Below are 230,686 nucleotides of genomic sequence, written 5' to 3'. Positions count from 1 at the left end.
GCATGTCATAGAAGGAGAGTTCCATGCCGGGAGACTGGATGCCGGAGACGAAGTGCTGCTGTACCGGACACTGCCGGGCGACCCGCTCTCAGTGGGCGATGAAGTGTTGATCGAGCTCCAGCGAGGCGATGAGACGATCAGCCGTACCGTCACGATTGGCGGCATACTGGATGAGCTGCCCGTCTCGAACAGCTACCGCTCCGCGATCAGCATAGTGATGCCTAACGAAGTATTCTCGAGCCTGTTCGGCATAGCGGATTATCACCGGGCGGATATTATCGTGAAGTCGCAAGAGGAGAGCTGGGAGCTGCGAATGCGGGAATGGGCCGACAGGTACAATCTCGTCATGAAGACGAAGGGGGATGTGCGCCAGTCGGTCTTGCAAGAGCTTGGCAGCATCATGTTCCTGGGCTATGCCTTCGGCGCGCTTGTCACCTTCATTGTGCTGGTGTCGTATATTAATTATTTAATGACTTCGGTTCAAGTCCGGCGGAGAGAGTTCGGGCTGCTGCAGTGCATCGGCATGACGCCATCCATGATCGGCAAGCTTATTATCGCTCAGGCTTGTCTCAGCATCCTGATCGGGGCGGCAGCAGGCACAGGAGCAGGGGCGGGCCTCGGATATTGGCTAGTCAATTACATCGGACGGGATAACTCGCATATCGCCTTTCAATTCACGCCGCTGTCATTGCTTGTACTGCCTGCTATGCTGCTGGTTGCTGTCCTGCTGGGCATTGTGCTGGTCCGGAGGATGTCGAGCGAGACACCGCTGTCGCTAATCCTCGGCAAAGATCGGCTTGGCAGGCAGAGCTGACGGGTCTCGACGGTATGCCTTCGGCGTCATGCCGGTCATCTGATGGAACATGGCGCTGAATTGCGAGGGCGTCGAGAAGCCGCATTCCACGGCAATGGCGGAAATCTTCATCCTTGTGGTGGACAGCAGCTCAAGCGAGCGCTCCAGCCGCTTCATAATCATATAGTTGCGGGGCGAGAGCCCCGTTCTTTCCTTGAAGGCGTGCCGGAAGCGGTCGAAGCTGTAGCCGGACAGATGCGCCAGATTGTGCAAGTCAATGCTGTGCATGTAATTCTCCTTCATATAATTGAGGGCGTAGATCATGCGATCCTCCTTCTCCAAGTCGTCCATGCTGATCTGCGGCAGGCGGCATACCTCCAGCAGCAGCTGTCCCCCGATCAGATTCAACTGCAGCGAATGGAAGCTGCGCTTCTCCATGAATTCCTTCTTCATCGCCTGTAGCAGCTGCCACACCTTCTCCTCTCTATCGTCCTGGAAGATGCCGCTGGGCAAGCTGACGGGAATATCGTCGTATTCGAATCCGATGAAGAACACCTCCGTATCCGCATAACGCTTCTCGTCATGCGGTGTATGAGGGCGAATGATGGCGAATGTGCGGGGAGCGTATTCGTACCGGGTATCTCCGATATGCGTATAGCCGGAGCCCTTTCTGTAATAGACAAGCTCGAAGCAGCCATGCTTGTGCATGCCGGGAGAAGCGGCCTGGGACAGGTGATAAAACTGCAGAAAGTTCAGATTAAAGTTCATCGCACCTCACCATTCCTTCCATCTCATGTCCATTGCGTGATAGAAAATAGCCAGTCTGTTATAGATAAGCCTTTTCATTAACTATATGATGGATTCATGAGTTATTTCAATAATAACTCATGAAACTATCATTATTTGGTCCTGCAATAATTTATAATTATTATTTATTGTGTTGTTAGGTCCCTGAAAGGATGCTGAAGCAGGTTATGACAGAAGTGATTGTGGATACGGATATCGGCGGGGACATTGACGACCTGCTTACCCTGGCTATGGCCGTACGCTCTCCCGAGATACGGCTGGCCGGAGTGACGACGGTCGGACAGCAGCCGAAGAAGCGGGCGAGTATTGCGCGCGCACTGCTCGCGCTGAACGGAATGGGCCATATTCCCGTAGCGGCGGGAGCTGCACTGCCTCTGTCCGGGCAATGGCGGTATGAGGAGCCGCCTAACCAATACGGGGATGAGCTGGCGCATTACGGAACGGAAGCGGAGGAGGACGGAGCCGATCTGATGATCAGGCTGGTCAATGCCGCGCCGGGGCGGATCAGCGTGATGGCGATCGGCGCCATGACGAATGTAGCGATGGCCATAACAAGATCTCCTGAATTTGCTAGAAATGTAAAAGAAATTATCATTATGGGCGGCGAATATGAAGCGCATTACAAAGAATGCAATATTGTAAGCGACCCGGAAGCGGCGGACGTGCTGTTCCGGTCCGGTATCCCCATTACTGCGGCGGGTCTGGAGGTATGTTTGGAGTTGGCATGCGACACAGATGAGGTAATTGCTACATTGAAAGGTGCGAATACGGAGCAGTCGCGCTTTTTGGCCGCGCTGGTGGATCGCTGGAAGGCTGTCGGTGTCAACAGGCCGATCATTATGTTCGATGCGATACCGCTTGCCATTCTCATTGACCGCAGCTTTGTCCGGACGGAGTGGAAGCGGGTGCAGGTGGAGACGAAGGGCGAGCATACGAGGGGGATGACGTTCAGCCTGAAGCCGCATTTCGGCGAAGTGCAGGAGGGTGTGCCGAATGTACACGTATGTGTAGAGGTCGACCATAAGAGGTTGATGACGATGTTCCGCGAGAGAGTGCTGGAGGAGACATTTGCCGGAGCAGGTGTGCAAGCGGTTTCAGCGGCTGCGCCGCGCATTTTTGAAGGAGGTGAAGCTTAGATTGAGGCACCTGGCCCGACAGGAATAGCTTCAACCTTGCGGCGGCTTGAACCGCTTCCGAGCGCAAGAGGGCAGTATGGCATGTACAGATAAAGGGGTTCTTAACGAAAGGGAGGATATCGATATGAAGCTTCAATTGTTCAAAGTGACGCTGGCTGTCATCATGGTGTTCGCCGTATTGGCGGGCTGCTCCGGCAATGCGGGCAACGGCAACAACAGCAACAATGAAAAAGGCGGCAATGCGGGAGCAACGGACAACGCCGGAGGCAATAGCGGCGAGTCGGCCCAGAAGGAGGAGCCGGTGACGCTCAAGGTCTCTTTCTTCCAGGGCGGCTATGGCGACTCCTGGTTCGTATGGCTGAAGGAACAGTTCGAGCAGCAATATGAGCATGTGACGATCGAGCTGGAGGGCAATCCGAAGATGAATGAAATTATCCAGCCGCGGATGGAGTCGGGAACGAATGTGCCGGATATTGTATTCGTTGACGATTCACTGATGCGCAAGTGGGGACCTGCCGGCCTGCTCACGGACATTACCGATCTGTACCAGGAGCCGCTCGCGGACGGCAAGACGATTGCCGGGACGATTACGGATTCCACCGACAATGCGATGGATGTATTCGGCAAGCGTTACGGCGTGCCGTGGACGAAGCTGACGCAGGGCATCATCTACAATGTGAAGCTGTTCGAGGAGAACGGCTGGACGTATCCCGAGACATGGGAAGAGATGGAGGGGCTGGTGGAGCAGATCAAGGCGAAGGGAATCGCTCCGTTCACCTATCCCGGCCAATACCCGATGTATCTGTTCCCGTTCGGCCATGCGGCGTATCTGCAATACGGCGGTCCGGAATTCATCGAGAAGCTGACGAATCCGTCCGAAGAGGATATTCCGTCGCTGTATGAGCATGCCGGCTTCAAGCGGGCGTACGGCTTGCTGGAGGGGATGATCCAGGAGGACTGGATGCTGAAGGGGACGCTGGCGCTGAATCATACGGAATCGCAGATGGAGTTCCTGCGCGGCAAGGCGGCCATGATTCTGAACGGCGAATGGCTGGAGAATGAAATGAAGGACGCTCTGCCGGAAGGCTTCAGCATGCGCATGATGCCGATTCCTCCAGCAGCGGATGCTGTCGTGAAGGAACCTGTCATCGAATCGCTGACATCCGGCTTCGGCGGCATTCCGAGCGCTTCCAAAAATCAGGAGTGGGCGAAGAAATTCCTGCTGTTCACCTCTACGGAGGAAGCCAACCGCAAGTTCACGGAACTGACGGGATCATCCCGTGCATTCACCTATTCCGTCGACGGCTTGCCGATCAGCGATTTCACGAAGAGCGTGCTGGAAGCGACGAATACGTACAAGACGATTGCTCTCGTATATAAGCCGCAAGCGCTGGAAGAAAGCCCGGGCATCGACGCCTATTCGGCAATCGCTTCCGGCAGCAAGACGGTAGACGAGGTTGTGGAAGTGAATATGAAGCTGTCTCCCGACAAGTGGAAGGAGAAGCAGAAGCTTCTGAACACGCAGTAGCGGGATAATCGGCGGTAAAGGGAGGAGGCCGGGTCTGGAGCATGCAGGCGTCAGGCCTTCTCTGCTCATTCCCGGCTACATCTCTTATCCGGTACCGGCATTGGCATCAGCATCACAAGAAAGGATACAGAATGCTTATGAAACTCCCTATTACGAAACGAGGAATATTTATTGCGGTTATGCTGGCATGGCCGCTGCTGCATTATGGCGTGTTCGGGCTTTACTTGCAGATCCAGACACTGCTATATTCCTTTCAATTTTGGAATCCGCTTACGGGCAAGCGGACGTGGGTCGGCTTCGACAACTACGTGTCCGCGTTCAAAGGAATGGCGAACGATGTCGTGTGGATTTCCGCGATCAAGAACAGCCTGCTGTTCATTCCCGTCAATCTCATGACGCTGGCGATTTCCCTTGTCGTGGCGCTCATTTTGCACCGGAAGCTGCCTTTTGCCCGATTCTACCGAATCGTGTACTTCTTTCCCTCCATCATCTCCATTGTGGTCATTACGATGGTGTTCTCCTTCTCGCTCAATCCGACGCAAGGAATTCTCAACGGACTGCTTGGCCTGCTGGGCCTGGAGGAGTGGCAGCGGGCGTGGCTGGGCGATACGAAGACGGCGCTTCTCTCCGTATTCGTGTTCTATGTATGGGTGACGATCGGCTGGAACAATGTCATCATTACCGGCTCGCTGCAGCGCATCCCGACGGACTTCTTCGAGGTCGGCAAGCTGGACGGCATCGGCTTCTGGAAGGAGCTGTTCAGCATCGTTATTCCATCCGCCTGGCCGGCGATATCGACCCTGATAATTCTGGGGACGAGCGGCGCCTTCACCATCTTCCTGCAGCCGCTCCTGCTGACGAACGGCGGACCGTTCAGTTCTTCCACGACTGTGGCGCTGGAGATGTACCGGCTTGTCGTGGAGAAGAATTCCTACGGACTGGCGGCGGCGTACGGCATGATCTTCGCATTGCTCGGCTTTGTCGTCGTATGGAGCATCAAGTGGCTGACGGAACGGTATGAGACGTCGGAGTTCTAGAGAGTGGACAGGAAGGGGAATGGAGATATGAATTCGGAACGCAAATCGTTGGGACAGCTCGCTCTTCGCACGGTCATTCAGCTGCTGTTCATGGCTTACGCGGTCAGCTTGATCTACCCGTTCATATGGATGCTGATCAACTCGCTCAAGAGCAATCAGGAGTTCTTCATGGACATATGGTCGCTGCCGAAGGAATGGCGCTGGGATAATTACGCGGCGGCGTGGTCGTCGGCGAATATCGGCAAGTACTTCTTCAATAGCGTATGGATGACGGCGATCGGCACGTTCACATCCGTCATGTGCGCGGCCATGCCGGCATATGTGGTGGCGAAGTATAAATTCAAGGGCTCGAATATCGTGTATGCGCTGGCCATCGTAGGCTTCCTTATCCCTACGGTGGGGACGTTCGGCCCGTGGTATCTGCTTATGCAGCAGCTCGGCCTGTTCAATCCGCTGGGCGTCATGCTCGGTTATGCGGGCGGCATCGGCTTCAACATGATCATTCTGTATTCCTTCTTCAAGGGAATCAGCTGGGAATACGCCGAAGCGGCGTTCATGGACGGAGCGGGACACTTCCGCGTCTTCCTGTTCATTATGCTGCCGCTCGTCAGAGGGGGCATCGTGGCGGTGTGCATCTTCGCGGTCATCGGCATATGGAACGATTACTTCCAGCCGTTCATTCTGCTGCAGGATGCCAGCCAATATACGATTGCGGTAGGACTTGCCAATCTGGTGGAGGTGCAGAAGTACAGCGCCAACTACACGGTATTGTTCGCAGCGATGTGGATCGCGGTGCTGCCGATTCTGATCGCATACCTGTTCCTGCAGGAGAAGCTCATATCCGGCTTCGCGATGGGCGGGCTGAAAGGGTAGCAAACGCAAGATCAAAGTGAAGAAAGGTGTTGAGGCAACGGATGAGAAGCGTGAAGGCGATACTCATGTTGACGATGCTCATGTCACTACTGGGAAGCGGAACGGGATGGGCGGAAGAAGCGAGCCAGGAGGAGGCGGCTGCGGTGCAAAACGGGCAAGGTGGAGGAACGGTGCCTCCCGCGTTCCAGATCGGTACGCATAACGGCGCTCCGGCGCTCTTCGTGAACAGCGAGCCGGAGTTCCCTATGTTTCTGTTCGAGCAAGAGATATCTGCACAGGATGCAGCGGTGTTCCAGGATGCCGGGGTGAAGCTGTATTCCTTCATCGAGAAGACCAGCTTCCTGGATCTCGGCTGGACCGGTCCCGGCCAGCAAGACTTCACGACGGTAGACGGCGTTATGGATATATTCGCCGGCCGGGTAACGGACGGCTACGCGCTGCCAAGGCTGCATCTATGGGCGCCGGAATGGTGGCTGCAGCAGAATCCGGCGGAAGCGGTAGGCTACGCGATCGATCCCGGCACCAATCCCGTAACGCGCGACGCCTCTATGGCCTCGCAACTCTGGCGCGATGAGGCGGGAGCGATGCTGCGTGCCATGGTGCGCCATCTGCTGGACGGTCCGCATCGCAATCAACTGATGGGCTTCACGCTGTCCGCAGGCATGTACGGAGAATGGCATAACTGGAACTCGGAGTACTTGCCGGATACGAGCGAGCCGATGCGTCTGGCCTTTATCGAGCATGTGAAGGCGAAGTACGGGAATGATGTGAACGAGCTGCGGAACGCATGGGGCGATCCATCCGTTACGTTCCAGTCCGTCACGATCCCAACCGCTGCGGATCGGTCTGCAAGCGACGTCGGCTTGTTCCGCGATCCTTCCCTGTCGACGCGTCTATCCGATTATTACGAGGCTTACCAGCTGTCTGTGGTGGAGGCGATCAACCACTTTGCCGGCATTGTGAAGGATGAGAGCAACGGACAACTCATTGTCTCCGTCCTGTACGGTTATACTCCGGATATGGGGTATATGCCGCAGGAGGTGCATCATCGGGAGGCGGCGCTCGCTCACCGCCTTACGAATGTGGATCTGTTGACTTCGCCGCATACGTACTGGAGACGGGGGCCGGGAGAGGACGGCGCGCTGCGCACGTACAGCGACAGTCTTGCACTGCACAATAAGCTGTTCATCGACGAAGCGGACGACCGCACGCATCTGGCGCCGCCGGGCACCTCGTTCGTGCTGGCATCCAATATGGCGGAATCACTCGGCATTCTGCAGCGGGCGTTCGGTCAGGCGGTCACGCATGCGACCGGCATGTGGTACATGGACCATTCCTCCGGACTATGGTATGACGCGCCCGAGATTGCCGCCGAATTCAAGCGGCTGAAGCACTGGGGCGATTACTCCATGCACCTGCCGCGCGAACGCAATTCCGAAGTAGCGGTCATCTCATCCAACCAGAGCGCTTATTATTTGGGAGGAGACAAGGATGTTTCTGCGAACTTCTATGAAGGCCCTGTCGTGGGCCGACCGCAAGGAGCAGGTGAGCTAAGCAAGGCGGGGGCGCCTTACGACCGCTATTTGATCGAGGATTTGGTGGAAGGACGGATTCCGGACCGATATAAGGTGTATATTTTCCTGGATACGTTCCAGTTGACCGGTCAGCAGCGCGCGGCAATCGAATCGCTCAAGGACAACGGCCGCACGCTGGTGTGGAACTGGGCGCCCGGCTATGTCGGCGACCCGGGTGAAGCCTTGTCTCTCAACCGGATGGAGAATTTGACAGGCTTCACCTTACAACAATCTGTAGCCGGTGGCGGGCCGGTGGCGAACCCTGTGCCGCTGCTGACGGAGGACTTCGAAGGGGGAAGCCTCGCATCGAGCTCATTCACCGGAGGGTATAACAACTATGGCGAGATCACATCTGCCGCAGGAGAAGTCGTATCGGGCAGTTATTCAGCTCATGGCGAAGCCTCTGCTTCGACCGACTGGTATGAATTTCTGTATAGCGACGACAGTGAAGTGGCGCTGGAAGCGGGTGCGACTTATGAGGTGAGCTTCAAGGCCAAGACGACGGCTTCGCCGGGATCGGACGGCTACTTCTACTTCCTGGCGAGGACCGGGGAGGGCGGAGTCGCGCAAGATGTCGGCGTGAACAGCTGGACCGATGCGTCAGGCGCCTCTTACGAGAAGAGCTTTACGTTCACACTGAAGCACTTCGACGATTATCGTCTCATCTGGGGGCTTCATAACGGAGGCGGACTATCGGTTGACGATATAACGATTACGAAGGTGGGCGAGCCCGGAGCGCAGCCATTGTCTTATGAATTGGATTCCGGCATGTTCCCCGGTGAAACTGAAGTGTACGGCGATACGCCGCTGGACCCGCTGTTCCAGGCGGATGCTACAGGCGCAAGCGTATGGGCAAGCTCCGTGAAGGACGGCAGTCCGGCTATCGTCGTGAAGGATCTGGCCGATTGGCGCAGCGTGTATGTCAGCACCACGCCGATTCCGGCGCCTGTGCTGAACAAGCTGTATAAGGATGCGGGTGTGCATGTGTTTTCCGACAGCTATGACAATGTGGAAGCTAACGCTTCATGGATTAGCGTCCATGCTGCAACAGCGGGGACGAAGACGATCAAGTTGCCTCAGCCGACGCCGGTGTTCAACATCATCTCCAATGAACTGGTCGGCACATCGGTATCGGAATTCCAAATCGATATGGCGGTTGGAGAAACGGCGATATTCGTCTTGGATAATCCGGTTGTGTCGGGAGCGATGACGGAAACGTTCGAGAGCGGAAGCTTCGGCGACAGCTGCTACTTGCCGGGCTTCACCGGCACATACGGGCAGTTGACGGATGATCCGAACCGCGTCATAGCGGGGGACTATTCCGCGTATGGCGGAGCATCCGCTTCGACGGACTGGTATGAGTTCCTGTATAGCGATCCCGGCAAGGTCGTGCTGGAGGCCGGCGCGTCATACCGGGTGGACTTCAAGGCCAAGACGGTCGTATCGCCGGGGACGAACGGTTACTTCTACTTCCTGGCCCGCACGCCAATAGGCGGCAACTCGAAAGATGTCGGCGTCTACAACTGGACCGATGCGCCAGGCGATCCTTACACGAAGAGCTTCACCTTCACGCTGGATCAGTACGACGATTACAAGCTGATCTGGGGTCTGCACAACGGCGGCTCCTTGAGCGTGGACGATATTAAGGTTACGAAGCTGGATTAAGGAAGGAACCCCCTGTGCCTTCTTCCATAGGCACAGGGGGTTCCTTATGACCGGCCGGTTCGGCGATCAGGTGATAATGAATGTTTCGGAGGCTTCGCATGCAAGCCGCATGTCCTCATCCGGCATTTCGTTCGTTATGATGGCGTGCACATCCTGGAGGGAAGCGAAGGAGAACAAGGCGCTGTTGCCGAACTTGGTATGATCCATGACGATATAGGCTTTCTTGGCTTGTTGAATAGCCGTTCGTTTAATTTCCGCCTCATGCATATTGGAATTGCTGAAGCCGTGGAGCGCATTGGCTCCGGTCGTTCCCAGAAACGCTTTGTCGAAGGCCATCCGCAAGATCGTCTCAATCGATAAGGAACCCACCATGGAATTCGTCGTATCCATAAGCGCGCCTCCGATAACGATCGTGGGAATCTTCTTCTCGGATAATTCCGATGCGATGTGCAGCGCATTGGTTACGACGGTCAGATTGGCCTCATGCGGCAGACAACGGGCAATCTGGAGAGTGGTAGAACCGCTGTCCATGAAGATGGATTCGCCCGGCTCGATCAGTTCAACCGCGGTTTCGCCGATTCGTTCCTTCTCGGCAATGTGAACGATAGAGCGTTCCGGAAGAGCGATTTCCTTCGCGGTCAGTATGGCGCCGCCGAATGTCCGCTTTAACACTCCGTTTTGCTCCAACTTCTCCAGATCTCTTCGTACGGTCATATCGGTAACCTCAAGCCAATTTTTTAATTCGGAAATTTTGACTTCTCCATCCGTGCGAAGCTTCTCGACTATTCGTTTTTGTCTATCATTCCATTCGGACGACATGGGTCGGCCTCCTAAACGCAAAATCTATGAAATCCATACGTGAAATCAATTATATTCATTGTAGGGGATTGCTTTATTGAAAGCAATAACAACCCCGGCACATCGAGAAGGTACATGCAAGCGGGCTTCAGGCATACATGCGACTATCGCTGATTCAATCGGTAATACAAGTCATTCCAGCGAATCTCGTTCTCCAGGCCGGCTAACGTGGTTGCATCGTTAATAATTAAGCATTCTATGCCTGCCATGTTGGCCCAATCCCGCAGCTGCTCGCTGGAAACATGGAACGAGAAGCCGAAGTGATGCGCGCCTCCCCCCAGAATCCACGCCTCGGCAGCATCCGCAAGCGAGGGCTCCGGCTTCCACAGCACACGCGCCACCGGCAGATGAGGCATGTCACGTTCGTTGCGGACGGCATTCACTTCATTCACAATTAGCCGGAAGCGGTCTCCCAGATCAATGACGGTGGCGTTGACGCCTTTGCCGCTTGCTCCGTCGAATACGAGACGGGCGGGATCGGCCTTGCCTCCCACGAACAGGGGATGCACTTCAATCTTCGGTTTGCTCTCCGCTACAGTTGGGCATAGCTCGAGCATGTGGGCGCCGAGCACAAGTTGATTGCCCTCCTGCATATGGTAGGTGTAATCCTCCATGAACGAGGTTCCTTTGTTATCTGCCATGATCTTCATCAATCGGACAAGCGCCGCGGTCTTCCAGTCTCCTTCGGCTCCGAAGCCGTATCCTGCAGCCATAAGCCGCTGAGCGGCGAGGCCGGGCAACTGCTTCAATCCGTGCAGATCCTGGAAGCTGGTTACGAATGCGCTGTAGCCGCCTTCCTGCAGAAAGGCTCCCAGCCCGATCTCGATACGGGCCTGTTCGCGAATGGCTTCCCGCTCTCTGCCTTCAAGCTTGCCTCCGTCCGTAAAGTCGTACAGCTCCGTATATTCATCCATTAGCGCCCGGACCTGCACATCCGTCACATCCTGCACTCGTTCTGCGAGATCGCCGGCGGGATAACCGTTCACCGACCAGCCGAATCTGATTTGTCCTTCGACCTTGTCTCCTTCCGTCACGGCGACATAGCGCATATTGTCGCCGAAGCGGGCGATTTTCATCGTTTGACTCTCTGTGAAGCCTGCCGCTGTCCTCATCCAGGAGCCAATGCGGCTGCGAACCCCATCTTCCTTCCAATGGCCTGCAATAATTTTGCGGGCTATGCCGAGGCGGGCTCCAATAAATCCGAACTCGCGGTCGCCGTGCGCGGCCTGATTCAAGTTCATGAAGTCCATGTCAATGCTGTCCCATGGAATATCTACATTATATTGCGTATGGAGGTGGAGCAGCGGCTTGCGCAATTGGGTAAGGCCGCCGATCCACATTTTGGCCGGAGAGAAGGTGTGCATCCATGTTATGATGCCCGCGCACTGGTCATCGGCATTGGCTTCAAGAGCTACGCGTCGTATCGCTTCGGGAGTCGTTACGACCTCCTTGAACATCACGCCGTACGGAAGCGCTCCGTCCTGATCCAGGCTGGCTGCGATCTCTCTGGCATTTCCTTCTACTTTGGACAGAATGTCCTCGCCGTATAGTCCTTGACTGCCTGTTACAAACCAGAATACATAAGGTTTCGTCTGAAGCATGAATTGTCATCCTCCTTGAATGGGTTGTGAACCGAAGCGAAGCTCCAGCTTATAATCTATTGCCTCACCGGGTTCCAGAATGCGAAGCGTTCCATTGTGCTGCTCATGTGATCGGCCTTGCGTCCAGCAGTTGGAAGGCTCAAGCCCTAGTACATGCTCGCTCGCGCCGGGCATGCGCCACTGCACGATGCGAGGCAGGACAGAGGGGTCCCATTGCAGTTCCACGGTCAATCCTCCCGCGCCGGAAGCGGCTGAAGCGGGGAAGGAGGGGCTATGAATGCGTGCGCATATTTTATTAGTCTTCTCGTAAGGTTCATGGTGATAGACTTGCTCTCTCCAAGCGGCATCCGGAATCTGCCATTCGTTCATCCGTTCCATGTCCATATCCGGATCGCGCGGTACGGTGCGTCCTTCGGGCAGCTCAATCATTGTATCCTCGGCAAGTAGAGGAAATCCGAAGTTGAAATGATAGAGCATCATATGAGGGGCAGGGCGGAAGCCTGCATTTTCAACTTTGTCAGAGATGATAATGCGATTGTCGCCGAGCCTGCTTGCGATCGAACGTGTCAACCGCAATCGTTCGCCGAAGATCGACGTTTCCTCTATTACGCCCGATATTCTCATTTCATACTCGTCGCCTAACCATTCTGCAGTAGAAGAGATTTGACGAGCGGGGGTATGATGGATTCGTCCGTGAAGACCATAATTGCCCCATTCATCGCTGCCCGGAGCTCCGGCCTGCGTTAATCCGCAGGTCATGAGCAATCCGCCGGAGGCTGTTCTCAGCCACTCCGCCCCGCTCGGATTGTAATAGGCCGGATGGGGCTCGCCGTTGCCCGATGACCAGCTGACAGGCACTCCATACATTTCGGCAAGCGATATATCCATTCCTTTGTCGGGAGTAATCCAGTAGGACAAGCCGGAGCCGGTTCGTACGCGGAACGCATCCATTCCTTTCTCTGGGCCTTCGCTGAAGGCGTACCGCTCAACGCCGCCAAGCTGCTCTATTCGTCCTACTCTGGCTTCAAGCTCGCGTCTGTTCCATTGCCGTCCGTATAATTGCATGCTTCTATCACCTCTAAATGAAGAATGAATCAAGCCCGGTTGCTGCTGCGGAAGGTTCGCATCACACGCGCGGCATCTTCCCTGAAATCTCCAATGACTTGCATCATGTGCTCATGGTAGAACAGGTTGTCGTCGGCTTGCAGCAGTCTTTGTTTGGTGCGGTCCACCACCTTGTGCGCCATGCCTGTATAGTAGTTGATTTTGGCGACGCCGCGGTCGATGGTCTGCTGGAAATCCTCATCCGATAGTCCGGACCCGCCATGCATCACGATAGGGACACCTGCCGTCCTGGTAATCTGATCAAGCCGATTCAGATCGAGTTCGGGTTTCTTCAAATAAACGCCGTGTACCGTGCCGAAAGCGGCGGCAAGCGCATGTATGCCGGTACGCTCTACGAATTCCCGCGCCTGCTGGGGGTCCGTATATAGCGAGATATCGTCGATAATGGAGTCATCGTCCTCGCCTTCTGCGCCCCCGCTTTTAGGTCTGGTTACATACCCCAGCTCTCCTTCCACCGAGACGTCCAGCTCCTTGGCGATCTTCACAACCTCGCTTGTTCGACGGACATTCTCTTCGTACGCATACTCCGAACCGTCGAACATGATGGCGTTGAAGCCAAGAGACATCGCTTTCATGACAGCCGAGAAGCTCTTCCCGTGATCCAGCAAAATGCTGACAGGCACCTTTGCGCGATGCATGGCATCCACCATAATTGGAGCGATCATCTCCAGCGGCGTGTACTTGAAATGGATTTCGGCATGGCAAAGTATGACGGGAGACTGCTCCTGCTCGGCTGCCTCAATAATTCCCCGAATCATATCCAGATTAATTGCGTTGAAGCAAGGGACGGCATAACCTCGCTTCGCTGCGTCCTGCAACAGCTCGCTCATTGCGATTTTTGACATGGTGACCACCTTTCGTTGCTGTAAGTGTGAGGTGATTGTTTCACTTAAACAAGATTATACCGAAAAATTGTTTAAATTCAACACTTTTTATTTGAAAACACATAATTGCGAATGGGTATTCCATCTATTTGTGCGAAAATAAAGGCTCTTTGTTTGAATTAAACATATACAACGGGGCTTTTCGTGTTTATAATGGACATATAAAGCAGGATGGAGGGATGAACAATTGTCCTTGATGGGGATTGATATCGGCACAACGGGCTGCAAGGCGTCCTTATTTCATGAAGAGGGCCGGCTCCTCTCGACAGCTTATCGGGAATATGCAATGGAACAGTCCAGGGCGGGAGCATTCGAACTAAATCCTCAGACCGTGTGGGAAGCGGTGCGCGATTGTCTGGCAGAGACATTGCATGACGCTTCTATTCTTGATCGCGAAGTAGCAGCACTGTGCATTTCGTCATTAGGGGAAGCGGTTGTTCCTGTTGGCCGCAACGGAGAAGCATTGGAGAATGCCATGCTATATACGGACGAGAGAGGGCGGGAACAGGCTGGACAACTGGAAGAGGCAATTGGAGGAGAGCGTGTCATGGAGATAACCGGCGTTCCTCTTCATGCCATGTTTTCGCTGCCCAAGATGATGTGGATCAAGCAGAACAAGCCGCAATTATACGACGATGTCTGGAAGTTCATGTGCTTTGGCGATTATATGGCGTTTTTGCTTACTGGAGTCTCTGCTATGGATTATACGTTAGCCTCCCGTACCATGGCGTTTAATGTGACGACAAAGACGTGGGATTCAAAGCTGCTGACGGCTTCAGGGGTTGATAGGGACAAGCTTCCCGAGCTTGTTCAGTCGGGTGGGGTGATCGGAAGCGTACGTGACAAGCTGGCTCGGGAGCTGGGTTTCGTTGGCAAGAGCCCGGTAGTCGCCGCGGGCGGGCATGATCAAGCTTGCGCAGCGCTTGGAGCGGGGATTCTGAGCGGCAACGAAGCGGTTGACGGTATCGGGACGGTGGAATGCATAACGCCGGCTTATTCGGCTCCGGTTGTAAACGGTGTCATGCTTAGACATCACTTTAACTGCGCGCCCCATGTCGTGGAAGGTCTGTATCTGACGTATGCCTTCAACTTTACGGGAGGATCGCTGCTTCGCTGGTATCGGGATCAATTCGGCTCCATGGCGGAAGCTGAAGCGCGAAAGCAAGGGATCGGCGTATATGAGTATTTGAACGCTACAGCTGCCAAGGCTCCAACGGACCTGCTTGTTGTTCCTCACTTCGCGGGATCGGGGACGCCGACCATGAATCCTGATGCCAAGGGGGTTATTTACGGCCTTACCTTCAACACCGACGCCTCTCAGTTGTACCGGGCGCTGCTGGAGGGAGTCACTTATGAGATGCGCTATAACATGGACTGTTTGAAGGATGCGGGGATTGCTGTTCATTCTTTGAGGGCCGTAGGCGGCGGGGCGAAATCTGATCTGTGGTTGCAGATTAAGGCGGATATTATGAATCAGCCGATCAGGAAGCTGGATATTAGCGAGGCGGGTACAATCGGCACTATGCTTCTCGCCGGCAAGGCGGCGGGCATCTACTCATCGTATGAGGAAGCGGTGGAATTGCTGGTTAAGCCGGTGGGGACGTTCGAGCCCAATCCCGTTAACGGAGCGTTGTATGAAGAAAGATATGAGCAGTATAAGCGGCTGTCCAAGGCTGTAGAGGTTATGTGTACGTACAACTAATGGAATGGAATACGCTTCAATTGCCTTCGTCCCTCCAAATGGCGAAGGCATTTTTTCTGCTCATGCATCATGGATAGAGTGGTCGAGATTTTTATGCAATGCTAGTTGAATGTGTTTATAATGGAACTTAAGTTGATCGGGAGCTTGTCATCAATAAATATGTTTGCGCTTTCAATTGTTCATTTCGATAATAAAACAAGCAAATCATCATCCAATGATTTGGAGGAGACTTCTCATGTGGTACAAATATTTTTATTCCAATTTATTGGTATTTTCACTGCCTGTTCTTTTTTTCGGAGTTTTACTGTATCAATATGCTCTAAGCAGCCTAATGAATGTCATCGAAGACACCGGCATTCATAGTTTGAATCAAGTCCGCAACATGACGGATATGCGCATGAGTGAGCTAAAGAATATCTCCGCGCGCATCTCGGCCGATCCCGATCTATCTGCTTATATCATCAGGAGCGATGGCTTTCATACGAGAGAAGCCATTAGGAAACTGGGCGAATATCGGGATAATAGCATTATTATCGATGAAATATATTTATACTTTCGCGGCGATGAATATATTTATTCTTCCGAAGGCTCGAATGAACTGACTACTCTATCCAATTATTTCTATAAATTCAACGGCGGAGACGATCAACAATTTCTTCAAGTGCTTAATACGGTAGAGATTCCCATGATCAAATCCTATGAAGATGTAGTCGTTGAGAATACCGAAGCCAGATTATTGACCTACTTGTATCCCATTCCACCTGGCGCCTCCTATACGAACGGAGCCGTCATGTATGTCATTAAAGAGTCCATGCTGAACAGTCTGATCGAAGATATCCTGGGCAATCTGAAAGGGAGTGTATATATATTCGACGCGGATAACAATGTCCTGGTGTCGAAGAACAGGGAAGGCGGCATTCAAGTGGACGAGGTGCAACGCCGATTAATGTATGACGGGAATTCTAAGCAGAATATTAAATACTTTGCGATGAATGGCGAGAAGTATTCGCTAATGACGGTCACTTCGGATGTAAGCCATTGGACATTCGCGACGTTGATTCCGACCGACCAGTTTCTGGGTGAAGTGACTCATGTGAAATGGATTATGGGCATATGTTTCTTCATCATCCTCGTTATCGGCCTATCTGCCATTTTGTATATTTCCAGATATCAATATCGGCCAATTCGAGAGTTGACGGATCATGTGAAGAGGGTATGGTCGCATACTGGACTTAGAGGCAAGCCGAACAATGAGCTGGAGCGCATCAAGGAAACGATCGATGAAGTCGTGAGGGAACATCAGGGCTTGGTGAAGCAGATCGATACGCATCGTCCTCTGCTTATTGAACAGTTTTTGCACCGGTTGTTAAGGGGCAATCAGAAAAATCGAGAGGAAGCGGACTCGTTCATTCAATCGCAGCAATTGCAATTTTTTGAGGGGTGTTGCTTTGTCGTGTACATCACCTTCGGCGAAGGAGCGGATCAAACGGCATCCGCTCAGAAAAAAAACGACGTGCTGAACATGTTGTCCGACTTTGCCTGGTCAGGCGGACATGGGTACGGCATAGAGTTGATTCACGAGCATGCGATCGCGCTTATTGTATCGGTACAAGCAGTAGAAGGCAATGCGAAGCGGCAGCAGGAGATCGCGGTGATCGATATTCAGAATAAGCTGCGGCAAGAGTTGAACGTTCCCTTCACGATCGGGATTGGCCGGTATTACGATCATATTACGGATATGAACCAATCCTTTATCGAAGCTTCTGCGGCAGCCGGTTACCGCTTGGTCGGCAAGAACAGGAATTGGATCTTCTTCGATGAAATCGAGGGCGGGGAAGGGAACAATCTATGGTACCCGATTCAAGAACAAGTCAAGCTCACCCAGAGCTTGAAGCAGGGCGATCGTGAGGTAGCCCAAGAGACCTTGAACGCGATATTGAGTAGCATTGACGAAAAAGTACAGTCTCTTCTGTTAATCAAGCTGACCTGCATGGATGTCATCAACACGGTATTTAAAATGATTAATGAGCTCAACATAACGGACAACACGATGGATTTGAAGAAGCTGGTGCACTTCAACTCGTTGAAAGAACTGCATGATGAGCTTCGCCGATTGGTTGATCAAATATGCGATCAAGTAACGTGCATGAAAGAAGAGCAGAGCGCGTCCCTGAAGCACGGCATCATTTCATTCATTCAAGAGCATTTCGCTTCCGCCGACATCAGCTTGGACCGAATAGCCGAGCGCTTCGATTTGTCGGGTTCCAACCTTAGCCGGCTTGTTAAAGAGCAAACGGGCGAATCCTTTACCGACTATGTCGGGAAGCTGCGATTGGTTTACATTAAGAAGCAACTGAAGGAGACGGATACACCTATTAAAACGATTATTGCCGATGCCGGATATCTGGACGTATCAAGCTTTATCAGGAAATTTAAAGGAATAGAAGGCGTTACCCCGGGACAATACCGCAAATCGCGCTAACCGGTTGATTCGCATATGTTGCATGACACGCATATTCTCCTGAAAATTCGCTTGTATAGCGCTTCCTTTTTGGAAGCGCTATATTTTTTTGCGTTTGGCTGGGCAAGGGACATACTCTGCATGAAGCGCATATATACAGGACGTTCGGAATGGAGCTATTGTTATGTCGAAAGAACAAATCAATTCGACCACAAAGAGAGGGGATCTTATTTGAGCGCAAGGAAATGGTTGAAGCATTGGCCAATGTATGTATTCATGCTTCCGGCCGTCAGCTACTATTTAGTTTTTCATTATTTCCCTATGTACGGCTTGCAGATCGCATTCAAGGATTACAAAGTGACGGAGGGGATTTGGGGCAGTTCTTGGGTGGGATTTGCGCATATAGAACGGTTTTTCAATTCCTATTATTTTTGGGATTTGCTTCGCAATACGCTATTAATCAATGTGTATCAACTGTTGCTTTTTCCCGTTTCAATTATTGTAGCTCTATCTTTTAATGAATTGAAAGACGGTCTTTACAAACGTTTGGTGCAGACGATTACCTATGCTCCGCATTTTATTTCGGTCGTTGTCATGTCAGGCATGATCATTGCTTTCCTTAATCCGTCCACCGGCATCGTGAATACCGTGATCCAGGCTTTTGGCGGGAAGCCCATTGCCTTCATGACCGAGCCCGGTTGGTTCAAAAGCATTTTCGTGTTATCCGGAGAATGGCAGCAGCTTGGTTGGGGAGCGATTATTTATCTCGCGGCTTTGTCGGGGGTGGATCCCCAACTGCATGAAGCGGCTAAAGTCGATGGAGCGAATCGGTTGCGGAGAATTTGGCACATTAACCTTCCGCATATCGCGCCGACGATTACGATTTTGCTCATTTTGAACTTTGGCAGCTTCATGGCCATCGGCTTCGAGAAGATTTATTTGCTGCAGAACGACTTGAACCTCACTTCATCGGACGTGATTCAAACTTATGTATACCGAAGCGGATTACTAAATGCGCAATACAGCTTTTCCGCCGCGGTGGGTTTCTTTAATTCCATTATTAATTTTGTTCTGCTGATTGTCTTTAATCGAATCGCCAAGAAGACGACCGAGACCAGTCTGTGGTAAAGAAGGAGTTGACATCGTAATGAGAGAAACCGCATCGGATAGGGTGTTTGCGTTCTTCAATCATGTTTTTATCGGATTATTGTTGATTATCATTCTGTATCCGTTGATTTATATTATCAGCGCGTCCATTAGTGATCCCGTAATGGTGAATTCGGGACAAATGTGGCTGTTGCCCAAGAAGATAACGATAGACGGCTATATGCGCGTATTCGAAAATCGGGAAATTTGGAACGGATATGTTAATACGGTGATCTATACAGTTCTCGGCACTTTGCTCAATCTGCTTATAACGCTCCCTTGTGCGTATGCGTTGTCCAGAAAAGGAGTAGTCGGCCGCAATATTGTAATGGCTCTTCTGGTATTCACGATGTTTTTCTCCGGCGGACTGATTCCTAGCTTCTTGCTGGTCAAAGGCTTGGGCATCCTGGATTCCATCTGGGCGATGCTGCTTCCGAATGCGGTCGCCGTATGGAACATTATCGTCACCAGAACTTACTTTCAAATCTCCATCCCGAATGAAATGCTGGAAGCCGGCGAGATCGACGGATGCTCTCCCTTCCGATTGTTTCTCTCCCTTGTATTGCCGGTGTCAAAACCGATTATCGCGGTTATGGCTTTATTTTACGGAGTCGGGCACTGGAACCAGTATTTCAACGCCATGCTTTATTTGTCCGACCGGGACTTGTTCCCGCTGCAGCTTATTTTGAGAGAGATATTGATACTGGAAGAGATGAGTGTGTCCATGCTGTTGAACGGCTCGGGAGATCTGGAAGCCATGGCCGAGCAGGCGAGAGTGGCGGATATTGTCAAATACGCCGTTATGATTGTGTCCATGCTGCCGCTCTTAATTGTGTATCCTTTTCTTCAAAGATACTTTGTCAAAGGATTTTTAATCGGTTCGCTGAAGGGATGATGCATCCAGATTACGTAGAGGAGGTGAGGCAGGAGTTCGACCGCGATGATAATATGAGGTTAGAATTGTTGAAAAAAAAACGAAAAGGGGTACTGAACAATGAAGAAATATCTGTGCTGGACACTGGTCTTTGTGCTGCTGTTGACCTTGAGCGCCGGATGCAGCAACGAGAATATAGCGAACAATAAGGGCACATCAAATGAAAGCGCCACCAATAATCAGGACGCCGGTCTTCCGGACAACTTTCATGCGGAAGGCTTTCCTGTAGTCGACACCCCCATTACATTAAAGCTGATGGGAGCTAAATATCCTATTCAGGGGGCATGGCAAGATTTGCAGCTGTTCAAAGTGCTCGGAGAAAAGATGAACTTCGAGTTCGAATTCGATACTCCGGCCAGCCAAAATTTAGCGGAGAAGAAAAATCTGGCTTTTGCAACGAACTCTCTGCCAGATGTTTTCTTCGGGGGCAATCTTACGCCTATGGACGAAGTGGAGTATGGCAAGCAAGGGGTTCTCATTCCGTTGGAAGAATTAATCGAGAAGTATGCGCCTAATATCCGGAAGATGTTCGAGGAATTGCCCGATGTCAAAAAGACGATAACGGCACCGGACGGTCATATTTATGCGCTGCCCAAAATATCGACGATTCCCAGAGGGCTGGCCATAAAGGCCTGGATTAATCAAACGTGGCTTGAGAAGTTGAACATCAAGCATATTCCTGGCAATACGGAAGAGCTCTACGAATTGCTGAAGCAATTCAAGGAGGGGGATCCCAATGGCAACGGAGAAGCCGACGAAATTCCGTTCTCGGTTCAGAATCCGAGCCTGTTGACCACGATTATCCTTCCGGCTTTCGGTCTGGTCGAAGACGGCAATAGAATTGGCGTATTTAACGATAAGGCGCAGTATGTTCCACTGGATCCAAAGTACAAAGACTACCTTGCGTATGTTCGCCGACTGTACGAAGAGAAACTGCTGGACAATGAGATGTTCTCGCACACGCAACAGCAATACACAGCGAAGGGCAAAGAGAACAGGACCGGTGTATTCGTAGCGGCAGGTCCGTTCATTCATGTAGATATCACGCCGCTTGAGAGTGTGGATTACCCCTACCTGCCTCCGATGACAAGTCCGGTCAATGATCAGAAAATCTATCCGGTCTCGACCGGAGTTGCAAGAGGCGCATTTGCAATTACGAAGGAGAACGAACATCCCGAAGCTTCGATCCGTCTTGCCGATTATCTGTATTCGGAAGAAGGCGCAAAGCTTGTCATGATGGGGGAAAGCTGGGAATGGAACGAAGACAAGACCAGTTGGAGCTTCGTGTCGCCTATCAGTAACCGCGAGGAGCACAGAGGCGGTAAAGTCACGCCTGATGCAGGGGGAACCATTCTTCCTTACTGGACTTGGAGCAAAGAAGGGCTGGAATTCGCCGCCAAGGAGAACAATCCTCAAGGGAACTACTTTAATCGGGTGACGAGCGAAGCTTATCTGCCTTACGGTGTCACTCCTTTCCCGATGACGTATTTCTCGGAGGAGGAGCAGGCGAGATTGAATGTGCTGCTTACGGATCTGAATACCTACGTGGACCAAATGAATGCCAAGTTTATTACAGGCAATATCGGATTGGACCAATGGGATGAATTCACCAGTACGTTGAAGAATATGGGCGCCGAAGAGGTACAGCAAATTCATCAGGCCGCTTATGATCGCTGGAATAGAGGATAGAGAAAACGAGGTGGAAGTATGGAACACAATTTCAAACGGGCGGTTCCGGTATGGATCACTGGAGAAGCGCGGACCATGAACGTTTCTGCCGGATTCATCTATTCTTTTACCCGCAAGCAAGGCAGCAAGTACAGGCTCAACCTTACGGGATCTACGTTGTTCCGCGTTTACGTGAATGGACGATTCTTCCATTACGGCCCCGCAAGAGGACCGCATGGTTATGCGAGAATCGACGAGCTGGTGCTTGATTCCGAGCTTACCGAAGGCATGAATAAGCTGGCGATTGAGGTTGCGGGTTATAACTGTTATTCCTACTATACCTTGAATATCCCGTCATTCTTGCAAGCCGAGGTCTATGAGGACGATCGATTGATCGGATATTCGGACGTGAAAGGGAATTTCTCAGCCGTACGTCTAACCACGAGAGTTCAAAAAGCGATGAGGTATTCCTTCCAGCGGACGTTCACGGAAATCTATCATCTGGATCATGCGGAGCCCTTGGCGAATTGGATGACGGGCGAGGTCACCGCTCTAGAAGAGCTGGAGAACGTAGCGCTTGCCATCGACTACTTGGCTCGGGAATTGCCGATCCCGCATTACGATATCCGCTATGCCGAGCATGCGATCGAGTATGGAGCGGTCGACAAGCAAGAGCGCAAAGGAGCCACTTATGCGGAGCATCGATTCATTCATCAAATCTCGGATACGATTACGGGCTATCCGCTGGATGAAATCGAGGAGCGGCCGTTCGAGCTTGTGCAAGATCTGGAGTTTAAGCCCGTTGATCGGGTCAAGCGCGATCTGGCCGGAGGAACGATGGAGCAATCCCTGCAAGAGGGACAATATGTCTTGCTCGATATGGGACTCAACCTTAACGGCTTCATCGTCTCGGAAGTCATGGCCGCGCAAGACAGCGAAGTGTATTTCATGTTCGACGAGAAGCTGATCGACGGCCGGATCGCGATTCATTCCTGGGACTGGATCAATGTGCTGAAATATTCGCTCAAACAGAACGAGAGGCCATACTCGCTGGAAAGCTTCGAGAGCTATGGATTCCGTTATCTGCTGTGCTATGTCGCCAAGGGGACTGTTACGCTGCGGAGAGCGGGTTTGCGCGAATACACGTATCCGGCTTGCGAGAACGCCGTATTCCGTTCCGGCGACGAACAATTGAACGATATCTTTCAGGCGGCGCTCGAAACCTATCGGCAGAATACGCTGGACGTATTCATGGACTGCCCGACGAGGGAGCGCGCGGGATGGCTGTGCGACAGTTATTTCACGGGTCAATCGGCCCAGTACTTCTCGGGGGATGCGGCTGCCGAGAAGGTGTTCCTGGAAAACTTCGTGCTGGCGAGGGGATTTCCGTATCTTCCGAAAGGGATGCTTCCGATGTGTTACCCGGCCGATCATGTGAACGGCCGATTCATCCCGCAATGGGCGATGTGGTACGTGATCGAGCTGGAGGGTTACTTGAAGCGGGACGCCGCTGCGAATATCGACGACTTCAAGGCGTTGTGCTACGGCCTGATCCATTATTTTCGTCCTTTCCGCAATGAAGACGGCTTGCTGGAGAAGCTGGATAGCTGGAATTTCATCGAATGGTCCAAGGCGAACCAATGGGTGCAGGATGTCAACTATCCGACGAACATGCTGTATAGCAAGATGCTTCGGCTCATCGGAGAGTGGTATAAGGATGATGAACTGAAGGATGAGGCCGACCGGATAAGAGAAACAATTATCGAGCAGTCCTTCAACGGGGAATTTTTCATCGATCATGCGGTTCGCGAGGACGATGGAAGCCTCCGTCTGACGGACCATACATCCGAAGTATGTCAATATTATGCCTTCTTCTTCGACATTGCGGACGAGAAGGAGGAGCGGTTCAAGACGCTGCAAGCTGCGTTGCTGGATGTGTTCGGTCCCGCAAGGAAGGAGCTGGGGCTGCTCCCCGAAGTTGCGTATGCCAATGCTTTCATCGGCTACTACCTCCGGATGGAGCTCTTGCTGAGATGGCGAAGGTACGCGCAAAGCTTGAACGAGGTCAAGGGATACTTCCATCATATGAGCCGGTTAACGGGCACGCTGTGGGAGCACGGCTCCGTGAACGGAAGTCTGAATCACGGCTTCGCCTCCTTTGCCGGAGTCGTGATTCTGAAGGCGCTGCTTGGCATTCAGGAAATTAACGAGAAGGACCGGGTCGTCGTCTTCGATTTCGCCGATGTTCCCATCGAAGCCGAGCTTAGGCTGGGCACGAGCCTTGGCGAGATCCGGTTGAAGCGGGAGCTGTCAGATGGCGAATGGACCGTTCGGTATTCGGTGCCTGATGGGTATGATGCAAGGAAGATTTAACAGGTCGGAATCCAAGCCATCCATACATGAGGAGTGTACGTCATGCCATTAGTCGATATGTCTTTTGAGCTGCTCAAGAGCTACAAAGGAAGAAATCCGCGTCCCGATGATTTCGATGCTTATTGGGAAGCTGCATTAACAGAAATGAAAGCGGTCGAGGCTAATGTGGAAAGGAAGCCAAGCGCATTCATGACTACGTTCGCAGAATGCTGTGATCTCTATTTCACAGGAGTACGAGGCGCCCGCATTCATGTGAAGCATATTCGTCCGAAGAATCTCGGCAACGATAAGGGGCCTGCAGTGCTATTCTTCCACGGCTACTCGGGCAGAGCGCATGATTGGACGGAATATCTCCAATATGCGGCGGCAGGAGCTTCGGTGTTCGCGATGGACGCGCGCGGACAAGGCGGCGCTTCCGAGGATGTGGGCGGAGTGAAGGGTAATACGCTGCGAGGCCACATCATCCGCGGTCTCGACAGCGAGGATCCTCAGGATCTGCTGTTCCGCCATATCTTCCTCGATACGGCGCAGCTTGCGGATATTGCCATGTCGATGCCTGAGGTCGACGCAGAGCAGGTGTATGCCACCGGCTGGTCGCAAGGCGGAGCTTTGACACTTGCCTGCGCTTCGCTGGAGCCGAGGATCAATAAGCTGGCTCCCGTCTATCCGTTTCTGTGCGACTACAAGCGGGTATGGGAGATGGACCTCGCCAAGGGCGCTTATGAGGAGCTTCGTCAATATTTTAGAGCCTTCGATCCTCAGCATGAGCGTGAAAACGAGATATTCACCAAACTGGGCTACATCGACCTTCAATTCCTGGCGAATCGTATCAAGGGCGAGGTGCTGATGGGAGTCGGCTTGATGGATACCGTCTGCCCGCCGTCTACGCAGTTCGCTGCCTATAACAAGATCGCTTCGGAGAAACGCCTCGAGATCTATCCGGATTTCGGACATGAAGGCCTTCCTCGCTTGCACGAGAAAATCTATCAATTTCTGCTAGGATAATAACGATTATCGGAGGTAGAGAGCGCATGAATTCAAGGATGCCAAGGTATATGAGAAATGACAGGACGAACAGGTTTACGTTTCTCAGTGTGCGCTTATTGCTTTGCATGCTGGCTTGTTTCTCGATTCTCCAATCTCCCGCAACGATTCATGCAACCGGAAGCGATGTTTACGTTGACGATTACGGAGCGGTTCCGGACGATGCGGGCGACGACGGTCCCGCAATCCGCGCCGCCATTCAGGCGGCCAAGGCCGCTGGCACAGGTTCCCGGGTGATGTTTTCGCAAGGCAAATATGTCGTTAGTCCGCCGCCGAAAGCCTGGGATTTCGACACGAACGGAAGTCTGGACGGCTGGGTCTTGCAGCATGACCTGTCCGGCGGTACCGTCTCGGGCGGCATCCTTACTCTTACGGTGAGCGGCACGGATCCCTACCTCTTGTCGCCGAATAATCTGAATATCGATTCGAGGATCGTCAAATCGGTGAGGATTAAGATGAAGAACCATACATCGGGGACGGCCGCGCAATTGTACTGGATAACGGACGACGATCCGGTCTGGAATGCGGGCAAACGATTGGACTTTACCGTAGTCGCGAACGACGCCAATTATACGGAGTACACCCTTAATCTAAGCGGAAGCGCTTCCTGGGCCGGGGTCATTCGGCAGATTCGGATCGATCCGGAGCAGGGAGCGGGGACGGGAACCATCGAAATCGACGACATACGCGTCGACGTGCTTCCGGACAAGGTATGGGGGTTTGATACGGACGGAGATTTCGAGAATTGGTCCCTGATCAGCGATCTGTCGGGCTCCGTCTCGGGCGGCAGCATGAGCTTGTCGGTGACCGGCTTCGCGCCGTACCTGAATTCTCCGGACAATCTGGGCATGCCGACGGCTTATCGGTACGTGAAGATTCGAATGAAGAATAACACGCCTTCGACCGTGGCCTATTTTTACTGGAAGACGGAGTCGGATCCCGTCTTCGATTCGAAGAAGAGGATTCAGTTCCAGACGAAGCCGAATGACAGCGGCTACACGGAGTATGTGATCGATGCGGCGCCCAATATTTTCTGGACGGGGAAGATCAAGCAGATTCGGATAGATCCGGTGCACGGCTACGATTCGGGGTCCATCGACTTCGATTCGGTCTCCATGGAAGCTTCTCCTCTGGCGATTATCAACTACAACTTCGTCAATCAAGGGATGAAGGGAATCTCGTTCGTCGGCGATCAGACGGAGATTGCGTTCACGGACGGGTTAAGCGGAGGCTTCGCCTTGCGCGACGGTTCTGAAGACGTATCCTTCCAGGGTCTGACGATCGATTATACAACGCCTCCATTCGTACAAGGGAGCATCACGGCGGTAGATGCTTCGGCGGGCACGTTCGATTTCTTGCCGGACGCCGGTTACTCCTTATTGGACGATCCTGCAATGGCGGACATCCCAACGCACTGGAGCACGGTTCGCGATTCATCCAATCCTGCTCTCGAGAAGAAAACGGCGAGTCTGGTTTTCGTCAACTCCTGGGAGAAGATCGATTCGACGACGTATCGCATGACCGTTGCCGCCGGCTCCAAACCTTTGATCGGAGCATCGGGTCAACTGGAATCGGGAGACAAGCTGATCATCAATAATCGGGGACATGGCAACCATGCGATCTGGAGCATCAACAGCTCCGATATTTCGATAGAAGACGTGACGATCTACGCTTCGCCGGGAGCTGCGATCGTCGGCTCCAATACGGACGGGATTACGGTAGACCATCTGCAAGTGTTGCGTCGGCCCGGAAGCGGGCGATACGCTTCGACCAATGCGGACGGCGTGCATGTCCAATCGGCGCGAACGGGGCCAATCGTCACCGATTCCGTCTTCGAAGGCTTGCTGGACGATGCGATGAATATCTACAGCAGACCCGGTGCGGTCGTCGACGTACTGTCCGACACCGAAGTCGTCATCAACGGACGCGCTCCGGAGGCAGGCGACGAAATTCAGATCTTCGATCCCGTCTTGGGGAGGGTCAGGGGAACCGCGCAGGTTGCCGAGGTCGAATCGAATGCCGGATTCGCTGCCGTGACGCTGGATGCGCCGATTGCCGGCGTGGCTGCCGGAACGACTTACAAAACGGCGGATTCCTTGTTTAACTTAAGCGCGTCGGGTGCAGGCTTTCGGGTAGAGGATACGGTATTCCGGGAGTCGAAACGTTACGGCATCTATGTCAAAGCGATCGACGGGGTCATAACGGACAATACGTTTACCGATCTTGGCGGAGCGGCGATCGTCGTCGGCAACGAACCGGACTGGCCGGAAGGGCCGTTCGCTCAGAATATCGAAATTTCCCGCAATACGATGTCGGGCGTCTCACGCCACAACATTCAGGGGAATCTGTTCTACGCTGGGGCCATTATCGTTAAGGGAAATCGGTCGGGGAACGCTCTGTCCGACGAATTGGGACAGCAGAATATTGTCATCAGCGACAATAGCATCACGCATCCGCCGCGCAACGGGATCTATATCGGCAGTGCGGACAACGTTCAGATTATCGGCGGGAATACCATTGAAGCCGACGCAAGCGACAATGCGTTCGACGGTAATATTACGGGCGTTAAGGTGGAGAACGCCGCCAACGTAACCATCGACGGCTTGACGATCAACGATCCTCGCGCCGATCTGAACGCCGGAATTGAATGGAGATCGTTCGCGGATGTTGCGACAAGCGACTTGAACTTTACATTGGCTTCCGGCATTCCGGATGTACGTACGATCTCGCCTGATGCGCCGACGGGCTTGACGGCGTCGCCGGACGGCTCGTCGGTCGTGCAGTTGGATTGGGCGGACACGGCGGGGGCGGTCAAATACAACATTTACCGAAGCGCCGAGAGCGGGTTCACACCATCCTGGCACAATCGAGTGGCGACCGGTGTGACCTCCAGCGACTATATGGACGACGGCTTAACATCCGGAACGACCTATTCTTATAAGGTGACCGCCGTTAACGCGTCGAATTTCGAGTCCGCGCCTTCGGCGCAGAGCTCGGGAATGCCTGTCGGTCCCTATGACTGGCACTTCCATACGAATGGCGATTTCGAAGGCTGGGTCATGCAGAACCAGGTGACCGGCGACGTCTCCGGCGATGCGCTCAATCTTACGGCGGACGGCATTGATCCGTACATTCATTCGGCGGACAATCTTGGCATCGACGCTTCAGCGTATGCGATTGTCAGGATTCGTATGAAGAACAATACGCCGTCAACCCTGTCCCAGCTTTATTGGATCACCGACGCCGATCCGAATTGGAACAGCGCGAAGCGCCTGAATTTCACGACAAGCGCCAACGATGCCGAATACGTCGAGTACGTGCTGGATGTAAGCTCGGATCCAAACTGGACCGGCACCATCAAAAAGTTGAGATTCGACCCCGAGAACAATTTCAGTTCGGGGACGGTTAACGTGGATTATATTCTCTTGGAACCGTAAAATTCGTTGGACGACGGAGGGAATTCGGTGATACAGTACGATTCGAAGAAGATGAGATGGACGATACGCAACGAACAGGCAACCTACCTCATTGGATTGAAAGACCGTAAACTTCATCACATCGGCTACTTGCCTAACGACGAAATCGAATCATTGGACGATGAACGGATTATGTGCAGAGAGCTTCAGCCGGAAGCCGAGGTTCAGATTAATCACGAGGGAAGAACCAAGCATCACGGGGCAAGCTATACCGGCTGCGGCTCCAGCGCCAGAGCGGAATACAAGAGCCATGCGATAAGCGAAGACGAACGCGGGGAATCGCAAACGTTGGTCATTACGTCTCTGGACGAACAATCCGGTCTGGAGATCCATCACCACTATATCGCTTACAAGCGTTCGTCCGCCTTGACGCGCTATGTGACGCTTAGAAATGGGTCGGATACGCCGATAGAGGTTCAGCATCTGAGCTCATTCGCGCTTTACGGCATGCCCTTCGCCGCATCGGCCAACCAGATTCCCGGCGACCGGATACAGATTCATTCTTTTCCCTCCTCCTGGTGCTGGGAAGGGCAGATGAGAACGATGACCGCCGAGGAAGCCGGATTATTTCACCGGCTCAGCCTGGGGTGCTGGCATGTTGAAAGCACAGGTTCATGGTCGAGCAAAGAATACATTCCTTTTTTTGTCCTGGAGGAGGTGGATTCCGGAACGTTCTGGAGCGTGCAGATCGAGCACTCGGGGTCATGGCGATTCGAGATCGGCGCTCCGGGATTCCGCGAAGCGGGTTTGCATGTACAGGGCGGCCTCGGCAACTATACGTATGCGCATTGGTCGAAAAAGTTGATGCCAGGGGAAGCTTTTGCGTCTGCAAAAGCTTCTCTCTCCTGCATCCAGGGCGGAATAGACGATGCGTTGAACGCCATGCACAGCCATCGCGCGGCCGTTCTTATTCAGCGAAGCTATGCTGACAAAAGCTTTCCGATCATATTCAATGAATGGAATTCGACGCGGGGAGCGGTTAGAGCGGAAACGATCGAGAACCATCTGGCGGCCTTGTCGGGCACGGGCGCCGAGGTGTACGCCATCGATGCCGGATGGTACCTCCCTTATGATGACAACAGGGAATCAGGGGATTGGTTCATGCATACAGGCGATTGGGAACCGCATGAATCCAGATTTCCCGAGGGCATTCAGGCCGTTGCGGACCAAATAAGGCGAGCGGGAATGATGCCCGGCATCTGGCTGGAAATCGAGGTCGCGGGGGCTGGCTCCAAGTCCTATACGGATCATGAGCATTTGTTCATGACGCATCAAGCGGGATATGTGGAAGACAATGGGAGAAGATTCTTATACTTCGGTTTCCCAGACACACGGGAGTATGCGACGAAGGCCTTCGAAAAGCTTATCGCGGCCGGGTTCAGGTACTTCAAAATCGATTACAACGTCGATTGCGGCTTGGGCTGCAACAACAGCGGGGACAGCCTGGGGCAGGGATTGGTGGATAACGTACGGAGCTATTACGACTGGCTGAAAGAGTTAAGAAGAAAGCATCCGGACATCATTGTCGAAAATTGCTCGAGCGGCGGCAATCGTCTGGACTACGGCATGCTGTCGCATACCGATCTGGCTTCGATCACGGACCAATCGGACTGGTTCCGCTTAAGCGGCGTGTTTTACGGAGTCTCCAGATTCATCCATCCCTCGCAAATGGGGAACTGGTCCATTCTGAACGCGGACGCGGAGGAGAGGGCATTCGCGTTCGCGTTGATCAACTCCATGATGGGGCGGATGCATATCAGCGGCGAGATCGAGAAGTTGTCGCCCGCGCAGCGGGAGCTGCTTATTGAGGCGATTCACTATTATAAAAAATGGCGGGAGATATTAGAGGATTGCCAGGTCGTTCATCATACGCCGAATGCCTCGCTTCAATATACGGAAGGATGGCTCGTTCTGCAAATGCATAATGCGGCCGCGACGAAACTGTTGCTGGGAGCCTGGCGTTTGCAGAGCGATCAAAGCGAGTATGTTGTAAAATTATCGGGAATCGATGCGCAGTCTTATTACGAAGTCACATCATTTCCAAGAAAAAATCAACGAATCGTCAATGGAGACGAGTTGCAGCAAGGATTTCAAATGCATCTCGAAGACGAGTACAGCGCCGTTCTGTACGGGTTCGAAAGGAGGCTCTCATGACTAAGAAGCCAAATGTAATCTTCGTATTCAGCGATCAACATAGAGCAGAGGCGACCGGGTATGCGGGGAATCCGGATGTGCGAACGCCCAACCTGGACGCGCTCGCCGAACGAAGCTTGAACTTGACGACGGCGGTAGCCAATGTTCCTTGCTGCTGCCCTTACCGGGCCACCCTGATGACGGGGCAATATCCGCTTACGCATGGCGTATTCGTCAACGATGTTCATTTGGGACGGGATGCGACCTCGATCGCGGACGCATTCGCGGCCGGCGGCTACGACACCGCCTATATCGGCAAGTGGCACTTGAACGGCCGCGGCCGCAGCCAGTTCATTCCGAGGGAAGATCGTCAGGGCTTCGACTTCTGGCAGGTGCTGGAGTGCACGCATCACTATAACGAATCCTATTATTACGAGGATGAACCGGTGAAGTTGAAGTGGGAAGGCTACGATGCGGAAGCACAGACGAGAAGCGCTCAGCAGTATATTCGGGGGCGCAAGGGGCGGGATAAGCCGTTCTTTCTCATACTGTCCTGGGGACCGCCGCATAATCCATATCACACGGCTCCTCAGCCGTACAAGGATCTATATAATCCGCGAAAGCTTAGCCTGCGTCCGAATGTGCCGGATGCGCCCGAGGAGACGGCCCGTCAAGATCTGGCGGGCTACTACGCGCATATTAGCGCATTGGACGCTTATGTCGGCGACTTGCTGGATACGCTTCGAGAGCAGAATCTGGAGGAAGATACGATCTTTGTCTATACGTCCGATCATGGGGATATGATCGGTTCCCAGGGGCATGCCCGCAAGCAGAGGCCATGGGATGAATCTATACGGGTCCCCTTCCTAATACGCTATCCAAGGCAATTCGGGAAGAACGGCAAGCGGATTTCCACACCGTTCAACAGTCCCGATATTATGCCGACTCTGCTTGGTCTTTGCGGGCTCCCCATTCCCGAATCGGCCGAGGGCATCGATTATGCGCCGTATCTTCGTGGAGAGCGGGAGCTTCAAGTGGATGCGGCACTTATTGCATGCATTCATCCCGCAGGTGAATTCAGTCGCGCCGAAGGAGGAAGGGAATACCGCGGAATACGTACGGAACGCTACACCTATGTCATCGATCGGGAAGGTCCCTGGCTCTTCTACGACAATCAGCGCGATCCTTATCAATTGCATAATCTATGTCTCCAGGATTCTCATCGGCAACTGCAAGACGAGCTGGATGCCATGCTTCGGCGAATGCTGATGCAGCATGGCGATGCCTTCCTCGAGGGAGAACGCTACATTGAACAATGGGGATATAAGCTTGACCATACGGGCTCGGTGCCTTATGAGCCATGAGACAGGTTCGGGGGGAGAGTGCAAGTTGACTCGCATGACGATAGAGGTTAACGAGGCAACTTATGGATTGAGGGATGGTGAAGACGCCGTGCCGGCATTGCGGCGCGCGCTGGACGACGCGAAGCGGCTTGGGGCTGCGAGGCTCGATATCGCCTCCGGGACCTATGCGCTGAAGCCCGACTTCGCGCAGGAGAGGCATTGCTATATTTCGAACAACGACGCGGGAATGAAGCGGATCGCCTTCCTGCTCGATGAATTCGAGCATTTCGAATTGGACGCCAACGATTCTTTGTTCGTGTGTGAAGGCTTGATGGTTCCTTTTTTCATTACGCGTTGCCGGCATATCACGCTACGCAATTTTCGATTGGATTGGGAGAAGCCGTTTTTCTTCCAAGGAACGGTCGTGGCCTCACATCCGGAAGAAGGCAGCTTCGACCTTCGGGTACTGGACGAATGCGCGTATGAGATTCGCAAGGAAGAGTTGATCTTTCGCGGCAAGCCGGCGCCTGGCGCAGACCATTGGAAACAATGGCCTGCGCCGCTCCTGACAGACGTAACATGGGAGCAGAATATTCACTGGAACATGTGGTTCGACGAGCGAACGGGCAGGCCGGTCTATCAGGAAGGGAAATACCAGCTCGAACCGCAGCCTAAAGCCGAAGAACTAAGACCGGGAGTCGTCCGTTTCTATCATGCTTGCTCCGAGCTGCCGTCGCCCGGGATGACATTAGTAGTTAAAGGCAAGAAAGAGCCGAACCGGACCTCGCCGGCAATTGTATTGTCGGCGAGCAGCGATCTTAGAGTCGAACAGGTGACCGTCCATCATGCGGGTGGGATGGGTCTGATCGGGCAGCGCTGCGAGAATGTGACGCTCAAGCAATTCGAAGTAAGACTTCCTCCGGACAGTCGGAGAAAATGCTCAACGACCGCCGATGCCACTCATTTCAATATGTGCAAAGGCAAAATCGCTTTCGAAGATTGCTTTTTCGAAAATATGCTGGACGATGCCACGAACATTCATGGGAGTTATGTGCGTGTGGAAAAGACGGTGGGTACGCATTCGCTTCTTTGCCGCTTCATGCACAAGCAGCAGGCCGGACTCCCATTCGCGGATGCGGGAGATCAGGTTCGCCTGTTCACGCGGGACGATCTTCAAGCATATGCCGTATTGGATGTGGAAGAGACGGCTAGTTATAATTCCGAATATTTCACCATCACGTTCCGGCAGCCTGTGGACAAGCTGGCAAAGCCTGATTCTGCCGCGGATAATCTGACATGGCAGCCGAAGGTAGAGATGCGGCGCTGCACCGTACGGAACAATAGAGCGAGATGCATACTTCTCCAGACGCATCAGCCGGTTCTAATTGAACATAATCATTTCGAATGCTCTTCGTTCGCAGGATTATCCTTTGGAGGGGATGCCGGCTTATGGTGGGAGGCCGACAAGGTGGAAGACGTGTGCATCAGGCATAACGTGTTCAAGGATATCTATGGCCCGATTATTCACATTAGCCCGCAAATCGATACGACTGTCAATCCACAGGCAAGATATCATCGCAATATCCGGGTCGAGCATAATAGCATTGAAGCGGCCCACGGTACGCTTGTACGCGCGCATGCGGTGGATGGATTTCGATTTTCCGGCAACGCGGTTCGAGCAGGATCGAGAATAGAGGCCGCCAGGGAAACGCCGAACTGCTCATTCACCGCAAGCTCGGATGTGCTGATCAGCGACAATCGCGTAGAGTGGGGGGCGGATCTCGTGATCGCCGGAGATGCTATAAGCGATATCGTTCAACACGGAAACTGCTGAAATGAATGGAAAGTTTGCATATCGTGAGGCCTTTATCGATTCAAAGACAGAGACTAAGACTGATGATGTACTAGTCTAACTGGATTTCATGCTGTTTATTTCAGCGATTATTGCCATTTTGTGCGATCTAGTCTGATTCAACTGCACTTAATCCATTTGTTGCGTGCGAGATAGACGATATAGCCTCATTAATGACATATAATCCAGTTAGCTGAAGTGCTGCAGAAGGAAAAGCAGTGGATATCCAATGAACGCCAATATGAATATCTGAACGCTACAGCGGATATATTCGTTTGCGGCAATAAATTGTCCCTCCCGATGTCCTTGGCGCCATCGAGAGGGACATTTGCTGCTTCACTGAAGCTTGTACGAAATCGTATAACCCATTAATCCTTTGCTGCAATCTTCGACTTTGAAGATAACCGTATGATCCTCTTCATTGTACTGAAAAGGAATAGCCAGCAAGTCCTTCTCTACGCCTTTATAGATGCCCTCTAATTGGATACGTGGAGGCAAGGGGATCTCTATTGCCATATCCGATATGGCGGCGATTATGGCGCTGTCCTCCCTGTACGCGGCAAGAACCCGACCATGCAAGCTTAGAGCGGAATAGAATCCGGACAGGGGGCCGGAAGTATAGGTTCGGAAATATCTCTGGTGCTGGCTGTCAATGGTAATCTCCATGTCTGATCGGATCGGTGCGTGCCGATAGGCGTTCCATATGGCACGCAGCCGATTGTAATCGGATTCCCCCAGCTTCTCTTTTGTATCAAATCCATCGACATGATAAGTGACGGGTATGCCGAATGCTGCCGACACAATGCTGTATTCCGCGGCTCGAATGCGGGAGTTGGGCCAGCCGTCTACATCAATGAGCACGCCGGGCAGCATTCGCTTCACCAGCTCTGCGCGTTTATACCACATTGCCGGGGATTCCTGGTGAACGGGGAACAGATCGTTTAGCCGCTGAACCGGAGCAACCTTTTGCAGATAGGGTTCAGCTCCGCTAAGCGTTAGGAACGCATCCTCTTTATGACGGATCGACTCGGCATGGATGAATTTCACCAGATTATACCATAGCAGCTCGCCGATTCCCCATTCTTTGCTGTGAATTTGATGCTTGCCGGCAACCGGACCGTAATAGTTCATATCGATCTTGAAGCCGTCCGCATTCAGGCAGTCAGCATCGGACGAGAGCATGCGCCTAATCGTTTCTTTCATATGTGCCTGAACGTCGGCTCTGGAGCAATCCAGCAGGTAGAGATGATCGAATATTTCGGTATTGGTCACTTTTGCAGGCTCGCCGCTCAGGTCACGAACCAAATAGTGCGGGTTCTCGGCAACAATGCGAGATTCTGTTGTAACCCATAAGGGGGTATACCATAGAATAACGCGATGTCCCAGCTCCTTCATACGGTCAATCCATTGTCGCAAGCCTGCGTTGCCGCCGAATCGACCCCAGTGGGCGTGATAATCTCCGAAGTGGTCGAACCATAACGCATCGATAATAATGTTGAATTCACGCGAACCGGTGCTGAGCGCCAGCTTGTCGGTCCATTGCGTCAAGGCGCTCGCTGTCAGGGGATTGTCATCGAATCCAAAGCTGTTCTCCATATATTCCTGTTGGCCCCATGTACAGAACAACGGTTTGCTCCACCAGTCCCAGCTTTTCTTCTGCTCGTCCAAATAACCATTCTGACGATAGTAATCCACATAGGGATCCAAAATGCCATTCTCATCATCCAAGCCGAAATGAAAAGTTGCGCGTGGATATCGCCCCTCGTAGCAGGTTCCGTCGAAATGGGTAAAGGCCAACTGGAACGCTCCTTGCCGGAAGTCTCCAACGACTTCGTAAAGCGGGAGGGGATCGGGGATCATCAGCCCCCACCAATTCCCGCTATCCCTGCTCCACTTGTTGCAGAACGAAAGCGCTTTAGGAGCAGGGCATGTCATCCATATATAGTTTAATTGGCGATCGAATTGCGATTCCTTGGCCGTTGCGCTGTAAGAGAAGGTAACGGACTCTTCTGGCAAGAATACTCGATTGTAAGCATCGGGAAGAAATCCGCGCACGACATGATCGGTTAACTGCGAATTCGCGAAATAAATGATCTCTTTTGTGATATCGCACCTGCCGTCGATGGAATAGGAAAGGGAGGAGCCTTGAACGGTAAGCTTGACATTATCGCTGCTCCCGTCTAAAGCCCCAACCAATGTAACGCCATCACTGTCAAGAAACCATTCCTTCACGTGACGCTCGCAGCCGTCAATAATGGGGTTTAGATGCAGAGTAGCCATGCTTTCTCCTGCCTCAATCTCCAGTCGTTGATCCTGAATGGTTAATCGAGCGCCAGGCAAAGTAAGTTGATACGTATTTTCGAATAGCTTGAACATGTTATGCACCTCTGTTAGCTAGTGTAGCTGGGATTGATTTCAATAAGGATACGTGATGACCGGACTCCATGCTGTAGTATCGTATGCGATTGTGTTGCCGGGATCTAGGCGGAAGGAGATAACATCGCCTTCGGACACATAGGTAGTTACATCGTAGGTCGCACCGGCGGAATCGTCATAGGCTATATTTTGCCATCCTCCATTGCCTGGCCAAACGTTGGTGTTGTTGTTCCAGATGCTAACCAGCACGCCATCCCCGCCAGCCGTATCCCACTTCTTGACAATGCCGCTCACATTCACTAAGCCGTGCATCGGGGCTGTCCATTCGAGCAGAACTTGGTTCTGATCAGGATGGACGAGGATGTGTTCCGGCACTGCCCACAAGGAATCCCATGTGTTCGTCCCTCTCCAGTAGTGGCTGCCATCGGGGTTCCAAGCCATATCCTGAAAACCGATGCCTGCGGCCCAGGTTCTGTAGTGCCACCCGTTCGTATCCTGAAGGACAGAGTAGTCCCGTGCGGCCTTGTACGTATGGATGGAGTCGCCGTTGACACCTTCTCCCAGTGGACCGCGGGGAAGCCATTCCGTACCAGTCGGACTGATTAAGGTGACATCGCTTGTATAAGCGTTAACATTGAAATGGGGATCATTCCAATTCTCTACGTATTGGCCGTTGATCTGGATATTGCGAAGCTCTACGCCCCGAATATTTTTGGATTGGTTCCAGCCGGCCATGCGGATTTCGTTGCTGCCATCCGAGGTCGACGTAATATTGTCGTACGTAATGTTCTCGATATATCCTGGCCAGGCCTGATTGCCTTGAATGGAGCCGAACCAGAAGCTGTCGCGAATATCGATGTTAATGAGGCGTTTGGCCTTCTCTACGCGAATATCCTTGAAGGTAATGTTTTTCATAACGGTGCCGTTCAGCATGACAATATTAATGGCTGACCGTTCCGTCAACTCGTCTGGATAGGTTTTGTCGTCGTAATGATGGAGTATATCGATATTTTGGAACAAGATATTGTTGTAGTAGGAGGCTAGCGTTTCCTGTCCTACGCCAATGACGTTGTTGGCATCGCTCCACAACTGTGAGTTTTTGTAGGTAATGTTATAGTTGGGTGCCATTGTCGCGGGATCAATATAGGAATGATAGCCTTGATTTGTATAGCCTTTAATGGATACGGCATCGTCGCTGGAGCGGATAAATACATTATCGAAGAGAACGTCATGACTGTTAATGATATTGAAGCCATCCGTGCTGGCATAGCGAGGACTGACCACTTTGTAATTTTGAACGGTAATATTATGGCAGCCTTGCATGAAAGCCGTCCACACGCCGTAATTGCGATTGAGAATGACATCCTTGATCTGTACATTAGAGCTGTTCTTCAGTACTAACGCTACATCGTCATACGTGTCGTTGCTGTGATAGTCATTCAGCAAGATTCCTCGACCGCGAATAGTTACATTGGTCGCGTCCTTCACAATGACCCGCGCGCGCAGAATTGCTCCGCCTGCTATATACAGTGTCTGGCCGCTGGTGAGCATGATGGGGCTGCCCGATTCGTCGTGGTAGCCCGGTCCGTAATATAGCACATCCGGGTCGCTGGCAGAAGGAACATTCGTATCGGGGGTTTCCGCGAATAGATGCAACACCTTTCCTTGATAGTTCTCATCCAATACCAAGGTGACATGGGTCGGTTCATGCAAGGTGAAACTGATGGTGCTTCCTGAACGGGTGGAGCTTATGCCAAGCGAATCGGGAATCAGCTTGTATGTGGTGAACGGGAAATTGACGTTAATGCTCACGTTCACTGCGCCTCCCGATAATTCGAAGTAGCCGTATGTGACGGGGGTGCCCCAAGGATTGTCGCCGGCATCGTATAAATCAACGGGCGATCCCTGTGCACTGAGGCCGAAATCGGCAGAGACGGGAGCGCCTGAAGGCGCCGAATAGGTGGTGACAGTACCGCTGGCTGATGTAGTGTCCGGACCTATGAAGACGACCGAGCCGAGAATCAATAAGCTGGCAAGCAGGAATGCGATTCTTTGTCGAGCCAGTTTGGTGTTCATCATAAATGTCTCCTTTCTATTATAAAGCGGTCTTGTTCAATAGAAATAGAATGGAATTGAGCTCGTTCCCGCGGTGTGTCATTGGGACAATGAAGGGTTAACGCAAGTTGGCCTTCCCAGGTGCGGAACAGCATGCCATGCCCCCCGTCCTTGCGGAAGAATGGCTCATTCTCTTGCTTCCATGGTCCAAGAATGCCGCCGGATTGCGATCGGGCGAGCCCCATCGCGTATCCTTCTTCTCCATAGCTGGACCATATCATCCATAGCTCGCCTGACCGTGGCGAGAACAAGAACGGGCCGTCCGTGACATAGCCCTGATGAGTATCGTTTCCTTGCAGAATAGTCCATGGCGCTTCCGAAGCCGAGAACAGCCGGTACGGCTCCCCGAGCGTTCCCGTCATATCCGGCTTGAGACGCCGCGCGTACATTTCGCCGTCAACGACTTCCAGCCATTCGCGGCAGAATACGATCCATCGCTGACCTTCATCATCTTGATACAATGTTCCGTCGAGACACTCCCAATCGGGAGGGGTTAACGGTTCGTTCGTCAACGGCTGGAATGGCCCAAGCGGATGATTGGCTGCAAGCAGCTGCGTGCCGCGGCAATAGCCGGGGGCCTTGAAGCTGGCCAGCATGTAATATTGGCCATCCAACCGATGAACCTCCGGCGCCCAGAAGTTCTCCTTCCCCCAGAAGCTAGCGTTGGAGCCGGAGCCTGTAGCCACCCTGAATACGGGGAATGGGCCTTCCCAGTGCCGCAGATCGCGGCTGCGATAAGCGTCGAAGCCCGCGCCCGGTCCAGCCCACGGATTGTCGTCCGTCGTTCCGTACATATAATAGAAGGAATGCTCATCAGTGACCGCCGTCAGAATGAAGGGATCCCGTATGCGGATATCTTCCGTAGACAGCCATTGTTTTGTCGCTTCCATTCATCTCACCTCGCTTCGTTCTCATTGCTTAATGCAGAGCTTATTATTGCTCCATATTGCGAATTATCCCTTCACCGAGCCTGCCGTCATGCCGTCGATAATATGCTTCTGCAAGACCAGATACACGATGACAACCGGCAAGGAGACTAGCACCACATTGGAGAAAATCAAATGCCAATCCGAGCTGTATGTGCCCATAAAGTTGAAGATCGTCAGTGTCACGGTATAGTTGCTTGGATTGTTCAGGAAGTAGATGGTGATTCCAAAGTCGTTCCATGCGTTCATGAACGTAATAATTATTAACGTGACGGTGACGGGCCGTATTAACGGGAATATGACGCTGAAGAATAAACGCAAGGGACCGGCTCCGTCGATAACGGCGGCCTCGTCAATTTCCCGCGGAATGCTTTTGAAAAAACCGGTGTACAGGAAAACGCCAAATGATAGGTTTGTGACAACAAGCATAATGATGGCTGCCGCATATGTCTTGATCGACAAGTAATACGTTATGAAGTATGCCGGAATGATCTGTAGAGGAACCATAAGGCCTAACAGGATTAAGACATACAGAAAACCCGACATCGCCGTATTCTTTCTCTGCAAAGTGAAAGCCGTCATCGCGCTGAGTATAATTAGCAGCAATACTGTAGAGACGGTGATGATCGTGCTGTTCCAGAGCCCCATCAACACGCCTCCAATCTCTACCATTTGGCTGTAATTATCCAGAATAAACCACTGTTTAGGGAGAGCCAGCGACATTTCCGCTGCTTCTGCCTTATTCTTGAAGGAGTTGACCACGATAAAATAAAGCGGAATGACGATAAGCAAGCTGAGCGCGCAAGCAAGCAGCTCCCATAAAAATTTGACACCGCGGTTCATACCTCCACCTCCTTGCGAGCGATTGCTTTCCAGGTAGGGATGACGATGGCGATGACGATCAGCGATAATAATATGCTGGCGGCTGCTCCTTCTCCGAGTCTGCCGCTGCCGAACGCCTTGAATACGAGCGTGCCGAATACTTCCGTCGCGGATCCGGGACCGCCTTGTGTTACGGCCTGCACAAGATCGAATACCTTCAATCCGCCAATTAGATTAATGATCAGGGCATTATTGAAGTACGGCATGATGAGGGGGAACGTAATATGCTTGAACTTCTGAAGACTCGAGGCGCCTTCTAGCTCAGCGGACTCGTAGTAGTCCTTTGATATAGATTGCAATCCGGCCAATATAATCGCCATCGTAAAGCCAGCCCACTTCCAGGTCTCAATCATGACAAGGGAGTAGATCGCCAGTTGCCGATCCGTCAGCCAGTGCTGAGTGAGCGCGTCCAATCCGATATAGGTTAGAAAGTTGTTGATCATACCGGTGGTGGGATGCATGGCGGATGTGAAAAAAACGCCTACGGCGACCGTGCTCAGAATGGCCGGAAGGAAGAAGACGGTTCGCAAGTAGCTTTTCATTCTTAACTGCTGATTGAGGAATACGGCAAGCCCCATGCCGATGACTACTTTGAGCACCGTGGATGCAAAGGCGAAAATAAATGAGTTTCGTATCGCGGCATTCAAATAAGAGTCAGTCAGTACATGAACATAATTGATCCAACCCGCGAATCGGATTGCCTGGAATGAGAATTGACTAATATGAGTAAAGGATAATACGACGCCAAGCAGCGACGGGATGACAAAGAACAGCACATACAAGATTAGGCCGGGCATGACCAGCATATAGGTGTAGCGATTTTGGCTCCATTTGCGCATGGTTTCTCACTCCGTTTGTAGTTGAGCCCCTTTCCCTGCATATGGGGAGAGGGGCTGTTGATGTACAGGCTAGATGATTAAGGCCATTTTGTATCGCCCTTTGCTTTGGCATTTTTGGCTGTCTCTTCATCCAATGCTTCGACAACCTGCTCGAGCGATTTTCCTCCGACGTAATAATCCTGCATGAACTTATCGAATGCGCCATAGGAATACAGTTCGCCGTTGCCTTGCCAATGGAGAATGCCCTTGCCGTTCTTCAATGCCTGATCCAGGTCTGCGATTGCTGGCGCCAGCTTCGCGTTAACCTTTGTGTTCAGATATATGCCTGGCTGCGCGTCGGCATATATCTGCTGCGCTTCCGCGGAAGCGATGTAATTCACCGCCTGTTTGGCCAATTCGACATCTTTGGCGGAGGTCGTTACCGACAAGGATGCAGGAGGAGAAATATTCACGTAATTATTACCGTCCTCGGAGATCGGGAATGGAAATGCGCCGATGTTATCTACCTCTTCCGGGTACTTCTTCATGATTTCGCCCATAAACCAGGTGCCGTTCGCATGCATCGCCGCCGAGCCATCTACGAGCGCTCCTTGAGCACCGTCGTAGGTGTCCGACAAATACGATTCATTGACATATTCTTTGTCGATAATCTCTTTGGATTTTTCAATGGAGTCCATAAAGAGCGACAAGTTCTTGTATTGGTTTTTATTTGTATTCATTTCTGTCCAGAAGTCCGGGAACGATTTGCCGGATCGCATAATTTCCTGCGAGAAGCCGAAGTGAGGCAGGAATGTCAAGGTCCAAGTGTCTTTGCCCGCGTAGTAAATTGGCGTTTTGCCTGCCGCTTTCACCGTTTCCGCAAGCTGGAGGAATTCTGTCCAGGTCGTCGGCACTTGCAGGTTCAGCTCTTGGAACACTTTTTTGTTATAGAAGACGCCCATCAGCGTGGTCGTGTCTATCGGCACGGCATAATAGCTGCCTTTATATTTATAAACGCCATCCATTGCCTTCTCTTCGTATTCCTGCAGACTGGTCAAGCCTGTAAGGTCGACCAGCTTATCAAGAGCGTTGGCGTTCATGTCCATCCAGCCGGGACCGAAATTTTGCAGAAGATCAGGCAGGTCATCAGTAGCGATCTTCGTCTTTAAGATTTGCTCGCCTTGGCTGCCTCCGGCGATTTTTTGAATATCCAGTTTGAATCCGACCTGCTCCGCATTATCGTTTATGTGCGCTTCGAGAGCTTGCCAGCCGGGCGTGTACCAATCAGTGAACATTAACAGAGTCAAGGTTTTGATTTCTGCTTGTTTAGGTGGAGTTTCCTTATTGCCCGGCGTTTTCGTTCCATCCGTGTTATTCCCCTTCGAATTCGTAGCGTTGTTTTCCGATCCGCAAGCGGTTGCCGCAAATACCATAACCACCGCAAGCAGGAGAATCGAAATCATTCTAAACTTGAGCCGCATTGCTTTACCCCCTAATGTTTTTGAATAAGTGACTGATGCTATCATATCAAGAGAGACCAAGGCTAAGGATTGCACTTTTTTTCGAAACGCTGTATTTTTATTAATAAACTTAAAGCAAAGGGGCGGTGTATGACTGTGAAGAGCCTTATTCCATTCCGATACGTCAGCATCAAAGTAAAACTTGCCGCCGCCATTATGCTATTGTTCATCTTATTTCTGTCTGTAACCGTATACATATGGTACTCCAGCTCAACATCTGATGCGGAGAAGGAAGCCAGTAAGTTCATCGCGTCTATGATCAGCGTCTCCAATGATAATTTGGAGACAACGTTAAGAGACATTGATAAAATCGTAGCTAGCCTGGCCGTGAACACCGGCGATTATATGGATTCTCTTATCGCAACCTATGTAGCGGCGTACGAGACGACGGATAAAGAGAAACTTATCGCGATTGAACGCGAGATACAAGCCCATATGGTGAACTTGGCCGTGTTCAAGCATGGATTGAAGGGCTTGACGGTATCCGATTTGCAAGGACATACGATCGATTATGGCATTGTCACGCCTTTTGAACTTTTGAAGCAGCATACCTGGTTTCAACGTCTGCAGCAATCCGGCTCTGAAGCGGTCGTCGTGCCGCCCCATTATAACACCAAGCATCCCTCAAGCTCTAACCCTGGCAAAGACAGCATTATTTCCATCGTTCGTCCTATCTTGCATGAAGGGCTGGCAGCGGGATTTGTTATTGCGGATATAGACATCAATGTGGTCAAGGCGCAGTTCAGTACGAACAAGCTCAATTCGGGCAGTGTCGTTATCGTAAATAACGATACCCGTCAGCTGGTATTGAATGAATCGGAGCTCCAGCTGACATCGGATCAGCTCAAGAGATTAATGGCTCCTCTAACAAGGGAAAGCAGTGGGAGCTATTATGTGAATATGTCAGGGGAAGATATGTTCGTTGTTTATCACAATTCAACGTTTACAAAGTGGACGACGATGATATTGATGCCCAAGCGTGAATTGTTGGCCAATTCCTCTTCGACGCGGGACCGGATGTTGATCATATCTGTATTATTCTGTGCCGCGGCCGTTGTTCTCATCGTTGCCGTCACTCATTTCATGACCCGCAATCTGCTGCGGCTGCAGCGTGCACTGAGAGGAATCGGCAAGGATAATGTGGATATGAAGATTCGCATTCAATCAAATGACGAGATTGGCCAAATCTATAAGCAGTTCAATGCGATGACGATAAGGATTCAGAAGCTGATCGCTGAGGTTCAGGCAACCGAGCGCAAGCGAAGCAAAGCGGAAATTCGGGCGCTTCAAGCACAGATTAATCCCCATTTTCTGCACAACACACTGAATACGATCAAGTTCTTGTCGATGCTGCAAGGGGCGGATAATATTAAGCTCGTTGCGGAATCCCTGTCGACTTTAATGCACGGTCAGATGGATGACCGCTCCTTCATTTCGATCCGGGAGGAGATGGAATATTTGAAGAGTTATATCAACATCCAGCATTATCGCTATAACGACAAATTCGATGTGCATTACAGTCTCGAAGCTGGAGCGGAAGAGTGGATGATACCGAAGATGCTCCTGCAACCTATCGTGGAAAATGCGCTGTTACACGGCATCTCGCCTCTTCCAGGCCGGGGCATGATTGGACTGAAAATCTATCGGAGCGAGCATCGATTGGTGCTGCGCGTACAGGATAACGGAATCGGCATTAGCGCTTCCAGGCTGAAGACATTGCTTGCCGATAAGCAGGAAGGCAGGTATATCGGTATCGGTCTGCGCAATGTCCAGCAACGAATTGAATCAATCTTCGGCGCACCGTATGGCTTGAATGTATGGAGTGAGGAGAAGCGATTCACAACCGTGGAAATAACGATCCCCATACTAACCGAGAAGGATGTGCTTCGTTATGTATAAAGTGCTGCTGGCTGACGATGAGCTGCTTGTTCGGACTTCTCTCAAGCTGTTGTTGAATTGGGAGCAGCATGGCTTCTCCATATGTGGGGAAGCGTCCAGCGGCACGGAAGCGCTGCAGCTTGTCGAGCGGCATCGTCCCCATCTGCTCATCTCGGACATTCGCATGCCCGGGATGGACGGTGTTCAATTAAGCGGCGAGATGGCAAGACGCTATCCAGGCACCCGAATGATCATGCTAAGCAATTATGATGATTTCGACTATGTGAAGGGCGCTTTGCAGAACGGTGCTTCTGAATATTTGCTAAAGCACAGATTGAATGAAGAGGAGCTTACGGTTGCGCTAGCCGGGGTTAGAGAGTGGCTGCAAGCTCATTCGGAGGATGCCGAGAGCATGAGTCCAAACGCCAATCATCTGCTAGCCTTGAAGAGGGGGTTCATCGTGCAACTGATCGCAGGGTTCACATACAGCGAGGCGGAGCTGGACATGCATATCGGGATGCTGAATTTGAAGCTGGGCAAAAAGCGTTTCGTTCCCGTTATTTTATCCATCGATGACTACTCCACCCGTGAGCGAACGAAGACGATGAAGGCTTTGGAACTGGAGCAGTTTTCGGTTGTAAATATGGTTGAAGAGATTTTGCATGAGATCGGCAATGGGGCAGTCTGTCATGTAAGAGACGACCGGTTCGTCCTTCTCTTCTCGCTCCCGCATCTCCGCAGTGAAGGCCAGATGAGAGACATCGTTAACGGTGCCGCCGGCCGAATCGCGAATTGTTTGAAGACCTACTTGAATATGTCCGTCAGCCTCAGTATTGGCGAATTGTGCAGGGGCATTGAGGATATTCCAGCTAGCTACAAGAAGGCGGAGGAGCAATTAAGGAAGCGGTTCTACAAGGGGAAGAGCCTGATCCTGACTGGGGAATCGTCATCTGTGGAAGAAGTCGTCATATGCGGACTGGATATACAGCTGGAGAAAAGGCTGCTTTCCGCTATCAGAGCCGGCAACATCTCCGCCGTTAAGGAGGATCTGGCCCATATTTTTACCGCTATTAAGCAACGATCACTTAGCATGAACAGTTCGCAACTCATCTTCAATGATTTATTAGGGCTGCTGCACCGTGTATGCAAGGAAAAGGAAGTGCAGCTCTCTTTGCTCTATAGCAGCGAAGAGCTGCCGCACGACATTTTGGGCGGATTCCAGACACTGGATGAATTGAAGAACTGGTTCGAATCGCTGTTTCAACGTTATTTTCACGAGACCCGCGAAGAGGATGACAAGCTCTATTCACCATACACGAATCAGGCGCTTCGATTTATACGACAGCATTATATGAATGATATATCCTTGTCTCATACCGCCGAGCATATTGGCATCAGCAGCGCTTACTTGAGCACCCTGTTCAAAAATGAGATGAAGGTCGGTTTTTCAGACTACTTGACTGCTTTTCGCCTGGAGCAGGCCAAATCATTCTTAGAGGAAGGCAAGGAGATTCAAGATATTGCGAAGCTATGCGGCTTCAACAGCCAGCATTACTTTTTTCGCATCTTCAAGAAGCGGACTGGAATTACGCCCGGTGAATATGTAAAGGGGTTAAGAAGGTAAACTCAGACCTCTATAGGTTTTTTTCGTGCAATAACGGGTGGAGGAAGCTGAGATTTGGACATAGGAATGGTATAGTATAGAGGAAGTGTGGAAATTCGGACGGACAAGCTGCGAGAGAGGAAGGCGCTTGTGCCGCAGAAGGAAAGGTAGTGGATATCCAATGAATGCAGAGACGTTATCCTTGTTCAAAACATTGACGGAATTGCCCGGCGCTCCGGGCTTCGAGTCCCAAGTGCGGGCATTCGTTCGGGAGCAGATTGCCCCGGTATCCGATGAGATCATAACAGACCGGCTCGGCAGCATCTTCGGGGTGCGCCGGGGGGAAGAAGGCGGTCCGAAAATCATGGTAGCGGGCCATATGGATGAAGTCGGCTTCATGGTCACGCAGATTACGCCGCATGGCATGCTGAAGTTCTCACCGCTTGGCGGCTGGAACAATGGGGTGCTCCCGGCGCAGCGGGTGCATGTCATTACGGCAAGCGGAGCGCTTCCCGGCGTCATCGCCACTCCGCCGATGCTCGGCAAGGATCGCGACAAGACGGTTGACATGGAGCAGATGTTCATTGACATCGGCGCTTACAGCAAGGAGCAAGCGATGGAGCTGGGCGTTAAGCCGGGACAGCAGATCGTGCCGGTATGCCCGTTCACGCCGCTTGCCGATGGCCGCACGATTATGGCGAAGGCGTGGGACAACCGCTACGGCGTCGGCCTCGCCATCGAGCTGCTCAAGGCGCTGAAGGATGAGAAGCTGCCGAATACGCTGTATGCGGGAGCGACAGTGCAGGAGGAGGTCGGACTGAAGGGAGCCCATACGGCGGCCGAGCTGATTCAGCCGGATATCGCCTATGTGCTTGACGCCAGCCCGGCATTCGATGCGACCGGCGACCGCTCGGCGTTCGGCCGGCTCGGCGACGGCACCTTGCTGCGCATACTGGACGGCGCCATGATCACGCATCGCGGACTGGTGGAATTCGTTACCGACATCGCGGATAGCTGCGGCATCAGGTATCAGTATTATGTCGGCAAGGGCACGACTGATGCAAGCCGTGTCCAACTGCATGGCATAGGCGTGCCGTCCACGGTCATCGGCATTTGCACCCGCTATGCGCATACGTCGTCTTCCCTCATTCATACGGAGGATTACGCGCAAGCGAAGGAGCTGCTGATTCAGCTTGTGAAGCACACCGATCGTTCGGCCTTGGAGACGATTGTCAGATAATGCGAAGGGCTGTCTCATAGATTTCGTACGAAGAAGCGGCCCTGTTGAGCATGACGGGATGGCAGTAATAATAAAAAAGCGTAAGTTCTCGGGATATGTTCATCTCGGAACTTGCGCTTTTTTTTGCTGCATGGTTGCCCCCCGATTCCATTATATGCTCGCCCCCCCGGAAGCGAAGCTGCGCACTGCTTTGTATGCTTGGCCGCGGTAGTGGAGTTGCACATTGCTTTGCTTAAGTTCACGATTCGGCGCGCATCCACTATGGATAGTAAGCCTAACGGTCGCTATTGCGGTTATTGGAGCTGATATGACACATGTTGAAGCGTAACGGTTGTCAGCGACGTTAATCCACTTCATCTACCGTCGATTTAATGAATTAGAGCTAAATAAGCTCCGTCAGATCCGTTACATTTAAAATGAGACTAATAAGCTAGAAATAGCTTCTGTAGCATCCGTTAGCGGAAATAGGAGAACGGCATCCGTTAGCGGAAATGGGTGAGCGACAATCATTGCATAATAATCTCCTATTGCAACGTAACCGCCGTCAATGAAGTCGGCGTGTTGTAAGATGAAGGTAGAATAAGGCAGGCGACTAACAGGCTGCGAATAGGAGATGAGAAGCGATGAAGAGGAAATTCGGAATTGGCATTATCGGCTGCGGTATAATAGCGAAGAGGCATATAGAAGCTTGCCGACTGCTGCATGATTGGTGCGAGATTAAAGCGGTATCGGATATTGATCTGGAGAAGGCGGAGGAGGCGGCTGCATTGGCCGGAGCACAAGCCGACATCTACGCCGATTACCGGGACATGCTCAGCAGGGAGGACATTGATGTCATTGCGTTGTGTACACCGCCGTTCTTCCATAAGGAACCGGCCATTGAGGCATTCCGGATGGGCAAGCATGTGTTGTGCGAGAAGCCGCTGGCGCCTTCCCTGCAAGATTGCGACGAGATGCTGGAGGCGGCACGCGAGCATCGATGCAAGCTGGCTACCGTGTTCCAACTGCGCTTCTTGCCGGATATTCAGAAGATGAAGCATATTATGTCGTCCGGCATGATGGGGCCAGTCGTATTCGCGCAGATGAGCGGCAATTACTGGCGCGGCAGCAACTACTACGACGTGCCTTGGCGCGGCAAGTTCGAGACGGAGAGCGGCGGAGTGACGATGAACCACTCCATTCATACGCTGGATCTGTTCCTATGGCTCATGGATACGCCTCTTGCCAGTGTGCAGGCGGAGATGGACACGCTTAATCACGATATTGAAGTAGAGGACCTGTCGCTGGCGATGTTCAGATTCCAGAGCGGCGCAGCGGCGCAAGTCAGCTGTTCGCTGAACACGGTCAAGGAAGGGCATGCGATGAGCTTTTCTTCCGATCGCCATTATGTCAGCTACCCCTACTTTGTCCATGCGGTAAGACAGACAGAGCAAGGAGGGGCGAAGATGGATGCGGAAGAGGTGCGGAGGCTGGAGAGCGTCGCAGCGAAGGCGAAGCCGCAGCTGGATATGCCGAAGCCAAGCCATTGCGATTGCTATTACGATCTGTTCCAGTCGATTGTATACGATGAGGAGCCGTCGGTAAGCGGGCTGGAGGGCAGAAGGACAATTGAAGCGATTACGGCGATATACAAATCAGCTACGCTTGGCCGGAAGGTCGAACTGCCGATCGTCGCAGGAGATCCCTGGTATACGACAGAAGGCATCATAGCCAATGTCAAAAAATCGGGAAGAGGTGCATCCCGCCATGAACATTGAAAGAGCAGAGCTGTTCCCGCTGCATATTCCTATGAAGGGCCTGTTCAAAACGTCGCGCGGCGCCGTCGGAGGCAAGAGCAACGCTCGAACGGTTGTGCTGATCAAACTGACGGATGAAGCCGGCCATTCAGGATGGGGAGAAGCTTCGCCAAGCCGCCTGTGGTCGTCAGAGACGATGGAGACGGTCGTCGGCACGCTGGACAATTACCTTCTGCCGGCTGTAATCGGCAGAGATGCGGACGACATTGCCGGTATCCACCAGGCGATGAATGCTGTTATCGCACCGGCATTCTCTTCGGCGCATCCTATCGCCAAGTGCGGCATAGATACGGCTGTCCATGATCTGCTGGGAAGAAGACGGGGGATGTCCATTGCGAAGCTGTGGGGCTACCAGCCCGCAGCGGAGGTTGCGCTGAGCTGGACGGTAAGCGCTTCCGATATGGATGCATTGGAACGATCTGTAGACGATGGTCTGCAGCATGGCTATCGCAACTTCAATGTGAAGCTGGGGATGAATGCAGCCTTCGATGTGATGCAGTGCAATTGGCTGAAGGAGAAGGTGCCGGACGGATTCCTATGGGGCGATGCCAATGGCGGATATGCGTTCCATGAAATAGTGCGCATCTTGCCGGATCTGGAGAGCAGCGGACTTGATCTGCTCGAGCAACCGCTGCCCTCGAATCAATTGAAGGACTTGGCTCGGTTGACATCCCGCCTGCGCATCCCGATCGGAGTAGACGAGCCGATCGTGACCCCGAGAGAGCTGATGGAGTGGATACGTCATGACTTGATTACGGCTTATGTCGCCAAGCCAACCCGGAACAGCGGGCTGTTCCCGTCACGCATATGCATGGAGATCGCCCGGCATGCGCCGCTTATGACGGTGTGCAGCGGCTTGACGGAGACGGGGGTCGGCTTGGCCGCCAATCTGCAGCTCGCCTGCGCTTTCGGCGTGACTACGCCATGCGCGTGGAACGGGCCGCAATATCTGCAAGAGGACATTCTTGCGCAGCCCCTGACGATTAAGGGAGGCAAGCTGCAGCTTCCGGCAGGAGCGGGGTTGGGCATTGCAGTTGATGAAGAGAAGGTACGCTACTTATCAAGTGTGAGGTGACGGGAATGGTTAACGAGGAATTGAAGCTGGGAATGATCGGGCTGGATACGTCGCATGTCATCAAATTCACGGAGCTGCTTCAAGATCCGGCACATCCCCATCATGTACCCGGTGCGCGAATCATGGCGGGTTATCCGGGCGGTTCTTCCGATCTGGCAGCCAGCTATAGCCGCGTCGAAGGCTTCACCGAGCAATTGCGCGGGCAGTACGGCGTTGCGATTATGGCAAGTCCGGAGGAAGTAGCAGAGGCTAGCGATGCGCTGCTTATTACGAGTGTCGACGGACGAGTGCATAAGAGCCAGTTCGAAGCGATTGCGTGTTACGGGAAGCCTGTGTTCATCGACAAGCCGTTCACTTGCAGCTTGCAGGAAGCAGAGCATATCTACAAGCTTGCAGCCAGTTATGGCATTCCGATTATGAGTTGCTCAGTGCTCCGGTACCTGGAGCCTCTGGAGACGGCACTGAAGGAGGATGCCGATGTGATGGGGGCGGATTGCTATAGCCCCATGGCATTGGAGGCGACGAATCCGGGATGGTTCTGGTACGGCATACATGGCGTCGAGATGCTGTTCCGCATACTTGGCCGTCACTGCGAATCGGTAAGCGCCACCTTCAATGACCGGTTCGAATATGCCGTGGGGGAGTGGGCTGACGGCCGCATAGGCACAATTCGCGGCAATCGGACGGGCAATTACCAGTATGGAGCCACCTTGCATTATAGGGACAGGAGCGTGGCCATCACATCGGCGGAGAGCAGTAAGCCTATGGCGGCAGTGATGCTGGAGAGGATCATCAAGATGTTCCGTACGGGAAGAGCGGATATCGCGGCTGAGGAGACGCTTGCCATCATCCGTTTCATTGAAGCTGTCAATGAGAGCCGGTCCCAGAGAAGACATGTGAACATGAACAGTCTGCCCTGAATCGATCTTGAGCGTGGACAGAAACGGGGGAATCCATGAGACGAGAGAGGTTGCGGTTGAACTTTAAAGATTGGAGGCTGAGGACGAAATTTCTCTTCTCCTTCCTTCTTCTAATCTTTCTGTCGCTGGCCATGAGCAGTGTATTGCATTACTATGCGTCCACCAATCTAATGAAGGGGATGTCCTCCAGGAGCTCGGCATTGCTGCTGGAGCAAGTGGCATTGAATTTCGAGCAAAAAATACAAGAGGTGGAAGAGCTGTCCTTCGCCCAGTATAAAAATGCGGGCTTCTGTCCGATGATGATCGATAAAGACAAGAATAACTATGACGATATCGCCAAGGAGCAATCCATTCGGCAGTTCTTGTATAAAATGGTCTACTCCAACGCTATCTTCCCTTATGCCGCGGTATACGATAGAAATGGCGAGATGTATGCGCAATTCCGCCTTGGCTCGACGAATCATCCGGTACTGTCGGGCTTCAAGCTATCCAAGGCTGACATCGAGAGACTGAACGACAAGCGGGGACAGACGATTTGGAGCCAAGGAGACGAGGAAATCATTTTCATGAAGCGGGCGATGTACGATCTTCAATCATCGGCATATTGCGGTTCTCTCGTGCTTGGCGTAGAAAGCGAATATTTCAAATCCATCTATCCGCATAGCGAAGAATCTGGCGAAATTATGTACACGAACGGCGAAGGAGAATTGATTATTTACAATAACAGCTTCTCCGAAGAGCTGTTCCTTGCCGCTGCCGCCAGGGAGGATCAAGAGTTCTACCACGGCAACAAGAAATACATTCATATCTCCAATAGTACCTCCGACAGCCGCTGGAGACTGCATAACATTATTTCCTTTAACCAGTTCACATCCTATATGAAGACGATCCAATTCTGGCTCCTCGTCACCTTCATTGTAGCCTTTGCCGCTGCATTCATTAATGCGGCCTTGCTGTCCAAATCCATTACGAACAAGCTGTATATTCTCGTTAATCGTATGAAGACGCTGTCCGTAGGCGCATTGGATACGGTCATTCGAACGGACGGACGCGATGAGATAGGCATTATCGCCGAGAAATTCAACGGGATGGCTGCGAAAATCAAGGAGCTCATTCATGAGGCCAGCCAAGAGAAGCTGAAGAAGGAACGGGCGGAATACAAGCAGCTGGAATTCGAATATAAAGCGCTGCAAGCGCAGATGAATCCGCATTTCCTCTACAATACGCTGGAATCGATCCACAGTATGGCCAAAATTAACGGGCAGCAGGAGATTGGACAATCGATCTATCTGCTCGGCAGACTGATCAGGGAGAGCATAAGCCGCAAGCGGGACTTCATTGCGCTCCGGGAAGAGATTCAATTCATCCGCGATTACTTGACCTTGCAAGGAATCACCTATGAATCCCGCTTGCAGGTAAAGTACGAGATAGAAGAGAGTGCGCTGGAATGGATCGTCCCCCGATTCATCCTCCAGCCTATTCTGGAGAATGCAATTATCCATGGCATTGAGAAAAAATCAGGCGTCGGCATTATCCATATCCGTTGCTGCGACAAGGGGGAGCATCTGATGCTGGAGGTGGAGGACAACGGGGTTGGCATAAGGGAGGACATGATACAAGCATTGCTGAGGGAGGAAGAGTATGCGCTCACTGCCGCCGATTCCGGTTCCGGTTCCGGAGGAACCCGCGTCGGCGTGCGAAGCGTTCATAAGCGCCTGCGCATCTTGTTCGGCGCGGATTACGGAATCGAGATTCGCAGCGAGCTGCATCAAGGGACGAGGATCATAATCAAGCTGCCGAAGACAGGGAAGGAGGACATCCATGCTGGCGATGAAAGTGGTGGTTATTGAAGACAAGCCATTGATCAGAAGAGCGATTGTCGAGACACTGGACTGGCCCTCGATGGACTGTGAGCTCGTCGCCAGCGCCGGCGACGGCATAGAAGGCAAGCGGGTCATCGAACAGCATGAGCCTGACATCATTATTACCGACATCCGAATGCCGGACATGGACGGATTGCAGCTGGCGGAATATGCGCTGGAACGGTTGGCAAGCTGCAAGGTGATCGTCATTACGGGCTATCAGGATTTCCAATATGCCAAGCAGTGCGTACGTCTCGGCGTTCAGGAGTATATATTGAAGCCGCTCAACAACGACGAGATGATGGCGGCCGTAACGAAGGCAACGAACGCACTGAGGCAAGAACGCCTTGCTGTGCAAGAGAAGGAGCAGTTGATCGCTTCTGCCAGACGCCAGTATATATCCGATATATTGACAGGGGAAGCCGACTTGTCTCGCTTGTATGAATCTGCCGGAGCGGCCCATACGCTGTCACTGCTCCAGCATACCTATGTGCTATTCGTCATTCGTGAGGAAGTTGGGACGGAGTCCAGCGAGAGCTGGTTGGGACAATTGGATGAATCTCTTCTGCTTATGAAGCTAGAGGAGGAGGAAGAGGTATACCGCTATCCTATGCTGAACGAAGTGGCTTACGTCTGCATGTATCATTCGTCGGCAGCGGACGAAGTCATTGCCGGCTCCGTTCATCGCCGGGAGCATGCATTGAAGCGGGCGTTGTTGGAATTCGGGGAGGGACGCTGCCGCTATGAATGCAGCTATCCGCTTCATCGTCTGGAGCAGCTGCGCGAGCGGTATGTCGAGGTATCGAGCCGGCTGAGGCTGCGCGATAGGAACTGGGCGGCGTATGGGCCGCTGGTGAAGGGGGTTCTTCAATACATCGACGAGCATTTTGAAGAAGATATTGGACTGCATGCTGTAGCGGACCGCTTTCATATTAGCACAGGCCATCTGAGTCGGCTGCTGCGCAAGGAGACCGGCAGCAGCTTTGTCGATATTGTGACCCGGACACGAATCAGGGAAGCCAAGCGATTAATGCGCGACCCGACCAGGCGTATCTCGGAGATTAGCGAGTTGACGGGATTCAAGAACTATATTTACTTCTATCAGGTGTTCAAAAAGTATGAGCGCCAGTCGCCGCAAGAGTATCGCAGCAAGCTATAGCAGGCCATAGTAAGGGGGAGCATAAAAGGTGTTCGAATAACGAATATAATGTTCCAAAAACCTAATAGTATGCGCTTTCAAAACCTGATTAAATAAGGATATAGCCAGCAGATCAGGGGGTGGACAAAATGAGTCGGGATGCCAAGTTGACAGAGGTATCCGTCGTCCCGTCGAAAGCGCCGAGGCGGAAGGCGATTCAGCGCGAATGGGCGAAAAATTACGACCTGTATTTATTGCTCATTCCCGGTATCGTCTTCTTTGCCGTTTTTCGCTACATACCGATGGCGGGATATATTATCGCTTTCAAGGATTACAACATGTTTACGGGTTTGTGGGGGAGCGAATGGGCGGGATTAGCGTATTTTCGCGAAATGTTCCATCTCCCTAATTTTTGGAAGATAATTCAGAATACCATCATGCTGAACATCTGGTCGCTGGTATTCGGATTCCCCGCCCCGATACTATTGGCAATCTTGCTGAACGAGATCAGGCTGAAGTGGTTTAAGAGAGTGTCGCAGTCCTTGCTGTATGTGCCTCATTTCATGTCATGGATTATTCTGGGTGGCATCGTCTACAACGTACTTTCTCCAAGTTATGGAATCGTGAATGAAGTGCTGAGGAAAGCGGGTCTAGAGGAAATCTATTTTATGATCGAGCCCTTCTGGTGGGTTGCCTCCTATGTCGGTTCCGGGATATGGGCAAGCGCGGGATGGGGGACGATTCTGTACTTGGCGGCCATGACCTCAATCGACCCTGCGTTGTATGAATCGGCAGAGATTGACGGAGCCGGGCGATTAAAGCGAATTATTCATATTACGATTCCAGGCATCATGCCGACGATTCTTATTCTGCTTATTATTAACATCGGCAACTTGACGACGATCGGCTTTGAGCATATTTTTGCGCTGCAGAACCCTATCGTTCTGGATATTTCGCAGGTGATCTCCACCTTTATTTATTCCTACGGCATCGTACAGGGCAACTTCAGCATCACGACGGCTGTGGATACCGTTCAGTCGCTAATCAATCTTATCCTGATTCTCGGCGCCAACTACACCGTACGCAAGATGGGGAGGGAAGGCCTATGGTAGGAAAGGGGGGCAGACCGCGCTTCGCCAGCAGCTCCCGCAGGGGAGACATTGCCTTCACGATAGGCAATTACAGCTTGATTAGTTTTTTCGTATTTATATGCGTGTTCCCGTTCCTCAATCAGTTCGCGACTGCTTTCAGCGGTGAATATGCGATTCAGACCGGGCAAGTATTCATCTGGCCTGTCGATTTCCAGCTTGATGCGATGAAAGCGGTGTTGATTGATAACATTATATTTCGCTCTCTGCTGGTAACGGTGTTTCTCGCCGTGGCGGGGACGCTGCTTAATCTTCTCTTCACGGTCATAACCGCGTATCCGTTGTCGAGAAGAGACTTGAAGGGCCGAGTGCCGGTCATTAATTTCATTCTTATTACGATGCTGTTCTCCGGCGGCATGATCCCTTCCTTCCTGCTGGTGAAGGAGCTCGGCATGCTGGATACGCTATGGGCGCTTATTGTTCCCGGACTTGTTAACGCTTTCTATGTATTTATTATGATGTCCTTCTTCCGGAGTCTGCCGGAAGAGATACGGGAGTCGGCCACGGTCGACGGCTGCGGCAATATCCGCTTCATTATGTTGTTCGTTCTGCCGCTGTCGAAGGCGGCGCTGGCGACGATCGGCTTGTTCTATGCCGTCAGCCACTGGAACAGTTATTTCTCTGCCGTTCTGTATATTGATAATCCGGATCTGTATCCGCTGCAGGTGAAGCTGAGGAATATATTGCTGTTGTCACAGATGGACACCTCGATGGAGACATTGCAGGAGGAGTTCGGCCTGGAGTTGATTCAGGAATCGTTGAAGGCGGCGACCATCGTTTATTCCACAGTGCCAATTCTGTTCATATATCCTTGGCTGCAGAAGTATTTCGTTAAGGGTGTCATGATTGGTTCTGTTAAGGGATGAAAATAGGAATGAGGGGGAATTCGAATGAGAAGAATGCATAAGCTGACAGCAGTGGTATTGGTTATGATGCTCATATTGGCTGCTCTGGCAGGATGCTCCGGCAATAAAAATGCGGAGGAGCCTGCGGCAACCGGCGGCACGGGACAGAGCGAAAGCGGCAAAAGCAACGAAACGAAGGCAGAGGAGCCGCAAAAGACGGAGACGATTAAAGTATCGATCTGGGAGCGCGGCAATGCGCCCGAAGGGCAGAAAATTACGGATACGATTATGACTCGCTGGATAAACGAAGAAGTAGCGGGGCTTGGCATTGCAGTCGAATACGTTCCGCTGCCGCGTTCCGAGGAATCCGCCAAGCTGAGTGCATGGATGGCATCCGGCACAGCGCCCGATGTCATCCTCACCTACGACCTGAACACCTTCTTGAAGTTCGCTTCGCAAGGCGGCCTGGCACCTCTGGATGAATCGATTCAGAAGTTCGGGCAGGATATCATGATCAACAACAAGGAAGCGATGGAAGCGGTCGGAACCTATGACGGCAAGCGCTATGCGGTCATGGCGAAGAAGCCGAACAAGGCAGGGCCGGCCATGAGCATCCGCAAGGACTGGCTGGATAAGCTGGGACTTGCCGTGCCGACAACGTTGGATGAGCTGTATGAGGTGTTGCAGGTGTTCAAGGAGCAGGACCCCGGAGGAGTAGGCAAGGACAAGGTCATTCCTTATTCCATCCCGGCGCTTGGCCAGGGGGCCAAAGGCTTTATGTTCGGCACGACTTACGGCGCCGGTATCGACAATGAGGGCCCCGGTACGCAATTGTATTTTGCTTCCGGCAACATCGTGGATGGTCAATACCGATCTGCCATTACAACGCCTGAAGGACGCAATCACTTCCAATTCATGAACAAGCTGTACAAGGAAGGGCTCATTCCGAAGGAATTCTTAACCGATGTGAACTCGCAGAAGCATACGGAGAATGTGCTGGCCGGTTATGTAGGCTTCGTCGACTCCAATGAGATTGCCTACAATCTTGACTTGAAGATGAAGGAGCAGATTCCGGAAGTGGACTGGGTGACGGTAGAGCCGTTCATCGCGCCGGATGGCGCGCAAATGACGAGTGTCGGAGCTCCGTATGGCATGTTCATTATGGTTCCGAAGACGAGCAAGGACAAGACGGACGCTGTCATCAAGTATTTGAACTGGATGTCTGATCCGGACGTTCAGGTGACGCTGAATGACGGCTTCGAAGACGAACACTACACGATAGAGCAGGGCGTAAGAATCGTCACGGATGCGGAGAAGAAGGAGAAGGATATTAAGTGGTATTCTGCCGATCTGCAGATTATGAGCCTGGGATTGCCTTGGTATCCGTCGGACGTAGCCTTGATCCAATATCGGGACAAGGGAGAGACATTCGCAAGGAAAGTGGTGGAATATCGTGAAATAATGGAGAAGTACGGGACTTATCTGCCGACCTTGACGAATGAGCGCCCATTCAGCGAGAAGAATATGAGCGCCTTGGAGAGTATGCTGTACGAAGAAATCTCTAAAGTCATCATTGCCAAGGATTTCGATGCGGCTTATGACAGCATGTTGGACAAATGGGAGAAGATCGGCGGTCCCACATACGATGAAGAGGTTACCGCAGGCTTGAAGGAAATCGGCCGAATCAAGTAGACGATCTATCCGTTCAAGGGGAGGGATAGCGATGGACTGGAAGGCGGATTGGATCTGGATCGACGAAGAAGCGAGGCCCATAAATGCGCATGTCTGCTTCCGTCACACGTTCGAATGGGATAGAAAGTCAATCGCCTCGGCGGAATTGCGCATAAGCGCCGATACTTGCTTCAAGTTATGGGTGAATGGAACGGAAGCGGGAGAAGGGCCTATACGGTCAACCTCGAATCACTGGTATTACGAGCAATATGCAGTGGCGCAGCTGCTGCGCCAAGGTGTGAACACAATTGCGGTTAGCGTATGGCATTACGGTCATTCCAACTATCAGTATGTAGAGAATCGAGCAGGGCTGATTGTTCAGCTTGATATAACGGACAGTGAAGGCCATAACAGCGTGTATGCTACGGATGAAGGCTGGAAGGCGTACAAGCATGAAGGTTATGAGCGGAACGTCGTGAAGCGCAACGTCAATATCGGGTGGCTGGAAGTGTACGATGCCAGGCGCTGGACGGAGAAGTGGACCGATGGCAATTATGACGATGCGCACTGGGAGCAAGCCGTACCTCTATGCCGCGGCGGAGAGGGCGTGTGGAGTGAGCTGCATCCCCGCGTGATTGAGCCGTTCGGCAAGCGGATCGTCTATCCCGGGCAACTCTTATCCCATTCAGAAGTGAAGCCGCTGCAGAAGGTCGTCTCCGTCAATATGCGGGAGCAGTTCTTCCCCGGCAACCGGGATGCAAGCGCGAAGATATTCACCGGTTACTTCGCTACGGTCATTGTAGCGAAGCAGGATGCAAGAGGGTGTCTGCAGTTCGCCCACTCACCCTGGAATGGCTTGCAGGGGAGATTCAAGATCAATGACAAGTGGCATATGCCCGGTGACGAACTGCTGCTGAAGAAGGGAGAGCATATGCTTCTTGTGGAACTGGGAGGCGTCTACAACGATGTCATCAGTCACATGGAATGGGACTTCGATATGGAGCTTTCGTTCAAGCATCCCTTCTCTTCTCTGCCGGAGGAGGGGGCTTCCCCCTTCGTCACGCTGGGTCCCTTCCAGGTCATAGAAGTGATAGCCGACGGCTATGAGCCGGTATATGGCGGAGTGGAGAAGCGGAGCGGACTCCATAAGGAGCTGCCCGCCTTCCTGGAGGCCGGAAGCGTGAACTCGGTGCAGATGCTTCAGCGTTATCGTGAAGAGGCGAAGACGGTGCCGGCGACAAGCGTAATGGACAACATGATGATCTATTCGCTTATGCTGCGCAAGCGTGTGCTTGCTGCCTATGCCATTCATCGGGAGCAGGAGAGAATGCTGTACAGCCATGCGTATCCGACGATTATTCCCGTTCCCGAGCTTGGAGGGGACCGGGAGTACGTGATCGACTTCGGGAAGCTGTACGTCGGCCAAGTCATGCTGGAGCTCGAAGCGGACGCCGGCACCGTACTGGATATATACGGATTTGAAGCGATAGTGGATGGCCGTATTCGATACACGTCCGGCTTGAACAATGCTTTCCGGTACACTGCCCGTGACGGTCGGCAAAGCTATAAGAGCTTGTCGAGAATGGGCTTCCGGTATTTGATGATAGCGGTGCGCCGGCAGATCGGGCCGCTGTCCTTGTATCGTATCGCCGTTGAGCAGTCCGGCTATCCGGTGACGAATCAGGCTGTCTTCCGCTGCTCGGACCCGCTGCTGAACGATATATGGGAAATATGCAGACATACCTCGGAAGTATGCACGGAGGATACGTTCGTCGACTGTCCCACTTATGAGCGCGTGTTCTGGGTAGGGGATTGCAGAGTAAGCGCCCTGGTCAATTATTACTTGTTCGGCTCTTACGAGCTGGTGAAGCATTGTCTGGAGATGGTCCCCCGATCGCAGGACCAGAGCAGACTGCTGCTGTCGTGTCTGCCTACCGACTGGCAATCGGTCATCCCGATGTGGACGTTCAGCTGGATGATCGCTTGCAAGGATTATTTCGCCTATAGCGGAGATGCCGGCTTCCGGCAAGCTGTATATCCCGAATTCGCAAGAGTGCTTGAGGCGTATTGCGAATTCCTGAATGATGACGATCTGTTCGATATCAGCTCATGGAATCTGATCGATTGGGCGGATATGGATATCCCGGCGGTCGGGGTCGGCACAGCCCAGCATGGCGTCCTGGCGTATTGCTGCGGGATAGCGGCAGAGCTGGCGGAAGGGCTGGGCTATACAGAAGAAGCCCGGAAGTGGAGCGGACTGATGGAGCGGATGAGGAAGGCGCTGGGCGAGCATCTATGGGATGCCGAGCAGGAAGCATTCGTAGACGGACGCTATCGATCGGGCGAATATTCATCCACCTTCAGTCAACAGACGCATGTGCTGCTCTATCTATTCGAAGCGCTCAGCGAAGAGCAGCGTTCCTGTGTGGAAGAGCGAATCGTACATCCGCCGAAGGAGTGGGTGCCAATCAGCTCTCCATTCATGTCGTTCTATCTGTTCGAAGCCTGGCATAACATGGGGAGGCTGGATTGCATACTGGAGCGTATCCGCAACGTATGGGGAGGCATGGTTCGGCAAGGCTCGACGACTGCATGGGAGACGTATCCAGCCACGCGGAGCTTCGCTCATGCATGGTCCGCGGCGCCTGCTTATGTGACGGGGAAGTACTTGTTAGGCGTGGAGAGGATCGAGGATGGATTCAAGGCGATCAGGGTGAAGCCGCCGGAGACGGAACTAAGCTGGGCGGAGGGGGCGATTCCGACGCCCCTCGGGCGCATCGATGTATGCTGGAGCAAGGAAGGGATGCAGCGAGTGATGCGGATAAGCGTGCCGGAAGCGATCGAGGTCGACGATGCAGCCGCGCATGAAGCGGGCTGGGAAGTGACGATAGACAGACTGCGATGAACGGATTGGGAAGGGAGCGAGCGGTCATGGATGTCAAGGATGACCTTGCCAAGTGGAGGAAGGAAGATATTTGCGCACATTGGGGAGACGACTATGATCGTTATGAAGGGGCCATCGTTCCCCCTATCTTTCAGAACACTCTATTTACCCGCAAGACGAAAAACCACGGGTATACTTACACCCGCATGTCCAATCCTACGCTGGAGCTGGCGGAGCGGAAGACGGCTGCATTGGAGTGCGGGGAGTGCGCGCTGGCCTTCTCCTCCGGCATGGCGGCGATCACGGCGGCGATTATGCATGTGATAGAGAAGGATTGCCATATTGTATCCTTGAATAGCTTATACGCGCCGGCCCGCACATTTATTGGATCTTACTTGCGAAAGCTGGGAGTGAAGAGCACATTTGTCCCCGGTGATTGTGTAGAGCAGTTCGAGGAGGCGATTCGTCCCGACACGAAGCTCTTCTATCTGGAGAGTCCAGTATCCAATGTGTTCTCGATGCAGGATCTGAGTGGGATAGCGCAGCTGGCGAGAAGCAAGGGGATCGCAACGATTGTAGACAATACGTGGGCTACGCCGCTCTATCAGAACCCGCTGCAACTGGGCATTGATATCGTAGTTCATTCCGCTTCCAAGTATATGGGCGGGCATAGCGATCTCATTGGCGGCATGCTTGTCGCATCGGAAGAGAGCATCCAATCGATTCAGGTCAATGAACGGGGCATGTATGGCGCCATTATGGACCCGCATCAGGCATGGCTGCTGACGAGGGGGCTGCGCACCTTGCCGTTGCGAATGGCCAGGCATGCGGAGAATGGGCTTCGCATTGCCCGGTTTCTGAAGGAGCATCCGCATGTAGAGAAAGTGTTCTATCCCGGATTGGAGGAGCATCCCCAGTATGAGCTGGGGCAGAAGCAGATGTCCGGCTATAGCGGATTGATGAGCTTTATTCCAAGTGAGGGAGCGACAAGAGATATTACAGCGATGGCCCGAGCGATGCGGGTATTCGAGGTCGGTCCAAGCTGGGGCGGCTTCGAGAGCCTTATGAATTATCCCGGTGCAGGGATGAAGCCGGAAGCGACGGAAGCGACAGGCATTCCCCCGGGATTAATCCGAATATCGGTGGGCCTCGAGCATGCAGATTCCATTATGGACGATCTGGATCGGGGTCTGCATCAATGGATGAAGGGTTCGCTGAGGTAGAGGCAATGAGAGCACTGATAGATAGCGCACAGGAATCCGCCGTCCGTACGGAACGAGCTTCGTCCGAGATGCGTGATATATGCGCAGGGATGAGGGCGTATATTATGGAGCATTGCTGCGAAGGGATGGAGATGTCGGTTCTGGCAGAGCAGTTCTATGTCTCCAGATCTTATATGTACAAAATATTCAAACTGTGTACGGGGTACACGCCCTATCAATACTTGATGCTGGAGCGGATAAGGCAATCGAAGCGGCTGCTGCTAATGGAGGAGCTTACGATTGCGGAGATTGCTTGCCGTACAGGCTTTAACCATTCCCCTCACTTCATAAGGAGCTTCAAGGAGGCGACAGGCATGACGCCGGGGGAATACAAGCTCATGATGAAGAGCGGGAGATGACGGCCGTTCGACATCATATGGAGGCGATAAGCGTGAAGGAGAGAATTGAAGTAGATTTGAACGATTACAGCTTCCTGGAGGAGGAGAAGGAGCAGCGTCGCGGTATGCTGCGGCCTGTCGATACAGGCAATCTGCTGAGGAGAATCTATTGGCTGGAATTCGAATGCTCGCGGATGACCATGGGCTGGGTAGCGTCCATTCCCGATTGGGAGAAGAAGGGGGAACTGGTCAAGCTCTCTTATCTGCACACGACGCATATGAAGTTCCTGGAGGAGCGTCTGGATGAGCTGCCGGGTCCCGGTACGGGACGCGGGAAGTGGACGCCGGATACAATAAGAGAAGCATTCCAGAGAATATCGATAGCGCCTTCTATTGAAGCATTCGCTGCGTCCTATCAATTGGCCGTGACGAAGCTGTATGATCGCTATGCCCGGCTATCCGGCAGGCTGGACCCGATATTGGATGCCCCTACGCTGGAACGCTTCAAATATATAGAGACAAATCGGCAAGAGCTGATGCGATGGGGAAGAGAGTATGTGCAATTCGCCTCAGTGAATCATCCGGAGCATAGAGAACAATTCCATCAATGGCAAGATTATGTGGAAGAGACATGGCTAACGATGGAGCTGCATATGAACAGCTCCGAAGAGCATGCGCCGATCGAATGGCCGGCCTTCTCTGTCGAGCGGCCTGCCGGTCCCGTTCCTCCAAAAGCGGCAATTGACCCCCTGTACCCATTGGTAGACTTGACGAAGTTCAAAAGTGCGATGTTCGATCCCAAGTCCCCAACCTATGACAGCGTCAAGCATATGGTGTTCATCAATGCGAGCGAAATGTCGGCGGCGGAGACACTGACCTATCTCTACTATGGCGTTCAGCGCATGCCGATGGCATTCTATTATGATGTGGCGCGCCATACTTGGGACGAAGTGCGCCATAGCCAGATGGGCGTTCGCCGCCTGAAGCAGATGGGCTACAAGACGCAGCAATTTTCCTGGCATCCCAGCACTGTGCCTTCAAAGGAAAATATGAAAACGGCTTTTCCGGAGTTTTATGCGGCACTGACGATGGTGATGGAGCCTTGTTCATTCATTAAAAAGCGCAAATCGATCGACGCCTTTCTGGAGCATGGAGATCCGCTGTCATCCGTCCAGTCGGAGTTCGATATTGCGGATGAGCGGCTTCATGTCAATTTCGGCAAGAAATGGGGCGCGAAGCTGTTCGAGCATATCGAAGACTTCGAGACAGCCCAATCCGTGGAGCGCAAGGCGAAGCAGATGCATCTAAAGAAGATGGGCTATGATCAAGCGGAGATTGACAAGGTGTTGCATTCCTTCCCGGAATTTTGCGGCTTTGCCACAATGGATTTGAAATACGATCAATATTAAAAGCATGGAAGCTGACATATAACGCCAGATGGAAGTGCAAATAGATCGCCAACCACCTGAATCAACAGGCTGGATTGGTGATCTTTTTTTTGCGTTTTCCGGCGGACAAGGGGCAAGAAACGCAAGAGAAAGCTTGGAAATAACCGGAAAAGCGTACGATCACAAAAATTGTAGATCGCTCAAAACGGTTAAAGCGTAGCGCAACAAAAAGTGGCCGTTTCAAGCGTGAAGCGATGCATGTTAGTTTAGGGATGCGGGGCAGAAACACACAAATTCAAGGGAAAGGGGAAGTACATTTCGATGAGATCAGCATCGCCAGTGAAGCACGCACAGGCACAATCAGCCATTCCATCCCAGCTGCCCGCGAAATCGCCGAAGCAAGCGGGACGCAAGTCGGCATTTTGGAGACAGCTTTCGCGTAACCGTTTTCTTTATATGCTGCTCGTGCCGGTTGCGGCTTATCTGCTTCTATTTAAATACGCGCCGATGTTTGGAGAAATTATTGCTTTCAAAAATTATCGTCTGGCCGACGGCATCTGGGGCAGCCCATGGGTCGGCTTCGACCAATTCGAGAAGCTGTTCGCGAGCAGGGAGTTCGGAGTCGTGCTCAAAAACACGCTGCTGCTTAATTTGTATCAGCTCGTGTTCGCGTTTCCCGTCCCGATTCTGTTGGCCGTATTGCTGAATGAGGTGCGGGTGGAGTGGTATAAGCGCACGCTGCAAAATTTGCTCTATATTCCCCACTTTATTTCATGGGTCGTGCTGGGAAGCATTGTGATCGCGCTGTTGTCTCCTTCCACCGGCTTCGTGAATTACCTGCTGAAGGGCTTCGGACTGGAACCGATCTATTTTATGGCCGACAAATTGTGGTGGCAGGTCAGCTTCATCGCCTCCGGCATCTGGAAGGAAGCGGGCTTCGGCACGATTCTGTATCTTGCCGCAATGGCATCCATCGATCCGACGCTGTATGAAGCGGCCAAGATCGACGGAGCAAGCAGGCTAAGGCAGATCTGGCATGTCACGCTTCCAGGCATTCGCAGTACGATCGCGATTCTGCTTATATTGAAGGTCGGTCAAATGATGGATATCGGATTTGAGCAGATCTATGCGCTTCGCAACGATGCGGTGACAAGCGTGTCGGAGGTGATCAGCACCTTCGTGTATACGCGGGGGCTCGTCAATTTGCAGTACAGCTATACGACCGCTCTCGGCTTGTTCCAATCCATTATCGCTCTAATCCTGGTCGTGTCCGTGAACCGGATCATCAAGGCGATGGGGGAGCGGGGCTTATGGTAACGCATAAGAAAGGAGCGTGTCTCGAATGCGCAGTCGCAGTCATACGTTCGCGAATGGACTGAATTATATTTTATTGGCGCTATGCGCCTATGCGACCTTGTTTCCGTTCGTCAACATCATTGCCACGTCCCTCAGCAGCAGCCGAGCGATCAATGCGGGAGAAGTGTTCATGTGGCCGATCGAGTTCAATCTCGACGCTTACCATAATCTGATCAGGGACGGACAGCTCATTATCGCCATGAAGAATACAGTCCTCATTACTGTGATCGGAACCGTGCTTAATATGGTATTCACGGTTATGGCGGCTTATCCGTTGTCCAAGTCCAGGCTGAAGGGCAGGAACCTGATGCTGATGGCGATTCTGTTCACGATGCTCTTCAGCGGCGGTCTTATCCCGAATTTCCTGCTGCTGAACAGTCTGGGGCTGGTCAATACGTATTGGTCGCTATGGCTTCCCGCGCTCATTAGCGCATACAACATGTTTGTGATGAAGTCCTTCCTGGAAGGGCTGCCGGAAGAGCTGGAGGAATCGGCGGCGATCGACGGCGCAAGTGAATTCAGAATCTTGTGGCAAATTATATTGCCGCTGTCGAAGCCGGTTATCGCTGCGTTGACGCTATTCTACGCGGTGGGCTGGTGGAATTCCTACATGAATGTGCTCATCTATATACGCAGCACGGACAAATTGTCGCTAATGGTGAAGCTGTATCAAATGATTGATCTGGTCAGCAGCGAGTTGCTGCGCGGCGAAGGCGTTATGGAAGCCATCGTTACGCCGGAGGGCATTCGGGCGGCGGCGATCGTGTTCGCCATCGTGCCGATTCTCTGCGTCTACCCGTTCCTGCAGAAGCATTTCATTAAGGGCGTGCTGCTAGGTTCCATTAAAGGATAGTGAAATCTTGCAATTTTGCAATCTTGTAATCTTGGTTATCACTCGCGCCCAGTGCGCGTTTTGATATAATTAAAAAACCAATAGGAGGTCAACTATGCAACGAAACGGGAAAAGAAGAACGAGAGGGCATCTGTTGCTTGCGCTGGCTATGATAATGGCCATGCTTGCAACGGCTTGCTCGAACGGCGCGAACGGATCCAATGCGCCGGGCAATGACAACAATACGCCGCCGACAGAGAGCGCCCAGCAGGGTGACGGCAAGCAGGCGGAAGCAGATCCGTATGAGGGATTGCCCAAGAAAGTAAGCATCTCCATGTTCGACCGCGGGCGGGTATCCAGCGATGAAGGCACGTACGAGGACAACCGCTGGGTGAAGTGGATTCGGGAGCAGTCCGACATCGATGTATCTATCGTGCCGGTGCCGCGCAATCAGTCTCAGGATTCGCTGAACGTGCTGTTCGCATCGGGACAGGCGCCCGATCTGGTATGGGAATATGACCGTTCCTATATCGGGAAGCTGGTAACCCAGGGCGTTATTCAGCCGATTGGCGATTATATTGAGAAATACAGTACGTCATATAAAAAATATTTGGAGGAAAATCCCGATCTTCTGCCTCATCTGACCTTCGACGGCGAAATCTACGCCGTAGCTACGAAACGGCCGATAATTGCCATTGCCAACCATGGCATGTGGATTCGTCAGGATTGGCTGGATGAATTGAACTTGGAGCAGCCGACGACTGTGGAAGCGTTCATCGAGGTCGCCAAAGCGTTCAAAGAGCATTATCCCGACAGCACGCCGATCGTCGGACATACTTCCAACGATATATACGCGGCAATGTACGGAGCCATGAACTTCCTGTGGTATCTGGAGGACGGGAAGATGCAATACGGCGCGACGGTTGACCGATTCTCCGAAGTGATTGGCCTGGAGAAGCAGTTGTACGAGCTTGGCCTTGTCGATCGCGAATATTTGACGGACAATGACAACCAGCGCTCCAAGCAGCTGTGGACGACAGGCAAAGCGGGCATCTATCTCGGCCAGTGGGGCAATGGAAATGTTGACATTATGACGCAGGATTTGCTTACGAATGTGCCCGATGCCAAGCCTGTGCCGCTGGAAATGGTCGCGTCGCCATACGGCAAATACGGCGCTTATCAGGAATCGTCGCCTAACATTTTCGTTGCGTTCAACAAAGACATGAAAAATCCGAAAGCCGCTATCGAATATTTGGATTGGATGGTCGACGAAGGCTGGTTCCCGCTGGTATACGGCGATGAAGGCGTTCACTATAACTTGGTGGACGGTGTGCCGAAACGGCTTGACGACGACAAATTCAACAAGGAAGTACTGTATGCCGGCGAATATGCCGTTCTGAGGCAGCAGGTCGTCAAGCCGGAGGATCTTCTGGTGATGGCCGCCGATGACGAGTTGTCACAGAAAATTGCCAAGCTGAATGCGGAAGCGCTCAAGATTGCACTTAAGAATGAGTTCCGCAGAGACATTCCATATCAGCCAAGCTTCAATGAAATTAACGAAATTCGCTCGACGCTGGATACCTTCATCAGGGAGACGCGGGCGACGGCGGTGACGCAGGGCGAGAAGTACGATGGAGAATGGGCGCTGGGCGAGATTCGGAAGGAATGGGAGCGGCTTGGCGGCGCGAAGGCCGAAGAGCTTGCGCAGAAGTGGTACGAGGAGAATAAAAGCGGATTTTAATTCCATGGGCATGGAATGAACAACGGTTAAAATTCAGGGGGGAACAGACATGAATCTGGCGAAAAATCGAAGGCTCGTCAAAGCGATCGGGATTTTGTCGGTTGTCTTGTTTCTCCTTGTGTTTTCCTCGATCTTCTTCACCTATACCGTATTCAACGGTCAGTTGAAGGAACAGTTGATCGATACGAATACGGAGCTGCTTGGTCAGGTGAAGCATAAGCTGGATCTTACATTGAACCATATCGACAAGTCAGCGATCCAATTGCTCAAACATGAAGATGTCGTCCGATTTTTCGACTACGAGCTGAACGAGCAGCAGAGCAGGAACAATCAGATCAGAATTTCCAACTTGATGTCGAACGCGATTCAAAGCATGGACTATATTTTCACGATCGATTTATATTCGTATGACAAGGAGCGGCTCTATTCAGGCAATATACTGACGGAGACGGATCTGTCGGGCGATTTCCAATGGGTGACCCAATTCGAGCGATATGACGGCTTCTTCGAGTGGATCACGACCCGCAAGGTGATGATTAACCGTTCCAAGTATCCCGTATACCGGAACGTCGTGACGCTCGTCAGAACTTATCCGCTCATTCACTCTCCCGGCTCCAGGAAAGGCGCCATTACGATTAACATCAAGGAAGATTCCTTGTTCGGGCTTATCGAGAATAAGGTGGAAGCCGATGAGGGCCAGACCTTTATCGTCGACGGCGATGGCGTCGTGGTGCTGCATCCGGACAAGCGCAAGCTGGGCAAAGACATTAGCGAATTTTCGTATATCCGTCATCTATTGAACGATTCGGCGGACAGCGGCCACTTCATTGACGAAGTCGATCAGACGACTTCCTCGGTATTCTATGTCGACGACATCTATACCGGCTGGCATATCGTGCGCGTTGTTCCCGAATCGCAGTTCTCCAGGCCGCTCATCTTATTCCGGAACGGGCTTGCTGCGCTGGCGGTTGTGCTATTCGTCGTCGCGACATCTTCAGCCGCCGTGATCGGCCGATGGACATTCAAGCCGGTGAACCGGTTCATGCATTCGATGAGAAGCCGATTGACGGACTCGCCCAAGCATGCCGCGAGAAAATACACCGATGAATTCCAGTATTTCGAGTCGACGGTACAGGAAATTCTGGATGATCGGCAGCAACTGCATCGGCAGGTCGTGGAAAGCAAGCCGCTGATCAAATGGCGGCTTATGTCGGAACTCATGTCGGGCCGGGTCAAAAGCCGGACCGTGCTGCAGCCGTACTTGGAGATGCTGAGCATCTCCTTGTACTCGGACCGCTATGTTGTCATGAGCGTCGAGTTCGACAACAAAGGGCAGATTGATTCGCCGCGCGATCTGAGGCTGTATGCGTACGCGCTTTGCAACGTGGCCGAAGAATTGATGAACGCCGAGAGCGCGGGAATCGCCTCCGAGCTGGACAATGGCAAATGCGCGATCGTGATGTGCTTCGACGACGGGGAAGACCGGGAACGCCATTTCATGAGGGCGGTCGCGGTAGCCGATCTGATGAAGGAATTCGTGCAGGAGTACTTGGGGCGGACGATTACGATCGGAATCGGCGATCCGGTAGAGGAGCTTGCAGAACTGCGGCATGCCTACAAGCAGTCGCTGGAAGCGCTGAGCTACAAGTTGGTGATGGGCGGCAATTCCATTATTACGCGCGAGGATATTACGGGAGATTCATCGCCGCAATTCTATAAGCTGTTCGGCATGACAGACGGTATTGTCGCCTCTGTGAAGCTTCCGGACGCCGAGAAGACGCGGGTGCAAGTGGGCAAGTGGTTCGAAGCGATAGCGGAACAGGGCGTGCCGCCGGAGATGATTATGCAATTGGTCGTGCAATGTCTGATGAAAGCGGCCACCTCGGCCGCGGAGATCGGCGTGGATACGGAAGGGGTATTCCCCGAGCAGTCGCTGGTCGATATGCTGAACCAGTACGAACGGCTGGAACAGCTGGAGCAATTCACGGTCAGCGCTCTGGAACGGCTAGTCGTACGCATTAAGGAGAAGCGCAGCAGCCGCGAGAAGAATGACGTCATTGACAAAGCGATGCGTTACATTCAAGAGCACTATATGCGCAACGATCTTTCGCTCAATCTGCTTGCCAGCGAATTTCATATCAGCATCTCCCATCTGAGCAAGCTGTTCAAGGAACAGAAGGAATGCAACTTTATCGATTATGTAATAGAAGTCCGGATGGGTCATGCCAAGCGAAGGCTGGAAGGCACGGAGGACAAAATAAGAGACATCGCGGAGCAGGTAGGTTACTCCAATGTGAACAGCTTCGTGCGCATCTTCAAGAAAATGACAGGACTCACTCCGACAGAATACCGGGAGCGGAACAAGGCGTAATGCGGCAGCCGCTCCCCCGATTTTAAATCGAATGAGGAGGGTATTCATGTCTGTATATAAGAAATTGTCCCTTATTGTTGTAATCGCTTTATTGGTGAATGTATGGATGACTGCGGCGCCGGGGCCGGCTATGGCCAACGGAGAATTGCAAGTGTCCGGAGCGGCTTCCGATTACAATTATGTGTTCGGCGAGTTCGGAGATCCCCTGAACAAGTGGAGCTATTCTTACGGCGATCAACCGACCGTGGCGGGGAGTTTCGAAGTGGTGGAAACGGCTGAGGCGTATGAGGGCTCTTATGCAGGGCGACTGAACGCTGATTTCCGTGACAGCGTTTACGGCAAACCGGCATTCGTGGCGATGCGCAAGGATTTGGATACGCTGGACGTCCGGGCATTCTCCTTCTGGGTGAAAACCACGGAGATGAAGGAGCTTGGCATTAGAAGCAAGGACGCCACCGGACAAACGTTCCAGCAGACGATCGTGCTTCAGGATACGCCCGACTGGCAACAAGTCGTCGTCGACCCGCTGACCGCCAGCCTTCATTGGGGCGGGGCTGCCGACGGCGTATGGCATGCGCCAAGCTCGAGCATCGCTATTCTAATGGATCGCGGCGATATTAAGAACGGGGCTCTGACCGCCAGCATTATGGTCGACCACGTGACGGCTGAAATCGGCGATTGGCTGCCGGAATTGAAAATCAGGCAGACGGCGCTCGGCAACGTGTTCACAGGCGGCGAGCCGGTCGGCTTTGGCATATCGACGAAGTACCCGCAGTTCCAATGGCGCGTTTACGATCTGCACGAAAGCCTGATCTCCCAAGGGAATGAGCCGGCGCCGGGAGGCGAGGGTGCTCTGACGCTTGGCGGCATGGAACCGGGATACTATATGCTGCATGTATCGGTTCAGCAGCCTGGAGGCGAGATAATGGAGCGCCGAACTCCTTTTGCCGTGCTGACGGATTATGACTGGGATGCAGTGGAGGATTCGCCGTTCGGCATCGCGGCTCATCTTCATCGCTCCTCTATGGGCTGGAGTGAGGATCTTGCGGAGTTGATCCGCCATGCGGGCGCCAAGTCCGCGCGCGGCGGGATGGAATGGACGATCGAGAAGTCGCCGGGCGAATACACGTTTACGCCGAATCCGGATTCGTTCATGAACCGTCTTGAAGAAGAAGGCGTAAAGGGGATGTTCGTATCCGGGTACAATAATGTATTTTACGACAATAACGCTACGCCTTACACCGAAGAGGGGCGCGAAGGCTTTGCGAATTATGCGAACGCTTACGTAAGCCGTTACAAGGACCAGCTTGTCGGCATGGAGATCTATAACGAATTCAACGGCGGATTCGGCCGGCGCGGCAACAGCCCGGCGAACTCCCAGCCATCCTATTATTACGAATTAATGAAGAAGACGTACGAGACGGTGAAGGCCGATCATCCTGACTTTACGGTGGCTGGCATGGTTACCGCCGGCATTCCGATGGACTGGATGGAGCAGGTGTTCCAGCTTGGAGGCATGAACTATCTCGATGTTGTGACGGTGCATCCGTACCGGTATGGCCGCACGCCGCTGGAGGCGAGAGCGCCGGAAGGCATGGTGGCGGAGCTGGACGCCCTGAAGGACCTTATCCGGGAGTACAATGGCGGCGAGCTCAAGCCGATCTGGATCTCGGAGATCGGTTGGCCGACGCACCAGGCGTCCACTGGCACGGATGAGAAGACGCAAGCCGATTATCTGGTGCGCGCTTATGTGGTCGCGCTCGCGAACGGTGTGGAGAAGATGGTCTGGTACGATCTGATGAACGACGGTCTGCAGGCGGACTATAATGAACATAACTTCGGCATTATCCGGTTCAAAGACGATCCGCTCGGCGCTTATACGCCGAAGCCCGCTTATGTCGCTTACGCGGCGATGACGAGAGAACTGACGGGAGCGCAGTTCGTGGAGCAGGAGGATGACGGATCGGACGGTATCATGAGCTACTTGTTCCAGCGGGACGGAGAGCCTGTACGCGTGCTCTGGTCGCTGGAGGATGGATTGGCGGCGATCCATACGGAGACGCCAATCGTACTGACCGACATGACAGGTCGTTCGGAGACGTATGAGCCGTTGAACGGCAAGGTTTACGTATCGCTGACAGGCGAGCCGATGTATGTGAAGGGCGATATAGACGGTATATCGCTTGACGACACTTTCGCACTGGAAGGCGAGGATGCGGTAGCCGGCGAAGATGCCGAGCTTATCGTAACGCTGAACAATAATATGTCCTCCGCTCTGTCCCTGGAGCTGGAAGCGGAAGGGGCAAGTTATCCATTGTCCGCTGCCGGGGGACAGTCTTCATCGCTGAACATTGCCGTCGCGGATACGAAGGTTGGGGAGCGTTCCGTTATTGTGGAAGTGTGGAACGGAGGCAAGAAGGTCGGCAAGCTTCGCCATGCTTTCACGGTATCTGTCTCCAAGGAGGGAACGGTAAGTCCGCAGATGGAAGCAACGGGCGGAGCTTATGACAAGTCCATCGTGATTAAAGTGGAGAATTACAGCAAAACGCAGTCGCTGCAAGCGGAATCCGTTCATTGGGAGATCGGCGGCGAATCCGGCCAGCAGCAGATTTCACTAACGGCGCCTCCTCAAGGGTCGGCAAGCATCGCCGTTCCGCTCCCCTCGTCGCTGGAGGAAGGCGTTGAATATAGCGCGGCGGTGCAAGTGAAGTTTTTGAATTCGGAAGATTACGGCTATGAGGGTACAATCAGCTTCAATCCCGTTGTATCCCGCACAGTATCTGTCGATGGTGAGATCGATCCCGAATCGGCGGCGGCGGAACCTACTATTAAGCTTGCCGACGGCACCGTCAAGTTCAGCAATTACGGCGGCGCCAATGATCTGAGCGGTGATATATGGCTAACCTACGATCGCGACCGCTTGTATCTGTCGGCCAAGATCAAGGATGATCTGCATTCCGCCGCAGCGAAAGGCGCGGACATCTGGAATAACGACAGCATCCAGTTCGCAATCGCCAAGGGACTCCCCGGCGAGAGCTTGAGCTGGTATGAATACGGTATCTCCGATACGCCGGAAGGTGCGCAGGTGTACAGATGGAGCGCTGCCGGCGGCAACCAGCCGGGGGCGGTAAGCAACGCGCAAGCTGCGGTAACCCGAACGGACGAAGACGAGTACACGGTGTATGAACTGGCGCTGCCATGGTCGGAACTGGAGCCGGTGAAGCCGCATGTCGGCGAAGCGATGAGCTTCTCGTTGCTCGTGAACGAGAACGACGGCAATGGGAGGAGAGGTTGGATCGAATGGGCTTCCGGGATCGGTTCCGGGAAGAGGCCGAGCTTGTACCGATCCATGCAGTGGATACTTCCGGCATATGAGCCTGTCATTGCAATCGGCGGCATTGCGGAAGGGGAGAGCTATCAAGACGGCGTAATACCCGAGGTCAGTATAGTGGACGACTCCGGCAATTGGCAGCTTTCGCGACTGGAGCTGGATGGCGAACCGTGGACGGCTGGCGACGAAATCATTCGGAGAGGCAGTCATACGCTTGAGGTATGGGCCGAGAGTGTGTACGGGCAGCAGATGAGCAGAGCGGTATCGTTCGAGCTGTACAGCAGCACGATCTTGGAGCTTGACGATGCATCAGGTGCTTCCGGCGAGGCCATTGTGCTGGAAGCGGCAGTGAAGGATGCGGGCGGACAGCCGGTGAGCGGAGGTGAGGTCACGCTCGAATTGTTCGCCATCCAGCCGGACGGCACGGCAATACCGGTTGAGGCGGAAGCAACGTCCGGCGTATACGGGACGGATGAGAACGGAGTCGCCGCCATTGCGTTGCATTTGGAGGCGGGGCTTTACGAAGCAAGGGTGAAGTTGATCCCCGACCAGTATTATAATGCGTCCGAGGCGAGAGCTTATATTGCTGTTCACGATACAGATTCGGCATCGATCCGGCTGAACGGCCACTTCGATCTCGACGGGAATACTCCCTTATTCGGGAATAAAGTGAAGAAGGTTCATCTGAATATCGGGTCTGAAGGGATTCGCATTCATGCCACTCCGCAGGGGATAGACTGGACGTTGAACGCGAATTGGATGGTCGCGGCGGAAGGGCATGTCTTCTTGCAAGGCTCGGCGAGTTCCGGCGGCGAGACCTATACGGTGCAGATGATGGCCGATTCGTCGTCGAATACGATCTCGATGCTCATATGGAACGGTACGGATACAAGCGGCGAAGCTGTATTCGAAATGATAAGCGCCGAATGGAAGGGCAGCATTCAATGACGATGAGAAGGAGATAATTGGCATGTTAACGCTGCGTGAAATGAAAGCTTCGGCGACAGGCGTTGCAATACGCTCCTTGGGAGCAAAGGGAACGGATACAGGACACAATTACTTTACCGCGATGAGCTGGATGTCGGATAACCGGCATATTCTGCTTTGCACCGATATCGACAAGGAGAAGAAGGGCCGGTATATCAAAGCGGATACACATGGCGGGGCAACGGAGGTTATTGTTGAGCGGCTGGATTGGGGGCGAGGACTCGTCGCGCACGATGATTGCTTCTATTATTACGACGGTCCGCATATTTACGAGCATCATCTAGTCGGCGGGCGGGTGCGTACGGTGTGCAGCCTGGAATCCGATGCGGTCGTATATGGTCCGCTGTCGGTCACGAATGATGGCCGCACGATGGGGATATACTGGCGCAGTGGCGAGCAATGGATAATTGGCACAGTTGATGTCGGAACGGGACACGTACAGGAGGCTGCCGCCCCAAGCTTCGAAGAGCCTTACCCCATTGCCAATCATGCGATGATCAATCCTGTGTATCGCAATCTTGTATTCTTCGCGCATGAAGGCAAGACCGAGCATATTCCGGACCGGATCTATATAGCGGATACGGAAAGCGGCGAAGTCCGCAGCGGATTTCATCAGAAGCGGCGGCTCGATTCCGGCGAGCATGTGGAGTACGTAGGTCATGAAATGTGGGCGCCGAATGGAGAGCATCTGTATTTTGTTAAATATCCGCAAAGTCCTTTAAAGCCTACCGGAGTTTATCGCGTAGACAAGTGGAGCGGGGATGCGGAATTTATCAATGGCGATTTCCCTTATTGGCATGTGTCGCTCAGTCCTGACGGGCAATGGGCCGTCGCGGATACGATTGAAGACGGCGCGATGAGCAAAATTGTACTGATCAATCTGTACGATCGGTCCTCCCGGCTGCTGTGCGAGCTTCCGATATGGCGGGATCATCCTGGCCATCCGCATCCTTCCTTCAGCCAAGACAGCCGCAAAATAAGCTTTACTTACGCAGACGAGGAGCGGCATCTGCGGGTCGGCATCATCGATATGGAGGAAGGGAACGAAAGCCATGAATAAAGTGATGTATGAAGAAGATATGCTGCTGCGGACGATACGGGCCAAGGAAGCCGATTACAATGAAGAAATCTGCATGCTGCGATCGCCATTCAACAGTCCAGGCTACCATACGACGATCAAGAAAGCCGATTCTATTCATTCGACGCTCCTTTCGCTTGTGTATGCACTAGGTCTGCTGGATACGAAGCAGACGCAATATGAACAGCGTGCCTGCGACATTATGGAACGGGTAATTGCGATGCAGGATACGGACCGCAGTCGCAGCACCTTCGGGATATGGCCGTGGTTTTACGAGGAGCCATTGGATCGGATGTCGCCTCCCGACTGGAACTGGGCGGACTTCTGCGGCAAGCAGATGGTGCTTGCGGAGCTTCGACACGGCGACCGCCTTCCGGTAGGATTGCGGGACGCCGTGCGGAAGGCGGTAGCTAACGCCTGCGACGCGATCATGCTGCGGGATGTAGGTCCGGAATACACGAATATCGCCATTATGGGCGCTTTCGTCACTTTGATTGCCGGCGAAGTGTATGAACGCGAGAGCTACAGAAGCTATGGCATGGAGCGCTTGAAGAAGCTGGCCGATTATACGCGGCAGAGAGGCGCTTTCCAGGAATATAACAGTCCCGCGTATACTTGTGTCGCGATCGTGGAATTGTCCAAAATCGCCGCGGCAACGAGAAGTCCTGAAGCAAGAGAGATTGGCATGGAACTGCTGAACATGGCCTGGAAGAGCGTAGGAGACTATTACCATCCGGCGACCGGACAGTGGTCGGGACCGCATAGCCGAAGCTATCAAACGCTGCTGAAGGATCAGACCAAGGCATTCCTGCAATTGGCGACGGACGGCGCTCTGCTGTTCTTCCCATGGGAGGAGCTTCCTTACAATGAGGAGTGGTACGGCTGCGGCATCAAGTGCCCGGAAGAGCATATCGGCGCTTTCCTTGCAAGCGAGACACGGGAGATTCGGCAGATCTACGAAGTTGGCGGTAATAAAGAGAAGCTGGCTGCGACTTATATGACACCGGTATACACGCTGGGAAGCTTCAGCGACGAGATGATGTGGAATCAGAGAAGAGTGCTGCTGGCTTATGTGGATAACGGCGGGGAGGCAACCTATGCGCATTTGCGATTTCTGCACGATGGCTACGATTACTGCTCTGCCGTCTTCCATTCCGCGCAAGCGGAAGGCCATGTGCTGTTCGGCATCGGTTTTCTTAAGGAAGGCGGAGATACCCATCCCAATCTCGATAGGATGAATGGCAGCATAGAAGCTTCTGACTTCCGGCTGCGGCTGGAGATCGGAGGCTGTCAGGAGCGCGTAAGCGCAGCGACCCGGGGCAGCGGCGCAGATATTGCAATCGATGGGACGACGCTGCTGCTTCGCACATGGCATGCGGCATTCGGCCGCCTGCTGGCCGATGCGGACGGGATAGATGAGCGGCATACGGGGAAGGCTCGGCCTTGGGGCTGGGACATCAACCGATCGGATGGCAAGCTGAATATCGATTTTATCATTCACTCCGGTGCGCGAACCGTATTGGACTTCCACAAGCTTGAACGTGCGGCGCTGCTATTTTCTCTGATGATGAATGAAGGGCCCGAGTTGGAGCTGCAGTCAGAGTTCTTGCCGGAGATCATGAACGATGGCGAGTTCGCAGCAGTAAGGGGAAGCTGGAAGGGTCAGCAGATGGCACTTTCCGTACCGCTGTATCCCGTTGGCCGTTAGCTCGCATTTATCTCATTAGATCTGTATCCGCGCGTCCCCGTTACCATCTCATCGATGGTAACGGGGATTTTTTCGAGAAGCCAGGGGTGATCATTAGGGGAACGACACTTCATCCGGTTGCCGAGCCATTGGGCATAGGCTATAATATGTGATGAATTGAGAGCGCTTTCCATAAGTGTGTCGATGAGGAAGGGGATGCTTCTATTTCGATGAAGAAGCTGAATGTTCTTATTGTTGATGATGAGCTTCCTCTCAGACAGGAGCTTCGGATGTTTCCATGGGAGGACTGCGACGCCGTATTAATTGGCGAAGCCAGCAACGGAGAAGAGGCATTGCGCATTTGCGAAGAAGCTTGTGTTCCAGATGTTGTCATCACAGATATTACGATGCCGATTATGGACGGAATCGCGCTTATTCGGGAACTTAAGAAGCGGTATCCCATTGTGCAAATTGTACTTTTGACTTGCCACAGTGAATTTCAATACGCTCAGGAAGCGCTCCGCTTAGGAGCGCTTGAATATATTCTGAAAGCGGCAATTGACGATGACGAGTTAAAACAAGCGATGGATAAAGTAAGACTTGCGATTAGGAGAGAGAGAAAATCATTAGATAGCGAGAAAGCAGAAAAAAGACAACTGCAAGAAGCGTTGTTCGGCAAGCTTCTGCATCAACAACAATTGAATAACTCCGACTGGAACGCTTTTGAACTGGACGGGAAGTCCTCTTATCAATTGATCCGGTTCATTGTCGATGTTCCGGACTCGTTGTATTTGGCGATAAAACATCGTGTACAATGCTTATTTACAGAGCTTGAGGCTTCTCATTCGGATAGACTGACATGGTTATCCGTTCGAAAGCAGGAGTATTTCGTTATTTTTATTGTACAAGATTGGGATAAGGAGCCTGTCATAAACACGATTGAAGACGTTATTAACAGGTTGAATGCGATGATACGCGGAGCAGAGAAGCGGCATGAGTATACGCATGCCGTTCAAGCCGTTATTAGCGAGCCGTTCGCGACAGGAGATGGACTTGTCCATTCCATCGCAGGCACAACGGCATGGATAGAAGCGCTGTTCTACGACAGCTTGGAAGGGAACAAGGTTCATTCGGGTCTTCCTGTTCCTTTGAATCCAATTACGGATACACATGTGAAGGAAATAAGCGAGATGCTAAGAAAGTCCGCTTGGTCTGCGGACAGCTTGCTTGCATGTTTGAGGACGGAGTTTTTCAATTGGTGCGTCATACAGCGCATCCGGCCGGAGCAGCTTAAGCAGCGCATACTGGGCTGGTTGGTAGAGTGGTTGAAGCTGCAAGGAGATGCTGAGTTAATCAATCCAATTATCACCAATTTAATGGCGGTGCAAAACTTGTCCCAAATGATGGATAGCTTAATCACAGCTATTGTAAAAATAGAGAGTGAGAAGTCGCATTCCCGATTCGAAATTCGCTCCGCGCTCCAATGGATTCGAGACAATTTGAAGCAGCCTATTTCGTTGCCGATTATTGCCGAGCAGGTTGGTTTAAGCCCCCAGTATGTTAGCCGGTTGCTCCGTGAGGAGACAGGCGTCTCCGTTACACAGTATATTACTCAATTACGGATGGAGAAGGCTGTGGAATTGCTCAAACAAACGAATATGAAAATATATGAAATAGCCGAAGAGGTAGGCATTCCCAGTTATCGTTATTTCACCGTCATGTTTCGCAATTGGACGGGGGTTCCTCCGACGGATTATAAAAGGAACACTTAACGATCAGATACGGAGGAAGCGCGTGATGTCGAAGCTGTTTCATTGGTACGGAAGCCTTGGGCTTGCCACCAAACAGTTTATTTACTTGTTTACAGTGACGTTGCTGCTCGTTATGATACTGGCGTGGAACAATCTTCGCGAGTCCGAGAGCTTGCTGCGCAATCAAGTCGTTAGAGATGCAGAGATGTTAGTAAGCCGAACGAATCAATACATCGATGCCAGCCTGGATAATGTGGAGAATATGCTGCTGCTTCTATCGACTCAGTCCGATATACTGGAGGATGGCAAGGAAGATATTGCTCTACAAACATTGCGCAAATTCGCCGATTATAACAATTCAATAACCAAATCGCTATATATCATTCGTGCCGACGGGAAAGTCTACGCCAGTTCCCAAGTTTATTATGAGATTATCGGGAATCCGTATTTGTCGGAGCTCTATAAGCTCGCGTTGCAGAACTATGGAGGAATTAACGTTAGCGAGCCTTACAATTCCCCGATTTCCGGCGATACGCTAGCTTATGTGCTTCCGATTACCGATGCCAATAAGGAGTTGAAGGGGGTTGCCGTGGCGGAAGTAAACCTGGAGCTTCTTTCCATGCAGATCACCCCCATGAATTATCAATCCTATGTGCTATTCACGAAGGAAGGAAATGTCATCAATCGACTGCAATTTAACGATAAGCTGCTGCCCTATAAGCCCAGCTCTTATCCGCGAACGCTTAAAGACGATTTTCAAGAGCAGTTAGTTTCTCTTAAAGTAGGCGTTAGCAGTATACAGGCGGATTCCTCGAAATCGCTGGTAGCAGTGAGGTCGACGACTAACCGGCTTGGCTGGTCTTTAGCCGCTTTTATTGAGGAGGATTATTTTTACAAGGATTTGCGGAAGTTGGACAACAATTACCGAACGGCCGTCGTTATTTGGGTCGCGATACTATTAATAAGCGCCTATCTGCTTAGCCGTTCCTTCACGAAGCCGATTCGCAGATTTGTAGAGAAGATGGACCGCCTTCATGATTTGCAGATTATTACGAAACTTACGGTATCGAGAAGAGATGAGATCGGGAGATTGACACAAAGCTATAACGCTATGCTTGAGAGAATTCAAAATTTGCTGCAAAAAACGAAGGCGGCCGAAGAGCAGAAGAAGGAGTTCGAGCTTAAGATGCTGCGCAGCCAGATCGCGCCTCATTTCCTGTACAACACGCTAAGTTGTATAAGCAGCTTGGCCAAACAACAGAAAATTGATGAAGTGCGAGAGACTATCCGCTCATTGGTCAAGCTGCTCAGCTTCAGCTTCGACAAGCAATCCGAATTTGTATCGTTGGCGGAAGAATTGGAAAGTCTGCGCATGTATATGTACATTCAACAAGTACGTTATGGGGACCAGTATACGTATAAGCTTGATCTGGATGAGAGTCTGCTGCAGTATCGTATACTTAAGCTAACCCTTCAGCCTCTAGTGGAAAATGCTTTATTCCATGGGATATCTCCGCATAACGGAGGGCTTATCACCATTAAAGGAAAGACGGAGAAGGGGATGATCAGGCTTTACGTACGCGATGATGGCATAGGCATGTCCAGAGATAAAATCAACAAGCTGTTGTACGGTAAGATTGAGCAGGAGCGATCTCGGCACAGATTCACAGGGATTGGATTGCGCAATGTACATGACAGAATTCGAATTCATCACGGCGAGCATTACGGGTTGCGCATCGGGAGTAGACTCGGTGTCGGAACCGTTATACGCATCGATATTCCGCTTCTTCTGGATAAAGATGAGAATCTGGGTATTTGGGATTGATCGAAATAAGAGAATGGCTGTCCTCGGGACAGTCTTTCTTTTTGCCCAATATGAGGTTGAGGGATTTATCGCAAATTGAAACACTTTTTACGTTTTTATGTATATCGGCGATGCGTCAGGCCATTTATACTTTATTTAAACATTGAAAGCGCATACAAATAGGAGGGAAACGATGAAAGAAAATATCAATTTAAAGTCATCCCCTCGGATACAGCCTGTTTCACTAGCGAAACTGCAAATCGTTTTGAGAGTTGTCTGGCGGTTCCGGGCATTTTACATGATGCTTCTTCCGGGAGTTATCTACTTTATTGTGTTCAGGTATCTCCCTATGTATGGAGTCATTATTGCTTTTAAAGATTACGCCATTATGGAGGGGATAACGGGAAGCGCATGGGTCAATCCATGGTATAAACATTTTCAATCCTTCTATGAGTCTCCTTATTTCAATCAATTGTTGAGCAACACAATATTGATTAGCTGTTACAAGCTTCTATGGGGAACCTTGCCTCCGATTCTGCTGGCTGTGCTGTTGAACGAATGCCGTGTGCGATGGCTGAAGTCAATTGTGCAAACTTTAACTTATATGCCGCATTTCTTGTCATGGGTCATCATATTCGGTATTTTGCTGACGTTATTTTCTCAAAATGGCGGGTTAATCAATCGATGGATTGTAGAAGCCGGCGGTACTTCAATACCGTTTTTGACTTCAACGGACTATTTCCGCAGCATCCTGGTCGGTTCAGAGGTTTGGCAAAACCTTGGCTGGGGAGCGATCATTTATTTGGCGGCAATGGCCGGTATCGACCCTACTCTATATGAGGCTGCCAAAGTAGACGGCGCAAGTCGATTGCGCATGATATGGCATATTACGTTGCCGGGTATTCGAAGCATTATCATATTGCTGTTTATCCTTAAACTCGGCCATTTGCTCGATGCAGGCTTTGATCAAATCTATATTTTATACAACATTCAGGTATATCCCGTTGCGGATATTCTCGATACATGGGTGTATCGAACCGGATTGCAGCAATTGAATTTCAGCTTGGCTTCGGCGGTCGGACTGTTCAAGTCAGTTATTGGGTTATTTCTTGTACTAGCCGCTAATCGAATAGCGAAGAAGTGGGGGGAAGGGATATGGTAAGAAGCCTGGATGACAAAATATTCAATCTCATCGTTTACATCATTCTTGGCATTTGCGGGCTGTCTGCTATATTGCCGATTCTGTTCGTCGTTTCAGTATCCATCACGCCTTTCGGTGAAGTGCTCCGCAATGGCGGCTTTATATTAATCCCGAAAGAAATAACGTTCACCGCATATCGAACGTTGCTGACGGAATCCAATATTCCGCAAGCTTTCCAAGTTACGTTATTCATCACGATTGTCGGAACGGCGGTTAATATCGTGTTGACGGGGCTGATGGCGTATCCGCTTAGCCGCAAAAATTTGCCTGGGAGAAATTTCTTCCTTATGATGATCGTCTTCACCTTGTTGTTTAGCGGGGGGATCATTCCGACTTATCTCATTGTAAAGTCTGTAGGGCTGCTTGATTCGATATGGGCGATGATTCTGCCTAATGCCGTGTGGAGTTTTAATGTGCTGATTATGAAAAGCTTCTTTGAAGGTCTGCCAGAAGAACTGTTCGAATCCGCCAGGATGGACGGGGCCAAGGAGTTCCGTATTTTGCTCCGGATCGCGACTCCGCTTTCGATACCTGTACTGCTGACGGTGGGATTATTCTATCTGGTAGGTCATTGGAACGAGTTTTTTCAAGCGATCTTTTATGTGACGGATCGATCATTATTTCCGTTGCAGGTCGTCGTCAGAGAGATATTGATGCAAAGCCAGCAGCCGCTTGAGAACGCGGAAAATATAATGCCGACTCAGACGATGCAGATGGCCGCTGTCATTATTGCCAGCTTGCCGGTTATCGTTATCTATCCATTCATCCAGAAGCATTTTACGAAAGGCATGTTGCTGGGATCGATTAAAGGTTGATCCAGGCTGCGTAGATCTGGCCAGCTACGCGGACCTGTTCAATAGATACAGTTCTGAAAGGGGTATGAAGATGAGAAAAGTGTATTCTATTCTATTGTCGGTATCGCTTCTGTCAGGCTTGCTTGCAGGTTGCTCAGGAGGCGCCAGCAATAAAAAAACAGGCGACTTGTCCACTGCTCAACCGAACCAATCCGCCGCAGAATCCGGCAATGAATCAAGCGACAAGCCGATAAAGCTTGAAATTATTGAACCCGGCAATAATTTGCCGTCTCCGGATAAAGACAGCATTAAGAAAGAACTGGATAAAGCGTTAAATATGGATGTGAATCTGACGGTATATCCATCAGGCGATGATTATGCCAATCAATTAAATGTGCGTATGGCATCGGGCAATTTCCCTGATTTGTTCATGGTCAGTCGTCAGCAGATTATCCAGTTCTCCAAACAAGGACTTCTGCTCGATTTAACCCCCTATATGGATCAGCTTCAGCAAACGGTCGACTTCATTGGAGAAGAAAGCGTCAAGAAGGGAATGGTGGACGGGAAAGTATTCGCGATCTCCAAATCTTCGCAAATCCCGTATAACACTTATTGGATTCGCAAAGATTGGCTGGATAAATTGCAACTGCCCGTTCCGACAACAGTGGAGCAATTGGCTGCCGTCGCGGAAGCCTTTACGAATGATGATCCGGACGACAACGGCAAGCGGGATACTTTTGGCGTGACGGGATCAAAATTTGGCGCTTTCGCTCCTGTATTCGGAGCATATGGCGTCGGTATGCCGGGCAATTTCTACTTGAAGGATGGAGCGGTTGTCAATTCATTATACGACCCTGCAATAAAAGACGCGCTTGCGTTTATTAAGGAATTGATTCTGTCGGGCTCGGTTGATCCGGAGCTCTTGGCTAATACCGGACTGCAGCATCAAGAAAAGGCGATTAAAGGCCAAGCGGGCATTGTTCATATCGATTGGCCGAACATGACGAAGGAGCAATTCGTCGAGCAGATTAAAACAGTGAATCCCAATGCGGAGTGGCTGCAGATTGCTCCGCCGAGCGGACCGGGAGGGCAATATGACGGCTCATGGGATGTTGGAGCCACGCCTGGCCGATTCGCGATTCCGAAAGCGCTCGAGAAAGATCCGGAAAAGCTGCAGCGAATATTTGATCTGTTGAATTATATCTCGAATCCGGAGGGCGGATCGCTTCTTGTGCAATTCGGGGTGCAGGATATTCACTTTACGCTTACTGACGGCAAGCCGGTGATGACGGATAAAGCGGGAGAGGTTGGACACTCGTGGTTATATCAATTTACCGGGCGGCCTGAGATGGAATATTTGCAAACGAAATTTGCTCTACAATCGAAAGAGATACAATTCGCCAGTGATCAACCGCGAATTGAGGCATTAAATGGATTTATAGATAATCCGGAAGGTTATAATCCCGCTGACGCTGACCGTTATATTGAAGAAGAGCTTGCGAAGTTTATTTACGATAAGCGCTCGCTTAGCGAATATGACGATTTCCTCAAAACATTAGAGACGACGATGAATTATCAATTATTACTGGATAGTGCGAAAGCGCAGCTTGCACAACTGGGCTTTGGCGGATAAATCATGTGATGTGGTTAAAAGAGTTGAAGGAGCGAAGACCCTTGGCGACAACGGCCAAGGGTCTTTTCCTTGACTATATAGAGTTTATAAATTTCTAGTTGAATACCTGAATGGACTCGTGTGAGCGGGATTAGTGTATGAATCCTACACTGGAGCTTCGAAAAACTTCGCTTGCGACTTAAGCAGAAGCAGGTACTGGGGCTGCAGGCGATGTAAGCTCGGTTGGAGGTAGGAAAGTGTGCGAGTGGCGGGCTGCAGGCGATGTGAGCTCGGCTGCAATTTGCCGAAAAGGAGCGTTCGAGCCGAAATAGTGTATGAATCCTACACTAGCGTGCCGAAAAGGGTTGTTCGAGCCGAAATAGTGTATGAATCCTACACTAGAGTGCCGAAAAGGGTTGTTCGAGCCGAAATAGTGTATGAATCCTACACTAGCGTGCCGAAAAGGGTTGTTCGAGCCGAAATAGTGTATGAATCCTACACTAGCGTGCCGAAAAGGGTTGTTCGAGCCGAAATAGTGTATGAATCCTACACTAGCGTGCCGAAAAGGGTTGTTGGAGCCGAAATAGTGTATGAATCCTACACTAGCGTGCCGAAAAAGGTCGTTCGAGCCGAAATAGTGTATGAATCCTACACTAGCGTGCCGAAAAGGGTTGTTCGAGCCGAAATAGTGTATGAATCCTACACTAAAGTGCCGAAAAAGGGGCGTGCGCAGCAAGAGAGCAGGACGCCGCTAGGCGTTTTTCTGACCGGTTCATCGTTTCTCATGGCCCGGCTTCCAAGAATCGTTATATTTATTTGCAAGATTTTAATCTGATGGTTCGGTTTTTGTGTGTGATAAAATGAAGAGTACGACCGGGGGGAATACCGTTATAAGGAGTGACTGATACAGCATGCAAAACATTCGAAAATGGCTCCCGAACACGTTGAAATACAGACTATTTATCGCGTATATCACCCTTCTGATGCTTCCACTGTGCATTGCAATTTATTTCCTCTTTCAGCATTTCGAATCGATTCGAGAGCAGGATATGATCGACCGCATGTCCGAGCGTATGCAGCAGGTGAATAGATCGTTGACGGAAATGATGGCCTTTGCTTACAAGACGAATACGATGCTGAGTCAGGATGAAAGTCTGATCCAGATTATGCACGCTCCTGACAAATATGATCCCCTTGAACGGAAGAAGATAATAGAAAGCAAAATGTTCGGTATCAACAACAGCTTTTTCTTTCATCAAACAGAGCTGTACTTTCGTTTTATTGACCGTAACGGCAATGTATATACTTCCTATGCTCCCAATGACCAGTTAACTAACGAAGCGAAAGAATTGCAGGATTGGAGAAATACACTGCAAGCGGGCAACCGCCCTTACCGTTGGGTGGCGGACGATTGGAATGATGTAAGAAGCAGCCGGGGAGACAAGCTGCTAAGCTTATATATTATGCTGGATGACGAGCTGCGGGGGAATTACGGACTGGCGCGGATCAGCATCAATATACAGGAATGGTTCCGCAATACGCTCAAAGATAATCCGGTTACGGAGGACATGACCATTTTTACCGGCCAGGGAGAGATTGTATTGCAAAACAAGGGGGATGCTCTCAGTCGGGACAGCATGACAAAAATGATCTCCTCACATGAGCCGAATGGACATTACAAGGATGAACGCAACTTGTCGCTCATCAACTACAGTTACGTGGAGGAATTGGACTGGTACGTGGTTAGCCAGATGTCCTTAAGCGAGCTGCAGCGGGAGATGCAGCAATTAAGGCTGTTGATATATATGTTTCTGATTATGCTGGTCACCGTCTTCATAGCGGTCACCTTTTTTTTATCGTCGCGAATGACTAAACCTCTCTATCAATTGAAGAGGAGCATGGAAGAGGCATCGGACAAGAAGTTGAATGTGAAAATATCCATCAGCAAAAATGCAACGGATGAAATTCGTTCTCTTGGCGCGAGCTTCAATCGGATGATTGATGATGTCGTTGCGCTCATCCTTATGCTTAAGCGGGAGGAGCGGCAAAAGCAGGTGGTACGTTTCCAGATGCTGCTTCACCAGATGAACCCGCATTTTCTGCTTAACACTTTGAACACGGTCAAATGGATTGCAAGAAAAGAAAAGCAGGATGCCATTGCGGACATTTGCGCTTCACTGGGATTAATACTGGAGGCAAGCCTTAATTCGGAAATCGAGCTAATTACCCTTAATGAGGAGCTCAAATTGTTGCGCTCCTATGAATCCATACAAGCATTCCGATTCAGAGAAAATTTCACAATGATCTACGAAACAGAGGAATCGGTGCAATATGGGCTTGTGCCCAAGCTTAGTCTCCAGCCTCTCGTAGAAAATGCCATTACCCATGGCTTCAACATGTCTGAAGGACGCGGCACGATATGGGTCAGGGCGCGGGCGGAAGGAACCGAGCTTATTCTGGAGGTGGAAGACAACGGCATCGGCATGGAGGAGGCGGCTCGCAAGCCGGGAAGACGCAGCGGTCACGGGATCGGTCTGGGCAATTTGAAGGAAAGGCTGGAGCTGCTGTTTAAGCGGGAGGGAGCTGTGGAGACGACATCTGACGCTGAAGGCACCCTCGTTCGCATTCGCTTGCCGTTATTAATTGCAGCGCCGTATTCGCAGAAAGGAGATGACGGGCGTGTGGACGATATTATTGGTGGAAGATGAAGTGTTTGTCCGCGAAGCGATAAGAGAAATTTTGGATTGGGAGCGCCATGGCTTTTGTGTTGTCGGAGAAGCGGGAAACGGCAACGAGGCGTTTGCAGCTATTGTGGAGCTGAAGCCAGATGTTGTCATCGCCGACATAGTGATGCCTGGCATGGACGGAATTGAGCTGCTGAAGGAAACGCGGAAGGCGGGAATTCGCAGCCGTTTTATTATGCTGACAGCTATGAGTCACTTTGATTATGCAAGAGACGCCATACAATACGGGGCTTTCAACTATTTGTTGAAGCTGTCTTTAGATGATGATATTTTGCTGGAAAGCCTGGCGCGGATCAAGGAGGAATTGCTTGCTGAGCTGAAAGGGGCGGGAGAGGCGCTCTTTCCATTCTATCATCGAATCTGGGCGGACATACGGGAACAAGGGGCAGCGGCTCAGGCGGATTCAAGCGGACAGGCTTCTGCGATAGAGAAATTTCGCCATTTGAATCTGGATATCGTAGCTATCCTGAGCGGTGACGTCCCTGCTCATGCTGATCAGGCCGGTATCGGGATGGAGCGGTATTTGCTGGTCCAATCTTTCTACGATGCGGGTCAGACCACTTTTTTTTGCTGGAGTTTCCGGGGACATACAGCATCGGATAGCCGAATCCGGGCGAAGCGACATGTTGAGTCGGCGGATGGCGGCAGCTTGGCCCGGTTGTCCCAAGATTGGCTGCAAGTGCTGCAACGATTAAACTACGATTGGTATGGCAGCGAGTCTGATTTGACGATAGCGGAGAAAAGCGTGGCGACGCCAATTGAGGAGTTGGAGGCGGAATTGATTCGCTGCTTCGAAGAACGGAATGAATCCAAATGCGGCTTGGCGGCTAAGCAAATATGGGAGTGTATGAAAGCCTCGTCATTCACCCATGTGGAAGTGAAAAAACGGGCGACCTATCTGCTTCACATGTTGACGATGCTGGCAGGACAGAAGACGGGCGACTGGACGGAGCTGTACTCTGCCGTGAGCCATGAATCGCTGCTTGAGCATGTGCAGCAAGCGATACGGGAGCTTATAAGGCAGAAGCGGGAAGAACAAGTAAGCTATACGGATCATCCGGAGGTGAACCGGGTCATCCAATATATGCTGGAGCATTACAGAGAAAGCATTAAAGTTGCGGATTTGGCCAGTCTGGTAGCCATCAACGTGGACTATCTGAGCACTGTGTTCGGCAAAAAAACAGGCTTGACGCCAATCGCTTACTTGCGAAACATTCGAATGGAACAAGCCAAACGTCTGCTGTTGCATTCCAAGCTCAGTGTGGAAGAGATTGCGAGTCAGACGGGTTTTTCCGACGATGCCTACTTCATCAAAGTGTTCAAGCGCCACGTTGGGAAAACTCCCAGTTCCTTCAGGCGAGAGAATAATATGTAAGTTTTGTACTGCCAATCTGCAAGTTTCGTCCCTAATAGACCAAGGAGCGAATTGATATAGTTGGGAGGAATCAAACATTAGCGTTAGGGAGGTTGCAGAAAAGATGAGAAAAAGAAAGCGATTAGTCGTTGGCGGATTGGCATGGATTGTGGCGGTATCGCTAATGCTTGCCGGCTGCAGCGGCAACAGTAACGGCAATAACGGCAATGGAGGAACGGAAGGGACATCGTCATCTCCTCCATCCACAAGTGTCGAGCCCGGCGCAACGGCCAGCGCTGATCCGATTAAGCTGACCTTATGGGGAGGCGTACCGGCCGAGAGCGGTCCTCAAGAGGTAGTCGACAACTGGAACGAGGAAAATCCGGATATTCAGCTGGAGTATGTGCGATTCGTCAATGACGACGCTGGCAATCTGAAGCTGGATACGGCGCTGATGTCCAGCCAGCCTGTGGATATGTACTTAAACTATGATTACAGTCTTTACGAGAAACGGATCAAGGCGGGGAACGCGCTGGACCTGAGTACATTCACCGACTACAGCGTGGAGGACAAAATGGGCGAAGGCGCCGCTTTCTGGACAGTAGACGACAAGTATTACGGTGTTCCGACTACGAAAGGTCCTTCGTTCGTCTGGCTGAACAAGGATATGCTCGATGCGAAAGGACTGGAGGTTCCGACAGAATGGGGACTGGATGAGCTTAGGGATTATGCCGCCAAGCTGAAGGATGACAACGTATGGGGACTTGCGCAAAGCGATTATTACTTCAATGTGCCGATCAACGGTTCTATGAGGAAGCAGAGCTTGCAGCTGACGAATTCAGACGGCACCTCTGCATTTGATAATCCGTTTACGGTGAAAACGCTTCAAGTTTACTCGGACATGATGTTCACGGACAAGAGCTTGATGCCTCATACGGAGCAGATTACTTCAAAGCCCGCCCTGGATCAAATGTTTGTTAAAGGTGAAACAGCAATGCTGTTCTCCACGAATCAAGTCTTCCGTACGACGAACAACCTGGCGGAATTTCCGCGGACATTCAAAGTGGCGGCGGCTCCGGCTCCTAAAGTAGAAAAGGACCAAACGGATTATATTTACGCAGGCGGTCTGGGGGATGTGATTTCCATCAATCCTCGCACCAAGCATCCGGAAGCGGCCTGGAAGTTCATCCAGTGGTATGCGGACGGCGGAATGCTGCCGATGGCGGCAGGCGGCAGAGTGCCGGCATCCAAGGACTTCCCGATCGATGAGGCTGTTGCTCTTATGTTCAAAGGAGCAGAGGATACGTATGATCTGGAATCGATCAAGCGGGTTATATTCGGAAGCCTTCCGCTCGGCCTGAGCCGTCTGGACCGGAAGACGGGAACCGAGCAGCAAGCTGTGTATGACAACGTATTTTCCGGCAAGCTGACTCCTGAGGAAGGCGCGAAGGAATTAGCTCGCGTGCATAACAAAAATCTGCAGCAGTCATCGCAATAAAGCCGCCATGCCCAAGGGAGGCGGGGCTTAGGCGCCGTCTTCCCCTTTGGCTGCAGCCGCATGACGGTACAAACTAGAGACTACACACTATATAGAGAGAAAGGCGGTGACCGATCGTGAGCTGGATGAAGCGGCAGAGGCTGATTGGTTATGTATTCATTGCCCCCAATCTGATTGGAATGATGATATTTATGCTCATTCCGGCCCTGTTCTCCTTTTATTTGATGTTTACGGATTGGGTATTCGCTAGCGGGCAATCCCCGCAATTTGTTGGGTTGGATAATTTCCGGATGATGGTGAGGGACGATTTATTTGCTGTATCGGTCAGAAACACTTTGCTGGTGCTGATTCCTGTGCCGATTTCAATTATGCTTGGATTTTTAATTGCAGTCATGCTTAACAACAGGACCTATTTCCAGAGAACGCTGCGGGCATTCTTTTTCGCTCCATATTTCACCAGCGGCATTGCGATTGCTTTTGTGTGGATGGTGCTGTTCCAACCGACTAACGGCCCGATCAACGCCTTCCTGCGATCCGTTGGAATGAGCGACCCTCCCTTATGGTTCGCTTCTCCGGATACCGCGATGTATGCGGTGCTGGTCATGATGACCGCTGGCGGAATCGGCTACAACATGATCATTTATTTGGCCGCGCTGCAGGAGCTGTCCTCGGAGCAGCTGGAAGCCGCCAGAATCGACGGAGCGACGTTCGGGCAGCTGCTGCGAAGGATTATATTTCCTCTGGTCAGCCCGACGACGCTGTTCCTGATGATTACCGGCTTCATCGGCTCTATTAAAGGCTTCGGCATGATTTACGCGATTACGCAAGGAGGTCCTGCCAACAGTACGACGGTGTTCTCCATATTCGCTTATAAGAAAGCGTTTAACTTTTATGAAATGGGATATGCTTCAGCCGTCTCGTGGACCATGTTCCTGATCATCCTTGTCATCTCGCTTATTCAGTGGGCGGGTCAGAAAAAGTGGGTCCATTACTAACGGGAGGAAGAGGCAAAATGAAAGCTATAAATGTCAGAATAATCAGAGAACGATTGCTCAAAAGCTTTAATACAATTCTCATGACGATGGCGAGTCTGCTGCTTCTGTCGCCAATGATTTGGATGATCAGCACCTCGTTCAAAAAAGCGAAGGATGTCTTCACTTATCCCATTCAATGGATTCCGCTGGACCCGGTATGGACGAACCATTACAAGGTATGGATGACTGGCGACGGATTTATGATGTTTTATTTGAACTCTTTAAAAATATCATTGATCTTAATGATCGGAGCGCCTTTATTGGCGGCATTTGCCGCATACGGCTTCAGCCGAATTCCTTTCAAGGGAAGAGACGCTATTTTTCTGCTCTATTTATGCTTGATGATGATTCCGCAGCAAGTGCTGTTTGTTCCGAAATTTATTATGTTTGATTGGATGAACATCTACAATACCCATTGGGCGATCATTCTGCCGGGCTTGTTTACGGTATTCGGCGTCTTCATGATCCGGCAATTTTTCATGAGCATTCCCCATGAAATATCTGAAGCGGCTTTCATTGACGGAGCCGGCCATTTCCGGATTTTCTTTCAGTTATTCCTGCCGCTGTCCAAGCCGGTTCTGGCAACCTTCGCGATCATCGATTTTACATGGACGTGGAACGATTACGAGAACGCTTTGATATTCCTGCTGGACAAAAGGCTGTTCACCGTGCCGCTTGGCATGCAGAATTTCATGCTGGAAGCGGGTGTGGACTATAACATGATGATGGCCGCCGCCACGGCGGGAGTCGTACCGCTGCTTATCGTCTTCTTCCTGGGGCAGAAATATATCATTCAGGGGTTCTCGAGTTCAGCTGTGAAAGGATAGAAACAATACATTAAGGAGGAATAAAAGACCTATGTTTAAAAGGTTAGGTGTCATCCTTCTGGCCATTTGTTTGTCGGGCGTCTGGAATGTTATTGGTCATTTGAATGCGGAGCGTGTGTCCGCAGCCGAAGAAACCGGCTCCGCTCTTGCGGAAGCAGATTTTAATTACGTCATTAGTGATTTCGAGCAAGGAACTGATGATTGGGCTTTTAGTCTCGGCGATACTCCTGCCGTACAGGGAAGCTTCAGTGTGATCGAGTCCGTGTATAGCGCCCAAGGGAATTATACCGGGCAATTATCGGCGGATTTCCGTCAAAGGCCTACAGGTTCGCCATATGTGCTGATAAAAAAAGAGATGGGCGGCCTGGACATTACCCAAATGGCATTCTGGGTCAAAACCTCGGATCTGAAGTCCATACGTTTACGAACCACGGATTCGACGGGACAGACATTCCAGCAACGTATTACGTTGCAAGATACATCCGATTGGCAGCAGGTTGTGATCAATGAAATGGGTTCCGAATCGTTTGAGTATTGGAACGGAGCGAACGATGGGATATGGCATACACCAACGAACAACATATCGATCCTTTTTGATCGATTCGACATTAAGAATGGCGCTTTAACTGCTGCGGTGCTGGTCGATCAAATTACGGCTCAGGTCATTTTGCCGCCGGAGGATTTTGATAACGTAATCAGTGATTTTGAGCAAGAGCATGATGTATGGGCTTTCAGCTTCGGAGATACGCCGGCCGTCAAGAGCAGTTACCAGGTGATCGAATCGGTTAAGAGCTATAAAGGAAGCCGTGCAGGGCAAATACTGGCGGATTTCAGCCAAAGACCTACAGGCTCGCCCTACGCCTCCATAAAAAAAGAATTAGACGACCTTGATATTGAACAAATGGCTTTCTGGATTAAAACTTCGGATCTGAAATCTGTACGTATACGAACAACAGATTCGACGGGACAGACATTCCAGCAGCGGATTACGCTGCAAGATACATCCGATTGGCAGCAGGTTGTGATCAATGAAATGGGATCAAATTCGTTTGAGTATTGGAACGGAGCGAACGATGGGGAATGGCATAAGCCGGCCACAGCGATTACGATCCTTTTTGATCGATTTGACATTAAAAACCCCGCGTTGACCGCCACGGTGCTGATCGACCAGATTACGGCTCAAACCGGTGACTGGCTTCCGGAGCTGAAAATTCAGCAAACGACGCTTGGCAATATATTTCTGGATAATGAACCTAGCACATTTATCGTAAGATCATCTTGGTCGACGATCAATTGGGCCGCCTACGATATTTACGGAGAGCAAGTCGCATCGGGAAGCGAGAACACGAACGCCGGGCAGGCCGGGATTACGGTGCCTTTCAGCAAATTGGGTTATTTTACGCTTGAGGTTACAGTTGAGCGCCCCGGCAGTGAACCGCTGTTCCGTAAAAGCGCTTATGCGGTCGTTTCCTCGACTTTGCCTCCCGGCAACGGCGACTCGCCGTTTGGCATCAATACGCATCTGAACAGGACGGCTGGCGGATGGAGCAAAGAGCTGGCCGAGATTATTCGTTATATGGGCGCTTCCTACGTGCGGGACGGCGTGGAATGGATGACCCTTGAGAAGGAAAAAGGCATCTACACTTTTGAACCTTCGCCTGATGATTACATGAGGAAGCTTGCGGAGAATGACCTCAAGCTACTGCTGGTGGCGGCTTTTAATAATCCGTTCTACGACAACAACGGCACACCTTATACGGATGCGGGAAGAAAAGGGTTTGCCGAATATGCCAAGGCCTACGTGGGGCGATACAAGGATCAGCTTATCGGGTATAACGTCTACAATGAATTCAATGGCGGATTTGGCAAACGGGGCAACAGTCCTGCCAATTCGCAGCCGGACTATTACTTCAAGCTGATGAAGGAGACTTATAATGCAGTAAAGCCGGCATACCCCGATGTGCCGGCTGTAGGAATCGTCTCCGGGGGCATCGATCTGGACTGGATCGAAAGCGTGTTCAAAGGTGTGGGAGAAGGCGAAGACAAAAATGCCGGCCTGAACTATCTGGATGCTGTGTCCATACAGAAATACATGGACCCGTACGCTCCGGATGAAGTGTTCGACAAACTGGAAGACTTGAAAACACTGATTAAGCAATATAACGACGGCCAGCTTGTGCCGATCTGGGTGACGGAATTCGGTTCGCCGACGCATCAAGCTGCCAAAGGAGTCGATGAGAAGACACAGGCCAATTATTTGCTGAGGGCGTTTGTGTTGGGACTAGGGCACGGAGTGGAGCGGATGTCATGGTATGATTTTATGAACGATGGGCTGCAACCTGATTACAATGAAGACAATTTTGGTTTGATTCGGCATAAGAATGATCCGATGGGAGCGTATACCCCGAAACCGGCTTATGCGAGCTACGCGGCCACAAGCAGGCAGCTTGCCGATGCGGTTTTCCAGGAGATCGAGTCATTCGGCAGTGCGATTAGCAGCCATCTGTTTATGAAGGATGGCGAGGCTCTTCGGGTCGTATGGGCCCAACAAGAAACCCAAGCAGTGATCGAAACGAACAACAATCTGGAAATTACGGATTTGATGGGCAACACGGAGATCTATACGCCGTATAACGGCAAAATTTATATGACACTGTCGGGAGAACCTTTCTATATAAAAGGAAGCATAGAAAGGATCGTACAGGACGATACCTTTGCAGCTGTCGGCGAGCAGGCGGCAATAGGCGATCCGTATACATTCATCGTAACTATGAACAACGAAACCGGGTCTCAGCAGCTGGCTGTAACTGCAAAGATGCAGGAAAACAGTTATTCTCTTACGGCTGCGCAGGGGCAATCGGCAGAGCTTTCTCTGACCATTGACGAGACGCGGGACGGTTTCCGCTCGGTGGTAGTTTATTTGTTGGACGGAGCGGGACAAAAGATCGGCAAGCTGCGGCATGAGGTTGCAACCGGCATGTCACATAAGGTTACAATCAGACCGGCGCTGCAGCAGAATGAAGGGTCATTGACTCAAATATTGAATGTAAATGTAGAAAACTTTAGAGAAGCTGCAGATCTTACGGTCAACAGCATAGCCTGGAAAGTTGGCGGCCAATCCGGCCAAAAGCTTGTTAACACCATTATACAGCCGGGCGGCAAACAGTTATTCAGCATCCCGCTTGACCCGATTGCTCTTGGAGGGGACCAGCAGGCATCCATTCGCGTTGAGTTTGCTCAGCAGGACCCCTATGTGTATACAGGAAATTTCAGCTTCAATCCGGTCAACCGGGGCACGATTGCGATCAACGATCAGATCGAGCCGGAGATTGATGTTATTCCGCCTACAATCGACTTGTCACAGGGGAAACCCGTGTTGCTGTCCGGTCATACCGGCAGCATTGAAGTGAGAGGGCAAGTTTGGCTCCACTATGATCAGGATCATTTGTACTTGACTGCCAAAATAAAAGACGATGCTCATGCGGCGCCGGCCTCCGGAGCCGACATATGGAATAATGACAGTATCCAGTTTGCCTTGTCTCCCGGAATTCCCGGTGAAAGCATGGGCTGGTATGAATATGGCATATCGGATACGCCTAATGGCACGCAAATTTATCGCTGGACGACGATGGGAGAATTGCCAGCAGGGCCGGTATCCAACAGCCAAGCCGAGGTAACAAGGGATGAAGAGAAGAAGCTGACGATCTATAAGCTTGCTCTGCCTTGGTCGGAACTGACTCCGATTCGGCCTGAACGCGGAGATGTGATGAGCCTCTCGCTGCTCGTGAATGATAACAACGGCGACGGCAGAAGAGGTTGGATGGAATGGGGTTCCGGCATTGGCCTTGAGAAGAGAGCAAGTCTGTTCCGGTCGATGCAGTGGATGTTCAATCAGGCAGTTCCATCGGTCCAGGATGATGCTTATAACGTTAAAGCCGGCCAGAATGTACAAGGAATCCTGCAAGCGGAGCATGCAGAAGGAACTAAGCTTACTTTCGAAATAGTTGCCAACGGCAAGAAAGGGACAGTCGTGCTTACTGATGCGGCCCAGGGCAAGTTTGTCTACACAGCGGATGCTGATGTCTTGGGAGAGGATACGTTTACGTTCCGGGTATATGATGGCTATGAATATTCCGATCTTGGAACTATAAAGGTCGATATTGAAAAAGCGGTTGTAACTCCACCGTATCAGGGCGGACCTGTTTATATTCCGAGTTCAAATATTTCGCACACGGGTCAACTGTATTTGCCGGGCAAGGCAGCGGGGGAAATAAGCCTGGGCAATATCGCCAAGCTGATTATTGCCGAGGGCACGACAGACCAAAGCGCGAAGCTGTCGTTGCTGAAGCTGGAAGATAAGGAGATCGGCGGTCAGGACGGTTTGCGCTGGCAGCTGCTTAGTTCGCTCATCGAAGTACAGGGAGAGCCGGAAGTTAAGCTGAATAACCCGTTACTCTTGCGTCTTGCTTTCGACAAGCAGAAGCTGAGAGAGTCGCAATATCCTTCTATTTGGCAATACGACGAAAAGCAGGAGAAATGGATTGAAATCGGTGGGGAAGCGGATGGTGATATGATCCAGGCGGAGATCGGCAGTTTTGGGGAATTTGCCGTATTTGCCGCTCCTGAAAATCCGCAGTTTCTATTTAAGGATACTGCCGGCCATTGGGCTATTGAGCAAATGAATAATGCAGTTGAGCAGGGTATGATTAAAGGGTATAGTGATGGAACGTTTAAACCGGACCGTTCAGTAAGCCGGGCGGAGTTCCTGGTTATGCTTTATAGAACATGGAATAAAGGACAGGCGGATGTTTCTATGAAAACCTTTGCAGATGATACAGCTATTCAAGATTGGGCACGTGATGCAGTCTATCATGCTGCAACTGCTGGTTGGGTTTCAGGTTATGAAGATGGCACATTCCGTCCAAATCAACAAATCAGCAGAGCAGAGATGGCTGTAGTGTTAGCCAGAGTATTATCTTTGGAATCTGTAACGGCGGAAGTAGAAGAAATCACATTCTCGGATGCCGCTGATATACCGAAATGGGCAACAGGAGCTGTACTGAGTTGTGTCCGTGCCGGTCTGCTCCAAGGAAAAGGCTTAGCCTTTGATCCGGTTAGCGCAACAACCCGTGCTGAAGCTATTACTGTATTGCTTAGAATTCAGGATAGCAAGCAATAGAGGGTAAACTGTAGTAAAGATAACCCCAAATGGGCTGCTCTTAATGGATAGCAGCAGCAGCAAGAAAGCCGGGAATTCCTTTCCGAGGGATTCCCGGAGCTGTACAAATCGGAGGCGAGATGAGAAGATTTGGATATTGGAACGACTGCATTTGAGGAGTGAGGGGAAAGTATGCTGGTAGCGGCGATTATCGGAAGCCTTGTTTTTCTGTTCGTGACCGTCATTTATGTGCTGCTCGCGATAGGATTGCCATTGGGAGAATATGCGATGGGCGGTAAACATCGAATCATGCCAAAAGGCATGAGGGTTGCTTGCGTGATATCAGCGGCCGTTCAAATGTTTGCCGCATTTTGCATATTACAGGCCGCCGGTATTCTTGAGATCGGTGCATGGAACGATCTTGCACGAGGCGCTTGTTATTTTTTTGCATTTTATCTTGCGCTTAATACCGTCATGAACGCGTTGTCGCGAAGCAAGAAGGAAAAAATGATCATGACGCCTCTGTCGTTTGTTGCCTCTGTTTGTTTTTTCTTTGTTGCTCTCAACGCTTGACGATGGATTCGGAATACCGAATTCCGCTGCAATAAAGCATATAGCCGAGCTATGGGATAAATTCCTCCAGACTCGGCTTTTTGATTTGCGGGCAATACGCTGCGGCCTGTTCCTTCGGTTTCTTTTTTAGCGAGAGAAGGATGCGGTAGAACTTTGTCGAAATGAAGTTTGGAGGAGGAATCACCATGCATACTGTACTGGTTGTAGATGATGAGGCGATTGTTTGTCAGGGAATTAAGCAATTACTGGAGCAGTCGGATCTGCCCATAGAGCAAGTGCTGACGGCATCGAATGGCTATGAAGCGCTGGATTATTTGCGTATGGAAAATGTCGATTTGGTTCTGACGGATATCCAAATGGATGGGATGAACGGCATTGAGCTGATGGAATCTATTTTATCGGAAAAGCCGGACGTGCCTGTCGTAGTTATATCTGCGCATGACGAATTTGATTATGCTCAGAAATGCATTCGCCTCGGAGCGCGCGATTACTTGATTAAACCGGTCTTGCTTAATCAACTGATTGATATTGCGGGGAGGGAATTAACAAGACGCTCGGAAAAATATAAGCTGCATCTGGAGGATTCACTAAAGCTTAAATTTTCTATGACCGGCGTGGCTTCGCTGCGCACCTATATTTTGAACGAGATGATTTCGGGATCGCTCGAGCATGCCGACGATTACCGTTATATTTTTGAACAGATTGGCATCACGTTGAACGGACCGTATTTCTCTGTATTTGTAACGGAGCTGCAGTGGGAGAAAGCGGGGATTGGCGGCGAAGCCATTATGCAGCTGCGCGATCGCAATTTGCTGAAATATGCGGCTGTCAATATTATCGAGGAGACGTTGAAGGATTGGGAGGCGATCTCATTCTATAGCCAAGGCAGTAAAGTGGTAACGATCCTGCAATTGGAATTGGAAGACTATGAGCAAAACAAAGCGCAAAATATTTCGAAGCTGAATATGGTTGGCAAAACATTGGTTCAAAATATCGAGCAATATTTGTACATGGAATCAATTGTGGGTATAAGTCCAATCCGGTCGGGACTGCAAGCGCTTCCGGACATTTATCGTCTGGCGTCTGAAGCGACGAAGTGGCACGGGCTGTACGATACGCAGACAATCTTTTTTGCAGAGGACTACCAGTCAAGAGAAGCGGCATTGAAGGTGAATTGGCCGTACAAGACGGACCAACTCATGGAGAAGCTTAAAACAGGCAAGCGGCTGGAGGAAATTCAGCATGTAGTGGACAGCTTTGTTGCGGATATTTCCCCTGTATTTGATCAGCAGGATACGACAGCCGGCATTCCGTTAAGCATCGCTTATCGAGCGTATACCGTATTGCTGGAAATGAAGGAAACAGTGGGGGATCGTTATATGACGCTGGATCCTATTCATTATTTCCAATTTCCTTTGCAGAGCAACGGCATGAAGGAGCGTTTATCGGCTTTTCTGCTGGAGTGCGCGGACCTGATTCATTCCTCGATGATGGATCATGACCGTGCGATTGTACAACGAACGATTGCTTATATTCGAGCGGAGTTTCGCAATAAAGAATTGAAAATACAGGATATTGCAGACCATGTCTATTTAAGCCCGAACTATTTGAGCTATTTGTTTAAACGGATTGCCAACGAGACGCTTTGGGAGTATGTTACTAGCATGCGAATGGAAGAGGCCAAGCAGTTGCTGCTTAATACGACGAAAAAAAGATATGAAATTGCGGATGAAGTCGGTTATGAGTCGCCGGAGCATTTCAGCCGGGTATTCAAGCGTTATTATGGAGAAAGTCCGAATGCCGTTCGCGGATAAGTGGGGTGTTGGATCATGCTTGGCAAAATAAAATCGATGAATCTGATGAAGAAGGGAATCTTATTCGTCATCGTATTTATCTTTCTTCCGGCGCTGATCATTTTTTGGACAGCCTCCAATCAGGCTGCTTTGGCGATTAAGCAGCAGGTCGGCAAAACGTTGTCGGAGTTGAACAGACAAAATCATGCGACCATCGATCGAGTTATGGATGCTATTGATCAGAATATTGTCAAGATGATGAGTTCAAGCCTGATTCAACAATGGAATAAGCCTCGCCCTATTTCAGAGGAGCAGCGCGTAAAGCAATACGTAGCTACGGAAAAGCTGCTTGCTGAATATTCATCCAGGGAAAAATATTCACTGTTCCTTTTGGAGCATGACGTAGCCGATTATTATTTTGCTCCTTCTACTGACATATCGGATGCGGGCGTGTTTTTTGGGGATCATCAGGAGGGGAAGAAGTGGCTCGAAAATGCTTTAGACGCTGGCGGAATGGGAATTGTTCAGCCGATTCATCAGTTGGGCTTTACGAACTCTCCTCAGCAAACCTTTGCATATCTAAGAGCCGTGTCAGACTTGTCCTCCAGCGAGAAAACCCGGAATGTCATTGCAGCTACAGGAATTGAGACGGTCATTCAAGACGCGCTTAATGGGATTGATTTGCCGGAACAATCCAGAAAATTTCTGGTGGATCGTAATGGAGTGGTGCTGGCAGGGGGCAATCCGGAATTCCGCATCTTTGTATTGCCTGAGCAGGGAAAAGAGTTGCTGCCTAATGTATGGGTAACGAATCGTCATATGTATGTCTATCACGATAGTCCATTGTATATGAATCGCCTTGTCTATGAAATTCCGCTAAAGGAGGTACTAGGCTCGCATACGGCGATGCAGGATATTATTAAAATTACGGCATTATGCTATTTCGCGGTTATTTTGCTGGTGTTGTTTTTTTTCGGCAAGTCGATTATTCGTCCAATGGCACGGCTTGCGGCTTTCACGCGCATGTATGAACCGGGCAAAAAAATGGAACGGTTCAAGGAGGGCGAGCGCAAGGATGAAATTGGCGTTTTCTACAACTCCTTCTATTCCATGACAGAACGCTTGAACCAATTGGTGCAAGAGAAATATGTGATGGAAATTAAGCAGAAGGAATCGGAATTGATCTTGCTGCATTCTCAGATAACGCCGCATTTGCTGTACAATACTTTGGATTCTGTCTACTGGTATGGCATTCGGGGCGGAGTGCCGGAGGTGGCGGAAATGGTAAGGGATCTGTCGACCGTACTGCGGATTGGGTTAAGCCGCGGCAAGGAACTGATTCATGTTCGCGAGGAACGGGAGCATGTGGAGTCGTACTTGCATTTGCAGGAAAAAAGATACGAGCACTCCTTTCAATTTAGCATTGAGGTTGATCCCGCTGTGGAGAATTGCTTGCTGCCTAAAGTCATTATTCAGCCGCTAGTGGAAAACAGTATTTTGCATGGCATCGGCAAGATGGATGGGGAAGGGGAAGTCAACGTCCGGATTAAAGAAGCAGTTGATGAGGTGCGGATCACGGTAGAGGACAATGGTTTTCGGCCTGTGGACTTGCATAAGCTTCAATCAATTGTGATGGACGGGGCAGATGCTGACCAAGGGTTTGGCATACGTAATGTAAATAAGAGGATAAAGCTTAGATTTGGACAGTGTTACGGACTTTTCTATGAGCTCCGCGAAGAAGGGGGCTTAAGGGCTATTATCCGCCTCCCTAAGTTGTATAAGCTGGAGGAGCTAAAGCAGCTTGATTATACACAACAATATAAGTGAACCGGCCCCAGTAAGCCTCATGTCTTGATGAAAGGACAGCGAGGCTTTTTTAAATGAAACGTACCATCGCCATAAGGACGGCGATAGCCGTTTCACCTTGGTTGCGGAGAATAGATCATAGTTTGCTTAGAAGAGATCATCGGCTTATAAACCGGTAGCGCTTACAATAAAAGCCGGCAATGATAAACTGATGAAGGAGTGAGTGTTTTGGCAGTGAAAAAACAGCTATCTCTTGTACTGGCCGTAGTGCTGCTTTGTACCGTGCTTATAAATCCTCTCATGGATGCTGCAACATTCCGGGCATACGCAGCAGAACAGCTGGAAGAGGTACAAATCAGCGGGTTTGAAACGGAAGAGGAGGTTTGGCAGTTTGGACTTGGCGATGGAACAGGCGCTCAAGGCAGTTTTGTCCGAGATGAAATCGAGTCATACGAAGGTGCATTTTCCGGCAAGCTTTCCGGCAGCTTTGGAGCAGGAGGGAGCTTTGTTGTGCTTTCCCGAGGCTTTCTTCCGATAGATATGAAGAGCTTGTCCTTTCAAATCAAAACATCGGATATCAATAAAATTACGATTCGCTTAAAGGATGCCAAGGGGCAAGTTCACCAGCAGACGATTGTACTGCAAGCTTCGGAGGATTGGCAGAAGGTTGAAGTAACCGCATTTGACCGCGGATTGGGCTATTTGTCCTTTGGTTCGGGTACGCCGGGTGTATGGAACGGGCCTGCTGACCGAATTGAGTTTCTATTGGAAAAATCACGGTTAACAGGCGGGAAAACTAGCGGTACCGTTTGGATTGATGATATTAAGGCTATGGCAGAACCGCAGCAAGAGCTGTGGAAGACGGAAGTCGGCAGCTTTGAAAATACGTTTGATTTGTGGGAGCTTGCCTTTGGCATGGAGTTTCCGGGTGCCAATGGCGACTTTATTCGCGATTCTGCCGAGGTTATATCAGGCGTCTACTCCGGCAAGCTATCCGGAGATTTCAGCAATGGCGGCAAATATCTTTCGCTGGGAAGTAACCTGCCGCCGGTTTCTATGAAGAAGCTGGAGTTTTGGACCAAAACCTCGGATGCTCAGTGGGTAACACTGCGTATTAAAGATGGCTCAGGCCAGGTACATCAGCAGAAGGTTCCTCTTACGCCAAATGGACAATGGTCTAAGGTGGAAATTTTGAAATTCAATGGCGGCAAGGGTTACTTTTCATTTGGCGGGGCGAATGATCAGAAGTGGCATGATCCCGTGCAGCGGGTCGAGGTGTTAATGGACCAGTCCAGCTTTGTGAGTGGCAAGCTCAGCGGAGACATTTGGATTGATCAGGTTGAGATGACGTCTGAATTCCCGAATTTGACTGTTCAACAAACGCAGCTCGGCAATATTTTTCTGGAAAATGAGCCGGTTGCTTTGCAAATAGCAACGCAGGGCTCAACTGTGAATTGGAGCGTATACGATCATTTGGAGCAGAAGGTGCTAGAGGGCAGCGAGCCTGTTCAAGAACATTTGTTAAATTTGACGATTCCTTTGCAAAGCTACGGTTACTATACAGTGACTATCGATGCTGAAAAGGATGGACAGATGATTGCTGAAGCAGAAGTATCTTTAGCGCGTTTGTCTGCGGAAGATCCCACTTTGGTGGACGATTCGCCTTTTGGAATATCGACGCATCTGGCATGGGTGAAGGAAGGCTGGAGCACAGAGCTGAGCAAGCTGATCCGGCGCGCAGGAGCAAAAAGCTTCCGTGATGAGATTACGTGGGAGTCGCTGGAATATGAGAAGGGGAAATATCGCAAGCCTGCCAATCGGGATGCGTTTATGAAGCGAACGCTAGAGGATGATTTAAATCCATTTATTATTTTGAATTATACGAATCCTTTCTATGATCAGAACAGCACGCCTTATACGAATGAAGGGCGTGCAGGCTTTGCCAATTATGGAGTTGCGTTGTTGGATTTGTATGGCAATCAGATTGAAGCTATAGAGGTATACAATGAATTTAACGGCAGCTTTGGCTCCAGAGGCAACGGGCTTGCCGGCTCTCGTCCGGACAGCTATTATGAAATGCTTAAAACGACTTACGAGAAAATTAAAGCTGCCCGTCCGGATGTGACGGTAGTGGGTATGGCGACAGCAGGAACGCCTTTGGACTGGATTGAAGAAGTATTCAAGCTGGGCGGATTGGACTATATGGATGCAGTGTCGATCCATCCTTATCAGAGCCAGCGTCCGCCGGACGGGATGGTTCAAGCTGTGCGCAGTGTGCAGGAGCTTATGCGCAAATACAATAATGGACAGGAAAAACCGATTTGGTATACAGAAATCGGCTGGCCGACTAAAGCAAGTATAGGCATTCCAGAAAACACGCAAGCGAATTATGTCGTTCGCACGTATGTGCAAGCGCTTGGGGAAGGCGTGGAAAAGGTTTTTTGGTATGACCTGATGAATGACGGCATGCAAGAGGATTATTATGAGCATCACCTAGGCTTGCTCCGCAATCGGGAAGATGAAAAAGGAGCGTTTACTCCCAAGCCGTCCTATGCCTCCTATGCGACTATGACAAGAGAACTGATCGGTGCAGATTTTGTGGAGCAGGAATATGCAGGGTCGGATATTTTTAGCTACAAATTTGAAAAGTCCGGTGAGCAGCTTCGAGTCGTGTGGTCCAATGAGCCGCTTCAGACAGCCATTGAAACGGATACTCCGATTCAAATTACGGATATGATGGGAAATTCTAAAACGTATTCGCCATATCAAGGGAAAGTATTTCTAACCTTATCCGGAGAGCCGCATTATATCAAAGGCGAGGTTAAGAGTATGGTCAAGTCGTCTATGTTTTCAATTTATGGCGAGCCAGTTGTTGCTGGAGAAGCGGTTCACTTAACGCTGCAAATGAACAATAATGGCGCTGTTCCGGCTAAAGTAAGCTTTGAATTTGAAGGAAAGAAGTATGAGCTGGAGGCGGAAGAAGGGCAGCAGACTGAACAGCCGCTGCAGCAAGCTGCGATTTCAAAAACGGGTTCGCGGGTGCTGACAGGCTACCTGCAGGATGAGGGCAGAAGAATAGGCAAGCTGCAATATGTAGTACAATCGCTTCATCCCTATGAGGTGAAGGTTTATCCTGCTTTGGAAAGCAAAGATTTGGAACAAAAGGCGATTGCGCTGCATATTAAAAATTTCTCCAAGCAAAATGAGCTGGTCATCAATGGGATTGAATGGCAGCTGGGAAATCAGCAGGGGATGCAGACAGATCATGTTCTGGTTCAATCGGATGGCACCGCTATTATAAAAATTGGAGTAGCCGCTTTGAACAGGGAGGAAAGCTATCCTGTACAAATAAAGGTTAATTTCGAGCAGGCGGAGCCATTTGAATACGAAGGTAAGTTTGATTTTAATCCTATCCATATTGAAACCGTTGCCGTTGATGGCAAGCTAGATGAAGGCATAGAGGAGAGCGTGCCTACGATCCATCTGTCTCAAGGTACAGTCCAGATGACGGATTATAAAGGGAAAGTAGATCTGGATGGACAATTCTGGCTCCATTTCGACCGTGATCATTTTTATTTGTCTGCAAAAGTGGTGGACGATGTGCATGCTTACCAGGCTGAAGGGGCAGATATATGGAAAAACGACAGTATTCAATTTGCCATAGCGCAAGGCGTGCCGGGCAGCGCATCGGAATGGTATGAATACGGCATTTCCGATACAGCTAAAGGACCGCAAATTTATCGCTGGAATGCTCCAACAGGGGCTGCAAGAGGCCCGGTGTCGAATGGACAATTGCAAATTACACGCGATGAGGAGCAAAAGCTGACGATTTACGAGCTGGCGCTGCCATGGTCCGAGCTGGCCCCGATGAAGTACAATCAGCCTGACGGCATCCATTTCTCATTGCTTGTCAATGACAATGACGGCAGTGGCAGGAAGGGCTGGATCGAGTGGGCATCCGGTATCGGGCTTGAGAAAAAGCCAAGCTTGTTCCGGTCCATGCAATGGATTTTGCAGGCATATGAGCCAGTCATCCAGATCAGCGGTATCGCAGAAGGCGAAAGCTATCGGGACGGAGTGACGCCCGAGGTCAATCTTGTGGACGAATCCGGCAATTGGCAGATTGCGCGAATGGAGTTGGATAGCGAACCGTGGATGGCTGGCACGGAAGTGATTCAGAGGGGCAGTCATACGTTTGAGGTATGGACTGAGAGTGTATACGAGCAGCAGATTAGCAAAAGCGTATCGTTCGAGCTGTATAGCAGCACGGTTTTGGAGCTTGGCGATGCATCAGGAGCTTCAGGTGAGGCAATTGAGCTGGAAGCGGCAGTGAAGGATGCGGGCGGACAGCCGGTGAGCGGAGGTGAGGTTGCGCTTGAATTGTACGCGATCCAACCGGACGGAACGGCAATACCGGTTGAGGCAGAAGCAACGTCCGGCATATACCTGACGAATGAGAAAGGAGTCGCCGCCATAGAGCTGAGTTTGGCAGCGGGGCTATACGAAGCGAGAATGAAATTGCATCCGGGTGATTATTATTTTGCATCCGAGGCGAAATCCTATATTGCGGTTAATGATTCACAGGCAGGCTCGATCCGGCTGAATGGCCACTTCGATCTCGACGGGGATGCTTCCTTATTCGGGAATAAAGCGAAGAAGGTTCATATGAATATCGGGCCTGACCGGTTTCGCATTCATGCCACGCCGCAGGGAATAGACTGGACGTTTAACGCAGATTGGATGGTCGCAGTGGAAGGACGCACCTTCTTGCAAGGCACGGCGATTTCCGGCGGTGAAAGCTACACTGTGCGAATTATGGGCGAATCGTCGCCGAATGCCATCTCGATGCTCATATGGAACGGTACGGACACAAGCGGCGAGCCCGTATTCGAAATGCTCGGCGCCGATTGGAAAGGCAGCATCCAAATCCGGTAAATCCATGAGGGAAACAATCGTCGGATTGCCAATTACGCAATCGTCAATCCCGTGCATCGCCATAGAATGATGGTAAAAAAAGCGCTGAGAGAACATGAGATACATTAACACGAAGCGAAGGCCGGACTCGGGACTTAACACACCCCGCAGCGCTGGCCTTCACTACGTAAATTCCTAGATTTCTCGAAGAAACATTACGTCCTCAAATAAGGATACAGGGTCGTCTTCTTTCTTTTACGTGGAGATGCAGAGGATTAATCACAAAATGCGGAGGAGCCGTCATGGGGAACGAAGCCTCGCCCTTTTATACTGAAAGAGGGAGTGATGACGATGAGCGAACAGCAATCAAATGAAGCGAATCAAGTTTTGACAGTAATTTTGCCGTCAATTGGAACAGCAATGAAGGAAGGGGGCGGTTGCTATGCTAAGGCAGATTGAAGCTCCAACTTCACAGCTAGCCGCTAATCCATGGTGCAGAAAAATGAAAGACTACGGCTGGGGGCTTGCTTTTTTACTGCCGGCGATAGCTGTGTTTTGCATATTTTTGTGGACACCGATTGTAAAAGGAATCTTTTTCAGCTTTATGAATGTTGATTTTGTGAAAGGCAACAGCTTTGTTGGCCTTGATAACTATCGTGATATTTTTGCAAGCAGCGTGCTTGCCAAATCCGTTCTTAATACACTTTATTATATGCTTTTATGTATTCTTATCGGTTTTTGGGTGCCGAGCATCGTTTCTATTGCGGTGTCGGAGCTGAGATGGTTTAAAGGGGCGATGCGCTTAATTGTATATTTGCCCAATATTGTGCCGGCTGTTGTATTATACGGAATGTGGCAATGGCTGTATGATCCGCTTGGACCGGCCAATCAGATGATGTCATGGTTCGGCAGTCAGCAGATTATGTGGCTAACGGACAAGAGTATGGCGATGATATCGATTGTTATTGCGGAGACATGGCAGTCTTTCGGTACAGCTGCCCTCATTTATTTGGCAGGGATTGTAAGCATTCCGAAAGACTTGTACGAGGCGGCCGAAATGGATGGCGCCGGTGTGCTGCAGCGCATTCGATACATTACGATTCCAGGCATTCGCCACCTTTATATTTTGTTATTTATTTTGCAGCTGATCGGAACGTCGCAAGGCTTCCTGACGCATATGGCGTTAACGGGCGGCGGACCCAACAACACAACGCTGACGTATATGTATCAAATCATTAATGAGGCATTCACGAATTTGAATTATGGCAGAGCTTCTGCGATGGGCGTGCTTATGTTCATTGTATTGGCGTCCCTGTCGATCGTCATGTATAGCATTCAAGGAAGGAGCAAGCAAGCATGAGAATAGAGGAACGGAGCATTCTGTCATCCTTTGACTATAAAAAGAAAAGTGTTTGGATTGGCTATTCTATCATGCTGCTTGCACTGGCAGCGTTGGCAGTTACGATGCTGTATCCGTTTGGAACGACCATCTTTTCTTCTTTTAAAACGAAGGAGGAGATTTTCACATTCCCGCCCAGTTTTTTGCCGCAGCAGTTGGAATGGAGCAATTATAAGGAAGGGCTGCAATATGTGAATTTAGCAAAGGGCTTTGCCAATACATTTCTGCTGTTTGCAGGGAATGCGGTCTTTTCTTTAATTATTATTGGTCTGGCCTCCTTTAGCTTGTCTCAGATGAAGCTGCCAGTTCGCAAGGGCTTTATTCTATTTTTTATGAGTACGTTGATGATTCCAAGCGCAACCTATTTAATACCCAATTTCTTGAATTTGAAAAGCTTGGGACTGATTGATTCTTACTGGGCGTTTTGGCTTCCTGCGGCAGCGAATGCATTTAATATTATGCTGCTCAAAAGCTTTTTTGACGGTATTCATAAGGAACTGTTCGATGCGGCGCGGATCGATGGGGCCTCTGAGGTTCGCTGCTTCTTCCAAATGGCGATTCCGCTGTCCATTCCTGTATTTTCAACGCTGCTTATTTTTGCATTCACATCGACTTGGAATGATTGGTATTGGCCTTCGCTAGTGCTAACTACTCAGGATAAATATCCGATTGCTTCCATGGTTTACCGCAACATTATTGAGTCCAGCATTATTCCATGGAATATTAAGTTTAGCGTATTGACAATCATTATGATTCCGCCGCTGATTTTCTTTTTGATTTTCCAGAAAAATATTATGCATGGCTTGAATCTGTCCGGTATAAAAGGCTAACCTCGGAGAATTGATCATCACAATCTATGAATAGATCATCGCGGTCAAAAGTGGATGGGAGTATGCTTGATTTGCAGCAAAGTTTTCAGTAATGGGAAGGGGAAAAACAATGAAAAAGAATTTGAAAGTAGTCGGAATGCTGGCGATTATCGCAACGATGATGTTGATGTCGGCATGCGGCGGAAATGATGGCAAGGGAACAAACGGCAAAAGCGGGCAAGAGACGCCGGCTTCCGTGAGCCCGTCACCGGATGCGGAAAAAGAAAATAGCGAAATCACGCTTACGGTCCAGTTTCCAAAGTCGGATAATGTAGTCGAAATTCCGGTTTACGAGGACAAAATGAAACGCTTTGGTGAAAAATATCCGCATGTCAAAATGGTTAAAAACGATTGGTGGTATAAGTCCGACGAGATCGGAATCAAAATGGCTGCTCATCAAGCGCCATCCGGATTTTATGTGCCGGCTACAGAAGGCGGTACGCTAGTTGGTCATGAGTGGGCGGCAGATTTGACGCCTTTCCTGAAAAATTATGAGTTTGCAGATGATTTTAATGAAAAGCTTACCTCGCAGTTTACTGTGGACGGGAAATTATATGCAGTTCCAAAAAATGCTTATATTTCGTCTATTATTATTAATAAAAAGCTGTTTGAAGAGAAAAATGTGCCTATTCCTTCCTTGGATTGGACTTGGAATGAGTTCTATGAAGCGGCTAAAGCAACTGCCGATCCGGCAAAAGGAATCGCCGGCTTTGCTATTATGGCCAAAGGCAACGAAGGCGGCTGGAACTGGACGAACTTCCTGTATCAAGCCGGCGGCGCTGCGCAAGAGGTGCAAGGCGATAAGGTTGTTTCCGCATTCAACTCCGAAGCAGGCGTAAAAGCGATGGAGTTTATGAGAAAGCTTAGATGGGAAGGCAATGCTTTGCCGCAAAACTGGGCATTAAACTACGGTGACGTCTACAATCTGTTCAAGCAAGGCCGGGCAGCAATTGTGCTGGGTGAAAGCGGTCAAATCGAGGATGCTGTTAATAATGGCGGCATGGACAAAAATGATCTTATGATTCTTCCTATGCCTTCAATGGAAAAAGGCGGAGCTCATGTAGGCGTTCTGGGAGGAAACTATATGATCGTAAATCCGCAAGAGTCGATGGAAGTTCAGCAAGCTGCGTTCGACTTCATCACTTTTGATATGTTTAAAGACAGTGAGATCGATGTGTTGAAAACCGTGCTTGAGGATCGTAAGGCGAAGGGGCAAATTAAAGCATACGGAAGTGCCGCGTACTATTACAAGGCGGATTCAGAATTCGGCAAAAAGTTCGAGGCTCTGCTCGATGAATACCCGGACAATGTATATAAGCTGGATCCAAAAGTAATCGAAGCCATGGTTGGTATTCCAGAGCCAGCATACAACGGACAAGAGTTTTACGGAGCGATTACGAATGTGATGCAAGAAGTATTCACGAATGAGAAGGCTGATGTTAAGGCATTGCTTGATGAGGCTGCCCAAAACTTCGATAATGAAGTGCTTTCCAAAGTGACGATTCAAAAATAAATGGACAGCAGCTATCTCTTCTGTAGTTATGCACTGCGGAGAGATAGCTTTACTTTTTCTTAGGGGGATGCGGGGCGTGCTGGAAATAAGTGAGATAACCGACCCTGAGACGGGGCTTACGTATAAAGGAATTGGACAGAGCGGCAGTCATACGGCACATTCTTATTTTACGGTTGTGTCCTGGCGTGCAGATAGCCGCCATATAGTTGCAGCGGTTGATGTGGATCCTGCAACAATGATTGGTACAATGATGGAGATCGATACGGTTGATGGCTCTGCCCGAGTGCTGCAGGAAGCTATGCTATGCTTTAGCGGATTAGTTACGGCGGATGATGTATTTTACTACAGTATGGGGACCGAGCTACTAGCTCTGGATATGAAAACAGGTGAGCGACGGCTTATCGCAAAGCATCCGAAAGGCTGCACATTTCTTGAGCCGCTGTCGATTACGAATGACGGCAAGCGATTGGGCGTCTATTGGGAGGAAGCGGGAAAATATGCGGTCGGTACGATAGATGCCGCAACAGGAGAGGTGAAGACGGTTATACAGCCCGACTTTCTCGAGCCGCATCCTATCGCCAATCATGCGATGATCAACCCTGTGTATGCGGACCAACTGTTTTATGCCCATGAGGGCGGCACCGAGCATATCGTTGACCGCATCTGGTCTGTAGATGTGGATACAGGAGAAGCTTGCAATCTCTATATGCAGAGGAAGCTGTCAAGCGGCGAGTGTGGCGAATATGTCGGTCATGAGATGTGGTCTTATGATGGCGAGTGGCTTTATTTTATAAAATACCCGCATAGTCCGCTAGCGCCGACGGGCATCTATCGCGTAAGCCGCGATGGTGCATTGGCTGAGCCTATTAATGGCGATTGCCGCTATTGGCATGCATGTCCAAGCCCTGACGGCCGATATGTCGTCGCGGATACTTTGCTGAATGAAGGAAGAGGCTGCGAGATTGTACTAATTGATCTGATGACGCGCAAGTCTCGCATGCTTTGTCGTGTAAATCGCTGGAACCGCCATCCCGGCCACCCGCACCCTTCCTTCAGTCCTGACAGCCGCAAAATCATTTTTACTTTTGCAGATGAACATAATCATTTGCGCATTGGGATCATTGAGCTGTATGGGGTAAACGGATGTCATCGGATGAAGCACGGATTGTCCTTATGAAGAAAGACTATAAATAAATGCAGCTAATCAGAGAATACAAGAAGTCTTTGCATAAATAACTGCTTTCAATGAAGTGAAAGCAGTTAAGTGCAGGGGCTTCTTTTGTTATTTCTGCAGCTTTAATATGTGATGAATCAATGGCTTTTTGACATGCTCCAGCTCAAGAACCCAGTCCTATCAACGGTTTCGGAAATGGGATAGCACCCTGAAAAGTGTCTATTGTGCAAGATTCGCCTGCCCGGTATATTGTGGTTATCAACTTGAACCGGCCCATTCGGGAAGGGAAGAAGAGTGGGGCGAATCGCATGACAACAGAGAGAAGGGATGAACATGAACGAAAAATTAAGAAGCAGTCAATTGCCGGGAAGACAAACGTTTGGCACGAATCGAAGGTCGGGCGTTTTACGGAAGGATTATCAGTTGTACATGCTGCTGGCGCTTCCGATCGCCTTTTTTATTTTATTTAAATATGGACCTATGTACGGGGTTGCCATCGCTTTGCAAGACTATAGCATTTTCCGGGGCGTAACGGGCAGCGAATGGGTTGGCTTCGATAATTTCCGTCAACTGTTCGCCATGAGTCAGTTTTACGAGGTGATCAGAAATACATTGCTGCTGAATTTGCTCGATCTCGTGTTTGCCTTCCCTGCGCCCATCGTACTCGCGCTTTTGTTGCATGAGCTTCGGGTTGTCTGGTTTAAAAAGATTTCTCAAACCGTTCTGTATTTGCCGCACTTCATTTCCTGGATCATTATCGGCGGACTCGTCTATCAAATGTTTTCCACAAATACAGGACTTGTTAATTATGTCGTGAACGCGATTGGTTTTGAATCCATTCCGTTTCTGACAGATAAAAATTACTGGGTGCTCGTATACTTGGGGACGGGAATCTGGCAAAGCGCCGGCTGGGGGACGATTATTTACTTGGCGGCTCTTACAGGGATCAACAAGGATCTTTATGAGGCCGCTGAGGTAGATGGAGCGGGACGATTGAAAAAAATGTGGCACATTACGTTGCCGGGCATTCGCTCCACGGTTGTCGTCATGCTGATTATGCAGCTCGGACATATTATGACCATTGGCTTTGAGCGACCCTATGTGATGAGCAATCCTCTCGTCATGGACTATGCGGAAGTCATCAGTACGTTCGTCTATAAAGTAGGTTTACAGTCGGCACAATTTTCACTGGCGACAGCAATGGGATTATTCCAAGCGCTTATAGGTCTCTTCTTCGTTGTATTAGCTAATACAATAGCGAAGCGATTTGGCGAACAAGGGCTTTGGTAGGAGGTTGAAAAATGACTAACCAAGTAGAACGAAAGATGCAAAAGGTCCGGATATGGGATATCGTCATTATGGCGGTGATCACGATCGCTTTACTTATATGCTTGTTGCCGTTTATGCATATTATTTCGATATCTTTAAGCTCGAAGCAGGCTATCATCTCCAATGCGGTGACGATCTTCCCGCGAGGATGGGACTTCAACGCCTATGAAATTGTGTTTCAAGATGCAAGAATGTTAAAGTCCATGGGCTTGACCATTGGCTTGACGTTGGCCTACACCATCATCAGTATGATTATGAGTATTTGCGCGGCGTATCCGTTAACGAAAGAAGGGTTAAAGGGCAGATCGTTTTTTATGCTGCTTATCGTATTCACCATGTTTTTCAGCGGCGGCTTGATTCCGGATTACTTGCTTGTGAAAGAGCTTGGACTTCTGGACAATTTATTGGCGCTAATCGTGCCGGGGATGATAAGCGCATTTAATTTGATCATTCTCAGAACCTTCTTTATGTCGATCCCATCGAGTCTTGAAGAGTCGGCTTACTTGGACGGCAGTTCCCACATCAATACGTTGATACGCATTGTGTTGCCGCTGTCACTGCCGGTACTGGCTACTCTAAGTCTATTCTATGCGGTATCGAGATGGAACGGGTATATGGATGCCCTCTTCTATATCACAAACCCGGAGTTGTATCCGATTCAATTAAAGCTATACCAAATTGTGATGAACAGTATGGTGACGGACCTGACAGCTCAAGAAGGGGCAATGCAAACGAATGTCGTTCCCGAAGGGCTGAAGGCGGCAAGCATTATGTTTGCAACTACGCCGATTTTGATTGTATATCCTTGGCTGCAGCGTTACTTCGTATCCGGTATTATGATTGGAGCCGTCAAAGGGTAACGGTTGATCCTTCCGCCAACTCGGGAGTGATAAACATAGAAAAAGTCCATAAAAGAGCAAAAAAAAGGAGGATTTATTGTGGATAAAAAAGGGCTGTTCGATCCAAAGACAACGGACAACAATGGGGCTTCATCCGGTTTTATGAGCCGCAGACGCTTTGTGGCCTCTCTCGGCATTCTGGCAGGTGCAGCCGTCACCAGCCAGCTGCCATCAGGCGTACATGTTTACGCTCAGAAAGAGGAGAAGGATTATGCCGACAAGATGGATGAAACCAAAAATGCGCAAATGGCGACGCAATTCGATTGGTACACGGGCTGCACCTTTCACAAGGAGGTGCTGCAGCTTGGTCCCCAATCAACGAGCATTCCGGCTGGAGTAGATGCTTTATGGCTTGATGTCGGAGGCGATATTACCGCTGCCTATCTGTGGGAACCGAGTGGCGATTTCCCATCAGCCTCAAGAGCAGTAACCCATATATCTTCCAACAATTACGCTGGTTATGACGTTACGGTAAGCGGTGTTTCGAAGCCTTTTGAGTTTTTACCGAAAACGGCAATTCATAAAAGAGCAAATGGAGATTTATCCGGATGGGGGTGCGGGGGCAATGTTGCAAATAACAGGCCAAACCTGTCATTGGCGATCACCTACGAAAACGCCATATCAAATTCGAGCAAGAGAGCTCTCTATTCGAGGGAAAAGCTTGCTATTTCCGGGGAGATAGAGATACTGCCGTTCGTTTCATTGCATGCAAACCTCCTGGTTACAGACGGAGCGACAAAAGTAAAACCACATCCTAATAGCGATTTTCATGGACATGTGGAAATTATCGGCGCGTCCCCAGACCTCTTCTTTATCGACGGAACGCTGAATGATAGATGGTATGTTGCAGAATTTGAGACAGAAATTAAAGCTAGAGTTGTAAGCGATACCATAGGCGGAAGCTGTCTCGTATTAAGCGGTGTCGCGACGAGCAACAGAAGGGCGATCATTAGCGGTATCGAAGCAGACATATCGCTGTCCAAAATGGATACGGCATGCAAGGTTATGTGTGATAACACAGCCTACTCTGGCGCTGAGAATGGAAATAGCTACGTGACATCAAACACGATAAAAATAAACGCCGCCGGCACCAGGAGAATGGTGGATGAGTATTATTCAAACGGTCAGCAAAATGTCAGGCCGCCAAAGGAAGAAATAGCGGCAAACAACTACATTTTTCAGCATCAGCCTACACGGGTTGCAGAGTACAAGCTTCTTAACATAGTTGGTAGAATGAGCGATATAGCCTGCTCGTTTTGGGATTCAAGCATCCCGACCAACTCCGACCAAATCAACATATACGGTAATGACAACAGTGTTGGCGGGGTTAATTTCCCGGCAAGGAACTCAGGTCTTATTCACGATCAAGGGCAAAGGACAAAATTCAAAGGCGTAACATACGGAACACCGCAAGACCAGTTCTCAAAAATAATTGCAACAAAGTCTATCAAAAATCAAGATTTCGTCGTTGGGGGCCTGCTTGGTTCTGCCGTGGGGACCTTAGCTATAAACGGTAATCACTCTGCGACAGCCACGACCATGCTGTCAAAAACTCTGACTATTGATGAGAAAAGAAAGCCGTACATATTGACTATAGAGAACAGTGCAAACATCACAACTGGAAACTCATACAACGTATTCATAGAGATAACAGGAGCCCACGGCACAATGGAATTTGAGCACCAGAGCTCACTCGACGGACACGTTGTAAACGAAATAGAGGTTGGAATCGGTGATGCTGTCGTTGCATTCAGCTCGGTGATATCGGGAAGCGGGACATCATCCATGAACAGCCTTGATGTGTCAACAAACTTGCTTGGCAAGATAACAATAAACGTGAAGTGTTACGGCAGCGGTACATCAAATAACGGTTTTAGAAGGATAACAGCCATTAAGGGTTGCTTTACAACGGAATAGTCATAACAGCTCAAGGATAAGGGTAATCCTTCCGTCATTTCGGGAGTGATACACATATAAAAAGTCCATACAACAATAAAGGGGAGATTGAAGGATGAAAGGGTTTTACAAAAAATGGGTACTGCTGATGTTGATGACGACGCTGCTTGCGAGCTTGTTGACTGCTTGCTCCGGCAATAACGGCGGGAATGCGGCCCAGCCTTCCTCTAATGGCAAAGGCGTCAATTCAAGCAAGGACCCTGTCACGCTGAAAGTAGAGGTGTTTGATCGGGGGAATGCTCCTGCCGGCGCCGGTCCGGTTACCGATAATTACTGGACGCAATGGATTCAGAAAAATTTTGGCGATCCTAACAATATCAAAATGGAATTTGTACCGGTTCCGCGAAATCAAGAGGTAGATAAGCTTAATGTGCTCATGTCGACTGGAGATGCACCCGATATTGTATTTACGTATGACAAGAACACCATCTATAATTACGTGAAGGACGGAGGTCTGACGGAGCTTAGCTCGTTGATTGATCAATACGGTCCGAACTTGAAGAAGTTTCTGGGAGATGAGGTTCTTAGTTACGGTGTATTCAATGGCGAGCAATATACGATTCCTGCCAAACGCACGCTGAGGTATACACAATCCACCTATATCCGAAAGGATTGGCTGGACAAGTTGGGGCTTGAGGCTCCTAAGACAACAGAAGAGTTTTATGATGTGCTGAAAGCATTTAAGGAGAAAGATCCGGGCAATACGGGCGGCAAAGTTATTCCATATGCATTTAGCGCCTTTAACGGTACAGCGCTTACAACTCCTCTGGTCATGATTAGATCCTTTTTGAAAGAGATGTCGGATGAGGATTTTCATGCGTTAACAGGAGGCGTTGACGTAATGAAGCCTGGTTTTAAAGAAGGTGTTCAATATTTGAACAAATGGAATCAGGAAGGATTGGTCAGTCCGGATTTTGCACTCGACAAAGACGGCAAACAATTCGAAAGCAATGTAGCGAATGGCCTTGTCGGCGCCTTTACGGCATTGGCCGCCCATCCCGCCTTGATGCAGGCAGGCAACGTGTTCGATGCGATGAAAGGGAATGTTCCAGGGGCCGAATATATGGCGATTGATCCGTTTACGAATGAAGCTGGCCAAACGCCGAAACGCATTTACGAACCGATCGGCATTCAAGTTATGATCCCCAAGACCAGCAAGCATGCGGCCGAAGCCATCAAATATTTGGATTGGATGTCGCAGCCGGAGGTGCTGTTCACCTTGACAAATGGAATAGAAGGCATGCATCATACAATTCAAGACGGCTTCCCTGTGGCGATTACGACTGACGAAGCCAAGAAAACGTTCTATAATAATGCGGATATCGCCCTTGTCATTAATGGGAAAGACTTCGGATCTCAAGAGAAGAATCTCGAGGCGGTTGCCCTCTCGTTCCCGGAGTACAAAGAATTGGCGAAGCAATCGATGATTAACGGCTCGAAGGACGGGTATACGCCACCGCATTTCGAACGGCCGATCGAGGCCGATATTAAATATAACAAGGTGCTTCAGGATAAACTTCAGGAAATTTTGGTCATGAGCGTTTTGGCCAAAAATGCCGAAGAATTCGATAAAATCTATGAATCTGGCATTCAGGAGTTACTCAAGCTAGGCGGGCAAGCTGTCATTGACGAACGCAGAGCCGCTTATCGGGAAATGAACTAAAACACAAGGACAACCCCATCTATTCCAGGGGGTTGTCCCTATTTACGCATAAACAAGGAGAGGAATAGCGATGAAAAACAATAACTACATGAAAAGAATGCTTCTCTCCTATCTTCCTATATTATTTGTTACAGTGAGTATCATTATTTTTATTTTTTCATCTATTATTAATGAATTGAATGTTCGCAATGCCATACATGCCAATCGATTGACGGCCGATTATATAGCCAATATTGTGGATAATACGCTGAAAAGAATCGCGTTGGACGTTCGAGACATCACGGAAAGCGGAGGGGGGCTGGAGACATATCTTGACTCCCCTTCGGATCAGGCGCAGGATTTCGAGATATCCAATCTATTAAGCGGTCTGATGATTCGCTATAGCATGATTGACTCCATTTATCTATATCGAGCGCTAGATGGGAGAGTGCTTGATCAGAGCACGATACGCCCATTAGAGCAATTTCCTGACCGTCACTTTCTCAGTGAAGCGCTGCAGAAGCCATATTCAGGCGTATGGACTTCCCCGCGACAGCAAGAAAATGAGTTGCTCGGCTCGAAAGCCGCGTCGCAGGTCATATCCCTGGGCGTAAAAGTTCCGAAGGATTCCGGAAGCCTGGGCTACTTGGTTGTTAATGTCAAGCTTTCATCCTTCCAACGATTCATCGGACAAATGATGGACAGAACAATGGCCGACTTCAATCTTTACGATACGGAAGGACGTCCATTTTTCGAAGAAAAAGGTTCATCAATAGCCAGTAAGCGGTTAAGTGCCGATATTGTGTCAGACTATACGGGGTGGACGTACCGAATGAGCATGAAAGGCGGAAAATTATTCGATTTCCTCTTTCATGGCGGCTTGGTGTGGATAATGTTAGCCCTTGGAGCCATCGTGTTAGCGATTGGTTTAACCTTCTATGTGATACGTAAAAGCTATAAGCCGATTCAGTCCATCATGCACCGGATCGAGCGATTTTCCTCTCAGACGACGAAAAACGCTTCAAAAGGTAAACTCAACGAGTTCGCTTTCATTGATCAAGCGATTGAACGGCTCATCACAAGAAATATGATGTTTCAGGAGCAACAGCAAGGACATTTGGTCATTCGAAGACAACAGTTTCTTCAAATGTTGCTGAGAGGAGAATTCGAAGACGATCTTGAGGCGTGGAAGCAGGAAAGGCAGCATTTCGGATGGATGGAGTCCCGTCATTTCATGGTAGCCCTTCTTGAGCTCGACAACTATGTGCAGTTTGGCATGAAATATAATCCGAACGATCAATCGCTATTCAAATTTATCGTTAGCAGTGTCGCGTCGGAGATTGCCGACCAGAATGAACTGGGTATTGTTGCGGAGTGGGTATCCAAAAACCAGATGGTTATTCTATTGCATGATACCGACAAGGAATCTATGGAGCATCGCATGCTGCAGCTTTCCGAGCAAATAAGGGTATGGGTAGAGGAACATCTTGCTTTCACGGTTACGATTGGAATCGGTACGGCAGCCGATGATGAAACATCCATTAGCCAATCCTTTGAGGAGGCGGCCGTGGCCATTAGCCGTAAAATGTCTCTCGGCATGAATCAAATTATCGATGCCGCCGAGACGAACGGGAAACGGGATGCCGAAGCCGAATGGTTCTCCTATTTGGAGACTATTCGAAATATCGTACGACAGCTGCGCATGATGGAACCCGGATGGTCAAATGAAATGAAAAAGCTGATTCATGAAATGGCATCGCATTATTTTCAAAGGGACGATGTCGATCGTTTGTTGCATAACTTTATGTTTCATTTGGAATACGAACTGGAGAGTTCAATGCCGGAGGCGGTTCGCCTTTGGCAGGAAGAGTTCAAGCCAAAATTGATCAATGCGGTTGAGCAATCGGATACGCTGAGTCAGCTTGAGGGCCGCCTGCTGGACATATTGAACCGGCTTTTCTTAGAGATGGAGGGGCTCTCGCAGAGTCGGCGTCATAATGCGTTGATGCATGAGATTCGCGATTATGTTGCGGAGTATTATATGAATCTGGATCTCTCGCTGACTCTTCTAAGCGACCGTTTTCAGATTAGTCCGAAGTATATTAGCCAGCTATTCAAAGAAAGTATGGGGCAGAATTTCAGCGATTTTCTAATCGGTCTGCGCCTGGATTACGCCAAAAAATTATTGCTTGAATCGGACGCAACGGTTCAGGAAATATCGGATAAACTGGGCTATTCCAATGTGACATCGTTCATCAGAGTGTTCAAAAAAGTCGTTCGATTGTCGCCTGGTCAATATCGGGGGATTCATTCGAAATTAGCGGACGGCGGTGGGACGAAGGATGCACAAAACCAGGGGCAATAGAGTGGATGAACCAACCTCCGGACTCTCTACATGCGAGGGCTTTTGTTTTGCGATCCGTGTTCGGCCATACAATTGACATTTCACTTTTCGGGGGGCAAAATGGTTGGGAACAGGGTTTCGCTTGCAGGATCAGGCTATAGGAGGTAGGTCTTTGATGTTTGATGTGAAGATGGATTTGATAGAGGACTGGATCAAGACGGTGAAGGAAGTGTTCCGCGGTTCGGGTTATCCGCTTCAGGATGGGTTGTCCGAAGAGGAACTGGCGCTGCTCTATTACGAGCAAACGCTTGAAGGGGAGCAGGCGCAGCAGGCGGCAGCGGCGACTTTGACGCGGTTGCGGGAGCTGGAGGCTGCGATACGCGATAACCTGTCGGCGGTCATTGTGCCGGACATTCGCCAGCGGACGGGTTATGAGGGCGACAGGTTCCACTTCTGCTGGGTATACAATCAGGGCGAGCATATTATCGAGATGGAGTCGGAATACCGCATTCCGCTGCAATAAGTCATACGGGGACATAGGGATACAGGAATACAGGGATACAGATACAGGGATTCAGGGATACAGGGATACAGGGATACAGGGATACAGGGATACAGGGACAGCCGGGCTAGAGGATATATTCCTCCAGTCTCGGCTTTTTGGTTTTGCGAGTCATTTCGAAAATTTCAGCTTTGCCAACAGATCAAATGAAATCATTGTTTCTTTGCATAAATGGTTGATGTTGGAAAAAATGGGGTGTAGAATGAACTTATAAGAAACATAATGAAACAACTAAGAAACGAAAAGGAGGGAACATGGAAATGAAAACGCGAATTTATTCAATGAAGGATACCAAAAATAAAAGAAAGTTTCTTTTAATAGCAGGGATAGTGATTATTAGTGTGATTGTTGCAAGTATAGTTATCAATGAGGTAAATAATAAACAGGTTTCAGCTGAGAAACTTGTAGATACACTTTACAATGGAGAAACGTTTGAATTTCGGGGCATAGATTGGTTTGTAAGTAAAGAAGAAATGTTAAATCATGAGAATATAAAGCAAAATGATGGTTTAGAAGTTCGGCCTAATGTGATCAAGCACCCACAAAAAATAACTTTTAAAGAAGTGGAACTAAATGTGGAGACAATTTTGTACAATTTCACCGACGAACCTAATATGCTTGTATCAGGTGAATATTGGGCAACATTTGAGGATAAAGATAAATATTTAGCGACCGTTGAAAAAGTGAAAAGTGCTCTGGATTCCGAATTCAAAAGTTTTACTAGGAGTGAAGATGACTTCAATCCACTGCAATATCCGAGTGATTCTATAATATGGCGGGCTGAGGATGAAAGTCGTTTAACCTTCAGTGTCTTCGGAGACAATGTTGATACCGAACGTATTGAACCTTATACAATTAATATTCACGTTAGTGCACCGCCACCTGCTAGAGATATTCCTTGATATAAAAATGAGCAATATTATTAAGTGAACAAATCGTTGAAACCTACAGGGACAGCCGGGCTAGGGGATATATTCCTTTAGACTCGGTTTTTTTATTTGCGGGCAGTTTGTTGATTGCCGGAGGGGGAGCGCGCGAGTCGTTGCTGCAAGGCGGAGTGTATAGGTTGGAACACGCAAAGTGTGCGAATACGAGGTTGCAAGTCATGGCGCATAGGCTGTAGCGCAGAAAGAGCCCCTACCCGGACACTTTTATTAAGACTTTGTAAAGAAATACGTTGACGTAAAGTCGATCCAGGTATAAACTCATAACAAAACAACTTTATTTATTATAAATCGTGTTGTTTTATGTGGTTTATATTTGATTTTTAGAGTGAGGTGTTTATCATCGCAATAGCTGTTATTTTGGTGCTTAGCTCCGGTGTTACGCATGCCGTGTGGAATTTGTATACGAAGTCCAGCAGCAACAAAAATGTGTTTTTGTGGCTCATCCATGTTTGCGGCATTGTTTTGTTTCTGCCATTCCTCATTCATGACATCTGGCAAGGTGTGCCGCTTCAAGGTTATCTGTTCATGGCCATGACCTTCCTCTTTCAGATGAGTTATGCGTTCTTTTTGCCGAAGGCGTACGAGCGTGCGGATATGTCGCAGGCGTATCCCATCATGAGGGGGATTGCAGCGCTGCTCGTCCCTATTCTGGGAGTATGGCTGTTCGGCGAGCGACTGACGCTTATTGGCTGGCTGGGCGTATCGGCGATCGTTATTGGCTTATTCGCTATCGGGGGGCTTTGGCGGCTGCCGTGGCGCAGTTTTTTCACGTCATACTGGCCTATTCTTGGCGTCGGCGCATCCATTACATGCTACACACTTACGGATAAAATGCTGCTTCAGCATATATCGCCACTGTCCCTCATCGCGTTGTCCAATGTCGGTTTCTCTCTTATGCTGCTTCGCAGCGCTCTGACCTCCCGTGAGATCGGAGCTGCATGGAAGCGCCAATGGGGAAAAATTCTGATCGGCACCTTCCTGGCTCCCGGCTCCTATATTCTGTTCCTGTTCGCCATGACGCTCGGAACCGTCTCGCAGCTTGCGCCAATCCGGGAAATTAGCACGGTGGTCGGAACGCTCTTCGGCATCTGGCTGCTGAAGGAAGCGGACGGGATTAGACGTGTATCCTTCGCGGGACTTATTACCGCGGGCATTATCGCAATTGGGATATGGGGCACGTAACAGTGATGCAGCCTGCGAAAAGCAGTAGCTTGTCCCAATTGTTAACGTTATAATGAAGTAATCATTATGACGTAAAGGGGCCGGACTATTGTCTTTAGCAGGTGAAGAACGGAAAGCGTATATTCTGGAGCAATTGAATGCAGAAGGCCAAGTGAAGACGCTGGAGCTGGTAAAGCATCTGAGTGTCTCCTCGGAGACCATTCGCAGATATTTGGAAGAGCTGGAGGCAGACAACCGGCTGAAGCGGGTATACGGAGGGGCCATCAAGATCAATCTCGACAACGAAGAGCCGACGTATATGAAGCGGGAAGTGCTTTATATGGAAGAGAAGCGCCGCATTGGGAAAGCAGCTGCGGAGCTTGTAGAGGATTACGATGTCATCTTCATCGATGACGGCACGACACCGATGCAGATGATCCATTATTTAATGAACAAGAAGAATCTTACTGTGCTTACGATTTCCATTGCCGCGTTGCATCTTCTAATGGAATACAAGAACAAGGAGCTGTTCTCCGGAGACATCTACTTCATCGGCGGCAAAGTGAATGCCGCGCAGTCCCGCGTATCGGGCCTGGTAGCCGAGCGGATGCTGGCGCTGTTCAACGCTGACAAGGCGTTCGTATCGGTAGACGGCATCGTCTTGAACGGCTGCATCAATTCCTTCGATGCGGAGCGGGGACAATTGGTGAGCCGAATGATCGAGCAGTCCAAGCAGACGATCGTGATGACGGACAGCAGCAAGATCGGACAGTCCCATCTCTACCGCACGGCCGAATGGCGGCAGATCAATATGGTCATATGCGAAGTGCCGATGCCGCGCGGCTGGCAGCAGACGCTGGAGGAGCATGAGGTCGGATGGATTGTGGCGGAATAAGGAGAACAAATAGCGCTCATATGAGAGCGAGGTTGTCTCTGTCGATTGACGGAAATGCGGAGAGCTCCGGAGAGCCTGAGGGGTGGCGTGGCAGGTTTGTACGAATTATCGTACAAAGTGAGCGAATGATGCCCGGAAAGGGTTGGATTTGTACGATTTATCGTACAAAGCGAGCGTGTGAGGCCTGAAGAGGAGTGGATTTGTACGAATTATCGTACAAAGCGAGCGTGTGAGGCCCGGAAAGGGTTGGATTTGTACGATTTATCGTACAAAGCGAGCGTGTGAGGCCTGAAGAGGAGTGGATTTGTACGATTTATCGTACAAAGCGAGCGAATGATGCCCGAAGAGGGTTGGATTTGTACGATTTATCGTACAAAGTGAGCGTGTAAGGCCTGAAGAGGGTTGGATTTGTACGAATTATCGTACAAAGCGAGCGTGTAAGGCCTGAAGAGGAGTGGATTTGTACGAATTATCGTACAAAGCGAGCGTGTGAGGCCTGAAGAGGAGTGGATTTGTACGAATTATCGTACAAAGCGAGCGTGTGAGGCCTGAAGAGGAGTGGATTTGTACGAATTATCGTACAAAGCGAGCGTGTGAGGCCCGGAAAGGGTTGGATTTGTACGAATTATCGTACAAAGTGAGCGTGTGAGGCATTCTTGACGCGGCTATGTGACCATAATGGTCGATCCCCCCACTTTTCGGGCTCATTTCTCGGTGGCTATGCGACCAAAATGAGCGATAGAAGGTAACTTTGGTGCTTATGAGGCACTCTTGGAGCGGGTATGTGACCAGTGGTGTGACCAACCGAGTTGTAACCGAACATCTGAACATGAATTGGGAAGCGCTATCACAAGGAGGCGGATTGAAGTTGGAGAAGCATGATTTACTGTTCAAAGAGCCTATAGCGAGATGGGATGAGGCGCTGCCGCTCGGCAACGGGCTGACGGGCTGCCTGCTGTGGGGAGACGGGGCTCCGCTGCGGTTCAGTCTCGACCGAGGCGATCTGTGGGATCTGAGGCTGGCGCCGGAGGTGCTGGACGAAAGATTCACTTACGCGGAGCTGATCGACTGTGTGCGCCGTGGTGATCAGGAAGAGCTGCAGGCCCGCTTCGACAGCAGCTATGAGCGCTACCCGTATCCGACGAAGCTGCCGGCGGGACGTCTTGAGTTGCGCATGGAGCAGCCTGCCGACCAAGTTGTCAGCCGACTGGCGCTGCGCGAGGCTTGCGCGCATGTGGATCTCTCCTTCGGCAGCCGCACTATGCAAGTGTCGAGCTTCCTTCATGCGGAGAACGGTCTCGGTTATATGCGCATTGCGGGTGAAGCGGGAATGTCCGGCAAGCTGGCGGTCGTACCGCCGGACTATACCGGCATTCACGAAGAGGGCGGGGATCATGATGTTTTTAATACTAGTCTTACACGGCTTGGATTCCCAGCTGCCACCTTGCATGAAGAGGGGGGCTTGTGCTGGTTCCACCAGAAGACCTTGCTAGAACTGGAGTACGCCATCATCGTCGGCGAGCGGGAGTCGGCTGAAGGAGAACGGCTTGTCGTCTATGCCATCGCGGCGAACCATGACGGTGAAGCGTGGCTGGAGGAGGCGAAGCGGAAGGTGAAGGCGGCGCTGGCCGAAGGATATGATGGCGCCCTTCGCGATCACGCTGCCTGGTGGAAGCTGTATTGGGACAAGAGCTCCATCAGCTTGCCGGACGAGGAAGCGGAGGGCATGTGGCTTCTGACCAACTACTTGCTCGCTTCCTGCTCGCGCAAAGGAGCTCCGCCGATGCCGCTGCAAGGCGTATGGACAGCGGATGAAGGCAAGCTTCCGCCGTGGAAGGGCGATTACCATAACGATCTCAATACGCAGCTTAGCTACTGGCACTATATGAAGGCGAACCGGCTGGAGGAAGGGGAAAGCTTCATCGATTTTCTGTGGGAGCTGCGCCCCGCCGCGAGGGCATTCGCTCAAAGCTTCTACGACGCGCCCGGCATCAACTTGCCGTCGGTTATGACGCTGAAAGGCGGAGCAATGTGCGGCTGGCCGATGTACAGCTTGAGCATTACGAACCATATTTGGCTATGCCAGGCATTCGATCATTATTGGCTATATACAGGGGATCGGACGTTTCTGCGAGAGAAGGCGTATATTTATTTCAAAGAATCGGCAGAGTGCGTATTGCGTTGGCTCACTCCCGGAGAAGACGGCAAGCTAAGGCTGCCGGTATCCAGCTCCCCGGAGTTTCACGACAACCGTCTGGCAGCTTGGCTTGACCCCATGAGCAATTATGATGTGGCTTTGCTTATGTACTTGTTCCGGCGGTTGGCAGATATGGCCGAGCGGCTGGAGCTTCATGAGGAGTGCAACCGTTGGTCGGCGGTGCTGACTCAGCTGCCTGAGCTTGCGGTGAACGAGCGCGATGTGCTGATGGTCAATCCGGAGGAGTCGCTTACGGAGAGCCACCGGCATTTCTCACATATGATGGCTGTCTATCCGCTGCAATTGTTGGACCCGCGGAACTCGGAGCGTGACAAGAAGGTTGTCGGAGCGTCGATTTATAACTTGGAGGTGCTGGGCAAAGGACAATGGGTCGGCTTCTCGTTCGCATGGGCAGCCGCGATGTATGCCCAGCAGGGAAATGGGGAGGCTGCGATCTATCATCTTCAGCAGATGTGGCGCTACTTGTGCTCGCCGAACGGCTTCCACCTGAACGGGGATTTCCGCAATGCGGGTGTAACGATGTTCCATTATCGGCCGTTCACGCTGGAGTCCAATTTTGCCGCTATTAGTGCGCTTCAGGATATGCTGCTGCACGCGGATGGAGGGACGCTTCGCGTATTCCCGGCCATTCCGGCGGAATGGGCGGAGCGGGAGGTCGCGTTCCGGGATTTCCGAGGGGAGATGGGCATTGTCATATCCGCGCGCATGTGTGCGGGGCAACTGGAGTATGTGGAGCTGCGGGCTGAACGTGCAGGCGCGTTCCGGCTGCAAAATGATTTCTCCGGGGAAAGGCTTCATCTGCATAGGGACGGCAAAACGGAGGTCGTCGTATGCGGACGGAACGAGATTGCGGACATTCCACTTGAGGCGGGAGAAAGCTGCACAGTTACCTTAATGAAGTAGACAGCTTGATGCGAGTGGATTATTCGACTAGTGTTCGCCACCCCATACATAGTAGCGCCGAAAAGGTGCGAATGAGCGGAGATAGTGTATGCCCCATACATAGGAGCTCCGGAAAGATGCAAATGATCAGGGTTAATGTATGCCCCATACATAGGAACGCCGAAATGGTGCGAATGAGCGGAGATAGTGTATGCCCCATACATAGGAGCTCCGGAAAGATGCAAATGATCAGGGTTAGTGTATGACCCATACATAGTAGCTCCGGAAAGATGCAAATGATCAGGGTTAATGTATGCCCCATACATAGTAGCGCCGAAATGGTGCGAATGAGCGGAGATAGTGTATGCCCCATACATAGGAGCGCCGAAAAGGTGCGAATGAGCGGAGATAGTGTATGCCCCATACATAGGAACGCCGAAATGGTGCTAATGAGCAGGGTTAGTGTATGCCCCATACATAGGAGCGCCGAAAAGGTGCGAATGAGCGGAGATAGTGTATGCCCCATACATAGGAACGCCGAAAAGGTGCGAATGAGCGGAGATAGTGTATGCCCCATACATAGGAACGCCGAAATGGTGCTAATGAGCAGGGTTAGTGTATGCCCCATACATAGGAGCGCCGAAAGGTGCGAATGAGCAGGGTTAGTGTATGCCCCATACATAGGAGCGCCGAAAAGGTGCGAATGAGCAGGGTTAGTGACAGGATGACAGGATTGCAGAAGAGCGGGATGGACGCTGGATATAGGCAGTAAAATCCAATTGATAGCGATCTGTCACTAATCGGCGGCCAATTCAATGGAAAGTTAGATGGACAAAAGCGTCATATTCCACCTATAATAAGCATAATCGTAATCGAGCACCTAAGGTCGGAGAATCTGAGAACCCTTATGCTGAGAGTGCGCTGTTTCAGTGCGCTCTTCAGGCAGAAGGGTTCTTTTTCATGTCATTGTCGAGGTGCCGGTGAATCCGATGTGATTAGAAGAGATGAGGTGGACATGATGCTATCGGCGAAAAAACGCAGCTTCTATCTGGGGCGAATGGCCAGAGAGAAGCTGGATCTGTTGGTAATTGGCGGGGGGACGACAGCGGCGGCCATTGTGCGGGACGCCAGCTTCAGAGGCATGAGGGCAGGCTTGCTTGATTGCGGCAGCTTCGTCCCCGATGCCTGTAAATATGAGATCGGCTCAACGCTGCAGGACTATCTGGCTTGGGGGCAGGAAGGGAAGCCGGGAATTATCCGCAAGGCGAAAGTAAGCCGGGAAGCGGCGATGGAAAGGGAAGAGCTGCTACGCCGCTTCCCCCACCTGATCGAGCGACTAACCGCCACGCAACTGCTTGGAGGAAGCGCTGCCCTTAAGGCAAGCGGCTGCCGATGGTTCCTCTATCGCCGCCTTGCCGACAGTAGGCGGAAACAGAAGCAGGTAAGCCGAAGTGAGCGGGGAGCAATGCCGCCGTTGCAAGGGCTGAGGATCGCAGCGGGCGGAAGTCGATCTTGCCATACCGAGCCGGCTTACAGGAGGAATGAAGCCAGACTTGCGATGGAGCTGCTCAAGAGCGCTTGCAGTCAGGGAGCGCTCCTATGCAATTATGTCGATGTGCAATCTATTATTTATCGAAGAGGAAGAATAGACGGCGTAAGAGTAGCCGATCGTATTAGTGGAGAGCAATATCATATTCATGCCCATCAACTGATTGTCGCGGGGGTGTCGCCTATGGGCGAACATCTGGCGGACATGGATGGGAAGCCGTACAAGCGTAGCCCGTTCATGAAGAGCTTGCATCTGGTCCTCGATCGGAAGAAGCTTCCGATCGGCGGACCGCTTGCGTTCACAACCGACTGCGGCATGCAGGTGGAAGCGATGCCGCTAACCGGCGTCGTATATGTCCGCGCTGTGGACAGCAAGGCTGCGATAGCTCCGGAAGAGGACAAGGCACCGACCGATGAAGACATTCGGAAGCTGCTGCTCTTATTGCAGCATGCATTCCCCGATTGTCAGCTGAGTGCGCAGCATGTTGTATCCGCTTGGAGCGCGCCGCTTGCCTTCTCCTATGGCGAAGAAGGCAGTCGTACGGCCAGACGCTACAGGGGGCAAGGCATCCGCTTGTGCGATAGCGGCTTGCTTGCCGTTGCGGATGAGGCTCCTGCAGGAGTGCTCAGGCGTGCAGAGGCAGTCGTCGATTTTGTCTCCGCTCAACTGCAGGACTGCTATGGAACGATCTATCCCGCCAGCCGTGCGGACTATGAGCCGCTTGGCGGCGGGCAAGGGCAAGCAGGCGCCATGCCTTTTCCCCGTATGAAGCAGCGGCTGGTGAAGCTTGGCATGACGTTCGACCTTGTGCCTGATGCAGTACTGGAGCTGATCGCGCGTTACGGCTCCGATACAGCCATTATGCTGCAAGGCATGGCAGACGTAACGGAATATGACACGACCGATGAGAAGCTGATGTATAGTGAATTGAAATATAATGTCGAGCACGAGATGACGGTTACGCTAGCCGATTTCCTGCTGTACCGAACGGGGTGGCTGTTCTTTCACCCGCATAGAGCCGAAGCGGCGCTGAGTGATGTGACGGCGATGATGGGCAAGCTATTGCAATGGGGGCGGGACGATGAGGAATGGCAGCTTGCGCTGCTGCGGCAGCAACTGAAGCGTATGGGCTCGCAGGTGCAGACGATGATGAAGCATGCGATGCAGGAATTGGAGAAGGAGGAAGTTGGCAATGCCCATGTATGAGATTAGTCTGGATATAGAGACGATGCTGTTGAGGCTGCTGCTGGCGGCGCTGCTTGGCGGCGTGATCGGTTGGGAGAGGGAGCGGCGCAACAAGCAGGCCGGCCTGAAGACGCATCTGCTCGTATCGGTAGGGTCTGCGTTAATTATGCTGACGTCGATCTATGGCTTCGACAGCGCACTGGTCAATCATCCCAACGCCCGGTTCGACCCTGCCCGGCTGGCGGCGCAAGTTGTCAGCGGCATCGGGTTCCTGGGGGCTGGAGCGATACTTAGACGCTCCAATCATGTCATCTCCGGTCTGACGACCGCCGCGACATTATGGGTCGCTGCCGCGATCGGGCTGGCCGTCGGCTCCGGCTTCTATATCCCCGCCGTTGCCGTGACGGCGCTCGTGCTGATCAGCACGCTTGTGCTGAATAAGCTGGAATCGAAGTTTCTGTTCATCAAGAAATCGGGCAGCTTGAAGATCGTCATTGAAACCTATGACGGTCCTGTAGAGGTAAGCCGTATTACCGAGCTGCTTCACAAAGCGAACATGTCCGTGCAAGGGCTGAATGTATCGGACAGCAGCGGAGACGAAGACGCGGGCACGCTTACGATGGAATTTCGGGTATACGCTTCGAACGCGAAAGGCATCGACAGCTTGTTCGAACGGTTATGGAAGGTGGAAGGCGTGAAGCAGGTGCGCATGAACTGGAGAGATCGGGAGTGAATTTGCTGACAATTTTACCCTTGTCAAATGAAATTCGAGCATGTAATATTAGGTTGTAAATAAGGAAAAGCTGGGCAGAGAATATGAGAAGCCCTTTGCATGCGGGAACGCTTTTATGTGAAAGCGTTTTACTGTGCAGAGGTCTTCTCTTGTTTTTTTCTCAGCACTTTTAAGGGGGACATGAGATGAGAAAACTGGCGTTTTTGGTGCTTGTATTCGCAGTGATCATTTCGGCATGCGGCAAGGGAGGCGGAAGCGAATCCAAGTCTGATGGAGGTGACAAGAGCAGCGGCAAGCCGGTTGAACTCGAATTCTTCTTCCCGGTAGCGGTCGGGGGACCGATCACGAAGCTGATCGACCAGTTGGCCAAGGATTTCGAAGCGGAGAACGAAGGCATTACGGTAAAGCCGATCTACGGCGGCAGCTATCAGGATACGATGACGAAGGTCGCCACGACCGTGCAGGGCGGCAATGCGCCCGATCTGGCCGTGCTGTTGTCTACCGATTTGTATACGCTGCTGTCGATGAATGCAATCGAGGATTTGACACCTCGCTTTGCTGGCGATTACTTCAACGATTTCTATGACGCCTTCCTCGGCAATACGAAGTCCGGCGATCAGGTATGGAGCGTACCGTTCCAAAGAAGCACGATCGTCCTCTACTACAACAAGGATATGTTCCGTGAAGCGGGACTCGATCCCGAGAAGGCGCCGGCCACATGGGACGAGCTGCGGGACTATGCGGCCAAGCTGACGAAGCCGGACGGCTCGCAATGGGGAATCGAAATTCCGAGCACAGGATATCAATACTGGATGTTGCAAGCGCTTGCGCTGCAATCCGGCGGCAATATTAAGGCGGGAGACGGCAAGGAAGTGTTCTTCAATCAGCCGCATGTGGAGGAAGCGCTGCAGTTCTATGTGGATCTGGGCAGGAAGGACAAGGTTATGCCGGAGGGAACGATCGAGTGGGCAACGGTACCTTCCGACTTCATTAGCGGCAAGACGGCGATGATGTTCCATACGACGGGCAACCTGACACGGGTGAAGAATGAAGCGGGCTTCGACTTCGGCGTCGCGTTCCTGCCGGCCAACAAGCAGTTCGGCTCCCCGACGGGCGGCGGCAATCTATACGTGTTCAAGGATATTCCGGAGGAGAACAAGAAGGCGGCGATCAAGTTCATCGAATTCCTGACGCAGCCGGAACGCGTAGCGCAATGGTCGATTGATACCGGCTACGTCGGAACGACCAAGTCGTCCTACGAGACGGAAGCGCTGAAGAAGTACGTCGCGGACTTCCCGTACGCCGCAGTAGCCAGAGACCAGCTGGAGCACGCGGACAGCGAGCTGTCCACTTATCAGAACGGTCAGGTGACCAAGGCGTTCAACGACAGCATCCAGGCGGCGCTGCTGGGTACGTCGAGTGTGAAGGAGGCGCTGAAGAAGGCGCAAGATCAAGCCGACGGCATACTGAAGCCGTTCCAATAATCATACTTTCAACCTGAAACAAGGCTAGAGACGATGAAAGCCGCGGTTGCACGACTGAACTTTCATACGATTGAAAGCGGAGTTGTGCACGCGGCTTTTCGTTATACATAAGTTCCGGAGTTATTTCACATCATGGCGGAAATGGGTGATGATTGTGTCGCAGCAAGCGGTGAAGAGAGGAATAAGAGGCAGAATCAACTGGAAGGAAAATGCATTCGCCTATGCGCTGTTGCTGCCTTCCTTGATCTTTCTGGCATTATTCACATTTTATCCGACGTTCAAGTCCATCTACTTAAGCTTCTACAGCTCTACATTCGGCGCCAAGTCGTTCGTCGGCTTCGATCAGTACGCGCGCGTCCTCCAGGATGAGGTATTCGCCAAGGTGATCAAGAACAACCTGCTGCTCGTCATCGGAACGGTGCCGACAAGCATTCTGCTGGCGATCTATGTGGCGATATGGGTCAACAACAAGATGAAGGGGAATGGCCTGCTCAGAGCGGCATACTTCTATCCGACGCTGATCCCTATGATCGCAATTGCGAATATATGGCTGTTCATCTATACGCCCGACTACGGCCTGCTCGATAAGTTCCTGTCCTATGTGGGAGTGAACGGGGAGAACTGGCTGGGTGATCCCGCATGGGTCATGTATGCGATGATCCTCATGCTGATCTGGAAGGAAGCGGGCTTCTTCATGATCTTCTATCTGGCGGGTCTGCAGAATCTGCCCGGTGACGTATATGAGGCCGCATATCTTGAAGGGGCAAAGCCGCTGCATGTATTCCGCAAAATTACGTTCCCGCTGCTCATGCCGACTACGCTGTTCTGCATGATTGTCGCCACGACGAACTCCTTCAAGCTGGTGGACCATCTCTACATTATGACCAAGGGCGGTCCCGACAATGCCAGCAATCTGCTGCTATTCTATCTGTACGAGACGGCATTCAGCTTCTGGGACATGGGGGCGGCTGCGGTGCTGACCGTCGTGCTGCTGGTCATCCTGCTGGCGATATCCATCTTCAATTATGCTTATCTGGATAAGCGGATTCATTATTAAGAGAGGGGAGCAACAAGAATATGTATCGCATTGTCAATCGCATCATCATTATTCTGCTGGGCATTCTCTTTCTTCTGCCGCTTCTGTGGACGGTAGCGACCTCCTTCACGCCGGCATCGGAAGTGATCACCCGGCAGAATCCGTTCGCCGTCGGCAGCCCGACATTCGGCAATTATGCTTCCGCCTGGGACACGATTCCGTTCCTGCAATATTACGCCAATACGATCATTATCGTGCTGGGTATTCTGGCCGTTCAGCTATTGACGGTGACGCTGGCTGCCTATGCATTCGCCCGGCTGAACTTTATCGGGCAGAGCTTTATCTTCATCGTGTTCCTGGTGCAGATTATGATTCCGCCGGACATACTCATCTTCCCGAACTACGCCATTATGAAGGAGCTCGGGCTAATCGATTCCAAGCTGGCTATTATGCTGCCGTACTGGGCCTCCTCCTTCGGCGTATTCCTGCTGCGTCAGACGTTCAAGCAGATTCCCGTCGATCTGGACGACGCGACGAAGGTGGACGGGTGCAAGTGGTGGCAGACGCTGTGGTACGTCTACTTGCCGTCCGCCAAGCCGACGTATGTCGCATTCGGATTAATATCCGTCAGCACGCACTGGAGTAACTTCATGTGGCCGCTGATCGTCACCAATTCGGTGGAATCGCGTCCGCTTACGGTGGGCATTGCGATATTCGCGCAGTCGTTCGAGACGGGGGCGCAGTGGGGGACGGTGACCGCTGCGACGATGCTTGTCATATTGCCGCTGCTGGCCGCTTTCTTCCTGTTCCAGAGGCAGTTTGTCGACAGCTTCATGCATTCCGGCATTAAATAATAGGTTTTCATTTGAGGACAACCAGTATAGGGTTAAAGGGGAAGACATATGCAACAATACTCCGGATATATTTTCGACTTGGATGGTACGATCTATCTTGGCAACGAAGCGATCGACGGAGCGGTGGACACGATCAATTATTTGCTCGGGCTGGGCAAGAAGGTATTATTCCTGACGAACAAAACGATCGAATCGCGCCAGCACTATTGCCGCAAGCTGACATCGCTCGGCATACCCGTTCAGCTGAACGCCATATTAAGCCCCTCCGTCGTAACCGTACATTATCTGAAGCGGAATCATCCGCAGGCGAAGGTGTACGTCATCGGCGAAGACATTCTCAAGCGGGAGTTGAGCGAGCAGGGTATCCTGTTCGCCGACAAGCCGGAGGAGACGGATGTTATCGTCATCTCCTGGGATCGGGAATTCCACTACAGCCATCTGAACTTCGCCTATAAGGCCATCAAGCGGGGGGCGGCGGTCATTGCGACGCATCCCGACCGCACTTGCCCGATGCCGGGCGGAGATGTGCCCGACTGCGGCGGCATGATCGGCGCTGTGGAAGGAACGACGGGAATGAAGGTGGACATCATTATGGGCAAGCCGTCCTTGCTTACCGTGGAGGCGGCGCTGGATGTTCTTCAACTGGAAGCGAAGGATTGCCTCATGACGGGAGATCGGCTGGAGACGGATATCCGCATGGGCAACGAAGCGGGGATGAGCACGGCGTTAGTGCTGACCGGCGTCACCCGAAGGGAGGACATTGGGACAAGCGAGATTAAGCCTACTTATGTGCTCCAATCGGTTCATCATATAGGCAGCGGTCGCATGATCGGGTCGGCAGAGTAGCGGTTGCCTCGTTGATTGCCTCGTTCTGCTTGCTGGATTCAGCACGTTGCATCGATAGGTTAATAGGAATGGCGGCTGCGGGCTGATGAAGTGATACGGTATGTGTCGAAGCCATGGTGCTGCGAGGTCATGTTGCGTCGAGGTGATGGTGCATCGAAATGGTGCGTCAATGCCATGGAGCGCCGAGGTGATGGTGCATCAAGTGGATATTATGTAGTTATTACCGCGACAATCGACGTTTTCGCACCCTGCAAATGGAATTAGTACAGCTAGATCGGGCCATACAGCACACTATCCAATCTATTGCTTGCAATAATAGCATGAAATCCAGTTCATTGCGGACAAAAGGTGTGAATTGGAATTTTAATAGCATGAAATCCAGTTGAATAAGTGAAGTGCTCTCGCCAAGAGAAGATCGGGCAAGTCTTGTTGATGATACTGGAGATCCGGAGATGTAGATTCAACGATAAAGGAGAAGAAGACACATGAAGAAGAATACGGAAGGCGCACAGTGCATGGCCTATTGTCTGAGAAGCAAGCCGGTTATTACATCGTTGATGAATGAAGAGGAGCTTCCTGCCATTCTGGAGACGTCGTCGACGGTTGTTTTCATATTGAAGACGGATATTTTCAAGATTGAATCGATCGTAAAAAGAATAGGGGAAGCGGGCAAGCTGTCGTTCGTCCACTTCGATCTAATAGAAGGTATAGGCAAGGACAAGATGGGCGTGTCCTACTTGGCGGAGAAGGTAGGGATTGACGGCATCGTCACGACGAAGAACAATATCATTGCCGAAGCGAAGAAGCAAGGCTTGCTTACGGTGCAGCGTCTGTTCGTGTTCGATTCCGTCTCTCTCGAGAACGGCATTAAGATGACGAAATCATCGGAGCCCGATGCGATCGAGGTATTGCCGGGGATGGTATGCCAACGAATTATGGGGCGCATTCGCAGCGCTCTGGATATCCCTGTAATTGCCGGAGGATTAATGACGGATATGCAGGACTTCGATGTTGCACTTGGCAGCGGCGTCATTGGCATATCCACGTCCAGCAAGGAGCTGTGGCGTTGGCAAGACGAGGGGATGAAGAGTTAGGTTGCGAGTGCTCCCGTCCAGTGAAGTGCTGCTGAACAAGTCAAGCGAGCGGTAATGCATTGCGCCCCGGCAGGGAAATCTGCCGGGGCGTTCGTTGTGATGGGGCTTGCGGGATATCTGTATGGGAGGGAGGATAGTGTAGGAGGGGGGAGTGTGCGGAGTGTAACATTTTTGGGGTGAATCCGATGCGATTAGAACCGATGAGGCGGACAGGATGCTATACCCGATTACAAGCAAAACAAACAATAGTACATTTAAACTTGCGCAGACCGCCGTTAAGATAGAAATGTAAGCAGTTTCATTCAATATCAGCCAGTCAAATTTATAACAAGGGGTTGGAAATGGTGAAGGTAAATGGAAAGAAGAGGCTGAGAATTTGGGGAGCGCTTTCTCTGCTCACAATTATTATTGCAGCAGGATGTACTAGCGGCAATTCGACGGGAAGTTCTACACCGACAAGCAATAGCGGCGCCGCACCGGTAAGCTCAACAGAGCCGGCACCGGAAAATGTAGAACTCAGGATGATGTGGTGGGGTTCGCAAGATCGTCACGATATGACGATGAAAGTCATCGAGCTGTTCGAGAAAAAAAATCCGCATATTAAAGTAACGCCGGAATATTCGGGATGGGACGGGTATTGGGACAAACTGTCCGTTCAGGTGAGCGGCGGCTCTGCTCCTGATGTCGTGCAAATGTCGTTCGCTTATTTGGCCGATTACACGAACCGTCAGGCGCTGCTGGATTTCGGCACACAAGACATAAATTTGGATAAAGTCGATGAAGGCACTTTAAGTACCGGCAAGTTGAATGGCAAGCTGTATGCCATTCCGTCCGGAGTAGGCACTTCCGCAATGGTTTATGACAAAGCGATTTTGGATAAGGCGGGCATTCAACTGACCAAGACGCCAACCTGGGAGGAACTGGCCAATATCGCCACAGAAATTCATGCCAAGCTAGGCGGCGATGTAGTAGGTATCCCAGACCTTAGCGACGAATCGGATGTCTTCAATTACTATCTCCGCACGAAAGGGATGTCGTTGTTCCAGGATAATAAAATCGGATTTACGGCAGAGACATTGGAAGAATACTACATTTACTGGGATAAATTGCGGAAAAGCGGCGGCATTCCGTCCGTCGAAGCGAGCCTCGCTTACAAAAGCGAGCCGCTTGAGAAATCACTTCTCATGACGGGCAAGTCGGCATTCGCCGTCTATCCGTCGAATAATTTCAATGCTGTAGCAACGATGGCTAATCGTCCGCTGGAGATGGCGTTCATTCCTTCGCACACCGATGAGATGGCGAATTACTTGACGCCGACCATGTACTGGTCGATTACGGCCAAGAGTAAACATCCGAAGGAAGCCGCCATGCTGGTGGACTTTATCATCAATGATCCCGAAGCGGGCAAAATTCTCAGTGTCAACCGCGGCGTCCCCATCTCGTCGGAAGTCCGAGATATCGTCATGCCGCAACTGAACGACAATGAGAAAATGATGGTCGATTTTGTAGGCAAAGTGTCCAAGTCGGCCAAGCCTGTCAATATTATCGAGCCGAACGGATCGGGCGAAGTGCGGAAGCTGTTCGGAAATATCGCGAACGAAGTCGGCTTTGGTAAGAAAACACCTGCGCAAGCGGCACAGGAATTCATCAAGAGTGCTAACGATATCCTGGATAAAATGAATAAATAGAAGGTGCGGTCAGGTGCGTGTAACTCGGTTACGGCACCTGATTTCACACTTAAGATTCGGAGGGAATCATCATGCGTCTGCGCAATCATCTTACGGGCTACTTGTTTCTTTCTCCATGGCTGATCGGCTTATTTGTCTTTACTGTGGGACCAATGGTCAGCTCGTTGTACTTGTCTTTTACCGAATTCGATCTGTTCAGGCCTGCTCAATGGATTGGATTGGAAAATTATCGAAATTTATTTCTTCATGATGAACGCTTCTATCAATCGCTGAAAGTGACATTCTTTTTTGCTTTCATCTCTGTACCAGCCAGGCTCATCGTTTCTCTTCTGGCAGCGTTGCTGCTTAATCAGGGATTGCGCGGAATCGGACTGTACCGAAGTGTTTTCTACCTTCCGTCATTGGTCGGCGGAAGCGTCGGCGTAGCTGTGATGTGGCGCCAAATTTTTGGGCAGGACGGCATTTTGAATGTACTGCTTGGGAGATTGGGTCTGGAAGGAAAAGTCTGGATTGCACATCCGGACTACGCGATTTATACGATCATTTTGCTTGGGGTATGGCAGTTTGGCGCGTCCATGGTCATTTTCCTTGCCGGCTTGAAGCAAATTCCCGAGCATCTGTACGAGGCTGCGGCGATTGACGGAGCTAGCCGCATACGCAAATTTACGCATATTACCTTGCCCATGCTATCACCTGTTATTTTTTTTAATCTGATTATGCAAACGATCGGTGCATTTATGGTGTTTACGCAAGGCTTTGTCATTACAAAAGGCGGCCCGATGGACAGCACACTTTTTTATGCACTGTATTTATATGAGAAAGGCTTCACATTTTTTCAGATGGGCTACGCTTCGGCTATGGCCTGGATTTTGCTGGCGATTGTCGCCATCTTTACCGCTCTTATTTTTTCGAGCTCCAAAATGTGGGTTCACTATGAATCCGGGAATGGGGGCAGATGACAACGATGACAAACCTCTTGGGGAAACTGCCTGTGCGTCAGGCATTGCTGCATCTCGTCCTGTTTTCGATCGGCTTGTTTATGCTGTACCCGCTGATCTGGCTTGTTCTCGGTTCGTTTAAAAGCAGTATAGGTATTTTTTCGGATAGGCTGTGGCCTACGGAATGGGTTCCGGAGAATTATAAGCAGGGTTGGTGGGGCATTCCCTCCATGAGATTCAACATCTTCTTTCTGAATTCGGCAGTGCTTAGCTTAATCGTCGTTGTCGGCAATGTCGCTTCAGCCAGCTTGGTCGCCTTCGCCTTTGCCCGTCTGAATTTTGCATTGAAATCCGTTTGGTTTGCGATTATGATGTTGACGATGATGATTCCGGCACAGGTGACGCTCATTCCGCAATATGTGCTGTTTCACGCATTGGGGTGGGTTAATACGTATTTGCCTTTAATCATTCCTCATTTTTTGGGAGCAACTCCTTTCTTTACTTTTTTGCTTATTCAGTTTATTCGCGGAGTTCCGCGAGAACTGGACGAAGCGGCGACGATCGACGGTTGCGGAACCTTCTCTGTTTTTTGGCGTATCGTTATGCCATTGTGCGGTCCCGCACTGATCACGGTTGCGATTTTCAGTTTCATTTGGACTTGGGATGATTTTTTCGGGCAGTTGATTTATATTAACGATGTCAAGAAGTACACGGTGCCGCTCGGACTGCGATTGTTCATCGACAGCACCGGTAATAGCGACTGGGGACCGATGCTAGCCATGTCCGTATTATCCCTGTTGCCGAATTTTATCATCTTCTTGACCTGCCAGAAGTATTTCGTACAAGGGATCGTAACGAGTGGTTTGAAAGGGTAGTTTGGAAAGGATGGCGCGTATGAGAAAACGCTTGCGTAAAGGCGAATGGCGATTATATCCCCTTCTATTCGGGATATTTATACTCTTCACCAGTACTTTCATGGTGACGATAACCACGATTATTTACTATCGCGTTTCAGCCATCCTTACAGAGCAGACGAGTGAGACAAGGCTTCAATTGATTGCCGAGACGGAGAAGCAATTCACCTCTCGCATCCGTGAGATTGAAGAAACGTCCTTAATGATTTCCACTAACCCGAAGCTGCTGGAGGCATTATCGGGAAGTAAATCCGATCTGCTGAATGAAGCCCGGACACGCGAGGAGATTCGCCAGATTGTCGATAGGGTTACCTATACAAAGCCTTCGATCAGCGGCATCCAATTGTATAGCGACAGATTCGATAATTCTTCCAAAATTGCCTCTGAACGGGTAATGCCTCTCGCTGATATGAACTGGCCTAATGATATGGAACGACTTGAATATTCGGATTCGCTCTGGATCGGATCGCATATGGAGTCGGGCTTGCCGGGGCATTCAGCCCCGGTCGTGACCTTTATCCGCAAAATATACATGTACAACGGAAAGGTAGGGGGATACCTGGTCATTCACGTAGCGGAATCCTTGCTCTCGGCTTTATTCGATGCTAGTGAACGCAGGTCCCCCGGCTCCTTAGTCGTATTCGACGGCGGCAGCCGCATTATGCTGGCCCGAAACGATACAGTTGCGGGACAAGCTCCGCCGCTGGAAGATATCGCCGAATGGAACAGGGCCATTCCTGGACAAAGGGAAGGGTATTTTCGCAAAAGTTTTGACGGCAGACCGTACCTTGTGATTCATTCTTCAGCCAATCAGGCGCAATGGCGCGTGATCGAAATCATCCCCTCTGATCTGTTGTTCAAGGATATCGGGACGATCCGCTCTTGGGCGATCGTGATCGGACTTCTCGGCATTTTGTTTTCCTTGCCGGCAGCGTTCTATGTGTCACGAAAAATCACGAAACCGCTTCCGGAAATATTGGCCGGATTCAAAAAAATTCCTAGCGGCAACTTCGAAGTGCGCCTCGGCGAACGAAACCGGATTACGGAGTTTCGTCTGCTAACGGAAGGATTCAACCGGATGAGTCAGGAGCTGAAGCAACTGTTGATTCGACTGGATGAAGAAAACAAGGCGAAACAGAGAGCGGAGCTGGCCGCACTTCAGAGTCAAATCAATCCGCATTTTCTATACAACGCATTGGATCTGATTAACTGGACGGCGGCCATGAAGGGAGTTCCCGAAGTAAGCGTCATGGCCACAAAGCTGGCCAAGCTGTTCCGGATCAGTCTCAGTAGAGGAAATGGCATGATTCGGCTGCGAGAAGAATTGGAGCACTGCGCATTGTATGCTCAAATTCAGCAGGCCCGTTATCCGGAGCTGTTCTTGTTGACGATACAAGAAAATGCCAAGACCGACAATCTATTCGTGCCGAAATTGATTCTTCAGCCCTTCGTCGAGAATGCCATTATTCATGGATTCGTCGAGCCGTCTTCCAGCCACTACGAAATTGAAATTCGGGCGGAGCAACTCGACGAAAGCACGCTGTCGCTGGTGATCGAAGATAATGGGGCAGGATTGAAAGCCCATTCAGGAGAGCGAGCTGAAGAGGAGCCGATTATGTCGACTTCTTCGGCGAGCGGCAGCAGCGGGTACGGAACGTATAATGTCCGCCAGAGAATACGTCTTTATTTTGGCGAACGTTACGATGTTCGTCTGGAACGCCGCGAATCCGGAGGCACCAGGGTCACGCTGACCCTTCCTGTGCTCAAGACTGAGGAAGAATTGGCCATATATCAACGATAAGGGGTGAGCCTTGTGAAGATCATGCTGGTCGACGATGAGCGCCATGTGCTTGAAGGCTTGAATAAGATGATCGATTGGAAGGGGTTATCGATTTCCAGTTTAATTACCGCGATGAGCGGTGAAGAGGCTTGGCGTTTGTTTCAGGAGCACCGCCCTGACATTCTCTTAACCGACGTTTCGATGGCTAAGGGAAATGGACTGGAGCTGGCAGCGAAAATACGTGAAGTCGATCCGCATATTCCCATTCTCATTTTGAGCGGCTACAACGATTTTGAGTACGCCAGGGGGGCCGTTCATTTGAATGTGGCTCGATATATACTCAAGCCGGCTCTGTTCAACGAAATTCAGGAAACGATTGGCGAGGTGATCGCCGACTTGGAGGAAGAGCGCAAGCAGCGCCAGTATGCCGAGAAGTTTGAACGGTACATCGGCAAGTCCTTGCCCATGTTGCGCGAACAATTTATTGTCGACCTGCTGAACGGCAGTTATACGGGAGGAGAGCTTGATGAGGACCATCTCCGGTTCTACGAAATCGACAATAAGCTTTTGTCGGGCGGCCTGGTAATGAACTTGATTCTGTATCGTCCGGAAGAACGAGCCAGGACGGAGATGCACTGGCAGCTGCTCAAGTTTTCCGTTGCCAATGTCGTGCAAGAAACAGCCGCTGCGTATGACGGGCATGTACAAATCTACGTATTGCGGTTTACCGATGACAAGCTGCCGATCCTGCTCGTGAACGATGACGCGGAGAAGATCAGGCATACGGCGCAGCAATTGGCTGAAGCGATTGTCAGGAACGTCGGGGATCACCTGGATCTGGATCTCAACGCTGCGATTGGCCGATGGTACGGAAGCGCTCGGGAGCTTAGTCGCTCCTATAGCGAAAGCATCGAGACGCTGCGGGTGCTTGAATTTGAAGGCTATCACAAAATCATGGGCGCCGATGAATCTGACAAGGCGTTGTCCGCCTCCTTCCGCTACCCAGCCATGCGTATTCAACAATGCATTGAAGCGGCTCACAAAATGTCTATGCCGGAAGTGTTCTTCCATTGGGAGGAAATCCGAAAATGGCTGCTTATGGAGGGAACGCCGCTCGCTACTGCGCAGATCGCAAGTTTATCGCTGCTGGCCGGCCTCCTCGAAGAACCGGAAGGAGAACAGACGCATGGCCGCAAGGATACGAAATTATTGCCGTATATCAGACGAATCCAGGAATGCCGAAGCAAGGAAACGATCTCGGGACTGGTAGAGGAACAAATCGAAAGCGTGCTTCCTCACCGCGAGTCCCAAGTACAGAGTTACATCCGGAATGTTATCACGCATATCGAGCAAAACTATCACGAAACGATTTCCTTTGCGGAGCTGGCCCAAAACATGCACCTGACGCGAAGTTATCTGAGCTATCTGTTTAAAAGGGAGACAGGCACGAGTTTTGTTTACTACTTGACGCAATACCGGATCGAGAAGGCGAAGGAGCTTCTTCGATCCGGTCGGCATATGATTTACGAAGTATCGGGATTGGTCGGTTACTCCGATCCGGCTTATTTCAGCCGGGCGTTCAAGAAAGTGACGGGAAGTGCCCCCAATGAGTATTTGAATGCTTTTCAAGGCTCCGCGAAGACTCCGCGCTCGAACGGATAGCGGCTGCCGATGTGCGTACGCCTGATCAGTTGCGAGCTTCCCGCCTAATCGGGAAGTCCGTATGCGTTCATGCGGGCAGAAACCTTCCGCAGCGCATCGGCAACATCGTAAATGTCCTGCTCGCCGCCCAGCAGCACAGCCTGACCGAGCCACAGCACCTGAGCCTCGCTTATTCTTTCGCTGACGGGACACGGATAGACGGATTGCTTCCCTGTCCGTTTTGCCGTCTCGGCGATGATGGCCGTATTGCAATTTAATGAATGATACCCGGGCAATACGGGAATACCTTCCGCATGCAGCATTCGAATGACTTGTTCCTTCATTGCCGGAGAAGCCAATTCCGCCCGGATTTTGAACATATATATATGATAAGCATGGGTAGTGATTCGCTCGTCGTTACGGAACGGCTGAAACTGCTCAAGCCCGGAAATCAGTTTATCCAAAAGTGCCGCATTGCGTGCCCTCGTCCGGATTTGCTCGTCCATCCGGGTCATCTGGCCGAGTATGACGGCAGCCTGAAATTCCGTCATCCGGAAGTTCCAGCCGATTCGCTCATGCTGATACCAAGCTCCGCCGGGGACACGTCCGACATTGGCAATGGACCACATCGTTTCCATTAACGTGTCATCGTCCGTAAGGATGATGCCGCCCTCGCCCGAATTGATGTTTTTGCTGGATTGAAAGCTGAATGTACCGGCATGACCCAATGTCCCTACCTTGTGGTTCTCCCAGCTTGCTCCAACAGCTTGAGCGGCATCCTCCAGCAGGAACAAGCCATGACGATCGGCAATCGCCTTCAGGCTTGTCATATTGGCAGGGGCTCCGGCGATATGCACAGCTATTATCGCTTTTGTCCTCGGCGTAATTCTTTCCTCTACTTTGTGTGGATCGATAAGCAGTGTGTCCTCTTCAACGTCGGCGAATATGGGAATGGCGCCTGCGAGTAAAGCTGCGGTACCCGTCGCAATGAAGGTGTACGGCGGCATGATCACCTCGTCGCCGGGTTCGATTCCGGCTGCCATCAACGCAACGGTCATCGCAATCGTTCCATTCGATATGTTTATGGCGTGTCTGGCACCGTGACGATGGGCGAATTGCTGTTCCAAGACGGCCAGCTTGTCCTTGTTAGCGCCTCCCCAGTTGCCGGAATGAAGCACTTCGAGAATGAGCTTCTCCTCCTCCGCCCCCCAGACCGGCCAGTTTGGAAAGGGAGTTGTTCGTACAGGCGTTCCTCCGTCAATTGCCAGTTTGCTCATAGCAACCCACTCCTATCATTTGAATTCGATATCTTTGTCGCCGAGGCTCACAAGCTTGCAGTTCACCCCGTAACGAATCGTTACTGTTTCTCCGCGATCTTCCCCGTTTAATAGGGGAATGCACAAGCAAGCGTCAGCCGGTCCATCTCCATGTACAATCATTCGCTGCTCCGGGCCGTCTGCGCTCTCGATCCGAAGCTTCCGTCGTTGCCGCTCCCATTCGTTGATTCGCTCGCCCGTCCAGAACACGAAGCCGCGCTGTCTGGCCTCTTGTACGAACTGACGCAGCCAGTCGTAAATCGCCGGTTTCCTGTGGATATGAATCGGATGGAAGACAAAATGGGCGATTCCCCGAACCAGGGATGTCTGCTCCAGGATTGGGGCTATCAGACTGGGATCGCATTGCAAAAAATCGCTGTACAGGAATCCGATTTCCAGCACGTCATAAGTTCGATTTCTCTCGTCGCACCATGCGGCGGGGAAATAAGGCTGGCACGTTCCGTACAGAAATCCGGTATTTCCCCTCTTGCTGCCGCCCCGTGTCTGATCGGAAGCGATCCCGTACTGTTCGCACCAGCGGAACAGCTCGCCCCAGCCTTCTAACCGGGTCATATGGTTTTTGTTGGAGAAGATGCGATCGGCCGGAACGGATTGCGATAGCGCTTGTAACTGCTCGCCGAATGCTTCCTGCGTCCATTCGCCGTCCTCCTCCGTCACCGCGTTATAATGAAAGGCGATCTCATGCCCTTTGTTGAGCATTCTCTGAAATATCTCCCGGCTATACAAGGGGGCTATCATACACCATGTCGCTGGAACATCGCATGCTTCAAGCAGTTCCAGCGTCGTCTCCGCTTCCATGTCGCCCGAGCTGTCACTGTCCAGCGACAGCAGCGCCACATGTTCAACGCTTGCGGGCCAGCGGTCGATGAACGGCAGCGGCAGTCCCAGTGCCAGCGCCGCTCGCAGCAGATGCGACACCAGCGCCTCACGCCACAGATCGGCATACGGATGTGCGAAGAAAGGTTCACCTGCCGCGGACCGCTCCCTGTCATTCGTCCAATCTACTGCATATTCGTCGTCGGCTTTCAGAAAGCCGTCATGGATCTGTGCCGTTCCGTCGGGTGCCGGTACTCCGTCGCAAATAACAGGCAGCTGGCCTTGCTGGAGCATGACAATCGTATCCGGAAGCGATACCGACCAGCGTTCCAGCGTTCCCTTGCCGATCGCCATACGCTGGAGCGCGGCGCCCGCTTCCGGTCCGTCGGGGCTTTGCCCGCACAATACGCCGGCCGATTGGATGGTGGGCGCCGGCTGATGATTGGCCGCAATCCGCCACGGCTTCGCCGCGAGGAAACGCAACGCCTGGCCGCTCCCGCCGACCGGTTCGTCAAGCTTGGCATAGCCCGGACCGATCTCTCCGACCGCCTCGCAGCCGCATCGCACGGCAAGCGCATCAAGCGAGCCATATGCGATAAGCGTTCCGCCGCGTTCGGCATACGCCCACAGTTCGTCAGCTGTTCCCGTGTCTTCGCTGCTGTGCGCGACGAGAAGCAGATCCGGTGACTTCCCTTCCGCAAAACTCAGATCCTCGTAGAGATCGAACGGAATTCCGGCATGCTGCAGCACCTCGGTCAAGTAGAAGCCGAACACGTTCAACCCGAGCCGCTGCCTCCTCCCGGCATCCCGCCGGTCAAGCAACACACCAACTTTAGCGATTCGCATCCGATATTCCCCCTTCTGAACATATATGCGTCGACAGGATCGTTCTTCGGCACGGAACGCCGTAACGGACTTCGTCACCCTGCACAGCGCTTCCTTGCGGCAATGGGACGAAGAAGACCGCGTCGCTCTTCGCGGAGCCGGACACCAGGCACGAACCGTCCTCCGTTATTCCGGTTATGCAGAGAGCTCTTCGCTCGCGTTCCCATTCGTTTATGGCTGAGGAGGTCCAGAACGCAAAATCTCGCGCGCGGGCTTCCCGAACGAGCTTGCGAACCGATTCCCGAACTTCTTCTCTATTGTGAATGTGAACCTGATGAGCCAGAAAGTGAGCAACGCCTTCAACGTTCTTAACTTCATCCAGGATAGGAGCGATAATACTGGAATCCGCCCATATCCCTATATCAAGGTCCTGGGTGAGAAAGCCGATCTCGAGCACATTGTACAAACGGTTCCGCTCATCGACCCAGGCGGCGGGGAAGTAGGGGTGAGAGGTTCCGAACAGGAATCCGACATTGCCCCTCTTGCTCGGACCGCGCGTCTGGTCGGCTTCGATTCCGTTCTCTTCGCACCAGCGGAACAGCTCGCCGTAAGCTTCGAAGCGGGTAATATGGTTTTTGTTCGATACCATCCGCCCAATCCCCCTGTCTTGCGTCAGCACGTTCAACTGGCGAGCGAATTCGGAGCCGTCCCACAAGCCGTCGTCCACTTCATACGCATTATAGTGAAAGGCGAGCTCATGCCCTGCGGCGGCGATCCGATTGTGCATCCCGAGGGAATAACCGGGCTCGAGCATGCACCAGCATGAAGTGATGCCGCATTCTTCAAGCAGGTTGAGTGTAGAATTTGCATGCTCGTCGAAGTTGCCGTCACTGTCATGTGACAGCAGGGCAACTTGATTGACACCATTCGGCCAATAGCCTGCGAAAGGTAGCGATAACCCGCGCTCGGCACACAGCCGGATCAGGTGTCCGATTAAAACTTCGCGCCACAAGTCGGCATAAGGATGTGCGAAATACGGGACGCCGGTGTCCGACTTCATACGATCCCACCGCCAGTCCATTCCGATCTGATCATCCGCTTTCAAAATGCCGTCGTTGATCGCCGCCGAGCCGTCCGGAGCAGGAGGGCCGTCAGCGAGAACAGGATGCAGCCCTTGCTGCAGGCCAACGATCGTCGCCGGAATGTCGATCGTCCATCGACTGAACAAGCCATCGCCGATCGGGAACGATTGCAGGGCAGGCGCAGCACTGATCGCGTCTGGTCTGTCGGGCGCAACCTCGCCAGTAGAGTCGTATGCCTGAGCTGCCTCTGCTTCCCGGCGCCACGGCGAGACGTGAAGCGCCCGGAGAGGGCGCTTCACGCCGAAGCGCTCCGGTAGCCGGATATATGACGCGCCAATCAGTTCGCCGCGCTGATGTCCAAGCTTGGTGGATAGAACATCCGCCATTCCGTATGCGACAATTAGACCGCCGGATGTCGCGTAGCGCCACAATCGTTCTGCCGAATCGTTCGTCTCGGGCATCGCGGCAGCGATAACGAGATCGAGACGTTCAAGAGATTCAAGCTCGTCCAGTGACTCCATTTTTTCGTATGGAATCCTTCGCCTATCCAGTATTTCGGTCACGTAGCATTCCCACGCATTCAATTGCAATCCCCATTTCCGCTCCAGCGTCCGGCGGTCAAGTAAAACGCCAATCCGTGCTAACCTCAACTCGTGTTCACTCCCATTTTCGTTTTATATAAGCGGTTACAATTATTCTAAGAAAATATGAATCGGAGAGAAATGCAGTCTGGTATGTTAAGCTTGGATTCAAGTGCGTTTCGCTTGAAAAGCGCAAGTTCCGGGTTAAGCTGGCCCGAGAACTTGCGCTTTCACTTTTACTAGCTGCTGTGGACGACCACGATTATCAATGCACTGGAAGCGACTCCTGCGGCATTAACCAGGTCGGCACGGTACTCGTAGGTGCCGGGGGGACGTCCGCTGATCGCTGTGGCTGTCGTCTGCGCCCTCGGCGTTGTCGCCGTCAGCGGCTGCTCATCGATCAGTACGTCGTTCTCGTACAACCGATACGTTGTGCCGTTTGTCCCCCACCACATATTCATTGTCATGTTAAAATCTCCGTCGCCGTCCCAGTTGTCATGCGACAGGACGGGAACGCCGGGTGCAGCGTCGGTGACGGTGACGACGAGCGGGTCGCTCGCCGTTGTGCCGTAACCGTTAGCAAGCTCGGCACGGTACAAGTATACGCCGTTCGCCCGGCCGCTGATCGCCGTCGATGCCGACTGTGCTTCCGGGGTACGATCGCTCAGCAGCTTCGTCTCGATCAGCACATCGTTCTCATACAGCCGGTATACCGAGCCGTTGCTTCCCCACCAGAGGTTCATCGCTATCGTGTAGTCGCCGTCGCGCAGCCCGGTATCATGGCCGTTGTTGTCGGTCAGAGTCGGCTTGCCCGGCACCGCCGTGCTTGCTGCCGCGCCATCGACTTCATATCTGATCTCCGCACTTAGAGGGATAAGCGCCGACTGTCCGGCCGCTATCGCATACTTGTAGCCAAGTGCAGGATCGAAAGGGTCCTGATACCCGTCGACAAGCGTAATGTCGCCGATCTCAAGCGTCACGCCGCCATTGTCTGCAGAGTGAATCCCCCGAATCCGGTAGCTGCCGTTATAACGCGTGTTCCCATTGTCAATATAGATAAACCGGCCAATCAGTTCCTCGGGGGCGATGCCCTGAAGGTCAAGCGCGACGGTGATCGTATTGTCGACTTGCAGATCCCTGGTGAAATCGGTAATCTGTGCAGTCAGTGCATCTGTATACGGGTTCGTAAAATTGCCGATAAAGCTTGCGTCGGACAGATAACCGCCGGACTGTTGACCCTGTTCCTCCGTGTAGACGCCGAAGAAACCTTTGAATTCAAATTTGTTGTCTACAAGATATGTCGCGTCCTTGTCGGCGGAATACACGATGTAATCGGTACGTCCGTTGCTCAGCACCACCTTGACCGCCTTCGCATCGTTCGTCGCGACCGGCAAGCCGTCCCGGGTCAGACTGACCTCCTCGATAGATTGCACATGCCGCTGGCCGGCATAAGGCTCGATGACAGACACAAAGTTGGAGTCCAGATCACTTCCCGTTCGCTTCGCCAGCATATAGCGAAGCGACTCCGGGTTGCCCGGTCTGTTCCGCGGCGGGATGCCGTCCGCCAGTGCCAGCTCATCCAGCTCGGTCAGCATCGTCAGACGCAGATGGACGTCGTCGGACGGGTTATTGAAGGAGTTCCAGGTGTCGACAATATCCCAGTCCACGCTGAAGCCTGCACCCGGGGCAGTTGCCCGCTCCACATTTTCCAGCCAGGCGAATCCGCTCGGGTCGGTTGAACCCCAGGGAATGCTCTCGCCCGCATAAGTGCCGCCGTTTTGCGGTGTCAGCGCAACGCCGTCGACCGTGGCCTCCCCCTCGGCGCCGTGGAAGCTGAACAGGTGCTCGCTGCCGCCGATGACGCGGAAGAAGTCCACATAGTAGGAGTTCTCCTCATCCACCTTAATCATGGCAGTCGTTCGTCTGTACTCCGACGTATCGCTGTAGGAGTCCGGCGAACGGACATCGATCAGCTTGACGAGGCCGCCGTCCTCGAAGTGCAAGGGGTCCGCCACGATAATATCGGTTACCCGCTTCCGGTTGACCACTACGGTATTGTGCGAAATCGTGTTCTTCATCCATTGCGTATTGTGCGGCGCAAGGTCCGCCGTCTCGGGGTAGCCAAGCTCCGGCGACAGATCGGCGCCAAAGCCGTGTATGCCGATGTTAAGCGTATCGCCATGGCCGTGGCCGCCGGTTCTGCCATAGTACATCCACAGATCGCGCAGCGTATTGCTGTAGGCGCCGCTGCTCTGTTCATCCGCTGTCGCCGCATCAAGCAGCTCAAGACGGATAATCCCCAGCTTATAATTGCTGCTGCTTGTGCCGGTGCATACAAATTTGATCGAATTTTGCCCTTCTTGCAGCAGAAAGCGTCCGAGCGGGATCGACATGGCATTGGCCGCCCCCGGCTGCTTGAAGTCATGCTCGAGCACGGGCACCCCATTGATATAAATCTGGTATATGCCATAGATGTCCGTGTTGCCGAAAGGCTTGAGCGTAACATCGTACTCGCCCGCCTCATTAACCGTAAAGCCGAATTCGATGTATTTCCCCGCTCCAATCGTATTCTCAAGCTGAAGGGTACCCGAATCCGGCCACGCCGAAGTCGTCGAGTTGGTATCCAGCACCTCCAGGCCCAAGAAGCTGTGGCCGATGGACGCGGCCGGCATCTCGTTGCGGCCTTCGCGCAGTGCCGCCAGACCGTAACCTGTCAGGTTGTCGCTGGAGATGTTGAATAAACCGTGCGTATCAATTACGTCACCGATGTCGGCAGCGACTTGCTCGGGGTTGCCCGTAAAAATATCGCTGTGAATCCCCCTGGTGCTGTTGCCGTTAAGCATATAGGCAATTTGGGCATAAATCGGATCGCCGTATTTTTCGAACGCCTTGACGGACTGCTTGAAATTAAGCAGGCTCAAGGGGGCTCCCGTGCTACCGGTGTCGCCGATTGCCGGTATAAATTTCTCGCTCAGGGTTAGTCCGACATTGGCGGTAAACATCTTTTTGAACTTGACATTGTCGTACAGATCGGCGCCCGGATAGAGGTCGTAACCGTCCAGCACATCCGCCACAAGCTGATAGCCGCCCAGCCAGAGTGAATTATAATGCGGCGCAGCCTCGTCGCCATGGCCGTCACGATTCAGCACGTCAACAAGCGTAGCGTAGAGATTGCCGCCGGTGTTGTCGTACGAACCGCCTCCGTTGCCCGCCTGGAAGTTGTAATCGAGCCATTCCTTCGTCTCGGGCAACGTATCGTACACGACGGCTGCCAGCGCCAGTGCGCTGTGATGCATGCCGACATTGCCCCGTAAATCCGCCTGCTTGTAAGCCGTGAATACTTCCTTGACCAGATTCTCTTCAATATTCATGCGGATGCCTGTTGCGCTCTGCTTGAGAACACCCAAATGATAGCGGTCCGCCTTGCCGGACAAGAAGTCGATGGCGTCCGCGTTGGCCGCAGCGGGCCATAGCTGGTCATAGGCGCCCAGCGGGATTTTGATGGAGTTGGCTTCCCAGATGCTCCCCACGCCCTTGCCTCGATCCGTGCCGTTGTCGCTGTTCATAAAGCCCATCTTGCGAAACTCTCGAGTGCTCAGCTCCGGGTAGACGTCCGCAATCCGGTCGAGCAGGATGATGCCGGCTGTGCCGTATTTGTCATCGCCGGTGTACATATACGCATCGCCGAATGCCGCAAGCGCCTGCAGGAAACCGCCGGTGGTATGCCAGCCGCCGTGCCAGTGCGCATAATACGCGACGAAGGTATAGAGATTGCTGCCGTCATGCCATCCGTAGCCGTCGTCCACACCCCATGACGGATCATCGGTATGGTATTCGCTCAGATTGACGAGATAGCCTGGCTCACCCTCCGCAACGAGCGCATCGTTGCGCTGCCTGGCCAACTCGGGGTCGAATATGCCGAAGTCGTTAAGCCCCAGCTCATAAAAACCGGCAAAATCATTGGTCGGGAACATAGCTCCTGTAGTCGGGTCGATCAGCTTCCACGGGTGTGCCGGATCGGTTTTCCACGGGTAATTGCCATATTGCTGATAGAGCTCATATCCGGTGATCGGGCTGCCGAGACTTTGCCCGGGATCGGATGAAGCGCTCCGCGGGATACTCTGCGGCGTCACCATCGCCCAAAGCTCCTCCAGGCTGTACTGTGCAAGAAAACTGTCCGCCGCGTCAATGCGTGCTTGCGCCTGGACGCTCGCCCAGTCGTAGCTTTGCATGTTTACCCGGGCGGCCGCTATTTTCTCCTCCGTGTAATAACTCCTTCTCGTCTTGCTGGAGGCGACGGCGCGCACCTTGAACGGCACGTTGTCCTCAAACGTTTCGCCTGTTGCCGTATCGTGGACGGTAACCTTCACATCTGCGTCTCCTGCTGCAATCGCAGCCGGCATACCGCTGGCCAAGCCGATTACGGCAGGATTGCTTGAGCCGTAGCTGATCGTGTAGCCGTCGCCCGGTGCGCCGATATAGCGCTTGTTGCCTGTGCTGAAGTGTCCGACCACATTGATGCGCGGCGTATCTCCGATATGAATGTTCTTGCTGTTGACCTCCAGAGATATAGACTCCAAAAACTCCGGAACGACCTGCACCGTGAAGGATGCGTTATGCGTCACTCCGCCGAGTGTTACCGTTGCGGTAACCGTTGCCTCGCCTACGGCAACCGGCGTAACGGTGCGCATCTCCGTGTTCAATGCCAGAACGCCGTTATTCGTTACGCTATAGACAATCTGCAAATCCTCCTGCGCGTCGATCCCGGCTCCGCTGTTGTCATACGCCTTGACGGACAACGCGAAGGGCGGTCCGCCTGCGCTCATTGTGTCCTTCGTGGCGTCGAAGCTCACGCTGCCGAACGTTTTGGAGCCGACCTTGAACGCTGCCTGAATCGGATCGGGCTGTTCTTCGCCGTTAAGGGACAGGATAGCGCTCATCGTGGCTTCTCCCGGCGTCCTGGCGGTAATCCTGCCGTTGCCGTCGATCTCGGCAATGGCCGAGTCCGAAGACGCATAGGACAAGGAAGCAGTCAGCAGGTCGGGGAAATGATTGTCCGCATATTCGAAGCCGTCGCTGAGCAGTGCGGTTGTGGCGAAACGAGCCGTCTGTCCCGGAATGACGTCCGTCTTGGTCACGCTCCCCTCGGCCGATACGAACGTCGGCGCAGGCGCCGGGACGAGCTTGATCCAGGTCGGGGTCAGGAAGCCGTCGCTTTGCAGGGACTCCAGGCGGAGCTTATGGACGCCCTCGGTCAGGTAGATGCTCTTGTACAGCTGCTCAGGCGCATTGGTGCCCAGCGTTCCGCCGTGATTGTGGACAAAAACCGACTTCCCGTCAATCGCAGCCTCGCCCAGCTTGCCGCCATTGTAGCTGCCGCTTTTATAGACGACGACATACGTGTCCGTACTGGGCACAAGAATGTCGAACTCGGCGTATTCCCCCGCATTGGCGGCCATATAGATGCCGTATGCCTGATTGCGGAACGCCAGGCTTCTCTCGGCCAAAGCCGGTGCAAGCTCGGCCAGTCTCCAGTTGCTGTTGGCCAGCGTCGCCTCCTTCAGCAGGGCCGTGCCCCCGTTGGCCGGCGGACGGAAATCGTACATAACAGCCGGCTGCAGTTGATCCCAGACCTCGATCGGGAACGAAGCCGTCTTTGTCCCGTTGCCCCACGTAACCTCCGCCGTCACCGTCGCATTGCCCGCCGCCTTTGCGACCAGCGTATTTTGGTTTTCCACTGCCAGCACTTGATCGTCGGAGACCTTGTACACAATTTGCAAGCCCTCCGGGTCCTTGATCACTGCGCCATTGTTGTCGTATGCGACGATCGACATGACGAAGGGAGCGCCGCCCACGACCAGCACATTTTTTGTCTTCTGAAAGCTGACTTGCTCAAGTGTCTGATTGGTCACCGTCAAGCCTGTCTGATAAGCATACTCCTTGCCGCCCGACTGCAAGGTCGCCTTCAATTGCACGGTTCCCGCCGCCTGCGGCGTAATCAGGCCATTGCCGTCGATCGTCGCAAGGCTCTCGTTCAGCGACTGGTAAGAGATCGTGCTGCCGCTCATGGCGGGGAATGCTATGAACTGGTCATACGCATAGGCGAAGCCATCGCTGAAATTTGCCTTGGCGATTAATCGGACGGAACGTCCCACAGGGACATTGTTTTGCGAAACCGCCGCACCAGCGCTCGCTACAAAGGTCGGCTCGGTTGTCGTCGCAAGCAATCTCAACTGGCTAGGCATCATAAGCCGTTCGGCGACGTTCGCCGTCATGGTCAGCCGAAACTTATGTTCCCCTGCGGCAAGATATACGGTCTTGTAGCGCTGCTCCTGATCGAGCGCCCCGAAGTGATGCTGGCCGGCCTCCATCCCGTCGATCATCAGCGCAGCCTGGCTGCCGCCGCCCGATTTATAACCCGTGAAGGCGACCTTGTACAGTCCGGCTGCGGGTACGCGGATGTCGAACTCGGCATATTCCCCCTTGCTGGCCAATATATAGAGGCCATAAGACTGGTTCCGGAAACCTCCGCTTCTGTCCAGAATTTCCTGGGACACCTCGGCAACCCGCCAGCCGTTCGTCTCCAGCGACGCATTCGCAACATCGACGCCACCCTGATTCGCCGGGCGGAAGTTATAGAGGAGGGCGCTCCCGGCTTCAACCTCGAAGGAAGCGGACGCTTCCATGCCGCGGTATGAAGCGTTGGCCGTAATAGTAGCGCGTCCGGCCTGGGCGGCCGCAACAGCCTTGCCCGCCGCGTCCAGCGTCAGGGCGTTGCCTGTAACGGAGTACGCAACCGTCAGTGCTTGCGGAGCGTCGATGACGCCGCCATCCTGTGCGTAGGCTGTCACGGAAAGCGCAAACGGCGCGTCCCCCACAGCCAGAAAATCCGGAGTGCGATCGAACACGATATGATCCAGCACTCGTTCACGGACGGTGACAACGGCGCTATACCCATACGTTGCGCCCCCCAGCGTCAAGTTCGCCTTCAGCGTGGCGCTGCCGCCTCTTACGGGAGTAATGAGACCGGTTGCGGCATCGATGACCGCGACATCCGTATTCTCGGATTCGTAGCTGATCGTGCCGGTATAATCGGGATACGCTTTAAACTGCTCGTATTCATATACGAAACCGTCGCTCAGCTTTACCTTGGCGATAAACCGGGAGGTTTCATCCAGACTGATGTTATCTTGCGACAGCGCGGCGCCGGCGCTTTCCGCAAAGCTCGGAACCGAGGACGTGGAAATCAGCTTCAGATGAGTCGGCATCATAAGCCGCTCGGTGACGTCGTCCATCATGACCAGACGGAACGAATGGTCTCCCGCCGTCAGATAGACGGTCCGGTAACGCTGCTCTGTCATGTCCTGTCCGAAGTGGCGCCGGCCGACCTCCATGCCGTCGATCAGCAGCGCCGCCTGCTGGCCGCCGTTTCCTTGATAACCTTCAAAGGCCACCCGATACAGCCCATCTGCGGGCACACGGATGTCGAGCGTGACATACTCGCCCTTGCTGGCCACAATATAGATGCCGTACGGCTGGTTCCGGAAGGCGTTGCCTCTGCTCAGGATGGTCGGAGATACTTCGCCAATCCGCCAACCGTTCTGCTCCAGCGTAGCGCTTGCAAGATCCACGCCGCCCTGGGCAGACGGCTTGAAGTTATAGAGGATCGCGTCCGACGCGGCTGCAACCTCGACGTCGAACGAGCTTGTCTTCGGGGTGCCGTTCCGGTAGACTGCCGTCACTGCGACGGTCGCGTGCCCTGCCTGTTGCGCCGTGACGATGCCGCTATCCGCGTTCAGCGCCAGGGCGTCGCCGGAGACGGAGTAGGAGATCTGCAACGCGTCCGAGGGCATAATCTCGCTATTGTCATCCGCATAGGCCTTCGCGGAAAGTGCAAATGGGGCGTCTCCCACCACCATCAGGTTTGTGGTCTTGTCAAAAACGACACGCGCCAGCACACTCTCCTTGACGGTGATGGCCGCGCTGTAAGTGTACGTCTGTCCGCCCGTCGTCAAATACGCTTTCAGCGTAGCGCTGCCGCCTGACACCGGAGTAATGAGGCCGGTTGCAGCGTCGATGGCTGCGATAGCCGTATTCAAGGATTCGTAGCTGATCGTGGCACTTTCGTTGCCGGGAAGTGACTTGAACTGGTCATACGTATAGATCAGGTTATCGCTCAGCTTCACCTTCGCGATGAATCGGGACGTCTCATCCAGCTTGACGCTTGCCGGCGACAGCTCGACGCCTGCAGTCGCCGCAAAGGCAGGAGCGGCTGCAGCGGGAGCCAGCTTCAGGTAGGTGGGCATCATGTACCGGGCGCCCAAGTCCGCTATCATCACGAGACGAAACGTATGGACTCCCTGCTCGAGATAGAGAGTTTTGTACGTCTGCTCAGGCAGCTCGGTTGTACCTCCGAAATAATACTGCCCAAGCTCTTGTCCGTCGATCAGCAGCGCCGCCTGCTGGCCGCCATTGGCGTTATAGCCTTTGAAGTGTACGGTATAAAGTCCTGCCGCAGGCACGAGCAGCTCCAGTTCGGCATATTCGTTCTGTTCGGCGAAAATGCCGATGCCGTAGCTCTGATTGCGGAAGGCGTTGGGCCTGCTCAGGATCGTTGGGGATACCTCGCCCACCCGCCAGCCGTTCGCCTCCAGCGTCGCGTTGGCAAGATCCACGCCACCCTGGTTGGCCGGCTTGAAGTTGTAGCGAAGCAAGCCGTCCGCTTCCATGACGGTAATCGTCACTTGCTCCTCGTAGCCGCCATAGCTTACGGTCAGCGTTGTGACGCCTGTCTTCAGCGCAGTGATTTCGCCGGTCGCCGTGTCAATCTGCACGACACCGGGCGTGGAATGCATGATGCTCACACTTCCGAGAGGGATATCCATTTCACCGTTTTCCGTGTGCCCGCGAACCGAAAGCAAGGGATTCTGTCCGCTATCCAGAATGATCGTATCCTCAGTCACAGATACCGCGATGGCGTTTAACGCACCGGCAGTGACCAGCATGTCAACGGATGAGGAGGCAATGACCGTGCCCTGATAAGCCGCCGTCGCTGTGATGGTGGCCGCTCCTGGACCTATCGCCGTCACAGTTGCGTTGATTCCGCTCTGTGCTGCAGTTGCGACGGCCGGATTGCTGGACGTATAGGTAATCGCAAGGGAGGGGAGGAGGCCGGAATTGCTCGCGTAACGCGCAAGAACGGTATTGATCCGATCCTTCCCGAACAGCGGACCAACCGTACCCGCGTTGTCTGTCAGCGTCACGTTCGCCGTGTTATCGGTTTGCAGATCAAGACTCGTTTTGTCAGCCTTGATGTTGAACTCTTCGAAGGCGAGTTGCCCCGCATGCGGGTCTATGGACCGAAGGAAAAACGTCTCGACATACACATACCGCGTCGTATTGGCCGCGTATGCGCCATAGGCAGATACCTTCAGCGTGTGCGTGCCCGCAGTCAATTCAATAAAGCCGTTCCCGAGCAATTGCTCAGCGGGAGCATCCGTTCCGTATGTACGGGTGATGACCGCTCCAAGCAGCTTGTTGTCGATATATATTCTGGCGCTGCCGCCCTCCGCGATATATTTCCCCGGTGTATACCCCAATCGGTACAGCCCGGTCGCGGGCACGTCGATCGTAAAGCTGAGCTCCTGCAACGGATTCACCGGATTGGGATTTCGCAGCGCCGGAAAAAACAGCCCCGTCTCGTCGATTACCGGATCGGGAGTCGGATACTGCGCCGAGCCGGACGTTTTCCCGTCATACTTCCAACCATTGACCTCAAGCGTCGCACTCGTCATATCCGCACCCGCGCCAAGCCGGAAGTCGTACACCACATCGTCGGATGAAGGCACCGCCTGCAACGCTGGCAATGTCGATAATAGACCAGTCTCGACGCCGGCATCCGTCTCTGGATTAGCTGCGGCGGCGACAACCGCTATGCCAGCTTGTCCGGTGAGTAAACAAACGATGAGCAAAAAAACATACATTAATTTGAATGCGCTTACAATTAATCGGTTTTCTCCCATTCTTCTTCTTCCCTTTCCTCATGAATTGCTAACATGATAAATCTATTGCCCTCCTTTCATACTCGGTTACAAACAGTCTATGAAACCAATAACCTGAACGGAATGCAGTCTGGTATGTTGAGGTTGGATTTAAGTATGTTTCAGTAGAGTGGCGCTGCGAGATGACGGTATGCTTTCCCAATAAAGTGAATCAGAGAGAAGGCCAGCAGCATATTTGACATCATTCACAAAATTTGCGATACTTATAAAGTAGTTGACGTATCAACTAATGGAGGTGAAAAGATGAAGCATCCATTATCCGATCATATAGGTGTTCTTCTTCATATGATTGACCTTGAGATCGTTCAATATATGAAGGAACGGCTTAGTCCCGTACAGTTGACCCCGGAGCAGCATCTTATTATCGCACTGCTGATCAGACAGCAAGGCCTGACGCAAAACGAGATTGCAGAGGCGCTCAGTAAAGATAAATCAAGCATGACCAGAATGCTGACCAGTCTTGAGAATAAAGGTTATGTCACGAGAAATTGCTGTGGCGATGATCGCCGTGCGATGAAGGTGTTCCTGACAGAGAAGGGCATGTCGCTGCAGGATAATGTTGAAGAGGTCGACCAGTCGACCAGAGCCCTAATGCTAAGGGGCTTCTCGGAGGCTGAATGTGCGGAACTTGCAAGATTGCTGCTTAAGCTTCGCGACAATGTGAGGGACGAACAGCGCTCGATGTCTCATCTAGACGCGCCAGAAGGTTGATCGCGGCTCGGAATAACAAGGGAAGACGGAGGAGAAACAAATGAAAATCGCTGCTATTATCGGAAGCAATCGCCAAGACTCGTACAATTTGAAGCTGGCTCAATATTTGCAGAAGCGTTATGCCGACCAACTGGAGTTCGATATTGTTACTTTGAACCAGGTGCCGTTCTACAATCAGGATATCGAGAACGAGCCTCCGGCAGGGGCGGCGGCGCTGGCGGAGCGGGTGAAGCGGGCCGATGCGGTGCTATGGGTAACGCCTGAATACAATGCAACAATTCCCGGCGTATTGAAAAATGCGATCGATTGGCTGTCCAGAGGAGAGCGCGTCATGGTCGGCAAGCCGTCATGGATAATGGGCGCTTCCATGGGACTGCTCGGTACGGTGAAGGCGCAAGCTCATCTTCGCGATATTCTGTTCGCGCCCGGATTGTCCTCTCCGTTGCTGCCCGGCAATGAAGTTTATGTCGGAGCGGTGCATGAGAAGATCAACGCCGAAGGCGATCTGATCCACGAACCGACGGCAGCCTTTCTCGACCAAGTGGTGAACAATTTTATAACATGGTACCACAACCATCAGAAGGGCTTCTCCAACTCCTAATCACGATTAATCTCTACAATAGTTATACAAATGTGATAAAAATCCCTGTATCCAAACGCTTCATGCGAGCGGATAGAGGGATTTTTTGCTGATGCCTGCTTTATTGTTCTTGCTCGTCCTGCACTTCGGATTGGAATGCCGCAATGCTGTTCTGGCGGCGCTCATTTTTCTCTTCGATGTTGTTTTTGTCGACAGCGGAGATTTCTTCCGCGTGCTCGGCGAGATATTCATTCGCTTCCTGCATGTTCGCCTTCGTGTTCTGAATGTGCTGCTCAAGATGCTCGGCATTGTCTGCGCGATTATCCGGCTTTGCCATATGTGTACCCTCCCCTCCGATGCGAAATCCTACATTATAATTACCAAGGAAGAGGGACGCTATTCATTTTTGTGGGCGGAAATCCAAGCTTTTTCTCCTCTGCATGCAAATAGGCCCAGTAACGGTACTGCAGCAATTTGTCCTCAGACAGACGCGGCAGTTCATTCTCCTTATCGCTCTGCACGATAACAAATCTCGATTCCGCATGCCAGGCTACCTTGGCTCCGAATGTCTCCAGCACGATTCGAGCGGGGATGTACGTATGTTTGTTTATGATTCGGGCCGGGGCTCCCAGCGAGCGGTTTTCCCCGTTAATCGCAGCGATCTCTTCATCAATTTTCAGCTCCACAATTGTTCCATCCTTGCTGGCCGTTACTTTCCGTTGCTCTGCATCCCATTGCAGCCGAACATCCAATCTGCTCAGAAGCTCCCTCACCGGCACGAGGGTGGTGCCATTCTGGATGACGGGGTCATTATCCATAATCAGCAGCTCCTGATCCCATACGATTGCCGCGCTGTATCCCAGTTGTTCAGAGGGAATCGCGGAAGGAACGAACCAGCTGCCCGGTTCGAGAAGCGCAGGGAATTGGTGAATTTCATTGTATGCATTAATCCATGCGCCGCTCTCCGCACCGACGTAGGGATGTTTCCAATAATCAGTTTTGGCGTCATGCTTCAGGAATGCCCGGTAGATGAGCTCAGTCTGATTCCATTCTTTTTTCTTATATTGCAATTCCAGATTATACAGGGATAAAATTCGCAACTTGGCTAAATCCTTCGGATATTTCGATCCTGCATATTCCTCTTGCTGCGAGTATCGCCGGGATTGCGTTGGATAAAAATTGCCCTCCATGTCTATCGTGTAGTCGCCATCTGAATAATAAAGTATTCTGTCAGGGTATACATCGGAATAGAAGTCCGGAGTCAAATGATCCCTATGAATGTCGATCGCCTCAAACATTATGCTGCTAGCCTCCTCGATGGAAAGCATGTCTTCGGGAATGGGGGGCAGCTCGACATTGGACCAATATACGGTGTATTGGGCAACTTCGCCTGTCTGATTATTGATCGTTATGTCCACGTAGTCGTCCGGGAATCGAATCCCATTATGCGCACGGTGAAGCCTAATGTCATGGGGCGCATCGATGATTGTAAACGGTGCGTTATCGTATGCTGACATCCATTCGCTATCCTGACTCCAGTATTGATTGCGTACGAATTGTTGCGCCAGCTTCAGCGCTTCGTCGTAGCTTATTTCTTCATTGCAGGGGGACGAGCAGGGATAATCCGATATCGTATGCCGAATATAGAACTGCATGAGCGCTCCGGATGGAAGGAAGGAGATTGTTCCGGTATGTCTCGGTTGTCCGGCCTGATTCAAGTCAGAGGTAACATACTGCACTTCCCAATGCATCGTCGGCTTATGCAGCTTCACGACATTGTTGATAATGGCATCCTCCGGAAGCTTCATAGCCTCCTTCACATGGGAGATCGCCTTCGAACGGGTATCAATGACAAGCTCGGATAATGATTCCGATGCGCTTGACCGATTGGCCGTTGTCCCGCTGCTAAGCGTTGTGAATGGAAATAACAGTGCGACGGATAATGTAAAGCACAAGATAGCCTTGCTCCATTTCAACATCAATGGTACTCCTTCCTCAACATCAGTATGTTTTTCCAAATATTAGACGTTCGGGAGAGAGGAAGTGTTGCGGATCAATAAAAAGACATGGTATAGAAGATTAGGACTAACTAATATTGAGAAACAATAAAAAATATAGTAAAATACAGAAAACAACCTAAGGGGATGTGAAGGCAAGATGGAGACGAATCGAAGGGAAGCAAACGCAAATCAATCAGAGGTAAATCAATCGGATGCGAAAAAGATAGAAATTGGCATTAGCACATTTCTGGAGGCTACGCCCCATCCCGTTACGGGGAAGCGGGTTAATCATGCAGAACGGCTGAGGCATGCGGTAGAGGAGATTGTGGTGGCGGATCAGGCGGGGCTGGATGTCTATGGCATTGGCGAGCACCACCGATCGGATTATGCGGGCTCTGCGCCGGCTGTCGTGTTGGCAGCCGCCGCATCCATGACGAAGGGGATCCGATTGACGAGCGCAGTTACCGTACTCTCCTCCGACGATCCTGTCCGTGTGTATCAGGACTTCGCCACATTGGACGGCATATCGAACGGACGTGCGGAAATTATGGCGGGACGCGGCTCATTCATCGAATCGTTCCCGCTATTCGGATACGATCTGGAGCATTACGACGAATTGTTCGAGGAGAAGCTGGAGTTGCTGCTGAAGGTGCGAGCCTCGGAGAAGGTGACTTGGCGTGGCGGCCATCGTCCCGCTATTCATAATCTGGGCGTTTATCCACGTGCTGTGCAGCATCCGCTTCCTGTATGGATCGCCAGCGGAGGCAATCCGGAGTCCGCAGCGCGTGCGGGCATGCTGGGCTTGCCGATCGCATTCGCGATTATTGGCGGAATGCCCGAGCGTTTCTCCCCGCTTGTGGAGCTGTACAAGAGAGCTGCCGCCAAAGCCGGTCACGATGTGAACAAGCTGCAGATCGCGACCCACTCGCATGGTTTCGTAGCGGATACGACGGAAGCGGCTGCTGAAGCGTTCTTCCTCCCGACGCAAGCGCAGATGAACGTGATCGGACGCGAACGAGGCTGGGGACAGCCGTATGACCGCGATGCATACGATGCGGCACGCAGTCTGCGCGGAGCGCTATACGTAGGAGATCCGGAATATGTGGCGGAGAAGATCGTTCTGCTGCGCAAAAATTTGGGCGTCACTCGCTTCTTCCTTCATGTCAATGTCGGCACGATGCCGCATCGCGAAGTGCTGCGAGCAATAGAATTGCTGGGTACTAAAGTGGCCCCAATTGTACACAAAGAGCTGGCCAGAATTGAGGGAGGCAACTAACGCTGCAAATATTAAAGGTTCAGCTCCTTGCGATACAGCCCGGGAGGACGCCCTTTCTCTTCGGCGAACACCTTCGTAAAGTAATGTACCGACTGGAAGCCAGTCGCTTCCGCTATATCTTTGATAGACATGGAAGTGGCGAGCAGCAGTTCCGAAGCCGCGCGAATGCGCTCGTGCTTCACGAAGCCGCTGAAGGTATGCTCGGAATGCTGCTTGAACAGGCGCGACAGATGCCTCTCGGATAAGTGCAAATATTGCGCAACATCCTGCAAGCTTAGCGGCGATGCAATGTTGTCCCTTATAAAATGCTTGGCTTGCTGAACGATTCGGATAGCCAGGCTGGAGGAGGGCTGCCAATCTCGGGCCTTGCTTCCTGCTCCGGACGAGAAGGCGTCCCCGAGCGAGGTGAGCAGGACGCCGCAAGACTGCCTGATCCATTCGACGGCGCTTACCGGTTGAAGAGAAGCTTGCGCAGCCAATGCTCTCCAATAGAGAGCAGACGGCGATTCTTCAACGTTATAACGGACGATATGCGCAGCGTGCTGAAGCCTATTCCAGTAGGCTGCACGCAAGTCGGCATCGCATGCCGCTTCTTCCAGCTCGAATGCGACATACATCATCGCCATTCCTTCGCCGCTTCTGATCTGGTGGACAATACCCGGTCTGGAGAGAAACAAGGTGCCGTCCACTAGCTTGTGAACTTGTCCTTCTTCCTCATATTCTCCATTGCCGTTCAGTACATAGCATATCTCGAAGAAGGAGTGCTTGTGAACGAGATTATCGTAATGCCTCTCCATCACACCCCAATAATGGATGCGGAAGCATAGTCCCTCCGAAGCGCAATGCATGATGAAGCTATTCAGGAATTGTTCTGCAGCGCGGTAATCCAATCCATTCACCTTCCTGATCACTAATCTATATTCATGGCGTAATATTGCAAAAAAAGGACCCGTAAAAGCAAATACAAGCGATACTGATCAAAGTAAGATGTGACTATGATCACATCCATTCCTATTGTAGCTCACTAAAGGAGGAAAAAATATGATTTCTGCAGAAGATGTGCAATTTTATAAAGAAAACGGGTACTTGCTCGTTCGTGAGGTATTCACCAAGAGCGAGGTCGAGGAAATGAGAGAGGCGATCGAAGGCATCATCCGCAAGGCCGCAGATGCGAAGCTGGACCGCAATGCGGCTTGGTCGAACGATTTCATTCCGCCGGAGGAGCTGAAGAAGCTGGTGCTGAAGGGCTTCCACGATGTGCATTACCAGCATGCCGCCTTCACGAGAGCTGCCGCTCATCCGCGGATGGCAGCGGTGCTGTCGCAGCTGATCGGGCCGAACGTGCAGCTTCATCACAGCAAAATGCTGGTAAAACCGCCCGAGAAGGGGGCAGCCTTCCCGATGCATCAGGATGCGCCGTACTTCCCTCACGCGAACCATACGATGCTGGCGGGTAGTGTGCATCTAGATGATGCCGACCTGGAGAACGGATGCTTGTCCGTCATTCCCGGATCGCACAAGCAAGGCGAGCTGCCGCACGTGGGCAAGTATTATTTGAATCACAAGGAATATCCGATCTCCATGGGCACGCCATGCCCGGCGAATGCGGGCGACGTCCTGTTCTTCAATTATTTGACGATTCATGGCTCCGATGTGAACAAGAGCGATCGTCCTCGCCGCAACGTCTTGTTCCAATATCGCGATCCGATGGACCCGCCGACTGAGCAGGTGCATATTAATTGGGGTCAGGGCTTGATGGTATGCGGCGAGAATCCGGTCTATAAAGAATATCATCCGAACTTCGCCTTGAAGGAATAGGTGCAGGCCGGGCCGGGGTTTAGCGAGTCCACGCAGACAGGACTTCAGCTGAGCCCCGGCATCTTTCAGTTGTGCTGCTTGCTGGAAATGTCCATCGCATCGCTTGCTGCAGCCATTCCTCCTTTTCCGGGGTACTCTCAGATTTGAGTATTGTTCACGAGCAAGGTATGATCAAAGGTAGAAGACTTTGCTTGTTGGAGGTGGAGTGAATATGGAGAAGCTGATGTTCGTGGAAATCGGTATGGGCATCGATCTGCATGGGCAAAATGTGACGAAAGCGGCGGTACGGGCGGTGCAAAACGCCATTCATCACAATTCCATGCCGGGAATCAGATCCGTATTGCCGGAAGGTGACTTGAACCGCATGAAGGTGCATGTGAGACTGGCCGTTCCAGCGGACAAGGAGCTGCTGGATGTGGACAGAGTGCGCGAAGAGCTTCCTTATGGACAAATTACTTTCGATATTGTCGACGGCGGCATGCTGACGACGAGCGGCATCGTATTGGCGGACAAGGACGACCGGAATGATCTTGCCTATGTCGTTGTCGCTTCCGTGGAAGTCGGCTACTGATCGTTCGGCCAAGCTTACAATATTGTCATCTCACTTGAAAGATAGTTCGATGGATGAGCGTAGCCATCCGCTATATGATGAATACAACGACATCGAACAAGGAGAGATGGTTCATGCAAAGAGCAATGGTTCGAAAAGTGACTATCGTAGTAGGCTGTGTCGTAAGTATTGTGTTAACGGGAAGCAAGAACCCGGCCTTCAAGGCGGATCAGAAAAATAAGCTTTCAGCGTGAAGAGGCGGCCGCCGATAAGCCGCTTTTTTTTTACCACAATAGAATTTATACATTTCCGGGTTACCGGAAATGTATAAATTCTATTTGGCGATAAAACCTACCTTTAAACGCGGTCGCTCATCTTCGAAAGGCCTCGATAGAGGTTTTCTCATTAACCGATCCCCCCTTCAAGGTTCTAGGGCGTGTCTGAGACGCCCTAGAGTTTGAGCGTCATTTTCGATATAGTAAAGAAGAGGATAGACAATTGACAGCCCGGATGTGGATAAGGTGCTGGAATGGGGGGAGCTGTCCTGCCAAAGCTTGAAGTACGGGGACATATCGGCACGTATATGGAGGATTTCCAGGATTGCGGCTTTCATCATAACGATTCATGCGAGATCAGCATAGTGCTGGAGGGCAGAGGCGTATTCGAGACGCCCGACAAGAAGCACTTTATCGAGGATGGCCACATTATCATTGTGCCGCGGGGCATGCTGCACCGGTTCGGAGCGGTGACGAAGGTGCGCTTCGGTGTCATCCATATCGCGAACGGACCGGAGAGATTGGAGCAATGGCTGCGCATGCTGGCTGCTGGACCCGATGTCAGTGAGCTGCCGACGGCTGCGGACGTGCAGGGCAGACTGCGCGCGGGGGACAAGAGTTCGGAAGGGCAATACGGCCTGGCAAGCGATGGGGAGGAGGGCGCGGGTGCGCAAGCTCATGCGCAGCATGCCGGTACAAGCTCTGTTCGCATAGCCGCCCTGTCACGAATCGATAAGGAACGGTTCGAGGGATTGCTGCGAGAATGTCTGCGGGAAGTATCGTATCCGCTGAAGGAGCGCGAGGTGACGATCGTCGCCTGGCTGGAGGTGCTGGTGCTGTTCCTGCTGGAGCACTCCCAGACGAACGTGCAGGCGCTGACAGTAACGAAGGCGGCCGACTATATTAGAGAGAATATGCGCAGCAACGTGCAAATATCGGATCTGGCGGAGCTGTCGGGCTTATCCGTTCCTTCGTTCCGCCGTCTGTTCGAGCAGACGTACGCCATGAGTCCGAAGCAGTATCAGCAGCAGTGCCGGATGAATGAAGCGAAGTGGCTGCTGACGGCTACGGATAAGGATATCCAGGAGATCGCCTTGCAGGTGGGCTTCACCCGCATGCATTCCTTCTCGCAATGGTTCAAGGAGACGGAAGGACAAGCGCCGACAGCTTGGCGCAAGCATCAGCAGATGCGTTCGCATATGTGACAGAGCTTATTTCGCCGAACTGAAGTATTATTCGAACCGAAAGCCGTAATGGGACGAACTGCACGTTACAAAAGGCCAGAAATGCGCAGGCGAGCATCGGAATGCTCCCGCGCATTTCTTTTTGCGTAAATTGTTGAGCGTTTTCCATAAATACTTTTCCGTATGATTGTACTATCCTTAAACCTATCAAGTATGTTAATTGTTGAGGAGGCTATTGGAATGAAGATCGTAAAAATCGGATTTATCGGCGTTGGGGGCATGGCACAACATCATATGAAAACGCTGCAAAACATGGAAGGCGTGCAGCTTACCGCTATATTCGATATTAATGAGGAGAGAGCTGCGGAAGTAAGCGCAGAGTTCGGCGCCAAGCCTTATGCCAGCGTGGAAGCGCTATTGGACTCCGGCGAGGTGGACGGCGTATACATCTGCACGCCTCCGTTCGCTCGCGAAGGAATCGAGGAAGCGGCGGCGAAGCGAGGCATTCACCTGCTGTCGGAGAAGCCGATCGGACTGGATATGGAGGAAGTGCGCCGCAAGGAGCAGATTATCTGCGAGTCCGGCATTATTCATACGTCGGGTTACTGCTTGCGTTATCTCGACATCGTGCAGCAGGCGAAGGAGTATTTGAAGGACAAGGCGATTCATCTGGTCATGTCCTACCGCTTCGGCGGCATCCCGCCGGTGAAGTGGTGGCTGATGATGGAGCAGTCTGGCGGACAGCTTGTGGAGCAGTCCACTCACCAGTTGGACCTGATCCGTTATCTGGCCGGAGATGTGAAGGAAGTAAGCGCCATTCATGAGCAGCGCCATCTTCGCGAAGTAGACCCGGATGCTACTGCATACGACGTCGGCACTGTATCGTTCGTGCTGGAGTCCGGCGCGATCGGCAACATTACGAGCACTTGTCTCGCTTCGTATGTAGGCAAGGGAGAGATCGAGTTCTTTGGCCATCAGTTCTATCTGTCGCTGAACGGCAACACATTGCGTATTGTGGATGACGAGCAAGACATTACGATCAAGTCGAAGGTAGACTTCTACTACGAGCAGAACAAGACATTCGTAGAGGCGATTCGTACGGGCAATCAGGGTCTTCTGCTGGGCAGCTTCAGCGACGCAGCCGATACGCTGGAAGTGACTTTGGCTGCGAACGAAGCGGCTGAGACGCGCAAGACGGTATCGCTTCAGCTATCCCGTGCAGGTGTATAGGAGGCAGCGCATATGTTGAAAAGTGTTAATCAATGGTGCTATCCCGATCACACACCGCTGGAGAAGGTGTTCCAGATAAGCGCCGATGCGGGTTATGAAGCCGTGGAGCTGAATCTCTACGAGCCGGGCGGAACTGGATTGACGTTGGACTCCACGCCGGAGGAAGTGGCTGCAATCGGGGAGTTAGCGAAGCGCTACGGGCTTCAGCTTCGCAGTCTGTCAACGGGCTTGTTATGGAAGAGTCCGCTGTCGTCGGCCGATGCAGAGGTGCGGGCGCAAGGACGCAGCATTGTGTCGAAGCAGCTGGAGATCGCGGAGCAGCTCGGCATGGATACAGTTCTCGTCGTTCCCGGCGCTGTCAACGCCGATACGCCGTACGATGCCTGCTACGAGCGCAGCCAAGGGGAGCTTCGTCTGCTGGCGGAAGAGGCGGAGCGCCGGGGCGTCCGCATTGGCGTGGAGAATGTATGGAACAAGTTCCTGCTCTCGCCGCTGGAGATGGCCAGATATGTGGACGAGATCGGCTCGTCGCATATCGGCGTTTACTTCGACGTAGGCAATATCCTGCTGATGGGCTTCCCGGAGCAGTGGATTCGGATATTAGGCGACCGCATCTTCAAGGTGCATGTGAAGGATTTCCGTCCCGGCGTCGGTACCGGTCAAGGCTTCGTACCGCTGTTGTCCGGCAATGTGAACTGGAAGGCGGTTCGCGAGGCGCTGGAGGAGATCGGCTACACCGATACGCTGACCGCAGAGGTGGGCTTCTACGAGAGCGATCCATGGCAACTGGCTTATGATACGGCGCAGCATATGGAGGTCATTCTGGGGAGACGCGACGACAGATAATATTGTCCGCTCGCTGCCCGATCGATGACGGCATGAGCGGATTATGGGGCCGCCAGAACGCAGAATTGCGTTCTGGCGGCCTTAAGTTATTGCGGATAGGGATGATTGCAATGGTTGTAAAATGGATTTCCAACTAAAGCAAAGAAAATATATGAAATTAATGTGTGATTTTAGTTGTTTGTGTTTTCTGTTGGCAGTACAATGATCATGTTAATACTTAATCGATTGGGGAACGGGAGGAATAGTCCAATGAATCAAAAAATGAAATTCCGGGAAGACGGAACGTTTACGATTATTCAATTTACCGATGTGCATTGGATGGACGGGCTGGAGACGGACATTCGGTCCAAGGAAGTCATGGAGACGGTGCTGAATACCGAGGATGCCGATCTGGTCGTATTCACCGGCGATCTGATCTATCCGACGAAAGACTGCACGACCGATCCTGCAACACTAATGAAACAAGCGGTAGAGTCTGTTGCATCCAGAGGCATTCCGTGGGCATATATATTCGGCAATCACGATACGGAGCACCACATCACCCGTTCCGAGCTTATTGAGGCGGTCATGGCAGAAGCCCATTCCATGACGCAGCGCGGCCCGGAGGAGATTGCGGGAGAAGGCAACTACGTCATCGAAATCGGCGGTCAGAGCGGAGACGCGGAAGCCGCGCTCTACTTCATGGACTCCGGAAGCTACTCGTGCCTGCCGGGAGTGAAAGGGTACGACTGGATACGGCGGAATCAGATCGACTGGTATGTGGAGCAGTCGAATGCGCTTGCGGACAGAAGCGGCCGCCGGGTGCCTTCGCTTGCATTCTTCCATATTCCATTGCCGGAATACGATGAAGTGTGGTCCAAGGGGCAATGCTTCGGGCACAAGCTGGAGAATGTATGCTGTCCGAAGGTGAATACCGGATTGTTCGCGGCTATGGTGGAGCAAGGCGATGTGATGGGCACCTTCTGCGGGCATGACCACTTGAACGATTACTGGGGCGAGTGGCACGGCATCCGGCTATGCTACGGACGAGCAACCGGCCTGAATACCTACGGCAGAGAAGAATTTCCGCATGGGGCCAGAGTGATTCGGCTCCAGGAAGGTACGCCGGGCTTCCAGAGCTGGATAAGGCTTGAGAATGGAGAGAAGATCGAGCAGACGGCTGCCGGATTGGAATAATACGTTAATGCTAACTTGGGCAGCGGTTGTTAATCGGTACTGCTCGGGCGATTGTACTGGCGGCAGAAGAAAATATGAGCGTCATCTTAATTTTTGACCGTGTCCTTTGTCCTGATTCTGTGGTATTTATTAGGTAGATCGTCGTTCACAGCCACTTGACTGAAAGCGTTAAGGCAACTTCCAATGACAAAGGATGGAGTGACTCTGCAATGAAATACCGCAAATTAGGAAAAACGGATATGAATGTGTCTACCCTCAGCTTTGGCGCGTCATCGCTAGGCTCCGTATTCCGGGAAACGGATGACGGGGCCGGTATCCGTACGGTGCATGAGGCGATCGATGCCGGGATCAATTATATTGACGTATCCCCGTATTACGGGGCGATGAAAGCGGAAGCCGTGCTTGGCAAGGCCATTCAAGATATTCCTCGGGACAAGTTCTATCTCTCTACGAAGGCGGGCAGGTACGGGATGGACACTTTCGACTTTTCGGCTCGACGAATAGTGAGCAGTCTGGAGGAGAGCCTGACAAGGCTCCACTCAGATTATGTGGACATTCTGTACCTTCACGATGTGGAATTCGTACCTGCGGACATCATTATTGAAGAAGCTGTACCGGCTCTGCACAAGCTGAAGGAGCAAGGGAAAATCCGGTATGCGGGCATATGCGGGCTGCCGCTGGCCATGTTCGAGCAGTTGCTGCCGCATATAGAGGCAGACGCCATTATTTCCTATTGCCATTATTCGCTTAACGACAGCTCGCTGCTGGAACTGTTGCCATTGCTGGCATCCAGAGGTGTCGGGCTTGTGAACGCTTCGCCGTTATCGATGGGGCTGCTGGGTATGAGAGGCGCGCCGGACTGGCATCCCGCCGGCGCGGATGTGAAGGAGCTTTGCAGCAAGGCTGCTGCCTATTGCGCCTCGAAGGGAGAGGACATCGCCCGGCTGGCTGTGCAGTATTCCACAGCGAATGAGCGCATTCCGACGACGCTGGTTAGCACCGCGAATCCGGAGAATATTGTGAAGAATGCGCGATGGACAGAGGAGCCGATCGATGAGGAGCTGCTGCAGGAAGTGCTTCAGCTGCTGGCCCCGATTCATAACGCGACGTGGGCAAGCGGCCGGCCGGAATATAACCGGAGCTTGCCGGGACAGGAGGAAACTGCCGAATGAGAGGAATCGTCTGCGAGCAAGTGAATGGCTTCCGCATGGCGGAGGATCTGCCCGAACCGGAATGGAGAGATGGAGAGGCTATCGTAGCTGTGAAGAGGATCGGAATATGCGGCACAGACTTGCATGCCTATAAGGGGAACCAGCCCTTCTTCAACTATCCGCGCATACTGGGACATGAGCTGTCGGGAATCATCGAGCGCATCGGTGGGAACGACGCCGGATTGCGCGAGGGCGATCAGGTAACAATTATTCCTTATCTGCATTGCGGCGAATGCATCGCTTGCCGGAACGGGAAGACGAACTGCTGCGTATCGATGCGGGTGCTCGGTGTCCATACGGATGGCGGCATGCGCGAGCGGATCGCCGTTCCCGTCACCCATCTGATCAGGAGCGAAGGGCTCAGTCTGGATCAGGCGGCCTTGCTGGAGCCGCTGGCGATCGGCGCCCATGCGGTAAGGCGATCCGGTCTGGCTGCCGACGATACCGTGCTAGTCGTCGGAGCGGGTCCGATCGGCCTGGGTGTCATGGCATTGGCCAAGTATGCCGGCGCTCGTGTTGTCGCGATGGACATGAACGCCGAGCGTCTTGCCTTCTGCCGATCTTGGGCTGGCGTTGACCACGCCATTAACGTCAAGGAGCAGCCCGGGGAGAGGCTGTCGGAGCTGACGGGAGGCGATTATCCTGCGCTAGTATTCGACGCGACGGGCAACGCCCAGTCCATGATGGCTTCCTTCGGGTGGGTCGCCCATGGCGGCGCCTTGATTTATGTCGGACTGGTCAAGGGAGAACTAACCTTCAATGATCCGGAGTTTCATAAGCGGGAGCTTACCTTGATGGGCAGCCGCAATGCGACGAAGGAAGACTTCGACCATGTGCTTGGTGCGATTAGGGCCGGCGCTGTCGATATGGAGCGCTACATTACGCATCGCTCCAGCTTCGAGGATATGATCGGAGCGTTCGATAGCTGGCTGAAGCCGGAATCCGGGGTCATTAAAGCGATCGTGGAGCTGTAAAAATGATCGATTGGCAGCTGTTGGCGGGCGAACAGGTCTCGGTAGGCGGTTCAATGTGATCATAGAGCGGAAAATCAGGCACACTTTCGAGGGCTATGTAACCAAAATGAGCGATAGAAGGTTGCTTGAGGCGGAACGAGGCACTGATGTCGGGGCTATGTAACCAAAATGAGCGATAGCGCCACTTCTCAGCAGGATTGCCGCGTCTATGTGAGCGAAATGAGCGATAGAAGGTTGCTTGAGGCGGAACGAGGCACTGTTGTCGGGGCTATGTAACCAAAATGAGCGATAGCGCCACTTCTCAGCAGAAATGCCACGTCTATGTGAGCGAAATGAGCGATAGAAGGTTGCTTGAGGCGCAACGAGGTACGAATGTCGGGGCTATGTAACCAAAATGAGCGCAAGCGCTCACTTCTCAGCAGGATTGCCACGTCTATGTGAGCGAAATGAGCGATAGAAGGTTGTTTGAGGCGGAACGAGGCACTGTTGTCGGGGCTATGTAACCAAAATGAGCGATAGCGCCACTTCTCAGCAGGATTGCCGCGTCTATGTGAGCAATATGAGCGATAGGCAGCTGTTGTGGACTGGAGCTGGACGGTATGCGAGCAGCCAATTCGGATTCTGATCAGTTCGCAGCTATGCAAGACGAAAAGGGAGACCTGCGCAATTGCGAGCAATGTTGCTTCATGCGCTGATCTCCCTTTATTGTGCTATCGTTGCGGTTATCCGTTCTTCTTCAACAGGGCTGGAAGCACGAAGGCGTTGATCGTATCGTGCAACTCTTCGACAGAGTGGCTTCCCGGCTGTCTGATGTAAAACAGACAGGAAGTCTCGATCAAGCCCAGCAAGCCCGCGGCAATCCACTCGCTGTTGAATTTGTTCAGCACGCCATCCTCGTAGCCCATCAACAGTATGCCGGACAAGAAAGTAATATAATCGGCCTTCAGCTTCCCGAGCCTCTCCAAGATGTCGGGTTCGATGCCGTTCGTCAGTTCGTTGGAGATAATATGGATCAGTTCATTGTATCGCAAGAACAGCTCGATATGCTTCTGCACGATGAGGCGCACTTGTTGCTCGGCGCTCTGATCTTCACGGAGAACGTTCTGAACTTCACTCTGCAGCATGCTGATGCCGTTCGTAACAATCGTCTCGAACAGCTCGCCTTTGCCGGAGAAGTGATAGTACAGAGTGCCCTTGGCTACATTCGCTTCGGCGGCGATATCGTCCATGCTCGTTCTATGGTAGCCCAGCTTGGAGAACAGCTTGATGGCCGCATCAATAATTTTATTCTTGCTCACTAACCAATCTGTCCTTTCTCACGACACTATGATGCTGTCCATTATAACATAATCCACCGCATTAACCTATTGTTACCGATCTTGTTCCGCTCCCGGAGGAAGGCGCGATGCGGAGCAAGGCGGCACCGTAACTGCCAAGCTGTGTCCATTCGAAGCCGCTGCCTGCCGGGGTGAGCCGGACGCTTCTCTCATTAGCCGTATGCTCCTGAGCGGGCGGCATATAGATAAGCGTCGGAGCGGATAAGCTGCCGTCCTCTTCCCATTCCATACGGAAGGAGTCGTCCTCATGGCGATAAGCGTAGCGGATAATGGTGCCGGACACGGCCATGGGATAAGCGCGGCATACCCCCTTGAAGGAAGAGTAGCGGTCCATATCCGGAGACCAATAACACCAGAATACATCGCCGCACAGCAGCTGCTCGAAGATGCTCTGGACATGCAAGGCGGCGTTCTCCGCTTCGGAGGAACCGCCGTATGCTCCCCATTCGCCGATGAGCATGGGCATCTCCAACCGCTGCCGTGTAGCCTCGTGCTGCCGGAAAATATAGCTGACCCGTTCGTTATCCGCGGCATGGACATAATCGGAATCCGTTACCAGGTCATATCCGTGAGGCGCATAAGCTTGCTGCCTGTCCTGACGGCCATCCTGATCCAGCACTGGGGTAATCGTGCTAGGTACGCCCATATTGGAGAAATAGTTGGTCTCCAGGAACAGGATGCCGTCGGGATCGCATTCACGAATGGCGTCGCCTACCTTCTGGTAGAACGGAGAGAGAACGTTGCGCTCGAAGTCTCCCTGCGCGATTGCCGAGGCTTCCATAACCTGACGGTAGGAATCGATGGATTCAAGCAGGCTCAAGGCTTCCATCTTCTTGTCCTGATCATGCCACATAGCGAGCAGTTCCTCCATATCGGGCGGCTGTCCGCCCGCAAGCCGGGAGGCAAGCTCTCCGTATTCGGAGAACATGGCTTGCACGATTCGCTGCACGCCGCTGCCGATGAACGGTTCGTTAATCATATCGTAGCCGATCAGATTCGGCTCGTCTGCCAGATAACGCACCGTATATTTCCAAGCCTTGATGAAGTGATCCTGGATGCCGACGCCGTCAGGGGCGGGCGAGTTGTTCCAGAAGTGGTCGAAGGCGGTCTGAACGGCCCGGTCGAACAAATAAGCGTCGCTCCACAGCGCGGTCTTCTCATAGATGTGACCATCTGTAATGGTGGCCCATGCCGGCGCTCCATCGGAATACAGGCAGCTGTACAGATCCTGATGCATATCCAGAAAAACGTACATATCATGCTGGTCGGCGAGACGAATCCAGTGCCGGATGGCTTCCAGATACTGATCGTCATAATGTCCCGGCTCCGGCTCGATACCGTCCCAGATGATGCCGAGGCGTATGACGTTGAAGCCCCAATGCTTCAGTCTCATGAAGTCCTCCGGTGTCCAGTCATCGATATAGTTCCTTTCCTTGTCTTTGCAGACCATGCTGATGCCGTGCAGGATAATATGCCGGTTATCGGAATCGATGAAGCGGCTGCCTGATGTGCGAACAGTTGTCATGCCAATCCCTCCCATAAACTTAGAATGACTAGTCAGTACAATAACTATAGGCGGAGGAAGCGACACTGTCAATACTTTCCCTTTATAGCTTTCCCGTTATAGCATGCTCGCTGCTTCTGTCAGTCGCCTGGTTGCAGGTTCCTTCCATGTTGTTGCCTTTTTGCCGCAATGATCTCGCCGCTTTCTTCCGCAATGTGGCGGTATGCGAGAGTCATTCTTATTCTGCACTACGCAACAATATTAAAAAAGGACAACGAGTTAAAAAAATGAACAATGTAAATATCAAAATAGAGTATAAAAAACTGAAAATCGATTATTTTATTTTGGATTTAAACCGTTAAAATAGAGCTGCGTAAACCAACGCCAAGGAAATAGGGACATAGGTAAACGACGAGGAATGGCGACTATCAGATTGTAATGGGGATGGACGAGCATCGAGGCTTGACGTCTATTAACATTGCAATCAGGATGGACGAGCATCCCAGACTGATGTCCGTTAATATTGCAGAAGGGAATGGTTGAACGATGAGGATTGACGCTCATCAGCATTATTGGACAATAAAACGGAATGATTACGGATGGATTACACCAGAGCTTCCTGTGCTATATCGGGACTTCTTGCCGGAGCACTTAAGACCTCATCTGCGAAACCATGGATTGGACGGCAGCATTCTCGTGCAAGCGGCACCGACAATCGAAGAGACGGACTTCATCTTGCAGCTTGCCGACGGGAACGATACGGTGCTCGGCGTCGTAGGCTGGCTGAATCTGTTCGATCCGAATCACCGCCTCCATTACGAGCGCTTCCGCCGCCATCCCAAGTTCGTCGGCTTCCGCATCATGATTCAGGACATGCCGGATGCTTCTCGGCTGTTGGAGCCGTCCTTCGTGCAAGCGCTTCGCTTATACGAATCGGAGGACGTACCCGTTGATCTGCTCGTCGTATCCCGCCAGCTGCCGCATGCCGTGAAGCTTCTGGAGCAGGTTCCGCATCTGCGGGCCGTCATTGACCATATCGCCAAGCCGCGCGTGAAGGATGCGGAGCGCGAGCCATGGCTGAGCCATATGACCGCATTGTCCCGGATGCCGAACGTCTATTGCAAATTATCCGGCATGGTCACGGAGGCCGATCACAGCCGCTGGAGGAGAGAGGACTTCATGCCGTATATCCGACAGGTGCTGGAGCTGTTCGGCCCGGAGCGGGTCATGTTCGGCAGCGACTGGCCCGTATGTCTGCTGGCGGCGGATTACGACGAAGTGATGGACGTTCTGGCAAGCGGGCTGCCGGATAACTGGGGAGAAGAGGAACGTGCCCGGCTGTTCGGCTTGAATGCTCAGCAATTCTATAAATTAAAGCAAGGGAGATGCGGAGATGACAGGGGCAGGTAGAGGCGTCAAGGAGTCAAGCGCGCGAGGGCAATACAGTCTATGGTACAGGGAGCCGGCCGCCATATGGGAAGAAGCACTTCCCGTCGGCAACGGCAGTCTGGGCGCCATGGTCTATGGGGGCATCAGGCAGGAGCGCATCAAGCTGAACGAAGATACGTTATGGTCGGGTTACCCTTGCGATACGAACAACTATGAGGCGCATGCCTGCCTGGAGCAAGCCCGCCGGCTCATCCATGAGATGCGCCATCGGGAAGCGGAGCGCTTGATCGAGAGCAACATGCTGGGCCCGTTCACGCAATCCTATATGCCGCTCGGCGATCTGCTGATCGATATCGGACATGAAGGCGAAGAGGTGTCGTCCTACAGGAGGGAGCTGAATCTGGAGGAGGCTGTCATCCGCGTCAGCTACGAGAGCGGAGGTGTCGCATACAGCCGCGAGCTGTTCTGCTCCGCACCGGACGGCGTTATGGCGCTAAGCTTCCGGACGGATCGCGCGGGAGGCGTTCATCTGGGATTGAAGCTGGAAAGTCTGCTGCATCATGCAGCGGAGCGGATCGATGGAGGCATACTTGTCATGCAGGGCCGCTGTCCGAGCCACGTCGATCCCAACTACTTTCAGATGGAGGGGCGAGAGCCGATTCAGTACGAGGAAGGGAAGGGGATGACCTTCGCGGCTAGCGTCAAGCTGATTCACGAAGGAGGGGCGCTTCACGCTTCGGAGGACGGTTATCTCGTCGAAGGCGCGGACAGCGTTATTCTGCTCATGCATGCGGCGACCAGCTTCAACGGCAGCGGCCAGGACCCCTATACGGATGGTCAAGATTCGCTGGCGAAGTGCCTGGCGAAGCTGGATGCCGCGTCGCAGCACAGCTGGGAGACGCTTCAAGAACGCCATGCGCAGGACTATCGGCCCTTGTTCGAGCGGGTTGAGCTTGATCTGGGCAGCAGTGAACGAATCGATCAGCCGACGGATCTCCGGCTTATGGAGCTTAAGGCAGGCGGAAGCGACTCCCATATGGAAGCGCTGTTATTTCAGTATGGCCGCTACCTGATGATTGCCGGTTCACGGCCGGGGACGCAGGCTTTGAACTTGCAGGGCATATGGAATGCCGACATGCGTCCTCCCTGGAGCAGCAACTATACGCTGAATATCAATGCGCAGATGAACTACTGGCCGGCGGAGACATGCGGCTTGGCGGAATGCCATGAACCGATGCTGGACATGATCGGCGAGCTGAGCGAGACGGGAGCGCGAACGGCCAGCATTCATTACGGCTGCAGCGGGTGGACGGCCCATCACAACTCCGACATATGGCGGCTGTCTTCGCCGGTCGGCAGAACCGGCGAGATGCCGGATACCGTCTCCTGGGCGATGTGGCCGATGGGCGCCGCATGGCTGGTGCGTCACCTGTGGGAGCGATACGCATTCGGAGGAGATGGGGCCTATCTGAGAGAGAAGGCTTACCCCTCCATTAAGGGGGCAGCCCTGTTCCTGCTGGACTTCCTTGTGGAAGGAGGGGACGGGCAACAGGTGACGAATCCTTCCACCTCGCCCGAGAACAAATTCATCGCCCCGAATGGCAGCAGCGCCAGTGTCGGCAGCGCCTCGACAATGGATATCGCGCTCATTCGCGACGTATTCCGGATATGCTTGGAGGCCGGCCCGCTCGTGGCGGATGACGCGGAGGAGGAGGAGGAGGAGGCATTCCGGAACAGGCTGCAGGAGGCGATCGACAAGCTGCCGCCATACCGGATCGGCCGTCACGGCCAGCTTCAGGAATGGCTGAACGATTACGAGGAGGCGGAGCCGGGTCACCGGCATATGTCTCATCTGTATCCCTTGTATCCCGGCAATGAGATTACGCCCGGCCTCACTCCGGAGCTGGCGGAGGCATGCCGCCGCACGCTGGAGAGGCGCATCGGCCATGGTGGGGGCCATACCGGATGGAGCTGCGCGTGGCTGATCAATCTGTGGGCGCGGCTGGAGGACGGGGAGCAGGCTCACCACTTTGTGGAGACGCTGCTGAAGAAGTCGACCTATCCCAATCTGTTCGACGCCCACCCGCCGTTCCAGATCGACGGCAACTTCGGCTATACGGCAGGGGTAGCGGAGATGCTGCTGCACAGCCATGCCGGTCAATTGGTCCTGCTGCCGGCTCTGCCGAAGGCTTGGAGCAGCGGCTCCGTGCGAGGGCTGCGCGCCCGCGGCGGATATGCCGTCAGCATGGAATGGGACGAAGGCAAGCTGAAGCATGCCGCTCTAATCGCAGAGAGAAGCGGTGTGTGCACGGTCCGTACCGGAACGGCTGTCCAATTGCGCAGCAACGGTCCGGCATTGACCTCCGCCGTACGCATCGAAGCATCATCCGAGCACGAATATGTATACCAATTCTACATCCGTGCCGGACAGACAGTAGACCTAACAACTGAAAAATAGGTGAAGCCGGCGAGACGAATCGGTGTCGCCATGCGCTACAGGGAGTGAGAGAACATGCGAACAGTAATAACGCTGGATAACCCTGCGGGGACAGAGTGGCTTAGTGGCCACCTGAGAATGGGCGGCGTAAGCCCGTCCGGTGAAGAAATCAATGTAAATAGCCATTGTCTCATTCGTAACGGAAAGCCTTGGCTGCCCGTTATGGGCGAATTTCACTTCTCCCGGTATCCGTCGCAATATTGGGAGGAAGAGCTGTTGAAGATGAAGGCCGGCGGCATCGGAGTCGTCGCCACGTACGTCTTCTGGATTCATCATGAAGAGAAGGAGGGCCGCTTCCGGTGGGACGGCGATCGTGACCTGCGCCGGTTCGTTATGCTGTGCGGGAAGCTAGGACTGGAGACCGTCGTCCGAATTGGCCCTTGGGCGCACGGTGAATGCCGCAACGGGGGATTCCCCGACTGGCTGCATGGAAGATGCGCGCCGCGCACGAATGACGAGGACTATCTGGTCTATGTCAGAAGGCTGTATGCGGAGATAGCGGCCCAGCTGCAAGGGCTGGCCTTTCAGGATGGCGGCCCCCTCATCGGCCTGCAGTTCGATAACGAGCTGACAGATAACGCAGCGCATCTGCAGCGGCTGAAGGAGATTGCTCTGGAGGAGGGGATGAGAGCGCCGCTGTATACCGTAACAGGCTGGGGGGGACCGGGCGGAGCAGCCATTCCGAAGGACGAAGTGCTTCCTCTGTTCGGGGGATATCCCGACCATCCTTGGGAGAGGCATACGGAGAAGCTGGCTCCGGGACCGCACTACTTCTTCCATGCCGTGCGCAACGACCCCGGAATCGGCAGCGACATGCTGCAAGCGGTGGAGGGGATCGCCGGCGATCTGGCGCATATCGACCGCTATCCGAACGGCACCTGCGAGCTTGGGAGCGGCGTGCAGCATACGTACCACCGGCGTCCCGTTATCACTGCTGACGACATCGGAGCGATGGCGACGGTGCGCATCGCGAACGGCTGCAATCTACTAGGCTACTACATGTATCATGGCGGCACCCATCCCGCCGGAGAGCTGACGACGATGCAGGAATCCAGCGCACACGGCAATCAGCTCCCCGTGCACAGCTATGACTTCCAGGCTCCGATCGGAGAATACGGCTTCCTGCGCGACTCTTACCGCCTCTTGAAGCGGCTGCACTTGTTCATTCAGGACTACGGTTCCAGCCTGGCACCTATGAATACAGTATTTCCGGGCCATCGGCCATCCTCGTTAAGTGATACGGAGACGCTTCGCGTGGCGGCCAGGGCGAAGGACGGTGCAGGATACGTGTTCTTCAACAATTATCAAAGGCTGACGGAGATGGGGGTGAAGGACGGCGCCGGGGTCGAACTGCATCTGCCGGAAGAGCGTCTGATTGTACCGGAAGGAGACGGCTGCGAGCTGAAGGACGGCGCTTATTTCTTCTGGCCCTTCAATCTGAATATGGAAGGCGTCCTGCTGAAATATGCAACGGCTCAGCCGCTGTGCGTCCTAAGAGGCGAGCATGAGACGGTATTCGTGTTCTTCGAAGCGGGAGGCGTGAGGCCCCGATATGTATTCGATAGCGGTACGGTGAAGCTTATTGAAGCGAATAAGGCTACTGTTCGGCGAGAAGGGCAAGTCATGACGGTCAGTGCTCTCCATCCCGGCATCGCGAGCATGTTCACCTTGCAAGCGGAGGACGGGAAGGCGATCAAGCTGCTGACGCTGACCGAGCGCCAATCGCGGCATGCGTGGCGCGGCTTGGCGTTCGGACAGGAACGGCTTGTGCTGTGCGAATCGGGTATCCTGTTCAGTCCCGACGGGGAGGAATTGCGGATTTTCGGCCAAGATCCCGAACTTGCCGCATTCTCGATCTACCCGCCGGTGGAGCGGTCTTTAACTTGTGGCAGCGTACCGCTTCCTGCCGAAGAGGAGTCGGCGTTCCGGACGTATCGGCCCCAACCGGGAAGGCACGCCGTCAAGGCGGTGTACAGAGCGGTCCGCAATAGCGAATTGAACGACGAACTGTTCCCTTATTTGTTCGAGGAGAAGGGTCAGGAAGGGCAGTCGCCGGAATGGGAAATAATCGTGGATGTGTCCGCCTTGCACGACGGCGCGCAGGATATTGCGTTGACGATCGACTATGTCGGGGATGTGGCGCAGCTGTATATTGGCGGACGCTGTGTGGCGGACCGCTTCTATGATGGCGTTCCTTGGCGGATCGGGCTCAAGCGCTACCGCGAAGAACTGGAGCTAGGACCGATAATTCTGAAAATCTCGCCGCTGCTGAAGGAACGGGCCATCTACTTGGAGAGCCGCCCGTCTGCCGACAGAATGGCGGAAGTGCGCAGCATCAAGGCGGAGGCGGAGTTCATATTGGCGATTAGAAGCGAAGCCTGACAGGATAAGACAGTATAGGCATATCGAAAGGCAGGATCGATACGTATGAGCAATCGAAATGCAATTGCCCGCAAGTTGAGGCAAGTAGAGAACGTCATACATGAGGGACGATTCAAGACCGAATGGGAATCGCTGCTAGGGTATAGCATACCGCAATGGTACGAGGATGCGAAGTTCGGCATCTTCATTCATTGGGGCGTGTATGCCGTGCCTGCCTTCGGCAGCGAATGGTATGCGAGACAAATGTATACGAAAGGCTCACCATGCTATGACCATCATGTGGCGACGTACGGCGCGCAGGACAAGTTCGGCTATAAGGACTTCATCCCGCACTTTACTGCCGACAAGTTCAATGCCGACGAATGGATGGCGCTCGTGAAGGAGTCGGGCGCGAAGTTCGTCGTGCCTGTGGCGGAGCATCACGACGGGTTCCCGATGTACGACTGCCCGTTCACGGAGTGGAACGCGGTGCGGATGGGACCGAAGCGCGACATTATCCGCGAATTGGCGGATGCCGCCAGCCGGCAGCATCTCGTATTCGGCGTCTCCAGTCATCGGGCGGAGAACTGGTGGTTCTTCAATGGAGGAGCCGAATTTCAATCCGATGTGCGAGATCCCCGCTATGCCGGACTGTACGGGCCGGCGCAGCCATGCGATCCAGATGGGTGGAGGCCGGAGCAGCAGCCGAACGAACCGTTCCTGGAGGACTGGCTGGCCAGGACGTGCGATCTGGTCGAGCGGTACGAGCCGCAGGTGCTATGGTTCGACTGGTGGATTAGCCAGCCCGCGTTCAAGCCTTATCTGCAGCGGCTGGCCGCTTATTATTACAATAAGGGGCTGGATTGGAAGCGCGGTGTCGCTATCAACTACAAGGACGATGCGTTCCCGGAAGGAACGGCGGTATTCGATATCGAGCGCGGGCAGCTGGCGGATATTCGCCGACCGTTCTGGCAGACGGACACGTCCGTCTCGGAAAACTCATGGAGCCATATTGCCAATCACAAATATAAGTCGGCGGACAGCATCATTGGCGATCTGGTCGATATCGTCAGCAAGAACGGCGCGCTGCTGCTCAACATCGGTCCCCGCGCGGACGGCACGATTCCGGAGGAGGAGCAGGACATGCTGCGTCGAATCGGACGCTGGCTGTCCCTATACGGCGAAGCGATATTCAGCACGCGGCCGTGGAAGGTATTCGGCGAAGGGCCGACGGAGATCGGCAGCGGCTCGTTCAGCGACACGAAGCGGCAGCCGTTCACCTCGCGCGACATTCGCTTCACGGTCAGGGACGATCGGTTGTATGCCGTTGTCATGGCAGTGCCGGATGACGGGCAAGTGCTGATCCGCTCGCTATCCGATACGCTCCGTCTTCATCCGGCGGGGATCGAGTCGGTGGAGCTGCTCGGCTATTCCGGCAAGCTGGAATGGTCGCGAAGCTCGGACGGACTGGCGATCCGGCTCCCTTCCGATCATAATGCGGATGGGGCATTCGCATTGCGAATCATATAAGCGGTACGAATGATTTCCCGGTCAATGATGGCCGGGATTTTTTTGCATATTGATCAGACATGATATATCCTAGCAAGGGGTAAGGTAACTGTAGGCACTGCGACAGCCTAGATATTTCCTGATAACCCACAATAAAATGAGTGAGGAGATATCTGATGGTAGACGTTCTAACCGAAATCATCATTAAGCGTCCGCGCGAGAAAGTGGCTTTTCTAAGCTCGTTTCTTATGCGGTGTTGATTCAGGCTGTTGATGCAAGCGGATAGTTGCAGGGCTCTTGATGGGGCTAATCGTTGCGGTAATCATTGCGTTAGTATTGTTGAAAAATGCTGTTTTCGACCTTATGTCGAGAAAAGTATATGCGATCGCGGCAGGGGAACATATCATTTCCTTTATTGCGCTTGGCATCATTCATGGAGTATGGCAATAATGCAATCTGTTAGAATGTCTGAAAAACGACCGGGAGAGGTCGTTTTTTTTATTCCTTCTTTAGAACTGATGACATCGATTTACAAATTCATTACTTATATTTGATATGGAGTAAACAAAAAGGTCCTATATTTAGAGGTGTTTATTGATGGTTAATAGATATTAACCATGTATTAATGATTAGGAACGCTTATGTTGTTGCCAATTAAACAAGTATTGCGGGAGGAGGGTTCCAAGAATGACCAAGAAAAAAAAGTGGATGAAGTCAGGGATCATGGTTGTACTAGCGTCAAGTATACTGATCTCAGGCTGCGGTGTGAAAAAAGAGGGTGAAGCATCCGACTCTGCTTTATCCTCGACGAGTAGCGGCAAAGAGTTGCCGCCTTACGCAGTGACGATGGCATTCTACGGGAACGACCAGAAAGACATGCAAACCGTACAGGTTGAAATGAACAACATTTTGAAGGAGAAGATCAATGCGTCCGTCAATTTGACTCCGATCAGCATTAGCGCGTGGCAGCAACAAACGAACCTGATGCTTGCAGGCAACGAGAAGATTGAACTGATGATTACGTCAACCGGGTTTAATTACGCCACTCATGTGGCCAAAGGGCAGTTACATCCATTGGATGAGCTCATAGAAAAATACGGATCTGGCATTAAAGGAAGCTCTGGAGCCTTTCCAACAGGCTGACGCTAAAATTAATGGGGAGAGCTGCGCGATACCGACTGTAAAAACTTGGCGTCCGCCTACCTTTGGGAGGGATATGTTTTGCGAGCGATTATGATCATGTTTGATACGTTAACCCGTCATTTTTTGCCGCCGTATGGAGGGGACTGGGTTCATGCCCCCAATTTCGCAAGACTCGCCGAACGCACAATCACTTTCGATAACAGTTATGTGGGCAGCATGCCTTGCATGCCTGCCCGCAGAGAACTGCACACGGGACGCTATAACTTTCTTCATCGCAGTTGGGGTCCGTTGGAGCCGTTCGATGATTCTATGCCGGAGCTCCTGAAGAAGCAAGGGATTTATACACATTTGGTCACTGATCATCATCATTATTGGGAAGACGGCGGAGCCAACTACCATAATCGTTACAACACATACGAATTGATTCGCGGGCAAGAAGGCGATCCGTGGAAAGGGCATGTCAAGGATCCTGTGATGAAATCTAAGGTAGAGTACAAGAAAGATGTGTTTCGTCAAGATCAAGTCAATCGGGAATATATTCGGAGGGATCGCGAAGAACAGTTTCCGCAAGCCCGCACCTTTACGAAAGGCCTGGAATTTATACGCACTAACGTTAGAGAAGATAGCTGGTTTCTTCAGATCGAAACATTTGATCCGCATGAACCGTTCTATGCCCCACAGAATTATAGGGATCTGTATCCTCATAATTTCGACGAAAAATCATTCGATTGGCCGGCCTACGGGGTTGTAAACGAAACGCCTGAGGAAATCGCTCATCTATGCTTTGAGTACGCCGCTCTTCTCAGTATGTGCGACGCTTATTTAGGCAAAGTACTCGACTTGATGGACGAGCACGATATGTGGGAAGACACGATGCTGATTGTCAATACTGATCATGGGTTCCTGATGGGCGAACGCGATTATTGGGCGAAAAACATCATGCCTTGGTACAACGAGATTGCTCATACGCCTCTCTTTATATGGGACCCGAGATGCGGAAAAAAAGCCGAACGCCGAGATAGCCTGGTTCAGATGATCGATATGGCTCCAACCCTTCTGGACTTCTTCGATTTGCAGGTTCCGGGCGATATGACTGGCCGTCCTCTCCGTGAAACGATTGACACCGATAAACCGGTTCGTGAAGCTGCTCTCTTCGGTATTCACGGCGGACATGTGAATTGCACCGACGGAAGGTATGTTTATATGAGAGCGCCTGTACATCCCGATAACAATCCGCTGAATGAGTACACCTTAATGCCCTCTCATATGAAAAATATGTTCACTCCTGCGGAATTGAGAAATATACAATTGCGTGAGCCGTTTACATTCACAAAAGATTGCATGGCAATGAAAATACCGGTAGAATCACCATGGTTCAACCCATATCAATTTGGAACGAAGCTATTTGATCTGAAGAAGGATCCTTATCAGCAATACGAGCTTCAAGATGCGACGATCGAGTTGCGGTTTATTCGCATTCTGGCAGAGCTGATGACTGCGAACGATGCGCCTTGCGAGCAATTCGACAGACTCGGTATCCCGCAAGACGGACGGATGGACGAGGCAAGCTTAATGCTTCAGAAAAAGTTGGAATTGGATAACGGCAAGGTTGATTTACTGCAGGATAAGGTATGGACACGCGAAGCGCAAAATCAGTGGCGAATGCTCCTTCGAATGACGCCGGAATCGGCACGATCCCAGCTGCAAAAAGGCTTCGAACGTTATGTCACTGCCAAAGACATCAGTCATATAAGTCATGATATTTTCTTGAACTTCGTCGAGCAAACTTTTCCGGCAGAGAAGAAAAGATTTTTAAGCCAGCTCATGAAAATGGCAGGAAGAGTAAACTAAATTCAAATAGACAGCGTCATCGTCGTCCCGCGCGGTAACGGCTGTTCTTTTTACAATTTATTAATATATGCTTTGTTGGTATATCATTGATTAACATGCTAAAATGGCGGAAATACTCCTAGAGACGTAGGGAGGCTTTTTACGTGAACGCCAAATGGAAAGAACAACTGGAGCAGCATCGCAGCCAGCGGCGCGAAGATATTATTTCGAGCGCGCAGGACTTGCTGCTGGAACGGGGATTATCCGCTGTTACGCTTAAAGATATAGTGGAGCATTGCGGAATTAGCAAGGTGACGCTTTACAAGTATTTTCGTTCATATGAAGAAATCATATTCGAAGTGCAGATGAACGTGTTGCGAACGTGGATGGAAGGCATCTATCGGGTTGCTGCCAAAGGCGGAAGCGGCTTGGAGAAACTGCGAAGCCTGCTGGAGCATATGGTCAGCCATTCCGAACAAAATCCCAACGCGATCCGCTTCATCGCCATATTCGACGCTTACTACCGGGACAATTATCCCACTGCCGAGCTTGAGCAGCGATACCGTTCCTTCTTGAAAGGAGGCCCTCACCCGTTCTTCGCACTGCTTCAGCAAGGAGTGGATGACGGCTCGATTCGAAGCGATATCGATCTCAACGAGCTGACTTATACGTTAAGCAACATCGTTATTGCCACCTTGCAGCGGATGATTCTGAGGGGGCAGCTGCTTAAGCAGGACCAGGGAGTCGAGCCCTCCGCCATCCTCGAGCATATGGTCGCCATGGTACTGACGTACGTGAAAGCGTGATGCTCAATGAAGTAAGAATAACACCGTCAGGTGTTATTCTTACCCTCATAAAATGATAAATAACCGAATTAGCGGCAACTGGTAACTGGAGAGCGTAGAGACTCGGAATAAACCAAATTGAAAGCGCTTACTAAAAGACGTTCAATCATGAGGCTTCTTTACGATTCATTTACTTGATCATGACAATAGGCTAACAAATAATAGGTATACTTTGAGTGTTTACTATTAGTAATCCTTTGATAACATTTGGTAAATGAGATTCATCATCTCGGCAGGAGTGTTTGCGGAAATGAGTCATCGTTTAGAAAGACCCAATATTTTGTGGATTACGCTGGAGGACACGAGTCCGAGAATGGGATGCTATGGAGATCCATTGGCACGAACGCCCAACATCGACAGACTTGCTAACGAAGGCACGCTATACCGCAATGCTTACGCTGTAGCGGGCGTATGCGCGCCCAGCAGATCGGCTGTCGTGACAGGCATGTATCCGACATTGATCGGAACTCGACAATTCCCGAAACGATGAGGGCCAATGACTATTATTGTACTAATACCTGGAAGACGGACTATCAGGACTATCAGTTCGAGTCCCCTTTTACGGCATGGGATGAAAACGGAAGCGAAGCGCATTGGAGGAACAGGGAAGAGGGAAGCCCCTTTTTTGCTGTATTTAACTATGTATTTTCGCATATCCAATGTGGCAGGAGCTCTGGAGACTTCATTTAACCGGCCAATTAAGCGAGCATCAAAAGCTGTTCATGTCAAATCAACGGCCTCCTGAAGAGCTGTACGATTGTGTAAACGACCCTTTCGAAGTCAACAACTTGGTTGAAGACCCCTCATTCAGCGGGGAATTGCTTCGTATGCGCTGGTTAGCATCAAGATTACAGCTAAGGCGGTTCGTATCGGCTATCGCGACAGCGAGGAAGCGGCGGCTTCGTTTTCCATACAATAGAGAGAAATCCGCATTCCTTCAGGAGTGCGGATTTTTGGTTGTTGACCGGAGTTTCGCTCTCTCACGCCAATTCCTGGACACATCCCGTTGGTCGTCTCTGCCTTCATCATTTCTTTACATGTGTTTGATAATGCGATAACAAATCGTATCTATACTAAAGGTGTTTACTGATGGTAAACACATGGTGAACGTTGGTTAATATTCTCAATGTGCAGAGAGGGTAGACGATATGATTTCAACTGCCGTAAGAAAAAAACTTAGCCGGGTCAAGAAGTATAATGTACTGTTCCTCATGATGGTGCCCGGGCTGCTCTATCTCATTATCAACAACTATTTGCCGATGTTCGGAGTAGTCATCGCCTTCAAGGACTTCAACTATTCCAGCGGCATATGGGGGAGCGAATGGATCGGGTTCGAAAATTTCGAGTATTTGTTCAAGACGTCCGATGCGTTCGTCATTACCCGAAATACGATACTGTACAACGTTGCTTTTATTATCCTTAATCTGATTATCGCGGTCGGAGTGGCGATTCTGCTTAACGAGGTGAGGCAGCGGCTCTTATCCCGCTTCTACCAGAGTGTCATCTTGCTCCCTTATCTAATCTCCATGGTCATTGTCGGCTATCTGGTATTCGCATTCCTCAGCATGGAGACGGGCCTTGTCAACAATAGCCTGCTGCCGTTGCTGGGATTGGAGGAAATATCGTGGTACAGCGAAGCCAGGTATTGGCCGTACATCCTGACGATCGTACAGGTGTGGAAGAGCGCCGGTTACTTATGCGTTATCTATCTGGCCGCCATTATCGGGATTGATCCTGAATATTACGAGGCTGCCACAATCGACGGAGCAAGCAACTGGCAGAAGATCAGGCGCATCACGATTCCGCTCATTATTCCGGTTATTACGGTGATGACCCTGCTGCAGATCGGACGCATTTTCTATTCCGACTTCGGCTTGTTCTACCAAGTTCCTCTTAATTCGGGTGCGCTGCAATCGACGACCAATGTCATCGATACGTACGTCTACCGCGCGCTAATGACGCTGGGCGATATCGGCATGTCTTCCGCTGCCGGCTTATATCAGGCATTTGTCGGATTTGTGCTCGTTCTGCTGTCTAACTACATGGTGAGAAGAAGGAACAGGGACAATGCATTGTTCTAGAAAGGGGAGATTATTGTGAAACAAGGAAATGTGCTGTGGCAAGGAGCCGTTCATAGTGTGCTTTTCATTCTGTCGCTGCTGTGCCTGCTGCCGTTTGCACTGCTGTTTATTTCTTCCGTTACGGACGAGCAGTCGATTTTGCTGCATGGATATTCGTTCTTTCCCGAGCAATTCAGCCTGTCCGCTTATCATTATTTGTGGCAGGATGCCGAGCGTATCATGCGCGCTAACGGGATTACCGTGCTGGTGACGATAATCGGGACGGGAATCAGTCTTGTCATTACTTCTCTTCTTGCTTATCCGCTATCGCGGAAGGATATGCCGGCGTACCGCTTTTTGTCCTTCTTCGTTGTGTTTACGATGCTGTTCAATGGCGGACTGGTTCCAACTTATCTGGTCTATACCGGCTTGCTTGATTTGAAAAATACGCTGATGGCGCTAATCGTGCCCGGACTGCTGACCAATGCGTTTTATGTCATGCTGATGCGAACGTTTTTTGTTACATCGGTGCCTGCCGCCATTATTGAATCCGCCAAAATCGACGGAGCGGGCGAGTTCAGAGCTTTCGTGCAAATTGTGCTGCCGTTGTCGATGCCCATATTGGCGACCGTCGGCTTGTTTCAAACAATTCATTACTGGAACGATTGGTTCAACGGCATGGTTTATATTACGGACAGCAAGTTGTTCAGCCTGCAGAATCTATTGAACCGCATACTGCTCGACATTCAATTTCTGGCCAGCAGCAATTTCGGCGGAACGCAGGAAGGCCTGACAGCCAATATTCCGACGGAGACCGTCCGGATGGCCATGGCGGTGATCGGAATTGTTCCGATCCTGATCGCCTATCCGTTCTTCCAGAAGTATTTCGTGAAGGGCCTGACGATCGGGGCAGTCAAAGGGTAAGGGAGTACAGCTAAGGGAGTATAGCTAAGGGAGTACAGCTACGTCCAGTCATGCGCTGGTGAGCATATGCAATCTTCAATTCACTAACGGGAGGAAATCAGCAATGATCAAAATGAGAAAACTCGCGCAATCGGGAGTGGCCGTCATGGCCGCATCCGCCGTGCTGCTGGCTGGCTGCGGGACTACAGGGAACGAAGCGGGCAATGCCGGCTCCAATACGTCCGGAAGCGGGTTGAAGCCCTATGAGATCGTCGTGGCGTTCTATGGCAACGAGCAGAAGGATATGCAGAAGGTGCAAGACGAGATGAGCAAGATGACCAAGGAGAAAATGAACGCAACAGTCAAGCTGATGCCTATCGCCATTAGCGCATGGCAACAGCAGACGAATCTGATGCTTGCGGGCAGCGAGAAGATCGATCTGATGTTTACCTCAAGCGGGTTCGGCTACAGCTCGCAAGTGGCAAAGGGGCAGCTGTTGCCGTTGAATGATCTGTTGGAGAAGCACGGGGCCGGCATTACGGATGCGCTGGAGCCCTTCCAACTGGCCGCCGCCCGATTGAACGGCGAGAATTACGGCGTCCCCGCCATTAAAGATATGGCATCGGACTACGGCATATTGATGCGGAAGGATCTGGTGGACAAGTACGAGATAGATACGAGCGCGATTAAGTCGGTGGAAGACATGACGCCAATCTTCGAGACGATTAGCGCGAATGAACCGGATGTCGTGCCGCTAGTGGCCAAAAATCCGGGTACTGCTCCCTTCTATGCAGGCTATACGACTTACGATGCGTTGGGCGACGGGATCGGTGTGCTGCCCAATTACGATAACGGCTTGAAGGTCGTCAATTGGTTCGAGAGCGAGGAGTACGCCGAGGAATTGACGCTGCTCAGAAGCTGGTACGAAGCGGGTTATCTGCTCAAGGACGCTTCGACGGCCAAGCATGACGGGCGGGAGCTTGTGAAAGCGGGAAAAGCGTTCGCTTTCTTCTCCAATATGAAGCCCGGTTCCGATGTCGAAGCAACCAGAAAGCTGGGCCGTGAGATGGTATCGGTCTCGCTTACGCCGGCTTACGCCACGACCAGCACTATTACGAGCATTATGTGGTCGATTCCGAAAAATTCGAAGGACCCGGACAGAGCGATGATGCTGCTCAATATGCTCTATTCCGACAAAGAGCTGTACAATTTGTTCACTTGGGGCATTGAAGGCGAGCACTATGTGAAGGTGTCGGACAATGTGATGACTTATCCGGAAGGTGTCGATGTGACCAATAGCGGCTACAACTTCAACACGCCGTATATGTTCGGCAACCAGTTCCTGTCGTACACCTGGACGACGGAAGAGCCGGATGCCTGGGAGACGATGGATGCGTTCAACAAAGGCGCTGTGCAATCGAAAGCGCTGGGATTCATTTTCAATGTGGAGGATGTAAAAACGGAAGTGGCGGCAGTCAATAACGTTATCGCGGAATACCGTCTGGGACTGGATACGGGGACGCTGGACCCCGAGGAGCATCTGCCGGCGTTCAATGTGAAGCTGAAGGCGGCGGGCATCGACAAGATTATTAACGAAAAGCAGAAGCAGATTGATGAGTGGGCGAAAGCGAAGGGGTGAGAGGATGAAAAGGTTGATTGCAATGGAAGGTGCGAATAACTTCCGCGATATGGGCGGTTATCGCTCGATCGATGGACGTAAGGTGAAGCACGGACTCTTCTACCGTTCCGATGAACTGACCGGCTTGTCCGAGCAAGATCTTGTCCGGTTGCGGGAGCTGAACATTAAGACCATCTTCGATTATCGGGACGATTATGAAGCGGCGGGCAAGCCGGACCCCGAGGTGGATCATGCCGCGCTTATCCGAGTACCGGCCATTCAGGAAGGGCAGCAGGCCAAGATGAACTTCCCGTCGCAGCCGGAAGGCGGGGAGAGCGGCGGACACATGATTGAGCAATTGCTCAAGAGCGGCTTCTTGCAGAGCTTCCGCGCAGAGGAGATGATGATGGAGCTGTACGCGAAGCTGCCGATCGGCAACCCATCCTATAAGCGGCTCATGGCGCTCGTGCAGCAGCCGGAACGATTGGGCTTGCTTCATCATTGCACGGCGGGCAAGGATCGGACAGGCGTAGGAGCCGCCTTGATCCTGCTGGCGCTTGGCGTACCGGAGGAGACGGTGATGGAAGATTATATGCTTACGAATGTCACGATGAAAGCATTTAATGAGAAGCTGCTCGACCGGCTGGCCGGTCGGGTGGAGGAGTCTGTGCTGCGGAATATGGAAGAGCTGCTGGGCGTCCGGGAAGCGTTCCTGGAAGCGGCGCTTGACTCCGTTAAGGAGTCGTACGGACATTATGATATTTATTTTGCCGAGGAATTCGGATTGACGAAGACTGTGCGGGAGTCGTTGAAGAACAGCTGCCTGGAGTAGCGGGGCGTTAGGGGCGTTAGTATCGGCATAGGGAAGCAGGAGGACTGGATGATGGTTGATTTGGCGGTCAAGCCGTTTTATTTGAATGAGGAAGAGATGCGATGGGTGCATGACACATTAAATGCAATGGATGTACGAGAGAAAGTGGGCCAATTGTTCTGTCCAATCGGCTTAACGGATGACCGGGAGCAACTGGGAGCGATTGTGAAGGGGATAAAGCCGGGAGGAATGATGTTCCGTCCCGGCCCCGGCGAACAAGTGCAGGATGTGCACAGGTACCTGCAGGAGCAATCCCGCATACCACTTCTATTGGCGGCCAATCTGGAGGCGGGGGGCAACGGCATCGCTACCGACGGCACCTACTTCGGCAAGCCTCTGCAGGTTGCCGCGACGAACCGGGAGGAGACGGCTTACCGTCTGGGGCTCGTGGCCGGCAGAGAGGGACGGGCTGTCGGCTGCAACTGGTCGTTCGCACCGGTCGTGGACATCGACGTCAATTGCTATAATCCGATTACGAATGTTCGAACATTCGGTTCCGATCCGTCGAAGGTGGCGGCAATGGCTAAGGCGTATGCCAAGGGTCTCCGCGAGAGCGGGCTTGCCGCGGCGGTCAAGCATTTCCCGGGTGATGGAGTCGACGAGCGTGATCAGCATCTGCTCTCCTCCGTCAATTCCTTGTCGGTCGAGCAATGGGAGGAGACGTTCGGTGAAGTGTATCGGGAGCTGATTGAGGCGGGAGCGGGTTCCGTCATGGTGGGGCATATCATGCTTCCCGCCTATTCACGCAAGCTGGTGCCGGGCATCGCCGACGATGAATTGATGCCGGCCACGCTGGCGCCGGAGCTGATCCGGCAGCTGCTGAGAGGACAACTGGGCTTCAACGGACTGGTTGTGACGGATGCGACGGCCATGGCGGGCTTCATGATGGCGGAGAAGAGGGAGATTGCCGTGCCGAAGGCGATCGCTTCCGGCTGCGACATGTTCCTGTTCAACAAGAATATAGAGGAAGACTTCGCGTTCATGATGCAAGGCATCGCAAGCGGCATTCTGACGTTGGAGAGAGTCGATGAAGCCGTACTGCGCATATTGGCGCTGAAGGCTTCCCTCGGCCTGCACAGGCAGCAGCGGGAGGGAACGCTTGTGCCGGAGCGGGAGGCGCTGACGATGCTGCAGCATGAGGAGCATGTCGCCTGGGCGAAGGCATGCGCGGAGCAATCCGTCACGCTCGTCCAGGACAAGCTGCGGTTGCTTCCGCTTGCCGTCGAGACGCATAAGCGCGTGTTGCTGTACGTGCTTGGCGACCGCGGCGGGCATCGAAGCGCTCCGATCGGACACTACATGATCGGCAGATTGCGGGAGGAAGGGTTCGAGGTGAGTGTATTCGACCGGGAGAATGTCGATTTCGCCAGCCTGTTCGGCTCGGTGAAGGCGTTCCGCGAGCAATACGACTGGGTGCTGTATCTGGCCAATGTGGAGACGGCGAGCAACCAGACGACGGTGCGCATCCAGTGGGAGCCGTTCATGGCTGCGGATGTGCCGTGGTTCGTACGGGAGGTGCCGACGGTGTTCGTATCGGTCGCCAATCCATACCACTTGTTCGATGTGCCTCAGATTGGCACCTATATCAACGCCTATTCAGGCAACGAAATGACGATAGATGCGGTCATCGGCAAACTGTTGGGGGGATCGGCGTTCAAGGGAGTCAGTCCTGTCGATCCCTTCAGCGGCGCTTGGGAAGTGAAGGCATAGAAGCGGAGTGGCGGGAGGAACGGATGGAAATAGAAGCGGTTATTTTTGATCTGGACGGTGTTATTGTCCATACTGATCACAATCATTACTTGGCCTGGCGACGCCTGTGCGCGGAGGAAGGCATACCGTTCGATGAGGAGTTGAATGACAAGCTGCGCGGCGTTAGTCGCATGGCTTGCATGGACATCATTATGGAGAAGGCTGCCCGGGCGTATTCCCCGGAAGAGAAGATGGAGCTGGCGGAGCGGAAGAACGGCTATTACAGGCAGTCGCTGTATGAGTTGACGGAACGGGATGTGCCGCGGGACGTCAAGGATGTACTGTTGCGATTGAAGCGCATGTCGCTGAAGCTGGCTATCGGTTCTTCAAGTCGCAATGCTGCGTTCATTGTCGAGCGGCTTGGTCTGGAAGGCTTGTTCGATGTCATTGTGGACGGCAATGCTATAAGCTATAGCAAGCCGCACCCCGAGGTATTTCTGCAGGCGGCGGAGCGGCTCGGTGTACAGCCGTCCCGCTGTCTCGTCGTGGAGGATGCGGCGGCAGGCGTGGAAGCCGCCATAAGCGGCGGCATGAAGGTCGCGGCGATCGGCTCGGCGGCTATGAATGATTCGGCAGCAGTGCCGGGTTCGGCAGCTGCGAACGATTCTGTGTCTGCAATCGTCAAGCCAGATTATCGGCTTCATAGGCTCGGGGATATGCTGATGCTGCCAGGTCTGATCCGGTGAATGAGCATATTTTTAGCATCCAAAAATTTAAAAATCTATAAATATGACAACGATCTTCAAAAATGAAGATCGTTTATTTTTGTTCCAAGCATTACAGTATGGGGGAGAGCGTGACTATGCATTCATTTACCGGGGGGAGATAGGCAATGCCGATAAGAAACGACGATCATGCCTTCATACTGGAATGCGGCGGCATGTCCGTCACGTTGGACAAGGAAAGTCTGGCCGTCAAAGTGAATACGGGGACTGCCGTATGGGAAACGGCAGCGGGCGGTGCCAACGTGATGCGGGGCGAGGAGAGGACGGCACTTCACGCGGCGAAGGAGAAGAGCTTTACGCCCATTGCATCGGGCTATTTCGAAGGCGTTCTGATACGTCTTGGACAGTTCGCCTGCGGGAATGGTGCAAGCGAGGCCGAGGATGCCCTGTTCATGTCTATTCTGTTGAATACGCACAATAAGGAGCTATTATTCGAGCTTCATGACGGATGCGGGGAAGCGGGACAGGTCGATGAAGTCGTCTGGCCCGGCGCATTCCGATTTCCAAGCGGTCCGGAATCGGACTACACGGTCATTCCTGCCATGCAAGGGTATATTGTTCCGGCTTCCTGGGAGCAGCCCGTCTTAAGGTACCATAACGGGATGATGTTCGGACGGGATGCCTACATGCCGTGGTGGGGCCAGCTGAGGGGGAATAACGGCTATCTGGCCATTATCGAGACGCCTGACGATTCCAGACTGTCGGTTGAGCATATTCCGCAGCTGCATACGCTTGCCGAAGCGGTATGGGTGCATTCACACGGCGGCATCCGATATTCGCGAAAACTGCGGATGACCTTCGGAGAAGGCATGGATTACGTCGCCATGGCGAAGGGCTACAGGAAGCATGTAGTAGGACTCGGCAATATGCAAACGCTGTCAAGCAAACGGGAGGCGAATCCCAAGTTGACCCGCTTAATGGGAGCGGCGGTCGTGCATAGCGGCGTGCACACCCATATCGTACCGGAATCGAGCTACTACGATCACGAGCATCCCGGCAACAACGATTACGTCGTGCATTTCGAGGAGAAGGCCCGTCAGCTGGCGGAACTGAAGCGGCGTTACGGGGGCAAGCTCTATGCGCATATAGACGGATGGGGACTGCGGGGATACGACAACCTGCATCCCGACATTCTGCCTCCCAGCCCGCCGGGAGGGGGATGGAAGGGACTGCGGAAGCTTCAGGAGACATGCAGGGAAGAGGACATTCTGCTCGCCCTTCACGACAATTACCGCGATTTCTATCATGATGCGGCTTCCTATCATACCAGCTTGACGATCAAGGATAGCGAAGGCAAGCAGGAGTACTGCGATATTTGGGCGGGCGGCGCGCATAGCTTTCTGTGCACAGCCTATGCGAGAGGATACATGGAGCGCAACTATGATATGCTGCGGCAGCATGGCGTTGAGCCGGACGGCGCCTATATTGACGTATTCGCCGTCGTCCCTGGGGACGAATGCTATGATCCCGCCCACCCCATGACCAGGTCGGAGAGCTTGTCGTACCGAAAGGGCTGCTTCCAGGAGATTAGAAGCAGGGGAATGATTATCAGCTCGGAGGAGCCGGCGGATTGGGCCGTTCCCGTCCTGGACCTTGTTCATCATGCGCCTTATGCGCTTGCGCCGGGTCCTGGCGAGGGCGTGGCGATCGGCATTCCGGTGCCGCTGTTCTCGCTGGCGTATCATGATGCGCTGATTGTGCCTTGGCCGCTGGAGAAAGGCGCGTGGGGCATTCCGCTCGCGGACTGCGGTTATTTGCACGGCATGTTGAACGCAGGCGTTCCTTACCTGTCCATACAACCGTCGGAGGAGGAGCTACGAATTGTGGGCGTAATGGCTCAGCTGCATGAACGGGTTGGCGGACTTGAGATGACGGGCCATGAGTTTGTAAGAGGGAATCGCCGCAAGCAGCGCACAACGTTCTCGGACGGCACGAGCGTCGAGGTGGACTTCGACGAAGAGTACTACTTGATCAAGACGACCGACGGAACTGTAATTGAGCGGTAGATTGAGCGGTAGATTGAGCGGGGATAGATATGAAGCAAGCGGAGGCTGCCGAATAACTGCCACAATCAGACGGTATACGTTATCTCTTATAGCGTGGCGGCCATTGGGAATGAAGTAATCTCCTTCTCGCTCAGAATGGCCACGTAGCCATCGGAGATGGGCTGAAAGTATGCGCCTCAAAATATATGCTATCGCTCAAACTGCTCACATAGAGCGCCAACAGTGCCAAGCTCGCCTATAAAGTAACCGTCTATCGCTCATAATGGCCACGTAGCCATCGAAAATGAGCCGAAAAGTGTGCGCTATCGCTCAAAATGATCGCATAGAGCGCCAGAGCGCCAACAGTGCCAAGCTCACCTATAAAGTAACCGTCTATCGCTCATAATGGCCACGTAGCCATCGAAAATGAGCCGAAAAGTGTGCGCTATCGCTCAAAATGATCACATAGAGCGCCAGAGCGCCAACAGTGCCAAGCTCGCCTATAAAGTAACCGTCTATCGCTCATAATGGCCACGTAGCCATCGAAAATGAGCCGAAAAGTGTGCGCTATCGCTCAAAATGATCATATAGAGCGCCAGCAGTGCTATGTTTATCTCCGCCGCCGAGGTTTGTATGAAAAATCGTACAAAGTGACGCATAGAAGGCTCCAAACGCCGAAGTTTGTATGAAAAATCGTACAAAGTGACGCATAGAAGGCTCCAAACACCGAAGTTTGTATGAAAAATCGTACAAGTTGCTGGGTTAGTGGAGTAAATGGAGAGCGATTGTACGAAAAATCGTACAAAGTGACGCATAGAAGGCTCCAAACGCCGAAGTTTGTATGAAAAATCGTACAAGTTGCTGGGTTAGTGGAGCAAATGGAGAGCGTTTGTATGAAAAATCGTACAAAGTGACGCATAGAAGGCTCCAAACGCCGAAGTTTGTATGAAAAATCGTACAAGTTGCTGGGTTAGTGGAGCAAATGGAGAGCGTTTGTATGAAAAATCGTACAAAGTGACGCATAGAAGGCTCCAAACGCCGAAGTTTGTATGAAAAATCGTACAAGTTGCTGGGTTAGTGGAGCAAATGGAGAGCGTTTGTACGAAAAATCGTACAAAGTGACGCACAGAAGGCTCCAAACACCGAAGTTTGTATGAAAAAAACCATGGCCTTTTGTCCACAACTCCAGAAGCCGAATGTGTCGAAAGAGACAAGTGTCGTAAAGTGAAGGAGGTATACGCCCATGAGAACAATAGCCAGCCATGAACCGCCGGCGGCGCACGTGATGCATAGCTGGAATGCCGACACGCGCACACTGCAATACGCCTATAACGGCAGCCCCTTGCTTGCATTCCACATTCCGGATGGAGCGGAACCGTACTACCGGGAGTATTCCAACGGCAATCTGCAGAGCAGGCCGCTTGCGCAACAGCTCTATCTCGCACTGGATCGGCCAGCGACAGTCAAGGTTCGCTTCAGGCTGAGCAAGGATGCGATCAACATGCGGCCGCAGCGCGCCACGGAAGGGCAAGCGATACTGGGGCAGATAGGCAAGCCGCTCCTGCACGGCGTGAACGGCCTGTATGATGTGCTCCAGGATCTGCTGATCGATTGGCACGGAGCGGAATGGAGCTGGACCCGTCCGCAACTGGAGCAGGACAGCGACGGGAACTGGCAAGCGGAAATGGAGGTTCGAGCCGGTCGGCGGCCATGGATTGTCAATCTGCGAATGCACTATTATCGGGAGCATCTTCACTATCAGAACCATCGTCCGTGGGAATGGCGTCCGAAGCTGCAGCCGATTGCGGGCTGGAGCACATGGGAAGCGTTCGCCCAGCATGTGACGGCAGCGGATATCGAGCGTTCGGCCGCCCACCTGAAGGAGCATCTGCAAGACTACGGACTGGAGTTCATCCAACTGGACGACGGCTATCAGACGGAGCAGATTCCGCCCAACAAGGAAGGCATTGCCGCGGATGCGTGGCTGCAGACGAACGATCGGTTCCCCGGCGGCCATGACGGTATTTTATCTGCGGTACGCGAACGGGGATTCCAAGCGGGAATATGGACGAGCGCGATGGTGACCAATCGCGAGTTCGCTTATGACAATCGCGACAGCTTCGAGAAGGATGCGGACGGCAATCCTTTATGTGGAGAGTGGATTTACTATGTGCTGAAAGGAGAAGCGAATACGCTGAAGGAACAAGCGGCACCGTTGTACAAAGGGCTGAAGGAGCATGGCTACAGCTACTTCAAGACGGACCAAATCCGGCACTATTTATATGACGGACTGCATAAGGCCGTTGTTGCAGGCAGCATTGACAGCGACGAGGCATCGCGGCAATTACGCGCTTATCTGACGTGCGCACGCGAGCAGTTGGATGACGACGATTACTTCCTGGCTTGCTGGGGCGTGCTCACGGAGGCGGTCGGACTGGTCGACGCTTGCCGGATCGCAGGCGACTCCAATCCGACTTGGCCGGCGATCTGCAAGCAGATAGTGGAATCGGCCCGCTGGTACCATACGCACCGCATTCTGTTCGTGAACGACCCCGATTATGTGTGCATGCGGACGGAGGAGGCTTGGGGCAAGTCGCTGCTCTCTCTCGTCACGTTGTCCGGAGGGGTGCTGATGATCAGCGACAACACCGATCTGTACGATGCGGACAGACGTTATGCGACTCAGCGCTGTCTGCCGGCGCTGCCGACGTCTACCGGGGAGACGGGACCGCTGGACCTCTCTTATCCGCTGGATCTGTCACTGCCGAAGGCGGACTACAAGGCCGACCCGTCCGCCGCTTTCGCCTTGCTGGGGATAGACGCCGCGCAGCAGCTCGCTTGTCCGACGGCGTCTCTATGGGCGTTCCACTTCCAGCTGCCGCATCGCAGTTGGTGCGTCGCCGGTCGCTTCGCCGTCGTGCCTTTACCATCTGCTGAGCTGGAGTTGGAATCGCTCGCTCTGTCTCCGGACAAGGCGTATTACGCCTTCGACTTCTGGCGGCAACGCTATATCGGCAAGTTCGAAGGCACGATTGTGCTGGAGAAGCTGGAGCTGGGACATTGCCAGATTGTAGGTTTGACGGAAGTAGAAGCCTATCCGCGGTTAATCGCTTCATCCAGACATGTCAGCATGGATGCTGTTAGCGTAAGGAACGAATGCTGGGACAATAACGAGCTGCTGCTGGAGCTGGACGGGGTGAAGGGGACGACGGAGAATTACTGGATTGCCGTTCCGCCGGATTATGAATTTAAGGAGCATGAAGCTTCCGGCCTGACGCTCGCAGGGATGGAGCATGGCGATGGAGAATGGATTCAACTACGCATTCGTTTCGACCAGGCAGGGGGCGGCCATATTACATTGCGATTTATATAGTAGCGCAGAGCATAATAGCATGAAGATAAGGGGATGAGCGAAGTGAAGGGATTAGCTAGAAGAGTCATTATTATCGGATTGGACGGCGCAGGTAATATGGTGAAGGACACGGAGACGCCGAATATCGACCGGTTGTTGGCCGGCGGCTTCGTCAGCTACGAGGCCAGAACGGTGCTGCCGACGATAAGCGGAGAGTGCTGGGGGTCGATGTTCCACGGGGTGCAGCCGAAGCTGCACGGATTAACCAATGAAGTAGCCGATACGCAGAAGTATCCGCTCGACTCGCCGTATCCCTCATTCATGAAGCTGCTCAGGGATGCGGAACCGGAACCCGTTATCGCATCACTTAGCGCATGGCAGCCGATTAACGACGGCATTATCGAAGAAGGGGCCGCCAATTATGTAGCCAATGTACATGCCGACAGGCATCATGTCCAGAAGGTGGGCGAGCTGCTGGAGACGCATCCCGACTTCAGACTGCTGTTCATTCAATTCGACGGCATTGACGGTGCGGGACATGCCTTCGGGTACGGAACGCCGGCTTATCTGGACATTATTCGCGAGACGGACGGCTATATCGGAGACATTTCCTCAATGCTGGAGCAGCGCGGATTGCTCGACGGAAGTCTGATCATTATGCTCGCGGATCACGGCGGGGGAGGAGCGGACCCCAATGGACACGGGAGCGCCCATCCGCAGGACGTGACGATATTCTGGGGTTGCAGCGGGCCGGGAGTCTCCTCCGCCATTGCGGCGGAAGACATCTGCATTACCGATACGGCGGCAGTCGCGGCATACGCGCTGGGTCTGGAGGCGCCGGAGTTGTGGTCGGGTCGGGTTCCGCAAGGTCTGTTCCGGACGGAGCCGGAGCAAGACGGCTTCGGCGATTTGCCCGAGTATTACCATGCCCCTCTTCGAGAGGCTATCGACAAGGTGCGGCAGGCGCAGGATGAAGAGACAGCGACTCTGATTTATTATACCGATGCACATCATAAGACAGGGGGCAATCAGTTGCGCGTCGCGCAAGCGATTCGGCATCTGGCCAGGGAGATTGCCCCGGATTGCATCGTGGCCGGTGGTGACTGGAGCGAGAACGGCGATAAGGCGGATGTGCTCCGTTCCCAGCGTGAATTAATGAGCGCGCTTCGCGTGGATGGGTGTCCAGTGCTGCCGGTCAAGGGGAATCACGACGACAATTCCATTCACGATTTTCACCGGAAGTGGAAGGGCGCCAATCATGTGATCTTCCCGATTGAAGCATATAACGACTTCTACAGCAAGCTGGAGGGAACCGTCTCCTTCGACAAGGGGAACGAGACAGGTCTGTATTTCTACTACGACCTCCCTGAAAAGAAGACAAGAGTCGTCGTTCTCAACAGCATCGATATTGTCTATCAAGTCAACCGCGACGGCATGCTGGAGCAGAACGGGCAGTGGGAATATGCCTTCTCCGACCGGCAGCTTCACTGGGTCAAGGAGCACGTATTTGACTTTAGCGGCTTGGAGAACGAGGACGAGTGGAAGACAGTCATTTTCAGCCATGTGCCCATTCTGCAAAGGGAACTGACCGGTTATACGGATGGCGAAGTGGCGAACGGAGAAAAGCTGTGGAAGGTGCTGAGAGAAAATCGCAGCCGGATCTCGGCATGTCTGTTCGGACATGTGCATATCGATCAGGTTTACGCCATTGACGAGATTCCGCTCATCACGACTTTGAATTCCGTCAGCTACAAGAACTTCCCGGAATCACCGGATAAAATCCGCGATACGATCTCGGAAGCGGTCGTGGACATTGTAACTATTAACTATGCGAAAGGCGAGCTGCTGCTTACGCGGTTAGGTGCCGGAGAGGACAGGCAGATCTCCATTACCAGCACAAATGGATAAGGCCTGACTTTGCAGAAGTAAGTGGTTCTGAATTCAACATATGAACAAGGGGAATCACCGTTGCTGCGAGTGGTTCCCCTGTTCCTACAGGGTGCAATACCATTCGAACTGTTTGTAAAATCGTAAAATATAGCCCTCGAATTCATCACTAAACTCGCGTATAATCTCAAACTTCCTTGTGTGATATTATAAGCTTCTGCCCATCACAGCCTCTTTCTCAAATAATTAAAAACTCGGCTTATTATCTAACTGGATTTCATGCTGCTAATTTCTTTGGAATGCTCCAACTTGTCGCCAACAACTGTATTTCATGCTACTCTTTCTGCCAATCGTTGCGTTACTGTGCAATTTAGTCTGATTTAACTGTACCTATTCCATTTGCAGCGTGAAAGAATGAGAAATTATCTTTAATAATGACACAAAATCCAGTTGGCCGTCGCCGTGCTTCAACGTGATGTATGAGCGCATCCAAAATGGCCGTCGCCGTGCTTCAGCGTGATGAATGAGCCCATCCAAAATGGCCGTCGCCGTGCTTCAGCGTGATGAATGAGCCCATCCATAATAGCCGCCGCCGTGCTTCAGCGTGATGAATGAGCGCATCCATAATAGCCGTCGCCGTGCTTCAGCGTGATGAATGAGCCCATCCAAAATGGCCGTCGCCGTGCTTCAGCGTGATGAATGAGCTCATCCATAAAGCCAATGATCGACCCTGCGTATCTATATATTCCACCTTCTACTATCTGCTACTTGCATATGGCGTCATTCCTCTGCCAAGCATCATCTCTTACTCGCTTACCTCTGCCAAGCATCATCTTTACTCGCTTTAGCTCCGCCAAGCTTCATCTCCTACTCGCTTCAGCTCTGCTGAAGCTTGGCGTGCTGCGTCGGCGTCGTGCCGGATATCTTCTTGAAGTGGCGGATGAATGTGCCCGCATTGGAATACCCCACTTGCTCGGCGACTTCCTTCATCGTCAGGCCGGAATTCGAATTCATCAGGCGGATCGCGGCTTGAATCCGTATCGTATGCATATAGTGATTCAGGTTGTAGCCGGATTGCTTCTTGAAGTAAGACGACAAATACACATGCGTAATAGAGAACTGCTCGGCAATCAAGGTCAGCGACAGATCGGGATTGGCATAATGTTCGTCGATATAAGCTTTGATCTGTTCCAGCAGCGGCGTATTCGGCAGCGCGAAGCGCTTGGCGACATCGATGTATCCCTTGCGAATTTCGTTATACAGGTGCATCAGATGATAAGTGTGATTGAAGTCGGGCGCGATGTCCCATATCTCGCTTGGATTCAATTTCTTGCTGTTCATCATGACAAGCAGCAGATCGTGCAAGTAACGCAGCATATTGCGGAACTGCTCGAAGGTCATATGCTTGAGCGTTCTGTCCATCATCTTATCGAAAAATTGGATAATAGCGTCGGAGTTGCCCTTCAGCGTATAGTTGACGAGCTCCTGCTCCTTGTCGATGGACAAATGAAAGACAGTCTCCTGCTCGCTGTTCCATTCCTTGTAGCGGAGCACCCGGGTCATGCAACCGGGATCGGGCACGTGCTTGAATATGGCATCCAGCGATTCCCGCAGCGCCTTCCCGACTGCTTCCAGGCGGGTATGGACATTGCTCAGGCCGCATAACAGATGGCGTTCCTCTCCCGGAGAGGAATGGCTGTCCAGCAACTGCGCGATCAGCTCTTCCAGCTCCTCGGCCTTGGAACAGCCGACGATATATACGCGCTTATCGTCCTGGGCATGCAGATGAATGAACGGGCAAGCGCCGCCAAGCGCGGTCTCCAGCGCTTCCGCATAATCCCCGGTCGCCTTACCGTGAAGATCCTCCTCGATTAGCGTGAGCAGCATGTAAGAATGGAATTTGTGCTGCAGCGACTGCCTGACGCTGTGCTTCATCTGATAATGCTCATCGGCCAGCAAGCGAAGCAGCGTATTGTGCTCCAGGATGGCGGCTTGTTCCGTCATCTCCATCTGCATCGATGTCGTGGCGTAATTCAGCTGCTTGAACTTGTCGGATATGATGGCGAATTCATTCCTCGTAGCCGATGCGGCGGTCCAGCCGTTGAATGTGCTGGCCAACTGGCGAAGCGGCTTGAACATGGACCAGTTCACGAGCAGGAACGCCAGATTGGCAACAAGGAATACGGCGAATAACCCGAAGGTGTACCCATTCGTGCGCTGCAGCCGTTCCTGCAAGAGGCTGTCCGAGAACAGGACGGTATACGTAAAGTCGGAATTCGCTTTCCAAATAGGCGTATACTTCGTCCCTTCAATAACGACCGTCTCCGCAGAAGTCTCCTCCAGTTGCTTCGCCTCACCGGCAGTGCTGACGATGGGATGGCCTGTGCCGTCGCCGATTACGATGACATTGTCCAGCAGCTTGGTCTCGCTGTTCAGGTATGCGAGAAGCTCGCTCTTCTCCACTTGCGCGAAGATATAGCCCTCCGGGAATAACCGGTATGCGAACAGAATCATTTTATTGAAGTTATACAATTGCTCCAACTGCTCGCTCTCATGCAAGCAGCGGCAGCTGTCCTGGTCGTTATTCGTCTCCAGACTGTCATAGAATACGTTCAAGTTACGGGTTCCGTCGCCGCTGATGACCAGGTCCTGATTGGGAAAGTAGACGGAGATTTGCGCCCGGAAGGGAAGCTTGAGATTGGATTCCAGCAGCATGTTTTTATAACCCAGCAGCGCCGTCTGATACGAGCGCGAGTTTCTCGGATTAATGGACAGGAATTTGGTATCCGGGCTGACGCTTATATCGTAAATCGATGTCCGGATCTCATGCCATTCCTTCGAGAGATTTCCCGACAGCTGCTCCAGGAAGTCTTCGTTCGTCCGCAGTACCTGCTCCTTCACATCGTTTTTCAAGTACACATAATTGTAGCCGAGCAAGCCAGATAGCGAAATAATGAAAATCATATTGACCACAATCAGCTTCGATAGAACGCTGCTCTTGTGAATGCGTGCGGTAACAGAGCGGAACAAGCTGTACATGCCGGATGCCCCCCTTTATTGTACAGTGTGATTGCAGCTTGCATCTCTCTCTTGATATTTCCAAAAATGAATACGCTTGCAAAAATAAAATGATAGCTCTCTCTGTCTTGCTAATTATAATCAGATTCTTCCCCGCTGTCTCGCAATGCTGAAATATTGAACAGAATATTAATATATGGCAATACGCATAATTCGGGGTTCTGAAGAGACGGCACCTCTTAATATGCAGCTGTCATTTATACCGATATGAATTTTTCGGAACGATGTGAATTGTTGCACATTGCCCGGAGGCGGCGGCCTCTATTAAGCTAAGGTCACCAAGAGCGGCTCGTGCTTGACGAGGCGGTTCGGGTCAAAAAGAAAAGGCTTACATTTGGTTGACGTATTGTAAAGCGCACAGGAGGGGTGAACTTGCAAAGTTTGCAATTACGAAAAAGAGACAGCATCTTTCGAACACTTTGGAAGCAGCGCTACTTGCTGCTGATGGTCTTGCCGGGATTTCTGCTGATTCTTGTGTTCAAGTATGTTCCCATGTACGGCGTGACGATCGCTTTCAAAAGTTATGACGCTTCATTAGGGTTTCTAAGGAGCCCATGGATCGGGTTTCAGCATTTCCAAGCCTTTTTTGACAGCCCGATGAGCTGGAGAATTATTAAAAACTCATTGCTGCTGGCGTTTTATTCACTGCTGTTCGGTTTCCCGGCGCCCATCATTTTTGCGCTGCTGCTCAATGAGCTGCGGCACAAGCTGTTCAAGCGGACCGTGCAGACGATTACGTATTTTCCGCATTTTCTGTCTGCGGTTATCGTCATCGGTTTTGTTCACGAGTTCACATCCGTAGAGGGCATCATTAACGAGGTGCTGAGCTGGTTCGGTGCGGAGCCTAGAACACTTCTGTATCTGTCGGAATGGTTCCGTCCGCTATATATCGGTTCCAGCATATGGCAGGAGCTGGGGTATGGCGCCATTATTTATCTAGCGGCGCTGACGGGCGTCGACCACTCGCAATACGAAGCCGCAGTTATAGACGGGGCGAATCGCTGGCAGCGGCTGCGATACGTCACATGGCCCGCGATCATTCCCGCAACAACGGTCATGCTTATATTGAAGCTGGGTTCCATCTTGAGCACAGACTTCCAGAAGGTGCTGCTCATGTACAATCCCAAGATTTATGATACCGCAGACGTCATTGAGACCTATGTATACCGGGTCGGCGTGCAAGGCGGTCAATTCGAATACGGCGCCGCTGTAGGCTTGATGCTATCGGTTATCAGCTTCGTGCTGATTGTGTTCGCCAATTACTTCTCCAAGAAAGTGTCCGAGAACAGCTTATGGTAAAGGAGTGAATCGCCTTGAAAACGTACAACGAGGGCGTTTGGTCGAAGACGTTCGACATCGTAAACTACTTGTTCATGATTGTGCTTTGCGTAATTATGCTGTATCCGCTGCTGAATACGTTCTCTGTATCCATCAGCACGCCAGATCTCATCGCCCAGGGCAAGATTAGCTGGTACCCGCAAGGCTTTGACATTCATGGGTATAAATACATTTTCCAGAGCAACGATATACTGACCGCTTACAAAAATACAATCGTCTATCTGGTGATCGGCACATTCCTGCAGCTGCTGCTCACCTCCCTTTTCGCGTATCCGCTGGCGGTTAACGAGTTCATTCTCCGCAAGCCGCTTGCCATATTCGTCATCATTACGATGGTATTCAACGGCGGACTGATCCCGACCTTCCTTCTGATGCGGGACCTGCAATTGTTCAATACGATGTGGGCTATCGTGCTGCCGGTCGCCATGAGCGCGTTCAATATTATTATCTTCCGGACATTCTTCCAGGATATCCCGAAGGAATTGCGGGAGTCGGCTTATTTGGACGGGGCGAACGACATCGGCATTCTCTTCCGCATATATTTGCCGCTATCCAAGCCGTTGATGGCTACCTTTGCCCTGTTCGGCGCGGTGATGTTTTGGAACATGTGGTTCGAGCCGATGATTTTTTTCAACGACGAGAAGTACCAGCCGATTCAGCTTATACTGCGACGAATGACGATAGAACTGAACGATTATACCGATGTCGGCGGGCTGCAGCGTTATATCGATACGTTTAACGTGAATCCGAAGAACATTAAGATGGCTGCGGTCATCGTCACCATTTTGCCTATACTGTTCATCTACCCGTTATTGCAGAAGCATTTCGTCTCGGGCATGATGATCGGATCGGTGAAAGGTTAACAGCGGTTGATCTATAATTCACATAGATAGATTAACAATACAAACAATGGAGGGGTTACATTGAAAAAGACAGCACTTATTCTGTTCAGTCTAATGCTTGCCGCTACGTTCGCGCTCGCAGGGTGCAGCGGCAACAACGAGAACAAGCCTGCGGAAATCGGCAACTCCGGTGAGAAGGCTCCGCCGGCCGGCTCCAATGAAGAATCGATCAAAATCCAGGCCTATATGTCCAGCTTCGGGGACGACCCTCGTGAGACTGAGCTGTATAAGCTGTGGAAGGAGAAGATGGAGCAGCATATTGGCAAGAAGCTTGATATTGAGTGGATCTATGTGAACAGCGACGATTATCCGGAGAAGATCAAGCTGACGCTCGCCAGCGGCGATACGCCGGACATTATGTCGGGAGTGAAGGATGCCGAGGTCATGTTCCAATTCGGCAATCAGGGAGCGCTTCTTGATATTGCGCCTTATCTGGATGAGTATGCTCCGAACTACAAGAAGTATCTGGAATCCACCATGTTCTCGGACAAGAGCATGTATACGCCGGAGGGCAAAATGTTCTTCTTCGGCGACGGCTTCAACAACGACACCGGATTGGCCGGTTCCGCTTATCCCGCTCTGTACCGGTTCGACATTTTCGAGAAGCACAATATTAAAATTCCTGAAAACTGGGATGAGTTCTATGACGCCGCCAAAAAGCTGAAGGAGCTATATCCGGATTCTTACCCGGTGAACGCGCAGGAGTGGCCGAAATTCTGGGATGCCACTTCCTTGTCCAATCATTCCAAAAGCGATATTTACTGGAATGGCGAAAAATACGTCTACGGACCGACGGAAGACTCCTTCAAAGAAGGCTTGATGTACATCCGCAAGCTGTATGATGAGAAGCTGCTTGATCCGGAGTTCCTGAGCCAGTCGCAGGATCAGCTTCAGGCCAAAGTAACGACGGGCAAGTCGTTCATGATTCCGATCGCTTGGGCCGGCTGGTGGGAGAAGTATTCCGTTCCCGATGACGGGATCGAATGGGGAGCGGCTGTGAACCCGAAAAACGAAAACTACGGCGATCAATGGGTGTTGGGACCGGCTCTGCTGGGGCAGACGATCTACCCGAACTACGGCATCATGGTCTCCAAGAAAACGAAATATCCCGAGCTGATTATTCAGATGCTCGACTATCAGTACTCGCCGGAAATGGTGGATCTGATGCACTGGGGCGTGGAGGGCAAAACGTACAAAATGGTGGACGGCAAGCGCGAGTTCATTAATGAGAGCGGCGAATGGGAGGAGCTGTCCGCATTCGGCCTGGGCAATCCGTGGACGCGTCAAGGCTTCGTCTATGCGCCTCAGAACTACTCTACCGATTATATCAAGTATAAGAAAGTGAAGTTCTACGCGAATGGCAGCATTGAGGAAATTCGTCCGCAGGAGGGAATGGGCAGACTGGATTCCGCCAAGGCCATCGCACCATATGAGCAGTCCCCGGTTATTCGTCTGAGCAAGCAGGATGAAGCCAGAAAAGCGCAGGTGATGACGGCGGTCAGCACGTATCTGGACGAGAATATTTATAAATTCCTGCTGGGTGAAAGAGACTTCAGCGAGTGGGATGCCTTCAAGCAGGAGCTTGCAAATATCGGCGACTATCAATCAATCGTGGACATGATGAACGAACAGGTGTCCCAGTAAGTAGCAGAAGCCTGGCGGCGTGCGAGAGTGGCGCTGCCGGGCTTTTTTGCTCCCATGAGGAATGGATTAGACAGGGAAGGATGAACCGATATGAAGAAAATGAATGAGATCGGCAGCGGAACCGAGACGTGGCGCTCTATACCCGGCCATGTATACGATTGGAAGAAAACGATGCAGCCGGAGACGGCTTATCGGCACGATTACAGCCGAAAGCTGACGATGAAGCTGTTCTTGTCGGAGCCCGACGGTAAAGGTGGGTCTGCCGCATACTGTACATTCAGTCAAGCGCTCCGGTATGTGGAGGAGACGGACCGGATTACGCGGGGAATTCCCAAGGTCATCTATCTCGTAGGCTGGCAGTACAACGGCCATGACGACCAATACCCGGCTTGGGATGAAGTGAACGAGCAACTAAAGCGGCCTCAGGATCGCACAGCCAGAGACAGCTATCTGTGGCTTGTCGAGGAAGCCCGAAATCATCACACGACAATCAGTGTTCATGCCAACATGACGGATGCTTACGACGATAGTCCTTTGTGGGAGCAGTATGTGAAGGAAGATCTTCTTGCCCGTCATGAAGACGGTTCCCTGATGCAGATAGGCGTGTACAACGACAGGGCCGCCTATCATATCTGTCCGAAGCGGGAATGGGAAAGCGGCATGAGCGTGAAGCGCATCGACAAGCTGATCCGGCTTCTGGAGCTCGATAAGGCCGGAACCGTTCATCTCGACGCTTATTTCCCTCGCGACAATGCTTATCACGGCATAACCGAGGCGGAGGAATCCGCCTATATTCGGCGCGTCATCCGTTATTTCAACCAATGCGGCGTCGATGTGACGAGCGAGAATTTCAATCACAAGCGAGACGATCCGTTCATCGGGCTGCAGGCTTGGAGCTGGGTGCTGGATCAGTGCGACGAGCGGCATTATCTGGAGCGGCCCGCTTCATTGGCGAGCGGCGGCGTCATCCGCGATTATTCCACTCTGGACATTCCATTCCGCAGGGATCTGGAATTTCTGTTCGGAGCAGGCATGCACGGGGAAGGCATCTATCTGGAGGCGGCCAAGAGCGGATATGCCAATTGGCATGATGAGTTTATCGAGCAATTCTGCTTAAGGATGCTATACTCCCTCTACTTGAATCGGCTGGACCGGCTTCGCATGGAAGGCGAGGGAGGGGAGCGGGTCGTTCATTATTCCGGCGGTCATACCGTCAGCTTGGCGGACCGTACCTTGCGCTGCGGCGACGGACGGCTTCTGCGGGATGGCGACGATGTGCTTCTTCCCGCTTCGTGGCGGCAGACGCCGGAATTGATCGCGTTCAGCAAGTCGGGATACAGCGGCAAGACCTGGTCGCTTCCTCCGGAGTGGACCGGTGTAGAAGCGGTTGATCTGTATGAGATTACGGCGGAAGGATTGACAGCAAGGAAGCTCGGGCATCGTCTGGAAGCGGGGCGGCTGACGCTTGCACTGGAGCCGGGGGTGGCTGTATCGGTAGTGCCATGTGATTGCTGAAGCAGGTCTCATGCGAATCGCAACCGAATATCAGGTTATAGGATATGGTTTACTGAACCAGGAGAGAAGGAGGGGGCGTATGTTATCGCTTGACTATGTGAATGCCGCTGATTTCGGAGCGAAGCCCGGTACGGGAAGCGATCGCGTATTGCCGGAAGCATGAGGTTCGCAAGCTGGTGTTCGAACGGGGCCGTTACGATTTTAAGCATCCGTCGTTTCTGGAGCAATACGATCAGGTCATGAAGCATGGCGCACAGATGGATCTCGGACAAGCGCTTGAGCAGAAGTCTGTTGCACTCCGTTTGGAGGATATGTGCGATTTTGAATGGGACGGGGGCGACTCGGAATTTGTTTTCCACGGACTGGTGCAGCCGTTCGCCTGTCTGCGCTGTCGCAGCCTGAAGCTGCATTACGCGAGACCGCAAGGTCTGCAGCCGGGGATGCATCTTGTGATGAGGCATCTGATGAATTACCGGATGGGTATTCTGTTCTACGAATGCTCGGGTGTTCAGGTGTACGATGTGACGCTGCATTATATTCCTGGCATGGGCATTATCGGGCATCGGAGCGAGAACTTGGCGTTTACCCGGTTGAAGGTAAAGCCGGGGATCGGCCGCGTATTGTCGACGAATACGGATGCGACACACTTCATTAGCTGCAAGGGCGAGATCTCGTTCACAGCGTGCAGCTTTGAAGGGATGGGGGATGATGCGGTGAACGTTCACGGCTTCTATATCATCTATGGACGAGGCGGCTTGGGACTTCGAATTCAGTCGGCCGAGGATGTAATCGTTGCGGATAACCAGTTCAACGGCTGCTCTCAGATTGCAGAGCTGGATCATTCGCGTCACATACGATTTCGGGGCAATCGGTACGATCGCGATAATGCCGGGATTGCCATAGGAGAAGGATGCGTGGACAAGACGATAGAATTGGGGGATGAGCAGTGACGGATAATAGTGCAGCAGTCCGAAACGGGCTAGTGCCGCGCGTCTTCCGGGTAACCGATTACGGGGCGAGACGGGATAGCGGGGAAGACAGCGCGCGGGGAATTGCGGCTGCGATCACCGCCGCTTCCTCTGTGGATGGCCCCGTCGTGATCGAGTTCCCGTGCGGCCGCTACGATATATTCCCGCAGGAAGTCGCCAGAGCGCCTTATTATGTGTCTAATACGGCAAGCGAAGAAGAGTATCCCGATCCCGTGAAGACGATAGGTCTCTTGCTTCGCGGGATGAACCGGTTCCGGATAGAAGGCAACGGTTCCTTGCTTGTGTTCCACGGTCGCATGACGCCGATCGTACTGGATGGATGCCGGGAAGGAGAGATTTGCAATCTAAGCATCGATTTCGCCCGGCCGACGATATCGGAGATGCGGATAACGGAGGTCGGAGAACGCTATTGGGATGCGGAAGTTCATCCCGATTCGTGCTATGAGCTTGCCGATGGAGCGCTGCACTGGACAGGCGAGGGCTGGAGCCATCGCGGCGGTCCGGCGCAGGAATACGATCCCGTCAGCAACCGGACATGGCGGGTGCCGAACCCAGTTGCGACGGCGAGCCGCATCGAGGAGGTGCGGCCCGGCAAGCTTCGGCTATGGTTCCGGGAGGACGCCGCCGCGGACACCGCGGTCGGTCGCGTGTTCCAGATGCGGGACGGCATTCGGGATCAGGTAGGAGCGCTCATTGTCGGCTGCCGGGATATCGCATTCCGGGACGTGTGGATGAGGTATATGCACGGCCTGGGCATTGTTGGCCAATTCAGTGAGAATCTGACGTTCGAACGATTGAAGCTGGCTCCTGATCCCTCCAGTGGAAGAACGGCGGCAGCGTTCGCCGACTTCCTCCATCTGTCCGGCGTGAAGGGGAAGGTGACGGTAAGTGACAGCCGCTTCGACGGAGCTCATGACGATGCGATCAACATCCATGGCACGCATCTTCGGATCATGAGTAGCGATGGCGGAAGGCGGATACGGGTTCGCTTCATGCATCCGCAAAGCTATGGCTTTCAAGCTTTCCACGCAGGGGACGAGATTGAGTTCATTCACGCTGACACGCTCAGGCCTTACGCTGCCCGCAGCGTAGTGGCAGTATATCCCATAAGCTTGCGGGAGGTCGAGCTTGAGCTGGACGCTCCGGCCCCAGAGACGAAGGAAGGGGATGTGGTCGAGAATGCGACATGGACGCCGGAGGTGCATATTCGCGGCAACAGCTTCAGCCGGATTCCGACCCGCGGCATACTCCTGACGACGCGACGCCAATCGATTATTGCGCACAATCGATTCGAGAAGATGGCGATGAGCGCCGTCCTGATCGCCGACGATGCCGGCAGCTGGTACGAATCCGGGATGGTGCGACACGTCGAAATCAAAGGGAACAGGTTCATTGCCTGCGGCAGTGCGAATGCCCCGGTCATCTTGATCCATCCCGAGAATACGGTATGGTCGGCGGATCAGCCTGTCCATCAGCATATCGTCATTCGGGGCAACCGTTTCGAAGGGGGGAGGGCGCTTCTGTTGGAAGCCAAGAGCACGGAGCATCTGATCTTTGCGGATAATGAGATCGCAGGCGCGTCATGCGAGGCGAAGTGTTCCGATGACCAGGGAGACTCTTTGAAGCGATGGATATCACTGACGGCCTGCAGTGAAGTCGCCATCATCGGCAATGCAATGGGCGATGAGGAACTTAAGGAGAGTGAAGCTGGTATCGTCTCTGTTCATGATATGGAGAAGCGTCATATTCGGGCTTGCGAAGGGCTGCATCTTGTTGTCGCGGATACACGAGAGTCGTTCCAGACTTGAATTCCGTTCCGAAGATCATTCGACCCAATGCCCCGTGGCTGTTCCCGAAAGCATAAAGGCTGCTTTCGGGAACAGCCACTCATTCGCCTGTCATCGAAGCATAGACGTCATTCGTTAACCGGTCACTTTGAAGCTTACCGTTTCCACCGCTCCCCGATTCCCGTTCGTATCAATTGCATAGACGTCAATCCTGTACGTCTGAAGCGGCGCTTCCCATGGGATGGTGTACGACCATGTATAAGTGCCGTCCGCTTCGTGCTTCATCACATCGAAAATGCTGTAATCCGGAATGCGGACTATGGATTTGTCGAGTACGGTATCCGGATTCAGATTGGCGTATTGCACCTTCATCGTTATCCGCTCCCCGCGCTTGCCTTCGTTTTGCTGGAATGTCGCTCTTACCTCGTAAGATGGCTTCATAGAAACAACCTCCTTAATTGTACTGACTAGTCAGTTTTATATTAGCAGGATCAGGAAATAATGTCAACGATGAAATGCCATGATAAATGGCCATGCAATAACCCTGCCCATTCATCGACTTCGCGACAAGGAGCAGGGTTGTTGCATGAAAGAGGTCAATCATTGGGGAGTGCAATGATCGTGGCCGCTCATCTTTGAAACGAGCTGGACAAGGATTATTTCTTTCTCTTGTAAGCGGTTACCTTCCAATTGTCATCGTTCCGGGTAAGAATGACGATATCGGAATGCAGCGTTTTTTTGCTGCTGGCGTTGTTGACCGCAGTTATAAATACTCTTGCTTTCGTACGATTTTGATTTTTCTCTTGAATGCTGTAAATATAGTAATCGGTAATCATTTCTTCCTTCAAACGATGGCGCAAAAACACAGGCTTGTTTCCTTCAATCAGATTAGTATAGAACTGGTTTACTATGCACTTTGCTTCACGATGCTTAGGTATGTTCGGGTTTGTCATATACCGTTCGCCAGCCATGGAGACCGCGAACAGCAAAAAAAAGGAAAAAAATGCTGTGAGTACCTTTCTCCTTCTAATCATCAATCCCCTCCTTAACTTGCATCGCCATAAATTAATTTAATATTATCAAAATTCCAATTAAAGGTATAGTATAACTTGGAGAATGGAAAAGCTCTATCGATGTCATTCTGAGATAGTGACTTAAGACTTGCAAAGCGGACTCACTCGGGTAAACAAAATAGCGAAAGAGAAAAGCCGCAATTTCGATCAAATAGGCCGGCTCGCCGCTATGTTATGCTACAGACATGAGGTGATCACGTGACAACTCATTCGATGATTCACAAAGCGCTGCAATATATCGAAAGCCACCTGGAGGAGGAGCTGCGGCTGGAGCAAATTGCGGCGGCGGCAGGCTTCTCGATGTATCACTTTCACCGTTTGTTCCAGGAGCAGATCGGAATGACGACGGCCGATTACATCCGATGTCGCCGTCTCGCTCTTGGCGCGGCCATGCTGATGCATACGAACGAAGAGGTGCTGCACATTGCGCTGCAATGCCGCTTTCAATCTCAGGAGGCGTTCACGCGGGCGTTCAAGAAGCTCTATCATCTTCCGCCGGGACGTTACCGCAAGCTTATGGCAAGCGTGATGCAGAAGAGAGACGACAAAGGAGAGTGCGAGAACATGGAGAGACAAGAGGTGAAAGGCTGGCTGCTGAGCGGTTCCGATCCTTCCCGGTATGAGATGGGAACCGATAGGAAGCAAGTGCATACGGGGCAGGTGTCCGGGTATTTGAAGTCAGTAACGGCATCAACGGCAGAGCAGTTCGCGACGATGATGCAGCAGTTCCGGGCGGACAAGTGCAGAGGGGAAAGAGTAAGGCTGTCCGCATTCATCCGCACGGAAGATGTGAAGTACTTCGCCGGCTTGTGGATGCGGATAGACAATGCCTCCGGGGATACGCTCCAATTCGATAATATGAGCGATCGTCCCATCGTGGGCAGTCATACATGGAATCAATACTCCTGCGTGCTTGATGTGCCCGAGGACAGCGCCACGATCTCATTCGGGGTGCTGCTGACGGGAAGCGGCAAGGTGTGGATGGACGGTTTTGCATTCGAGAAGGTTGACCGCCGTGTAGCCAGTACGAATATGGGAATGAGCACACCATTGCTGGACGAGCCGACTAATTTGAATTTTGAAGCTACTGTCTAATGAATCGGGTGAGCAGCTGCCGGACCAATTCCCGGCGGCTGTTTACTTTTGTTTTGTGGAAAATGGACTTCAGATGATCTTGTACTGTATACGGGGACAAATGCAGCCCAACTGCTATATCCTTCGTAGACTGTCCCTGGAACACTTGCTTCATCACCTCGACTTCACGTTCAGTCAGCCCGTAAGCGCGAGCGATTAGCGGCAGCATATGGGCAGGCCGAGCCTGCTCCAGCAGGACGGCTACTTCGATTGCGCCAGTTCCATTAATTAGCCTGCTCGCCTGCAGCGACAGATAGGCGCCGCGCGGCGTGCGCATGCACACTTGAGCCTGGCGCGCAGAGGAGTTATCCGCCTTGCCGGCCAGAGCCATGGCAGCGACAGCCCGAATAGGCCGAGGCCATGCATCGCCCTGAATATGCTCCCATTGTCGAAGCTGCGGCAGCAGGTCGGCAGCGGCAGCATTGCAGGACAGCTGGCGCAGCTGCTGGGACAGAATCAATATACCGGTAGAGTCCGCATCTCCTTCGAGGGATTCATGATCATCCGGCAATGCAAGCGTGAACTTGCGCAGCGTCTCTCCCAGCACAGGAGCTATACGCGCGATAGCGGCCGCTTCGTCCTGATGGAAGCGGGGATGACCATTCCTCCGGAACAGCATAAGAAATCCCCAGCAGGCCCCATCGCTTACAAGAGCGGCTCGTAGCTCATCGGCAAAGCCAGCAGGCTGCAGAACGTCGCGGTATCTCTCGCTTCTCTCCGGCTGTCCGCCGGTCGCTTCGAATAATGAAGCTGCGGGCTGATCACTGTGCATAAGCGTTGGCAGCCGGTTGAAGTCATGCTGCGCGATATGGTATTCCAAGCGGAACAATTGGTCATGGATGGCTTCGATTCCTTCTTCAGTCAATGCCCCTATGGACAGCAGGGTAAGCGGATCTACAGCCGTGCAGCAGGCTGCCTGGAAGGGAAGGGATTTTCTTAATAGGGCGATCGCCTTTTCTCTGTATGCATGGGATGTCGGTGCGCTGTTCTCCAGTTGACGCAATTGTCGGCTCAATCGATCGATGTCCATTGTTCCTCCGTTACTTTCCCAGAATTATGGGATAGTTATTTTGAACGTACATGATTTAATTGTATTGGAAAACGTTCAACGGGGAAAGGAAGATTCGGCGATGGGGAAGAAGATCATTGTAATCGGCGGTTATGGCCATGTAGGAGGCGGAATATGCAGACGGCTGGGAGAACTGTATTCTGGGAACGTCTGCGCGGCAGGCAGAAGTCTGGAGAAAGCTGAGCGGTTCGCCGCGTCTACGGGTGGGAAAGTGAAAGCTATGCAGTGGGATGCGGGGGCGGAGCTGGAAGATGGTCAGCTTGCCAATGTCGAATTAGTCATCATGTGTCTGGATCAATCGGATACCCGGCTGGCAGAGGCTTGCTTGCGGCAAGGCGTTCATTATATAGATGTATCGGCCAACGGCCCTTATTTGCTGCAGGTGGAGAAGCTGCACGGAGTCGCGAAGGAAGCGGGAGCGACAGCGCTGCTGAGTCTGGGGCTGGCTCCGGGGCTGACGAATATGCTGTCCCGGCAAGCGTTAACGGAGTTGGACGAGGTAGATGAGATTGCGATTCATATTATGCTGGGATTAGGCGACAGCCATGGCAAAGCGGCGATTCAGTGGATGGTGGATCAGCTTGGCGCTGCGTTCGAAGTGCTGGAGCAGGGCAAGCTTGTGGCGAGGAACAGCTTTGCCGACGGCAGAGACACCGACTTCGGGGGACGTCTCGGTTATCGCAAGACGTACCGCTTCCCCTTCTCGGATCAGGCAACGCTTCCGCGCACGCTGGGAGTAGAGACGGTATCGACCAGACTGTGCTTCGATTCCCGCACGATGACAGCGTTAATGGCGGGTATGAAGAGTATGGGGTTGACCGGGCTGCTCAGCAGAGAAGGCGTTCGCCGCAGTGCAGTCGACCTGTTCGGCAAGCTGCGAATGGGATCGGACAGATATGCCTTGAAGATCGATGCTTATGGACGCCGTAGAGGAGAAGCGGCAGCATTCCAGGCTTTCTTGCAAGGAAACGGAGAGTCGGAGATTACTGCAGCTGTAGCTGCTGCTGCGGCTGACCTCCTGTATTGCGACCGGAATGCTCCTGGCGGCGTCTATCATTCCGAGCAACTGCTGGCCGTCCGCCCGGATAAGGGGAAACTGACGCTTGCGCCGGATAGTGCTGTATGGAGAGGGAAACCGTCTCGTATATGGGCGGAGGGCGTCGATTGCCGATGGTTGATAGGGGATATGTTATGATAGGAGGGAGATGAGTACAAGGGAGATATGGAATGAGAGATATTCATACAAGCAGATTATGGTTGAAGAAGATGGAGCAAGCGGATGCAGGAGCGCTGTATAGCATTTGGTCCGATCCGGCTGTTACGGCCTTTATGAATATCAGTGCGATGACTGACGTAAGTCAAGCGGTAGAAATGATTGGGCTGCTTACGACATTGGAACGTGAGAATAAAGCGGTTCGATTCACTGTAATAGATCGGAAGAGTAATGACATTATCGGTTCCATCGGCTTCAATACGTTAGACTTTGACAATGAGAGAGCGGAAGTAGGATATGACATTTCAAAATCTCATTGGGGCAAAGGATTCGCCGGTGAGGCTCTTGCAGGGATGATGGAGTATGGATATGGTCAATTGGGGCTTAACAGAATAGAAGCGAAAGTAGAGCCGGATAACAACAACTCGATCAGAGTGCTGGAGAAGCTTCGTTTTACATTGGAAGGAACGCTCAGGCAATATGAAAAAATAAATGGAAAGTTCGTTGACTACCATGTATATTCGAAGTTGAAAGCAGATGAATGAGATGAATGGTCTTGTACGATTAAGGAATGGAGGCGAAGCTTGTGAATTACGAAGTAAAGCACGAAGGCGCCTTTGCCATGCTGTGCGTGGAGCTGTCGCAAGGAGATCGAGTCAAGGCGGAGTCGGGTGCGATGGTATCGATGACGCCGACATTGGAGCTGAAGGGGACGACTGACGGGGGCGTGATGCGGGGTCTGGGCAGAATGCTCAGCGGGGAAAGCTTCTTCTTCCAGGAAATTACTGCCGCTCGAGGCGGCGGGCAGCTCGTGCTGGCGCCCAAGTCGATCGGCGATATTCGTGCGGTCGAGCTGGACGGCAGCTACAAGCTGCTGGTGCAGAAGGACGGCTTCCTGGCTGCAACAGACGGTATCGAGGTCAGCACGAAGATGCAGAATCTGAGCCGCGGAATATTCTCGGGCGAAGGGTTCTTCATCGTTGAGATTAGCGGACGAGGCACCGTCTTCCTCTCTTCATTCGGCGCGATCAGCGAAGTAAAGCTGGGAGCGGGCGAGGAGATCATCATCGACAACGGCCATCTGGTCGCCTGGCCCGGTTATATGGAATACAGCATCGAGAAGTCTTCGCGCGGTTGGGTATCCAGCTTCAAGAGCGGTGAGATGCTCGTATGCCGCTTCCGCGGCGAAGGCATCGTACTTATTCAGAGCCGCAATCCTTCCGGATTCGGCAGCTGGCTGCGCCGCTTCATCCCGACTTCATCCGGTTAGCATGGGACTCGATGTGCGGCTTGTCCGAGGCAGTTGCCACTTCGGTATACGGCTCTGAAGCCGATGATTGGGGGCCTGCTTGCGCACTTGCCTCGAAAGAAGCAGCTTCGCAGGCAGGCAGGCAGGCAGGCTTAGACTCAGACTTAGTCTTCAGACTTAGAACTGCTCCAGATCACCCTACCCAGAGTTCCCAGGCCTGAGCGCCCACCAGTGGCATTTTGTACGAAAAAACGTACAAACGCCCCGGCCTGAGTGCCGACCAGTGGCACTTTGTACGAAAAATCATACAAACGCCCCGGCTTGAGCGCTCACCAGTGGCATTTTGTACGAAAAAACGTACAAACGCCCCGGCTTGAGCGCCGACCAGTGGCACTTTGTACGAAAAAACGTTACTACTTAGCTACTAAGCAAGTAGGAGCTTATCGCTCAAAATGGTCACATAGAAGCGGAAAAGTAGTGGGAATTGTGCGCTATCGCTCATTTTGCTCACATAGCTCCATTAAGCGTGCCTCGTACCGCCGAAAAGTAGGAGCTATCGCTCAAAATGGTCACATAGAAGCGGAAAAGTAGTGGGAATTGTGCGCTATCGCTCATTTTGCTCACATAGCTCCATTAAGCGTGCCTCGTACCGCCGAAAAGTAGGAGCTACCGCTCAAAATGGTCACATAGAAGCGGAAAAGTAGTGGGAATTGTGCGCTATCGCTCATTTTGCTCACATAGCCCCGCCAAGCTTGCCTCGTACCGAATGGACCTAAGTAGTAACGAAAAAACGTACAAACGCCCCGGCCTGAGTGCCGACCAGTGGCATTTTGTACGAAAAAACGTACAAACGCCCCGGCCTGAGTGCCGACCAGTGGCATTTTGTACGAAAAAACGTACAAACGCCCCGGACGAGCGCTCACCAGTGGCACTTTGTACGAAAAAACGTACAAACGCCCCGGATTGAGCGCTCACCAGTGGCACTTTGTACGAAAAAACGTACAAACGCCCCGGATTGAGCGCTCACCAGTGGCATTTTGTACGAAAAATCATACAAACGCCCCGGCTTGAGCGCTGACCAGTGGCATTTTGTACGAAAAAACGTACAAACGCCCCGGATCGAGCGCCGACCAGTGGCACTTTGTACGAAAAACGTACAAACGCCCCAGCCTGAGCGCCGACCAGTGGCATTTTGTACGAAAAAACGTACAAACGCCCCGGATCGAGCGCTCACCAGTGGCACTTTGTACGAAAAAACGTACAAACGCCCCGGATCGAGCGCCGACCAGTGGCATTTTGTACGAAAAAACGTACAAACGCCCCGGCTTGAGCGCTGACCAGTGGCACTTTGTACGAAAAAACGTACAAACGCCCCGGCTTGAGCGCTGACCAGTGGCATTTTGTACGAAAAAACGTACAAACGCCCCGGCCTGAGCGCTCACCAGTGGCATTTTGTACGAAAAAACATACAAAGTGCCAGTGCACATTGCTTCTGCCGACGCTAAACCCGCACCGCCACCTCATCTGTCGACTCAACCACCGGATCAGCATCATTTGCATTCTGACCATTGACGGCCTCGTTATCCAGCTTCAGCTCCAGTAACACTGGACAGTGGTCGCTGCCCATGACGGCAGAGTGAATATCGGCAGCCGCGATGGCAGGAGCCAGCTTTGCGGAGACGAGGAAGTAGTCGATGCGCCAGCCGACATTCCGCTCCCGCACCTTCGGCATGAACGACCACCATGTATAGACGTCGGTTCGATCCGGATACAGATGACGGAAGGAATCCACATAACCGGCCTCCAGCAGTCGGGTCATGCAAGCTCGCTCCTCCGTCGTAAAGCCGGCATTGCCGTGATTAGACTTCGCGTTCTTAAGATCGATCTCTTGATGTGCGACATTCAGGTCGCCGCATAAGACGACAGGCTTGCGTGTCTCCAATTCTGCAACGTAAGCGAGGAAGCGTTCTTCCCACTCCATACGGTAGTCCAGTCTGGACAGGTCGCGTCGGGCATTGGGCGTATACACATTGACCAGATGCCAGTCGTCGAACTCCAGCGTAATGACCCGTCCTTCGAACTCGGAGTCTTCTTCTAACCCGTAATGCACACTTATCGGCTGCAGCCTCGTGAAGATTGCCGTACCGGAGTAGCCTTTCTTCTCGGCATAGTTCCAGTACTGCCTGTATTCCTCGCCCAGCTCCATTTCGATCTGGCCTTCTTGCAGCTTCGTCTCCTGAAGACAGAAGACATCGGCATCCATTTCGCGGAAGTAATCAAGAAATCCCTTCTTCACGCAAGCCCGCAGGCCGTTCACATTCCATGATATCAGTTTAATCATTGCTATCGCTCCAAGCTGATTGTCCATTTAGTAATAATAATTCGATTCGAAACCGCTGAATGCGGCGAAAGCGACGACGAATAAGATAATAATAATGGCATAAAGAGCGGTGCCGATTATGCCGCATACCAGACCTGCGATGGCCAGTCCCCGTCCTTGCTCTTGCCTCTGCTTGATCTCCTTGAACGCCAGACTTGCGAATATAATGGCGATAATTCCGATAATAAACCCGAGATAAGGGATCGTGATGGCAAGAATGCCGAGCACAAGCGCTGTAATCGCCTTGCCGTTCGTCTTGGGCGGATACGGGCTGGGCGGCTGCTGATAGCCGTAGGAATAGTGTTGGTTGTTATTTGGATATTGAGGTTCCATAACGATGCTTCTGCCTCCTTCTGTGAAGTGTCATTCATTTATCAGAAATGTATAATGTCGTAAACATCATAGCAGACATCCGCTATCGGCGACAATAAAAACACTCTCCCAATCGGGAGAGTGCCAGGGGAATGCGGGATTGTCTTTCTGCAACAATTACAATTTTAAGCTGACAATGAATACTACCGCGAGAATCGCGATGAAGAAGCCGATGACCATGGTCAAGTAACGGGATAGAGCGATAGCGTCATTCGGGTGCTGAGTGAGCTTTTTCTTCAGCTTGGCTCCCATTATTCCCGCGATGATCAGGAATAGCAGAATAATGGTGCCGCCGGCCTTCTCCATCATATCCAGCCAGAACGGCTTGCTGCTGCCGAGGTCGAGCTGGACGATCATGACAACGCCGCTGATCAGCACGACGAATGCGGACGGATGGGCGAAGCGGTTAAAGACTCGGATGATGGACCCGGTAAGCCGATTCGCATCGGCAGTTCCCAATTGCGCTTTGAGCAGAACCAGCATAATGACAATCGTCATGATGGAGCCTACCCAGAGAATCAGTCCCGTCAAATGTGAAAATAGCATAAATCCGTACATATAGTAGTCCTCCTTAATGATAGCTTTCCGATGAAATATGCCGGGCAGATGCGTGATGTGCACTGCGCTTGATCCAACGCTCCAGCAAGAGAAGCAGCGAAGGGAGCAACATGCCCCGGATAATAAAAGTATCCATAATGATGCCAATGCCCATCATAAAGCCGAATAGGAACAGTTCCTGCAGCGGCTGGGTCATCAGGACGCAGAAGGTGGCTGCAAGGATAACGCCAGCCGAGGATATGACCCCGCCAGTGGCCGACAGGCCATGGAAGACAGCTTCCTTCCATGAGCGCTGCTTCGCCTCTTCCATAATGCGCGACACGAGCATTATGTTGTAATCGACGCCAAGCGCGATTAAGAAGACGAACGTATACATCGGCAGCCGGTAGCTGATGGATTCATAGCCGAAGCCTTGGCTGACAATGAGCCAGCTTAATCCGAATGCGGCGGCATAAGACAGCAGCATCGTAGCCATCATGGTAAGAGCGATCAGTATCGATCTTGACTGGAAGATGAGCATGATCGTAATGAGCAGAATGACGATGGAAAACACAAGGATCGTGTCGCGCTCGTTCATGCTTCGGACGTCCAACTGCTGGGCGGTAGGACCGGCATAATGAAGTCGATACTGATCGGGCTCCAGCCCGGCTTCCTCGAGCAACTGCTTGCTGTTGTCCCGCAGTCCGTCGATAACTTGCAAGGCGGAATGCTCGTAGGGGTTATCAGCCAAGGTCAATTGCAAGCGTACAGCCTGCCCGTCTGCAGCCATGAAGTCGCGCGGCAATTGTCCTTCCAGGATGCCGGCCGAAGCTTGCTCCACATTCGGCGTCAGCTCGCTTACGCCGTCAGTCGCGTCAAGAGACTTGGTCAGCGCGCTCAGCTTAAGAAGCCATTCCTCAGATAGATCGATGGTCGCATCGCTTTCCAGAATGACGGTCACCGGAGCGAGTCGGCCCTTCGGGAAATTCTGTTCCAGCAGCTCGAAGCCTTGCCGCGAGGACAGATCCTCGGGGAACGACTTCATCAGGTTGAAGGAGAAGCTGATGCCGGGTACGTTGAGGGCAGCGAGCAGCATCACTGCGGTGATGGCTCCGGCAGTGTAACCGGGCCGCTTGACGACCAGCTTCGCAATCCTGGACCAGAGCGGTTGTTTGCGTGCCCGGGTTGCAGAAGAATTTGTCGTAATGCGGCTATCCCGGCCAAGTGCACCCCTATCTGCTCCCGGCACTTCCCCGTCTTCACCGCTTCCCAGTTCCTGCTTCGGCTTGAAAGGCCAGAAGGCGGCTCTTCCCGTCAACGTGAATACGGCGGGGATCAGCGTCAGTCCGCCCAGCAATATGACGGCCATGGCGATGGAGAATACGGGAGCGAAATAGTAATAAGGCTGGAATACGGCGGTGAACAGGACGATGACTGCGAGCAGTACCGTGCCGCCGCTGAACAAGATAGGCTCGCCTACCTGCATCATTGCCGCCTGCATTGCATTGTGCTTGCTCGCTGTCTTCCGGAGTTCTTCCCTGTAGCGGGAGACGACGAACAGGCAGTAATCCGTTAATACGGCGAATAACAAGATCATCATGATCGACAAAGCTTGCTTGTCTACAGTAATCCAGCCGTTCTGCGCCGCCAGCCCGAGCAGGCGATCGACGGCCTGATAGACGATTCCCGCGATCAACAGGGGAATCAGGGAAAGCAATGGCGAGCGGTAGATCGCAATAAGCAGAATGAGAATAAGGCCGACGGTAGAGAAGAGCAGGACGAGATCCGCATCCGTGAACAGCTTGATGGTGTCGGAGGCGATACCTGCAGGTCCTGTGATTTCCAGCTGCATGGCGCCTAATCCGATGGACTCGCCATACTCGCGAATATCTTCCAGCGTGTCATAGATGTCGCCGGACTCCACCTCTTTATGGAAAGCGGCTTGAAGCAGCAGCGTGCTTCCATCCTCCGAGAACAGCTTGTCTTGCGACTCAACGGGTAGCATGTGGAACGGCAAAGCGCCTGCGATGGTCGCCGGCCGCTCCTCGGAGGAAAGCCATTCGCTCATTGTACTTATCGCTTGCCGTTCATCCGCCGTAATGGGCTGGTCGCTATGGAAGACGAGCAGCGCCGTCAATCCCTGATCCGACGGAAAGTGCTTATCTACCAGCGCCTTGGCTTCAGCGGATGGCATATTCGCATGAATGCTGCCTTCGCTGCTGCTGATGGCATGTTCTTTGGCGCCGGGAGCAATGCCGGACAAGATGACGATGGCGGCAAGCCATATGACCAGCACCGCTATACTTCCTCGCTTGCTGCTGACGAAGCGAGCGTATGAACGTAGTAATGTATGCATGTCTAGTGTACCTCCTGCTTTGATCTTTCCTTGATCGTAGAGGAGGAATATGAACAAACGATGAATGGAGTGTTACAAAAAGAAGAAGACAGCCCGATAATCGATCGGACTGCCTTCAATTGGACACAGGGACAGGTTACTCTTCTTTAACGACTTTCAGATTCGTTAAAATATGGTCACATGAGCCCTCGTAGCATTGCACTGGAATCGGGATTGGAGGAGGTTCAGGACCGTCATCGCTAATGCCGTCTCCATAATCGCCGTCAGGGTTCCATAAGTTCGTTGGCGTATAGCCTTCGGCTACCGTCTCCGGAGTGAATTCAACCGCTTGTGCATAGTGACCGATGACGTTCATATTTTCATCGTAGAATATAGAATAAATTATGTTGTCGTTCACATATTTATTTGGATATTCCTTTGAACTGATCACATATGCGTTAGCGTGGATGGTCTCGTTGTCTAGTTCATACAAGTTTAGCTTGATGTTCCATAGTTCGTTTTTCCAGTCCGATACATACGTGCTTTGAGGAACGCTTACTTGTTCGTGATACATACTGACATAACGCGCTTCAGGAAGAGCGTCCGCAACACTTTGCAGGTCAACTTCCCACTTGACCGAACCAGGTACTACGAAGTCAGTTCCGCAATAAGGACAAATGGAATACAGGTCGTTCTTCAACTGCTCGCTGGTATACGGCGTGAGCACAATTCCGGGATTGTCCATAATGGGCAACGATGGCGTAAAAGAATGTGCATAAGTTCCTTCAGCGACAAGAGTATCATTCCTGTAAGCCTTTATGTACCAGGAACCGTTATCTTTTGGCGAATGCTCGATTGGAATAAGACAGAACATGAGATCGCAAGTGAATAAAGCAACGCTGCTTTCCTTTGAGGCGAATACACTAACCGTTGTATCGTATGGAATAATTGCATTGCTAGAGTAGATCATATAGTTGTAATGGTTACCGCCGCGATATCTCGTAAGCCGCAGCGATTCGATAAGATCGAGATCATCATCATAGTCTGGGGCGATTCCGTCGCCAAATCCGCCGTCGGGGTCCCACAAATTGGTTGGAGCGTAGCCTTCGGCAACTGTGCTCTCGTCGAATGTAACAGCTTGCGGATAATAGCCGATGACGTTCATTTGCTCATCATAAAAGACGGTGTAAATAATGTAATCGTGCGCCTGATTATTCGGATATTGACCATCTACAATGATTGGAGAAATGATAGGCGGCCAGATCGGATCGTCAATTAGTATGAATCGTGAGGGTCCCCAAAGCTCATTGTGAGCATCCGTTGTGTATACGCTCTGCTTCACACTGACTTCCTCTTGAATCATATTGACATAAATGGCATCCGGAAGCGATTGCTTCACTTGTTCAGGGTCTATTGTCCACAGAGCGCCATTGATAATGACGATATCCGGCGAGCAGAAGCAGAGCTGATCCTTCTTCGCAATCAATTCTTCGCGAGTATAAGGCGTGATGGTGACGCCTGGATTTTGCTCGATGCGCTCAGATGACGTAATGGTGGAATGGAATTCGCCTGTTCCGATTCCTTCTCCATCAAGAGCTACTTTAATGTACCAAGTGAAATCATCAGCTGGTTGGTAAGCGACCGGAATTTTGCATGCATAATATCGCTCGCAGACAAACAACAAATTCTCAAGCTCTGCATCAAACACCTGAATAACGATATCTGCATTGAGAGGATACCTGATGCCGTTCAGATACTCCATCTTTAAAAAGTAGTCGTAATGATTGCCCGCCCGCTCCCTGTACAGGCTGAAAGCTTCTTGAACGGCGCGGGGATAATGGACGTCAATAAAGTAGCCGGTATAAACAATGCCGTGAGAAGTCTCAACCCCCGGTCGGATGACGACAGTCACATCTTGCTTCGGAGGCAATGATAATGTTGCAACACCGGCCGCTTCGTCCAGCTTTCCAGAGCTGATTCGCTTGTAGCCTGGAACGGATAGTGATATCACCTCGTACTCAATGATATCCGCACCTTCCGCTCTAAGAGTTACCGGTACGGATATCGGCTGATCGATGTCTGCCCGTACAGTTTCATATTGTGTGACCTCCGGATCAAATCCACTTCCTTCGACATAGCTTCGCTTCAGCTCATATTCTCCAAACTTCAGCTCCGTTAAAGGTACAGCTTCCTTATCCGGCTCTGGCGTAGGAGTAGGGCCTGTTGGCGTTCCACCGCCGCCCGGAGGGAAGAAGACAGGGGGCATCGTATTCGCACCTTCGCCATCCGTTGTCGTTGGCTTTTTCTCGAAGCTGGACTCCTTGGCAGCCTTCTGGATGGTCGCTTTCTCAATAATCCCCTTGCCGACAATCTTCGTGACCGATTCCAGCACCAGATGAAGGATCGTTACATGCTCTCCAAGATCGAGCTCCGTACCCTCGGATTGGATAATAGCGGATTCCGCAGTCGAATCACCGCTGAGAACGATACGAATGTGACCGCTCTTCTTGTCAACGATTATGCTCACGATAATGCAATCTTCGAAGTAAATGGAATTGGCTCCTCCGCCTTGCACGTTAGTGGAGCCTTTCACCGTTACATTCTGGATATGCGCATCTCCTTCGCCGACGGCTTCCGTAATCGTAAGGTCTCCTTCGATGACAGTGTTGCGCAGCGTGACGCCATCTGCGGCGATGACGACATTGCCGGCAACCGTCTTCGTGCCTTCTTCAGGTCCGTATGTACCTGGTTGATCGTAGACAATAGCTGCGCCAGCTTTATATTCGAGAGCCTTCTGCAGAAGCGTAACCGCTTGCGCACGGGTCAGATTGCCTTGCGGACGGAATGTACCGTCCGTATAGCCTGTCAGAAGCTCCGCTTCCGCAAGGGCAGCCACGGAGCCGACGCTCCAATCCGCTGTCAGACCGGCATCGGAGAAGCCGGAGAGTGCTGCCATGTTGCCGCTTTCAAGCTGGAGCAGCTTGGCTACCATAATGGCGGCCTGTTCCCTCGTAATTTCGTTGCGCCAACGGATGCTGCTGTCTTCATAGCCAGCAGCATAGCCTGCCTGCACAGCAATAGCTACATCCTGATAGACCCAGTCGTCAGTATTCATGTCAGTAAAGCTTGCGTCTGTATGTGCTGTCAGTTGGAATGAACGATTAATAAATGCCATGAACTCGCCACGGCTTACGGTCCGTTCCGGCTGATACGAGCCGTCTCCATATCCCGTCAAGTAAGAGTCGGCCGCCCACTGCCTCATCACATCTTCCGCCCAGTGACCGGACAAGTCATCCGATGAAGAAGTTGTCACTGCCTCCGCCGTGTCGGCAGCGGAAGCTGCAACAGATTGAGCAGGCGCTCCCAGCAGCCCCGCCAGCATGGCGCAGATGCATAACCAGGCGAGTCCCTTGCTTGGTAAGTTCAGACTTCCAAATTTCATGTAGTCTAACATCCCTTCCATTATTTTCATCATACTTTGTCTATTCTAGCATAATGAGAAATGGAGATATAGGGAAAATAAGACATTTACCCTATTGACAGATTTATCGTTAAAACGATCTCGGCAGCCATAACGCAATTGACGTTCCTTTGCCTTCTTCACTGGAAGCCTGAATGGTTCCGCCATGCAGTTGAACGATCTTGCGGCATATGGCTAGACCCAAGCCGCTGCCGCCATCGCGGCGGCTCCTCGCTTTGTCCGCTTTGTAGAAGCGGTCGAATATATGAGGAAGAGCATGAGACGGGATGCCTATGCCAGTATCGGATACTACAACGCGCACTCCTCTCGCCTCTTCGGAGATGGCAATGGCAAGCGAGCCGTCTTCGCGCGAGAATTTGATCGCATTGGCGATTACATTCGTCCAAACATGATGCAGCAAGCTCTCATCCGCGGTTATCGTCGTCGCCGGCAAGTCGAGCTCCAGCTCCAGCCGCTTCCGCGCCCATTGCCATTCCAATACGATAAGAATATGGCGGATCTGCTCATCGAGACGGAAGCTGGACGGCTTCATGACGGGCGTATCCTTGTCCAGCGAGGCAAGCGTCAGCAGCTGCTTGCTCAGGGAGGAGAGACGAGCGCTTTCCTCATGAATGATATCGAGGTACTGCTTCTGTTCTTCCGGCGTTACTTCCCCCCTCAGTATCGCATCGGCGAAGCCGTGAATCGAAGTGACCGGCGTCTGGAACTCGTGGGACACATTGGCGACGAATTCCTGGCGCATCTCATCCAATCGCTCCAGTGCGCCTGCCATATGGGAGAAGTGCCTGGCGAGATCGCCGATTTCGTCCTGACGTTTTACATCCAGAGTCACCTTGTACGAGCCGCCTACAATTTTGTTCGTCGCCTTCTTCATTGCCTGGAGCGGCTTGACGATAGTACGGGTAAGAATGACGATAAACGCAAGAATGAGCACGAAAGCGTAGCTAAGCAGAAGACCGAGCAGCACCCTGACTTCCCCGATCTGCTGCTGCAAATTCGGACGAATGAACATGGCATACGTTTCTCCGTCATCCTGCAGCGGGAGTCCGATCGTATTACGCGAGCTGTTTTCGAAATATCCCATAATTTTCAAGACATGACTCGACTTGCTGCCATAATACGCTTCCCCATTCAGCACTTGCCGAACGGTAGCTTGCGCAATTCCGTCATGCTTGAAGGGATCGCCATAGGTATGAACGTCCAGCTTGTTGTCGGCGAGATAGATTTGATAGCCTAATGAGGCGACATGCTCCATATAAGCGTCAAGCCCGATCGCGGGAGCGGATTGGAAGAAGCTTTGCACCTCCAGAGCGATGGGCAGCACTCTCTCCCGGTTGTCGTCTTGCAGTCGGTACTCGTAATAATAATCGGTTATGAACAGGGCGGCCAGTCCGCTTATAAGCGTAATGCCGATAAAGCTGGCGACGATGCGCACATAGAGTGTTTTCATTTGCCCGCAGCCTCCAACCGGTAGCCGATACCGCGAATGGTGGCGATGATGAAGTCGCCGCTTGCTTCCGCGAACCTCTCGCGAAGCCGCTTGATGTGGACATCGATAGTACGGCTGTCTCCTTCGAAGTCTTCCCCCCATACTTGCTGCAGCAGCTGCTCGCGGGTGAAGATTTGGCCGGGGTGGCTCGCAAGCTGAGCCAGCAGCTGGAACTCCTTCAATGGCAGCTGCTTGGGCACTCCTTCTACCGTAACTTCATAGCTGCGCCGATTGATGACAGTTTGATTCAATGTAATAAGATCGGTGGAGACGATATGATAGCGCCGAAGCAGCGCCTTGATGCGGAAGATGAGCTCTTCGGGTTCGAATGGCTTAACCATGTAATCATCCGTGCCGGAGAGGAAGCCTTTCGCTTTATCTTTTTGCTCCCCTTTTGCGGTGAGCAGAATGACAGGCATATCGTAATAAGTGCGAATCTCCTGACACAGCTCCCAGCCGTCCTTCAAGGGCATCATCACATCGACAATAGCCAGATGGACGGGGTGCTGCTCCAGCAGCTCGGATGCATGCTGTCCATTCTCGGCTTCCAGGACGGCATACCCTTCCTTCTTCAGATGGTATTCAAGCAGTTTCCGGATATGGGGATCGTCGTCTGCTATCAGAATTTGCAGCTTCATGTCTTCGCAGGCTCCTTTTTGGAATAGGTTTTCCTTCCTTGAGAGGGTTTCGTCAATATGTATGGACTTTCCTATTTATTTCTGTTCCGCAATGCGTTAATATTAGCTTAACAATACACAGAACGTCGAACCGTCAGATTGCGACGGTTTTTCTTATTTTTATTCTAGTCAAAGAGCGGGAGAGTGAGCAAGCTTGACATGGATTGCGAATAGTTTCAGAAAGTCGCCGTTTTGGGCTGCTTTCCTTTTATTGATGTTGAAAATGGTCTTATTTCGTTATTTTATTTTCGAAGGCGTTCAATTCGATCGGCTGCTGGCGGATGCTGCCGCAGTTTTGGCGGTTCTATGCCTATTCGAGTTAACGACTACTTCCAGATGGAAATCGGCAGTGTTCATAGCCGTCAACGCTATCGTATCGCTTATGCTGTTTTCATCGGCCGTCTATTTCAGCTACTTCAGCAGCGTACCTACTTACAAAGCGCTGCTCAATTTGGGCCAGGTCGGACAAGTAAGCGACAGCGTCGAGGCCTCAATGGAATTGAAGTTTTTTCTGTTCTTCCTTGATTTTGCCGTATTGGCCTTGCTGAAGCTGGTTACGCTAAAGGCGAATCGTAAAGTGTCGGTGTCCAGCAAAGCGGTTGCGAAGCCGTATATTGTTATGATAGCACTGATCATTAGTTTGGGCGCTTCGCTGCTCTATATTCGTATGGACCGACATATTTCCAATGAGCTGGTGCAAGCGGAACGGCTTGGCTTCCTTAATTATCAGGTAGCAACGGCAATCAAGGAGAAGAAGGCGAGCAATGCCTTGGCGGATTCCTCCATCAAGGAGATGGAGAAGGCGGTGGCCGCGCATCTGGACAGCTATGATGACGGAGCGGTTGCCGGTACACCCAACTACTTCGGCGTTGCGGAAGGGAAGAACGTTATCGTCGTGCAGTTGGAAGCCTTCCAGAATATGATGATTAATCTGGAGGTGGACGGGCAGGCGGTGACGCCGGTCATGAACGAATTGATCGGAGACAGCTTCTACTTCCCTCATTTCTTCCAGCAGGTAGGACAAGGCAATACATCGGATGCGGAGTTCTTGTCCAATACTTCGATCTATCCCACAGGAGCGGTCGCCATGTCGAAGGGCTTCGGGGACCGGGATCTGCCCAGCTTGCCGAAGCTTCTGGACAAGGACAATTACAGCTCGCTGACGTTCCACGTGAATGACGTCACATTCTGGGAGCGAGACAAGCTGTATCCCGCATTGGGCTTTACGAAATATTACGAGCGAGCAGACTTCAACAACGATAAATTCAATGCTTTCGGCGCTTCCGACAAGGAGATGTACCGGGTAGGACTGAAGGAGCTGACCAAGCTTCATGAACAGGACAAGCCGTTCTACGCCCAGTTCATCAGCACATCCAGCCATCATCCGTTCAAGGTGCCGAAGGATCTGCAGACGATGACGCTGCGGGATTCGCTGGAAGGAACACAGCTTGGCAACTATATTCAGGCAAGCCGCTATACGGACCAGGAGCTCGGCCGCTTCATAGAAGGGTTGAAGGCGAACGGCATGTGGGACAACACGGTGCTTCTTATCTACGGCGACCACTTCGGCTTGCAGACGAAGGACAACGATCCCGCGTGGGTCGAAGAGCAGCTTGGCATGAAGTATGAAGAGAGAATGAGCCGCTTCAACATTCCGTTCATCGTACATGTGCCAGGGGTTGAAGGCAAGACGCTGCAGACGGTAGGCGGACAGGTCGATATTATGCCGACAATTGCCAATCTGCTTGGCGTCTCTCTGGAGGAGGAAGGCTTCACGGCGTTCGGCAAGGACTTGCTTAACGTAACCAACAATGCGATTGGCATGAGGTATTATATGCCGACGGGATCTTTCTTCAATAATGACATCATGTTCGTACCGGGCGAAAGCTTCGAGGACGGTACCGCCTATGATCTGAATACGATGGAACCGGTCGAAGAGTTCAGCCAGTATCGCGATGATTACGATTATGTACTGAAGCTGATGAAGCTGTCTGACGAATATGTGAAGCTGCTTCCGAAGCGATAGCGAATCGGATAAGCCGCTCGTCTCTTAGGGGACGGGCGGCTTTTTGGGTTGTTGCGCCCGAACGCTGGGATTTGTACGAAAAATCGTACAAAAAGGATTGCGCAGCGCCTAGTGCGCAGGGATTTGTACGAAAAATCGTACAAAAGGGAACGCGCAACGCCTAGTGCGCAGGGATTTGTACGAAAAATCGTACAAAAGGGAACGCGCAACGCCTAGTGCGCAGGGACTTGTACGAAAAATCGTACAAAAAGGATCGCGCAGCGCCTTGTGCGCAGGGATTTGTACGAAAAATCGTACAAAAAGGATCGCGCAACGCCTAGTGCGCAGGGATTTGTACGAAAAATCGTACAAAAAGGATCGCGCAGCGCCTAGTGCGCAGGGACTTGTACGAAAAATCGTACAAAAAGGAACGCGCAACGCCTAGTGCGCTGGGATTTGTACGAAAAATCGTACAAAAAGGATCGCGCAACGCCTAGTGCGCAGGGACTTGTACGAAAAATCGTACAAAAAGGATCGCGCAACGCCTAGTGCGCAGGGATTTGTACGAAAAATCGTACAAAAAGGATCGCGCAGCGCCTAGTGCGCAGGGATTTGTACGAAAAATCGTACAAAAAGGATCGCGCAACGCCTAGTGCGCAGGGATTTGTACGAAAAATCGTACAAAAAGGATCGCGCAGTGCCCCGTGCCCCTGAGTTTGTACGAAAACTGCACCGGTTATAAGGTTATAAAGCTAGTAAAAGGAGATGGCGATAGAGGCAATAAAGTGTGTAATAGAGAAAGCAGTGTGCATTAGGGAAATTAAAGTGTGTAATAGAGAAAGCAG

The 230,686-nt window shown here is 52.0% G+C and carries 150 protein-coding genes (1 of these 150 cut by a window edge); 119 read left to right on the top strand and 31 right to left on the bottom strand.

Annotated features, from left to right (window positions below):
• A protein-coding gene (locus M6D81_RS04050) for an ABC transporter permease (RefSeq protein ID WP_262675532.1) crosses the window boundary here: on the top strand, positions 1–814 show its final stretch. It extends 1,640 nt beyond the left edge of the window; the window shows 814 of its 2,454 coding nt (coding positions 1,641–2,454); its start codon lies beyond the left edge, outside the window; it ends in the stop codon at positions 812–814.
• Here the strand turns inward: M6D81_RS04050 and M6D81_RS04045 are convergent.
• A complete protein-coding gene (locus tag M6D81_RS04045) occupies positions 776–1,561 on the bottom strand; it encodes a helix-turn-helix domain-containing protein (RefSeq protein ID WP_262675531.1) in 786 nt (261 codons plus the stop codon). The genes M6D81_RS04050 and M6D81_RS04045 overlap by 39 nt on opposite strands.
• A 206-nt stretch (positions 1,562–1,767) precedes the next feature.
• On the opposite strand from M6D81_RS04045, the gene M6D81_RS04040 reads away from it, so the two are divergent.
• The 5 genes from M6D81_RS04040 to M6D81_RS04020 all read left to right on the top strand — a co-directional run bounded on the left by M6D81_RS04040 (position 1,768) and on the right by M6D81_RS04020 (position 9,413).
• Positions 1,768–2,736, top strand: a complete 969-nt coding sequence (locus tag M6D81_RS04040; RefSeq protein ID WP_262675530.1) for a nucleoside hydrolase — start codon at positions 1,768–1,770, stop codon at positions 2,734–2,736.
• 124 nt (positions 2,737–2,860) lie between these two features.
• Complete coding sequence (locus M6D81_RS04035) at positions 2,861–4,264, top strand: extracellular solute-binding protein (RefSeq protein WP_262675529.1); 1,404 nt, start codon at positions 2,861–2,863, stop codon at positions 4,262–4,264.
• 41 nt (positions 4,265–4,305) lie between these two features.
• Positions 4,306–5,301, top strand: a complete 996-nt coding sequence (locus tag M6D81_RS04030; protein WP_262675528.1) for a carbohydrate ABC transporter permease — start codon at positions 4,306–4,308, stop codon at positions 5,299–5,301.
• 27 nt (positions 5,302–5,328) lie between these two features.
• The gene (locus M6D81_RS04025; protein WP_262675527.1) at positions 5,329–6,174 is read left to right on the top strand and encodes a carbohydrate ABC transporter permease; all 846 of its coding nucleotides are present in this window, start codon (positions 5,329–5,331) and stop codon (positions 6,172–6,174) included.
• Between the two features lie 41 nt (positions 6,175–6,215).
• Positions 6,216–9,413: a carbohydrate binding domain-containing protein gene (locus M6D81_RS04020; protein WP_262675526.1), complete on the top strand. Its 3,198-nt coding sequence runs from the start codon at positions 6,216–6,218 to the stop codon at positions 9,411–9,413.
• 66 nt (positions 9,414–9,479) lie between these two features.
• Here M6D81_RS04020 and M6D81_RS04015 read toward each other — a convergent pair whose 3' ends face one another.
• The 4 genes from M6D81_RS04015 to M6D81_RS04000 form a co-directional block, all read right to left on the bottom strand.
• Positions 9,480–10,232: a DeoR/GlpR family DNA-binding transcription regulator gene (locus M6D81_RS04015; RefSeq protein ID WP_262675525.1), complete on the bottom strand. Its 753-nt coding sequence runs from the start codon at positions 10,230–10,232 to the stop codon at positions 9,480–9,482.
• Between the two features lie 143 nt (positions 10,233–10,375).
• The gene (gene araA / locus M6D81_RS04010; protein WP_262675524.1) at positions 10,376–11,872 is read right to left on the bottom strand and encodes an L-arabinose isomerase; all 1,497 of its coding nucleotides are present in this window, start codon (positions 11,870–11,872) and stop codon (positions 10,376–10,378) included.
• 6 nt (positions 11,873–11,878) lie between these two features.
• Positions 11,879–12,937, bottom strand: coding sequence for an aldose 1-epimerase family protein (locus M6D81_RS04005; protein WP_262675523.1), 1,059 nt, complete (start codon positions 12,935–12,937; stop codon positions 11,879–11,881).
• 29 nt (positions 12,938–12,966) lie between these two features.
• Positions 12,967–13,842: a class II fructose-bisphosphate aldolase gene (locus tag M6D81_RS04000; protein WP_262675522.1), complete on the bottom strand. Its 876-nt coding sequence runs from the start codon at positions 13,840–13,842 to the stop codon at positions 12,967–12,969.
• A 235-nt stretch (positions 13,843–14,077) separates the two neighbouring features.
• Here M6D81_RS04000 and M6D81_RS03995 point away from each other — a divergent pair, with 235 nt between their 5' ends.
• From M6D81_RS03995 to M6D81_RS03945, 11 genes are all read left to right on the top strand, one after another.
• Complete coding sequence (locus M6D81_RS03995) at positions 14,078–15,583, top strand: FGGY-family carbohydrate kinase (RefSeq protein WP_262675577.1); 1,506 nt, start codon at positions 14,078–14,080, stop codon at positions 15,581–15,583.
• A 235-nt stretch (positions 15,584–15,818) separates the two neighbouring features.
• Positions 15,819–18,065: a helix-turn-helix domain-containing protein gene (locus tag M6D81_RS03990; protein WP_262675521.1), complete on the top strand. Its 2,247-nt coding sequence runs from the start codon at positions 15,819–15,821 to the stop codon at positions 18,063–18,065.
• 243 nt (positions 18,066–18,308) lie between these two features.
• Positions 18,309–19,172, top strand: a complete 864-nt coding sequence (locus tag M6D81_RS03985) for an ABC transporter permease (protein WP_262675576.1) — start codon at positions 18,309–18,311, stop codon at positions 19,170–19,172.
• 19 nt (positions 19,173–19,191) lie between these two features.
• On the top strand, positions 19,192–20,085 hold the full coding sequence (locus M6D81_RS03980; RefSeq protein ID WP_262675520.1) for a carbohydrate ABC transporter permease: 894 nt from the start codon (positions 19,192–19,194) through the stop codon (positions 20,083–20,085).
• A 99-nt stretch (positions 20,086–20,184) separates the two neighbouring features.
• Positions 20,185–21,813: an extracellular solute-binding protein gene (locus M6D81_RS03975; protein ID WP_262675519.1), complete on the top strand. Its 1,629-nt coding sequence runs from the start codon at positions 20,185–20,187 to the stop codon at positions 21,811–21,813.
• Positions 21,814–21,831: 18 nt separating this feature from the next.
• Positions 21,832–24,165 (top strand): alpha-L-rhamnosidase-related protein, encoded by a 2,334-nt coding sequence (locus tag M6D81_RS03970; RefSeq protein WP_262675518.1) that lies wholly within the window; start codon positions 21,832–21,834, stop codon positions 24,163–24,165.
• A 42-nt stretch (positions 24,166–24,207) separates the two neighbouring features.
• On the top strand, positions 24,208–25,170 hold the full coding sequence (locus M6D81_RS03965) for an alpha/beta fold hydrolase (RefSeq protein WP_262675517.1): 963 nt from the start codon (positions 24,208–24,210) through the stop codon (positions 25,168–25,170).
• 50 nt (positions 25,171–25,220) lie between these two features.
• Positions 25,221–28,646, top strand: a complete 3,426-nt coding sequence (locus M6D81_RS03960) for a right-handed parallel beta-helix repeat-containing protein (RefSeq protein ID WP_262675516.1) — start codon at positions 25,221–25,223, stop codon at positions 28,644–28,646.
• 27 nt (positions 28,647–28,673) lie between these two features.
• On the top strand, positions 28,674–30,839 hold the full coding sequence (locus M6D81_RS03955; protein WP_262675515.1) for an alpha-galactosidase: 2,166 nt from the start codon (positions 28,674–28,676) through the stop codon (positions 30,837–30,839).
• Entirely contained in the window at positions 30,836–32,182 is a 1,347-nt protein-coding gene (locus tag M6D81_RS03950; protein ID WP_262675514.1) for a sulfatase family protein, read from the top strand. Before M6D81_RS03955 ends, M6D81_RS03950 begins: the two co-directional genes overlap by 4 nt.
• A 34-nt stretch (positions 32,183–32,216) precedes the next feature.
• A complete protein-coding gene (locus M6D81_RS03945; protein WP_486187828.1) occupies positions 32,217–33,995 on the top strand; it encodes an alpha-1,3-galactosidase-related protein in 1,779 nt (592 codons plus the stop codon).
• A 354-nt stretch (positions 33,996–34,349) separates the two neighbouring features.
• On the opposite strand, the gene M6D81_RS03940 is transcribed toward M6D81_RS03945, so the two are convergent.
• The 6 genes from M6D81_RS03940 to M6D81_RS03915 all read right to left on the bottom strand — a co-directional run bounded on the left by M6D81_RS03940 (position 34,350) and on the right by M6D81_RS03915 (position 42,611).
• Positions 34,350–36,389 carry an alpha-amylase family protein gene (locus M6D81_RS03940; protein WP_262675512.1) on the bottom strand — a complete coding sequence of 680 codons (2,040 nt, stop codon included), beginning with the start codon at positions 36,387–36,389 and terminating at the stop codon, positions 34,350–34,352.
• A 39-nt stretch (positions 36,390–36,428) separates the two neighbouring features.
• Positions 36,429–38,468, bottom strand: coding sequence for a glycosyl hydrolase family 28 protein (locus tag M6D81_RS03935; protein ID WP_262675511.1), 2,040 nt, complete (start codon positions 38,466–38,468; stop codon positions 36,429–36,431).
• Positions 38,465–39,394 carry a glycoside hydrolase family 43 protein gene (locus tag M6D81_RS03930; protein ID WP_262675510.1) on the bottom strand — a complete coding sequence of 310 codons (930 nt, stop codon included), beginning with the start codon at positions 39,392–39,394 and terminating at the stop codon, positions 38,465–38,467. The genes M6D81_RS03935 and M6D81_RS03930 overlap by 4 nt, the downstream gene beginning before the upstream one ends.
• Positions 39,395–39,457: 63 nt before the next feature.
• Complete coding sequence (locus M6D81_RS03925; protein WP_262675509.1) at positions 39,458–40,273, bottom strand: carbohydrate ABC transporter permease; 816 nt, start codon at positions 40,271–40,273, stop codon at positions 39,458–39,460.
• Positions 40,270–41,151 (bottom strand): carbohydrate ABC transporter permease, encoded by an 882-nt coding sequence (locus tag M6D81_RS03920; RefSeq protein ID WP_262675508.1) that lies wholly within the window; start codon positions 41,149–41,151, stop codon positions 40,270–40,272. Before M6D81_RS03920 ends, M6D81_RS03925 begins: the two co-directional genes overlap by 4 nt.
• Positions 41,152–41,228: 77 nt before the next feature.
• On the bottom strand, positions 41,229–42,611 hold the full coding sequence (locus tag M6D81_RS03915; RefSeq protein ID WP_262675507.1) for an ABC transporter substrate-binding protein: 1,383 nt from the start codon (positions 42,609–42,611) through the stop codon (positions 41,229–41,231).
• A gap of 129 nt (positions 42,612–42,740) precedes the next feature.
• Here M6D81_RS03915 and M6D81_RS03910 point away from each other — a divergent pair, with 129 nt between their 5' ends.
• From M6D81_RS03910 to M6D81_RS03600, 63 genes are all read left to right on the top strand, one after another.
• Entirely contained in the window at positions 42,741–44,549 is a 1,809-nt protein-coding gene (locus M6D81_RS03910; RefSeq protein ID WP_262675506.1) for a cache domain-containing sensor histidine kinase, read from the top strand.
• Entirely contained in the window at positions 44,542–46,152 is a 1,611-nt protein-coding gene (locus M6D81_RS03905) for a response regulator (RefSeq protein ID WP_262675505.1), read from the top strand. Before M6D81_RS03910 ends, M6D81_RS03905 begins: the two co-directional genes overlap by 8 nt.
• 160 nt (positions 46,153–46,312) lie before the next feature.
• Complete coding sequence (locus M6D81_RS03900) at positions 46,313–47,371, top strand: M42 family metallopeptidase (protein WP_262675504.1); 1,059 nt, start codon at positions 46,313–46,315, stop codon at positions 47,369–47,371.
• Positions 47,372–47,994: 623 nt separating this feature from the next.
• Entirely contained in the window at positions 47,995–49,128 is a 1,134-nt protein-coding gene (locus M6D81_RS03895) for a Gfo/Idh/MocA family protein (RefSeq protein ID WP_262675503.1), read from the top strand.
• The gene (locus M6D81_RS03890; protein WP_262675502.1) at positions 49,085–50,242 is read left to right on the top strand and encodes a mandelate racemase/muconate lactonizing enzyme family protein; all 1,158 of its coding nucleotides are present in this window, start codon (positions 49,085–49,087) and stop codon (positions 50,240–50,242) included. Before M6D81_RS03895 ends, M6D81_RS03890 begins: the two co-directional genes overlap by 44 nt.
• Before the next feature lie 5 nt (positions 50,243–50,247).
• Entirely contained in the window at positions 50,248–51,162 is a 915-nt protein-coding gene (locus M6D81_RS03885) for a Gfo/Idh/MocA family protein (protein ID WP_262675501.1), read from the top strand.
• A 35-nt stretch (positions 51,163–51,197) separates the two neighbouring features.
• Positions 51,198–53,012, top strand: a complete 1,815-nt coding sequence (locus tag M6D81_RS03880; protein ID WP_262675500.1) for a sensor histidine kinase — start codon at positions 51,198–51,200, stop codon at positions 53,010–53,012.
• Positions 52,984–54,183, top strand: coding sequence for a response regulator (locus tag M6D81_RS03875; RefSeq protein WP_262675499.1), 1,200 nt, complete (start codon positions 52,984–52,986; stop codon positions 54,181–54,183). Before M6D81_RS03880 ends, M6D81_RS03875 begins: the two co-directional genes overlap by 29 nt.
• Positions 54,184–54,311: 128 nt before the next feature.
• Positions 54,312–55,274 (top strand): ABC transporter permease, encoded by a 963-nt coding sequence (locus M6D81_RS03870; RefSeq protein ID WP_262675498.1) that lies wholly within the window; start codon positions 54,312–54,314, stop codon positions 55,272–55,274.
• The gene (locus M6D81_RS03865) at positions 55,268–56,176 is read left to right on the top strand and encodes a carbohydrate ABC transporter permease (RefSeq protein WP_262675497.1); all 909 of its coding nucleotides are present in this window, start codon (positions 55,268–55,270) and stop codon (positions 56,174–56,176) included. Before M6D81_RS03870 ends, M6D81_RS03865 begins: the two co-directional genes overlap by 7 nt.
• A 24-nt stretch (positions 56,177–56,200) precedes the next feature.
• The gene (locus M6D81_RS03860; RefSeq protein ID WP_262675496.1) at positions 56,201–57,847 is read left to right on the top strand and encodes an extracellular solute-binding protein; all 1,647 of its coding nucleotides are present in this window, start codon (positions 56,201–56,203) and stop codon (positions 57,845–57,847) included.
• 31 nt (positions 57,848–57,878) lie between these two features.
• The gene (locus M6D81_RS03855; protein ID WP_262675495.1) at positions 57,879–60,731 is read left to right on the top strand and encodes a glycoside hydrolase family 78 protein; all 2,853 of its coding nucleotides are present in this window, start codon (positions 57,879–57,881) and stop codon (positions 60,729–60,731) included.
• 26 nt (positions 60,732–60,757) lie between these two features.
• Complete coding sequence (locus M6D81_RS03850; protein ID WP_262675494.1) at positions 60,758–61,933, top strand: trans-sulfuration enzyme family protein; 1,176 nt, start codon at positions 60,758–60,760, stop codon at positions 61,931–61,933.
• A gap of 5 nt (positions 61,934–61,938) precedes the next feature.
• Complete coding sequence (locus M6D81_RS03845; RefSeq protein WP_262675493.1) at positions 61,939–62,331, top strand: helix-turn-helix transcriptional regulator; 393 nt, start codon at positions 61,939–61,941, stop codon at positions 62,329–62,331.
• A gap of 32 nt (positions 62,332–62,363) precedes the next feature.
• Positions 62,364–63,719 carry a DUF455 family protein gene (locus M6D81_RS03840; RefSeq protein ID WP_262675492.1) on the top strand — a complete coding sequence of 452 codons (1,356 nt, stop codon included), beginning with the start codon at positions 62,364–62,366 and terminating at the stop codon, positions 63,717–63,719.
• A 300-nt stretch (positions 63,720–64,019) separates the two neighbouring features.
• A complete protein-coding gene (locus tag M6D81_RS03835) occupies positions 64,020–65,015 on the top strand; it encodes an ABC transporter permease (protein ID WP_262675491.1) in 996 nt (331 codons plus the stop codon).
• 25 nt (positions 65,016–65,040) lie between these two features.
• The gene (locus M6D81_RS03830) at positions 65,041–65,907 is read left to right on the top strand and encodes a carbohydrate ABC transporter permease (protein ID WP_262675490.1); all 867 of its coding nucleotides are present in this window, start codon (positions 65,041–65,043) and stop codon (positions 65,905–65,907) included.
• A 94-nt stretch (positions 65,908–66,001) separates the two neighbouring features.
• The gene (locus M6D81_RS03825) at positions 66,002–67,627 is read left to right on the top strand and encodes an extracellular solute-binding protein (protein ID WP_262675489.1); all 1,626 of its coding nucleotides are present in this window, start codon (positions 66,002–66,004) and stop codon (positions 67,625–67,627) included.
• 49 nt (positions 67,628–67,676) lie between these two features.
• Positions 67,677–69,998 (top strand): helix-turn-helix domain-containing protein, encoded by a 2,322-nt coding sequence (locus M6D81_RS03820; RefSeq protein ID WP_262675488.1) that lies wholly within the window; start codon positions 67,677–67,679, stop codon positions 69,996–69,998.
• A 46-nt stretch (positions 69,999–70,044) separates the two neighbouring features.
• Positions 70,045–74,277 (top strand): sugar-binding protein, encoded by a 4,233-nt coding sequence (locus tag M6D81_RS03815; RefSeq protein WP_262675487.1) that lies wholly within the window; start codon positions 70,045–70,047, stop codon positions 74,275–74,277.
• A gap of 22 nt (positions 74,278–74,299) precedes the next feature.
• Positions 74,300–75,376: a TolB family protein gene (locus tag M6D81_RS03810; RefSeq protein WP_262675486.1), complete on the top strand. Its 1,077-nt coding sequence runs from the start codon at positions 74,300–74,302 to the stop codon at positions 75,374–75,376.
• Complete coding sequence (locus M6D81_RS03805; RefSeq protein WP_262675485.1) at positions 75,369–77,102, top strand: hypothetical protein; 1,734 nt, start codon at positions 75,369–75,371, stop codon at positions 77,100–77,102. The genes M6D81_RS03810 and M6D81_RS03805 overlap by 8 nt, the downstream gene beginning before the upstream one ends.
• A gap of 209 nt (positions 77,103–77,311) precedes the next feature.
• Complete coding sequence (locus tag M6D81_RS03800; RefSeq protein ID WP_262675484.1) at positions 77,312–78,853, top strand: response regulator transcription factor; 1,542 nt, start codon at positions 77,312–77,314, stop codon at positions 78,851–78,853.
• Positions 78,854–78,878: 25 nt separating this feature from the next.
• The gene (locus tag M6D81_RS03795; protein ID WP_262675483.1) at positions 78,879–80,657 is read left to right on the top strand and encodes a cache domain-containing sensor histidine kinase; all 1,779 of its coding nucleotides are present in this window, start codon (positions 78,879–78,881) and stop codon (positions 80,655–80,657) included.
• A gap of 172 nt (positions 80,658–80,829) precedes the next feature.
• Positions 80,830–81,798 (top strand): ABC transporter permease, encoded by a 969-nt coding sequence (locus M6D81_RS03790; protein WP_262675482.1) that lies wholly within the window; start codon positions 80,830–80,832, stop codon positions 81,796–81,798.
• Complete coding sequence (locus M6D81_RS03785) at positions 81,792–82,652, top strand: carbohydrate ABC transporter permease (protein WP_262675481.1); 861 nt, start codon at positions 81,792–81,794, stop codon at positions 82,650–82,652. Before M6D81_RS03790 ends, M6D81_RS03785 begins: the two co-directional genes overlap by 7 nt.
• 64 nt (positions 82,653–82,716) lie before the next feature.
• Positions 82,717–84,264, top strand: a complete 1,548-nt coding sequence (locus M6D81_RS03780; protein ID WP_262675480.1) for an extracellular solute-binding protein — start codon at positions 82,717–82,719, stop codon at positions 84,262–84,264.
• Between the two features lie 890 nt (positions 84,265–85,154).
• The gene (locus tag M6D81_RS03775; RefSeq protein WP_262675479.1) at positions 85,155–86,951 is read left to right on the top strand and encodes a sensor histidine kinase; all 1,797 of its coding nucleotides are present in this window, start codon (positions 85,155–85,157) and stop codon (positions 86,949–86,951) included.
• Positions 86,923–88,362 (top strand): response regulator, encoded by a 1,440-nt coding sequence (locus M6D81_RS03770; RefSeq protein ID WP_262675478.1) that lies wholly within the window; start codon positions 86,923–86,925, stop codon positions 88,360–88,362. The genes M6D81_RS03775 and M6D81_RS03770 overlap by 29 nt, the downstream gene beginning before the upstream one ends.
• Before the next feature lie 103 nt (positions 88,363–88,465).
• Positions 88,466–89,839, top strand: a complete 1,374-nt coding sequence (locus M6D81_RS03765; RefSeq protein WP_262675477.1) for an ABC transporter substrate-binding protein — start codon at positions 88,466–88,468, stop codon at positions 89,837–89,839.
• A gap of 125 nt (positions 89,840–89,964) precedes the next feature.
• Positions 89,965–90,834 carry a carbohydrate ABC transporter permease gene (locus M6D81_RS03760; RefSeq protein WP_262675575.1) on the top strand — a complete coding sequence of 290 codons (870 nt, stop codon included), beginning with the start codon at positions 89,965–89,967 and terminating at the stop codon, positions 90,832–90,834.
• Between the two features lie 17 nt (positions 90,835–90,851).
• Positions 90,852–91,700, top strand: coding sequence for a carbohydrate ABC transporter permease (locus M6D81_RS03755; protein WP_262675476.1), 849 nt, complete (start codon positions 90,852–90,854; stop codon positions 91,698–91,700).
• 31 nt (positions 91,701–91,731) lie between these two features.
• Positions 91,732–96,879, top strand: a complete 5,148-nt coding sequence (locus M6D81_RS03750; RefSeq protein WP_262675475.1) for an S-layer homology domain-containing protein — start codon at positions 91,732–91,734, stop codon at positions 96,877–96,879.
• Between the two features lie 171 nt (positions 96,880–97,050).
• Complete coding sequence (locus M6D81_RS03745) at positions 97,051–97,431, top strand: hypothetical protein (RefSeq protein WP_262675474.1); 381 nt, start codon at positions 97,051–97,053, stop codon at positions 97,429–97,431.
• A 185-nt stretch (positions 97,432–97,616) separates the two neighbouring features.
• The gene (locus tag M6D81_RS03740; protein WP_262675473.1) at positions 97,617–99,245 is read left to right on the top strand and encodes a response regulator; all 1,629 of its coding nucleotides are present in this window, start codon (positions 97,617–97,619) and stop codon (positions 99,243–99,245) included.
• Positions 99,246–99,260: 15 nt separating this feature from the next.
• Positions 99,261–101,051: a cache domain-containing sensor histidine kinase gene (locus M6D81_RS03735; RefSeq protein WP_262675472.1), complete on the top strand. Its 1,791-nt coding sequence runs from the start codon at positions 99,261–99,263 to the stop codon at positions 101,049–101,051.
• A gap of 213 nt (positions 101,052–101,264) precedes the next feature.
• Positions 101,265–105,965 carry a sugar-binding protein gene (locus M6D81_RS03730; protein ID WP_262675574.1) on the top strand — a complete coding sequence of 1,567 codons (4,701 nt, stop codon included), beginning with the start codon at positions 101,265–101,267 and terminating at the stop codon, positions 105,963–105,965.
• Between the two features lie 421 nt (positions 105,966–106,386).
• On the top strand, positions 106,387–107,304 hold the full coding sequence (locus M6D81_RS03725) for a carbohydrate ABC transporter permease (protein WP_262675470.1): 918 nt from the start codon (positions 106,387–106,389) through the stop codon (positions 107,302–107,304).
• Positions 107,301–108,173 (top strand): carbohydrate ABC transporter permease, encoded by an 873-nt coding sequence (locus M6D81_RS03720; protein ID WP_262675469.1) that lies wholly within the window; start codon positions 107,301–107,303, stop codon positions 108,171–108,173. The genes M6D81_RS03725 and M6D81_RS03720 overlap by 4 nt, the downstream gene beginning before the upstream one ends.
• A 109-nt stretch (positions 108,174–108,282) precedes the next feature.
• Positions 108,283–109,725 (top strand): ABC transporter substrate-binding protein, encoded by a 1,443-nt coding sequence (locus M6D81_RS03715; protein ID WP_262675468.1) that lies wholly within the window; start codon positions 108,283–108,285, stop codon positions 109,723–109,725.
• A gap of 76 nt (positions 109,726–109,801) precedes the next feature.
• The gene (locus M6D81_RS03710; RefSeq protein ID WP_262675467.1) at positions 109,802–110,902 is read left to right on the top strand and encodes a TolB family protein; all 1,101 of its coding nucleotides are present in this window, start codon (positions 109,802–109,804) and stop codon (positions 110,900–110,902) included.
• Between the two features lie 330 nt (positions 110,903–111,232).
• Positions 111,233–112,189, top strand: a complete 957-nt coding sequence (locus tag M6D81_RS03705; RefSeq protein ID WP_262675466.1) for an ABC transporter permease — start codon at positions 111,233–111,235, stop codon at positions 112,187–112,189.
• A gap of 11 nt (positions 112,190–112,200) precedes the next feature.
• Positions 112,201–113,088: a carbohydrate ABC transporter permease gene (locus tag M6D81_RS03700; RefSeq protein WP_262675465.1), complete on the top strand. Its 888-nt coding sequence runs from the start codon at positions 112,201–112,203 to the stop codon at positions 113,086–113,088.
• Between the two features lie 78 nt (positions 113,089–113,166).
• Positions 113,167–115,044, top strand: a complete 1,878-nt coding sequence (locus M6D81_RS03695; RefSeq protein ID WP_262675464.1) for a hypothetical protein — start codon at positions 113,167–113,169, stop codon at positions 115,042–115,044.
• A gap of 94 nt (positions 115,045–115,138) precedes the next feature.
• Entirely contained in the window at positions 115,139–116,746 is a 1,608-nt protein-coding gene (locus M6D81_RS03690; RefSeq protein ID WP_262675463.1) for an extracellular solute-binding protein, read from the top strand.
• Between the two features lie 70 nt (positions 116,747–116,816).
• The gene (locus M6D81_RS03685) at positions 116,817–119,090 is read left to right on the top strand and encodes a helix-turn-helix domain-containing protein (RefSeq protein ID WP_262675462.1); all 2,274 of its coding nucleotides are present in this window, start codon (positions 116,817–116,819) and stop codon (positions 119,088–119,090) included.
• Positions 119,091–119,244: 154 nt separating this feature from the next.
• The gene (locus M6D81_RS03680) at positions 119,245–119,592 is read left to right on the top strand and encodes a hypothetical protein (RefSeq protein WP_262675461.1); all 348 of its coding nucleotides are present in this window, start codon (positions 119,245–119,247) and stop codon (positions 119,590–119,592) included.
• Positions 119,593–119,885: 293 nt separating this feature from the next.
• Positions 119,886–120,533, top strand: a complete 648-nt coding sequence (locus M6D81_RS03675) for a hypothetical protein (RefSeq protein ID WP_262675460.1) — start codon at positions 119,886–119,888, stop codon at positions 120,531–120,533.
• A gap of 375 nt (positions 120,534–120,908) precedes the next feature.
• Positions 120,909–121,760 (top strand): SMR family transporter, encoded by an 852-nt coding sequence (locus M6D81_RS03670; RefSeq protein WP_262675459.1) that lies wholly within the window; start codon positions 120,909–120,911, stop codon positions 121,758–121,760.
• A gap of 88 nt (positions 121,761–121,848) precedes the next feature.
• Complete coding sequence (locus M6D81_RS03665) at positions 121,849–122,634, top strand: DeoR/GlpR family DNA-binding transcription regulator (RefSeq protein ID WP_262675458.1); 786 nt, start codon at positions 121,849–121,851, stop codon at positions 122,632–122,634.
• Positions 122,635–123,502: 868 nt separating this feature from the next.
• Positions 123,503–125,755, top strand: coding sequence for a glycosyl hydrolase family 95 catalytic domain-containing protein (locus M6D81_RS03660; RefSeq protein WP_262675457.1), 2,253 nt, complete (start codon positions 123,503–123,505; stop codon positions 125,753–125,755).
• A 970-nt stretch (positions 125,756–126,725) separates the two neighbouring features.
• Positions 126,726–128,489: an FAD-dependent oxidoreductase gene (locus M6D81_RS03655; RefSeq protein WP_262675456.1), complete on the top strand. Its 1,764-nt coding sequence runs from the start codon at positions 126,726–126,728 to the stop codon at positions 128,487–128,489.
• A complete protein-coding gene (locus M6D81_RS03650) occupies positions 128,476–129,201 on the top strand; it encodes an MgtC/SapB family protein (RefSeq protein WP_262675455.1) in 726 nt (241 codons plus the stop codon). Before M6D81_RS03655 ends, M6D81_RS03650 begins: the two co-directional genes overlap by 14 nt.
• 185 nt (positions 129,202–129,386) lie before the next feature.
• Positions 129,387–130,685 (top strand): ABC transporter substrate-binding protein, encoded by a 1,299-nt coding sequence (locus M6D81_RS03645; protein ID WP_262675454.1) that lies wholly within the window; start codon positions 129,387–129,389, stop codon positions 130,683–130,685.
• Positions 130,686–130,833: 148 nt separating this feature from the next.
• On the top strand, positions 130,834–131,742 hold the full coding sequence (locus tag M6D81_RS03640) for a carbohydrate ABC transporter permease (RefSeq protein ID WP_262675573.1): 909 nt from the start codon (positions 130,834–130,836) through the stop codon (positions 131,740–131,742).
• 20 nt (positions 131,743–131,762) lie between these two features.
• A complete protein-coding gene (locus M6D81_RS03635) occupies positions 131,763–132,575 on the top strand; it encodes a carbohydrate ABC transporter permease (protein ID WP_262675453.1) in 813 nt (270 codons plus the stop codon).
• Positions 132,576–132,623: 48 nt separating this feature from the next.
• Positions 132,624–133,421 (top strand): HAD-IIA family hydrolase, encoded by a 798-nt coding sequence (locus M6D81_RS03630; protein ID WP_262675452.1) that lies wholly within the window; start codon positions 132,624–132,626, stop codon positions 133,419–133,421.
• A gap of 485 nt (positions 133,422–133,906) precedes the next feature.
• A complete protein-coding gene (locus tag M6D81_RS03625; protein ID WP_262675451.1) occupies positions 133,907–134,515 on the top strand; it encodes a glycerol-3-phosphate responsive antiterminator in 609 nt (202 codons plus the stop codon).
• A 341-nt stretch (positions 134,516–134,856) separates the two neighbouring features.
• A complete protein-coding gene (locus M6D81_RS03620; RefSeq protein WP_262675450.1) occupies positions 134,857–136,203 on the top strand; it encodes an ABC transporter substrate-binding protein in 1,347 nt (448 codons plus the stop codon).
• Positions 136,204–136,274: 71 nt separating this feature from the next.
• The gene (locus M6D81_RS03615) at positions 136,275–137,162 is read left to right on the top strand and encodes a carbohydrate ABC transporter permease (protein WP_262675449.1); all 888 of its coding nucleotides are present in this window, start codon (positions 136,275–136,277) and stop codon (positions 137,160–137,162) included.
• Positions 137,159–138,016 carry a carbohydrate ABC transporter permease gene (locus M6D81_RS03610; protein WP_262675448.1) on the top strand — a complete coding sequence of 286 codons (858 nt, stop codon included), beginning with the start codon at positions 137,159–137,161 and terminating at the stop codon, positions 138,014–138,016. The genes M6D81_RS03615 and M6D81_RS03610 overlap by 4 nt, the downstream gene beginning before the upstream one ends.
• 19 nt (positions 138,017–138,035) lie before the next feature.
• On the top strand, positions 138,036–139,856 hold the full coding sequence (locus tag M6D81_RS03605; RefSeq protein ID WP_262675447.1) for a sensor histidine kinase: 1,821 nt from the start codon (positions 138,036–138,038) through the stop codon (positions 139,854–139,856).
• Positions 139,857–139,877: 21 nt separating this feature from the next.
• Positions 139,878–141,497 carry a helix-turn-helix domain-containing protein gene (locus M6D81_RS03600; protein WP_262675572.1) on the top strand — a complete coding sequence of 540 codons (1,620 nt, stop codon included), beginning with the start codon at positions 139,878–139,880 and terminating at the stop codon, positions 141,495–141,497.
• A gap of 44 nt (positions 141,498–141,541) precedes the next feature.
• On the opposite strand, the gene M6D81_RS03595 is transcribed toward M6D81_RS03600, so the two are convergent.
• The 4 genes from M6D81_RS03595 to M6D81_RS03580 form a co-directional block, all read right to left on the bottom strand.
• Positions 141,542–142,753, bottom strand: a complete 1,212-nt coding sequence (locus M6D81_RS03595; RefSeq protein ID WP_262675446.1) for a DegT/DnrJ/EryC1/StrS family aminotransferase — start codon at positions 142,751–142,753, stop codon at positions 141,542–141,544.
• 15 nt (positions 142,754–142,768) lie between these two features.
• Positions 142,769–144,475: a polysaccharide deacetylase family protein gene (locus M6D81_RS03590; RefSeq protein ID WP_262675445.1), complete on the bottom strand. Its 1,707-nt coding sequence runs from the start codon at positions 144,473–144,475 to the stop codon at positions 142,769–142,771.
• Entirely contained in the window at positions 144,462–146,186 is a 1,725-nt protein-coding gene (locus M6D81_RS03585; RefSeq protein WP_262675444.1) for a polysaccharide deacetylase family protein, read from the bottom strand. Before M6D81_RS03585 ends, M6D81_RS03590 begins: the two co-directional genes overlap by 14 nt.
• A 170-nt stretch (positions 146,187–146,356) precedes the next feature.
• Positions 146,357–156,139 (bottom strand): heparinase II/III domain-containing protein, encoded by a 9,783-nt coding sequence (locus M6D81_RS03580; protein ID WP_262675443.1) that lies wholly within the window; start codon positions 156,137–156,139, stop codon positions 146,357–146,359.
• A gap of 282 nt (positions 156,140–156,421) precedes the next feature.
• Here M6D81_RS03580 and M6D81_RS03575 point away from each other — a divergent pair, with 282 nt between their 5' ends.
• Together M6D81_RS03575 and M6D81_RS03570 are read left to right on the top strand one after the other, a co-directional pair.
• Positions 156,422–156,889 (top strand): MarR family winged helix-turn-helix transcriptional regulator, encoded by a 468-nt coding sequence (locus tag M6D81_RS03575; RefSeq protein WP_262675442.1) that lies wholly within the window; start codon positions 156,422–156,424, stop codon positions 156,887–156,889.
• Positions 156,890–156,929: 40 nt separating this feature from the next.
• Positions 156,930–157,490, top strand: a complete 561-nt coding sequence (locus tag M6D81_RS03570) for an NADPH-dependent FMN reductase (protein ID WP_262675441.1) — start codon at positions 156,930–156,932, stop codon at positions 157,488–157,490.
• Positions 157,491–157,590: 100 nt separating this feature from the next.
• Here M6D81_RS03570 and tlp read toward each other — a convergent pair whose 3' ends face one another.
• Both tlp and M6D81_RS03560 read right to left on the bottom strand, forming a co-directional pair.
• Complete coding sequence (gene tlp / locus M6D81_RS03565) at positions 157,591–157,806, bottom strand: small acid-soluble spore protein Tlp (RefSeq protein ID WP_262675440.1); 216 nt, start codon at positions 157,804–157,806, stop codon at positions 157,591–157,593.
• A 40-nt stretch (positions 157,807–157,846) separates the two neighbouring features.
• Positions 157,847–159,448 carry a copper amine oxidase N-terminal domain-containing protein gene (locus M6D81_RS03560; RefSeq protein ID WP_262675439.1) on the bottom strand — a complete coding sequence of 534 codons (1,602 nt, stop codon included), beginning with the start codon at positions 159,446–159,448 and terminating at the stop codon, positions 157,847–157,849.
• A gap of 244 nt (positions 159,449–159,692) precedes the next feature.
• Between M6D81_RS03560 and M6D81_RS03555 the strand changes: the two genes are divergently transcribed.
• Positions 159,693–160,745 carry an Atu2307/SP_0267 family LLM class monooxygenase gene (locus tag M6D81_RS03555; protein ID WP_262675571.1) on the top strand — a complete coding sequence of 351 codons (1,053 nt, stop codon included), beginning with the start codon at positions 159,693–159,695 and terminating at the stop codon, positions 160,743–160,745.
• A gap of 11 nt (positions 160,746–160,756) precedes the next feature.
• Here the strand turns inward: M6D81_RS03555 and M6D81_RS03550 are convergent, their stop codons facing one another.
• On the bottom strand, positions 160,757–161,635 hold the full coding sequence (locus tag M6D81_RS03550; RefSeq protein WP_262675438.1) for an AraC family transcriptional regulator: 879 nt from the start codon (positions 161,633–161,635) through the stop codon (positions 160,757–160,759).
• A 151-nt stretch (positions 161,636–161,786) separates the two neighbouring features.
• Here M6D81_RS03550 and M6D81_RS03545 point away from each other — a divergent pair, with 151 nt between their 5' ends.
• The 8 genes from M6D81_RS03545 to M6D81_RS03510 all read left to right on the top strand — a co-directional run bounded on the left by M6D81_RS03545 (position 161,787) and on the right by M6D81_RS03510 (position 170,009).
• Positions 161,787–162,563 carry a phytanoyl-CoA dioxygenase family protein gene (locus M6D81_RS03545; RefSeq protein ID WP_262675436.1) on the top strand — a complete coding sequence of 259 codons (777 nt, stop codon included), beginning with the start codon at positions 161,787–161,789 and terminating at the stop codon, positions 162,561–162,563.
• A 211-nt stretch (positions 162,564–162,774) separates the two neighbouring features.
• Entirely contained in the window at positions 162,775–163,134 is a 360-nt protein-coding gene (locus M6D81_RS03540) for a Lin0512 family protein (RefSeq protein WP_262675435.1), read from the top strand.
• Between the two features lie 508 nt (positions 163,135–163,642).
• On the top strand, positions 163,643–164,593 hold the full coding sequence (locus M6D81_RS03535; protein WP_262675434.1) for an AraC family transcriptional regulator: 951 nt from the start codon (positions 163,643–163,645) through the stop codon (positions 164,591–164,593).
• 219 nt (positions 164,594–164,812) lie between these two features.
• On the top strand, positions 164,813–165,802 hold the full coding sequence (locus M6D81_RS03530; protein ID WP_262675433.1) for a Gfo/Idh/MocA family protein: 990 nt from the start codon (positions 164,813–164,815) through the stop codon (positions 165,800–165,802).
• A gap of 12 nt (positions 165,803–165,814) precedes the next feature.
• Complete coding sequence (locus M6D81_RS03525) at positions 165,815–166,648, top strand: sugar phosphate isomerase/epimerase family protein (RefSeq protein WP_262675432.1); 834 nt, start codon at positions 165,815–165,817, stop codon at positions 166,646–166,648.
• Between the two features lie 249 nt (positions 166,649–166,897).
• Complete coding sequence (locus M6D81_RS03520) at positions 166,898–167,824, top strand: metallophosphoesterase family protein (RefSeq protein ID WP_262675431.1); 927 nt, start codon at positions 166,898–166,900, stop codon at positions 167,822–167,824.
• Between the two features lie 209 nt (positions 167,825–168,033).
• The gene (locus M6D81_RS03515; protein WP_262675430.1) at positions 168,034–168,996 is read left to right on the top strand and encodes an aldo/keto reductase; all 963 of its coding nucleotides are present in this window, start codon (positions 168,034–168,036) and stop codon (positions 168,994–168,996) included.
• Positions 168,993–170,009 (top strand): zinc-binding alcohol dehydrogenase family protein, encoded by a 1,017-nt coding sequence (locus M6D81_RS03510; protein ID WP_262675429.1) that lies wholly within the window; start codon positions 168,993–168,995, stop codon positions 170,007–170,009. Before M6D81_RS03515 ends, M6D81_RS03510 begins: the two co-directional genes overlap by 4 nt.
• A gap of 722 nt (positions 170,010–170,731) precedes the next feature.
• Here the strand turns inward: M6D81_RS03510 and M6D81_RS03505 are convergent.
• Positions 170,732–171,307, bottom strand: coding sequence for a TetR/AcrR family transcriptional regulator (locus M6D81_RS03505; RefSeq protein ID WP_262675428.1), 576 nt, complete (start codon positions 171,305–171,307; stop codon positions 170,732–170,734).
• Positions 171,308–171,368: 61 nt separating this feature from the next.
• Complete coding sequence (locus M6D81_RS03500) at positions 171,369–172,871, bottom strand: cellulase family glycosylhydrolase (RefSeq protein ID WP_262675427.1); 1,503 nt, start codon at positions 172,869–172,871, stop codon at positions 171,369–171,371.
• A 525-nt stretch (positions 172,872–173,396) separates the two neighbouring features.
• On the opposite strand from M6D81_RS03500, the gene M6D81_RS03495 reads away from it, so the two are divergent.
• The 17 genes from M6D81_RS03495 (at position 173,397) to M6D81_RS03415 (ending at position 199,595) form a co-directional block, all read left to right on the top strand.
• Entirely contained in the window at positions 173,397–174,260 is an 864-nt protein-coding gene (locus M6D81_RS03495) for an amidohydrolase family protein (protein ID WP_262675426.1), read from the top strand.
• Positions 174,244–176,697 (top strand): glycoside hydrolase family 95 protein, encoded by a 2,454-nt coding sequence (locus tag M6D81_RS03490; RefSeq protein ID WP_262675425.1) that lies wholly within the window; start codon positions 174,244–174,246, stop codon positions 176,695–176,697. The genes M6D81_RS03495 and M6D81_RS03490 overlap by 17 nt, the downstream gene beginning before the upstream one ends.
• Before the next feature lie 54 nt (positions 176,698–176,751).
• A complete protein-coding gene (locus M6D81_RS03485; RefSeq protein WP_262675424.1) occupies positions 176,752–179,118 on the top strand; it encodes a beta-galactosidase in 2,367 nt (788 codons plus the stop codon).
• A gap of 45 nt (positions 179,119–179,163) precedes the next feature.
• Positions 179,164–180,627 carry an alpha-L-fucosidase gene (locus tag M6D81_RS03480; protein WP_262675423.1) on the top strand — a complete coding sequence of 488 codons (1,464 nt, stop codon included), beginning with the start codon at positions 179,164–179,166 and terminating at the stop codon, positions 180,625–180,627.
• A gap of 666 nt (positions 180,628–181,293) precedes the next feature.
• On the top strand, positions 181,294–181,749 hold the full coding sequence (locus M6D81_RS03475; protein ID WP_262675422.1) for a type 2 periplasmic-binding domain-containing protein: 456 nt from the start codon (positions 181,294–181,296) through the stop codon (positions 181,747–181,749).
• Between the two features lie 78 nt (positions 181,750–181,827).
• Positions 181,828–183,600 carry a sulfatase gene (locus M6D81_RS03470; protein ID WP_262675421.1) on the top strand — a complete coding sequence of 591 codons (1,773 nt, stop codon included), beginning with the start codon at positions 181,828–181,830 and terminating at the stop codon, positions 183,598–183,600.
• Between the two features lie 143 nt (positions 183,601–183,743).
• Complete coding sequence (locus M6D81_RS03465) at positions 183,744–184,385, top strand: TetR/AcrR family transcriptional regulator (protein WP_262675420.1); 642 nt, start codon at positions 183,744–183,746, stop codon at positions 184,383–184,385.
• A 289-nt stretch (positions 184,386–184,674) separates the two neighbouring features.
• Positions 184,675–184,914 carry a sulfatase-like hydrolase/transferase gene (locus tag M6D81_RS03460; RefSeq protein ID WP_262675419.1) on the top strand — a complete coding sequence of 80 codons (240 nt, stop codon included), beginning with the start codon at positions 184,675–184,677 and terminating at the stop codon, positions 184,912–184,914.
• A gap of 658 nt (positions 184,915–185,572) precedes the next feature.
• Positions 185,573–186,505: an ABC transporter permease gene (locus tag M6D81_RS03455; RefSeq protein ID WP_262675418.1), complete on the top strand. Its 933-nt coding sequence runs from the start codon at positions 185,573–185,575 to the stop codon at positions 186,503–186,505.
• Positions 186,506–186,520: 15 nt separating this feature from the next.
• The gene (locus M6D81_RS03450; protein WP_262675417.1) at positions 186,521–187,408 is read left to right on the top strand and encodes a carbohydrate ABC transporter permease; all 888 of its coding nucleotides are present in this window, start codon (positions 186,521–186,523) and stop codon (positions 187,406–187,408) included.
• Positions 187,409–187,511: 103 nt separating this feature from the next.
• Positions 187,512–189,026 carry an ABC transporter substrate-binding protein gene (locus M6D81_RS03445; RefSeq protein ID WP_262675416.1) on the top strand — a complete coding sequence of 505 codons (1,515 nt, stop codon included), beginning with the start codon at positions 187,512–187,514 and terminating at the stop codon, positions 189,024–189,026.
• A 4-nt stretch (positions 189,027–189,030) separates the two neighbouring features.
• The gene (locus M6D81_RS03440) at positions 189,031–189,837 is read left to right on the top strand and encodes a tyrosine-protein phosphatase (protein WP_262675415.1); all 807 of its coding nucleotides are present in this window, start codon (positions 189,031–189,033) and stop codon (positions 189,835–189,837) included.
• A 48-nt stretch (positions 189,838–189,885) separates the two neighbouring features.
• Entirely contained in the window at positions 189,886–191,586 is a 1,701-nt protein-coding gene (locus M6D81_RS03435) for a glycoside hydrolase family 3 protein (RefSeq protein ID WP_262675414.1), read from the top strand.
• Positions 191,587–191,609: 23 nt separating this feature from the next.
• Complete coding sequence (pgmB, locus tag M6D81_RS03430) at positions 191,610–192,311, top strand: beta-phosphoglucomutase (RefSeq protein ID WP_262675413.1); 702 nt, start codon at positions 191,610–191,612, stop codon at positions 192,309–192,311.
• 146 nt (positions 192,312–192,457) lie between these two features.
• Complete coding sequence (locus tag M6D81_RS03425) at positions 192,458–194,356, top strand: DUF5696 domain-containing protein (protein WP_262675412.1); 1,899 nt, start codon at positions 192,458–192,460, stop codon at positions 194,354–194,356.
• 1,222 nt (positions 194,357–195,578) lie between these two features.
• A complete protein-coding gene (locus tag M6D81_RS03420) occupies positions 195,579–197,708 on the top strand; it encodes an alpha-amylase family protein (protein WP_262675411.1) in 2,130 nt (709 codons plus the stop codon).
• Positions 197,709–197,750: 42 nt separating this feature from the next.
• Positions 197,751–199,595 carry an alkaline phosphatase family protein gene (locus M6D81_RS03415; protein WP_262675410.1) on the top strand — a complete coding sequence of 615 codons (1,845 nt, stop codon included), beginning with the start codon at positions 197,751–197,753 and terminating at the stop codon, positions 199,593–199,595.
• A gap of 855 nt (positions 199,596–200,450) precedes the next feature.
• Here the strand turns inward: M6D81_RS03415 and M6D81_RS03410 are convergent.
• Positions 200,451–202,613, bottom strand: a complete 2,163-nt coding sequence (locus tag M6D81_RS03410) for a helix-turn-helix domain-containing protein (protein ID WP_262675409.1) — start codon at positions 202,611–202,613, stop codon at positions 200,451–200,453.
• Positions 202,614–203,018: 405 nt separating this feature from the next.
• Here M6D81_RS03410 and M6D81_RS03405 point away from each other — a divergent pair, with 405 nt between their 5' ends.
• The 6 genes from M6D81_RS03405 to M6D81_RS03380 all read left to right on the top strand — a co-directional run bounded on the left by M6D81_RS03405 (position 203,019) and on the right by M6D81_RS03380 (position 210,848).
• Positions 203,019–203,951 (top strand): ABC transporter permease, encoded by a 933-nt coding sequence (locus M6D81_RS03405; RefSeq protein WP_410795685.1) that lies wholly within the window; start codon positions 203,019–203,021, stop codon positions 203,949–203,951.
• A 14-nt stretch (positions 203,952–203,965) separates the two neighbouring features.
• Complete coding sequence (locus M6D81_RS03400; RefSeq protein WP_262675407.1) at positions 203,966–204,853, top strand: carbohydrate ABC transporter permease; 888 nt, start codon at positions 203,966–203,968, stop codon at positions 204,851–204,853.
• 60 nt (positions 204,854–204,913) lie between these two features.
• Positions 204,914–206,536: an extracellular solute-binding protein gene (locus M6D81_RS03395; protein ID WP_262675406.1), complete on the top strand. Its 1,623-nt coding sequence runs from the start codon at positions 204,914–204,916 to the stop codon at positions 206,534–206,536.
• Between the two features lie 90 nt (positions 206,537–206,626).
• Positions 206,627–208,051 (top strand): endo-alpha-N-acetylgalactosaminidase family protein, encoded by a 1,425-nt coding sequence (locus M6D81_RS03390; RefSeq protein WP_262675404.1) that lies wholly within the window; start codon positions 206,627–206,629, stop codon positions 208,049–208,051.
• 101 nt (positions 208,052–208,152) lie between these two features.
• Positions 208,153–209,001, top strand: coding sequence for a right-handed parallel beta-helix repeat-containing protein (locus tag M6D81_RS03385; RefSeq protein WP_262675403.1), 849 nt, complete (start codon positions 208,153–208,155; stop codon positions 208,999–209,001).
• Positions 208,998–210,848 (top strand): right-handed parallel beta-helix repeat-containing protein, encoded by a 1,851-nt coding sequence (locus M6D81_RS03380; RefSeq protein WP_262675402.1) that lies wholly within the window; start codon positions 208,998–209,000, stop codon positions 210,846–210,848. The genes M6D81_RS03385 and M6D81_RS03380 overlap by 4 nt, the downstream gene beginning before the upstream one ends.
• Positions 210,849–210,962: 114 nt before the next feature.
• On the opposite strand, the gene M6D81_RS03375 is transcribed toward M6D81_RS03380, so the two are convergent.
• Positions 210,963–211,268, bottom strand: a complete 306-nt coding sequence (locus M6D81_RS03375; RefSeq protein WP_262675401.1) for a hypothetical protein — start codon at positions 211,266–211,268, stop codon at positions 210,963–210,965.
• A gap of 215 nt (positions 211,269–211,483) precedes the next feature.
• The gene (locus M6D81_RS03370; protein WP_262675400.1) at positions 211,484–211,861 is read right to left on the bottom strand and encodes a hypothetical protein; all 378 of its coding nucleotides are present in this window, start codon (positions 211,859–211,861) and stop codon (positions 211,484–211,486) included.
• A 237-nt stretch (positions 211,862–212,098) separates the two neighbouring features.
• Between M6D81_RS03370 and M6D81_RS03365 the strand changes: the two genes are divergently transcribed.
• Positions 212,099–212,995, top strand: coding sequence for a helix-turn-helix domain-containing protein (locus M6D81_RS03365; protein ID WP_262675399.1), 897 nt, complete (start codon positions 212,099–212,101; stop codon positions 212,993–212,995).
• On the opposite strand, the gene M6D81_RS03360 is transcribed toward M6D81_RS03365, so the two are convergent.
• The gene (locus M6D81_RS03360) at positions 212,985–214,064 is read right to left on the bottom strand and encodes a helix-turn-helix transcriptional regulator (protein WP_262675398.1); all 1,080 of its coding nucleotides are present in this window, start codon (positions 214,062–214,064) and stop codon (positions 212,985–212,987) included. The two genes, M6D81_RS03365 and M6D81_RS03360, sit on opposite strands and share 11 nt — an antisense overlap.
• Before the next feature lie 100 nt (positions 214,065–214,164).
• Here M6D81_RS03360 and M6D81_RS03355 point away from each other — a divergent pair, with 100 nt between their 5' ends.
• The 3 genes from M6D81_RS03355 to M6D81_RS03345 are packed head-to-tail and all read left to right on the top strand — an operon-like array spanning position 214,165 to position 216,586.
• Positions 214,165–215,298 carry a saccharopine dehydrogenase family protein gene (locus M6D81_RS03355; RefSeq protein ID WP_262675397.1) on the top strand — a complete coding sequence of 378 codons (1,134 nt, stop codon included), beginning with the start codon at positions 214,165–214,167 and terminating at the stop codon, positions 215,296–215,298.
• A gap of 32 nt (positions 215,299–215,330) precedes the next feature.
• Entirely contained in the window at positions 215,331–215,861 is a 531-nt protein-coding gene (locus M6D81_RS03350; RefSeq protein ID WP_262675396.1) for a GNAT family N-acetyltransferase, read from the top strand.
• Positions 215,862–215,902: 41 nt separating this feature from the next.
• Entirely contained in the window at positions 215,903–216,586 is a 684-nt protein-coding gene (locus M6D81_RS03345; RefSeq protein WP_262675395.1) for a TIGR00266 family protein, read from the top strand.
• A 1,480-nt stretch (positions 216,587–218,066) separates the two neighbouring features.
• Here the strand turns inward: M6D81_RS03345 and M6D81_RS03340 are convergent.
• From M6D81_RS03340 to M6D81_RS03310, 7 genes are all read right to left on the bottom strand, one after another.
• Entirely contained in the window at positions 218,067–218,903 is an 837-nt protein-coding gene (locus M6D81_RS03340; RefSeq protein ID WP_262675570.1) for an exodeoxyribonuclease III, read from the bottom strand.
• Positions 218,904–218,933: 30 nt separating this feature from the next.
• Entirely contained in the window at positions 218,934–219,278 is a 345-nt protein-coding gene (locus M6D81_RS03335) for a DUF4190 domain-containing protein (protein WP_262675393.1), read from the bottom strand.
• Between the two features lie 156 nt (positions 219,279–219,434).
• Entirely contained in the window at positions 219,435–219,875 is a 441-nt protein-coding gene (locus M6D81_RS03330) for a hypothetical protein (protein WP_262675392.1), read from the bottom strand.
• Positions 219,876–219,888: 13 nt separating this feature from the next.
• Positions 219,889–222,210 (bottom strand): MMPL family transporter, encoded by a 2,322-nt coding sequence (locus tag M6D81_RS03325; protein WP_262675391.1) that lies wholly within the window; start codon positions 222,208–222,210, stop codon positions 219,889–219,891.
• A gap of 136 nt (positions 222,211–222,346) precedes the next feature.
• Positions 222,347–225,631 carry an S-layer homology domain-containing protein gene (locus M6D81_RS03320; RefSeq protein WP_262675390.1) on the bottom strand — a complete coding sequence of 1,095 codons (3,285 nt, stop codon included), beginning with the start codon at positions 225,629–225,631 and terminating at the stop codon, positions 222,347–222,349.
• A gap of 109 nt (positions 225,632–225,740) precedes the next feature.
• Positions 225,741–227,120, bottom strand: a complete 1,380-nt coding sequence (locus tag M6D81_RS03315) for a sensor histidine kinase (protein WP_262675389.1) — start codon at positions 227,118–227,120, stop codon at positions 225,741–225,743.
• Positions 227,117–227,797, bottom strand: a complete 681-nt coding sequence (locus tag M6D81_RS03310) for a response regulator transcription factor (RefSeq protein ID WP_262675388.1) — start codon at positions 227,795–227,797, stop codon at positions 227,117–227,119. Before M6D81_RS03310 ends, M6D81_RS03315 begins: the two co-directional genes overlap by 4 nt.
• 253 nt (positions 227,798–228,050) lie before the next feature.
• Between M6D81_RS03310 and M6D81_RS03305 the strand changes: the two genes are divergently transcribed.
• Complete coding sequence (locus M6D81_RS03305) at positions 228,051–229,862, top strand: LTA synthase family protein (protein ID WP_262675569.1); 1,812 nt, start codon at positions 228,051–228,053, stop codon at positions 229,860–229,862.
• Positions 229,863–230,686 lie beyond the last annotated feature (824 nt).

Origin of the sequence: Paenibacillus sp. J5C2022 (assembly GCF_025567625.1) — a bacterium.
Lineage (GTDB): Bacteria > Bacillota > Bacilli > Paenibacillales > Paenibacillaceae > Pristimantibacillus.
The sequence above is the reverse complement of the archived record's forward strand: the minus strand, read 5'-3'. Positions and strand labels throughout refer to the sequence as shown.

Excerpts from the sequence above, each read along its gene's own strand:
- M6D81_RS03675 (WP_262675460.1), top strand. The coding sequence starts at position 119,886 with ATGGAAATGAAAACGCGAATTTATTCAATGAAGGATACCAAAAATAAA.
- M6D81_RS03350 (WP_262675396.1), top strand. The coding sequence starts at position 215,331 with ATGAGAGATATTCATACAAGCAGATTATGGTTGAAGAAGATGGAGCAA.
- M6D81_RS03375 (WP_262675401.1), bottom strand. The coding sequence starts at position 211,268 with ATGAAGCCATCTTACGAGGTAAGAGCGACATTCCAGCAAAACGAAGGC.
- M6D81_RS03865 (WP_262675497.1), top strand. The coding sequence starts at position 55,268 with ATGGTAGGAAAGGGGGGCAGACCGCGCTTCGCCAGCAGCTCCCGCAGG.
- M6D81_RS03500 (WP_262675427.1), bottom strand. The coding sequence starts at position 172,871 with ATGACAACTGTTCGCACATCAGGCAGCCGCTTCATCGATTCCGATAAC.
- M6D81_RS03920 (WP_262675508.1), bottom strand. The coding sequence starts at position 41,151 with ATGCGCAAATGGAGCCAAAATCGCTACACCTATATGCTGGTCATGCCC.
- M6D81_RS03515 (WP_262675430.1), top strand. The coding sequence starts at position 168,034 with ATGAAATACCGCAAATTAGGAAAAACGGATATGAATGTGTCTACCCTC.
- M6D81_RS03925 (WP_262675509.1), bottom strand. The coding sequence starts at position 40,273 with ATGAACCGCGGTGTCAAATTTTTATGGGAGCTGCTTGCTTGCGCGCTC.
- M6D81_RS03800 (WP_262675484.1), top strand. The coding sequence starts at position 77,312 with ATGAAGAAGCTGAATGTTCTTATTGTTGATGATGAGCTTCCTCTCAGA.
- M6D81_RS03970 (WP_262675518.1), top strand. The coding sequence starts at position 21,832 with ATGGAACACAATTTCAAACGGGCGGTTCCGGTATGGATCACTGGAGAA.
- M6D81_RS03775 (WP_262675479.1), top strand. The coding sequence starts at position 85,155 with ATGCAAAACATTCGAAAATGGCTCCCGAACACGTTGAAATACAGACTA.
- M6D81_RS03835 (WP_262675491.1), top strand. The coding sequence starts at position 64,020 with ATGAGATCAGCATCGCCAGTGAAGCACGCACAGGCACAATCAGCCATT.
- M6D81_RS03305 (WP_262675569.1), top strand. The coding sequence starts at position 228,051 with ATGTTGAAAATGGTCTTATTTCGTTATTTTATTTTCGAAGGCGTTCAA.
- M6D81_RS03745 (WP_262675474.1), top strand. The coding sequence starts at position 97,051 with ATGCTGGTAGCGGCGATTATCGGAAGCCTTGTTTTTCTGTTCGTGACC.
- M6D81_RS03760 (WP_262675575.1), top strand. The coding sequence starts at position 89,965 with ATGAAGCGGCAGAGGCTGATTGGTTATGTATTCATTGCCCCCAATCTG.
- M6D81_RS03595 (WP_262675446.1), bottom strand. The coding sequence starts at position 142,753 with ATGAGCAAACTGGCAATTGACGGAGGAACGCCTGTACGAACAACTCCC.
- M6D81_RS03720 (WP_262675469.1), top strand. The coding sequence starts at position 107,301 with ATGAGAATAGAGGAACGGAGCATTCTGTCATCCTTTGACTATAAAAAG.
- M6D81_RS03420 (WP_262675411.1), top strand. The coding sequence starts at position 195,579 with ATGAGAACAATAGCCAGCCATGAACCGCCGGCGGCGCACGTGATGCAT.
- M6D81_RS03355 (WP_262675397.1), top strand. The coding sequence starts at position 214,165 with ATGGGGAAGAAGATCATTGTAATCGGCGGTTATGGCCATGTAGGAGGC.
- M6D81_RS03575 (WP_262675442.1), top strand. The coding sequence starts at position 156,422 with ATGAAGCATCCATTATCCGATCATATAGGTGTTCTTCTTCATATGATT.
- M6D81_RS03940 (WP_262675512.1), bottom strand. The coding sequence starts at position 36,389 with ATGTTCAAGCTATTCGAAAATACGTATCAACTTACTTTGCCTGGCGCT.
- M6D81_RS03475 (WP_262675422.1), top strand. The coding sequence starts at position 181,294 with ATGACCAAGAAAAAAAAGTGGATGAAGTCAGGGATCATGGTTGTACTA.
- M6D81_RS03325 (WP_262675391.1), bottom strand. The coding sequence starts at position 222,210 with ATGCATACATTACTACGTTCATACGCTCGCTTCGTCAGCAGCAAGCGA.
- M6D81_RS03860 (WP_262675496.1), top strand. The coding sequence starts at position 56,201 with ATGAGAAGAATGCATAAGCTGACAGCAGTGGTATTGGTTATGATGCTC.
- M6D81_RS03690 (WP_262675463.1), top strand. The coding sequence starts at position 115,139 with ATGAAAGGGTTTTACAAAAAATGGGTACTGCTGATGTTGATGACGACG.
- M6D81_RS03825 (WP_262675489.1), top strand. The coding sequence starts at position 66,002 with ATGCAACGAAACGGGAAAAGAAGAACGAGAGGGCATCTGTTGCTTGCG.
- M6D81_RS03870 (WP_262675498.1), top strand. The coding sequence starts at position 54,312 with ATGAGTCGGGATGCCAAGTTGACAGAGGTATCCGTCGTCCCGTCGAAA.
- M6D81_RS03580 (WP_262675443.1), bottom strand. The coding sequence starts at position 156,139 with ATGGGAGAAAACCGATTAATTGTAAGCGCATTCAAATTAATGTATGTT.
- M6D81_RS03960 (WP_262675516.1), top strand. The coding sequence starts at position 25,221 with ATGAGAAATGACAGGACGAACAGGTTTACGTTTCTCAGTGTGCGCTTA.
- M6D81_RS03360 (WP_262675398.1), bottom strand. The coding sequence starts at position 214,064 with ATGGACATCGATCGATTGAGCCGACAATTGCGTCAACTGGAGAACAGC.
- M6D81_RS03560 (WP_262675439.1), bottom strand. The coding sequence starts at position 159,448 with ATGTTGAAATGGAGCAAGGCTATCTTGTGCTTTACATTATCCGTCGCA.
- M6D81_RS03805 (WP_262675485.1), top strand. The coding sequence starts at position 75,369 with ATGAATAAAGTGATGTATGAAGAAGATATGCTGCTGCGGACGATACGG.
- M6D81_RS03510 (WP_262675429.1), top strand. The coding sequence starts at position 168,993 with ATGAGAGGAATCGTCTGCGAGCAAGTGAATGGCTTCCGCATGGCGGAG.
- M6D81_RS03735 (WP_262675472.1), top strand. The coding sequence starts at position 99,261 with ATGCTTGGCAAAATAAAATCGATGAATCTGATGAAGAAGGGAATCTTA.
- M6D81_RS04035 (WP_262675529.1), top strand. The coding sequence starts at position 2,861 with ATGAAGCTTCAATTGTTCAAAGTGACGCTGGCTGTCATCATGGTGTTC.
- M6D81_RS03435 (WP_262675414.1), top strand. The coding sequence starts at position 189,886 with ATGATGGTTGATTTGGCGGTCAAGCCGTTTTATTTGAATGAGGAAGAG.
- M6D81_RS04045 (WP_262675531.1), bottom strand. The coding sequence starts at position 1,561 with ATGAACTTTAATCTGAACTTTCTGCAGTTTTATCACCTGTCCCAGGCC.
- M6D81_RS03485 (WP_262675424.1), top strand. The coding sequence starts at position 176,752 with ATGCGAACAGTAATAACGCTGGATAACCCTGCGGGGACAGAGTGGCTT.
- M6D81_RS03410 (WP_262675409.1), bottom strand. The coding sequence starts at position 202,613 with ATGTACAGCTTGTTCCGCTCTGTTACCGCACGCATTCACAAGAGCAGC.
- M6D81_RS03995 (WP_262675577.1), top strand. The coding sequence starts at position 14,078 with ATGGGGATTGATATCGGCACAACGGGCTGCAAGGCGTCCTTATTTCAT.
- M6D81_RS03650 (WP_262675455.1), top strand. The coding sequence starts at position 128,476 with ATGCCCATGTATGAGATTAGTCTGGATATAGAGACGATGCTGTTGAGG.
- M6D81_RS03310 (WP_262675388.1), bottom strand. The coding sequence starts at position 227,797 with ATGAAGCTGCAAATTCTGATAGCAGACGACGATCCCCATATCCGGAAA.
- M6D81_RS03455 (WP_262675418.1), top strand. The coding sequence starts at position 185,573 with ATGATTTCAACTGCCGTAAGAAAAAAACTTAGCCGGGTCAAGAAGTAT.
- M6D81_RS03900 (WP_262675504.1), top strand. The coding sequence starts at position 46,313 with ATGAATGCAGAGACGTTATCCTTGTTCAAAACATTGACGGAATTGCCC.
- M6D81_RS03605 (WP_262675447.1), top strand. The coding sequence starts at position 138,036 with ATGAGAAAACGCTTGCGTAAAGGCGAATGGCGATTATATCCCCTTCTA.
- M6D81_RS03820 (WP_262675488.1), top strand. The coding sequence starts at position 67,677 with ATGAATCTGGCGAAAAATCGAAGGCTCGTCAAAGCGATCGGGATTTTG.
- M6D81_RS04015 (WP_262675525.1), bottom strand. The coding sequence starts at position 10,232 with ATGTCGTCCGAATGGAATGATAGACAAAAACGAATAGTCGAGAAGCTT.
- M6D81_RS03685 (WP_262675462.1), top strand. The coding sequence starts at position 116,817 with ATGAAAAACAATAACTACATGAAAAGAATGCTTCTCTCCTATCTTCCT.
- M6D81_RS03525 (WP_262675432.1), top strand. The coding sequence starts at position 165,815 with ATGTTGAAAAGTGTTAATCAATGGTGCTATCCCGATCACACACCGCTG.
- M6D81_RS03680 (WP_262675461.1), top strand. The coding sequence starts at position 119,245 with ATGTTTGATGTGAAGATGGATTTGATAGAGGACTGGATCAAGACGGTG.
- M6D81_RS03880 (WP_262675500.1), top strand. The coding sequence starts at position 51,198 with ATGAGACGAGAGAGGTTGCGGTTGAACTTTAAAGATTGGAGGCTGAGG.
- M6D81_RS03640 (WP_262675573.1), top strand. The coding sequence starts at position 130,834 with ATGATTGTGTCGCAGCAAGCGGTGAAGAGAGGAATAAGAGGCAGAATC.
- M6D81_RS03905 (WP_262675505.1), top strand. The coding sequence starts at position 44,542 with ATGTATAAAGTGCTGCTGGCTGACGATGAGCTGCTTGTTCGGACTTCT.
- M6D81_RS03945 (WP_486187828.1), top strand. The coding sequence starts at position 32,217 with ATGACGATAGAGGTTAACGAGGCAACTTATGGATTGAGGGATGGTGAA.
- M6D81_RS03635 (WP_262675453.1), top strand. The coding sequence starts at position 131,763 with ATGTATCGCATTGTCAATCGCATCATCATTATTCTGCTGGGCATTCTC.
- M6D81_RS03320 (WP_262675390.1), bottom strand. The coding sequence starts at position 225,631 with ATGAAATTTGGAAGTCTGAACTTACCAAGCAAGGGACTCGCCTGGTTA.
- M6D81_RS03985 (WP_262675576.1), top strand. The coding sequence starts at position 18,309 with ATGTATGTATTCATGCTTCCGGCCGTCAGCTACTATTTAGTTTTTCAT.
- M6D81_RS04030 (WP_262675528.1), top strand. The coding sequence starts at position 4,306 with ATGCAGGCGTCAGGCCTTCTCTGCTCATTCCCGGCTACATCTCTTATC.
- M6D81_RS03855 (WP_262675495.1), top strand. The coding sequence starts at position 57,879 with ATGGACTGGAAGGCGGATTGGATCTGGATCGACGAAGAAGCGAGGCCC.
- M6D81_RS03810 (WP_262675486.1), top strand. The coding sequence starts at position 74,300 with ATGTTAACGCTGCGTGAAATGAAAGCTTCGGCGACAGGCGTTGCAATA.
- M6D81_RS03885 (WP_262675501.1), top strand. The coding sequence starts at position 50,248 with ATGGTTAACGAGGAATTGAAGCTGGGAATGATCGGGCTGGATACGTCG.
- M6D81_RS03715 (WP_262675468.1), top strand. The coding sequence starts at position 108,283 with ATGAAAAAGAATTTGAAAGTAGTCGGAATGCTGGCGATTATCGCAACG.
- M6D81_RS03990 (WP_262675521.1), top strand. The coding sequence starts at position 15,819 with ATGTGGTACAAATATTTTTATTCCAATTTATTGGTATTTTCACTGCCT.
- M6D81_RS03390 (WP_262675404.1), top strand. The coding sequence starts at position 206,627 with ATGAAGAAAATGAATGAGATCGGCAGCGGAACCGAGACGTGGCGCTCT.
- M6D81_RS03705 (WP_262675466.1), top strand. The coding sequence starts at position 111,233 with ATGAACGAAAAATTAAGAAGCAGTCAATTGCCGGGAAGACAAACGTTT.
- M6D81_RS03630 (WP_262675452.1), top strand. The coding sequence starts at position 132,624 with ATGCAACAATACTCCGGATATATTTTCGACTTGGATGGTACGATCTAT.
- M6D81_RS03815 (WP_262675487.1), top strand. The coding sequence starts at position 70,045 with ATGTCTGTATATAAGAAATTGTCCCTTATTGTTGTAATCGCTTTATTG.
- M6D81_RS03570 (WP_262675441.1), top strand. The coding sequence starts at position 156,930 with ATGAAAATCGCTGCTATTATCGGAAGCAATCGCCAAGACTCGTACAAT.
- M6D81_RS04025 (WP_262675527.1), top strand. The coding sequence starts at position 5,329 with ATGAATTCGGAACGCAAATCGTTGGGACAGCTCGCTCTTCGCACGGTC.
- M6D81_RS03330 (WP_262675392.1), bottom strand. The coding sequence starts at position 219,875 with ATGTACGGATTTATGCTATTTTCACATTTGACGGGACTGATTCTCTGG.
- M6D81_RS03545 (WP_262675436.1), top strand. The coding sequence starts at position 161,787 with ATGATTTCTGCAGAAGATGTGCAATTTTATAAAGAAAACGGGTACTTG.
- M6D81_RS03700 (WP_262675465.1), top strand. The coding sequence starts at position 112,201 with ATGACTAACCAAGTAGAACGAAAGATGCAAAAGGTCCGGATATGGGAT.
- M6D81_RS03965 (WP_262675517.1), top strand. The coding sequence starts at position 24,208 with ATGCCATTAGTCGATATGTCTTTTGAGCTGCTCAAGAGCTACAAAGGA.
- M6D81_RS03725 (WP_262675470.1), top strand. The coding sequence starts at position 106,387 with ATGCTAAGGCAGATTGAAGCTCCAACTTCACAGCTAGCCGCTAATCCA.
- M6D81_RS03755 (WP_262675476.1), top strand. The coding sequence starts at position 90,852 with ATGAAAGCTATAAATGTCAGAATAATCAGAGAACGATTGCTCAAAAGC.
- M6D81_RS04020 (WP_262675526.1), top strand. The coding sequence starts at position 6,216 with ATGAGAAGCGTGAAGGCGATACTCATGTTGACGATGCTCATGTCACTA.
- M6D81_RS03425 (WP_262675412.1), top strand. The coding sequence starts at position 192,458 with ATGCCGATAAGAAACGACGATCATGCCTTCATACTGGAATGCGGCGGC.
- M6D81_RS03645 (WP_262675454.1), top strand. The coding sequence starts at position 129,387 with ATGAGAAAACTGGCGTTTTTGGTGCTTGTATTCGCAGTGATCATTTCG.
- M6D81_RS03930 (WP_262675510.1), bottom strand. The coding sequence starts at position 39,394 with ATGGAAGCGACAAAACAATGGCTGTCTACGGAAGATATCCGCATACGG.
- M6D81_RS03875 (WP_262675499.1), top strand. The coding sequence starts at position 52,984 with ATGCTGGCGATGAAAGTGGTGGTTATTGAAGACAAGCCATTGATCAGA.
- M6D81_RS03590 (WP_262675445.1), bottom strand. The coding sequence starts at position 144,475 with ATGCGAATCGCTAAAGTTGGTGTGTTGCTTGACCGGCGGGATGCCGGG.
- M6D81_RS03440 (WP_262675415.1), top strand. The coding sequence starts at position 189,031 with ATGAAAAGGTTGATTGCAATGGAAGGTGCGAATAACTTCCGCGATATG.
- M6D81_RS03915 (WP_262675507.1), bottom strand. The coding sequence starts at position 42,611 with ATGCGGCTCAAGTTTAGAATGATTTCGATTCTCCTGCTTGCGGTGGTT.
- M6D81_RS03910 (WP_262675506.1), top strand. The coding sequence starts at position 42,741 with ATGACTGTGAAGAGCCTTATTCCATTCCGATACGTCAGCATCAAAGTA.
- M6D81_RS03950 (WP_262675514.1), top strand. The coding sequence starts at position 30,836 with ATGACTAAGAAGCCAAATGTAATCTTCGTATTCAGCGATCAACATAGA.
- M6D81_RS03850 (WP_262675494.1), top strand. The coding sequence starts at position 60,758 with ATGGATGTCAAGGATGACCTTGCCAAGTGGAGGAAGGAAGATATTTGC.
- M6D81_RS03790 (WP_262675482.1), top strand. The coding sequence starts at position 80,830 with ATGAAAGAAAATATCAATTTAAAGTCATCCCCTCGGATACAGCCTGTT.
- pgmB (WP_262675413.1), top strand. The coding sequence starts at position 191,610 with ATGGAAATAGAAGCGGTTATTTTTGATCTGGACGGTGTTATTGTCCAT.
- M6D81_RS03385 (WP_262675403.1), top strand. The coding sequence starts at position 208,153 with ATGCCGCTGATTTCGGAGCGAAGCCCGGTACGGGAAGCGATCGCGTAT.
- M6D81_RS03535 (WP_262675434.1), top strand. The coding sequence starts at position 163,643 with ATGGGGGGAGCTGTCCTGCCAAAGCTTGAAGTACGGGGACATATCGGC.
- M6D81_RS03445 (WP_262675416.1), top strand. The coding sequence starts at position 187,512 with ATGATCAAAATGAGAAAACTCGCGCAATCGGGAGTGGCCGTCATGGCC.
- M6D81_RS03530 (WP_262675433.1), top strand. The coding sequence starts at position 164,813 with ATGAAGATCGTAAAAATCGGATTTATCGGCGTTGGGGGCATGGCACAA.
- M6D81_RS03460 (WP_262675419.1), top strand. The coding sequence starts at position 184,675 with ATGAGTCATCGTTTAGAAAGACCCAATATTTTGTGGATTACGCTGGAG.
- M6D81_RS03335 (WP_262675393.1), bottom strand. The coding sequence starts at position 219,278 with ATGGAACCTCAATATCCAAATAACAACCAACACTATTCCTACGGCTAT.
- M6D81_RS03750 (WP_262675475.1), top strand. The coding sequence starts at position 91,732 with ATGTTTAAAAGGTTAGGTGTCATCCTTCTGGCCATTTGTTTGTCGGGC.
- M6D81_RS03765 (WP_262675477.1), top strand. The coding sequence starts at position 88,466 with ATGAGAAAAAGAAAGCGATTAGTCGTTGGCGGATTGGCATGGATTGTG.
- M6D81_RS03620 (WP_262675450.1), top strand. The coding sequence starts at position 134,857 with ATGGTGAAGGTAAATGGAAAGAAGAGGCTGAGAATTTGGGGAGCGCTT.
- M6D81_RS03610 (WP_262675448.1), top strand. The coding sequence starts at position 137,159 with ATGACAACGATGACAAACCTCTTGGGGAAACTGCCTGTGCGTCAGGCA.
- M6D81_RS03370 (WP_262675400.1), bottom strand. The coding sequence starts at position 211,861 with ATGATTAGAAGGAGAAAGGTACTCACAGCATTTTTTTCCTTTTTTTTG.
- M6D81_RS03980 (WP_262675520.1), top strand. The coding sequence starts at position 19,192 with ATGAGAGAAACCGCATCGGATAGGGTGTTTGCGTTCTTCAATCATGTT.
- M6D81_RS03845 (WP_262675493.1), top strand. The coding sequence starts at position 61,939 with ATGAGAGCACTGATAGATAGCGCACAGGAATCCGCCGTCCGTACGGAA.
- M6D81_RS04040 (WP_262675530.1), top strand. The coding sequence starts at position 1,768 with ATGACAGAAGTGATTGTGGATACGGATATCGGCGGGGACATTGACGAC.
- M6D81_RS03520 (WP_262675431.1), top strand. The coding sequence starts at position 166,898 with ATGAATCAAAAAATGAAATTCCGGGAAGACGGAACGTTTACGATTATT.
- araA (WP_262675524.1), bottom strand. The coding sequence starts at position 11,872 with ATGCTTCAGACGAAACCTTATGTATTCTGGTTTGTAACAGGCAGTCAA.
- M6D81_RS03315 (WP_262675389.1), bottom strand. The coding sequence starts at position 227,120 with ATGAAAACACTCTATGTGCGCATCGTCGCCAGCTTTATCGGCATTACG.
- M6D81_RS03785 (WP_262675481.1), top strand. The coding sequence starts at position 81,792 with ATGGTAAGAAGCCTGGATGACAAAATATTCAATCTCATCGTTTACATC.
- M6D81_RS04000 (WP_262675522.1), bottom strand. The coding sequence starts at position 13,842 with ATGTCAAAAATCGCAATGAGCGAGCTGTTGCAGGACGCAGCGAAGCGA.
- M6D81_RS03795 (WP_262675483.1), top strand. The coding sequence starts at position 78,879 with ATGTCGAAGCTGTTTCATTGGTACGGAAGCCTTGGGCTTGCCACCAAA.
- M6D81_RS03780 (WP_262675480.1), top strand. The coding sequence starts at position 82,717 with ATGAAGATGAGAAAAGTGTATTCTATTCTATTGTCGGTATCGCTTCTG.
- tlp (WP_262675440.1), bottom strand. The coding sequence starts at position 157,806 with ATGGCAAAGCCGGATAATCGCGCAGACAATGCCGAGCATCTTGAGCAG.
- M6D81_RS04005 (WP_262675523.1), bottom strand. The coding sequence starts at position 12,937 with ATGCAATTATACGGACGGCAATGGAACAGACGCGAGCTTGAAGCCAGA.
- M6D81_RS03975 (WP_262675519.1), top strand. The coding sequence starts at position 20,185 with ATGAAGAAATATCTGTGCTGGACACTGGTCTTTGTGCTGCTGTTGACC.
- M6D81_RS03895 (WP_262675503.1), top strand. The coding sequence starts at position 47,995 with ATGAAGAGGAAATTCGGAATTGGCATTATCGGCTGCGGTATAATAGCG.
- M6D81_RS03615 (WP_262675449.1), top strand. The coding sequence starts at position 136,275 with ATGCGTCTGCGCAATCATCTTACGGGCTACTTGTTTCTTTCTCCATGG.
- M6D81_RS03480 (WP_262675423.1), top strand. The coding sequence starts at position 179,164 with ATGAGCAATCGAAATGCAATTGCCCGCAAGTTGAGGCAAGTAGAGAAC.
- M6D81_RS03830 (WP_262675490.1), top strand. The coding sequence starts at position 65,041 with ATGCGCAGTCGCAGTCATACGTTCGCGAATGGACTGAATTATATTTTA.
- M6D81_RS03740 (WP_262675473.1), top strand. The coding sequence starts at position 97,617 with ATGCATACTGTACTGGTTGTAGATGATGAGGCGATTGTTTGTCAGGGA.
- M6D81_RS03490 (WP_262675425.1), top strand. The coding sequence starts at position 174,244 with ATGACAGGGGCAGGTAGAGGCGTCAAGGAGTCAAGCGCGCGAGGGCAA.
- M6D81_RS03625 (WP_262675451.1), top strand. The coding sequence starts at position 133,907 with ATGAAGAAGAATACGGAAGGCGCACAGTGCATGGCCTATTGTCTGAGA.
- M6D81_RS03935 (WP_262675511.1), bottom strand. The coding sequence starts at position 38,468 with ATGATGAACACCAAACTGGCTCGACAAAGAATCGCATTCCTGCTTGCC.
- M6D81_RS03540 (WP_262675435.1), top strand. The coding sequence starts at position 162,775 with ATGGAGAAGCTGATGTTCGTGGAAATCGGTATGGGCATCGATCTGCAT.
- M6D81_RS03890 (WP_262675502.1), top strand. The coding sequence starts at position 49,085 with ATGTCAAAAAATCGGGAAGAGGTGCATCCCGCCATGAACATTGAAAGA.
- M6D81_RS03600 (WP_262675572.1), top strand. The coding sequence starts at position 139,878 with ATGCTGGTCGACGATGAGCGCCATGTGCTTGAAGGCTTGAATAAGATG.
- M6D81_RS03495 (WP_262675426.1), top strand. The coding sequence starts at position 173,397 with ATGAGGATTGACGCTCATCAGCATTATTGGACAATAAAACGGAATGAT.